The organism is Mycobacterium sp. ML4, assembly GCF_054515735.1.
Map to the genome: position 1 here is coordinate 57,672 of NZ_JBTNSY010000008.1, position 205,867 is coordinate 263,538.

199 protein-coding genes, 1 tRNA gene and 5 pseudogenes (1 of these 205 running past the window's edge) are annotated in these 205,867 nt (G+C 66.0%); 82 read left to right on the top strand and 123 right to left on the bottom strand.

What is annotated here, in order from left to right; genetic code table 11:
- The 6 genes from ACX9NE_RS10750 to ACX9NE_RS10775 form a co-directional block, all read right to left on the bottom strand.
- Positions 1 to 1,028, bottom strand: partial view of a WS/DGAT/MGAT family O-acyltransferase gene (locus tag ACX9NE_RS10750; RefSeq protein WP_459361809.1) — the 5' portion only. The gene continues 442 nt to the left of window position 1, outside the view; 1,028 of the gene's 1,470 nt are visible here — the first part of the coding sequence; the start codon lies at positions 1,026 to 1,028; its stop codon lies off the left edge, out of view.
- A 234-nt stretch (positions 1,029 to 1,262) separates the two neighbouring features.
- Positions 1,263 to 2,132, bottom strand: coding sequence for an alpha/beta fold hydrolase (locus tag ACX9NE_RS10755; RefSeq protein WP_459361808.1), 870 nt, complete (start codon positions 2,130 to 2,132; stop codon positions 1,263 to 1,265).
- A 73-nt stretch (positions 2,133 to 2,205) separates the two neighbouring features.
- Positions 2,206 to 3,291, bottom strand: a complete 1,086-nt coding sequence (locus ACX9NE_RS10760; RefSeq protein WP_459361807.1) for an NAD-dependent epimerase/dehydratase family protein — start codon at positions 3,289 to 3,291, stop codon at positions 2,206 to 2,208.
- A gap of 148 nt (positions 3,292 to 3,439) precedes the next feature.
- Complete coding sequence (locus ACX9NE_RS10765) at positions 3,440 to 4,444, bottom strand: 4-hydroxy-2-oxovalerate aldolase (protein ID WP_459361806.1); 1,005 nt, start codon at positions 4,442 to 4,444, stop codon at positions 3,440 to 3,442.
- Complete coding sequence (locus ACX9NE_RS10770; RefSeq protein WP_459361905.1) at positions 4,441 to 6,072, bottom strand: thiamine pyrophosphate-binding protein; 1,632 nt, start codon at positions 6,070 to 6,072, stop codon at positions 4,441 to 4,443. Before ACX9NE_RS10770 ends, ACX9NE_RS10765 begins: the two co-directional genes overlap by 4 nt.
- Positions 6,072 to 6,455: a cupin domain-containing protein gene (locus tag ACX9NE_RS10775; RefSeq protein WP_459361805.1), complete on the bottom strand. Its 384-nt coding sequence runs from the start codon at positions 6,453 to 6,455 to the stop codon at positions 6,072 to 6,074. Before ACX9NE_RS10775 ends, ACX9NE_RS10770 begins: the two co-directional genes overlap by 1 nt.
- A gap of 82 nt (positions 6,456 to 6,537) precedes the next feature.
- Here ACX9NE_RS10775 and ACX9NE_RS10780 point away from each other — a divergent pair, with 82 nt between their 5' ends.
- Positions 6,538 to 7,992, top strand: a complete 1,455-nt coding sequence (locus ACX9NE_RS10780) for a DHA2 family efflux MFS transporter permease subunit (protein WP_459361804.1) — start codon at positions 6,538 to 6,540, stop codon at positions 7,990 to 7,992.
- Here the strand turns inward: ACX9NE_RS10780 and ACX9NE_RS10785 are convergent.
- Both ACX9NE_RS10785 and ACX9NE_RS10790 read right to left on the bottom strand, forming a co-directional pair.
- Positions 7,989 to 8,624 (bottom strand): transposase family protein, encoded by a 636-nt coding sequence (locus ACX9NE_RS10785; protein WP_459361903.1) that lies wholly within the window; start codon positions 8,622 to 8,624, stop codon positions 7,989 to 7,991. The two genes, ACX9NE_RS10780 and ACX9NE_RS10785, sit on opposite strands and share 4 nt — an antisense overlap.
- Positions 8,625 to 8,633: 9 nt before the next feature.
- Complete coding sequence (locus ACX9NE_RS10790) at positions 8,634 to 8,855, bottom strand: hypothetical protein (protein WP_459361803.1); 222 nt, start codon at positions 8,853 to 8,855, stop codon at positions 8,634 to 8,636.
- Positions 8,856 to 8,923: 68 nt separating this feature from the next.
- On the opposite strand from ACX9NE_RS10790, the gene ACX9NE_RS10795 reads away from it, so the two are divergent.
- Together ACX9NE_RS10795 and ACX9NE_RS10800 are read left to right on the top strand one after the other, a co-directional pair.
- A complete protein-coding gene (locus ACX9NE_RS10795) occupies positions 8,924 to 9,760 on the top strand; it encodes a hypothetical protein (RefSeq protein ID WP_459361802.1) in 837 nt (278 codons plus the stop codon).
- Positions 9,761 to 9,786: 26 nt separating this feature from the next.
- Positions 9,787 to 10,464 (top strand): hypothetical protein, encoded by a 678-nt coding sequence (locus tag ACX9NE_RS10800; RefSeq protein ID WP_459361801.1) that lies wholly within the window; start codon positions 9,787 to 9,789, stop codon positions 10,462 to 10,464.
- Between the two features lie 350 nt (positions 10,465 to 10,814).
- On the opposite strand, the gene ACX9NE_RS10805 is transcribed toward ACX9NE_RS10800, so the two are convergent.
- A complete protein-coding gene (locus ACX9NE_RS10805; protein ID WP_459361800.1) occupies positions 10,815 to 10,970 on the bottom strand; it encodes a hypothetical protein in 156 nt (51 codons plus the stop codon).
- 245 nt (positions 10,971 to 11,215) lie between these two features.
- Complete coding sequence (locus ACX9NE_RS10810) at positions 11,216 to 13,441, bottom strand: serine/threonine-protein kinase (RefSeq protein ID WP_459361799.1); 2,226 nt, start codon at positions 13,439 to 13,441, stop codon at positions 11,216 to 11,218.
- 204 nt (positions 13,442 to 13,645) lie between these two features.
- Here ACX9NE_RS10810 and ACX9NE_RS10815 point away from each other — a divergent pair, with 204 nt between their 5' ends.
- Positions 13,646 to 16,786: a patatin-like protein gene (locus ACX9NE_RS10815; RefSeq protein ID WP_459361798.1), complete on the top strand. Its 3,141-nt coding sequence runs from the start codon at positions 13,646 to 13,648 to the stop codon at positions 16,784 to 16,786.
- A gap of 86 nt (positions 16,787 to 16,872) precedes the next feature.
- Here the strand turns inward: ACX9NE_RS10815 and ACX9NE_RS10820 are convergent, their stop codons facing one another.
- On the bottom strand, positions 16,873 to 17,565 hold the full coding sequence (locus ACX9NE_RS10820; protein WP_459361797.1) for a GAP family protein: 693 nt from the start codon (positions 17,563 to 17,565) through the stop codon (positions 16,873 to 16,875).
- A 65-nt stretch (positions 17,566 to 17,630) separates the two neighbouring features.
- On the opposite strand from ACX9NE_RS10820, the gene ACX9NE_RS10825 reads away from it, so the two are divergent.
- The gene (locus tag ACX9NE_RS10825) at positions 17,631 to 18,833 is read left to right on the top strand and encodes a multidrug effflux MFS transporter (protein ID WP_459361796.1); all 1,203 of its coding nucleotides are present in this window, start codon (positions 17,631 to 17,633) and stop codon (positions 18,831 to 18,833) included.
- Here the strand turns inward: ACX9NE_RS10825 and ACX9NE_RS10830 are convergent.
- The gene (locus ACX9NE_RS10830; RefSeq protein WP_459361795.1) at positions 18,830 to 20,008 is read right to left on the bottom strand and encodes a TDT family transporter; all 1,179 of its coding nucleotides are present in this window, start codon (positions 20,006 to 20,008) and stop codon (positions 18,830 to 18,832) included. The two genes, ACX9NE_RS10825 and ACX9NE_RS10830, sit on opposite strands and share 4 nt — an antisense overlap.
- A gap of 146 nt (positions 20,009 to 20,154) precedes the next feature.
- On the opposite strand from ACX9NE_RS10830, the gene ACX9NE_RS10835 reads away from it, so the two are divergent.
- The 3 genes from ACX9NE_RS10835 (at position 20,155) to ACX9NE_RS10845 (ending at position 22,644) form a co-directional block, all read left to right on the top strand.
- Positions 20,155 to 20,394, top strand: coding sequence for a hypothetical protein (locus tag ACX9NE_RS10835; RefSeq protein WP_459361794.1), 240 nt, complete (start codon positions 20,155 to 20,157; stop codon positions 20,392 to 20,394).
- Positions 20,395 to 20,784: an integrase gene (locus ACX9NE_RS10840; protein ID WP_459361793.1), complete on the top strand. Its 390-nt coding sequence runs from the start codon at positions 20,395 to 20,397 to the stop codon at positions 20,782 to 20,784. It begins immediately after the preceding gene.
- Positions 20,785 to 21,075: 291 nt separating this feature from the next.
- On the top strand, positions 21,076 to 22,644 hold the full coding sequence (locus ACX9NE_RS10845) for an LCP family protein (protein ID WP_459361792.1): 1,569 nt from the start codon (positions 21,076 to 21,078) through the stop codon (positions 22,642 to 22,644).
- 16 nt (positions 22,645 to 22,660) lie between these two features.
- Here the strand turns inward: ACX9NE_RS10845 and ACX9NE_RS10850 are convergent, their stop codons facing one another.
- From ACX9NE_RS10850 to ACX9NE_RS10870, 5 genes and pseudogenes are all read right to left on the bottom strand, one after another.
- Complete coding sequence (locus tag ACX9NE_RS10850) at positions 22,661 to 23,446, bottom strand: SDR family NAD(P)-dependent oxidoreductase (protein ID WP_459361791.1); 786 nt, start codon at positions 23,444 to 23,446, stop codon at positions 22,661 to 22,663.
- Between the two features lie 28 nt (positions 23,447 to 23,474).
- Positions 23,475 to 24,089, bottom strand: a complete 615-nt coding sequence (locus ACX9NE_RS10855) for a GH12 family glycosyl hydrolase domain-containing protein (protein WP_459377726.1) — start codon at positions 24,087 to 24,089, stop codon at positions 23,475 to 23,477.
- A 138-nt stretch (positions 24,090 to 24,227) separates the two neighbouring features.
- Positions 24,228 to 24,959: pseudogene (locus ACX9NE_RS10860) on the bottom strand (cellulose binding domain-containing protein); the annotation flags it as partial.
- A gap of 223 nt (positions 24,960 to 25,182) precedes the next feature.
- Positions 25,183 to 26,016, bottom strand: coding sequence for an SDR family oxidoreductase (locus ACX9NE_RS10865; protein WP_459361790.1), 834 nt, complete (start codon positions 26,014 to 26,016; stop codon positions 25,183 to 25,185).
- 49 nt (positions 26,017 to 26,065) lie between these two features.
- The gene (locus tag ACX9NE_RS10870; protein ID WP_459361901.1) at positions 26,066 to 26,947 is read right to left on the bottom strand and encodes an enoyl-CoA hydratase; all 882 of its coding nucleotides are present in this window, start codon (positions 26,945 to 26,947) and stop codon (positions 26,066 to 26,068) included.
- Positions 26,948 to 27,126: 179 nt separating this feature from the next.
- Here ACX9NE_RS10870 and ACX9NE_RS10875 point away from each other — a divergent pair, with 179 nt between their 5' ends.
- The 3 genes from ACX9NE_RS10875 to ACX9NE_RS10885 all read left to right on the top strand — a co-directional run bounded on the left by ACX9NE_RS10875 (position 27,127) and on the right by ACX9NE_RS10885 (position 29,458).
- Entirely contained in the window at positions 27,127 to 27,291 is a 165-nt protein-coding gene (locus ACX9NE_RS10875) for a hypothetical protein (protein WP_459361789.1), read from the top strand.
- Positions 27,291 to 28,790, top strand: coding sequence for an alpha,alpha-trehalose-phosphate synthase (UDP-forming) (locus tag ACX9NE_RS10880; RefSeq protein WP_459361788.1), 1,500 nt, complete (start codon positions 27,291 to 27,293; stop codon positions 28,788 to 28,790). The genes ACX9NE_RS10875 and ACX9NE_RS10880 overlap by 1 nt, the downstream gene beginning before the upstream one ends.
- 89 nt (positions 28,791 to 28,879) lie before the next feature.
- Positions 28,880 to 29,458: a hypothetical protein gene (locus ACX9NE_RS10885; RefSeq protein WP_459361787.1), complete on the top strand. Its 579-nt coding sequence runs from the start codon at positions 28,880 to 28,882 to the stop codon at positions 29,456 to 29,458.
- On the opposite strand, the gene ACX9NE_RS10890 is transcribed toward ACX9NE_RS10885, so the two are convergent.
- The 12 genes from ACX9NE_RS10890 to ACX9NE_RS10945 all read right to left on the bottom strand — a co-directional run bounded on the left by ACX9NE_RS10890 (position 29,455) and on the right by ACX9NE_RS10945 (position 41,178).
- A complete protein-coding gene (locus tag ACX9NE_RS10890) occupies positions 29,455 to 29,937 on the bottom strand; it encodes a mammalian cell entry protein (protein ID WP_459361899.1) in 483 nt (160 codons plus the stop codon). The two genes, ACX9NE_RS10885 and ACX9NE_RS10890, sit on opposite strands and share 4 nt — an antisense overlap.
- An 8-nt stretch (positions 29,938 to 29,945) precedes the next feature.
- The gene (locus tag ACX9NE_RS10895; RefSeq protein ID WP_459361786.1) at positions 29,946 to 30,686 is read right to left on the bottom strand and encodes a mammalian cell entry protein; all 741 of its coding nucleotides are present in this window, start codon (positions 30,684 to 30,686) and stop codon (positions 29,946 to 29,948) included.
- Positions 30,686 to 32,353: a virulence factor Mce family protein gene (locus tag ACX9NE_RS10900; RefSeq protein ID WP_459361785.1), complete on the bottom strand. Its 1,668-nt coding sequence runs from the start codon at positions 32,351 to 32,353 to the stop codon at positions 30,686 to 30,688. Before ACX9NE_RS10900 ends, ACX9NE_RS10895 begins: the two co-directional genes overlap by 1 nt.
- A gap of 11 nt (positions 32,354 to 32,364) precedes the next feature.
- Positions 32,365 to 33,519, bottom strand: coding sequence for a virulence factor Mce family protein (locus ACX9NE_RS10905; RefSeq protein WP_459361784.1), 1,155 nt, complete (start codon positions 33,517 to 33,519; stop codon positions 32,365 to 32,367).
- A complete protein-coding gene (locus ACX9NE_RS10910) occupies positions 33,516 to 34,895 on the bottom strand; it encodes a virulence factor Mce family protein (RefSeq protein ID WP_459361783.1) in 1,380 nt (459 codons plus the stop codon). Before ACX9NE_RS10910 ends, ACX9NE_RS10905 begins: the two co-directional genes overlap by 4 nt.
- A complete protein-coding gene (locus tag ACX9NE_RS10915) occupies positions 34,892 to 35,962 on the bottom strand; it encodes a virulence factor Mce family protein (protein ID WP_459361782.1) in 1,071 nt (356 codons plus the stop codon). Before ACX9NE_RS10915 ends, ACX9NE_RS10910 begins: the two co-directional genes overlap by 4 nt.
- The gene (locus ACX9NE_RS10920; protein WP_459361781.1) at positions 35,952 to 37,004 is read right to left on the bottom strand and encodes an MCE family protein; all 1,053 of its coding nucleotides are present in this window, start codon (positions 37,002 to 37,004) and stop codon (positions 35,952 to 35,954) included. The genes ACX9NE_RS10915 and ACX9NE_RS10920 overlap by 11 nt, the downstream gene beginning before the upstream one ends.
- The gene (locus tag ACX9NE_RS10925) at positions 37,004 to 38,206 is read right to left on the bottom strand and encodes a virulence factor Mce family protein (RefSeq protein WP_459361780.1); all 1,203 of its coding nucleotides are present in this window, start codon (positions 38,204 to 38,206) and stop codon (positions 37,004 to 37,006) included. Before ACX9NE_RS10925 ends, ACX9NE_RS10920 begins: the two co-directional genes overlap by 1 nt.
- A gap of 5 nt (positions 38,207 to 38,211) precedes the next feature.
- The gene (locus tag ACX9NE_RS10930) at positions 38,212 to 39,054 is read right to left on the bottom strand and encodes an MlaE family ABC transporter permease (protein ID WP_459361779.1); all 843 of its coding nucleotides are present in this window, start codon (positions 39,052 to 39,054) and stop codon (positions 38,212 to 38,214) included.
- A gap of 46 nt (positions 39,055 to 39,100) precedes the next feature.
- Positions 39,101 to 39,865: an MlaE family ABC transporter permease gene (locus ACX9NE_RS10935; RefSeq protein ID WP_459361778.1), complete on the bottom strand. Its 765-nt coding sequence runs from the start codon at positions 39,863 to 39,865 to the stop codon at positions 39,101 to 39,103.
- A gap of 191 nt (positions 39,866 to 40,056) precedes the next feature.
- Positions 40,057 to 40,962 carry a 3-oxoacyl-ACP reductase gene (locus tag ACX9NE_RS10940; RefSeq protein ID WP_459361777.1) on the bottom strand — a complete coding sequence of 302 codons (906 nt, stop codon included), beginning with the start codon at positions 40,960 to 40,962 and terminating at the stop codon, positions 40,057 to 40,059.
- Between the two features lie 12 nt (positions 40,963 to 40,974).
- Complete coding sequence (locus ACX9NE_RS10945) at positions 40,975 to 41,178, bottom strand: ferredoxin (protein WP_459361776.1); 204 nt, start codon at positions 41,176 to 41,178, stop codon at positions 40,975 to 40,977.
- A 224-nt stretch (positions 41,179 to 41,402) separates the two neighbouring features.
- On the opposite strand from ACX9NE_RS10945, the gene ACX9NE_RS10950 reads away from it, so the two are divergent.
- From ACX9NE_RS10950 to fadD17, 3 genes are all read left to right on the top strand, one after another.
- The gene (locus tag ACX9NE_RS10950; RefSeq protein ID WP_459361775.1) at positions 41,403 to 42,584 is read left to right on the top strand and encodes an acyl-CoA dehydrogenase; all 1,182 of its coding nucleotides are present in this window, start codon (positions 41,403 to 41,405) and stop codon (positions 42,582 to 42,584) included.
- 24 nt (positions 42,585 to 42,608) lie between these two features.
- Positions 42,609 to 43,706, top strand: coding sequence for an acyl-CoA dehydrogenase family protein (locus ACX9NE_RS10955; protein WP_459361774.1), 1,098 nt, complete (start codon positions 42,609 to 42,611; stop codon positions 43,704 to 43,706).
- Between the two features lie 93 nt (positions 43,707 to 43,799).
- Positions 43,800 to 45,317, top strand: a complete 1,518-nt coding sequence (gene fadD17 / locus ACX9NE_RS10960) for a long-chain-fatty-acid--CoA ligase FadD17 (protein WP_459361773.1) — start codon at positions 43,800 to 43,802, stop codon at positions 45,315 to 45,317.
- Here the strand turns inward: fadD17 and ACX9NE_RS10965 are convergent.
- The 4 genes from ACX9NE_RS10965 to ACX9NE_RS10980 all read right to left on the bottom strand — a co-directional run bounded on the left by ACX9NE_RS10965 (position 45,314) and on the right by ACX9NE_RS10980 (position 50,281).
- Positions 45,314 to 46,861 carry an acetolactate synthase large subunit gene (locus ACX9NE_RS10965; protein WP_459361772.1) on the bottom strand — a complete coding sequence of 516 codons (1,548 nt, stop codon included), beginning with the start codon at positions 46,859 to 46,861 and terminating at the stop codon, positions 45,314 to 45,316. The two genes, fadD17 and ACX9NE_RS10965, sit on opposite strands and share 4 nt — an antisense overlap.
- Positions 46,858 to 47,688 carry an amidohydrolase family protein gene (locus ACX9NE_RS10970; protein ID WP_459361771.1) on the bottom strand — a complete coding sequence of 277 codons (831 nt, stop codon included), beginning with the start codon at positions 47,686 to 47,688 and terminating at the stop codon, positions 46,858 to 46,860. Before ACX9NE_RS10970 ends, ACX9NE_RS10965 begins: the two co-directional genes overlap by 4 nt.
- A 67-nt stretch (positions 47,689 to 47,755) precedes the next feature.
- Complete coding sequence (locus tag ACX9NE_RS10975; protein ID WP_459361770.1) at positions 47,756 to 48,538, bottom strand: fructosamine kinase family protein; 783 nt, start codon at positions 48,536 to 48,538, stop codon at positions 47,756 to 47,758.
- A 102-nt stretch (positions 48,539 to 48,640) separates the two neighbouring features.
- Positions 48,641 to 50,281 (bottom strand): acyl-CoA synthetase, encoded by a 1,641-nt coding sequence (locus ACX9NE_RS10980; RefSeq protein WP_459361769.1) that lies wholly within the window; start codon positions 50,279 to 50,281, stop codon positions 48,641 to 48,643.
- 64 nt (positions 50,282 to 50,345) lie between these two features.
- Here ACX9NE_RS10980 and ACX9NE_RS10985 point away from each other — a divergent pair, with 64 nt between their 5' ends.
- Both ACX9NE_RS10985 and ACX9NE_RS10990 read left to right on the top strand, forming a co-directional pair.
- On the top strand, positions 50,346 to 51,164 hold the full coding sequence (locus ACX9NE_RS10985) for a crotonase/enoyl-CoA hydratase family protein (protein WP_459361768.1): 819 nt from the start codon (positions 50,346 to 50,348) through the stop codon (positions 51,162 to 51,164).
- 110 nt (positions 51,165 to 51,274) lie between these two features.
- Positions 51,275 to 52,138, top strand: a complete 864-nt coding sequence (locus ACX9NE_RS10990; protein WP_459361767.1) for a hypothetical protein — start codon at positions 51,275 to 51,277, stop codon at positions 52,136 to 52,138.
- Between the two features lie 9 nt (positions 52,139 to 52,147).
- Here ACX9NE_RS10990 and ACX9NE_RS10995 read toward each other — a convergent pair whose 3' ends face one another.
- From ACX9NE_RS10995 to ACX9NE_RS11005, 3 genes are read right to left on the bottom strand one after another with little or no spacing between them, the layout of a single operon-like run.
- A complete protein-coding gene (locus ACX9NE_RS10995) occupies positions 52,148 to 53,392 on the bottom strand; it encodes a cytochrome P450 (protein ID WP_459361766.1) in 1,245 nt (414 codons plus the stop codon).
- Positions 53,389 to 54,105 carry an acetoacetate decarboxylase family protein gene (locus tag ACX9NE_RS11000; RefSeq protein ID WP_459361765.1) on the bottom strand — a complete coding sequence of 239 codons (717 nt, stop codon included), beginning with the start codon at positions 54,103 to 54,105 and terminating at the stop codon, positions 53,389 to 53,391. Before ACX9NE_RS11000 ends, ACX9NE_RS10995 begins: the two co-directional genes overlap by 4 nt.
- A gap of 45 nt (positions 54,106 to 54,150) precedes the next feature.
- On the bottom strand, positions 54,151 to 55,182 hold the full coding sequence (locus ACX9NE_RS11005; protein WP_459361764.1) for an LLM class F420-dependent oxidoreductase: 1,032 nt from the start codon (positions 55,180 to 55,182) through the stop codon (positions 54,151 to 54,153).
- A 70-nt stretch (positions 55,183 to 55,252) separates the two neighbouring features.
- Between ACX9NE_RS11005 and ACX9NE_RS11010 the strand changes: the two genes are divergently transcribed.
- The 6 genes from ACX9NE_RS11010 (at position 55,253) to ACX9NE_RS11035 (ending at position 60,802) form a co-directional block, all read left to right on the top strand.
- Positions 55,253 to 56,245, top strand: coding sequence for a Zn-ribbon domain-containing OB-fold protein (locus tag ACX9NE_RS11010; RefSeq protein WP_459361763.1), 993 nt, complete (start codon positions 55,253 to 55,255; stop codon positions 56,243 to 56,245).
- A 15-nt stretch (positions 56,246 to 56,260) separates the two neighbouring features.
- Positions 56,261 to 57,325, top strand: a complete 1,065-nt coding sequence (locus ACX9NE_RS11015) for a thiolase domain-containing protein (protein ID WP_459361762.1) — start codon at positions 56,261 to 56,263, stop codon at positions 57,323 to 57,325.
- Positions 57,325 to 58,518 (top strand): thiolase domain-containing protein, encoded by a 1,194-nt coding sequence (locus ACX9NE_RS11020; RefSeq protein WP_459361761.1) that lies wholly within the window; start codon positions 57,325 to 57,327, stop codon positions 58,516 to 58,518. The genes ACX9NE_RS11015 and ACX9NE_RS11020 overlap by 1 nt, the downstream gene beginning before the upstream one ends.
- The gene (locus ACX9NE_RS11025) at positions 58,515 to 59,396 is read left to right on the top strand and encodes a TIGR03619 family F420-dependent LLM class oxidoreductase (protein WP_459361760.1); all 882 of its coding nucleotides are present in this window, start codon (positions 58,515 to 58,517) and stop codon (positions 59,394 to 59,396) included. The genes ACX9NE_RS11020 and ACX9NE_RS11025 overlap by 4 nt, the downstream gene beginning before the upstream one ends.
- Positions 59,393 to 59,797: a nuclear transport factor 2 family protein gene (locus tag ACX9NE_RS11030; protein ID WP_459361759.1), complete on the top strand. Its 405-nt coding sequence runs from the start codon at positions 59,393 to 59,395 to the stop codon at positions 59,795 to 59,797. Before ACX9NE_RS11025 ends, ACX9NE_RS11030 begins: the two co-directional genes overlap by 4 nt.
- Before the next feature lie 78 nt (positions 59,798 to 59,875).
- Positions 59,876 to 60,802 carry an NHL repeat-containing protein gene (locus ACX9NE_RS11035; RefSeq protein WP_459361758.1) on the top strand — a complete coding sequence of 309 codons (927 nt, stop codon included), beginning with the start codon at positions 59,876 to 59,878 and terminating at the stop codon, positions 60,800 to 60,802.
- Positions 60,803 to 60,822: 20 nt separating this feature from the next.
- Here the strand turns inward: ACX9NE_RS11035 and ACX9NE_RS11040 are convergent, their stop codons facing one another.
- Positions 60,823 to 61,347, bottom strand: coding sequence for a gamma carbonic anhydrase family protein (locus tag ACX9NE_RS11040; protein WP_459361757.1), 525 nt, complete (start codon positions 61,345 to 61,347; stop codon positions 60,823 to 60,825).
- Positions 61,348 to 61,455: 108 nt separating this feature from the next.
- Here ACX9NE_RS11040 and ACX9NE_RS11045 point away from each other — a divergent pair, with 108 nt between their 5' ends.
- Complete coding sequence (locus ACX9NE_RS11045; RefSeq protein ID WP_459361756.1) at positions 61,456 to 62,625, top strand: Rieske 2Fe-2S domain-containing protein; 1,170 nt, start codon at positions 61,456 to 61,458, stop codon at positions 62,623 to 62,625.
- A 5-nt stretch (positions 62,626 to 62,630) separates the two neighbouring features.
- A complete protein-coding gene (locus ACX9NE_RS11050; protein WP_459361755.1) occupies positions 62,631 to 63,071 on the top strand; it encodes a hypothetical protein in 441 nt (146 codons plus the stop codon).
- A gap of 154 nt (positions 63,072 to 63,225) precedes the next feature.
- On the opposite strand, the gene ACX9NE_RS11055 is transcribed toward ACX9NE_RS11050, so the two are convergent.
- The 6 genes and pseudogenes from ACX9NE_RS11055 to ACX9NE_RS11080 all read right to left on the bottom strand — a co-directional run.
- Positions 63,226 to 64,377: a sulfotransferase family protein gene (locus tag ACX9NE_RS11055; protein WP_459361754.1), complete on the bottom strand. Its 1,152-nt coding sequence runs from the start codon at positions 64,375 to 64,377 to the stop codon at positions 63,226 to 63,228.
- Complete coding sequence (locus ACX9NE_RS11060) at positions 64,377 to 65,159, bottom strand: SDR family oxidoreductase (protein WP_459361753.1); 783 nt, start codon at positions 65,157 to 65,159, stop codon at positions 64,377 to 64,379. Before ACX9NE_RS11060 ends, ACX9NE_RS11055 begins: the two co-directional genes overlap by 1 nt.
- Positions 65,156 to 66,283 carry a hypothetical protein gene (locus ACX9NE_RS11065; protein ID WP_459361752.1) on the bottom strand — a complete coding sequence of 376 codons (1,128 nt, stop codon included), beginning with the start codon at positions 66,281 to 66,283 and terminating at the stop codon, positions 65,156 to 65,158. The genes ACX9NE_RS11060 and ACX9NE_RS11065 overlap by 4 nt, the downstream gene beginning before the upstream one ends.
- A 91-nt stretch (positions 66,284 to 66,374) precedes the next feature.
- Positions 66,375 to 66,674: a hypothetical protein gene (locus ACX9NE_RS11070; RefSeq protein ID WP_459361751.1), complete on the bottom strand. Its 300-nt coding sequence runs from the start codon at positions 66,672 to 66,674 to the stop codon at positions 66,375 to 66,377.
- 35 nt (positions 66,675 to 66,709) lie between these two features.
- Positions 66,710 to 68,383 (bottom strand): serine/threonine-protein kinase, encoded by a 1,674-nt coding sequence (locus ACX9NE_RS11075; protein WP_459361750.1) that lies wholly within the window; start codon positions 68,381 to 68,383, stop codon positions 66,710 to 66,712.
- Positions 68,384 to 68,451: 68 nt separating this feature from the next.
- Positions 68,452 to 68,650, bottom strand: a pseudogene (locus ACX9NE_RS11080) (4-hydroxy-2-oxovalerate aldolase); the annotation flags it as partial.
- A gap of 306 nt (positions 68,651 to 68,956) precedes the next feature.
- On the opposite strand from ACX9NE_RS11080, the gene ACX9NE_RS11085 reads away from it, so the two are divergent.
- The gene (locus ACX9NE_RS11085; RefSeq protein ID WP_459361749.1) at positions 68,957 to 70,834 is read left to right on the top strand and encodes a PE family protein; all 1,878 of its coding nucleotides are present in this window, start codon (positions 68,957 to 68,959) and stop codon (positions 70,832 to 70,834) included.
- A gap of 44 nt (positions 70,835 to 70,878) precedes the next feature.
- On the opposite strand, the gene dmpG is transcribed toward ACX9NE_RS11085, so the two are convergent.
- The 3 genes from dmpG to ACX9NE_RS11100 all read right to left on the bottom strand — a co-directional run bounded on the left by dmpG (position 70,879) and on the right by ACX9NE_RS11100 (position 73,705).
- The gene (dmpG, locus tag ACX9NE_RS11090; RefSeq protein ID WP_459361748.1) at positions 70,879 to 71,934 is read right to left on the bottom strand and encodes a 4-hydroxy-2-oxovalerate aldolase; all 1,056 of its coding nucleotides are present in this window, start codon (positions 71,932 to 71,934) and stop codon (positions 70,879 to 70,881) included.
- Complete coding sequence (locus tag ACX9NE_RS11095) at positions 71,931 to 72,845, bottom strand: acetaldehyde dehydrogenase (acetylating) (protein WP_459361747.1); 915 nt, start codon at positions 72,843 to 72,845, stop codon at positions 71,931 to 71,933. The genes dmpG and ACX9NE_RS11095 overlap by 4 nt, the downstream gene beginning before the upstream one ends.
- 74 nt (positions 72,846 to 72,919) lie before the next feature.
- Positions 72,920 to 73,705, bottom strand: a complete 786-nt coding sequence (locus ACX9NE_RS11100; protein ID WP_459361746.1) for a 2-keto-4-pentenoate hydratase — start codon at positions 73,703 to 73,705, stop codon at positions 72,920 to 72,922.
- Between the two features lie 72 nt (positions 73,706 to 73,777).
- Here ACX9NE_RS11100 and kstD point away from each other — a divergent pair, with 72 nt between their 5' ends.
- Both kstD and ACX9NE_RS11110 read left to right on the top strand, forming a co-directional pair.
- On the top strand, positions 73,778 to 75,460 hold the full coding sequence (kstD, locus tag ACX9NE_RS11105; protein ID WP_459361745.1) for a 3-oxosteroid 1-dehydrogenase: 1,683 nt from the start codon (positions 73,778 to 73,780) through the stop codon (positions 75,458 to 75,460).
- A 1-nt stretch (position 75,461) separates the two neighbouring features.
- On the top strand, positions 75,462 to 76,322 hold the full coding sequence (locus ACX9NE_RS11110; protein ID WP_459361744.1) for a MaoC/PaaZ C-terminal domain-containing protein: 861 nt from the start codon (positions 75,462 to 75,464) through the stop codon (positions 76,320 to 76,322).
- Between the two features lie 62 nt (positions 76,323 to 76,384).
- Here ACX9NE_RS11110 and ACX9NE_RS11115 read toward each other — a convergent pair whose 3' ends face one another.
- The 7 genes from ACX9NE_RS11115 to ACX9NE_RS11145 all read right to left on the bottom strand — a co-directional run bounded on the left by ACX9NE_RS11115 (position 76,385) and on the right by ACX9NE_RS11145 (position 83,354).
- Positions 76,385 to 77,224 (bottom strand): endonuclease domain-containing protein, encoded by an 840-nt coding sequence (locus ACX9NE_RS11115; protein ID WP_459361743.1) that lies wholly within the window; start codon positions 77,222 to 77,224, stop codon positions 76,385 to 76,387.
- 127 nt (positions 77,225 to 77,351) lie between these two features.
- Positions 77,352 to 78,521, bottom strand: coding sequence for a lipid-transfer protein (locus ACX9NE_RS11120; RefSeq protein WP_459361742.1), 1,170 nt, complete (start codon positions 78,519 to 78,521; stop codon positions 77,352 to 77,354).
- On the bottom strand, positions 78,522 to 78,923 hold the full coding sequence (locus ACX9NE_RS11125) for a MaoC family dehydratase (protein ID WP_459361741.1): 402 nt from the start codon (positions 78,921 to 78,923) through the stop codon (positions 78,522 to 78,524).
- On the bottom strand, positions 78,920 to 79,864 hold the full coding sequence (locus ACX9NE_RS11130; RefSeq protein ID WP_459361740.1) for a bifunctional MaoC family dehydratase N-terminal/OB-fold nucleic acid binding domain-containing protein: 945 nt from the start codon (positions 79,862 to 79,864) through the stop codon (positions 78,920 to 78,922). The genes ACX9NE_RS11125 and ACX9NE_RS11130 overlap by 4 nt, the downstream gene beginning before the upstream one ends.
- Positions 79,861 to 81,036, bottom strand: coding sequence for an acyl-CoA dehydrogenase FadE29 (fadE29, locus tag ACX9NE_RS11135; protein ID WP_459361739.1), 1,176 nt, complete (start codon positions 81,034 to 81,036; stop codon positions 79,861 to 79,863). The genes ACX9NE_RS11130 and fadE29 overlap by 4 nt, the downstream gene beginning before the upstream one ends.
- Positions 81,037 to 82,098: an acyl-CoA dehydrogenase family protein gene (locus tag ACX9NE_RS11140; protein ID WP_459361738.1), complete on the bottom strand. Its 1,062-nt coding sequence runs from the start codon at positions 82,096 to 82,098 to the stop codon at positions 81,037 to 81,039.
- Between the two features lie 5 nt (positions 82,099 to 82,103).
- The gene (locus ACX9NE_RS11145) at positions 82,104 to 83,354 is read right to left on the bottom strand and encodes a cytochrome P450 (protein WP_459361737.1); all 1,251 of its coding nucleotides are present in this window, start codon (positions 83,352 to 83,354) and stop codon (positions 82,104 to 82,106) included.
- Between the two features lie 132 nt (positions 83,355 to 83,486).
- Here ACX9NE_RS11145 and ACX9NE_RS11150 point away from each other — a divergent pair, with 132 nt between their 5' ends.
- Positions 83,487 to 84,662, top strand: a complete 1,176-nt coding sequence (locus ACX9NE_RS11150) for a steroid 3-ketoacyl-CoA thiolase (RefSeq protein ID WP_459361736.1) — start codon at positions 83,487 to 83,489, stop codon at positions 84,660 to 84,662.
- Between the two features lie 158 nt (positions 84,663 to 84,820).
- Positions 84,821 to 85,276 carry a nitroreductase family deazaflavin-dependent oxidoreductase gene (locus ACX9NE_RS11155; protein WP_459361735.1) on the top strand — a complete coding sequence of 152 codons (456 nt, stop codon included), beginning with the start codon at positions 84,821 to 84,823 and terminating at the stop codon, positions 85,274 to 85,276.
- Here ACX9NE_RS11155 and ACX9NE_RS11160 read toward each other — a convergent pair.
- The 3 genes from ACX9NE_RS11160 to ACX9NE_RS11170 form a co-directional block, all read right to left on the bottom strand.
- Positions 85,273 to 86,442, bottom strand: coding sequence for a hypothetical protein (locus ACX9NE_RS11160; protein WP_459361734.1), 1,170 nt, complete (start codon positions 86,440 to 86,442; stop codon positions 85,273 to 85,275). The genes ACX9NE_RS11155 and ACX9NE_RS11160 overlap by 4 nt on opposite strands.
- A 102-nt stretch (positions 86,443 to 86,544) precedes the next feature.
- Positions 86,545 to 87,465 (bottom strand): SDR family oxidoreductase, encoded by a 921-nt coding sequence (locus ACX9NE_RS11165; protein ID WP_459361733.1) that lies wholly within the window; start codon positions 87,463 to 87,465, stop codon positions 86,545 to 86,547.
- Between the two features lie 12 nt (positions 87,466 to 87,477).
- Entirely contained in the window at positions 87,478 to 88,263 is a 786-nt protein-coding gene (locus ACX9NE_RS11170) for an SDR family oxidoreductase (protein ID WP_459361732.1), read from the bottom strand.
- Positions 88,264 to 88,329: 66 nt separating this feature from the next.
- Here ACX9NE_RS11170 and echA20 point away from each other — a divergent pair, with 66 nt between their 5' ends.
- From echA20 to ACX9NE_RS11205, 7 genes and pseudogenes are all read left to right on the top strand, one after another.
- Positions 88,330 to 89,088: a (7aS)-7a-methyl-1,5-dioxo-2,3,5,6,7,7a-hexahydro-1H-indene-carboxyl-CoA hydrolase gene (gene echA20, locus ACX9NE_RS11175; RefSeq protein WP_459361731.1), complete on the top strand. Its 759-nt coding sequence runs from the start codon at positions 88,330 to 88,332 to the stop codon at positions 89,086 to 89,088.
- Entirely contained in the window at positions 89,085 to 89,966 is an 882-nt protein-coding gene (gene ipdA / locus ACX9NE_RS11180; RefSeq protein ID WP_459361730.1) for a cholesterol ring-cleaving hydrolase subunit IpdA, read from the top strand. The genes echA20 and ipdA overlap by 4 nt, the downstream gene beginning before the upstream one ends.
- Positions 89,963 to 90,709 carry a cholesterol ring-cleaving hydrolase subunit IpdB gene (gene ipdB, locus ACX9NE_RS11185; protein WP_459361729.1) on the top strand — a complete coding sequence of 249 codons (747 nt, stop codon included), beginning with the start codon at positions 89,963 to 89,965 and terminating at the stop codon, positions 90,707 to 90,709. The genes ipdA and ipdB overlap by 4 nt, the downstream gene beginning before the upstream one ends.
- Entirely contained in the window at positions 90,706 to 91,773 is a 1,068-nt protein-coding gene (gene ipdC / locus ACX9NE_RS11190) for a (3aS,4S,5R,7aS)-5-hydroxy-7a-methyl-1-oxo-octahydro-1H-indene-4-carboxyl-CoA dehydrogenase (protein ID WP_459361728.1), read from the top strand. Before ipdB ends, ipdC begins: the two co-directional genes overlap by 4 nt.
- 41 nt (positions 91,774 to 91,814) lie before the next feature.
- A pseudogene (locus ACX9NE_RS11195) lies at positions 91,815 to 92,045 on the top strand (type II toxin-antitoxin system Phd/YefM family antitoxin); the annotation flags it as partial.
- On the top strand, positions 92,042 to 92,434 hold the full coding sequence (locus ACX9NE_RS11200; protein ID WP_459361727.1) for a type II toxin-antitoxin system VapC family toxin: 393 nt from the start codon (positions 92,042 to 92,044) through the stop codon (positions 92,432 to 92,434). The pseudogene ACX9NE_RS11195 and the gene ACX9NE_RS11200, both read left to right, overlap by 4 nt.
- Positions 92,435 to 92,499: 65 nt before the next feature.
- The gene (locus tag ACX9NE_RS11205; protein WP_459361726.1) at positions 92,500 to 94,509 is read left to right on the top strand and encodes a fatty acid desaturase; all 2,010 of its coding nucleotides are present in this window, start codon (positions 92,500 to 92,502) and stop codon (positions 94,507 to 94,509) included.
- Between the two features lie 93 nt (positions 94,510 to 94,602).
- On the opposite strand, the gene ACX9NE_RS11210 is transcribed toward ACX9NE_RS11205, so the two are convergent.
- The 3 genes from ACX9NE_RS11210 to kstR2 all read right to left on the bottom strand — a co-directional run bounded on the left by ACX9NE_RS11210 (position 94,603) and on the right by kstR2 (position 97,365).
- Complete coding sequence (locus tag ACX9NE_RS11210) at positions 94,603 to 95,463, bottom strand: hypothetical protein (RefSeq protein ID WP_459361725.1); 861 nt, start codon at positions 95,461 to 95,463, stop codon at positions 94,603 to 94,605.
- Positions 95,464 to 95,590: 127 nt separating this feature from the next.
- Positions 95,591 to 96,760 carry a steroid 3-ketoacyl-CoA thiolase FadA6 gene (fadA6, locus tag ACX9NE_RS11215; protein WP_459361724.1) on the bottom strand — a complete coding sequence of 390 codons (1,170 nt, stop codon included), beginning with the start codon at positions 96,758 to 96,760 and terminating at the stop codon, positions 95,591 to 95,593.
- Positions 96,761 to 96,762: 2 nt separating this feature from the next.
- Positions 96,763 to 97,365 carry a TetR family transcriptional regulator KstR2 gene (gene kstR2, locus ACX9NE_RS11220; RefSeq protein ID WP_459361723.1) on the bottom strand — a complete coding sequence of 201 codons (603 nt, stop codon included), beginning with the start codon at positions 97,363 to 97,365 and terminating at the stop codon, positions 96,763 to 96,765.
- 486 nt (positions 97,366 to 97,851) lie between these two features.
- On the opposite strand from kstR2, the gene ACX9NE_RS11225 reads away from it, so the two are divergent.
- Positions 97,852 to 99,738, top strand: coding sequence for a PPE family protein (locus ACX9NE_RS11225; protein WP_459361722.1), 1,887 nt, complete (start codon positions 97,852 to 97,854; stop codon positions 99,736 to 99,738).
- Positions 99,739 to 99,974: 236 nt separating this feature from the next.
- On the opposite strand, the gene ipdF is transcribed toward ACX9NE_RS11225, so the two are convergent.
- Together ipdF and ipdE1 are read right to left on the bottom strand one after the other, a co-directional pair.
- Positions 99,975 to 100,763, bottom strand: a complete 789-nt coding sequence (gene ipdF, locus ACX9NE_RS11230) for a (5R,7aS)-5-hydroxy-7a-methyl-1-oxo-2,3,5,6,7,7a-hexahydro-1H-indene-carboxyl-CoA reductase (protein WP_459361721.1) — start codon at positions 100,761 to 100,763, stop codon at positions 99,975 to 99,977.
- On the bottom strand, positions 100,760 to 101,908 hold the full coding sequence (gene ipdE1, locus ACX9NE_RS11235; protein ID WP_459361720.1) for an acyl-CoA dehydrogenase IpdE1: 1,149 nt from the start codon (positions 101,906 to 101,908) through the stop codon (positions 100,760 to 100,762). The genes ipdF and ipdE1 overlap by 4 nt, the downstream gene beginning before the upstream one ends.
- A 72-nt stretch (positions 101,909 to 101,980) precedes the next feature.
- On the opposite strand from ipdE1, the gene fadD3 reads away from it, so the two are divergent.
- Genes fadD3 through ACX9NE_RS11260 form a run of 5 tightly spaced genes read left to right on the top strand, consistent with a single transcriptional unit; the run spans position 101,981 to position 107,690 of the window.
- Positions 101,981 to 103,501 (top strand): 3-((3aS,4S,7aS)-7a-methyl-1,5-dioxo-octahydro-1H-inden-4-yl)propanoate--CoA ligase FadD3, encoded by a 1,521-nt coding sequence (fadD3, locus tag ACX9NE_RS11240; RefSeq protein WP_459361719.1) that lies wholly within the window; start codon positions 101,981 to 101,983, stop codon positions 103,499 to 103,501.
- A gap of 1 nt (position 103,502) precedes the next feature.
- Positions 103,503 to 104,636, top strand: a complete 1,134-nt coding sequence (locus ACX9NE_RS11245; RefSeq protein WP_459361718.1) for an acyl-CoA dehydrogenase family protein — start codon at positions 103,503 to 103,505, stop codon at positions 104,634 to 104,636.
- Positions 104,636 to 105,574, top strand: coding sequence for an acyl-CoA dehydrogenase family protein (locus ACX9NE_RS11250; protein ID WP_459361717.1), 939 nt, complete (start codon positions 104,636 to 104,638; stop codon positions 105,572 to 105,574). The genes ACX9NE_RS11245 and ACX9NE_RS11250 overlap by 1 nt, the downstream gene beginning before the upstream one ends.
- Positions 105,571 to 106,527 carry an acyl-CoA dehydrogenase IpdE2 gene (ipdE2, locus tag ACX9NE_RS11255; protein ID WP_459361716.1) on the top strand — a complete coding sequence of 319 codons (957 nt, stop codon included), beginning with the start codon at positions 105,571 to 105,573 and terminating at the stop codon, positions 106,525 to 106,527. The genes ACX9NE_RS11250 and ipdE2 overlap by 4 nt, the downstream gene beginning before the upstream one ends.
- Positions 106,524 to 107,690 carry a pyridoxal phosphate-dependent aminotransferase gene (locus tag ACX9NE_RS11260; RefSeq protein WP_459361715.1) on the top strand — a complete coding sequence of 389 codons (1,167 nt, stop codon included), beginning with the start codon at positions 106,524 to 106,526 and terminating at the stop codon, positions 107,688 to 107,690. Before ipdE2 ends, ACX9NE_RS11260 begins: the two co-directional genes overlap by 4 nt.
- Here ACX9NE_RS11260 and ACX9NE_RS11265 read toward each other — a convergent pair.
- Positions 107,655 to 108,497 carry an arylamine N-acetyltransferase family protein gene (locus ACX9NE_RS11265; RefSeq protein WP_459361714.1) on the bottom strand — a complete coding sequence of 281 codons (843 nt, stop codon included), beginning with the start codon at positions 108,495 to 108,497 and terminating at the stop codon, positions 107,655 to 107,657. The genes ACX9NE_RS11260 and ACX9NE_RS11265 overlap by 36 nt on opposite strands.
- A 185-nt stretch (positions 108,498 to 108,682) precedes the next feature.
- On the opposite strand from ACX9NE_RS11265, the gene ACX9NE_RS11270 reads away from it, so the two are divergent.
- Both ACX9NE_RS11270 and ACX9NE_RS11275 read left to right on the top strand, forming a co-directional pair.
- Positions 108,683 to 111,814 (top strand): Kelch repeat-containing protein, encoded by a 3,132-nt coding sequence (locus ACX9NE_RS11270; protein WP_459361713.1) that lies wholly within the window; start codon positions 108,683 to 108,685, stop codon positions 111,812 to 111,814.
- Between the two features lie 110 nt (positions 111,815 to 111,924).
- Positions 111,925 to 112,371 carry a hypothetical protein gene (locus tag ACX9NE_RS11275; protein WP_459361712.1) on the top strand — a complete coding sequence of 149 codons (447 nt, stop codon included), beginning with the start codon at positions 111,925 to 111,927 and terminating at the stop codon, positions 112,369 to 112,371.
- 29 nt (positions 112,372 to 112,400) lie between these two features.
- Here the strand turns inward: ACX9NE_RS11275 and ACX9NE_RS11280 are convergent, their stop codons facing one another.
- The 11 genes from ACX9NE_RS11280 to ACX9NE_RS11330 all read right to left on the bottom strand — a co-directional run bounded on the left by ACX9NE_RS11280 (position 112,401) and on the right by ACX9NE_RS11330 (position 121,598).
- Positions 112,401 to 112,757, bottom strand: coding sequence for a type II toxin-antitoxin system HicB family antitoxin (locus tag ACX9NE_RS11280; RefSeq protein ID WP_459361711.1), 357 nt, complete (start codon positions 112,755 to 112,757; stop codon positions 112,401 to 112,403).
- Between the two features lie 219 nt (positions 112,758 to 112,976).
- Positions 112,977 to 113,135: a hypothetical protein gene (locus tag ACX9NE_RS11285; RefSeq protein ID WP_459361710.1), complete on the bottom strand. Its 159-nt coding sequence runs from the start codon at positions 113,133 to 113,135 to the stop codon at positions 112,977 to 112,979.
- Complete coding sequence (locus tag ACX9NE_RS11290) at positions 113,132 to 113,749, bottom strand: hypothetical protein (RefSeq protein WP_459361709.1); 618 nt, start codon at positions 113,747 to 113,749, stop codon at positions 113,132 to 113,134. The genes ACX9NE_RS11285 and ACX9NE_RS11290 overlap by 4 nt, the downstream gene beginning before the upstream one ends.
- The gene (locus tag ACX9NE_RS11295) at positions 113,746 to 114,711 is read right to left on the bottom strand and encodes an MlaD family protein (protein WP_459361708.1); all 966 of its coding nucleotides are present in this window, start codon (positions 114,709 to 114,711) and stop codon (positions 113,746 to 113,748) included. The genes ACX9NE_RS11290 and ACX9NE_RS11295 overlap by 4 nt, the downstream gene beginning before the upstream one ends.
- Complete coding sequence (locus ACX9NE_RS11300) at positions 114,708 to 115,712, bottom strand: MlaD family protein (RefSeq protein WP_459361707.1); 1,005 nt, start codon at positions 115,710 to 115,712, stop codon at positions 114,708 to 114,710. Before ACX9NE_RS11300 ends, ACX9NE_RS11295 begins: the two co-directional genes overlap by 4 nt.
- A complete protein-coding gene (locus tag ACX9NE_RS11305) occupies positions 115,709 to 116,833 on the bottom strand; it encodes an MlaD family protein (protein ID WP_459361706.1) in 1,125 nt (374 codons plus the stop codon). The genes ACX9NE_RS11300 and ACX9NE_RS11305 overlap by 4 nt, the downstream gene beginning before the upstream one ends.
- Position 116,834: 1 nt before the next feature.
- Positions 116,835 to 117,833 carry an MlaD family protein gene (locus ACX9NE_RS11310; protein WP_459361705.1) on the bottom strand — a complete coding sequence of 333 codons (999 nt, stop codon included), beginning with the start codon at positions 117,831 to 117,833 and terminating at the stop codon, positions 116,835 to 116,837.
- A complete protein-coding gene (locus ACX9NE_RS11315; RefSeq protein WP_459361704.1) occupies positions 117,833 to 118,837 on the bottom strand; it encodes an MlaD family protein in 1,005 nt (334 codons plus the stop codon). The genes ACX9NE_RS11310 and ACX9NE_RS11315 overlap by 1 nt, the downstream gene beginning before the upstream one ends.
- Positions 118,834 to 119,826 (bottom strand): MlaD family protein, encoded by a 993-nt coding sequence (locus ACX9NE_RS11320; RefSeq protein WP_459361703.1) that lies wholly within the window; start codon positions 119,824 to 119,826, stop codon positions 118,834 to 118,836. The genes ACX9NE_RS11315 and ACX9NE_RS11320 overlap by 4 nt, the downstream gene beginning before the upstream one ends.
- A 3-nt stretch (positions 119,827 to 119,829) precedes the next feature.
- Positions 119,830 to 120,714, bottom strand: a complete 885-nt coding sequence (locus ACX9NE_RS11325; protein WP_459361702.1) for an MlaE family ABC transporter permease — start codon at positions 120,712 to 120,714, stop codon at positions 119,830 to 119,832.
- Positions 120,714 to 121,598: an MlaE family ABC transporter permease gene (locus ACX9NE_RS11330; protein ID WP_459361701.1), complete on the bottom strand. Its 885-nt coding sequence runs from the start codon at positions 121,596 to 121,598 to the stop codon at positions 120,714 to 120,716. The genes ACX9NE_RS11325 and ACX9NE_RS11330 overlap by 1 nt, the downstream gene beginning before the upstream one ends.
- Before the next feature lie 379 nt (positions 121,599 to 121,977).
- Between ACX9NE_RS11330 and ACX9NE_RS11335 the strand changes: the two genes are divergently transcribed.
- A complete protein-coding gene (locus ACX9NE_RS11335) occupies positions 121,978 to 123,732 on the top strand; it encodes a GMC oxidoreductase (RefSeq protein ID WP_459361700.1) in 1,755 nt (584 codons plus the stop codon).
- Positions 123,733 to 123,741: 9 nt separating this feature from the next.
- Here ACX9NE_RS11335 and ACX9NE_RS11340 read toward each other — a convergent pair whose 3' ends face one another.
- The 5 genes from ACX9NE_RS11340 to hsaA form a co-directional block, all read right to left on the bottom strand.
- Positions 123,742 to 124,350: a hypothetical protein gene (locus tag ACX9NE_RS11340; RefSeq protein WP_459361699.1), complete on the bottom strand. Its 609-nt coding sequence runs from the start codon at positions 124,348 to 124,350 to the stop codon at positions 123,742 to 123,744.
- Positions 124,351 to 124,507: 157 nt separating this feature from the next.
- Positions 124,508 to 125,074: a 3-hydroxy-9,10-secoandrosta-1,3,5(10)-triene-9,17-dione monooxygenase reductase subunit gene (gene hsaB, locus ACX9NE_RS11345; protein WP_459361698.1), complete on the bottom strand. Its 567-nt coding sequence runs from the start codon at positions 125,072 to 125,074 to the stop codon at positions 124,508 to 124,510.
- 9 nt (positions 125,075 to 125,083) lie between these two features.
- The gene (gene hsaC, locus ACX9NE_RS11350) at positions 125,084 to 125,986 is read right to left on the bottom strand and encodes an iron-dependent extradiol dioxygenase HsaC (RefSeq protein WP_459361697.1); all 903 of its coding nucleotides are present in this window, start codon (positions 125,984 to 125,986) and stop codon (positions 125,084 to 125,086) included.
- Positions 125,983 to 126,858: a 4,5:9,10-diseco-3-hydroxy-5,9,17-trioxoandrosta-1(10),2-diene-4-oate hydrolase gene (gene hsaD / locus ACX9NE_RS11355; RefSeq protein ID WP_459361696.1), complete on the bottom strand. Its 876-nt coding sequence runs from the start codon at positions 126,856 to 126,858 to the stop codon at positions 125,983 to 125,985. The genes hsaC and hsaD overlap by 4 nt, the downstream gene beginning before the upstream one ends.
- Entirely contained in the window at positions 126,858 to 128,042 is a 1,185-nt protein-coding gene (gene hsaA, locus ACX9NE_RS11360; RefSeq protein ID WP_459361695.1) for a 3-hydroxy-9,10-secoandrosta-1,3,5(10)-triene-9,17-dione monooxygenase oxygenase subunit, read from the bottom strand. Before hsaA ends, hsaD begins: the two co-directional genes overlap by 1 nt.
- A gap of 147 nt (positions 128,043 to 128,189) precedes the next feature.
- Here hsaA and ACX9NE_RS11365 point away from each other — a divergent pair, with 147 nt between their 5' ends.
- Complete coding sequence (locus tag ACX9NE_RS11365; protein ID WP_459361694.1) at positions 128,190 to 129,269, top strand: 2Fe-2S iron-sulfur cluster-binding protein; 1,080 nt, start codon at positions 128,190 to 128,192, stop codon at positions 129,267 to 129,269.
- 27 nt (positions 129,270 to 129,296) lie between these two features.
- Positions 129,297 to 129,824: a hypothetical protein gene (locus ACX9NE_RS11370; RefSeq protein WP_459361693.1), complete on the top strand. Its 528-nt coding sequence runs from the start codon at positions 129,297 to 129,299 to the stop codon at positions 129,822 to 129,824.
- 108 nt (positions 129,825 to 129,932) lie between these two features.
- Here ACX9NE_RS11370 and ACX9NE_RS11375 read toward each other — a convergent pair whose 3' ends face one another.
- The gene (locus tag ACX9NE_RS11375; protein WP_459361692.1) at positions 129,933 to 130,805 is read right to left on the bottom strand and encodes a hypothetical protein; all 873 of its coding nucleotides are present in this window, start codon (positions 130,803 to 130,805) and stop codon (positions 129,933 to 129,935) included.
- A 204-nt stretch (positions 130,806 to 131,009) separates the two neighbouring features.
- A complete protein-coding gene (locus ACX9NE_RS11380) occupies positions 131,010 to 133,121 on the bottom strand; it encodes an acyl-CoA dehydrogenase family protein (RefSeq protein ID WP_459361691.1) in 2,112 nt (703 codons plus the stop codon).
- 243 nt (positions 133,122 to 133,364) lie between these two features.
- Between ACX9NE_RS11380 and kstR the strand changes: the two genes are divergently transcribed.
- Positions 133,365 to 133,964, top strand: a complete 600-nt coding sequence (kstR, locus tag ACX9NE_RS11385) for a cholesterol catabolism transcriptional regulator KstR (protein WP_459361897.1) — start codon at positions 133,365 to 133,367, stop codon at positions 133,962 to 133,964.
- Between the two features lie 77 nt (positions 133,965 to 134,041).
- On the opposite strand, the gene ACX9NE_RS11390 is transcribed toward kstR, so the two are convergent.
- Positions 134,042 to 135,121 (bottom strand): LacI family DNA-binding transcriptional regulator, encoded by a 1,080-nt coding sequence (locus ACX9NE_RS11390; RefSeq protein ID WP_459361690.1) that lies wholly within the window; start codon positions 135,119 to 135,121, stop codon positions 134,042 to 134,044.
- Between the two features lie 139 nt (positions 135,122 to 135,260).
- On the opposite strand from ACX9NE_RS11390, the gene ACX9NE_RS11395 reads away from it, so the two are divergent.
- The 6 genes from ACX9NE_RS11395 to ACX9NE_RS11420 all read left to right on the top strand — a co-directional run bounded on the left by ACX9NE_RS11395 (position 135,261) and on the right by ACX9NE_RS11420 (position 140,254).
- Positions 135,261 to 136,142: a metal ABC transporter solute-binding protein, Zn/Mn family gene (locus tag ACX9NE_RS11395; protein ID WP_459361895.1), complete on the top strand. Its 882-nt coding sequence runs from the start codon at positions 135,261 to 135,263 to the stop codon at positions 136,140 to 136,142.
- 12 nt (positions 136,143 to 136,154) lie between these two features.
- On the top strand, positions 136,155 to 136,922 hold the full coding sequence (locus ACX9NE_RS11400) for a metal ABC transporter ATP-binding protein (RefSeq protein ID WP_459361689.1): 768 nt from the start codon (positions 136,155 to 136,157) through the stop codon (positions 136,920 to 136,922).
- Positions 136,919 to 137,767: a metal ABC transporter permease gene (locus ACX9NE_RS11405; RefSeq protein WP_459361688.1), complete on the top strand. Its 849-nt coding sequence runs from the start codon at positions 136,919 to 136,921 to the stop codon at positions 137,765 to 137,767. The genes ACX9NE_RS11400 and ACX9NE_RS11405 overlap by 4 nt, the downstream gene beginning before the upstream one ends.
- A gap of 98 nt (positions 137,768 to 137,865) precedes the next feature.
- A complete protein-coding gene (locus tag ACX9NE_RS11410; protein WP_459361894.1) occupies positions 137,866 to 138,534 on the top strand; it encodes a sensor domain-containing protein in 669 nt (222 codons plus the stop codon).
- Positions 138,535 to 138,560: 26 nt separating this feature from the next.
- On the top strand, positions 138,561 to 139,319 hold the full coding sequence (locus tag ACX9NE_RS11415; protein ID WP_459361687.1) for a LamB/YcsF family protein: 759 nt from the start codon (positions 138,561 to 138,563) through the stop codon (positions 139,317 to 139,319).
- Positions 139,319 to 140,254, top strand: a complete 936-nt coding sequence (locus ACX9NE_RS11420; RefSeq protein WP_459361686.1) for an MBL fold metallo-hydrolase — start codon at positions 139,319 to 139,321, stop codon at positions 140,252 to 140,254. The genes ACX9NE_RS11415 and ACX9NE_RS11420 overlap by 1 nt, the downstream gene beginning before the upstream one ends.
- A gap of 11 nt (positions 140,255 to 140,265) precedes the next feature.
- On the opposite strand, the gene ACX9NE_RS11425 is transcribed toward ACX9NE_RS11420, so the two are convergent.
- The 3 genes from ACX9NE_RS11425 to ACX9NE_RS11435 are packed head-to-tail and all read right to left on the bottom strand — an operon-like array spanning position 140,266 to position 143,029.
- The gene (locus tag ACX9NE_RS11425) at positions 140,266 to 141,459 is read right to left on the bottom strand and encodes a PPE family protein (protein WP_459361685.1); all 1,194 of its coding nucleotides are present in this window, start codon (positions 141,457 to 141,459) and stop codon (positions 140,266 to 140,268) included.
- 32 nt (positions 141,460 to 141,491) lie between these two features.
- Positions 141,492 to 142,700 carry a PPE family protein gene (locus ACX9NE_RS11430; RefSeq protein ID WP_459361684.1) on the bottom strand — a complete coding sequence of 403 codons (1,209 nt, stop codon included), beginning with the start codon at positions 142,698 to 142,700 and terminating at the stop codon, positions 141,492 to 141,494.
- A gap of 29 nt (positions 142,701 to 142,729) precedes the next feature.
- Entirely contained in the window at positions 142,730 to 143,029 is a 300-nt protein-coding gene (locus ACX9NE_RS11435; protein WP_459361683.1) for a PE family protein, read from the bottom strand.
- A gap of 721 nt (positions 143,030 to 143,750) precedes the next feature.
- On the opposite strand from ACX9NE_RS11435, the gene ACX9NE_RS11440 reads away from it, so the two are divergent.
- On the top strand, positions 143,751 to 143,939 hold the full coding sequence (locus ACX9NE_RS11440; protein WP_459361682.1) for a hypothetical protein: 189 nt from the start codon (positions 143,751 to 143,753) through the stop codon (positions 143,937 to 143,939).
- Between the two features lie 232 nt (positions 143,940 to 144,171).
- Here the strand turns inward: ACX9NE_RS11440 and rlmB are convergent, their stop codons facing one another.
- The 5 genes from rlmB to carD are packed head-to-tail and all read right to left on the bottom strand — an operon-like array spanning position 144,172 to position 148,197.
- Positions 144,172 to 145,101, bottom strand: coding sequence for a 23S rRNA (guanosine(2251)-2'-O)-methyltransferase RlmB (gene rlmB / locus ACX9NE_RS11445; RefSeq protein ID WP_459361681.1), 930 nt, complete (start codon positions 145,099 to 145,101; stop codon positions 144,172 to 144,174).
- Positions 145,102 to 146,508: a cysteine--tRNA ligase gene (gene cysS, locus ACX9NE_RS11450; protein ID WP_459361680.1), complete on the bottom strand. Its 1,407-nt coding sequence runs from the start codon at positions 146,506 to 146,508 to the stop codon at positions 145,102 to 145,104. It abuts the gene before it with no gap.
- A 47-nt stretch (positions 146,509 to 146,555) separates the two neighbouring features.
- Positions 146,556 to 147,035 carry a 2-C-methyl-D-erythritol 2,4-cyclodiphosphate synthase gene (ispF, locus tag ACX9NE_RS11455; protein WP_459361679.1) on the bottom strand — a complete coding sequence of 160 codons (480 nt, stop codon included), beginning with the start codon at positions 147,033 to 147,035 and terminating at the stop codon, positions 146,556 to 146,558.
- Positions 147,032 to 147,712, bottom strand: a complete 681-nt coding sequence (gene ispD / locus ACX9NE_RS11460; protein WP_459361893.1) for a 2-C-methyl-D-erythritol 4-phosphate cytidylyltransferase — start codon at positions 147,710 to 147,712, stop codon at positions 147,032 to 147,034. The genes ispF and ispD overlap by 4 nt, the downstream gene beginning before the upstream one ends.
- A complete protein-coding gene (carD, locus tag ACX9NE_RS11465; RefSeq protein WP_007166539.1) occupies positions 147,709 to 148,197 on the bottom strand; it encodes an RNA polymerase-binding transcription factor CarD in 489 nt (162 codons plus the stop codon). Before carD ends, ispD begins: the two co-directional genes overlap by 4 nt.
- Before the next feature lie 367 nt (positions 148,198 to 148,564).
- On the opposite strand from carD, the gene ACX9NE_RS11470 reads away from it, so the two are divergent.
- Genes ACX9NE_RS11470 through disA form a run of 3 tightly spaced genes read left to right on the top strand, consistent with a single transcriptional unit; the run spans position 148,565 to position 151,707 of the window.
- Positions 148,565 to 149,134 carry a hypothetical protein gene (locus tag ACX9NE_RS11470; RefSeq protein ID WP_459361678.1) on the top strand — a complete coding sequence of 190 codons (570 nt, stop codon included), beginning with the start codon at positions 148,565 to 148,567 and terminating at the stop codon, positions 149,132 to 149,134.
- Between the two features lie 56 nt (positions 149,135 to 149,190).
- Positions 149,191 to 150,600, top strand: coding sequence for a DNA repair protein RadA (gene radA / locus ACX9NE_RS11475; RefSeq protein WP_459361677.1), 1,410 nt, complete (start codon positions 149,191 to 149,193; stop codon positions 150,598 to 150,600).
- Between the two features lie 30 nt (positions 150,601 to 150,630).
- Positions 150,631 to 151,707 carry a DNA integrity scanning diadenylate cyclase DisA gene (gene disA / locus ACX9NE_RS11480; RefSeq protein ID WP_459361676.1) on the top strand — a complete coding sequence of 359 codons (1,077 nt, stop codon included), beginning with the start codon at positions 150,631 to 150,633 and terminating at the stop codon, positions 151,705 to 151,707.
- A gap of 33 nt (positions 151,708 to 151,740) precedes the next feature.
- On the opposite strand, the gene ACX9NE_RS11485 is transcribed toward disA, so the two are convergent.
- Positions 151,741 to 152,532, bottom strand: a complete 792-nt coding sequence (locus ACX9NE_RS11485) for a hypothetical protein (RefSeq protein ID WP_459361891.1) — start codon at positions 152,530 to 152,532, stop codon at positions 151,741 to 151,743.
- 90 nt (positions 152,533 to 152,622) lie between these two features.
- Positions 152,623 to 153,264: a carbonic anhydrase gene (locus ACX9NE_RS11490; RefSeq protein ID WP_459361675.1), complete on the bottom strand. Its 642-nt coding sequence runs from the start codon at positions 153,262 to 153,264 to the stop codon at positions 152,623 to 152,625.
- Between ACX9NE_RS11490 and ACX9NE_RS11495 the strand changes: the two genes are divergently transcribed.
- The 6 genes from ACX9NE_RS11495 (at position 153,263) to ACX9NE_RS11520 (ending at position 160,284) form a co-directional block, all read left to right on the top strand.
- On the top strand, positions 153,263 to 154,174 hold the full coding sequence (locus ACX9NE_RS11495) for an HhH-GPD family protein (RefSeq protein ID WP_459361889.1): 912 nt from the start codon (positions 153,263 to 153,265) through the stop codon (positions 154,172 to 154,174). The genes ACX9NE_RS11490 and ACX9NE_RS11495 overlap by 2 nt on opposite strands.
- A gap of 111 nt (positions 154,175 to 154,285) precedes the next feature.
- Positions 154,286 to 155,836: a proton-conducting transporter transmembrane domain-containing protein gene (locus tag ACX9NE_RS11500; RefSeq protein ID WP_459361674.1), complete on the top strand. Its 1,551-nt coding sequence runs from the start codon at positions 154,286 to 154,288 to the stop codon at positions 155,834 to 155,836.
- The gene (locus tag ACX9NE_RS11505; RefSeq protein ID WP_459361673.1) at positions 155,833 to 158,421 is read left to right on the top strand and encodes a DUF2309 domain-containing protein; all 2,589 of its coding nucleotides are present in this window, start codon (positions 155,833 to 155,835) and stop codon (positions 158,419 to 158,421) included. Before ACX9NE_RS11500 ends, ACX9NE_RS11505 begins: the two co-directional genes overlap by 4 nt.
- Complete coding sequence (locus ACX9NE_RS11510; protein WP_459361672.1) at positions 158,412 to 158,735, top strand: P-II family nitrogen regulator; 324 nt, start codon at positions 158,412 to 158,414, stop codon at positions 158,733 to 158,735. Before ACX9NE_RS11505 ends, ACX9NE_RS11510 begins: the two co-directional genes overlap by 10 nt.
- A gap of 21 nt (positions 158,736 to 158,756) precedes the next feature.
- Positions 158,757 to 159,371, top strand: coding sequence for a carbonic anhydrase (locus ACX9NE_RS11515; RefSeq protein WP_459361671.1), 615 nt, complete (start codon positions 158,757 to 158,759; stop codon positions 159,369 to 159,371).
- Between the two features lie 64 nt (positions 159,372 to 159,435).
- A complete protein-coding gene (locus tag ACX9NE_RS11520; RefSeq protein ID WP_459361670.1) occupies positions 159,436 to 160,284 on the top strand; it encodes a DUF6671 family protein in 849 nt (282 codons plus the stop codon).
- A 6-nt stretch (positions 160,285 to 160,290) separates the two neighbouring features.
- On the opposite strand, the gene ACX9NE_RS11525 is transcribed toward ACX9NE_RS11520, so the two are convergent.
- Both ACX9NE_RS11525 and ACX9NE_RS11530 read right to left on the bottom strand, forming a co-directional pair.
- Complete coding sequence (locus ACX9NE_RS11525) at positions 160,291 to 160,659, bottom strand: helix-turn-helix transcriptional regulator (protein ID WP_459361669.1); 369 nt, start codon at positions 160,657 to 160,659, stop codon at positions 160,291 to 160,293.
- Positions 160,659 to 161,435, bottom strand: a complete 777-nt coding sequence (locus ACX9NE_RS11530) for an alpha/beta fold hydrolase (RefSeq protein WP_459361668.1) — start codon at positions 161,433 to 161,435, stop codon at positions 160,659 to 160,661. Before ACX9NE_RS11530 ends, ACX9NE_RS11525 begins: the two co-directional genes overlap by 1 nt.
- A 23-nt stretch (positions 161,436 to 161,458) precedes the next feature.
- Here ACX9NE_RS11530 and mhuD point away from each other — a divergent pair, with 23 nt between their 5' ends.
- Positions 161,459 to 161,776, top strand: coding sequence for a mycobilin-forming heme oxygenase MhuD (gene mhuD / locus ACX9NE_RS11535; protein WP_459361667.1), 318 nt, complete (start codon positions 161,459 to 161,461; stop codon positions 161,774 to 161,776).
- Positions 161,772 to 163,118 carry a serine hydrolase gene (locus ACX9NE_RS11540; RefSeq protein WP_459361887.1) on the top strand — a complete coding sequence of 449 codons (1,347 nt, stop codon included), beginning with the start codon at positions 161,772 to 161,774 and terminating at the stop codon, positions 163,116 to 163,118. Before mhuD ends, ACX9NE_RS11540 begins: the two co-directional genes overlap by 5 nt.
- Here the strand turns inward: ACX9NE_RS11540 and ACX9NE_RS11545 are convergent, their stop codons facing one another.
- The 18 genes from ACX9NE_RS11545 to ACX9NE_RS11630 all read right to left on the bottom strand — a co-directional run bounded on the left by ACX9NE_RS11545 (position 163,119) and on the right by ACX9NE_RS11630 (position 180,186).
- Complete coding sequence (locus ACX9NE_RS11545; RefSeq protein WP_459361666.1) at positions 163,119 to 163,664, bottom strand: histidine phosphatase family protein; 546 nt, start codon at positions 163,662 to 163,664, stop codon at positions 163,119 to 163,121. It abuts the gene before it with no gap.
- A complete protein-coding gene (locus tag ACX9NE_RS11550; protein WP_459361665.1) occupies positions 163,661 to 164,377 on the bottom strand; it encodes a CbtA family protein in 717 nt (238 codons plus the stop codon). Before ACX9NE_RS11550 ends, ACX9NE_RS11545 begins: the two co-directional genes overlap by 4 nt.
- 9 nt (positions 164,378 to 164,386) lie before the next feature.
- On the bottom strand, positions 164,387 to 164,596 hold the full coding sequence (locus ACX9NE_RS11555; protein ID WP_459361664.1) for a CbtB domain-containing protein: 210 nt from the start codon (positions 164,594 to 164,596) through the stop codon (positions 164,387 to 164,389).
- A 193-nt stretch (positions 164,597 to 164,789) separates the two neighbouring features.
- Entirely contained in the window at positions 164,790 to 167,324 is a 2,535-nt protein-coding gene (gene clpC1, locus ACX9NE_RS11560) for an ATP-dependent protease ATP-binding subunit ClpC (RefSeq protein WP_459361663.1), read from the bottom strand.
- A gap of 302 nt (positions 167,325 to 167,626) precedes the next feature.
- Positions 167,627 to 167,965, bottom strand: coding sequence for a histone-like nucleoid-structuring protein Lsr2 (lsr2, locus tag ACX9NE_RS11565; protein WP_055577626.1), 339 nt, complete (start codon positions 167,963 to 167,965; stop codon positions 167,627 to 167,629).
- Positions 167,966 to 168,082: 117 nt separating this feature from the next.
- On the bottom strand, positions 168,083 to 169,594 hold the full coding sequence (gene lysS / locus ACX9NE_RS11570; RefSeq protein ID WP_459361662.1) for a lysine--tRNA ligase: 1,512 nt from the start codon (positions 169,592 to 169,594) through the stop codon (positions 168,083 to 168,085).
- Between the two features lie 151 nt (positions 169,595 to 169,745).
- Positions 169,746 to 170,564, bottom strand: a complete 819-nt coding sequence (locus ACX9NE_RS11575; protein ID WP_459361661.1) for a type III pantothenate kinase — start codon at positions 170,562 to 170,564, stop codon at positions 169,746 to 169,748.
- 2 nt (positions 170,565 to 170,566) lie between these two features.
- On the bottom strand, positions 170,567 to 170,986 hold the full coding sequence (gene panD / locus ACX9NE_RS11580) for an aspartate 1-decarboxylase (protein ID WP_459361660.1): 420 nt from the start codon (positions 170,984 to 170,986) through the stop codon (positions 170,567 to 170,569).
- Positions 170,986 to 171,909, bottom strand: coding sequence for a pantoate--beta-alanine ligase (gene panC / locus ACX9NE_RS11585; RefSeq protein WP_459361659.1), 924 nt, complete (start codon positions 171,907 to 171,909; stop codon positions 170,986 to 170,988). The genes panD and panC overlap by 1 nt, the downstream gene beginning before the upstream one ends.
- Entirely contained in the window at positions 171,906 to 172,841 is a 936-nt protein-coding gene (locus ACX9NE_RS11590) for a Rossmann-like and DUF2520 domain-containing protein (protein WP_459361658.1), read from the bottom strand. Before ACX9NE_RS11590 ends, panC begins: the two co-directional genes overlap by 4 nt.
- 103 nt (positions 172,842 to 172,944) lie before the next feature.
- Positions 172,945 to 174,246, bottom strand: coding sequence for a DUF6779 domain-containing protein (locus ACX9NE_RS11595; RefSeq protein ID WP_459361657.1), 1,302 nt, complete (start codon positions 174,244 to 174,246; stop codon positions 172,945 to 172,947).
- A gap of 86 nt (positions 174,247 to 174,332) precedes the next feature.
- The gene (locus ACX9NE_RS11600; RefSeq protein WP_459361656.1) at positions 174,333 to 174,812 is read right to left on the bottom strand and encodes a DUF3180 domain-containing protein; all 480 of its coding nucleotides are present in this window, start codon (positions 174,810 to 174,812) and stop codon (positions 174,333 to 174,335) included.
- Positions 174,812 to 175,339 carry a 2-amino-4-hydroxy-6-hydroxymethyldihydropteridine diphosphokinase gene (gene folK / locus ACX9NE_RS11605; protein ID WP_459361655.1) on the bottom strand — a complete coding sequence of 176 codons (528 nt, stop codon included), beginning with the start codon at positions 175,337 to 175,339 and terminating at the stop codon, positions 174,812 to 174,814. The genes ACX9NE_RS11600 and folK overlap by 1 nt, the downstream gene beginning before the upstream one ends.
- Positions 175,336 to 175,728, bottom strand: coding sequence for a dihydroneopterin aldolase (gene folB / locus ACX9NE_RS11610; RefSeq protein WP_459361654.1), 393 nt, complete (start codon positions 175,726 to 175,728; stop codon positions 175,336 to 175,338). The genes folK and folB overlap by 4 nt, the downstream gene beginning before the upstream one ends.
- Complete coding sequence (gene folP, locus ACX9NE_RS11615; protein WP_459361885.1) at positions 175,721 to 176,539, bottom strand: dihydropteroate synthase; 819 nt, start codon at positions 176,537 to 176,539, stop codon at positions 175,721 to 175,723. The genes folB and folP overlap by 8 nt, the downstream gene beginning before the upstream one ends.
- 19 nt (positions 176,540 to 176,558) lie before the next feature.
- Positions 176,559 to 177,161: a GTP cyclohydrolase I FolE gene (gene folE, locus ACX9NE_RS11620; protein ID WP_459361653.1), complete on the bottom strand. Its 603-nt coding sequence runs from the start codon at positions 177,159 to 177,161 to the stop codon at positions 176,559 to 176,561.
- A 15-nt stretch (positions 177,162 to 177,176) separates the two neighbouring features.
- Entirely contained in the window at positions 177,177 to 179,399 is a 2,223-nt protein-coding gene (gene ftsH / locus ACX9NE_RS11625) for an ATP-dependent zinc metalloprotease FtsH (RefSeq protein ID WP_459361652.1), read from the bottom strand.
- A gap of 373 nt (positions 179,400 to 179,772) precedes the next feature.
- Positions 179,773 to 180,186, bottom strand: a complete 414-nt coding sequence (locus ACX9NE_RS11630) for a VOC family protein (protein WP_459361651.1) — start codon at positions 180,184 to 180,186, stop codon at positions 179,773 to 179,775.
- A gap of 84 nt (positions 180,187 to 180,270) precedes the next feature.
- Between ACX9NE_RS11630 and ACX9NE_RS11635 the strand changes: the two genes are divergently transcribed.
- From ACX9NE_RS11635 to ACX9NE_RS11645, 3 genes are read left to right on the top strand one after another with little or no spacing between them, the layout of a single operon-like run.
- Complete coding sequence (locus ACX9NE_RS11635; protein WP_459361650.1) at positions 180,271 to 181,236, top strand: alpha/beta fold hydrolase; 966 nt, start codon at positions 180,271 to 180,273, stop codon at positions 181,234 to 181,236.
- Positions 181,233 to 182,420 (top strand): LLM class flavin-dependent oxidoreductase, encoded by a 1,188-nt coding sequence (locus tag ACX9NE_RS11640; protein WP_459361649.1) that lies wholly within the window; start codon positions 181,233 to 181,235, stop codon positions 182,418 to 182,420. The genes ACX9NE_RS11635 and ACX9NE_RS11640 overlap by 4 nt, the downstream gene beginning before the upstream one ends.
- Entirely contained in the window at positions 182,420 to 183,433 is a 1,014-nt protein-coding gene (locus tag ACX9NE_RS11645) for a zinc-binding dehydrogenase (RefSeq protein ID WP_459361648.1), read from the top strand. The genes ACX9NE_RS11640 and ACX9NE_RS11645 overlap by 1 nt, the downstream gene beginning before the upstream one ends.
- 22 nt (positions 183,434 to 183,455) lie before the next feature.
- Here the strand turns inward: ACX9NE_RS11645 and ACX9NE_RS11650 are convergent, their stop codons facing one another.
- The 3 genes and pseudogenes from ACX9NE_RS11650 to ACX9NE_RS11660 all read right to left on the bottom strand — a co-directional run bounded on the left by ACX9NE_RS11650 (position 183,456) and on the right by ACX9NE_RS11660 (position 185,060).
- The gene (locus tag ACX9NE_RS11650) at positions 183,456 to 183,740 is read right to left on the bottom strand and encodes a WXG100 family type VII secretion target (RefSeq protein ID WP_459361647.1); all 285 of its coding nucleotides are present in this window, start codon (positions 183,738 to 183,740) and stop codon (positions 183,456 to 183,458) included.
- 32 nt (positions 183,741 to 183,772) lie between these two features.
- A pseudogene (locus tag ACX9NE_RS11655) lies at positions 183,773 to 184,068 on the bottom strand (WXG100 family type VII secretion target).
- A gap of 74 nt (positions 184,069 to 184,142) precedes the next feature.
- Positions 184,143 to 185,060, bottom strand: coding sequence for a PE family protein (locus ACX9NE_RS11660; protein ID WP_459361646.1), 918 nt, complete (start codon positions 185,058 to 185,060; stop codon positions 184,143 to 184,145).
- 195 nt (positions 185,061 to 185,255) lie between these two features.
- On the opposite strand from ACX9NE_RS11660, the gene ACX9NE_RS11665 reads away from it, so the two are divergent.
- Positions 185,256 to 185,609, top strand: a complete 354-nt coding sequence (locus ACX9NE_RS11665; RefSeq protein ID WP_459361645.1) for a hypothetical protein — start codon at positions 185,256 to 185,258, stop codon at positions 185,607 to 185,609.
- A 52-nt stretch (positions 185,610 to 185,661) separates the two neighbouring features.
- On the opposite strand, the gene ACX9NE_RS11670 is transcribed toward ACX9NE_RS11665, so the two are convergent.
- Positions 185,662 to 186,906, bottom strand: coding sequence for a PPE family protein (locus ACX9NE_RS11670; RefSeq protein ID WP_459361883.1), 1,245 nt, complete (start codon positions 186,904 to 186,906; stop codon positions 185,662 to 185,664).
- 5 nt (positions 186,907 to 186,911) lie between these two features.
- Positions 186,912 to 187,211, bottom strand: a complete 300-nt coding sequence (locus tag ACX9NE_RS11675; RefSeq protein WP_459361644.1) for a PE family protein — start codon at positions 187,209 to 187,211, stop codon at positions 186,912 to 186,914.
- A 757-nt stretch (positions 187,212 to 187,968) separates the two neighbouring features.
- Between ACX9NE_RS11675 and ACX9NE_RS11680 the strand changes: the two are divergent.
- A pseudogene (locus tag ACX9NE_RS11680) lies at positions 187,969 to 188,605 on the top strand (transposase); the annotation flags it as partial.
- A gap of 9 nt (positions 188,606 to 188,614) precedes the next feature.
- Positions 188,615 to 189,328: an SIMPL domain-containing protein gene (locus ACX9NE_RS11685; protein WP_459361643.1), complete on the top strand. Its 714-nt coding sequence runs from the start codon at positions 188,615 to 188,617 to the stop codon at positions 189,326 to 189,328.
- A 4-nt stretch (positions 189,329 to 189,332) separates the two neighbouring features.
- On the opposite strand, the gene hpt is transcribed toward ACX9NE_RS11685, so the two are convergent.
- From hpt to dacB, 4 genes are read right to left on the bottom strand one after another with little or no spacing between them, the layout of a single operon-like run.
- A complete protein-coding gene (hpt, locus tag ACX9NE_RS11690) occupies positions 189,333 to 189,908 on the bottom strand; it encodes a hypoxanthine phosphoribosyltransferase (protein ID WP_459361642.1) in 576 nt (191 codons plus the stop codon).
- Positions 189,909 to 189,946: 38 nt separating this feature from the next.
- Complete coding sequence (tilS, locus tag ACX9NE_RS11695; RefSeq protein WP_459361641.1) at positions 189,947 to 190,906, bottom strand: tRNA lysidine(34) synthetase TilS; 960 nt, start codon at positions 190,904 to 190,906, stop codon at positions 189,947 to 189,949.
- Positions 190,885 to 191,901, bottom strand: a complete 1,017-nt coding sequence (locus ACX9NE_RS11700; RefSeq protein ID WP_459361881.1) for a zinc-dependent metalloprotease — start codon at positions 191,899 to 191,901, stop codon at positions 190,885 to 190,887. The genes tilS and ACX9NE_RS11700 overlap by 22 nt, the downstream gene beginning before the upstream one ends.
- A 32-nt stretch (positions 191,902 to 191,933) precedes the next feature.
- Positions 191,934 to 193,322: a D-alanyl-D-alanine carboxypeptidase/D-alanyl-D-alanine endopeptidase gene (dacB, locus tag ACX9NE_RS11705; RefSeq protein ID WP_459361640.1), complete on the bottom strand. Its 1,389-nt coding sequence runs from the start codon at positions 193,320 to 193,322 to the stop codon at positions 191,934 to 191,936.
- Positions 193,323 to 193,413: 91 nt separating this feature from the next.
- On the opposite strand from dacB, the gene ACX9NE_RS11710 reads away from it, so the two are divergent.
- The 5 genes from ACX9NE_RS11710 to ACX9NE_RS11730 all read left to right on the top strand — a co-directional run bounded on the left by ACX9NE_RS11710 (position 193,414) and on the right by ACX9NE_RS11730 (position 197,322).
- On the top strand, positions 193,414 to 193,902 hold the full coding sequence (locus ACX9NE_RS11710; RefSeq protein ID WP_459361639.1) for an inorganic diphosphatase: 489 nt from the start codon (positions 193,414 to 193,416) through the stop codon (positions 193,900 to 193,902).
- A gap of 76 nt (positions 193,903 to 193,978) precedes the next feature.
- Positions 193,979 to 195,256 (top strand): hypothetical protein, encoded by a 1,278-nt coding sequence (locus ACX9NE_RS11715; RefSeq protein WP_459361638.1) that lies wholly within the window; start codon positions 193,979 to 193,981, stop codon positions 195,254 to 195,256.
- Positions 195,257 to 195,269: 13 nt separating this feature from the next.
- On the top strand, positions 195,270 to 195,971 hold the full coding sequence (locus tag ACX9NE_RS11720; RefSeq protein WP_459361637.1) for a glycosyltransferase family 2 protein: 702 nt from the start codon (positions 195,270 to 195,272) through the stop codon (positions 195,969 to 195,971).
- Between the two features lie 10 nt (positions 195,972 to 195,981).
- Positions 195,982 to 196,323, top strand: a complete 342-nt coding sequence (locus ACX9NE_RS11725; RefSeq protein WP_459361636.1) for a DUF2304 domain-containing protein — start codon at positions 195,982 to 195,984, stop codon at positions 196,321 to 196,323.
- Between the two features lie 138 nt (positions 196,324 to 196,461).
- Positions 196,462 to 197,322: a phytanoyl-CoA dioxygenase family protein gene (locus ACX9NE_RS11730; RefSeq protein WP_459361635.1), complete on the top strand. Its 861-nt coding sequence runs from the start codon at positions 196,462 to 196,464 to the stop codon at positions 197,320 to 197,322.
- Positions 197,323 to 197,330: 8 nt separating this feature from the next.
- Here the strand turns inward: ACX9NE_RS11730 and ACX9NE_RS11735 are convergent, their stop codons facing one another.
- On the bottom strand, positions 197,331 to 198,275 hold the full coding sequence (locus tag ACX9NE_RS11735) for an NAD-dependent epimerase/dehydratase family protein (protein WP_459361634.1): 945 nt from the start codon (positions 198,273 to 198,275) through the stop codon (positions 197,331 to 197,333).
- On the opposite strand from ACX9NE_RS11735, the gene ACX9NE_RS11740 reads away from it, so the two are divergent.
- The 3 genes from ACX9NE_RS11740 (at position 198,241) to ACX9NE_RS11750 (ending at position 202,120) form a co-directional block, all read left to right on the top strand.
- Positions 198,241 to 200,037 (top strand): hypothetical protein, encoded by a 1,797-nt coding sequence (locus ACX9NE_RS11740; RefSeq protein WP_459361633.1) that lies wholly within the window; start codon positions 198,241 to 198,243, stop codon positions 200,035 to 200,037. The two genes, ACX9NE_RS11735 and ACX9NE_RS11740, sit on opposite strands and share 35 nt — an antisense overlap.
- Before the next feature lie 76 nt (positions 200,038 to 200,113).
- Positions 200,114 to 201,307 carry a PE family protein gene (locus ACX9NE_RS11745; RefSeq protein WP_459361632.1) on the top strand — a complete coding sequence of 398 codons (1,194 nt, stop codon included), beginning with the start codon at positions 200,114 to 200,116 and terminating at the stop codon, positions 201,305 to 201,307.
- A 30-nt stretch (positions 201,308 to 201,337) separates the two neighbouring features.
- Entirely contained in the window at positions 201,338 to 202,120 is a 783-nt protein-coding gene (locus tag ACX9NE_RS11750; protein WP_459361631.1) for an enoyl-CoA hydratase/isomerase family protein, read from the top strand.
- A gap of 28 nt (positions 202,121 to 202,148) precedes the next feature.
- Here ACX9NE_RS11750 and ACX9NE_RS11755 read toward each other — a convergent pair.
- Positions 202,149 to 202,224 (bottom strand) — tRNA-Thr (locus ACX9NE_RS11755).
- A 23-nt stretch (positions 202,225 to 202,247) separates the two neighbouring features.
- A complete protein-coding gene (locus tag ACX9NE_RS11760) occupies positions 202,248 to 203,465 on the bottom strand; it encodes a DNA polymerase III subunit delta' (protein WP_459361630.1) in 1,218 nt (405 codons plus the stop codon).
- A 110-nt stretch (positions 203,466 to 203,575) separates the two neighbouring features.
- On the opposite strand from ACX9NE_RS11760, the gene ACX9NE_RS11765 reads away from it, so the two are divergent.
- Both ACX9NE_RS11765 and ACX9NE_RS11770 read left to right on the top strand, forming a co-directional pair.
- On the top strand, positions 203,576 to 205,225 hold the full coding sequence (locus ACX9NE_RS11765; protein WP_459361879.1) for an adenylate/guanylate cyclase domain-containing protein: 1,650 nt from the start codon (positions 203,576 to 203,578) through the stop codon (positions 205,223 to 205,225).
- A gap of 329 nt (positions 205,226 to 205,554) precedes the next feature.
- On the top strand, positions 205,555 to 205,867 hold a 313-nt coding region (locus ACX9NE_RS11770; RefSeq protein ID WP_459361629.1), incomplete at its 3' end, for a PE family protein.

Sequence of the window (205,867 nt, forward strand, 5' to 3'; positions counted from 1 at the left end):
GAGCCCAGGATGGCGGCCACGGCGTTACCGCCGCCTTCGTCATCCTTGGGGCGCACGTTGACCGGCAACATCGCGATCAGAGACTTCTCCGGCAGCTCTCCCAGTTCGTCGAGGAAGCGGCGCAGACTGCCCCCGCAGATCGCCAACGCGACATCGTTTAACGTCGAATCATTCTCTGCCCCAATCTTTTTGAGGCGATCCAGCTCGTACTGCTGGGTGGCGAAACGGCGGTTGCGGCTGATCCGGGTGTTCAGGATGCAATGCGGTGCCTGCACGGAACCGATCAGGTTCCGGTATTCGTTGTCGCTGCGCAACTGCGTGTTGACGAGCGCCCTGGTGAGGTCGAGCGTGGACCGTCCGGCACCGGCGACCGAACCGAGCACGCTGCCCACGCCAGTGACCACGCCACCCAGGCTGCTCACCGCTCCACCAAGGCTGTTCAGTAGTCCGCCGGCGATGCCACCGCCGTTGTCCCCGTTTTCCGCCGACGCCGTTGTGGGTGTGGGGATATTGAAGAACAGCGGGTGCGTGGTGTCGTGCGGGTCGGTCGACATGCTGCGCGCCAGCATCTTCTGACCGGTGTACCCGTCGATCAGCGCGTGGTGCATTTTGACGTAGATGGCGAACCGGCCGCCCTCGAGACCCTCGATGAAGTGCATCTCCCACGGCGGGCGGCGCAGGTCCAGGGCGTTACTGTGCAAGCGCGACACCAAAATTCCCAGTTCACGCTCGTCCCCGGGACTTGCCAGCGCTGAGCGCCGTACGTGGTAATCGAGGTCGAACTTGTCGTCGTACACCCAGGACTGGATCGGGCTCAGCAGTAGGTCCGGATGGCTGAGTTTCAGATTCCACGGCTCGACAACTTCGTTGGCTTTGCTCTCGTCGACAAGCTGGCGCAGGAAGTCGCGCGGCGCATCCGGCGGCGGGGTGAACGGCATCAGGCCACCCACGTGCATCATCGTGCTGGCCGTCTCGCCGTAGAGGAATAACAAGTCTTGCGGTCCCAGCCGCCTGGCGGTCTTGCTCACGGGCTACTCCTTGTCTGGCGGTGTCACCGGTGATTGTGACCGTAGCCCAAGCCCGGCGCGACGGACCCTCCGATGCCGAGTTCACACCGCCACGGCCTTTGCGCAGGCACGCTCGCGGTGAAGACCTCTCAGCGTGCCGGGGCCGGCCTCGGCAGTACAGCGGCAGCGCATACCCCGTCAATCCTGGCCAACAACCTCATGCACAGTTCGGATACCGCCGGCCGGCCAGTTCAGTCACCCGACGTGACGGGCCAGAAAATCCAGGACCGCGTCGGCGAAGATGTCGTTCCGGTCGCCGGCCACCATGTGCCCGGCGCCGCGCACGTCGGCGAACTCCACCTGTGGGAAGCGTGCCAGGAACTCATCCGCTCGCTCCTGGCTGACCAGGTCGCTCATCTGGCCTCGAATCAGCAACATGGGCAAGCCATTTCGCAGTATCGCCGAAACCGCGGTGTGCATCCGGTCGGCGTCGGTGACCTCGAGGGGCGGGAAGGCCGCGGTGCCGCTGATGAACCGCGGATCCCAGTGCCAGTACCAGCGCTCGCCGCGGCGGCGAAGGTTGGTGGTCAGCCCCTCCAGGTCCGTGGGCCGGGGCCGATGCGGGTTGTACTCGGCGATCGCGTCGGCGACCTCTTCGAGTGACTCGAACCCCGAGTCGACCCGCTCAGACATGAACGCATGAATGCGGTTCGCGCCGGACTGTTCCATGTTCGGCACGATGTCGACCAGAACGACGGCGCCGACGCGATCGGGTGCGAGCTCACCGGCCAGCAGCATCGAGGTGAACCCGCCGAGGGAGGCGCCCACCAGCACCGGCCGGGCCGGCAGGCCACGCAGCACTTCGATGACGTCGGCGGCGAAGCTGACCACGCGGTAGTCGCCTTCGGTCGACCAGTCTGATTCACCGTGACCCCGTAGGTCGACGGTGACGGCCTGGTACCCGCGGCGCGCGACGGCGGCCGCCGCGCGCCCCCAGGAACGACGCGTCTGGCCGCCGCCATGCAGGAACACCACTGCGCGCGCCGCCGGATCCCCCTGCCGATCAGCGACGATGCGGACGCCGCCCACCCCCTGGGTGGCGAACGGCTCGGGTTCGCTTGCCATCAGTCGGGATCCTACGGTGATCGCGTGGTCTGCCGAGACAGCTGCCCCCATTAGGCTGTACGGACGGACCGGGCTAGACCGCGAGCGGTGCGGACGCCTGCTGGCCGCCCGGGTCGAACACGCCGAGGTGGTAGGGGCTGTCGGCGTACTCTTTGGAACCCACCAGGCACGACAGCGGGGTGTGCACCGGCCCGGCGGCGGCCACTCGCGCGGCGATGGCGTTGAGGTCGAAGCGCGGGCACCAGCCCAGCTGATGCCGGGCGCGGGCGTTGACGTATACGCGGTCCAGACGGTCAGGGAAGCGCCAGCCACGTTCTTGCCACACCGCCGCCGCCAGTGGCGCCCGCTCAGCGAAAACCGCTGCCGCGTCGGTACGCAACCGGGTGAGGTCGTCGCGGTTGAAAGGGGTGGTGGCCGATACGACGTAGCGCCCGAATCCGAGATGTGGCGCACATGCAGCGGCCCGCAGGTGCGCATCGACCGCGTCTTCGAGTGCGACTCGGCGGTAGGCGTATTCGTTGGCCTTGATGTTGTCGTCGCTGCGCCCGCCGCACTGGTGTGGCATGTCATCACCTTCGGCGAAGAACCGGGAGGTGCGCAGCACTATGCAGGCGAGCCCGCGGTTGCGGTGCGCCAATTGGCAGAGGTCCTCGGCAGCTACCTTCGTCACGCCGTAGATGTTCTTGGGCACCGGCGCCATCGACTCGTCGATCCACGCGGCCGGCTGGTCCTCCGGCGGCACCAGCGCGTCACCGAAAACCGTTGTGGAGGAGGTCATGACGAAGGAGCGCACTCCTGCCGCCGCTGCGGCCTCCAGCACCGCGTGGGTGCCGCTGATATTGGTGTCCAGAAATGCCTGACCGGGCAGGAAGGCCAGCTGTGGCTTGTGCACGGCCGCGGCGTGGAACACCACGTCCACTCCGGTCATCACATCGGGCACCAGGTCTGGATCATTCACCGAGCCAACGACATTGGTGAACGGAGAGGGTCGGGTGTCAAGGCCGACCACGTCGGCACCGCGGACACGCAGCGTCCGCACCAGCGCCTCCCCCAGGTGACCGGAGCTGCCGGTCACGAGGACTCGGCGCCCGCCCCAGCCCGTGGCGGGGGCCGAGGATCCCAGGTGCCGGAGCAGTGGGCCGGGCGAAGTCCCGGTCATCGAGCGCATCCCGTTGTTACTCTTCATAAATCCGTGCGCTCGAGTGAGCATCTATGGCTTCCCTTCGATCCGAGACTGTGGTGGGCTGGTTCCAGGGTCCGGCGACGGCCTGTGTGGTCCCTTGACGAATTCTTGGAGCGCGAGGGGTTCACGCCCGCATTCCGGCGACCACCCGATCGATGTCTTCCGCTGACAGCCAGGGACCGTGGGCCTTGTCCGCGATCTCCCGGATGACCCGCGGAACCGACAGCTCCGCATTGCCGGCCGACCTGCGGATGTGCTCGAGCTGTTGGGAGTCCAGGCCGTGCATGCCGAACGAAATCTCCCATGGATCAACGCCGTACGACTCGGACACCCGGCCCAGCATGCTCGCGCGCGCGGCATCGAGTATCCGGTCCAGATCGATTTCTGCCAGATGTCCACGTCGTTGCAGCGCAGCCACCAGGCACTCGGTCTGACAGTTCCCCGCACCGCGGCCGAAGCCCATCAGCGTTCCGTCGAGGATGTCGGCGCCGGCATCAAACGCCGCCAGGGTATTTGCCACCGCCAAGCCGAGGTTGTTGTGGCCGTGGAAGCCTACGGTGACGTCGGCGGCGTCACGCACTGTCTCGACGTAACGGCGCACATCCTCGGGCAGGAAGGTCCCGGTGGTGTCGACCACGTAGACGATCGCGACGCCCATGTCGGCGGCCTGCCGGGCGGCGGCGGCCAACACGCGGGGTGCGAAGAGATGCGACTTCACCAGCTGAATCGAGACCTCGAGCCCTTTGGATTGGGCGCGCCGAACGAACGGCGCGTAGTTCTCCAGTTCGGTCGCGATCACGCACATGCGCAGGAAGTCCAGGTAGTCAGCCGCAAGGTCGACGCGTTCGATGGGCGCCAGCGCCGGAACGATCACGGCGCCCAGTTTGGCGTCACGCACCACCGAACGGCCGGCGCGGAAGTACTCCTCGTCAGACTGGGCCGCACGTCCGTGCGCGGCCGCGGCACCGATGGTGACGCCATGTCCGATTTCGATGTACGGGATGCCGGCGCAGTCGAGTTCACCGACGATGGTCTGCAGGTCGTGGTCGTCGAACTGGAAGTTGACGGCGTAGCTGCCGTCGCGGATGGTTGTGTCGAGAATGACCGGTTCTCTGTTGATGTGCCTCATTTGCCTACTCCGATTTCTGGTTTGTTGATTTCCGGGTCGATGACGATGTCGAGCACGCACGGGCCGGATGCGGTGAGTGCCTTATCCAGGGCGGCTGCCACTTCCGAGCGGTCGGTAACCCGGATTCCCTCTGCGCCAAGGGCACAGGCCATGGCGGCCAGGTTCGTCGGTCCGATGCCGGCGATGGACGACGGATCCATCCGCCCGCGGACCGGAGCGATCGTCGCGCTCAACCTGCCGTCGTTCAAGATCACCCAGGTCACCGGAAGCTCCTGCGCCACAGCCGTGGAGACCTCGGTACCGTGCATCAGGAACGCACCGTCGCCGGCAATGCAGACCACCCGTTCGTCGGGGCGGGCCAGCGCTATGCCGATGGCGCCGGCGATGCCGCACCCCATCGGGGCGAAGTCGATCGTGGCGAAGAACGTGCCGGGCCGGCGCACCGGAATCCCCTGGAATGCCCAGAAAATGCAGGTTCCGGAGTCGGTACACAGCGTCGCGTTCGGCGGGAGGTGAGCGTCCATCTCACGCATCACCTCCAGCGGGTGGATGCTCGATGTCCGGGGCGGGCCGATCGGCGTGCGCGCCGGGAGTGGCACCGCGTGACTCGCAGCGATCTCAGCCGAGGCCAGTGACCGCACCAAAGTACCTGCGGTGGCGGTAATCCCAAGTGTGGTCGGGACCAGTCGACCGAAGGTTCGAGGATCTGGATCGATGTGGATGACATCAGCCCGCAGTCCGGACCAGCGCGACGAGAACGAGCGGGTGACCAAGCCGTCGAAGGACACACCGACCGCGATCAGGAGATCACATGGCGCATCGAACAGGTAGTTCTCGGCGCGTCCCTCACCGAACAGGCCCAGCACACCGAGCGACAGCGGATGCGTCTCGGGGACAACCCCGCGGCCATTGGGCGTCGTCGCGAAGGGCAGGCCGGCCTTCTCACAGAACGTGATGATCTGCTGGTGGACAACGTCGTACCGACAGCCGTTGCCCAGCAGCAGCATGGGAGCACGGGCCTCGCTCAACCGGCTGATCACCGCGTCGGCGATATCGGACCCGCCCGGGGCCAGCGTGACCGGAGCGGCGGTGTCGGCGCCCAATGGCTGGGCCGGGATGGCCTCGTCAACGAGGTCGCGCGGGAGGGCGATGTGCACGGGACCGTAGGGAACGCTCGCCAGGGCCCGAAAGGCGCGATCAATCTTGTTGCGTGCGTTGGCAACCGACTCGAGCGCCACAGATTCCCGGCACAGACGGCCGAACGCCGCGCCCAGACCCAGACCGTCGGCGCTGGTGTCCTGCTGCGAATGCAGACCGAACTCGCCGACTGAAACCTCTCCGGTCAGCACCAGCATCGGGACGTGATTGGCTGCCGCGTTCGCCACGGCGGTGATGACATTGGTAGCACCCGGCCCGGCCGCGAAGACCGCCGCAGGTTTGCCCGATGCTCGGGCGAAGCCGTCGGCGAGGAAGCCCGCGCTCCCCTCGTGGCGGGCGAGCACGGTGCGCAGACGCCGGTCGCGGGACAGCCGTACCAACAACGTGTCGAGCCGTGATGTCGGCAGACCGGTTACGACGGAAATGCCGGCCTCATGCATCCGGCTGACCAGATGGTCGCCTACCGTGATCATCGTCGTACCTCAGCCATGACCCCCGCCGGGAGATCGCATTCCCGAACGTAGGCCGGACCGCAGACACACAGAAAGACCAGTGGGCCCGAGCCGGTGTTCGCAATTCGCTGCCGCACGCCGGCCGGAACCCACACGGCGTCACCGGATCCCACTTCACGACATTCGTCGCCCACCGACATCAGTCCACATCCGGACAGCACGAAATAGATCTCGTCGGTGTCTTGTAGCCGATGCCACACAGTCTCGGCGCCTGGGGCGACGGTGGCATGGGCCAGGCTCACTGACGAGATGCCGGTATTGACCCGGTCGACCAGGAGATGGATCTCGGACAGGTCCGCGGCCAAAAATGGACGCGCGTCCCGGACATTGCTGACGAACATGAAGCCAGAGTCCGGCGCTGCTCTCCGCGGATCCTTGATGGATCCTTGGAACACCGCCTCGCCGGGTGGTTACAGTGTCACGATGGGCCGCCAGATGGATCGGCCGGCACGCGGGACGTTCTCCGACATGCCAGATGCCGGCCGCCGGCCGGATTCCGAACTTTTGATGATCACCGGGGTGTGCATGCTGCTGCCGGTGATGGCCACCCTCGACACCACGGTCGTCAACGTGGCCCAACGCACTTTCGCCGACCAGTTTTCTGCCACCCAGGCCGTCGTCGCCTGGACCGTGACCGCCTACACGCTGTCACTGGCCGGCGTCATCCCGCTGACCGGTTGGGCGGCCGACCGATGGGGGACCAAGCGTCTGGTCAGCGCGTCGGTGCTGTTGTTCACGCTCGGCTCACTGCTGTGCGCATTGGCACCGAACATCATTCTGCTGGTGGCATTTCGGGCGTTGCAGGGTCTCGGGGGCGGAATGCTCATGCCGCTGCAGCTAATCGTGCTGGTGCGCGCGGCCGGTCCCGAGCGACTCAGCCGGGTGCTGACCATCAGCATCATCCCGGTGTTGCTGGCCCCTGTTTGTGGTCCCCTGCTGGGTGGCTGGCTGATCGACTCCTACGGCTGGCCGTGGATTTTCCTGATCAACGTGCCGATCGGGTCAATCGTGCTGTTGTTGGTGAAATTCATTCTCCCCGAAGACGATTCGGGGCCCACGGAATCACTCGACGCCGTCGGTGTGGCGCTGTTGTCGCCGGGGCTGGTGCTGTTGCTGTACGGCGTGTCACGGCTGCCGGATCGCTGCGGAGTCACCGACGCCCGGGTCTGGTTGCCCTGCGTCACCGGAGTGGTGATGATCGTCGCCTTCGTTGCCCACGCACTGCGCCGCGACGGTCGCGCCGTGATCGATCTGCGGCTACTCCAGAAACGAGAGATCGCGGCGGCTAACGCGACCAGATTCCTGTTCGCCGTCGCCTTCTTCGGATGCTGCCTGCTGTTCCCTGCCTACTTTCAGCAGGTAATGCGAAAGACGCCGTTGCAATCCGGCATGTTGCTGCTCCCCCAGACATTGGGCGCCGCGGTGGTGATGCCGGTCGTGGGGCGGGTGATGGATCGGCGCGGACCGCGTGGGGTCGTGCTGACCGGGACGGTGTTGATGGTCGCCGGCCTGGCGCTTTTCGTCTTCGGCATCCACCGCCCACAGCTGCCGACCCTGTCGGTCGGACTCGCGGTATTCGGCATCGGCAGTGGTTGCCTGATGATTCCGGTGGCCTGGACAGCCGTGCACGGGCTCAGCCCGGACGAAGTGTCGCACGGTTCCGCCTTGTTCAACGTCAACCACCACACTGCCGCAGCGATCGGTGCTACGACGTTGTCGGTGATTCTGACCAGCAGGCTCGGTACCGATCAACCACCGCGCGCTTACGCCGAGGTGTTCCTGATCGCGGCGGCCCTCGTCGTTGTGACAGCGATTCCGGCGTCAATGCTGCCGACGGCGGTGGCGCAGCGCGAAGCGGCACATCCCGGTCCGCGCTAAGGGGTGACCCGTAATTGTCTGTGGGTTTTGAGGTTCCAGAGTCCGGTGATGATGTGGAGGCTGTGGTTGATGGCGTCGCCGCGGCGGCGGCATTGCCGAAGGATTCGCCAATCTTTGGTTCTGGCGATGACGTGCTCGACGCGGGCGCGGATTGGCCGGTGGGCTCGGTCGTGGTCGTCGTGGACGGTACGGCCGTCGGGTCCGCGGCGCGGACCGGTGGTGGTGGTGATGCCACGGTGTCGGCTGTCACCGGGGACGACCCGGCCGTCGAGCAGTCCGGCCACGGTGTGGCGAGCCACGATGACGTCGTTGCGGTTACCGGGGCGGCATCGGCCGGCGACGAGCACGCGGCGCCGGTGCGCGCAGATGATGATCTGGGTGTTGATGCTGCGGCGGTAGTTCTTGCTGACGGCGGTGATCGCCTGATCATGCACCGGGATCAGGGTGCCGTCGATGATCCACGGGTGGTCGTTGTTGTCGGGTGCGGGCCGCAGTGTGCTGGCCAGTACCGGCATCAGATGATGGATGATCCGGTCCACCGAGGATTGGCTGGTGGCGAACAGCGCGGCCAGCGCATGGGTGGTCAGGTTGGTGCGCAAATGGATCAGTACCGGTAGCAGCCGGACGGGCAGTGGGAGCCGTCAGGGGCGGCCAGGAGCCGGGGGGATCTGTCGGGTGATCTGTGTGAGCACACTGCCGAACTGGTGGGCGGTGATGCCGGTGAGCGGCAGCCAGGTTCGGTAGCGGCGCGCTAGCGGCTCGGTGTCGGTGGCGTGTGATTGCATGGTTTTCATGGCAGCTGCGGTCACCGACACCACCGCCGCGATCAGCGGTGACGTGGTGGCGCCGCGGCGACGGGGCAAGTCGAAGGTCCCGAATCTCAGCTACGGGGGGCCGGTATCGGTGATCCGCCTGCAACTTGAGGTGTCCGATGAACGGATGCGCCGACGCCTGCAGCGGCAAGTGGGAGGCGGTGTTTGGGCTGCGGCGGGCGCTGCAACGCGACGCCGCGGCTCGGTGCCGAGCGTATTGGGCCGCTCATCGCGAGCGCGCGGCTGATCCAGAGGCGCTGCGTGAGCGGCTGGGGTTGACACGCACAGGCATCGAGGCCGCGGCGAAAGCCCCTATTGAGGCCAGCGGGTGGATGCGCGATCACCTCACCAAAGCGGTTGGCTTGCATGTGGCCGGCGAGGTGTGGGAGACGATCGACCGGCATCTGTTCGCCGATTCCTCGGGGCGCCGGCACGGGCCGCCGCGGGTCGGTTCGTGGTGGGATTTCACCCGCACTCCCGGCCGGGCGCGCTCACATTCCAAGGCCGCACCCACATGGGAAACCTACCGGCTGGCCGGCACGCTGGACGGGCACCTAAGGGCCTATCGGCACCCGCAGCTGCCGGAGTCGATCCACGTGCGGGAGGCGGCCGGCCAACCGGGCGCTACCTCCATACTGACCCAGCCGGCCCGGATGCCAGCTCCGGTGCGGCCTGCCAGCCGCTCGTGGGCCGATCACGACGGGGCGCTGGCGGTGGTGTTCACCGGCCTGCCCGGTGGAGACATGGTGCTGCCGGTGCGGCTACCGCAGGGCGCGGGCCAGTGGGCGCACCGGACCCATTTCCTGGCTGACCCGGCAATGTGGCACAAGATCGACCTGGTGCGCGTGCGTGACCGTAAAGCCCCCGGCGGGTGGCGCTACTACGCGCACCTACTGGTTCACCAGGCCGGATACGCATCCGATGCGACTCGGGTGCGCGTGCCCAGATACCGATGAATCGTCGCGCCGGGGTGGATGCGAACGTGTCGAACCTGGCGCTGGCCTCGTTCCCCGAAGGGCATCCCGAGCAGCTGGCTACCGACCAGATCAGCTGCACCGCACAACAACAGGAAACCGCCGCCCGCGCGGCCCAACGGGCGCGGGCACGTCAGCGAGCCCTGGACCGGTCGCGACGCAACACCAATGCCGACCAGTACAGTCCCTCAGCGCGGCAGCAGAAACGGGCGGATCGCCGCGCCGAGGCTGTGCTGCCCACCCGGCAGGTCAGCAATCCGGGCGGCCCGCGCCGCGCTCGCGCCGACGGGGTGCCGCTACGCGCCTACCGCCACGACAAACTCTCACAGCGCTATCACCGCACCCGGTGTGATCACGCCGCCGACACGCGCTCCACCAGTCACGCCAAGCAGGGTCGCGCCGCTCAGATCGCCGCCAGAATCGTCGCCGCCCACGGCAACACCATCACCGTTGAAGACTGCCGCATATGCACCTGGGCGCGGTTGTGGGGCAAGCGGATCGGCTTGTTCAGCCCCGGCATGCTTGTCGCCGCCCTGTCCGCTGAATGCGCAGCCAGCGGCGGCCGGTTGTACCGGGCCGGCACGCGGCCCACCGCGATGAGCCAGCATTGCCTATGCGGAACGCGGGTCCCCAAGACCCTCGACCAACGCACCCACCATTGCCGGGCGTGGCGGACTGCGTGGTGACCGCGACATCGTCTCGGCCGCCTTGGCCGCCTGCGTCGAATTCACCAATCCCGACGATCCACGCACCGCGCGCGTCGATTACCGACCTGCCCACACCCTGCGCGATGGGCTGGCCTCACAGAGCGGGAGGGTTCAGTCAACCGGCACCAACCACCACCATCACCCGATGAAGGACTGGCCAGGACCGGCCGCCACCACCCGGTGGCCCCCGCCGAACAAGCAGCACCCGGCACAACCCCGAACAGACCAAGCACGCCTGGACGTCGCGGGAACAGCCGAAAACAACCAGCCCTCAAGCCGATTGGCGCTGCATGACCCATTACAGGTCAACTCTTGGGTGCCCCGGATCGTCACGCCTTCGCAGCGCCGGGCAGCAGCTTGCGCAGCCGCCTGCCGATGCGGGCCACCGGGTTCCCCGCGCTTCGCATTTCTTTGATCCTGCTCAGCGTCTGCTCGCCCTCGGCGGCGTAGTCCTTGACACTTTCGTCGCCTTCCTCAGCGCGCATTCCTGGCCTCCATTCGATTAAGCCGGGGCCCACCGCTCCGGCTGGTCTTGCGGTTGCAGCCGCTCCGGTGATTCGGTCGGCGTCAGGCGTTCCGGTGTCTCAGCCGGCGTCAGACGTTCCGGCGTCTCCTGCGGTGTACCCCGTTCCGGCGTCTGCGCTTCGGCCGATCGCCGGTCTGTTATTCCTGGGTTGGACATACCGGTGCCTACCCGCGCAGCCGGTGTTCCAAAACTGCGACCGTGGCTTCAGCCTCCGGTGCGGTTGAACGTCATGTCGTAGGGGCCGCCTTTGCAGGCGCTTCCCGACTCGTCCTTGGTGCCGCTGCCGGTGAGCACGAGGATCGGGTCCTGTTGCGGTTCCGGCAAGGGAAAAGTGCCCTTGATCCTGACGTGCGAGGTCCCGCCCGCCGGGCATGACGCGTCGTACTCGTCGTCTCGCGTCCAGACGTTGTTGGCGAACAGCAGCAGTTGGGTAGCGCTGGTGCCGTTGCGGACGAACCGACTCAGACAGCGGTCACCGGTGCGCAGGCAGATGGTGTCCACGTTGTAGTCCGCTTCCTGCGGCTTCGGCGCGCTGGGGCCGGTGTAGGTGGTGACCAGGTGATAGAAGCCGTGCAGCGCCTCCGCGGCAGACGTCTGGCGGGCCGGCTGGTCAGCCGGGTTCGGCAGGCTGGGAAGGTCCGCGTCACCGACCCGGGTGAAGGTCACCGACCGCTTGCTGTAGCAGTCCAGGGAGTCCGATATCCATTCCCCGGTCATGGTGCCCTCTGAGTGCCGTTGCAGCCAGACGTAGTTCCATTTCTCGATCGACTTGTCGTTGCATTTGCCGCCTTCGAGTGCCACTGCTATCCAGCGTCCGCGGACGTCGTCGAAGACCAGCTTCGGGATGTGGTTGTAGGGCCCGTCGGTGCGCTGGGCCGTCGCCACGCAGCCGCTGCCGTTATTTCCGGTGCATACCGACCGCAGTACCCAGGTCTCCTGAGCCGGCGGTTCGGAATTGGGCACCTCGGTTCCGGCCAGGGACAGCTTCGGACCGAAGTCCGCGGTGTAGGTGCCGGTGAACGGACCGCCGTTGCCGGCCGCAGCCGGAGGCTGCGCGGTGCCCGCATGCTGGGCGCCTTCGCTGTCGCGGCTCTTGCCGTCGTTGCTCAACGCGATGCCGGCGACGACGGCGATGACGACCAGCACCGCGCCGACGCCCGCCAGTATCAAAGGGGTGCGGCGTTTCTTGCCGGGTTTGGCGGACGGGGTCTCCGCGGACGCCGCTGACAACCGGGCGGCCGGTAATTGCGGCTCGCTGGGGGCCCGGTACCGAGTGGCGTCTTCATTGGCGGAGCGATGCTGATTCGGGTCGAGGTTGGGACGACGTTGGGTGGGGTCGGTCGCGGGCCGCTGCGGGCTCGGCTCCGGGGGCGCCGGCCGATGCAGTTTCGGGTCGGAGGGCGGACGGTACTGGTTGGGCTCCGGGCCGGGGCGGCGCTGAGGCGGGTCAGGGGGCGGGCGCCGCGGTATCGGGTCGCCGTACCCGCTGCCACCGCGCATCGGCGGGTGCTGACGTGGCGGGGGTGGGCCGGGCGGGGGGCCCGGCGCGTGCTTGGGCGGGGGTGCCAGTTGGGTTCGTTGCTGAACGGGCTCGGGCCGGCGCAGCGGAATGGGCCGGGTGCCGGTGACGGCGTCGCGGGCGGCCGCGGCCATGTCGGTCACGGTCGCATAGCGCTGTTGAGGAGTCTTGGCCATCGCGGTGGCGATGACATTGTCGAGTTCTTCGGGAATGCCCCGCCGAATGGTGGACGGTCGCGGCGGCGGCAGGCTCAGATGCCCGCCGATTTGTTGCTCCAGGCTGGCGCCCGGGAACGGTTGGCTGCCGGTCAGGCATTCATGCAGGACACACCCCAGCGCGTAGGTGTCACCGCTGGGGTCGGTCTGGCCGGTGGTCACCCGTTCCGGTGCCATGTAGGCCCAGGTACCGATCACGTTGCCGGTCCCGGTCATGTGCGAATCTCCCGCCGCGCGGGCGATTCCGAAGTCGATCAGATAGGCGAAATCGTCTTCGGTGACCAAGATGTTGGACGGTTTGACGTCGCGGTGTACCAGTCCGATCCGATGAGCGGCGCGCAGCGCCGAGGCGATCTGCTCGATGATGCTGACGGCACGTTCGGGGTCGAGGGGGCCCTCGGCGATGATCGCCTGCAAGTCGCGGCCGACGACGAGACGCATGTCGACGTACAGGCGGCCTTCGATTTCGCCGAAGTGATGGATCGGCACCACGTGCGGGTCGTTGAGCCCGGCCGCCGCCAGCGCCTCCCGGCGAAACCGTTGTTCGAACGTCGGGTCGTTGGCGAGGTTGGCAGGCAGGACCTTCACGGCGACGACACGCTGGGTCTCGGTGTCGTAGGCGCGCCACACCTCGCCCATACCGCCGCGGCCCAGCAATTCGAGGAACTGGTAGCGGCCGAATGTCGTACCTTGCACTCCGCTCCCCTCAGCGAAAGTCCGGGTTTATCGCCAGCAAAAACATTAGAGCCGCGCCAACGGGGATGCACGACCGTAATGCCAAGCTAATCACGAAACCGCGAAAGCCGGGATGGTGAGGCATTGCTTCGCCGGGACGGGTAGCCGGGCGCAGACTGAAACGAAGAGCCGGGTTCTCCCGATGTAGGTCGAGGGGGTGCGCCAATGGCATTCGACAGACCGTCACCGGTGACGGAGTTGACGCAGGAGTTGCGACTCGCCACCACTATGACCGGCGGGGTGAGCCTGGCGATCTGGATGGCGGGCGTGGCGCGCGAGATCAACCTGCTCGCCCAGGCGTCGCAGTGGCGGCGGGCAGGTGGCGGGTTCCCCGCCGACAACCGACTGAGTAAGGAGTCGGCCGCATCGTTACGGCTTTACGCGAGCCTGATCGATCTGCTCGACGTCATCGTCGACGTGGACATCCTGTCCGGGACGAGCGCGGGAGGCATCAACGCGGCGCTACTGGCGTCTTCGCGGGTTTCGGGTTCCGACCTGGGTGGCTTGCGCGAGCTCTGGCTCGACCTCGGAGCGCTGACCGATCTGCTGCGCGACCCGCGCGACAATTACACCCCGTCGCTGCTGTACGGCGACGAACGGATGTTCGCCGCACTGGCGCGTCAGATCCCGAAGCTGGCGACGGGACCGTTTCCACCGACCGACTTCCCCGGCGGCGCGCGTGTCCCGTCCACCACGCTGTATGTCACGACCACGCTGCTGACCGGGGAGGCCGGCCGGTTCACCGACTCGTTCGGCACCCTCGTCCAGGATGTCGACCGGCGTGGGTTGTTCACCTTCACCGAGACCGACCTGGCAACGCCGGGCACCGACCCGGCCCTGGCACTGGCCGCGCGTAGTTCGGCGTCGTTCCCGATCGCGTTCGAGCCGTCGTTCCTGCCCTTCGCACACCCCACGCCCGCCAAGGGCAGGGTGCCCGCGCGACCGGCGATGTCAGCGTTCACCAACATCACCCGGCCGCACTGGGTCGCCGACGGCGGACTGCTCGACAACCGCCCGATCGACGTGCTGCTCAAGCGCATCTTCGATCGCCCCGCCCGTCGTCCGGTGCGGCGGGTGCTCCTGTTCGTCGTGCCCTCGGCCGGCCCGGCACCGGACCTGCTGACCGAACCCGCACCAGATGACGTCGACAAGCCACTGGGACTCATCGACGGACTTCTGAAAGATCTGGCCGCCATCACCACCCAGTCGATTGCGGCCGATCTGCGTGCCATCCGGGCCCATCAGGACCGCATGCAAGCGCGCACCGACACCAAGCTGCGGCTGGCCGAACTCGCGGCGGTCCTGCCGGCGGGTACGCGACTGTTGAGCGCCGCCCTGCTGTCCGACTATGCGAACCGGGAGGCCACCCGACACGCGCAGCTGCTCACCGATGCGCTGATGCGTCAACTCGGTACCTGGCCACCGGCATCCGACGCGCCGGTCGCCGAAGCCGCGAGCATTCCCACGAACTGGGAACCCGAAATCGCCGTCGGGGGTGACTCCGACCGGGTATGTCGGCGCCAGATCATCGCATCCATCCTCAGTCGCTGGGCCATGCCCCCGAATCAGGTGCTGCCGCATGGAGCAACCGACCTGGCCCGGTACGGCCGGCCCGGCTACGACCTCGCCAAGAGTTGTGCGCTGGCCATCGTCCGTGCGGCATACCGGGTAGCCCGGACCGATGCCGATGTCGCCGACCTTGCCGAACTCACCAGGAAGATCCATGCGGCCTGCCCACCGCCGTCACCGGTCGACCCGGGCGAGTTGGTGCGCGTGGTCTGTGCCAATTCCACTGTGCGGCAGGGATCGTTGAAGAATGCGGCCGCGTTGATCGCCGCCGATTATCTACAGCAATCCTCGGTGCCCGCGGAGGTCTGGAGCAAGCTCGGTGACGCGCTTTCCGGCAGCCTGCGAAAACTGGACAGGCTGGCATCCGACGGCTCGTCGGCCGATGGCGCAGCGGCGGAACCACTGCGCACCTATCTCACGTATCTGGGGCGGCAGGCGGACGCGGAGGGCGTCGCGCTGAAGCTGTTCGACCTGGCCGCCGCCCAGCGGGCGATGCTGCCGGCGGAAGCGGACATCGAACAGTCCGTGGAACTCGTTCAGGTCAGCGGCGATACCCGCACCCTGCTTGCTCCGGACTGGCAGATCGCGCAGGAGAAGCTCACCGGCATGCAGTTCCATCACTTCGGCGCTTTCTACAAGCGGTCGTGGCGGGCCAACGACTGGATGTGGGGCCGGCTGGACGGCGCCGGCTGGCTGGTCCATGCGCTGCTCGACCCGCGACGGGTGCGGTGGATCGTGGATCAGCGAAGCCCAGCGAGCAGTGGCGGCGACGTTGAGCCGCGCCGGGACGCCGGCTCGTCCGGCGCCCGGTGGTTCCTCAACCGCCTCAAAGCGCTTGGCGCGGCCGACTTTCCCAAGGCCGGCTATCGGCTGCCCGGCGCCGGGGGCGATTCGGGCCGGTTGACCGAAGACATGGTGCTGGCCGAACTGGCCTTCCTCGACGATGCGTCGGCACCGCTACCGCCGAGCCTGCCGGCGACATCGATGTGGTTGGCACAGGCGTGGCAGCAGCGAGTTCTCGACGAAGAACTGGACGAGCTGGCCGGCGCAGTGCTCGACCCCAAGCCTGGCGAACGGCCCGACTGGAGTCCGTCCACGTCGCGGGCATGGGCCAAGAAGGTGCTGGCCGCGCATCCGGGACCCGCGAAGTACGCTCTGCTGAACGATGATCCGGTTGCGGCGGAAACTCTTGCCAGTGACAGGGGTTCGCCGCTGATGGCACATACGGTGTCCAAGGCGGCCGCGACGGCGTCCGCGGCGGCCGGCTCGATCCGGCAACTGCCGGGCGTCGTCAAACCACCGTTGGCGACGGTGCGGACGCTGGCGCTTGGCGGATACCGGGTGGTCTCGCTGACCCGGGGGGTGGCCAAATGGACCCTGATTGCCGGTGCCGCGCTGCTCGTGCTCGGCGTGGCGGCCGCGATCGCGTCGGCGACGACGCTGGGAGCCATCGGACTCGTTACGGCCGGCATCGGCGGCTACCTCGTCGTATTGGGAACGTGGCAGTTCTCCAGCCGGCTACCGTTCGCCCTGTTGTCGATAACACTTGTTGGCGCCGTCCTTTCGCTGGCCACGCCGGTAGCGCGGCGCTGGCTGTTCGGCGACGCGACCCGTCCCGGCTGGGTGGGGGCGAACGCTTATTGGCTTGGGGCGCAGTGGTGGCACCCACTGGTCGTGGTGGGCGCCATCGCGTTAGGGGTCACCGTGGTGGCCGTCGCCAAGCCCGGTCGACGGTGACAGCCGGGGTCAGCGCAGCCCACCCGCCACCAACGCCAGGCTTGCGGCCGCGGTGACGGCGGCGGGACGCCGGGTGTCCGGAAGTGTCACGTGAGGGCGCTGAGTCCGTTGTAGAGCACCATCAAGCCGATCAGCACCAGGACGGCGGCCAACATCGCCGCGTGGTTCTTCTGCATCCATTCCTTGAGCCGCTCCAGCGGTTCGTCAAGACGGTCACCGGCAGCCACATAGGCCAGGATCGGGATCGCGACGGTGGACGCCGAAATCGCGACGAACACTCCTCCGGCTACCCATCTGCCCACCGGGCCGAGTCCGTTTGTTCCGATGGCCAACCCGGCCGCGACGCACAGCAGCGAAACTTCCGGCCGCAACACCGTCAGCACCGCCGCCGTCACCGCCGCCCGCTTAGGGGTGATGGTGTCGAACGCCCGCATCCACCGCGGGGCCTCGGACTCCCGATGCCGGCTGAACCACCGGTAGATGCCGAACAGGATCAGCACCGAGCCCAGCACCACGCGCAGCCAGGACGCCCAGGCCGGCGGCGACTTGTGCAGGCCGGCCATCGCGCCCGACGCTGTCACGAAGATCCCGGTCAGGACGCAGAGCCCCAGCACCCAGCCGCCCAGGAACGCCAGGCCCGTCGGCCGGGGCCGTGGCGCGTGCAAGACAAGGACCGCCGGGATGATCGTCAGCGGTGAGACCGCGATGACCAGTGCCAGCGGAATGAGAGCCGTCAGCAGTGTGCCCCAATTTCCCGTCACGGGCAGCAATCTTCGCATTGAATGGGTGCACTCACCCGCGAAACGGGGTGCGGGCGCGTCCGGACATGCAATGATCCGGACCTGTGGGCGAACCGCCGCCGCGCCGTCTCATCCCGATTCTGTTGTTCGTGGTGCCGCTGAGCCAGATTCCGCTGGATCTCTACACTCCGGCGCTGCCGCAGATGGCCGACGATCTGCACACGACGACCGAGGCGATCCAGAACACGGTCACGGCGTACATACTCGGGATGGCCGTGGCCTTCCTTCCGGTGGGCATCGTCGCCGACGCCCGGGGCCGCAAGCCGGTGCTGGCCGCTTGCCTGGCCATCGTCGTCGCCACCGGCGTGGTGTGCGCGCTGGCAGGCTCGGTGCATGTGCTGCTGGCCGCGAGATTCGTACAGGGAGCGGCCGCCAGTGCCTGCATGGTGGTGTCCTATGCGGTGGCCGCCGACTGCTTTGCCGGCGGCCGATTAACCCGGGTGGCGGGTCTGCTGGGCACCGCGTGGGGGTTGGCACCGGTGCTGGCGCCCCCGGCCGGGGGTGTGCTGGTGCAATACCTGTCCTGGCGGATGGTGTTCGCCGGCATCGCCGGTATCGGCGCCGTCGCCGCGCTCATCGTGTTGACGGCGTTACCGGAAACTCTTGCGCCGCAATATCGTTCGCCCATAAGGACGTCGGCCACGGCCCGCGCGGTAGTCGACACGCTGAGCAATCCGGTGTTTGTGTGCTTCGTGGTGGCGTTCGGCGTCATCGCCTCGGCGCAACTGGCTTTCGGGGTGGTCGGACCTTTTCTGTACCAGCAGAATCTGGGGCTTTCACCCGCGGCCTACGGGTTGATGGCGTTGATCGTCGGAGCGGCGAACCTGGCCGGCGAACTGGCCTGCGGCCTGTTTGCTGGACGCATTCCTGCCCGGCGGCTCGCCATGACGGCTCTGGCCGTGTTCGCGGCAGGCACCGTCGTGCTACTGGCATCGGGATTGCTGGTGGGAAATAACCTGTGGGCGATCACCGTCGGTTTCGGCTTGGCGCTGGCGGGGTGCGGGTGCCTCTGCCCGCAGATGTACGGCGAGGCGTTGGGCCTGTTCGCACGGAACCTCGGCCTGGTCGGTGGCCTGGTCAGTGCCGGCGGCTATCTCATCATCACAGCCGCCATGGCGATCGTCGGTGCGCTGCCCGAGGATTCGCAGACTCCGGTCAGCTGGCTCTACCTGGCTTGCGGTGCAATCGCTTTCGCAACGATCACCTGGGCGACATCCACCCGCCGGAGACGACTGCGCCGTGTTTAGAGCCTCTCGGGGCGGTCACCTCGGTCTTTGCTTGCCCTGACCGGATCCGAGCTTGGCGGGAGTGTCAGCAGGTTGCCGCGCACGCTTCCGCGCGCGGTACGGACGGTCACCAGAATCCAGGTCAGCAACAAGCCGAAATAGGCCACGAGGCCCGCTACCTTGAAAGCGGGAAGGTGGGTGTGCACGGCCAGCTGCGAGGTTCCGGTGACGAACGTGCCGACCGGAAATGTCAGACTCCACCACGTCAGCGCGAAGGGCATGCCGCGGCGCAACGTACGCACGGTAAGCGAAGTGGCAAGTGCGATCCAGAGCACCGCAAAACCCCAGACCGGCACCCCGAAGATGATGGCGAAGTCGTTCATGGCCGTCGCGAGTTGGCGGTCGACCGCACCGGTCGACGCCGCTGTCGCGAGAAGCCCTGCGGCGGTGATGGATTGACCCAGCGGGCCTAGCACGATCCACAATGTGGGCACCCGCGCCGAGCCGGAGGTGCCGTACAGCACCAGCCTGCTCCAGATCATCGCGATGATGTTGAACGAGGCGAGAAGCGACAGCCCGAACATCGCGTAGCAGCCGTACAGCATGGTCTCGCGGCCGGTGCCCGGCGGCAGATGAGGCAGCAACAGCGCGCCCGTCGCCGCGGAGACCATCGGCGGCACCACCGGCATCAGCCATCCGCCGAACGCCGCGTCGGGTTCAACGTGCAGCTGGGTGAACATCAGGAAGGGAATGCTGACGGCGGTGAACAGACCGCCGACGGTGCCTGCCGTCCACAACACCCAGTCCAGGTCGACGGCGATGCGCTCGCCGATCAGGTCCCCGCTGACCAGGACCGCTCCGGCACCGACCGTCATCATCGCCATCGGCGCCGCACCGTAGAAGTGAGCCATCTGCGGGTTGCGGGCATGGGTGCGTGCGACGCGCGGATTGCGCAGCCAATGGCCTCCGACCAGGACAATCAACACTGCCAACAGGACCGCGGCCAGCACCCAGACACCGTGAGTGAACCCGCGCAACCCGGGCACGTGCACGGGCAAGGTGGCACCGGCGATCGCGACGATCCCGGTGCCCATGACCGAGGCGAACCAGTTGGGACCGACGTTGCCGAGGACCTCGAGGCGCGTGTGCGACTCCGTGGGCGCCAACGGCGCAGCTTCCGGGCTCGGGGTAGCCATAGCTGAGCAACCTACTGGCGAGCGCCGCACGCCGCAGCAAGCGGGCCGACTCTGTCGCTCCCTGCCTGCGGTGACGGGCCTTCCAGCACCGCACGTCGCCTACACTGCCGTGGGTGCATCCGTGGCGAAGCGAGGTTCGCATTTCCATGACAAAGCCACTGGTGATCGGAGTCTCGGCACTGATGTTGCTGGTGGCGTTGGCTATGCCGATCAAGCAGCGTTGCGGGGCGCCGGGGCGCTCCTGCGCCACCACGGTCGATGCATTCGGGAACGTACACTATTACTACGAGGTCGAGCCATTCGGCATATTTCTCATGGAAAGTGTGATTGGTTCGAATATTCCGTTGTGTTACACCTCCGGCGAGGAGATCGTGAGGGTCCGCTGAATGGCAGGGCACGCGCGCATAGCAGCATTGGTTGTTACGGCAATGGTGATCGGCGGTGCAATCGCGTCGGTGCCGGCGACCGATATCGCGCTCGTCACCGCGCACGAGAACTTCTGCGGAGCGAGCTATCTGTGTCCGGCAGATCCCGCGCCCGACGGTGCCGATCAGGCCACCGCGGAACGCCGGATCCTTGACGGTTACCTGTCCAAGCAGGCGGGGTGCACGCCCGAGCTGCAGGCAAATCCGCAATCCGTCACATGGGATCCGCCCGGGTTCACGCCCGGCGCCGGAGGTTCGGGGAACATCAAAGACTCCGATCCGCGACTGGGCGGCCACTTCGTCGCCGACTATGTCAACGGCCGCTGGCACATCGACTACCAGTACTGCTGACCGACGCCGAGTCGTCAGCAACCACAAGTCACGGCCTTTATGAGACCCGAGCGCGCCCGCCCGGTCCGGACCCCACGGGCTCCGCGGATTCTAGCCCAAAACTCGTGGCAACACGGATTTCGACGGCGCCGACACGCGCGGCGTTCTCAGGTGAATCTGCCCACATCAGCAACTTTTTGTTGGGGGGTTCCCAGCAAGCTATCGCATACTGGACGGCATGCGTCCGACGACTTCACCGCAAACCGCCGGCCCGGCACCGGCCGGTGCGCTGGTGTTCGGTCGGGGCCGCTAGTGGCGCGTTCCGGCGGCGCTCACCGTCGCCGTGTCGTCAGGCAGCCGTCACAAATCCGCAAGCGGCTGTCGCGCGGCTTCATGACGCTGGTCTCGGTGGTGGCGCTGGGAATGACCGGCGCGGGCTATTACGTGGCGCACGGCGCACTCGGCGGTATCACGATTTCGCAGGCCCTGACCGCCGAAGACCCCAGGTCCACCGGCAACACCATGAATATCCTGCTGATCGGTCTGGACTCCCGCAGAGACCAGGAAGGCAACGACCTGCCCTGGTCGATCCTGAAGTATCTGCACGCCGGCGATTCCGACCAGGGCGGTTACAACACCAACACTCTGATCCTGGTGCACGTCGGCGCCGACGGGAATGTCGTCGCCTTCTCGATCCCCCGGGACGACTGGGTCGCCTTCAACGGCGTTCCGGGCTACAACCACATCAAGATCAAGGAGGCCTACGGCCTCACCAAGCAGTACGTCGCCAACCAACTGGCCAACCAGGGCGTGAGCTCACAGCGTGAACTCGAGGCGCGGGGCCGCGAAGCCGGGCGGGCCGCCACACTGCGCGCGGTACGCAGCCTGACCGGGGTTCCGATCGACTACTTCGCCGAAATCAACCTGGCCGGTTTCTATGACCTGGCCCAGACGCTGGGCGGCGTCGAGGTGTGTCTGAACCACCCCGTCTACGACTCGTATTCCGGGGCCGACTTTCCGGCCGGCCGGCAACGCCTGGACGCATCGCAGGCGCTGTCGTTCGTCCGGCAGCGGCACGGTCTGGAGAACGGCGACCTGGACCGGACCCACCGCCAGCAGGCCTTCCTTTCGTCGGTCATGCACGAGCTGCAGGACACCGGCACCTTCACCAATTTCGACCGGCTGAACAGTCTGATGGCCGTCGCACGCAAAGACGTCGTGCTGTCCGCCGGCTGGGACGAGGCGCTCTTCCGCCGGATGGGCGACCTGGCCGGCGGGAACGTCGAGTTCCGCACCCTGCCCGTGGTCCGCTACGACAACATCGACGGGCAGGACGTCAACATCATCGATCCGGCGGCGATCAAGGCTGAGGTCGCGGCTGCGCTCGGGACGGCCTCCCCCTCGGCGGCGCCCACCACGACGAGCACCAGACCAAACCCGTCGACGATCGTCGACGTCGTCAACGCCGGCAGCATCAGCGGCATGGCAACCCAGGTATCCAATGCCCTCAAGAAGCGCGGGTACACCGCCGGACAGGTGCGCGACCGCGAATCGGGCGACCCGTCCACGACCACCATTCAATACGGCACGGGCGCGGAGAACGACGCGCAGAATATGGCCACCCTGCTCGGTGTCGATGCCCCCAGGCAAGCCGACCCCGGCATCGCGCCCGGGCACATCCGGGTGACCGTCGACACTAATTTCTCGCTGCTGGCGCCCGACGAAGCGCTCGACGCGACCAGCTCGAGCAGCACCACCACAACCACGACCACAACCAAGCCCAGCAGCAACGGGTACTACTACAACGGCACTTTTACCACTTACCCGACACCCGACCAGGGCAAGCCGATCGACGGCGGCGGGGTTCCGTGCGTGAACTGATGCGTGCCGAGCGCAGTTAGGCGTGCGTCCCGCCGTCGATGCGGATCTCGGTCCCGGTGATGAACCTGCCGTCCTCGGACACCAGCATCGCGATGACGCCGGCGATCACCGACGGGTCGGCCATTCCGGCGCCGCTGGATTTCTCCGTGGTGGGCAGGATCGGCATCAGCCGGCGCAGCAGCGACCAGTTGGCGTCTTTCGGAATGTAGCCACCGGTGGCGTCGGTGATGCCGGACTTGATGCTGCCGGGGGCCACACAGACCGCGCGCAGGCCGGCGGCGGCGTATTCCAGTGCCAGCGAGTGGGTGAACGCCTGGACGCCGCCCTTGCTGGCGGCGTAGGCCGCCATGTACGGGTGCGCGAAGCTCGCCGAGGTGGAGCTGAAGTTCACGACGGTGCTGCGCGGGTTGTCCAGCAATGTCGGCAACGCCTCGCGGACGACCAGGAACGTGCCGGTCAGGTTGACGGCGAGAATGCTGTTCCACAGCTCGAGGCTGGTCTGGTGGGTATGTGCGGCGCGCAGGATCCCGGCGGCGTTGACCAGTGAATCCAGCCCGCCGAGCGTGTCGATGGCGCCGCGCACCCCGGCGATGACCGAGCGTTCGTCGGCGACATCGATGACGCTCGTGGTGAACCGTTCGCCGGTTGCCGCCGCCCTGTCGCTGGTGACGAGCAGGCCGTCTGCCGCGATGTCGGCACCGACCACCACCGCACCCTCGTCGAGCAGCCGCAGCGCGGTGGCTTGACCAATCCCCGAGCCGGCGCCGGTCACCAGGATCCGCTGACCGTCCAGTCGCTTCATGCGGCGAGCGTAACGCGGGTAGCGAGTCCTAGTTGACCGTGGCGGAGAAGGAGTCGACACCGAGGCCCACGCCGCCATTCCACGGTTCGAAGCCGGCCTGGATGCTCGTCAGGTACCACGAGTTGTTGATCGGCTCCATCGTGGCCGTGTGGTCGACGAAGTCCAGCACGTCGAAGCTCCACACCTCGATGGGCGCGGTGGCGACGTAGGACATCACGTTGTTCTGCCCGTTGCTGCCGTCCCAGACCACGAAGGTCTTGCCGTTGATCGTGGTGTTGCCCACCGGCGAACCCACCGGCTGGATGGGCCCCTGGTGGTTGAACCAGACCATGATCTCCTGGTTGTTGACCCCGGTGGTCTTGGGCGTGGGATCCAGCCAGATGTCGTAGGCGGCGTCCCAGGTGCCGCCGGTGACGTAGTTGTAGTCGATGCTGGTGATCGCGCTGTTGATCTGGCCCAGCTGGATCGGCAGGTTGGTGCCCGTCGACGCGTTGCCGTAGTGCACGCCCGCATAGACCGAGGGATACCCCAGCGGGGCGCCGTTGGTGGGGGCGGAGCCGTTTTCGGTGGTGATGGTGAAGCCGGTTTGGCTGACGGTGATGGCCTGACCGCCCGGGTTGTTCCACGCGTTGTTCTGCACCACATAGCCGCCGGTGATCGTCGTCGATCCGTACTGGGTCGAGATGACGGTGCCGCCGGTCGGGACCGTCGGGGGCGTGGTGGGGGGCGTCGGGTTCGTCGGCGGCGCCGGCGTCGTCGGCGTGATCGGGCTGCCGTTGACCAGCAAATTGGTCGGTGGCGAGTAACCGCCGGTCTGGGCGGCCTGGAAGCCGACCGAAACCGATGAGCCGGGCTGGATGGTCGCGTTGTAGCTCTGCGGAGTCAGCGTGTACTGCGGTGCGCCGGAGGTGATGAGTCTGGCGTCCCAGGCACTGGTGACGGCTGAGCCGGTCGGCATCGTGAATTGCAGCTGCCAATTGTTTACCGGGCTGGCGCCGGAATTGGTGATCGTGTACTTCCCGATGAAACCGCTGTCCCATTGCGAGGTCGTCGAGTATGTCGCGGATAGTCCGGCGGGGGTGCTCGGCGGAGTGGTAGGAGTGACCGGCGTGGTGGGCTCGGACGGTGTCGGCGTGGACGGTGTGGCCGGTGTGGCCGGCGCCGGCCGGCCGGTCAGCAGGCTCACCACACCTTGCAGCTGGCGCTCCGCATTGTGCAACGTGGCCGCAACCGCCGTCTCGGTGTCGGCATACCACTGCGCACCTGCATTGAGCAGCTGCCTGATCCGGGCGTCGAGGCCGGCTACGATCTGGGCGCTGATGGCCTGGTACTGCGTGGCCTGCAGGTTGAAAAACTGATTCACGGCCGCGGATACCTCGTCGACGCCGAGCGCCGCCAGGCCCGTCGTGGGAGCCACGGCCGCGGCGTTGGCGGCGCTCAGCGTCGAGCCGATCCCCGCGACATCCGCCGCAGTGGTCGCCAGCAGCTCGGGTTCGACAATCACCGACGACATGTCTGGTTCCTTAATTCATACGACATACGTTGCCGATCACGGGCATATATCGAACGGATAACGAACATATCGCAACCTAGCACGCTTTTGTCCAGCAGCAGGACCGAAAATCATTTTATTGAACATCAGGGCGCATTCTGTCGAAGCTCTTGACAGACGGCCCGATAAGCACGCGCGTACCAAAAACGTGCGCTACGGAATAAACGAATGCAACCGCCTGGAATCAGACGACGCCACGCAGAGCGTCGGCGCCGAACATCTGTTCCATCATCGACGAGTAGTCGGGGCCGCGGCGCAACATGTGTCCGCCGTCGACGTTGATGCATTGTCCGGTGATGAAGCTGGCCGCATCACTGAGCAGGAACATCGCCAGGTTCGCGACGTCCTCGACTTCCCCCACCCGCGGCAGGGGCGTGCATAGCGCGTAGTCGCCGCTGATCTCCGGCGACTGAATGACGCTGGCGTCCACCAGATCCGTGCGGATCAGGCCGGGACGGATGCTGTTGGCCCGCACCCAGGACGCCCCGAGTTCATCCGCGGCCAGCTGCATCATGTGGTCGATGGCGGACTTGGTGACCCCGTACGGCCCGAACCAGCGGTGCGTGTTGCTGGCTGCGATGGAGGAGATAGCGACGAAGGACCCACCGCCGCCGCGCACCAACTCGCGCGCGGCGTGCTTGAGCACGTACATGGTGCCGTTGACGTTGAGGTCGACGGTGCGACGCCAGGCCTCCGAATCGGTGTGGGTGATCGGCCCCACCGTCAGGGAGCCGCCCGCGCTGTGCACGACACCGTACAGACGGCCGTGCCACGCCGTTGCGGCGTCCACCGCGCGGGCGACCTCGTCTTCGTTGGTGACGTCGGCGGGTTCGTAGCGAATCGAGCCGGACAGTTGCAGACCCTCGATCTCCTCGACGGCTCCCGCCAGCCGGTCGGCGTTGCGGCCCACGATCATCACCGACGCGCCGCCACCGACCAGGCCGGTCGCCACAGCCTTGCCGATACCGCTACCGCCGCCGGTCACCAGGTAGGTCCGGTCGGTGAACGAAAGCTCCACGAGGGCCCCTCACGCCGAGAGTTGAAACATCGCTATCGAACCACGGACGTCACGGCGTATCGCGGCGGGCGACCTTGGTCGGTTTGGCGGTGCGCCAGTCCTCGACGTCGGGCGGCATCCCGACCGGAAATCTGTTCTCGTTGTGCGCGGCCCAGTGCGCGTGCCCGAGTTCGTGGACGTGGAACGCGTGGCGCAGCGCTTCGGTGAAACCCATCGCGTCGGCAGCGGCATTGACGGAGGCCTTCACCAGAAGCGAGGCCATGGTGGGTCGTTCGGCGATGCGCCGCGCGAACTCGAGGGTCTTGTCCTCGATCTCGGCGACCGGGAATACCTTGGACACCATGCCCAGCCGGTAGGCTTCGTCGGCGTCCAGCGAATCACCGGTCAGCAGTAGTTCTTTGGCCTTGCGGGCACCGAATTCCCAAGGGTGGGCGTAATATTCGACGCCCGGCATGCCCAGTCTCACCGCGACGACGTCGCTGAACCGGGCGTTGTCCGCCGCGACGATCAAATCGCAGGCCCAGATCAGCATCAGCCCGGCCGAGATCGCATTGCCCTGCACCGAGGCGATGGTGATCTTGCGCAGGTCGCGCCAGCGACGGGTGTTCTCGAAGAAGAAGTGCCACTCCTGGTGATAGAGCTTTTCGACGATCGGCTCGAGCGTGGCGCCGTGTGAGCGGAAGGTCGGGTGCTGTTGCGGCCCCGGCTTGCGCTCCAGCATCGCCTCTTCGGAGCCGAGGTCGTGGCCCGCCGAGAAGTTGCGGCCACGCGCCGCAAGGATCACCACCCGCACGGTGTCGTCGGCCTCCGCTCGCGAGAAGGCCTCGTCGAGCTGCACCAGCAGGGTGCGGTTCTGCGCGTTGTGGGCCTCGGGCCGGTTCAGCCAGATCCGCGCGATGCGGCCCTCATCGAGGGTTTCGTAGACCACCATCTGCGGTGTTTGAGCCTTCTCCGACCCTGCTGCAGCGCTGGTCTGATCGGAAACTGTCATTCCGCCCACCTCACTTGTCCTGAGCTTGGCTTTACACATTACGGCGAGTGTGTAAGTGGGGTGCCGCTGGGTCGCGGACTCGGAGGGGGGCGCGACCAGGCTTGGCATAGCATTAACGGATGCCCACAAAAACTGACCATGGTGACATCGGCGACGTGGAACCGCTGGCCGACAGCACCGCGAGCCAGGCCCGGCGGGTCGTCGCCGCTTACGCCAACGATGCCGATGAGTGCCGCATCTTCTTGTCCATGCTCGGTATTGGTCCGGCGAAGCACGACGGCTAATGGCCGCCAGGCGCGGCCGGGCTTCGCAAGAGCCTGCCGGGTTCGGAGACTCCGACTTCGTGGTGGTGGCCAACCGGCTGCCGGTCGATATGGAACGGGCTCCCGACGGCACCACCACGTGGAAGCGCAGCCCCGGCGGTCTGGTCACCGCACTGGAGCCGCTGTTGCGCAAACGCCGCGGCGCCTGGATCGGGTGGCCCGGCCTGGTCAGTGACGATATCGCGGAGCCCGATCGGGAGCCGATCGTCCAGGACGAGCTGACCCTGCACCCGGTGTGGCTGAGTTCGGACGACGTCGCCCAATACTACGAAGGCTTCTCGAACGCCACGCTGTGGCCGCTGTATCACGACGTCATCGTCAAGCCGATCTACCACCGCGAATGGTGGGATCGATACGTCGACGTCAATCGCCGTTTCGCCGAGGCCACCGCCCGCGCCGCGGCCAAGGGCGGAACCGTCTGGGTGCAGGACTATCAGCTGCAACTGGTGCCGAAGATGCTGCGCACCATGCGCCCCGATCTGACCATCGGCTTCTTCCTGCACATCCCGTTCCCACCCATCGAGCTGTTCCGTCAGCTGCCGTGGCGCACCGAGATCATCGAGGGTCTGCTGGGGGCGGACCTGGTGGGGTTCCATCTGGCCGGTGGCGCCCAGAACTTCCTGTACCTGGCGCGACAATTGCTGGACGCCAATACCTCGCGCGGATCCATCGGGGTGCGTTCGCGGTTCGGCGAAATCGAGTTCGATTCCCGGACCGTGCGGGTGGGCGCCTTCCCCATCTCCATCGACTCCGGGGCACTCGACCACGCGGCCCGCGACCGCAACATCCGGCGTAGGGCCCGCGAGATCCGCGCCGAACTCGGCAACCCGCGCAAGGTGCTGCTCGGCGTCGACCGGCTCGACTACACCAAGGGCATCGATGTGCGGCTGCGGGCGTTCAACGAACTTCTCGAAGAGGGCCGGGCCAAACGCGACGACACCGTGCTGATCCAGCTGGCCACGCCCAGCCGCGAACGCGTGGAGAGCTACCAAATCCTGCGCAACGACATCGAGCGGCAAGTGGGCCACATCAACGGCGAGTACGCCGAGGTTGCCCACCCCGTGGTGCACTACCTGCACCGCCCGGTCCCCCGCGACGAGCTCATCGCGTTCTTCGTGGCCAGCGACGTCATGCTGGTCACCCCGATGCGGGACGGAATGAACCTGGTCGCCAAGGAGTACGTCGCCTGCCGCAGCGACCTCGGCGGCGCCCTGGTCCTGTCCGAATTCACCGGCGCCGCAGCCGAACTACGTCAGGCGTATCTGGTCAACCCGCACGACCTCGAAGGCGTCAAGGACGCGATCGAGGCGGCACTCAACCAGACCGGGGAAGAGGGCCGGCGCCGGATGCGCGCCATGCGCCGACAGGTGCTGGCCCATGACGTGGACCGTTGGGCCCGTTCGTTTCTCGATGCGCTCGCTTCCCACGGGGAAGAACCGAAACCCGGTCGCAAAGACTGACCGGGCCAACCGATGGTTTTCGCGCCCGATCGCTGTGATACTCAGTTGCAGCGCTTGGACATGCAGACCGAACCGGGCAAGGGGGACGCGTGAGAATCCGTCGCGGGCTGGCCATCGGTGCCGCCGTCGGCTCGGCCCTTGCAGCAGGCCTGGCATTGGAATCGGAAAACCCGGCGTATGCGATCGGTCCCCCGGCGGACGGCGCCTACACGCTGAATGAGGCGGGCGTCTCGGGCGCTACCTGGAACATCACCGCGCTGTGCGCGCAGCCGTCGGGCACCCGCAATATGAACGACTACTCGGACCCGATCGTCTTCGCGATGAACTGCGCGCTGAACGTGGTGAGTACGACCCCGGCCAACAACAGCCGCGCCGAAAACCTGCAGAACTTCAGCGCGCGGGCGCGGATGAGCAGCATGCTGTGGACCTTCACCGTCAGCAAGGCCGAGGGTGTGGCATGCCCGAGCGGCGGATTCGGCGAGACCACCGAAACCTATGCGTTCAGCGACGAAACCCTGACCGGCACCCACACCACCTTGCACGGGGCGGTGTGCGGCCTGCAGCCCGACATGAAGAAGGAACCGTTCTCACTGCAACTGGCCGGTCCGCCGCCCAGCCCGGTGCAGCGTTACCCCATGGACTGCAACGAGATTGCGATCTGCTTCTAGATCGGCGTGATGTAGGAGATCAGCCACTTGCCGTCGATGCGCTGGAACTCGACCCGTAAGCGGCTGCCGTCGTAGTGCGGCTCGCGTGACTTGTCGGTCACCGTGCGATTCATATACACCATCGCGGTCGCCGAATTGCGTTTGGCGGCCATCACTCCCACGCCTACGACATCCGCCTGGACCACCATCTCCCGCTTCTTGGCCTCGGGAATGATCTGGGCGTTGACGACCTTCCTGAACTCCTGCCGGTAGTCGGGCGTCAGCAACGGATACACGTCGTTGAGGCTGCGCTCGATGGTCTGGAAGTCGTACCCGAAGAACTGCGGGATCTCCTTTTCGGCCAGCTTCGGCAACTCAGCCCGGGCTGCCCGTTCACCTTGGGCCTCCACCCGATCCCAGTAGAACCAGCCGCCGACCGCCGACAGCCCGACGATCACGGCAGCCGCAAGGACGCCGGCGACCGTGATAAGCCAGCGCAACGAGCGCATCAGTTGCCTCCGTTGGGATACATCAGGTCATACGCGGTCATCTGGCCGCGCTCGTCCTGGTGCACGATCACCCGCAGCCGGTACGGCTCGGAGGGCTTGTTCACTCCGTCGACGTCGGCCACGGTCACCCGCACCGCGACCAGAACCGACGCGTTGTCACTGACGTTATCGATGCTTTCCAGCGCGGCACCGTTGATCACCGCTTCTGAAGTTGCGTTGGTCTTGCGGTACAGCTGCTTCAGAAACTCGACGTTGTCGGCGCCAAACTTGCTGCGCAGCGGTCCGCTGGTGCCGTTGACGAACCGGTTGACCGACTCGTCGATGGTGTCCTGGGTGTAGCTGTACATGTTGACCACGGTCTGCGATGCCGTGTCGACGAAGCGTTGCTCGCGGGCCTGCCGCGCATCGGCTGCGCGGTGCTGCGAAACCAGCACGACGACACCCCAAACCAGGCCGGCGATCACCAGGACCGAGGCAGCCAGCAAGACCCAGCCGACCATCGGTCCGTGCGGCCGTCGCCGCCGCGGCGGCCGGACGGGCTTGGTCAGGGACGCACTCTTCTTCTTGGCGGGCCGCGTTGGCGCCGCTTTCCTCTCGACGGCCGTGTCTGGCCCGGGCACAGCCTTGCCCGGGGCCGCTGCGTCGCTGACCGACGCGTTCTCCGGCGGACCCGCCGCGCGCGATGCCCGGCGGCGAACGCGCTGGGGCCTCGTTTGTTCTTCTGTCACCACTGAATCCACTAAGAAGGCTTCGGAGCGAGCATCAGGTCAACCCAGCTTTCGGCGCTGGATGTGCCGGTAACGCCGGACGCGAAGATACCAGTGCCTCCTGCCGGGTCCCTGAACCTGCCGGTGGAAGGGTCATAGGTGGTGGTGTACGCGGCGCCGTTGGCTTCCGGACCGGTGCCCACCGGCGGCCCCGGCGGCTCGATGTACTTCGGGTATGGGATCTGCGGCGGCACCGGGGGATAATTCGGCGGCATCCACGCCGGATTGCCCGGGGGCGGCGGCGTGTTGTTCGGCGGCGGCGGGTCATAGGCCGGCTGATTCGGCGCCGGACCCGGGCCGGGGGTTACACCGGGCGGCGGCGGGCCCGCGATCGGAATGCCCGGATCCGGATCGGTTCCCGGCGGGATGAACGGGAAGTGGTTGGGCGGCAGGATATTCAGCCCGTTGGTCACCGGGGTGCCGTAGGGAATCGGCGGACCGCGCCATGGGTTGGTTCCGAGCGGGATGTAGCCCTTCGGGTCGCGGCATAGCTGCACCGTCGGGGCGCGCTTGCCCGGGAACTCCTGGCACGGGTAGTTACGGGCACCACGCACAGCGCTCGGGTCGTTCGGCGCGGTCTTGCAGTACATGTCCCGCGGGACTTCGCGCACCGTTTCATCGGCGGGCGAGCGCATCAACGGTGACGGGATGAAGCCGGTGCTGCACGGGGGCGGGTCGTTGAGGTCGACCTTGAAGTCCAGCTTGGCGCCCTCGTCCTGTGGCACGCCACCGGCGGCGGTGGTGATCGCCGCGAACAGAGCCGGGAAGACGACGAGCAGCTGCTCGATCGACTTGTGATAGATCACGCCGACCCGGCCCAGGTTGGCCATGTTGGCCGCCAGCGCCGGGAACGACGGGCGGATGCCGGTGAAGGTGTTGCTGGCCTCGTCGAGCGCGCCGGGCGCCGTGGCCAGGGTGTCACGCAGCCTCGGATCGGCCCGGCGAACCTCGGAGGTGAACCGCGCCAACCCGTCGGACAGCGACTTGATGTCGGCGCCGGCGCGCACCTGGGCCTGCAGGAACGGGCCCGCCTGATCGATCAACTGCGATACCTGCGGGTAATCGGCGTTGGCCTCGTCCACGAGCAGCCGCGCCGATTCCACCAACCTGGCCAACTCGGGGCCGGTGCCGTTGGTCGCGAGGAAGGCCTCGTGCAGCACCTCCCGTAACCGGGTGTCGCCGAGGCTGTTGACCAGCTTCTCCGCCTTCTTGAGCAGGTCGGCGACGTCCTGACCGATGCGGGTGTTGGCACGGTCGATCTTGGCTCCGTTGCGCAACTTGCCGGGCGCCGGGTCGGCCGGTGGGACCAGGTCGATGTACTGCTCGCCGACCGCCGACACGCTCTTGACCGTCGCGGTGACGTTCGCGGGAATCGGCGTTCCGCTGTTGAGTCTCATCTCGGCGGTGACGCCACTGGGATTGAGTTGCACCGACTCCACCCGACCCACCGCGACACCGCGGTAGGTCACATTGGCGTTCTTGTAGATTCCGCCGCCGGCGACGAAATCGGCGCTGACGCCGTAGGTTCCGATGCCGAACGTGGCCGGCAGTCGCAGGTAGAAGATGGCCATCACGGTCAGGGTGATCACGGTGATCACCGCAAAGATGGATAACTGGATCTTGGTGAGTCTGTCGATCATCTTCCCCGCCTCTACTGGGTCGCCGTGCCGGGCGGGATCTTGAACGGGTCAGCGGCTTGTCCGGACAGGTTGGCCAGTTCGCCCATCAGGAAGTCGGGCGCATTGAGAACCTCGTCCATGTGCATCATGTTGGGATCGAGGGCGTAGCTGGTGGTGAAGAACGTCTCACCGAGGCGGCGCAGGGTCAGGTCGAACGTGGTGAAGACGTTGAGGTAGTCGCCGCGCACCGCTTGCTTGATGCCGAAGTTGGGGAACGGGAACGTCAGCATGATCTGCAGCGAGGTGACGAAGTTCTTCTTGTTGTCGTTGAGCGCCTTGAGCGCCGAGTACAGGTCCTTGAGGTCGGCGGCGAAGTCGGTCTTGGTCTTGGACAGCACGTGCGACGTGACCGTGGCCAGCCTGTTCAGCGCGCCGAATGCCTGAACGATGTTGTCCCGGTTCTTGTTCAACACGCGCAGCGCTTCTGGCAGCGTGTCCAGCGCCCGGCCCAGATTGTCCTTGTCCCGCGCGAGGATCGACGAGAACCGGTTCAGTCCCTCGGCAGCCGAGATGATGTCGTTGACCTGCTTGTTCAGGCCCGAGGTCAACTCGGCCAGCCGGGGAACCAGGTCGACGAACTGACCCTGGCGGCCCGCCACGGCTTGATAGGTCTCGTCGGTGATGTCTTCCAGCGCACCCACATTGCCCTTGTTGACCACCACGCCGAGTGCGGAGAACACTTCCTCGGTGGTCGGGTACCGGCCGGTCCGAGACTCGGGAATTCGCGAGCCGTTGCCCAGCCTGCCCACCGGGCGCTGGTCGGTGGGCGCGGCCAGATCGATGTGCAGCGAACCCAGCAACGAGGTCTGGGCGACCTTCGCGGTGGCGTTCGCCGGCAGCACCACGTTTTTGTCCAGCGCCAGTTTCACTGCCGCGTAGAACGATCCGTCGGAACGCTGCTCGGCGGAGATTCCGGACACACTGCCCACTGTGACGTCGTCGACCATGACCGGTGAGTTCTGCGGCAGTGTCGACACATCGGGCAATTCGACCGTGATCGTGTAGGCGCCGCCGCCGTGGCCGGCGGTGCCGGGCAGCGACAGCGAATTCAGCCCGCCGAATGCACAGCCTGACAGTAGCGTGCCGGCCGCGAAGAACACGCTGCAGCGCAACAGGATTCGCTTCATCGACCCGCTCCCTGCTCGGCGGGCAACGGACCAGGCAGCGGACCGGGCGCCGGCCCGTACCCCGGCGGCGAAGCCGGACCCGGAGCGGTCGGAACGAACAGGCTCTGCAAGTCGGTGGTGTTGCTGGGCGACGGCTGGCCCGAACCTTTGGCCGGGATCCAGGTCAGTTCCGGGACCGGGGTTTCCGCCTTCGCAGCCGTGGCGGGGGTGTCGTAGACGATCTGCCCCTTGTAGGCGGTGATCGTGTTGATCGGGTGGAACATGATCGGCGGGAAGTTCACCGTGAGCCGGCGCAGCACCGGACCGAGGCGCTCGCGGCAGATCTCGGCGCGCTTGAAGTACTCCGGTCCCGACGGCCCGGCCGCGGTGTCGAAGGACCCGCCGCAGATGAATTGCACGGGATTGAGAAAGTTGGGCAGCGACAGCAGACCGTTCAGGGTGCCCTGCGCGGGGTCGTAGATGTTGTAAAAGTTGGTGATACCGGGACCCGCGACATGCAGCACCTGCTCGATGTTCTCGCTCTGATCGCTCAGGGTCTGGGTGAAGTCGGTGAGCTGGTTGACCGTCTCGATGAGCGTCGAGTTGTTTTCGTGCAGGAATCCCCGGACGTCAGCGAGGGCCTGGTTGAGCGAACCGAGGGTGTGGTCCAGATCCCGTGAGCTGTCCGCGAGCACCTGCGACACCGACGCCACGTGCCCGGCGAACTGCACGATCTGCTCATTGCTCTGCGACAGCGCGTCGACGAGCACCTGCAGGTTCTTGACCGTGCCGAAGATGTCGTTGCGTGAATCCCCCAGGCGCCCAGCCACTTGCGCGAGCTCACGCAGGGCGTTGTGGAAGGAGTCGCCGTTGCCGTTCAGAGTGTCGGCGGCCTGGTTGATCGCCGCGCCCAACGGGCCCTGCATTTCGCCGGCCGCCGGGCTGAGTGAGACGGACAGCTGGGTCAGGGCTTCCTTGACTTCGTCCCACTCCACCGGGACCGCCGTCCGGGTCAGGTCAATGCTCGCGCCGTCCGGCAGCGCCGGTCCGCCGGTGAAGGCCGGGGCGAGCTGAATGAACCGCGCCGCCACCAGGTTCGGCGACATGATCACAGCCTTGGCGTCGGCCGGAAGCTTTACGCCGTCGGACACCGTCATGGTGATCTTCACATCGGAGGGCCGCGGCTCGATCGACTCGATCTCACCCACCGGCACGCCCAGGATGCGGACCTGGTCACCGGGGTAGAGCCCGACGACAGAGGTGAAGTAGGCGGTGAGTTTACGGCCGCCACCACCGGCGGACAACAGCACGTAGGCGCCGCCCACCAGCACCGCCACCAGCACGACGGTGGTGACGGTCCGCCAACCCTTGCTGCCGAAGCGTTTCGCCGTCGTCATGGCGATTTCGGCCTGATCGTCCAGCGCTCCTGAATCAGGCCGCGCAAATAGTCGGCGAAGCTGTCCGGCAGCTTGCCGGGCTGGAAGACGGCGTCGAACATGGTCGCCACCAGCGGCGCGGGGATGGCCCCGAAGACGTTGACGTTGAAGCCGGGTCCGGAGCCGACCACCTCGCCCAGTGTGGTGGCGTACGTCGGCAGCCTCTTGAGCGCCTCGGTGATGTAGTCGCGGCGCTCATTGAGGTTCGCCAGCACCTGATTGATCTTGGTCAGCGCGGGACCGAATTCCTTACGGTCGTCGTTGACGAAGCCGGACAGCTGCGCGGACACGTCGTCGATACCGGAGATCAGTGCGCTCAGCGCGGAGCGGCGCTCGTCCAGTGCGGCGAACAACTGGTCGCCCTGGTCCACCAGCTTCTTGACCTGCCCGGCGCGATCCGACAAGACCGCGGTCACCGACTTCGCGTGCGCCAGCAGGCCTTGCAGCGCTTCGTCGCGGCTGTTCAGCGTGCGGGACAGCGTCGTCACCCCATCCAACGCCCCGCGCAGACCGGGAGTGGCGTCGTGCAGCGTCTCGGTGAGGACCTGCAGAGCGTGTTCGAACTGCGGCTTGTTGAGGTTGTTGGCATTCTGCCCGAGGTCCTCGAGCGCGCCGGCCAGCGTGTACGGCGTGGTCGTCCTGCTCAGCGGGATGACGCTCGCGTCCCCGGAACCGGCGGGGCTGACCGAGATGGAGCGCTCGCCCAGGATCGTGTCGGTGCGGATCGCGGCCAGCGACTGGTTACCGACGACCACGTGGCGATCGACGCTGAAGCTGATCTTGGCGCTGTCGCCGGCCAGCGCCACGTCGGATACCTTGCCCACTTTGACGCCGGAGACCAGAACACTGTTGCCGGGGGTGATGCCGCCGGCATCACTGAAGTAGGCCGTGTAGGTCTTGCCCTGCGGCCAGAACGGAAGACCGGCGTAACCGAATGCGATGAGCACGACGAAAGTCACCACCGCGAGGCCGATGATGCCGGTCCGGAGCGGATCCTGGTCACGTTTACTGCCTGGCTTACTTGGCAAAGGCACACCTCCCCTTGCTGGAATCCACCTGGCCGCCGAGCCCGAGTCGGATGTCAGAGCCCGCGGGCCCGTTGATCTTGATCGTCACCGAGCAGAAGTAGATGTTGAAGAACGATCCGTAGGTGCCAAGGGCCGCCAACCGCAGGTAGTCCTCGCCGAGTTGCTCGACGTCGTTGTTGATCTCGGCCTTACGGGTGTCCAGCTCGGTGGCGAACGGTCGCGCGTTTTCCAGCACACCCTGCAGCGGCCGCCGCGAATTGCGCAGCAGCTCGGTCAGATCCGTCGTGGTGGACGCCAGCGGCGGGATCGCCCCGGCGATGATGTCCCTGTTCTTGGCGAGCCCCTCGATCAACTGCTGCAGTTGGTCGACGCTGGCCGAGAACTGCGCGCTGCGCGCATCGACGGTGCCCAGCACGGTGTTGAGGTTGGTGATCACATCGCCGATCAGCTGGTCGCGTTTGCCCAGCGCGGTGGAGAAGGAGCTGGTGTCGGCAAGCACGTTGGCCAGTGCGCCGCCCTGACCTTGCAGCAGCTCGATGACGGCACTGCTGATCGTGTTGATCTTGTCGGCATCCAGACCCTTGACCACCGGCTTGAGCCCACCCAGTAACGCGTCGAGGTCCAGGGCGGGCTGGGTGTGCTGAAAGTTGATGGTCCCGCCCGGCGGCAGCTTGCGCAGTTCACCCGGGCCCGAGGTGATCTCCAAAAAGCGGTCGCCCACCAGGTTTTCGTAGCGGATCACCGCTCGCGACGACGAGTACAAGGTGTACCGGGAATCGACGCCGAACTCCACGTCCACGGTGTTGTCGGGGTTGAGCTTGACGCCCGACACCGCACCGACGGGCACTCCGGCGATGCGGACCTTCTGGCCACCCTTGAGCTTCGACGCGTTGAGGAAGGTGGCGTGGTAGGTGCTTTCCGCACCGAACCGGAAGTCGCCGAACACCACTACCAGGGCCGCGCTCGCCAGCACCATCGTCACGACGAAGATACTGACCTTGATCACCATCGACCGGTGCGACGGCATTTTCCCGGACGCCATCAGAAGTCGTCCCGTTCCGCGAAGGCACCGTGGAAGAGAAACTGCAACGTCGAGGGGGCGTCGATCTGAACTTCGGTGAACGGCTCGTAGGGAATCAGCGCGTTGTCGGTGACCACGAACGGTGCGCGGTAGAACGACCCACCGGTCTGCTTGGTCGGGATGTCGGGCAGGCCGCGGCAGTTCGGTCCACCGGAGGCGTTGACGATCGGCAGACTCTCCGGGTACGTGTAGGCCGGCGCGCCCAGCACGAAGCTCGACGAGGTGAACAGGCCTGCCTTGCGCACTCCGATCAGCGGCGCGAACTCCTTGATGCCGCGAGCGATACCGGCCAGCAGGCAGCCGAATTCCGGCGAGTAGTCCGCCGCCACCTTCAGCGGAGCCCGCAGCCTGTTGATGGTGTCGATCAGATTCTGCTCGGCAGGCGCCAGGGTCTCGTAGCCGTTGTTGGCCAACCCGATGGCTGCCAACAACGTGGTGTTGAGATTGTTCTGCTCATCGACCACCGTCTTGTTGATCGTCGGCAGGTTCGCCAGCACCGTGTTCAGGTCGGGTGCGGCATCCCCGTACACGTTGGTCACGATGCCGGCCTTGCGGAAGTCCTCCTGAAGCGCGGGCAGCTTCGGATTAGCTTGGCGGGTAAGGGTATTGAGTCCCGACAGCAGCGCCCCCAGGTCGTCGCCGTGACCACGCAGGCCCTCGGACAGCGCACTCAGCGTGCCGTTCAGCTCGACCGGATCGACCTTGTGCAGCAGGTTGATCAGCGTCTGGAACAGCGTGTTGACCTCCAGCTGCACCGCCGAGGCCTCCACCGTTGCGTTGGGACGCAGCGAGGACTGGGCCGCGGTCGTGGGCGGAATGAACTCCACCGACTTGGCTCCGAAGATGGTGTTGCCGGCGATGTGCACCGTCGCGTTGGACGGGATGAAGTGCAGATCGTCGCTGTAGATTGCCAGCTTCAATCGGGCCTGATCGCCGCTGTAACTGATGTCTTCGACCTTGCCGATCTGGATGCCGCGGTACTTGACCTTGGCCCCCGGTTCCATCACCAGCCCGGCGCGTTTGGAGGCCACCGTGACGGTCTCGGTCGAGGTGAACGCCGCGGTGTAGGACAGGTACGTCAGGACCGCCGACGCGACCAACAGGCCGGCGAGCACCGCGGCAGCCACCCGGCCCGCGGTGCGTCGTGATCCTGTGCTAGCCATCGCCGCTATCCCGACAGGTTGAAGTTGCCGGACGCTCCGTAAACCGCGAGCGAGATGAACAACGTGATGACCACGACGACGATCAGCGAGGTGCGCACCGCCTGACCCACGGCAATGCCCACGCCGACCGAGCCGCCGCTGGCGTTGTAGCCGTAGTAGGTGTGCACCAGCATGACCGCTATCGACATCGCGATCGCCTGCAGGAACGACCACAGCAGGTCTGACGGGATGAGGAAGGTGTTGAAGTAGTGGTCGTACAGGCCCGCGGACTGTCCATTGATGAACACCGTGGTGAAGCGGGCGGCGAAGAACGCGGCCAGCACCGACAGCGAGTACAGCGGGATGATCGCCACCAGTCCTGCGATCAGTCGGGTCGACACCAGATAGGACACCGAGTGCACCGCCATGCATTCGACGGCGTCGATCTCCTCGGAGACCCGCATGGCGCCCAGCTGTGCGGTGGCGCCGGCGCCGATGGTGGCTGCCAGTGCAATGCCGGCGATGACCGGTGCGACCACGCGGACGTTGAGGAAGGCAGACAGGAACCCGGTCAACGCTTCGATGCCGATGTTGCCCAGCGATGAATAGCCCTGCACGGCAATCACGCCGCCGGAGGCCAGCGTCAGAAAGGCCGCGACGCCAACCGTCCCGCCGATCATGATCAGGGCACCGGCACCGAGCGTCATCTCTGCGATCAGCCGGATGGTCTCCTTGCGGTATTTCGTCACCGCGTTGGGGATATAACGCACGGTCTCGCCATAGAACAGCGCCTGCTCCCCGAAGTTATCGACCGGTTCGGCGAACCTCGAGAAGAAGCGCCTGACACGGAGGGTGGCGTCGTAGCTCATCGCATGTTCACCATCGCTCGCTGGCCATCATGTGTTACTCCCGCACCTACTTGGCCGAGATTCTGACGCCGATGGCGGTCATGACGACGTTGATGACGAAAAGGCAGATGAACGCGTATACGACGGTCTCGTTGACTGCATTGCCGACTCCCTTGGGCCCCCCCTTGACGGTCAGGCCGCGGTAGCAGCCGACCAGTCCCGCCATGACTCCGAACAGCAACGCCTTGACTTCGGCGAGGATCAGCTCGCGCAGCCCGGTGAGCACAGTCAGCCCGTTGATGAACGCGCCGGGATTGACTCCCTGCAGGAAGACGGAGAAAGCGTAGCCTCCGGACAGGCCGATGATGCACACCAGGCCGTTGAGTAGCAACGCGACCAGTGTGGACGCCAGCACCCTGGGCACCACCAGCCGCTGGATCGGATCGATGCCGAGCACCCGCATCGCGTCGATCTCTTCACGGATAGTGCGGGCACCCAGATCGGCGCAGATCGCGGTGGCACCGGCACCGGCCACCACCAGCACGGTGACGATCGGACCGAGCTGGGTGATGGTCCCGAATGCCGTTCCGGCGCCGGACAAGTCGGCCGCCCCGATCTCGCGCAGCAAGATGTTCAGGGTGAAAGCCACCAGTACCGTGAAGGGAATTGACACCAGCAGCGTGGGGACCAGCGACACTCGCGCGATCATCCACGTCTGATCCAGGAACTCACGGAATTGAAACGGCCGCCGAAAGGCGGCGCGTGCGGTCTCGATCGACATTTCGAAGAACCCGCCGACAGCCCGGGCCGGCACAGCGATTTGTTGCAACAAGCCCGGTCCCCCAATCTGCTGCTCGCGGCGAAGTCTCTCCCCTGCCCTGAACACACCGTTGGATGACTCGTTGCTTGGTGTGAGCCGGCTCATACTAACTAGAACAAGTTCTGAGTGTCGATGAAGCGTCGAATTTTTTGCGGCGAATACGCCGAGCTGGTATTTCTCCTCTATCTGTGCGCGGCGGCCCGTCAGTCCATCAAACCGGTGGCCGCAAACGTTCGCTCCGGATCGCGGCCGGCGAAGTATCCCTGCAGCGTGCTGCTCAAGTCGGCGGGGTCCCAGGCCGGCGCACCCGCGTCGAACCGGCGCTCCGCCGTCGGCGCCGCGACCAGGGTGACACTCGGCCCGTAAACGATGAACACCTGGCCGTTGACCTCGGCGGCCGCCGGCGACGCCAGGAACTGCACCAGGCTCACCACGTGCTCGGGCGACAGCGGGTCGATCTGGCCGTCCTCGGGTGCGGCACCGAACACGTCGGCGGTCATCGCGGTGCGCGCCCTGGGGCAGATCGCGTTGGCGCAGACGCCGTAGCGACCAAGCGCGCGCGCGGCGGACAGCGTCAGCGCGGTGATGCCGGCCTTGGCGGCGCCGTAGTTGGCTTGGCCCACCGGACCGACCAGACCCGCCTCGGACGAGGTGTTGACGATCCGGCCGAAGATTTGGCCCTCCTTGGCTTCTTTGGCCCTGGTCCGCCAGTATGTGGCGGCGTTGCGGGTGAGCAGGAAATGACCGCGCAGATGCACGGCGATCACCTGGTCCCAATCCTCGTCGCTCATGTTGAACAGCATCCGGTCCCGGGTGATGCCGGCGTTGTTCACGACGATGTCCAATCCGCCCAGCCCGTCGGCGGTGGCGAGCAACTCGTCGGCGGTTTCGCGCTGGCTGATGTCGCCGGCCACCGCGACCGCCTTCGATCCCGCCGAGCTGATCTCGTCGAGGACATCGGAGGAGTCCAGGCCGGAGGTGATGTCGTTGACGACGACGGTGGCGCCGAGCCGGGCCAGGCCGATCGCCTCGGCTCGGCCGAGGCCCGCGGCGGCACCGGTCACCACCGCGACCTTGCCGGAGAGGTCGGTCGCGTTCGTGCTGCTCACTTATGAATACCTCTAGTTTCCTCGTCCGTCCTCACGCAGCAGTGCCGCTCGCGGGCATTCCGCGATGGCCCGCTCGGCCAGATCCTCCTGATCCGGCGGGATGGGATCGGTCTTCACGACGGCGTAGTCCTCGTCGTCCAGGTCGAAGATGTCCGGCGCGATTCCCAAGCACACCGCGTTCCCTTCGCACCTGTCACGATCGACAATCACTCGCACGGCACCCTCCTCGAGAGCTGGGCCACGTAGTGGGTCGCTATGGAAACACCCCTGCATGAACCCGATCAATATCTAGCACCACCGTGGGCCGCGGTGTGCGTGACCCTACGGTCGCTGGATTCCCAGACTAGAACGTGTTACAACCGGGGGAACGAACGGGTGGCTGCCGGCGGTGCTTCGGCGGCCGGCAACACATGACGATCGCGTGATCGGAGGCGGCTGGGATGCGCATCAGTTACACCCCTGAGCAGGAGGAGCTGCGTCGCGAGCTGCGCTCATACTTCACCACGCTGATGACACCGGAGCGGCGCGAGGCGCTCAGTTCGGTGCAGGGCGAATACGGAACCGGCAACGTGTACCGCGAGACGGTCGCCCAGATGGGCAAGGACGGCTGGCTCACCCTGAACTGGCCCACGCAGTACGGCGGCCAGAACCGCTCTCCGATGGACTCGCTCATCTTCACCGACGAGGCGGCCATCGCGGGTGCGCCGGTGCCTTTCCTGACCATCAACAGCGTGGCGCCGACGATCATGGCCTTCGGCACCGAAGAGCAGAAGAAGTTCTTCCTGCCCAAGATTGCCGCGGGCGAACTGCACTTCTCGATCGGCTATTCCGAACCGGGAGCCGGCACCGACCTGGCCAATCTGCGCACCACGGCAGTGCGCGACGGCGACGAGTACGTGATCAACGGCCAGAAGATGTGGACCAGTCTGATCGCCTATGCGGACTGGGTCTGGCTTGCGGTACGCACCAACCCGGAAGCCAAGAAACACCGCGGCATCTCCGTGTTGGTGGTGCCTACCACCGCGGAAGGCTTCTCGTGGACGCCGGTGCACACCATGGCCGGCCCGGACACCAGTGCCACCTACTACTCCGACGTGCGCGTACCGGTGACCAACCTGATCGGTGACGAGAACGCAGGTTGGAAGCTGGTCACCAACCAGCTCAACCACGAACGGGTCGCGCTGGTGTCGCCGGCACCGATCTTCATGTGCCTGAGGGAAGTTCGGGAGTGGGCCCAGAACACCAAGGACGCCGGCGGCGCCCGCCTGATCGACTCCGAATGGGTGCAGCTCAACCTCGCCCGCGTACATGCCAAGGCCGAGGTGCTCAAGCTCATCAACTGGGAGCTGGCGTCCTCCGAGAGTCAGGCGCTCGGGCCGGCGGACGCGTCGGCGGCCAAGGTGTACGGCACCGAGCTGGCCACCGAGGCCTACCGGCTGCTGATGGAGGTGCTGGGCACCCAGGCCACTCTTCGGCAGGACTCGCCCGGCGCACTGTTGCGCGGCCGCGTGGAACGTATGCACCGGGCGTGCCTGATCCTGACCTTCGGCGGCGGCACCAACGAAGTCCAGCGCGACATCATCGGCATGGTCGCGCTCGGGCTGCCCCGGGCCAACCGCTGATCTCCCTGCAGAGGACGGACGTTTATGGATTTCTCGACAACCGAAGCGGCACAGGACCTCGGCGGGTTGGTCGACACCATCGTCGACTCGGTATGCACGCCCGCACATCAACGCGAACTGGACAAGCTCGACCAGCGCGTCGATCGTGACCTGTGGCGAAAGCTCGTCGACAGCGACATCCTGACCAGCGCGGCGGCCACCCAGGTGGGCGGCGACGGCTTCGGGGTACTCGAGCAGGTGGCGATCCTGGTCGCGCTGGGACACCAGCTGGCGGCGGTGCCCTACCTCGAGTCGATCGTGTTGGGCTGCGGCGCGCTGGCCCGGTTCGGCTCCGAGGAGTTGCAGCAGAGCTGGGGCGCCCCGGCGGTGCGCGGGGAGAAGATACTGACCGTCGCGCTCGACGGCGAGATGGGCGACGGCCCGGTGCAGGCCTCCGGGGGTGCCGGCGACGGCCGCCTGACGGGCAGCCGTACCCAGGTGTTCTATGGCCCCGCCGCCGACGCTTTCCTGGTGCCCGCCGAGACTGATTCCGGCACAATGGTTTTCCTGGTCGCCGCCGACGATCCGGGGGTGACAGTCACACCGTTGCAGACCACCGGCCTGGGCTGCGTCGGCCATCTGGTGCTGGACGATGTCCCGATGGACGCCGTGCGCCAGGTCGGAGGGCCCGAGGTAGTTCTGTGGCTGCGCACCATCTCCACCCTGGGGCGCAGCGCCTACCAGCTCGGGGTGCTGGAGCGCGGACTGCAGATGACGGCCGAATATGCCCGTACCCGTGAGCAATTCGACCGCCCGATCGGCAGCTTCCAGGCGGTGGGTCAGCGGCTGGCCGACGGTTACATCGACGTCAAGGGGTTGCGATTGACGCTGACCCAGGCCGCGTGGAAGGTCGCCGAGGACATCCCGGCCGAGATCGACGTGGCGTCGGCGGCGTTCTGGGCGGCCGATGCCGGGCATCGGGTCGCCCACACCATCGTGCACGTGCACGGCGGCGTCGGTGTCGACACCGACCACCCGGTACACCGATACTTCCTGTCCGCCAAGGAAACCGAGTTCGCACTGGGCGGCGCCACCGGCCAGCTGCGGCAGATCGGCCGCGAATTGGCGGAGACCCCTGCTTGAACGCGCCGCGCCTCCGACGAGCGTGAAGCCAGCTTCACACTCGAAGCCGAACGTGAAGCCAGCTTCACACTCGAAGCCGAAGAGGATAGTCACTTGAACGAACCGACGGTCACCGCATTACTGCGCCCGCTCGCCGAGATCGACGACCGCGGCATCTATTTCGAAGACTCGTTCACCACCTGGCAAGAGCACCTTCGGCACGGGGCGGCCATCGCCGCCACGCTGCGCGAACGTTTCGACCCGAACCGGCCGCCGCACGTCGGCGTCCTGATGGAGAACACGCCTTCCTTCTCGGCCGTCCTGGTCGCGGCGGGGCTGTCGGGAATGGTGCCGGTCGGTCTCAACCCGGTACGCCGCGGCGCGGCGCTGGCCCGGGACATCGGTCACGCTGACTGCCAGCTCGTGCTCACCGATTCGAATTCCGCACCGGTGCTCGACGGTATCGACCACCTCAACGTCGACTCGCCGGAGTGGGCCGACCAGGTCGCCGCCCACCGGGATACTGAGCTGGAATTTCAAACTTCCTCTCCCGCAGATCTTTTCATGCTCATCTTTACTTCAGGCACCAGCGGCGAGCCGAAGGCGGTGAAGTGCAGCCAGGGCAAGGTGGCGGGAGCCGGTATGGGGATGGCCCAGCGCTTCGGGCTCGGTGCCGACGACGTCTGCTATGTGTCGATGCCGATGTTCCATTCCAACGCGATCATGGTGGGCTGGGCGGTGGCCCTCGCCTGCCAGGGTTCAATGGCGCTGCGGCGCAAGTTCTCCGCGTCCGGCTTTTTGCCGGACGTGCGCAGGTACGGCGCCACCTACGCCAACTATGTGGGCAAGCCGCTGTCCTACATCCTGGCCACGCCCGAGCAGCCCGACGACGCGGACAACCCGTTGCGGGCCGTCTACGGCAACGAGGGCGTGCCCAGAGACATCGAGCGATTCGCCGGCAGATTCGGTTGCCGCGTGCAGGACGGTTTCGGGTCTACCGAACTCGGCGTCGCGATCGCCCGTACCCCCGATACCCCGCCCGGTTCTCTGGGTCCGCTACCCGATGGAGTCGAGATCGTCGATCCGGACAGCGGTGCGCCCTGTCCCGCTGGAGTGGTCGGCGAACTGGTGAACATCAAGGGGTCCGGCGGTTTCGAGGGCTATTACAACGACCCGGCCGCCGAGGCCGAACGAATGGCCGGCGGCATCTATCACAGCGGCGATCTCGCCTACCGGGATGAAGCCGGCTACGCGTACTTCGCCGGCCGGCTCGGCGACTGGATGCGGGTCGACGGCGAGAACCTGGGAACCGCACCCATCGAACGGGTGCTGCTGCGTCATCCGGCGGTCAATGAGGTGGCGGTGTACCCGGTTCCGGATCCGGTCGTCGGTGACCAGGTGATGGCGGCGGTCGTCATGGCTCCGGGCACGCAGTTCGACCCGCAGGAGTTCCGGGACTTCCTGGCCGGCCAGGCCGACCTCGGTCCCAAGCAGTGGCCGTCGTATGTGCGGGTCAGCGCCGGACTGCCCGGCACGATGACCTTCAAGGTGCTCAAACGACAGCTGTCGGCCGAGGGTGTCGACTGCGGCGAACCGGTGTTCCCGATCTCCCGCAGACAAGCTGCCGGCTAACCCACCAGCGACGGCACGATCGCGTCGATCAGGTGCGGCCCCGGTTCGGCCAATGCATCGCGCAGCGCGTCGGCGAGTTCCTCGCACGTGGTGGCACGGCGTGCGGGTACCCCCATGCCTTCGGCGATCTTGACGAAATCCATTGTGGGGCGCGATATATCAAGGAGGTCCTTGGCTTTCGGACCCGGCCCGGCCGCGACGCCGACGCGTTGCAGTTCGAGCCGCAAGATGTCGTAGGCACCGTTGTTGTAGATGATGGTGGTGACATCCAGCAGCTCACGCGCCTGGCTCCACAGTCCGGAGATCGTGTACATCGCCGAGCCGTCGGATTCCAGACACAGCACCGGACGGTCCGGCGCGGCCACCGCCGCCCCGACCGCGGTCGGGATGCCGTACCCGATCGCCCCGCCGGTCAGAGTCAGCCAGTCGTGGGCCGGCGACCCGGCGGTCGCCGCCGGCAACAGCAATCCTGAGGTGTTGGATTCGTCGACGACGATGGCCCGTTCGGGCAGCAGCGCGCCGACCACCTGCGCCGCAGACGCAGATGTCAAGGCTCCCGAGGGCAACTGCGGGCGGGATGCGGCCGCCACCGGCGCCACCGTCCCAGGGGCCACCTCGTCGGCCAGTACCGTCAAAGCGGCTGCGGCTCCGTCGTATCCGGCCAGGGCATGCACCTGACAACCAGCCGGCACCAGGTCGCTGGGCATGCCCGGGTAGGCGAAGAACGAGACCGGCGACCTGGCGCCGGCCAAGACCAGATGCTTGGCGCCGTCGAGTTGGGCCGCGGCCGCCTCCGCGAAGTAGCCCAGCCGTTCGATCGCGGGCACGCCGGCACCGCGCACCAGTCGCGTCGGGAAGGTCTCGCACAGCAAGCGGGCACCGGTGGCCTCGGCGACCCGGGCGGCCGCGGACAGTCCCGGGACGCGGGTGGCATCTCCACCGATCAGGATCGTGGCCGGCTCGCCCGAACGCAGCACCTGAGCCACCGCGCTGACATCGAAGTCGGCGCTGCGGGACGCCGCAGTGGGCACCGGGGCGGGCCGGGCACCGTCCGACCATGAGGCGTCGGCCGGCAGGATCAGGGTCGAGACAGATGAACCCGAGACGCTGGCAGCGACGGCTTCGGCGGTGTCGGCGCCGACGTCGGCCGCGGTCGTCGTGCGCCGCACCCATCCGGAGACGGTACCGGCCACCGCGTCGATGTCGGATTCCAATGGGGCGTCGTACTGTTTGTGATACGTGGCGTGGTCTCCGACGACGACGATCATCGGTACCCGGGCGCGGCGGGCGTTGTGCAGATTGGCCAGGCCGTTGCCCAGTCCGGGCCCGAGATGCAGCAGCACCGCGGCCGGACGCCCGGCGATGCGTGCGTAACCATCGGCCGCCCCGGTCGCCACACCTTCGAAAAGAGTGAGCACACCGCGCATCTGGTCGACGGTGTCCAGGGCGGCCACAAAGTGCATCTCTGACGTGCCCGGGTTGGAGAAGCAGACGTCGACCCCGCCGTCGACCAGCGTGTTGATCAGAGCCTGCGCGCCGTTCACGTGTCCACCTTTCGTTGCAGTCTGAAGACCCGCTCGGCGTTGCCGTGCAGGAAGTCGCGACGGGCCTCGTCGCTGAGCCCGAGGTCGTCAAGACCGGTCAGGGCGTGCGTGTGGCCGATCATCGGGTAGTTGGTGCCGAACATGACTTTGCGTTGTCCAGTGCGGGTTTTCATGAAGCGGACGAGTTCGTCCGGCAGGCGTTTCACGGTGTACGCGGACGTGTCGATGTAGACGTTCTCGTGCTTGCGGGCCACCGCAACCATCTCCTCGGTCCACGGGTAGCCGACGTGCCCGCACACGACCACCAACTCCGGGAAGTCGAGCGCCACCTGGTCGATGTAGGGAATCGGGCGCCCGGTCTCCGACGGCCGCAACGGACCGGTGTGCCCCACCTGAGTGCAGAACGGCACCCCGGACTCGACGCATTGCGCGAACAGCGGGTAGTAACGGCGGTCGGTGGGCGGGGCGTCCCACAGCCACGGCACCACGCGCAAGCCGACAAACCCCTCGTCCACGCGGCGCCGTAGTTCGCGCACGGCCCCCATCGGGCGGTCCAGGTCGACGGTTGCCAGACCGGCGAATCGGCTGCTGTGCAGCCGAATCCACTCGGCTACCTCATCATTGGACACCAGGTCCTGACCCGCCGGTCCAAGCCATGCGCTCAGCAATCCGAATTCGACGCCGGCGGCGTCCATCGAGGCAACCGTCATCTCGATCGGGATGTCGGCGTCCGGCATGGACCCACCGGTCCACCGGCGCAGCGACGCCAACATGTCGCTGCGTAGGAACCGCTGCGTCGGATGCTGCATCCAGACATCGATCGTCATCGCTGTTCGACTCTAGACCCCGGTGCGCGCCGCGAGATCAGGCCGTTGCAACTGTGTACGGCCGGCTTCAGGCACCCAGCGCGGAGCTGGCCGCAGCGCACGTCTGCCCCGCATACCCGCCGCCGAACAGAACGACGTGTGCCAGCAGCGGGTAGAGCTGGTGCAGCCCGATCCGGTTGCGCCAGCCCGGCTTCAGCGACCGCACCTCCTGGTATCCGGCGAGAACGGCATCCTGGTGTGGGCAGCCGAACAGCGCGAGCATCGCCAGGTCGGTCTCCCGGTGACCGGCGTGTGCGGCCGGGTCGATGAGTACCACGCCCCCGCGAGTCCACATCACGTTCCCGCTCCACAAATCTCCGTGCAGTCGGGACGGCGGGTCGTCGTCGTCGAAGTCACCGGCCAGGCACCGCGCCACCACCGTCTCGATGGCCGCCCGGGTGGCACCATCCAGTCGCGCCGACGCCAATTCGGCCATCGGCATCAACCGTTCGCTGGCGTAGAAGGCGCCCCAGCTGCGGTGCCGGCGCAGGGACATCGGCAGCGGTTGCGACACCGGACCGAAGAATCCGGGGCCCTCCCACCCGTCGGGTCCGGCGCCGAAGGCCGGGGCGCCCCCGTCGTGCATCACCGCCAGCCGAGCGCCGAATGCGCGGGCCGTCGCACTGGTCGGGTTCACCGACTCGAGTCGGCGCAACGTCAGCCTGGTGGCGTCAACCGCCAAGACCTCGGCACACGGCACACCGCCACTGACATCGGACAGCCACCGCAACCCGGCCGCCTGCCAGGCGAAGTAGCCCGGCGGAGCACCCGGATCGCGTTTGACGAAGTCGCTCACTTCGGACGCTTCCACGGCATGGGCCCAGACTGACTGGGCACGGGGACAGAAACAACGACAATCTCGGCGACGACGGCCAACCGGGCGCCGACGGCACCGCAGGCGCCCACGGCTGGGTCAGGCGGTGACGTGCGCGGCGTGCACGTCGTCGGCCGGCCGCGCGTCGGTCTGCTCCTTGGCCCACCGGTAGTCCGGCTTGCCGGCGGGTGACCGCTTCACCTCGTCGACGAACCAAAGACTGCGTGGCACTTTGTATCCCGCGATCTTCGAGCGCACGAAGCCGTCCAGCTCCGCCAACGTTGGCCGCGCCCCTTCGCGGGCCTGCACCACAGCCGCGACGTGCTGCCCGTAGCGCGCGTCCGGCACCCCTACCACCAAGGCGTCGAACACGTCGGGGTGACCCTTCAGCGCCGCCTCGACCTCTTCGGGGTAGATCTTCTCGCCGCCGCTGTTGATCGACACCGACCCGCGGCCCAACATCGTGACGGTGCCGTCCTCTTCGACCATCGCGTAGTCGCCCGGAATCGCATAGCGCACACCGTTGATCGTCTTGAACGTCTCGGCCGTCTTCTTCTCGTCCTTGTAGTAGCCGACCGGAATGTTGCCCTTCTTGGCGATGAACCCGCGCACGCCCGACCCCGGTTTCACTTCGTTGCCTTCTTCGTCGAGGACGACGGTGCGGTGGTCAATGGTTACCCTGGGGCCACCGCTGTGCGGGGCGTCCTTGGCCACGATGCTGGTGCCGCCGAAACCCGTCTCCGACGAGCCGATCGAGTCCGTGATAACCCGATTCGGCAGCAACTCGAGGAATTTCTCCTTGATGCTCGGCGAGAACAACGCCGCGGTGCTGGCGAGCAGGAACAGTGATGACAGGTCGTAATCGTTGTCTTTCTGCAGCGCATCCAACAGCGGACGCGCCATCGCGTCGCCGGTGAAGAACAACAGGTTCACCTTGTGTTCGTGAATGGTCCGCCACACCTGCTCGGCGTCGAATTCCGGTGCCAACACGGTGGTTTGACCGGAGAAGATCGACATCCAGGTCGCCGACTGCGTGGCGCCGTGGATCATCGGCGGAATCGGGTAGCGAACCATCGGCGGATTCGCCGCGGCGGCCTTGGCCAGATCATACTCGTCCTTGACGAATTCTCCTGTGGCGAAATCGGTTCCGCCCAAGAGGACACGATAGATGTCCTCGTGGCGCCACATCACGCCTTTGGGGAAGCCGGTGGTGCCGCCGGTGTAGAGCAGATAGATGGCGTCCGCGGTGCGTTCGCCGAAGTCGCGCTCGGGCGAACCCTGCTCAAGCGCTGAGTAGAACTCGACTCCGCCGTAACGCTGGTAATCCAGGTCGCTGCCATCCTCGACGACCAGCACGGTCTTGACCATCGGGGTGTCGGGTAGGACGTTGGCGACCCGATCGGCGTACTGACGCTCATGCACCAGCGCCACCATGTCCGAATTGTCGAAGAGGTAGCGCAGCTCGCCCTCGACGTAGCGGAAGTTGACGTTGACCAGGATCGCGCCCGCCTTGACGATGCCGAGCATCGCGATCACGATCTCGATGCGGTTGCGGCAGTACAAGCCCACCTTGTCGCCGTCGCGCACGCCCTGGTCGATCAGGTAGTGCGCCAATCGGTTGGCTTTCTCTTCCAGTTGCGCGTAGGTCAACTGCTCGTCACCGCAGATGAGGGCTACGCGGTCCGGCACAGCGTCGATGGCGTGCTCGGCAAGGTCAGCAATATTCAGAGCCACGGCCACCAAATTAGAACGTGTTACATTTCTTGACAAGCTCACACCCCATGTCGACGAAGAGGCGGTAGCCGTGGCGGAGCAGCCAGCAAACGAACCCGGGCCTTTGGAAGCAGATGCGCTGGTCGAGCAGCGCGGCCACACGCTCATCGTGACGATGAATCGGCCGCACCGCCGCAACGCCCTGAGCACGGAAATGATGCAGATCATGGTTGAGGCCTGGGACCGTGTCGACAACGATCCCGATATCCGCTGCGGCATCCTTACCGGCGCCGGTGGCTACTTCTGCGCGGGCATGGACCTGAAGACCGCGACGCAGAAGCCGCCGGGTGACTCCTTCAAGGACGGCAGCTACGACCCGTCACGCATCGACGCGCTGCTCAAGGGTCGTCGCCTCACCAAGCCCTTGATCGCGGCGGTGGAAGGCCCGGCGATCGCCGGTGGCACCGAGATCCTGCAGGGCACCGATATCCGGGTGGCCGGCGAGAGCGCCAAGTTTGGCATCTCCGAGGCCAAGTGGAGCCTGTACCCGATGGGCGGGTCGGCAGTTCGGCTGGTGCGCCAGATCCCCTACACGGTGGCCTGCGAACTGCTGCTGACCGGACGGCACATCACAGCTGGCGAGGCCCTGCAGATGGGTTTGATCGGGCACGTCGTACCGGACGGCCAGGCGCTGGCCAAAGCACTCGAACTCGCCGAGATCATCGAAGACAACGGCCCACTCGCGGTACAGGCGATCCTGCGGACCATCAGGGAGACCGAGGGGATGCACGAGAACGAGGCTTTCAAGATCGACACCCAGATCGGCATCCAGGTCTTCTTGTCCGACGACGCCAAGGAAGGTCCGCGGGCCTTCGCCGAAAAACGGAAGCCGGAGTTCAAGAACCGCTGAGTCCCACCCCTGATCCGCCGAACGTGTTCTCAAGGCGGATTTTCGGCCGAATTTGCGCCCTCAGAACACGTTCGGTGAAGTTGTCAGTGCCGCACGACAAAATCCACGGCGTGACGCAACCATTTATCGGTAGCGAGGCGCTGACGTCCGGTGCTCTGACCCGTCACCAGCTGCGAAGTCGCTACGAAGCGATCCATCCAGACGTCTACGTCCGGACCGGTACCGATCTCACCGCTGTTCAGCGGGCTTACGCGGCATGGCTGTGGTCGAAACGGCGCGCAGTGATCGCCGGCCAGTCCGCCTCGGCGCTGCACGGCGCGAAATGGGTGGACCGTAGGCAAGCCGCGCAGCTGCTCTACGAATGCCGTCGACCGCCACCCGGAATAAGCACCTGGTCGGATCGCATAGCGCCGGACGAGAGCCGGCTCATCGGCGGCATACCGGCAACCACGCCCGCACGAACGGCGTTCGATCTCGCCGGCCGCTACCCGTTGGGCAAAGCGGTCGCGGCCATCGATGCGCTCGCCCGAGCCACCCGACTCAACGCCGCAGACGCCGTGTTGATCGCCGATCGCTACAAAGGCCACCGCAACGTCAGGCGTGCCCGCCAAGCGCTGACTCTCGTCGACCCCGGCGCTGAATCACCGCGCGAGACCTGGCTGCGGTTGCTCGTCATCGACGCCGGCTATCCTCCACCGCGGACGCAGATCCCGATCTATGGCCGGTATGGCGAGCTAGTCGGGGTGGTCGACATGGGTTGGGAGGCAATGAAACTCGCGCTGGAGTACGAGGGGGAGCATCATCGGACGCCATGGCAATTCGCCAAAGACATCGCCCGCTACGAAACGATGACGACCGACCTTGACTGGCTGATCATCAGAGTCACCGGCCAGAACACCGCGGGCGGCATTCTTGGCCGGCTTGCATCAGCCTGGGCTCGCCGAGCGTGTAATGCGGGCGGAGAAATCGCCTGAAGACAACCCTCAGATCACGCTCGGCGTGCCGCCTACCCTCAACACCGGCGCGCTCGGCGTGAATACCACCGGCATCGACTCGAGACCGGAGACGAAGTTCGCCGCACGCAACGGCAACGCCGACTCATCGGCCAGCCGCAGATCCGGTAACCGCTGCAACACCCGAGAAGTCATCAACGATAACTCCAGCCGAGCCAGCTGATTACCCATGCAGAAGTGGGTGCCGAAGCCAAACGCCAAGTGACTGTTGGGGTTACGCCGGATATCGAACTTCTCCGGCTGGTCGAACACCGACTCGTCGAAGTTCGCCGACTCGAACAGCAGCATGATCTTCTCCCCGGCGCTCAACGCGGTGCCGTGGAACTCGGTGTCAGAAGTCAGCGTCCGGCACATGTTCTTCACCGGCGACGTCCAGCGCAACATCTCCTCGATGGCACCCGGCAGCAACGAAGGGTCGTCCACCAGATCCGACCACTGGTCGCGGTGCCGCACCAGCTGCTCGGTCCCCCCACTCAGCGTGTGCCGAGTGGTCTCATCGCCGCCGATCAGAATCAGAAGCGTCTCCATGACGATCTCTTCGTCGGACATCCGCTGACCCTCGACCTCCGCGTTGATCAGGATCGAATACAGGTCGTCGGTAGGCTCGGCGCGGCGCTTGGCGATCAGGTCCATGGTGAACGCCGTGTACCCGGCGAACGCTTCCATCACCGACTGGAACTCCACCGAGGCCGGATCGATGTGCGAGGACAGCCCGCACACCAGGTCGTCCGACCACTTCAGTAGCATCCCCCGCTCCGACGGCAGCACGCCGAGCATGTCGCCGATCACCGCCATCGGCAACGGCGCGGCGATGTCGCGGACGAAATCGCACTCCCCCCGCTCACACACCGCGTCGATCAGGGAGTCGCACAATTCCCCGATCGAGGCCTCCTTGTCCTTGACCCGCTTGCGCGTGAAGCCCGCGTTGACCAGCTTGCGCCGCACCAGATGTGCCGGGTCGTCCATGTCGATCATGTAGGGCATACCGGGCTGATCGGGACGGATGCCGCCCGTGCTGGAAAACAACTCCGGATTGCGCTCGGCCTCCAAGATGGCCTGATACGTTGTCGCGCCGGCCAATCCGTTGCGGTCCCGGAACACCGGCTGGTTGGCCCGCATCCAGCGGTACGCCTCGCGTGCCGCGACGCCGTCTGCGTAGAAAGTGCCGTCCGTCAGATCGACGTCTGGCCTGGTCTGTAGATAAGTCGAGGTCATGAGATCTCCCGTGCATCACCGAATGACGACACCACATTGGCAGCGAAGGTCGACAGCATCGCTCGCTTGGGCAAGCCGAGCGATGCGAGCTCTTTGGCGTAGGGGTGATCGCCGAGCCGCAGCCGCACACCGCCGGGCCGGTAGCGCGAACCCACCGTCGACATCGTGAACTCCGTCTCCAACGTGTGGCCATCGCGATGCGCGTAGGAACGCAATTGCCGCTCGCGGGAAGGCAACGCCGGCGGAATCGGCAGGCCGCGACGGAATTCCATGTCGACAAGGAGCTGATCGTCGGCCCGCACCTCGCACCCGAACCGGCTCGCCTCGCAAATCTTGAAATCGGCCATCACTTTCGGGAATCCCCAAATCGTCCGTCCCGCTTCGAGAGTGAAGGCTTGGTCGACGAGCATGTGATGAACGAAGGCGGACTGCAGCGCGCTGAGACCGGATTCGTTCGAGCCGGGTTGCCTGACCTGCACGACGGTGCTCAGCTCGTGATATGACCCGAGGTCGCCGTCGATGAAGTGGGCAAGGATCAGGGACACCGCAGCGCGGCCGGGCAGGACGCGGGCCACCTGCAGTCCGCTGTAGTCGATCATGCGTTGGGCGGCGCGCGCGTTCACCGAGAACATGGCCACACGGTATGTCGCCCTGCGGACCCGCACCGGCATCGTCAGTACCGTGCCGGCGATCGTATGCTGCGATGCTGCCATCCGGCCAATCTAGAACGTGTTCTAGCCAGGCCGCAAGCGCCGGCCTCAGGTCAGCGCGGCGAGGTCGCGTACCTGCTCAACGCTGCGGGCGCCCACCACCATCATGGTGACGCCGGCCGCCTCCCAGGCCACGATCTGCTTACGCACGTAGTCCAGGTCACCGACGATCATCGCGTCGTCGACGAGCTCGTCCGGGATGACTTTGGCCGCCTCGTCCTTGCGGTCTGACCGGAACAGCCTGGTGACCTCGTCGACCACCTCGGAGTAGCCCATCCGGCGGTAGACGTCGGCGTGGAAGTTGGTGTCCTCGGCGCCCATGCCGCCCATGTAGAGCGCCAGGTAGGGCTTGACCGCCTCGAAAGTCCCGGAACGGTCCTCGGTGACCACCACCTGCGCGGTCGCGCACACCTCGAAATCTTCTCGGCTGCGCCGGGCGCCCGGCCGGGCGAACCCCTCGTCGAGCCATTCGTTGTAGGTGTCTGCCATGCGAGGCGAATAGAAGATCGGCAGCCAACCGTCGCAGATCTCGGCGGCCAGCGCCACGTTCTTCGGCCCCTCGGCGCCCAGCATGATCGGGATGTCGGCGCGCAGCGGATGTGTGATGGGTTTCAACGGCTTGCCCAATCCCGTTGTCCCGGGACCCGTCAGCGGAAGCGGATAGTGCGGTCCCCCGCTGGTCACCGGTTTCTCGCGAGCCCACACCTGACGCACGATGTCGATGTACTCACGGGTGCGCGCCAGCGGCTTGGGGAAACGCGCACCGTACCAGCCCTCGACCACCTGCGGTCCGGACACACCCAGGCCGAGGATGTGCCGCCCGCCCGATAAGTGGTCCAACGTCAGCGCGGCCATCGCGCACGCCGTCGGCGTACGCGCCGACAACTGCACCACCGAGGTGCCCAGCCGCAGCCGCTGCGTCTCGCGCCCCCACCAGGCCAGCGGCGTGTAGGCGTCCGAACCCCACGCCTCGGCGGTGAACACGGCATCGAACCCGGCCTCTTCGGCGGCGGCGACCAGTTCCGCATGGTTCTCCGGGGGCTGTGCGCCCCAATACCCCAGCTGCAGTCCGAGCTTCATCGCCGCCTCCCGATCGCCACCTCATCGCGCCCAGTTGAAACCATTCTTAGAACCTGTTCTACTCGAAGGCGTGACAGCCAGCTCAAGCGGCCCGGCCCTGATCGATCACCCTGAGCCGCCCCTTTCCGCTCCATTATTCTTCTCCTTCGACTACACCCGTTCGGTGGGTCCCACGCTTGGGAAGTTTTTCACCGCGCTGCGTGAGCGCCGTGTTCTGGGAGTGCGCGGTTCCGATGGCCGGGTACATGTGCCGCCGCCGGAATACGACCCCGTTACCTACGAACCGCTGGGCGAGATGACACCGGTGGCCAGCGTCGGCACCGTCGTGTCCTGGACCTGGCAGCCCGCACCGATCGGTGGCGAACCGCTGGACCGGCCGTTTGCGTGGGCGCTCATTAAGCTCGACGGCGCCGACACCCCGCTGATTCACGCCGTCGATGCGGGGTCCCCGGACGCCATCGAGACCGGCACCCGGGTGCACGTGCACTGGGCTGACGAAACCGTGGGCGCCATCACCGACATCGCCTACTTCGCACTCGGCGACGAAGTCGAGGACGTCCCGGAGCCCCAAGCCGGCCTGGACCCGGTCACCATGATCGTCACGCCGGTCTCACTCACCATTCAGCACACCGCGTCCCACGAGGAGAGCACCTACCTACGGGCGATCGCCGAGGGAAAATTGTTGGGCGCCAGGACAGGTGAGGCAGGGAAGGTGTATTTCCCGCCGCATGGCGCCGACCCGGCCACCGGCCTGCCGACCACCGAGTTCGTCGAACTCTCGGACAAGGGCACGGTGACGACGTTCGCGATCATCAACATCCCGTTCCAGGGCCAGCGCATCAAGCCGCCCTACGTGGCGGCCTACGTGCTGCTCGACGGCGCCGATATTCCATTCCTGCACTTGGTCGCCGATGTCGACGCGCACGAAGTTCGGATGGGCATGCGCGTGGAGGCGGTGTGGAAACCCCGTGAGGAGTGGGGATTCGGGATCGACAACATCGAGTACTTCCGGCCTACCGGCGAACCGGACGCCGACTACGACACCTACAAGCACCACCTGTGAGGGGCGCAGCTACGCATGAGTGATCGCAATGTCGCGGTGGTCGGCTTCGCCCACGCGCCGCATGTTCGCCGTACTGACGGCACCACCAACGGCGTCGAAATGCTGATGCCGTGTTTCGCACAGTTGTATCAGGACCTGGGCATCAACAAGTCCGACATCGGATTCTGGTGCTCAGGCTCCTCCGATTTCCTTGCCGGGCGGGCCTTTTCGTTCCTCAACGCCGTGGACTCGATAGGAGCGGTGCCACCGATCAATGAGTCGCACGTCGAGATGGACGGAGCCTGGGCCCTTTACGAGGCGTACATCAAAATCCTCACGGGCGAAGTAGATACCGCACTCGTATACGGGTTCGGTAAGTCTTCGGCGGGTATCTTGCGTCAGATATTGTCGCGGCAGACGGACCCTTACACCGTTGCGCCGCTGTGGCCGGATTCGGTGTCAATGGCCGGGCTGCAGGCGCGGATCGGGCTCGACTCCGGTAAATGGACAGCCGAGCAGATGGCCCAGGTCGCGCTCGATTCGTTCGCTCGATCCGGCCGCAACGATTCCGAGAAGCCGGCGAAGAGCATCGACGAACTGCTGGCCCGCCCGTTCTTCAACAACCCGTTACGCCGCCACGACATCGCGCCGATCACCGACGGTGCCGCTGCCATCGTGCTCGCCGCCGATCACCGGGCCCGCGAGCTGCGCGAAACCCCGGCGTGGATAACGGGAATCGAGCACCGGATCGAGTCACCCGCGCTGGGCTTGCGTGACCTCACGGTGTCCAAGTCCACCGCGGTCTCAGCAAAGGCAGCCACCGGCGGCAACGCAGACGGCATCGAAGTAGCTGAGCTGCATGCCCCGTTCACTCACCAGCAGTTGATCCTGACCGAAGCGATTGGGTTGACCGATAAAACCCTGGTGAATCCGTCCGGCGGTGCACTGGCCGCCAACCCGATGTTTGTCGCCGGTCTTGAGCGAATCGGATTCGCAGCACAGCACATTTGGAACCGATCCGCGCAGCGAGTACTGGCACACGCTACTAGCGGCCCGGCGCTGCAACAGAACTTGGTCGCCGTCATGGAAGGAAAGAACTGATGGCAGGCGCCGGCGCGCATCTAGCCGCGGTACTCGGGACCGGGCAGACGAAGTATGTTGCCAAGCGTCAAGATGTTTCGATGAACGGGCTGGTGCGGGAAGCCATTGATCGAGCATTGGAAGATTCCGGCTCAACCTTCGATGACATCGACGCCGTCGTCGTCGGTAAAGCGCCCGACTTCTTCGAGGGTGTCATGATGCCGGAACTTTTCATGGTCGATGCGATGGGCGCTACGGACAAGCCTCTTATCAGGGTCCATACCGCGGGCTCGGTCGGCGGATCCACCGGCGTGGTCGCGGCAAGCCTTGTGCAGTCCGGCAAGTACCGCCGCGTACTGGCCCTGGCCTGGGAAAAGCAATCAGAGTCGAATGCCATGTGGGCGTTGTCAATCCCCGTGCCCTTTACCAAGCCGGTCGGCGCGGGTGCCGGTGGTTACTTCGCTCCGCACGTGCGGGCTTACATCCGCCGATCAGGAGCTCCGACGCATATCGGCGCAATGGTGGCAGTCAAAGACAGACTCAACGGCAGCCGAAACCCGCTGGCCCATCTGCAGCAGTCCGATATCAGCGTAGAGAAGGTTATGAACTCCCAGATGCTCTGGGACCCGATTCGCTTTGACGAAACCTGTCCATCTTCGGATGGTGCCGCCGCAATCATCATCGGCGACGAAGAGAGCGCCGAAGCGCTTCTGGCGCACGGTCAACCGGTTGCATGGATACATGCCACCGCGCTGCGAACCGAACCGCTGGCGTTCTCCGGACGCGATCAGGTCAGCCCGCAAGCAGGACGAGATGCCGCGACAGCGTTGTGGAAGGCCGCCGGCATAACTAGTCCAATCGATGAAATCGACGCTGCCGAAATTTACGTGCCCTTCTCCTGGTTCGAGCCAATGTGGCTGGAAAACCTTGGCTTCGCTGCCGAGGGTGAAGGCTGGAAGCTCACTGAAGCTGGCGAGACCGCGATCGAGGGAAGGCTCCCGGTCAACCCGTCCGGAGGAGTGCTCTGCTCAAATCCGATCGGCGCCTCCGGGTTGATCCGCTTCGCGGAAGCCGCCATTCAGGTGATGGGCAAGGGCGGCGACCACCAGGTGCCGAATGCCCGAAAGGCATTGGGACACGCCTATGGCGGCGGATCTCAGTACTACTCCATGTGGGTAGTCGGCAGCGACAAACCCGGGCACGGCGCCAAATGAAGTACACGCTCAGCATTGCGTTCAGCCCGATCGATCAGCTGACCGAACTCGCCAGGACCGCAGAAGAAGTCGGGTTCGACTCCATCGCGCTACCGGATTCGATCTTCTACTTTGAGAAGCAGTCCGTTGACTATCCCTACACCGCCGACGGCAAGCGGATGTTCGACGAGAACTCCCCGTGGGTGGATCCGCTGATCTTGGCCGGCTCGATGGGTGCGGTCACCTCGAAGCTGCGGTTCTACACCAACGTGATGAAGCTGGGTTCGCGCAACCCGCTGCTGCTGGCCCGACAGGTCGGCTCGGTGGCCAACCTGACCAACAACCGCTTCGGCTTCGGCGTGGGAATCGGCTGGGCGCCCGAGGAATTCGAGTGGTGCGGGGTGCCTTACGCCCGTCGCGGCAAGCGTGTGGACGAGATGATCGAAGTGATCAAGCTGGTTCTGGCCGGCGGCATGGTCGAATTCCACGGCGAGTTCTACGATTTCGATCGCTTGCAGATGAGTCCCGCGCCCAGCGAGCCGGTGCCGTTCTATGTCGGCGGCCACACCGACGTCGCCCTCAAGCGTGCCGCCCGGGTCGGCGACGGCTGGACCAGCGCGATGATGACCCATGCGCAGTTGGACGAGACCATCGGCAAGCTCAAGGCGCTACTCGCCGAAAACGGTCGTGCGGACCTTCCTTTCGAGTACCAGGCCGTTTGTATAGATAGGTTTGGCGTGGACGGTCATCGCGAGCTGGCCGACATCGGGGTGACCGACTACATCACGATTCCGTGGGTGTTCGATGGGCTGGCCTTCGACGCGCCCTTGGACAAGAAGCAGGACTCGATGAAGCGCTTCGCCGACACTTACATTCATTCGGGCTGGCAGCACCAGTGACCAATCCGGCGCACGAGGCCGGCCGGCGATCCCGCGAGGCGGTCGTCGCCCGCGACAAAGACGCCTGGCTGGCCGTCTTCGCCGATGACGCCATCGTCGAAGATCCCATCGGCCCGTCGGCGTTCGACCCCGAAGGCCGGGGGCACCGCGGCCTTGAGGCCATATCGGCGTTCTGGGACAAGGCAATCGCGCCGACCACCAAGATCGAGTTCGTCTTCCGTGACACCTACCAATGCGGCAATGAGGAAGCCAACGTCGGGCACATCCTGATAACCACCGGCGATTACCAGACCACGGCCGAAGGCGTTTTCACGTACAAGGCCAACGATGACGGACAGATGGTGGCACTGCGCGCGTACTGGGAAATGGACAGAGCAGCCGCCAGCACCAAGAAGATGTAGCCTCGCAGTGTCGCGCGACACCCGCACGGTAGTGTCCGGGGTCGCGATCAGCGTGCTGGGTGAGGGAGCTGGCTTGTGGTGTCAGGGCAGTCCGGGCGCACCGCGCCGAGCAAGCGGCGTATCACCCTCGCTATCGCGGCTGGCGCCGCGGTCGTCGTCGCCGTGGCGGTAATCGCCGGGTATCTGATCTTCGGGCGGGCGACGTCCCGCCAGGTCGCGCAAAGTCAGGCCGGATCTCCGACCACGGCGATCAAGCCCAAACTCGTGGTTCTGCCGTTCGACCTCGGGGACCCCGATGGAGTCGCGGTGGACAATGCGGGCAGTGTTTACGTAGCCGACTCCAGCCGCAACCAGGTGGTCAAACTGGTGCCGGGCGCAGCGAGACAGATCGTGTTGCCGTTTACCGGGCTCAACCGTCCGGCGGGCGTCGCGGTCGACGGCAGCGGGAGCATCTACGTCGTCGACGCATCCAACAATCGGGTACTCAAATTGCCCACAGGCTCGAACGCGCCGGTTGAGCTGCCTTTATCCGGCCTCAGCACCCCCCACGGCGTGGCCGTGGACCGCAGCGGCGGCGTATACATCGTCGACTCCGGCAATAGCCGGGTACTTGAGTTGGCCGCCGGCTCGAACACCGCCACCGAACTGCCATTCACCGGCCTCCATGGCCCGCTGGGCGCAGCGGTAGACGAGGCCGGCGCAGTTTACGTCGCTGACAGCGAAAACAATCGGGTTGTAAAGCTTGCCGCCGGGACGGATACACCGGTCGACCTCCCACTGACCGGCTTGAACTTTCCCCATGGTGTAGCGGTGGGTCCGCGGGGCGATGTCTACGTCACCGACCTGAATAACAATCGAGTGCTCAAGCTCGCAACCGGCTCAGACACCCCGGCCACACTGCCTTTCACGGACCTGACCTTCCCCTACGGTGTGGCCATCGACAGTCGCGGCGACGTTTATGTCGCCGACTTCCGCAATCGAATCCTGGAGCTGTCGGCAGGCTAGTACGCCATCTGGGCCGGCAACTAGATCGCTTCGACCCCGGCGATATGCCGCTGCGCCAGGTCCCGATAGGCCTGCGGGTTGACGTTGACCCATATCTCGGCCCCGGTGCCCTCGATCGGCCCCTTGACTTTGGCGGGCGTTCCGGTCACCAGCATTCCGGCCGGAACCTGCGTACCCCCCACGACCAGAGCACCGGCCGCGACCATGCAGCGCGCGCCGATGACCGCGCCGTCCAGCACCGTCGCGTGGTTGGCGATCAATGCCTCAGAACCGATGTGCGCCCCGTGGATGACGCACAGATGCGCCACGGTGGCCCCGGGGCCGATGTCGACGGGGATGCCCGGCGGCGCGTGCAATACCGACCCGTCCTGCACGTTAGCGCCCTCACGGATCACCACGGGCGCGTAATCGCCGCGCAGCACGGCGTTGTACCAGACAGACGCCCCCGCCTCGACGGTGACGTCACCGATCAGGGTGGCGGTCGGCGCCACGAACGCGGTGGGATCGACCTTCGGTGAACGACCTTCGAACGAAAACAGCGGCATCAAATACATATACCGCAATGCGCATACGGCCAGGCTCGCCGTCGTTGCGCTTCCCCACGCGAAAACTGTAACGTGTTCTAGTTAGTACCCGCGATCTGGAGGTGACAGGTGATTACCGACACAAGTGGCGTCGGTGTCCGGGAGATCGATGCCGGCGCGTTGCCGACCAGATATGCCCGAGGCTGGCACTGCCTCGGCGTAGCCGAGGACTTCCGTGACGGTAAGCCGCACTCGGTCCAGGCGTTCGGCACCAAATTGGTCGTCTTTGCCGACTCCGGCGGCGACATCAAAATTCTGGACGGCTACTGCCGGCACATGGGTGGCGACTTGTCCGAGGGCAGCATCAAGGGCGACGAGGTCGCGTGCCCCTTTCACGACTGGCGCTGGGGCGGGGACGGCCGCTGCAAGTTGGTGCCGTACGCCAAACGCACCCCGAAGACCGCCCGCACCCGGGCATGGACGACCGACGTACGCGGCGGTCTACTGTTCGTCTGGCACGACCATGAGGGCAACCCTCCGGACCCGGCGGTGCGGATCCCCGAAATTCCGGAAGCCCACAGCGACGACTGGACCGACTGGCGCTGGAACCGCATCCTGATCGAGGGATCGAACTGCCGGGACATCATTGACAACGTCACGGACATGGCGCATTTCTTCTACATCCACTTCGGGTTGCCTACCTATTTCAAGAACGTCTTCGAAGGCCACATCGCTTCGCAGTACCTGCACAACGTGGGGCGTCCCGACGTAAGTGATCTGGGCACCTCCTACGGTGAAGCCGAATTGGACTCGGAGGCCTCCTACTTCGGCCCATCGTTCATGATCAACTGGTTGCACAACAGCTACAGCGGCTATAAGTCCGAGTCGATCCTGATCAACTGCCACTACCCGGTAACGCAGGACTCCTTCGTGCTGCAATGGGGCGTCATCGTCGAAAAGCCCAAGGGCCTGGACGAGAAGATGAGCGACAAGCTGGCCCGGGTGTTTACCGAAGGTGTCAGCAAGGGCTTCATGCAGGACGTCGAGATCTGGAGGCACAAGACTCGCATCGATAACCCATTGCTGGTCGAAGAGGACGGCGCCGTCTACCAGATGCGTCGCTGGTATCAGCAGTTCTACGTTGACGTCGCCGACATCACCCCGGAGATGGTGGAGCGCTTCGAGATGGAGGTCGACACCGCTCGCGCCAACGAATTCTGGAACGCCGAGGTCGCCGAGAACCTCAAAGCCAGGGAGACCGAAGCGGTTTCCGACGACGTGCCGGCCGAGCAACACTGACGGTCATGTCTGAAGACCAGTCGGCAGTTCCTGACGTCGATCGGCTCGCCAGGTCGATGCTGATGCTGCACGGTGATCACCATGATCATGATGAACCGCACGTCACCGACGGTGTCTCTGGATCCTGGTCGAAATCAAGGGATTTCACTAATGATCCGCAGCGTGCCGCCGCGGTGGCCGAAGCGAGTCGTGCCGATCGCGAGCATTATCTGACGGCCGGGTTACGGCCGGTGGACTGCCGGTTCTGCCACGTCACCGTGTCGGTGCGCAGGCTGGGCCCGGGTCACACTGCGGTGCAATGGAATACCGAGGCATCGCAGCGCTGCGCTCATTTCGCGGAGGTACGTGCGTGCGGGGGCAACACGGCGCGCACCCGGTCCTGTCCCCGGCTTTCCGACAGCATCGAACACGCGGTGGCCGAAGGGATTCTGCAGGCGGCCGAGTAGTTGTCGCTACGAGGCGGGCAAAGACGGTGCCGCCGATCCCGGTGACGCGTGTGACCGCTGTGACGGAGCGGGAACCAATCGCCACAGCAATCACACTGGCCACCAGCGAAACTCGATGCAGCGCTGCCCGCCTAGCAGCGACAGGCAGCCTCGATCACAACCCCGCGAACCGCTCCTTGACCTCTTCGGCGGTCAGCCCGTAGTCGGCCAACGAGTACTTGTGCTTGGGGGCGCGCGGGCCGGTCTGACTCTCGGCGTGGCTGTCCTCCATCGCCTTGAGCGCCTCCCCGGAGAGTGTCAGACCGAAATGCCGGTACACCGCGGCTACCGTGCCCAACGGGTCGGCGATCAGGTCGTGGTAGTCCACGTCGCAGAACTGGGCCGGATTATGCGAAGCGCGAACGGTATTGAACCGCTCCAGCCCGCGCGACCAGGTTTCCATCGCGTCAGCGCCGATCCGGGCACCGGTGAACGTCGTCGACCAGCCCTCGGCGGTGTGCTGCGCCAACGAACACATCGATGCCATGATTGTCTCGACGGGCCGGTGGGTCTGCACCACCAAAGCGTCGGGATAAGTCGCCATCAACGCGTCCAAAGCGAACAAGTGACTGGGGTTCTTGAGCACCCAACGCTTGTCGGCGTCGTTCATACCGATGAGTTGCAGGTTGCGCCGGTGCCGCTGGTACGGCCGGGTCCAGTCCTGCCGAGACAGCCACTGGGCGTAGCTGGGGATGTGCGCCAGCGTCTCGTATGACACCGAATGCAGCGACTGGCGCAGCAGCTGCCAGCATTCCTCCAGTTCGTAAGCCGCCATGAAGTGCAGACCGGTGTACTCCGGGTTCTCCCGGTGGTGCTTGTTGAATTGCGCATTCAGCTGGCTGTACCACGGGTTTGAGTCCCAGGTGTCGCGCGGTGGCCGCGGCTGCGGGAACTCGGCCAGCCACAGGTGCAGGCCCTGATGTGCAGGATCGGCGCCCAGCAGCCGGTGCAGCGCGGTAGTCCCGGTGCGCGGCAACCCCGTCACGAAAATCGGCTGCTCGATGGCCACGTCCACATACTGTGGGTACTGCTTCCACGCCGACTCGGACAGCAACCTGGCCACCAGCGCACCGCGCAGGAAGAACCGATTCATCTTGCTACCCAACGCCGTCAGACCCGCTTCGCGCTGGTAGGAATCGAGCAGCACGCTGAGCGCTTCGCGGTAGTTGTCGTCGTCGGTACCGAAATCGTCCAGCCCGGTCAGTTTTGTCGCCGACGCGTGCAGGTCGTCGACGGTGCCCACATCTTTGCGGCCGGTTCGCTCCATCAGTTGTGGTACTCGCCGCAATTGACGTCCAAGGTCTGTCCGGTGATACCGCTGGACAGGTCGCTGGCCATGAAGAGAATGGCCGAGGCCACCTCGTCCTCGGTGGGCAAGCGCTTCAGGTCGGAGTTCGCCGCCGTGACCTGATAGATCTGTTCGGCCGTGGTGCCGTACTTGCCGGCCTGGTGATTGAAATAACCCTGCAGCGTGTCACCCCAGATATAGCCGGGTGCAACGGAATTCACCCGGATTCCCTGCTCCCCGAGCTCGGTGGCCAGTGACTGCGACATCGACAACAGCGCCGACTTGGCCATCTTGTAGGCGCCGTACTTGGCCTGGGAGTGCCGGATCACCATGGAGTTGACGTTGACGACGGAGCCCTTCGACGCGGCCAAGGCCGGTGTGAAGCCCTGGATCAGCCGCAACGCCCCCAGCGCACTGAGTTCGATTGCGTCGCGGATGTGTTGAAGCGTGGTGCCGGCCAACGGCTTCATCGACGGCACCCGGAACGCGTTGTTGACCAGCACATTCACCCTGCCGTAGGCGTCCAGGGAAGCCTTGACCAGGTTGTTCACCTGGTCGTCGTCGGTGATGTCGGTGGGGACCGCCACCGCTTTGCGGCCCAGGTCGACGACCTGCTTGGCGACGTCGTCCAACCGGTCGGCGCTGCGCGCCGCCAACACCAGGTCGGCTCCTTCGAGTGCACATCGGCGCGCCAACGTGGTACCCAGACCCGGGCCGACACCGCTGATCACCACCACCTTACCGTCGAGCAGGTCGGTCATCCCAGCATCCTTGCCGCAATCTGCAACTGGCGCAGTGCGATCCGGGCCCGCCAGTCGTCCTCGGAGATCTTGTTGTGCTCGAAATACGGCAGCGACGCCGGCACCGCGTCAGCGTCGACCAACTCGACCGTCGGGCCGTCGGCCCCGGTCAGATCCCGGGACACCCGCTGCCACCGGAACTGCAGGAATCCGCGCCGATGGCCCAGTGTCTCAACCCAATTGGTCACACCGGGGTTCTGATCGCTGACCACGATCCGGACCATGCCGTCCGGATCCGGTTGCGCTTGGGTGTTGTTCAGCGATGTCTGATGGTTGATGTAGTCCAGCGAGATGTACCACATGCTGCCCAGCTGGAAGCCGAGGTACGGGGCGTCACTCACCGGCACCGTGATGACCAGTGCCTGGTCCGGCCGTAACTCGAAATGGCCGACCGACGAATACTGAGTGGCCAGCCCACCCGGAGTCAGCCGCGGCGGCACCATGGTGTTGACGGGGATCTCGAGGTAGAACCACTGCGGGAACTGCAGCCACGTCTTCACTCGGTTCACCAGCTGCTTACCCGCTGTGGCGTATCGCTTTTCGATCAGTTCGCGGGTCAGCGGCGGCGGCGCCGTGCCCGCGGTGTCCAGCCGCTCGATGGTCAACGTGCCACGCGTGGCCGACCAGTCGCCGTAGACCTCGCGCATGACGAGCTGCCCGGCGCTGGTAGGCCGCAACCGCCATTCGAAACTGCCGTCGGGCGCGATGTCGAGTTCGCGGTCGTCGAACGCGACCTGGCTGGCGGGCACGTTGTCGTCGGTGTACTCACCACCGAGCAGCTGGAAACTCAGGTCGGTGGTGGTCCCACGGACACCGCGGACCACGTAATCACGGTCGGCATGTACCCGGGTACCGAAGTAGAGGGTGTCCGGGTTGTCCAACCCCATCTTGGTGAACGGGCCGGTGCCGGACTGCAGGAAGGGATGGTCGCGCTCGTAGTCAAAGGCCAGATGCATACAGCCGGCCACACACCCGGCCAGATACTGCAGGCCTTCGAGCAGGTCGGCTTCGGTCTCGATATGCGGCGCGGCGGCCACCAGCTTCTCGGCTTCGGCGATCGCTTCGGTGAGCGGATCAGAAAACACGTCCTCGACGCTAGAACGTGTTCCTATTTTGAGTCAACCGCGAACATTTGCGCGCGTCGCACCCGACGCTCACGGACGACGCCCGATCACCTTAGGAGGTGCACTGGTTGGCCAGTGTGATCAGCGCCTGACGCACATCGGGGTGCCGGTTCAGGTAGTCGACCAGATTCGTCCCCGACCCCGACGCCTGCGACCGTGCCGTGATTTCAGCCTTCACGTCCGGGTGCTTGTTCAGGTAGCCCTGAACCTGTTCGGACGCGGTCTGACCGAAGGTGGTGTTGCACTGCTGCCCCGGGTCGGCGTTGGCCGCGGGCAGTGCGATCAGTACAGACGCGACGACACTGAGCAGACCACCGGCGAGCAGGCCGGAAGCCCTAGGGATGCTGGTCATATGGACAAGATTACTCGCGACCGGCGTGCGGCAACTTATGGATTTTGGCCAGAGCCCTCAGCGGTTTCGCGACTGCGCGAGACGGCGCGTCGAACCGCAAGCGCCGCTCCCGCAGCAGTCAATGCGATCCCCGCGATCAACCCGCCGCCACCTTCGCCCAAAACCGGGAGGCGCGCCGTATGTGTAGGTATGACGTGCACGAGAGCCACAAACCCGATGATGGCCAGACCTGACACAACCAACCACCACAGATTGCGCTTCGACGGCGACAGTCCACGCCAACATCCGCCCAGCAGCAGCACCGCACCCAACAGCGCGATGTACTGCATCTCTTTGTTCTTGGTCGACGTCAAAACCCCGCTATAGGTGGCCAACACAAGACTTATCGAGGCGAAAACCAAAATGGCTGCGCCCGCGCGGGCGAAACGACCGGCCAGCTGCCGCCGCGTGCCCATCAGCACCAACGCAACGACAAGCAATACGGCCCCAACCACTGCCGTTGCGGTGATCACTACCTCATACCCCGTGCCGCCCAAGATCCACGGCGGCGGCCCATATTCTGGATAAGTTGGGTAGTGCCAGTTACCGAAGCTGTCGCGCCAGCTGCGAACTACCGAATGTTTCCAGGTGAACAGGGCGGCACAGACGAGCGCCCCAAGCAGGATCACGCCGACCTGCGCCATAAGCCGAAACACCCCATCGGCTCTGTCGCGTGCCTGCGGGGGCTGGGACACGGATCGTCGCGGCTTCGCGAACCGAGATATGTCGTGGACCGTTGTCGTGGCCTCGGCGTCCACGACAGGCGGCGGTCGTCGGTCCTCCCGATCGGCGTCGACAATCGTGGGTGGCGGGCTCGACCGGGAGTGCAGCGCGGCACGCGCTGCACCGGCGAACTCCCCACAGCTGGGATAGCGGTCGCCGCGTTCCTTGGCCATCGCCCGCGCCATGACGGCGTCCAAGGCGGTCGGCAGCCCGGGTCGCACCTCGCTGGGCTTGGGGATCGGCGCTTTGACGTGTCCGGCCCACAGTTGCGGCATGGTGGTGCCCGGGTAGGGAAGCTGTCCGGTGAGCAAGTGAAAAAGCGTGCAGCCCAACGAGTAGACGTCGGCGCGTGCATCGAGCTCAATGTTGTCAAACTGTTCGGGCGAGGCATATTGCAAGCTCGCGACCATCATCCCGGTCTGAGTCATCTGCGCGGTTTCGGCGAGCGCCTTGGCGATACCGAAATCGGCGAGCAGCACCCGTCCCGGCCGGCCCGGACCAGATCGTTCCAGCAAGATGTTGGCCGGTTTGACGTCGCGGTGCAAAACGCCGGCGGCGTGAGCATGGTCGAGCGCTTTGGCGGTCTCGGTGACGATGTGCACGGCGTAGGCGGGTTGTAGCGGACCGTCGCGTACGACTTCGGACGCGTCGGTGGAGTCGATGAACTGCATTGCGATCCAGAGTTGCTCGTTCCCGCGGCCACGGCGATACACGGTAACGATGTTGGGGTGCTCCAGGCGGGCAGCGTGCGCCGCCTCCAGCTCGAAACGCGACCGAATGTAGTCGTTGGCGGTCAGGTCGCGGTGCAGCAGCTTCAAGGCGACACTGCGCGGCAGATCGGGGTCCCGGGCGCGATACACCGTTCCCATTCCGCCCTCGCCGATCAGCTGTTGGATGGTGTAGCCGGCAAACACATCACCCGGTTGAAGAGTGAGCCGATCCGCCATCGCGCCATCCTTCTGAGAACACTGACCCCACGATCGTAACCAGGGCCTAACTGGTGCGCGCCCCCCTGCTCGCGCTTGATCTCCAGCGCGATGTCGATCAGCTGGTCCTCCTGGCTGCGATGAGCTTGCGCTGACCCGCCCGATGCAAGAACGCGTGAGCCGGGACACCCTACCGCTCACCCTTACCGAAGGCCTGCTTGATAAAGCTCGAGTACAACGCTCGGATTACCCCGTGATCAGCGCGTTGCGGTCCAATAGGCATTCGGCCGCTTCGAAGTCGCCGTGCACCGAGCCCTTTCGGAGGCGGCGGCCCCGATACCACCGAAAACCCAGAGACTTCCAAAAAACTAGGCGATGCGCCACTCACCTTTCGGGCTTATGCTCAATTCGGTCGGCGACGTCATTAATGCGTTGCTAGGGCACCCTTTTCGCCCCCCGAGCGGGAGTTGCCCCCAATGGTGGCCGGGCGCAGGTTCGTCAAACAGCTGTCTAGGTGCCCGGGTGGGCTATACGCTCATGCTCGTCGAGTCCACGGCGGGCTGGTGGGGCGCACTCCGTGCCGGGAGGCATGTGATGTCTTTTGTGCTCGTGACACCGGCGACGCTGGTGACGGCGGCTTCCGATTTGGCCGGGATTGGCTCGGCGATCACAGAGGCTGGTGCGGCCGCATTCACCCCAACGACCATGTTGCTGGCCGCTGGCGCCGACGAGGTGTCCAACGCCGTTGCGGAACTATTCCGCTCCTACGCCCGGAGCTATCAGACGCTGGGAGTGCACGTGGCAGCGGTTCACGACCAGTTCGTGAACGCCCTGGCCACCGCGGGGGGCTCGTACGCGACCGCCGAGGCTGCCAACGCGCAGCAGGCTCTGCTCAACCTGATCAACGCGCCTACGCAGACACTGCTGGGACGCCCGTTGATCGGTGACGGCGCTAACGGCGCGCCGGGCCAGCCCGGCGGGCTCGGAGGATTGCTGTACGGCAACGGCGGAACCGGCGGCAGCAGCACCACCGCCGGGGTGGCCGGCGGGGCCGGCGGAGCGGCCGGGATGATCGGACACGGCGGCGCCGGCGGCGCGGGCGGCGCGGGGGCAGCCGGCGGGGCCGGGGGGGCCGGGGGTTGGTTATCCGGCAGCGGCGGGGCCGGGGGGGCTGGCGGGATCGCCGCGACACCGACCACCAACGGCGGCGCCGGCGGCGCGGGCGGCAACGCCGGACTGTTCGGCACTGGCGGGGCCGGTGGAGTAGGCGGGGCCGGCGCAACGGGGACGCAAGGCGTCAACCCCGGCCCGGCCACCCCGACCACCCCCGCCACCAACGGCGCCAACGGCAATACATTTCCCAATGGGACCACCACCGGCGGCGGGCCCGGCACGGGCGGAACCCTCACCGGACAGGCCGGCGGCGCCGGCGGCAGCGGTGGTATCGGCGGCACCGGCGGCAGCTTCGGTGGCGGCGCGGGCGGGGGGGCCGGTGGCAATGGCGGCCCCGGCGCCCCCGGCGGCGATGGCGGCGACGGCGGCGCCTCACAGGGCAGCGGAGTGCAGCCTGGTGGGGGCGGAGGCGGCGGGGGCCTCGGTGGCAGTGGCGGTGCCGGCGGATGGACCAATCCCGGCCAGCCAGGCGGCGGTGTCGACGGCGGTGCCGGCGGTGCCATCGGCGGCAAGTTCGGTCCCAGCGGCGGCGGTAACGGCGGTGGTGTCGGCGGCGGCCTCGGCGGCGGAGGCACATTCCAGGGCGGTAACGGCGGCGGCGGCGGCGGCGTGGGCGGCACCGGCGGCGGCGGCGCACCCGGCGGCAACGGCGGGGCAGGCGGGGCCGGCAGCGTAACTCTTAACCAAAGCGGTGGCGGCGGCGGTGGCGGCGGCGGTGCCGGCGGTACCGGCGGTCTCGGCGCCACCGGCGGCATGGGCGGTCTCGGTGGCTCGGCCACAGTCGGTGCGCATGCCGGCGGTGGCGGTGCCGGCGGTACCGGCGGCACCGGAGCTGCAGGCGGCACGGGTTCCGACGGCGGCGCCGGGGGCGCCGGCGGTCGAGGCGGGCTGCTGTGGGGCACCGGTGGAACCGGTGGTCTCGGGGGCGCCGGCGGGGCCGGCGGTCTCGGCGCCGGCGGAGCCGCCGGCGGCCAAGGCGGCCCCGGTGGCTTCGGCAGCTTCGGTGCGACCGGGGGCGACGGCGGCGACGGCGGCGACGGCGGGGGCGGCGGCGGGGGCGGCGGCGGGGGCAATGGCGGCGCCGGTGGCGCGCCCGGCGCGGGCGGGCTGTTTACCCAGGCTGGCGCCCCCGGCACGGGGGGCGCCGCGGGCAACGGCGGCTCGGGAGGCACCGGCGGCCTCGGCGGCACGGGCGGTATCGGTGGCCCAGGCGCTCCCCCCGGCAAAGCCGGCATGACCGGCCATACCGGTGCGATCGGCCAGACCGGGGCATCCGGCGTGCCCGGCCCATCCGGTTAACGCGAAGTCATTTCCAAGCCCTCAGCCGAATCGGCGAGATCGACTCAATTCGTCTTGGCCCCCGTTACCGCAGCACCACTTTCTTGTTCGCGCCTGATTTCCAGTGCGATGTCGATCAGCTGGTCTTCCTGGCCGCCGATCAGCTTGCGTTGGCCGGCTCGGTGCAACAACTCGTGAGCCGGCACACCGTAGCGCTCACCCTGACGGACGGCGTGCTTGAGGAAGCTCGAGTACACCCCCGAGTACCCCATGATCAGCGCGTTGCGATCCAGCAGGCACTCGGCGGGCATGGCAGGACGCACCACATCTTCGGCGGCGTCGGCGATGTCGAAGAAGTCGATGCCGGTCTTGACGCCGATCTTGTCGAACACCCCGATCAGCGCCTCCACCGGCGCGTTGCCCGCGCCCGCACCGAACCGGCGCACGCTGCCGTCGATCTGCTTGGCCCCGGCGCGCACCGCTTCCACCGAGTTGGCCACGCCCAGTCCGAGGTTCTCGTGTCCGTGGAAACCCACCTGCGCGTCCTCGCCGAGTTCGGCCACCAGCGCCGAAACCCGGTCGGCGACGCCTTCGAGTACCAGGGCGCCGGCCGAGTCGACGACGTAGACACACTGGCAGCCGGCATCGGCCATGATGCGGGCCTGCGCGGCCAACTTCTCCGGCGCGATGGTATGCGACATCATCAGGAATCCGACAGTTTCCAGTCCCAGCTCGCGGGCCAGCCCGAAATGCTGAATGGAGACGTCGGCCTCGGTGCAGTGGGTGGCGATGCGACAGATTGAGCCGCCGTTGTCCTGCGCCTCTTTGATGTCCTCTTTGGTGCCGACGCCCGGCAGCATCAGGAAAGCGATTTTCGCCTCCTGCGCGGTTTCGGCGGCCAGCTTGATCAATTCCTGTTCGGGTGTTTTCGAGAAGCCGTAGTTGAACGACGAACCGCCGAGTCCGTCGCCGTGCGTCACCTCGATCACCGGAACCCCCGCGGCATCCAGCGCCGTGACGATGGAGCGCACTTCCTCCTTGGTGAATTGGTGGCGCTTGTGATGGGACCCGTCGCGCAGCGACGTGTCAGTGATTCGGACGTCCCAGATGCTCTCGGTCATCGTGCGCCTCCCGTCACAGCCAGCGTCTCCTTGGCGATCTCCTCGCCGACCTTGGTCGCGGCCGCGGTCATGATGTCCAGGTTGCCCGCGTACGGCGGCAGGTAATCTCCGGCGCCCTCGACTTCGACGAACGTCGTCACCACCGCCTGACCGCCCGAGTTCATCGACGGCTCGTCGAATTGGGGCTCGTTGAGCAACCGGTATCCGGGCACGTAGGTTTGCACCTCGGCGACCACCTCGTGAATGGACTTGGCGATCGCGTCCCGGTCGGCGCCCTCGGGGATCGCGCAGAAGATGGTGTCGCGCATGATCATCGGCGGGTCGGCGGGGTTCAGAATGATGATGGCCTTGCCGCGGGCGGCCCCGCCGATGGTTTGCACGCCGCGCGACGTGGTCTTGGTGAACTCGTCGATATTGGCGCGAGTGCCCGGCCCCGCGGACACCGAAGCGACCGATGCCACGATTTCGGCGTAGGGGACCTCGACGACCCTGGAGACGGCATACACGATCGGGATGGTCGCCTGCCCGCCGCAGGTGATCATGTTGACGTTCGGAGCGTCCAGATGTGCGCGCAGGTTAGCCGGTGGGATCACCGCCGGGCCGACGGCGGCCGGGGTCAGGTCGATCGCGCGAATCCCGGCCGCCTCGTACTTGGGCGCCGCCGCCTTGTGCACGTAGGCGCTGGTCGCCTCGAACACCAGGTCAGGCTTCTCGTCCTGTTCCAGCAGCCAGTCCACGCCCTTGTGGCTCGCTTGGAGCCCGAGCTTGCGAGCCCGTGCCAGGCCTTCGCTCTCGGGGTCGATGCCCACCATCCAGCGGGGTTCCAGCCAATCGGATCTCAGCAACTTGTACAGCAGATCGGTGCTGATGTTCCCCGATCCGACAATGGCCACACTCGCCTTGGTCGGCATCCCAACGCTCCTAACCCCTCGGTCGCGACCCGCTTCGCCCGGCTTCCGCGCTTGCGATCGCTCCATATCGAGACCTATTCAAACGACAGACGAACGGCACCCAGCCCCGCGAACTCCGCGACGAACTCGTCGCCGGCCCGCGCGTCGACCGCGAAGGTGCACGATCCGGGCAACACGATGTCACCCATTTTCAGCCGCACGCCAAAACTCTCCACCTTGCGGGAAAGCCAGGCAACGGCGGTGACCGGATTACCGAGTACCGCGTCGCTGCGGCCCTCGGCGATCAATTCGCCGTTGCGGGTCAGCTTCGCGTCGATCGCCTTGACGTCGATGTCGGCCGGCGATACCCGCGCCGACCCCAGCACGAAGCCCGCCGAGGAGGCGTTGTCGGCGATGGTGTCGCAGATCTTGATCTGCCAGTCCTTGATCCTGGTGTCGATCAGCTCGATCGATGGCACCAGTGCCTCGGTGGCGGCCAGCACATCCTCTTCGGTGCACTCCGCACCCGGCAGGTCGCCGGACAGGATGAAACCGACCTCGACCTCCACCCTCGGCAACAGGTATCGCGACGTCTGCACCGGGACGTCTTCGAAGACCTGCATGTCGTCGAGCAGGTGCCCGTAGTCGGGTTCGTTGACGCCCATCATCTGTTGCATCACCGGCGACGACAACCCCACTTTGTGCCCCACCACCCGGGCACCCGCGGCGGCCCGCCGGCGGATGTTGATCAACTGGATCTCGTAGGCGTCGACGACGTCGATATCGGCGTAGGCGGCTGTCAGCGGTGCGATGCCCTCGCGGCTCCGCTCAGCCTGTGCCAGTTCGGCGGCAAGCTCTTCCCGGGTCGCATCACTGAGCATTTACCGAAGTTCCTTCGTCCGCTTGACCGGGCCAGTAGCGCCCAGCCCGGGCAATTCTATAACGTGTTCTACATGACAGCACAGGAGTACGACGTCGTCGTGGTGGGAAGCGGCGGCGCCGGCATGGTGGCTGCCCTCACCGCCGCACACCGCGGCCTCTCGACAGTAGTCATCGAGAAGGCTCCGCACTATGGCGGCTCGACCGCGCGCTCGGGTGGCGGTGTGTGGATCCCGAACAACGAGGTCCTGCAGCGCGACGGGGTGAAGGACACCGCCGAGGCCGCCCGCACCTATCTGCACGGCATCATCGGAGGTGCCGTGGAGCCGGAACGTATCGACACCTACTTGCAGCGCGGGCCCGAGATGCTCTCGTTCGTGCTCAAACACACCCCGCTGAAGATGTGCTGGGTGCCGCGCTACTCCGACTACTACCCGGAGGCACCGGGCGGTCGGCCCGACGGCCGGTCCGTCGAGCCGAAACCGTTCAACGCCCGCAAGCTGGGCCCGGACGAGGCCGGTCTGGAACCTGCCTACGGCAAGGTGCCGCTCAATGTGGTTGTCATGCAGCAGGATTACGTGCGGTTGAACATGTTGAAGCGCCATCCCCGCGGCGTGCTGCGCAGCCTGAAGGTGGGCGCGCGCACCATGTGGGCGAAGTCGACCGGCAAGAACCTCGTCGGCATGGGGCGGGCGCTCATCGCACCGTTGCGAATCGGGTTGCAGCGGGCGGGAGTTCCGGTGTTGCTCAACACCGCGCTGACCGACCTCTACGTCCAGGACGGGGTGGTACGCGGTGTGTATGTCCTAGACGCCGGAGCCGCGGAGTCTTCTGATCCGCGGCTGATCCGGGCCCGGCGCGGGGTGATCCTGGCCTCCGGCGGTTTCGAGCACAATGAGCAGATGCGGGTGAAGTACCAGCGCGCGCCCATTACCACGGACTGGACGGTGGGCGCGAAGGCTAACACAGGCGACGGTATCATCGCGGGCGAAAAGCTCGGCGCCGCACTTGATTTCATGGAAGACGCCTGGTGGATCCCAACGGTGCCCCTGGTGGGCGCGCCGTGGATCGCCTTGTCCGAACGCAACTCACCGGGCGCGATCATGGTCAACATGTCCGGCAAGCGTTTCATGAACGAGTCGATGCCATACGTCGAGGCTGGGCATCACATGTACGGCGGCGAGTACGGCCAAGGCTCCGGTCCCGGCGAGAACATTCCCGCGTGGCTGGTATTCGACCAGCAGTACCGGGATCGCTACATCTTCGCCGGATTGCAGCCGGGGCAACGCATCCCGCGTAAGTGGATGGAGTCCGGCGTCATCGTCACCGCAGACACCCTCGAGGAACTGGCCATCAAGGCAGGTTTACCCGTCGACGAATTCATGGCGACGGTAGCCCGTTTCAACGGGTTTGCGCGCTCCGGTGTCGACGAGGATTTCCATCGCGGTGAAAGCGCCTACGACAAGTATTACGGGGATCCGACCAATAAGCCTAATCCCAACCTCGGCGAGCTGACCCATGCGCCGTACTACGCCGCCAAAATGGTGCCGGGCGACCTGGGTACCAAGGGCGGAATCCGTACCGACGTCCACGGGCGGGCCCTGCGTGACGACGGCAGCATCATCGAAGGCCTCTACGCCGCAGGCAATGTCAGCGCACCGGTGATGGGGCACACCTACCCCGGCCCAGGGGGCACCATCGGTCCGGCGATGACGTTCGGGTACCTGGCGGCACTACACATCGCGGGAGAACGCTGACATGCCGATCGACGTCGACGTCGCACTGGCCGCGGAACTGGATCCCGTCGAATTCTCCTGGACCAGTAGCGACGTCCAGCTCTACCACCTCGGCCTGGGCGCGGGTGCCGACCCGATGGATCCGCGGGAGCTGCGCTACCTGGTCGACGACATCCCGCAGGTATTGCCGACCTTCGCCAATGTGGCCGCCACCTTCCACATGACCAAGCCACCTACGGTGCAGTTTCCCGGTATCGACATCGAGTTGAGCAAGGTGCTGCACGCCAGCGAGCGGGTGGAAGTGCCTGCGCCGCTGCCGCCTTCGGGCTCGGGTAGGGCGGTCACCCGGTTCACCGACATCTGGGACAAAGGCAAGGCGGCGGTGATCTGGAGTGAGACGACGGTGACCAGCCCTGCCGGTGACCGTTTGTGGACGCAGCGGCGCTCCATTTTCGCTCGCGGCGAAGGCGGCTTCGGAGGCGAGCGTGGGCCATCGGGTGCGGATGCCACACCCGACCGCGCGCCGGATCTTGAGCTCGCAGTGCCGATTCTGCCGCAGCAGGCGTTGCTGTACCGATTGTGCGGCGACCGCAACCCGCTGCACTCCGATCCCGAGTTCGCCGCTGCCGCAGGCTTTCCCCAGCCGATCCTGCACGGGCTGTGCACCTACGGGATGACCTGCAAGGCCATCACCGACGCCCTGCTGGACGGCGACGCCTCGGCCGTCGCGGCCTATGGCGCCCGCTTCGCGGGGGTGGCGTATCCCGGCGAGACGCTACAAGTGAAGGTGTGGAAGGAAGACGGTCGTTTCCTGGCCGGCGTTGTCGCGCCGGCGCGCGACAACGCCGTGGTGCTATCCGGCGTGGAGCTGGTCCCGGCGTAACCTACCGCTTTTCGCCGATCGTGAAGCTAGCTTCACAATCGCCGCCGAGCGTGAGACCAGCTTCACGCTCGGCGAGCAAGCGCGCCGCGGACCCGACGGACAATCTCCGCCGGCCGATCGCCCGCCAGCACCCGGACAACGATCCAGCCAAGTCGTTCGAGGCCTTCTCGTCGTCGGCTGTCCCATCTGTACTGCCGCTGATCGGTCCGATGTTGTTCACCGTCGTACTCAACCGCCACCTTCAGCTCCGGCCAACCCATGTCGAGATAGGCGAAAATTTCCCCGAATTCGTCGCTGACCGGAATCTGAGTCTGCGGTCGCGGCACCCCCGCCTCGATCAAGACGACGCGCAACCAGGATTCCTTCGGCGATTGCGCACCCATATCGAACAGAGTCGCCGCCTTACGTGCCCGGACGATGCCTCGGCGGCCGGCATATCTGTCGATCAACAGTTCAAGGTCAGCCGACTTGACCTCTGTCGCCCGGGCCAAAGCGTCGATGGCGGCCACCGCCGTCATGGTGGGGTACCAACAGCCGAGGTCGAGGGCTGTCCGCGCGGGCGTCGTCACCACTATGCCGTCGATGATCTCGATCTCGTCGTTGTCGATGTGGTTACCCCGCGGTTGTATGCCGGGCAGTCGGTGTCGGTTGTCGCAGATCAGCTCGACCGGTTTTGCACCGTCAACCCAATTGCTTCCGTGCATCGCCGCGGCGGAGAATCCCGCGACCACTCCTTGCCGGCCAGCCCACAACCAACCTGCATGCGCGCGTAGGTCGGCCGTGGTCTGCACATGCGGATCCACGTAGACGTCGCGGAACAATCGCCGATAGCCACTCAGCAGTTGGCTCTTGGTCAGGGTCCCGGCGGCGACCGCCTCACTCCCGATGAACGGATCTGCCATACCCGCAGCATGGCAACTGCCGATTGCGGGCTCATTCAACCATCCACAGGCCGACGAGCGTGAAGCCAGCTTCACAGCCGTCGGCGAACGTGAAGCCAGCTTCACGCTCGCCGCCAAGCCAGAGAACTCAGCCCAGAATCAACCCCGAGGTAGGCACACCCGTCCCCGCGGTCACCAGCACATGCTCGACGTCAGACACCGGATTCACTGAGGTACCACGCAATTGGCGCACGCCCTCGGCGATCCCGTTCATCCCATGGATGTAAGCCTCACCCAATTGTCCACCGTGCGTGTTGATCGGCAGCCGCCCGCCGATCTCGATCGCACCGTCGGTGATGAAGTCCTTGGCTTCACCGCGGCCGCAAAATCCCAACTCCTCCAACTGAATCAGAGTGAACGGCGTGAAATGGTCATACAGAACCGCGGTCTGAATATCGGAAGGCGCCAAGCCGGATTGAGACCACAACTGCTCCCCTACCACACCCATTTCGGGCAGGCCGATCTCAGGCCGGTAATAGCTGACCATCGTATACTGGTCCGGGCTGGATCCCTGGGCCGCCGCCTCGATGACGGCCGGACGGTGCTTGAGGTCGCGGGCCCGCTCCACCGACGTCACCACGATCGCCACCGCGCCGTCGGTCTCCTGGCAGCAGTCCAGCAGCCGCAGCGGTTCGGCGATCCACCGCGAATTCTGATGATCCTCAATGGTTATCGGCTTCCCGTAGAAGTATGCCTTCGGGTTCTTGGCGGCATGCCTTCGGTCGGCCACCGACACCGCACCGAAGTCACGGCTCGTGGCGCCCGACCAGTGCATGTACCGCCGGGCGATCATCGCCACCTGCGCGGCCGGCGTCGACAGCCCATGAGGATACGAGAACGAGTTGTCCACGCCCGTCGAATCAGCCGGAGCGTCGGCGTTTCCTGCCAACCTCGTCTGCACCTGGCCGAATCGCATCCCGGAGCGCTCGTTGAAGGCGCGGTAGGCCACCACCACGTCGGCCACCCCGGTGGCCACCGCAATGGCGGCCTGCTGCACGGTCGCACACGCCGCGCCGCCGCCATACCCGATCTTGGAGAAGAACTTCAGGTCACCGATGCCGACTGCGCGCGCCACCGCCACCTCGGTGTTGGTGTCCATCGTGAACGTGGTCAGCCCGTCGACGTCCGCCGGCGACAACCCGGCGTCGTCCAGCGCGTCCAACACGGCTTCCGCAGCCAGCCGCAGCTCGGACCGACCGGAGTTCTTGGAGAAGTCGGTGGCGCCAATCCCGACGATGGCAGCCTTACCGGACAACATCTACGCGTCCCCCATCGTCAGTGTTACCGTCGCAATCACGTGGTTACCAAGACTGTTGGCACCGATCACCTTCACCGTGATCAACCCGTCCTGCACCGCGGTCACCTCACCGGAGAAGGTCACCGTGTCGTAGGCGTACCACGGCACCCCGAGCCGCAACCCGATCGACTTGATCAGCGCCGACGGCCCGGCCCAGTCGGTGATGTAACGCTGCACCAGACCCGTATCGGTCAGGATGTTGACGAAGATGTCCTTGGACCCCTTCGCGACAGCCTTGTCCCGGTCATGGTGCACGTCCTGAAAGTCGCGCGTTGCCAACGCCGTTGAGATGATGAACGTCGGGTCCCCGTACAGCTTCAACTCGGGCAGCTGCGTACCGACCTCGATAGCGGGCGCACTCATGCGTCCGGCTCCCATGCATGCAAGGTCCACTCCGGCCCGGCATCCCCGGCCGGGAAATCGATATACGTTGCGTGGACCGGCATTCCGATCTCCACCGCCGCGGGATCGACACCCCGCAGCTCGCCCAGCATCCGGACGCCCTCCTCCAGTTCCACCAACGCGATCACGAATGGCAGTGTGCGGCCCGGAACCTTCGGCGCATGATGCACGACGAAGCTGTACACCGTGCCGCGCCCGCTGGCCACGGCATAGGACACAGGATCACCCGGATCCTGCCACACTGCGGGCACCGGCGGGTGCTGCAACGAACCATCGGCCAGCTTCTGGATCCGTAGTTCGTGCGCCTTGACGCCCTCCCAGAAGAACGCGGTGTCACGCGAGGACGCCGGCCGCATCATGGCGTCGGCGTCCAGGTCTTCCGGGACGGAATCCGAGGACCCAGCGGGCTTGAATTTCAGGATGCGCCAGTTCATCTCGGCCACATCCTCGTCGCCGACCCGCCACACGATGTGCTGGTTGATGAAGAAGCCCTCACCCAACGCGGTCTGCTTGGGCCCCAACACTTCACCCATCTCCGAGGTGATGCTGACTTCCTCACCGGGCCGCAGATAGCGGTGATAGGTCTGCTCGCAGTTCGTTGCGACTACGCCGATATAGCCGTTGTCGTCGAACAGCTTCATCATCGGGCCGATGGGGTCGTCGTCCGGGCGGGCTCCGCCCAGACCGAACATGGTCCACACCTGGATCATCGCCGGCGGCGCGACAAGCCCCGGGTGTCCCACCGCGCGAGCCGCGGCCTCGTCCACGTAGATCGGGTTGCGATCACCGATCGCTTCGACCCAGTTGTTGATCATCGGCTGGTTGACCGGGTCCCGGCCGGTGCGCGGTTTACCACCGCCAGCCGCGACGATCTCCGCGATGGCTTCGTGAAGTTCGCTCATCGAGGTACCCTCGGCACCTTCAGACCCGCTGCGGCGATCATCTCGCGCATGACCTCGTTGACGCCGCCGCCGAAGGTGATCACCAGGTTGCGTTTGGTCTGCGAGTCCAGCCACTCGAGCAGTTCCGCCGTTTCGGGCTCGGCCGGGTTCCCGTACTTGCCGACAATCTCCTCGGCGAGCCGCCCGATGTACTGAATCTTTTCGGTGCCAAAGACTTTCGTCGATGCAGCATCCGCAACATTGATGTCCTCACCCGCGGCGGCCACCTGCCAGTTCAGCAACTCGTTGATCCGCCACAGCGAGTAGATCTCTCCGAGCGCCCTCTTGACGTCGTGATGGTCGATCGGGGTGACGCCGTTGCCACCCGGTTTGGACGCCCACTCGTGCAGGCGGTCGTAGATGCCGGCGGTGCGGCCGGCCGGGCCGAGCATCACTCGCTCGTTGTTGAGCTGGGTGGTGATCAACCTCCAGCCGCCGTTCTCTTCACCGACCAGCATGTCGGCGGGCACCCGGACGTCGTTGTAGTACGTCGCGTTGGTGTGGTGTGCGCCGTCGGACAGAATGACCGGCGTCCAGGAGTAGCCCGGATCCTTGGTGTCGACGATCAGGATCGAAATGCCCTTGTGTTTCACGGCTTCCGGGTCGGTGCGGCAGGCAAGCCAGATGTAGTCGGCATCGTGCCCACCGGTGGTCCACATCTTCTGGCCGTTGACTGTGTAGTGCCCGGTGGCCTTGTCGCCCGTTCGCACCGCCGAGGTCCGCAACGACGCCAGGTCGGTGCCGGCCTCGGGTTCGCTGTAACCGATCGCGAAGTGCACTTCACCGGCGAGGATCGCCGGCAGGAACTTCTTCTTCTGCGCCTCGGTACCGAACTGCTGCAGCACCGGGCCGACTGTCTGCAGGGTGACCGCGGGCAGCGGCACATCGGCGCGATGCGCTTCGTTGACGAAGATCGACTGCTCGATCGGACCGAAACCCAAGCCGCCGTACTCTTTCGGCCAGCCCACGCCGAGCTTGCCGTCCTTACCCATCCGGCGGATCACCGCACGGTAGGCCTCGTTGTGACGATCTTTCTCCATCGCCTTCGCCTCTTCGGGCGTAATCAGATTGGAGAAGTACTCCCGCAGCTCCGCCTGTAGCTGCCGCTGCTCGGGGGTCAAGTCGATAAACATCTACGCTCCAACCAAGCTGTCTGGGTGGCGACCCGCTACACCCGGGTGCACCGGACTGGCGACCGCCACCAAATCGAGACGATGCGACGGCCCACCCAATATCCGGGTCAGGTCTTTGATCGTGGAGTAGTACCGGTGCATCGGGTAGGTGATGTCCATGCCCATGCCGCCGTGCAGGTGATGGCAGGTCTGCATCGCCGGCGGCGCCTGAGAAGCCAGCCAATACCCGAGCACGTCCAGATCGCTGTCGGCATCGCGGCCCTCGGCCAGTTTCCACATCACCGCTTTGGCCGCCAAATCGATTGTGCGCGAGGCGATGTATACCTCCGCCAGCTGCGCCGCAACGGTCTGGAACGTCGATAGCGGCTTGCCGAACTGCTTGCGGTTGGCCACATAATCGGCGGTCAAGCGCAACGCGCCGGCCACCAATCCAGCGGCATAAGCGCCGATCATGGCCAGCACCAGTCGGTTTACCCGCTCCGCCGAAGCACCGGTTAGCACGTCGGCGTCGGCGACCGCGACATCGGAGAAGCTCACCGTGTACTCGTCGGAGCCGTTGGACGTCGGAGTGCGGACCAGTCGCACACCATCGGCCTTGGGCGACACCACCACAACGGCAGTGTCGGCCGTCACCAACATCCAGTCGGCCAACTCCGCATACCCGACACCGACTTTCACTCCGGACAACCGGCCGCCGCGCAACGCAACCGAAGGCCGGTCCGGCAGTGCGGACCCGGGTTCGTTGAGCGCGGCGGTCAGCACCCCGCCGCCCGCGACTGAGGCGAGATAGCGGTCCTGTTGCTCATCGGTTGCCAGGTCGAGCAGCGGTACCACGCTGTAACCCAGGGTTACCAGTGCCGGAGTAATCGCACCGTGGCGGCCGGCCTCGGTGAGCACCGTACCCACCTCGGCCAGTCCGACTCCGTCTCCACCGAGCCGCTCCGGCACCGGCAGCGCGGTCACACCTCCGTCAACCATTGCGGCCCAGGATAATTCGCGGCCCAGTACCGACTTCACGACGTCGGCAACGGCCTCTTGCTCTGCGCTGAGATCGAAGTCCATCGTGATCAGTGCGCGACCGCGCTCTTGCCCGTGTAGTCGACCTGCCAGTGCTTGATGCCGTTGAGCCAGCCCGACCGCAGGCGCTCGGGTTCCGAAATAGGCTTGAGGTCCGGCATGTAGTCGGCGACCGCGTTGAAGATGAGGTTGATGGTCATGCGTGCCAGGTTGGCTCCGATGCAGTAGTGCGCTCCGGTGCCCCCGAAACCGACGTGCGGATTCGGGTCGCGCAGGATGTTGAAGCTTTGCGGGTCGTCGAAGACGTCCTCGTCGAAATTGGCCGAACGGTAGGACATCACCACCCGCTGCCCCTTCTTGATCTGCACGCCGGCCAATTCGGTGTCCTCGGTTGCGGTGCGCTGGAACGCCGACACCGGGGTCGCCCACCGGATGATCTCGTCGGCGGCGGTCGACGGGCGCACCCTCTTGAACAGCTCCCATTGATCGGGGTTGTTCGCCATTGCGATCATGCCGTGGGTAATCGAGTTGCGGGTGGTCTCGTTGCCGGCGACCGCGAGCATGATCACGAAGAAGCCGAACTCGTCATCGGAAAGCTTCTCGCCGTCGATGTCAGCCTGGATGAGCGTGGTGACGATGTCGTCGGTGGGGTTTTTGCCCCGCTCGTCGGCCATGGCCATCGCATACGTGATCAGCTCCATCGACGATTGTGCAGGATCGACGGTGGCGTACTCCGGGTCGGTGCCGCCGGTCATCTCGTTGGACCAGCGGAACAGCTTGTCGCGATCCTCCTGGGGAACACCGAGCAGGCCTGCGATGGCTTGCAGCGGCAGCTCGCACGCGACCTGCTCGACGAAGTCGCCGCTACCAGCGGTCGCCGCGGTCTTGGCGATGTTCTGGGCGCGCTGGGCCAGTTCGGCCTCCAGTCGTCCGATGGCCCGCGGCGTGAAGCCGCGGGAGATGATCTTGCGCAACCGGGTGTGGTGGGGTGCGTCCATATTGAGCATGACGTTGCGCTGCAATTCGACCTGGTCGCGCTTCATCTCCGGCGGCCACGTCGGGATGGCGCCGTTCATCCAGCTGGAGTAGATATCGCTGCGCCTCGACACCTCCTTGACGTCGGCGTGTCTGGTGACGAGCCAGTAACCGTGGTCCTCGAAACCACCCGAGCCGTTTGGGATGTCAACCCAGTGGACCGGCTCGGCCTGACGCAGGGCGGCGAGTTCCTCGACGGGCAACCCTGCAAGGTTGACATCAGGGTCGAGGAAGTCGAAGTCGGCGGGGATGTTAGGGGGTGCCATCTAGAGTGCGCTCCTTTTACGACACTATTTGCAACGTGTTCTAGTGCCAGTAAAACACGGCTCCTCCGCAGATAAAAGGCAGGTCGCCGTCCTCGCTTGTCATAGTAATGAAACGTGTTCTAGCCTGACTTCATGGGTATCCCGGTCATCGTCGAAGCCACCCGCAGCCCCATCGGCAAGCGCAACGGATGGCTGTCAGGACTGCACGCCACCGAACTACTCGGCGCGGTCCAGCAGGCATTGGTCGACAAGGCCGGTATCTCGTCCGGTCTGCAAGCGGGCGACGTCGAGCAACTCGTCGGCGGCTGCGTGACGCAGTTCGGCGAGCAATCCAACAACATTACGCGGGTGGCGTGGCTGACGGCCGGTCTGCCCGAGCACGTCGGCGCCACCACCATCGACTGCCAATGCGGCAGCAGCCAGCAGGCCAACCACCTGGTCGCCGGTTTGATCGCGACCGGTGCCATCGACATCGGTATCGCCTGCGGTATCGAAGCCATGAGCCGCGTGGGGCTGGGCGCCAACGCCGGCCCGGATCGCGCGGCGATCCGCGCGGCGTCCTGGGACATCGACATGCCGAATCAGTTCGAAGCCGCCGAGCGCATCGCGAAGAGACGCGGCATCACCCGCGAGGAGATCGACGCTTTCGGCTTCGCTTCGCAGGCCAAGGCCAAGCGGGCCTGGGAGGAGAATCGGTTCGATCGCGAGATTTCACCGATCGTGGCGCCGGTGCTCGACGAGAACAAGCAGCCGACGGACGAGCGCGCACCGGTCACCAAAGACCAGGGACTGCGCGAGACCACCCTGGAGGGGCTCAGCCAGCTCAAGCCGGTGATGGAGGGGGGCATCCACACGGCAGGTACCTCGTCGCAGATTTCCGACGGCGCGGCCGCGGTGCTTTGGATGGATGAGGAGAAGGCCAAGGCGCTCGGACTGCGGCCGCGGGCCCGGATCATCAGCCAGGCCAACGTCGGCGCCGAGCCGTACTACCATCTCGACGGTCCCGTGCAGTCGACGGCCAGGGTGCTGGAGAAGGCCGGAATGAAGATCGGCGACATCGACATCGTCGAGATCAACGAGGCCTTCGCTTCGGTGGTGCTGTCCTGGGCGCGCGTGCACGAGCCGGACATGGACCGGGTGAACGTCAACGGCGGCGCCATCGCGCTGGGTCACCCGGTGGGCGCCACCGGCGCCCGGCTGATCACCACCGCGCTGCACGAATTGGAGCGCACCGACCAGAGCACCGCGCTGATCACCATGTGTGCGGGCGGCGCCCTGTCGACCGGGACCATCATCGAACGCATCTAGGCCGTGCACGGCTGCGAGGCCCGAGACGACGTCGTGAGCAACGCGCCGCGCGGGTCGGCGGGACCTTCGTGACTCCAGCCGCAAGCCCTACCAACAACGCCGAGATCCACCGCATCAGGGCCGGCTTCACGCCGTTCATCCAGCTCTAGGATCAGTCCATGCCCAAACCTCCCCCTCGCTTCCTGAATTCGCCGCTCACCGATCACTTCATCAAGTGGATGTCGCGGCTCAACACCTGGATGTACCGCCGCAACGGCGGCGAAGGTCTCGGCGGCACGTTCCAGAAGATCCCCGTCGCCCTGCTCACCACCACCGGCCGCAAGACCGGGGAACCACGGGTCAGCCCGCTGTACTTCCTGCGTGACGGTGACCGGGTCATCGTGGCGGCGTCGAAGGGCGGCTCCGCCAAGAACCCGATGTGGTATCTCAACCTCAAGGCCAGCCCCAAGGTGCAGGTACAGATCAAGAAGGAAGTGCTCGACCTCACCGCTCGCGACGCCACCGACGCGGAGCGGGCCAGGTACTGGCCGAAGCTCGTGGACATGTATCCGAGCTACGAGGACTATCAAGCCTGGACGGATCGAACGATTCCGATCGTCATCTGCGAGCCTTAATGGCCGCCGGGACCCTTTAGCAGCATCGACGAGTACTCCCGCAGATCAGAGTCGGGCACCGACGGAAACCCGCCATAGTCCTGGTACAACTCAATGCTCGACGCACCGAGTTGCACGCCGGAGGCGATGACGTCGCGCAGGTTGTTCGGTGTGGCCTGCAAGGTCTGGAATTCCACCTCGGAGTGGCTGTTCTTCATCGCCGAGTAGAGCGTCTGCAGTTCCGGCGTCACCACCGGTACGGCGAGGTCGTGGTTGTCGAAAACGCAACGGCCGCCGCCGCGATGCTCGCAGTCGGCCATCCACCCGAGCGTGAAATTGACGTCCTTCACCGGCTTGCCGCTGTCGGTACCGATGTACGCGTTCAGCGGCGTCTCGAAACGTGTTGCCTGCCAGGGGGAATAGTCATCGACGATGCCTTTGAGACACGTCTGGTAATTGGCGTCGGTGAGACCGTTGTGCCGGAGCGGTTCCAGGGCGCCGGGTGTCGTGTCGATGGAGAAGGGTTCGGAGGTGAACATCATGCACGAAGTCACCGCCACCTCATGTATCAGAGGATCGCTGTCATACTTGGCCGCGAGCAGTTGCTGCAGATGTGCCCACGCCGAGCGATACGCGTCGCTCCATACGTGGCCCAGAGGGCGTTCTTCTTTTTTGCCGTTGACATTGGTATGGACGACCGAGAATTTGCCCCCACTTGCGGCCATCACCCACTCGGGCGCCCAAGAAGCCCCCCAGACACGGATTTTCACCGCGAGCGGCGCGGTCGGATTCTGCTGATTGTACTTCCGGACCGCCGCGAGACCCTGATCGATTTCGTTGTCGGCCGCCAATCCTGATGTCGCTGTGGGCTCGAGGTTGCGCCAGGTAGCAATGAGGACGATTCCCTGAAGCAGCCCGGCTTTTTGGCTCACCGGGCTAATCGTGTTGACGGGCTCGCTGTTCAGGCCGAAATTGTATGCGCCCATGGAAATAATTCCGCGCAGTGGGTCCTTGATGGTTTGCGCGGCCAGCCCGACGCGGGGCGAATGCGTGGCGCAAGGCCAACAAGCCAGCACAATGATCAGCGGGAAAGGCGCGAACGACCATAGGAGACGGTGCAGCCGGACACCGATCATTCTGGCGCACAACAATACTTGCGAAACTGCGTATACCGCCGCGCCTTGCATGCACCGAGTGTACTGAGATTTGCTCACGCAAACCGAAAAGCTCAATTGTATTTGCTTATGACGCCCTAATGCTTTAAAGCTCGAATTTGCGAATTGCCAAGCTCACGAACTCGCCCCGTATACCGGAACCGGTGTGCGTGACTTGGCCAGCAGATCGGTGACCACCGGTCCCAACTCGGCGGGATCCCATCGCGCCCCTTTGTCGACCTGCGGGCCGTGCGCCCAACCCTCCGCGACCCGGATCAGTCCACCTTCGACTTCGAACACTTTGCCTGTGACAGTGCGGGATTCAACGCTGCCCAGCCACACCACCAGTGGCGAGACGTTCTCCGGCGCCATAGCGTCGAAACCGCCGTCCTCGGGCGCGGCCATGGTCTCGGCGAATACCGCCTCGGTCATGCGGGTGCGCGCGGCCGGCGCGATCGCGTTGACCGTGATGCCGTAGCGCCCCAATTCGGCCGCAGCGACGAGGGTCAACGCGGCGATTCCGGCCTTCGCGGCCGAGTAGTTGCCCTGACCGACGCTGCCCTGCAGACCGGCGCCGGAGCTGGTGTTGATGATGCGGGCGTTCAGATCGTCCGGGCCGACGGTGCCGGCCTTGATCTGCCGGCGCCAGTAGCCAGCAGCGTGCCGCAGCGTGGCGAAGTGGCCCTTCAGGTGCACCCGGATAACGGCGTCCCACTCACTTTCACTGGTGTTGGCCAACATTCGGTCCCGGATGAAGCCGGCGTTGTTGACCAGCACGTCCAGACCACCGAACGCGTCGACCGCGGTGTCGATCAGATTCTGCGCACCCGTCCAGTCGGCAACGTCGTCACCGTTGGCAATTGCCTGCCCGCCGGCCGCGGTGATCTCGTCGACCACCTGCTGCGCCGGGCTTTCGCCCGCCGAACCGTCCAGTCCCACGCCGATGTCGTTGACCACCACGCGTGCGCCCTCGGCGGCGAAGGCCAAGGCATGCGCCCGGCCGATGCCGCGACCCGCGCCGGTGACGATGACCACCCGCCCGTCCACCACACCCATATTTCAGCTCCTCTACTTGATCGCGATCGCATTGGTCGTGGCCAGATAGTGCGGCGGCTCCCCACCGCCATGCACCTCCAGCGATGCACCGCTGATGTACGACGCCACGTCCGACGCCAAAAATGCTGCGGCCCAACCGATGTCCTCCGGCTTGGCCAATCGGCCGAGCGGCACGTTCTTGGAGATCGCGGCGATCGACTCGGCGTCCCCGTAGAACAGGTCAGCCTGCTCGGTCTCGACCATGCCGACCACGCATGCGTTCACCCGCACCTTCGGTCCCCATTCCACCGCCAGCGTCTGAGTGAGGCTCTCCAAGCCGGCTTTCGCCGCCCCGTACGCCGCAGTGCCCGGACTGGGCCGTCGGCCACTGAGACTGCAGATATTGACGATTGACCCGCCGCCTGACTGGCTCTGCATCGTCTCGTTGGCGCATTGCGAAACCAGCAGTCCGCCAATCAGATTCAGTTCGATGATCTTGCGGTTGAAGTTGGGACTGGAGTCCGCCGTCAACACGTAGGGAGATCCCCCGGCGTTGTTGACCACGACATCGAGCGTGCCGTGCCGCTCGACTATCGAATCGATCAGCTCCTTGACGGCCTCGTCGTCGCGCACATCGCAGGAATGGAATTCATAGGGCAGGCCCTCCACCGCGCGTCGGGCACACGTCACGACAGTCGCACCCTGGCCGGCGAAAACCGCACTGATACCGGCACCTACGCCTCGCACACCACCGGTCACCAGCACCACCCGCCCGCTGAGACCTAAATTGATGCCATCAGCTGATCGGGATCGGGTCACTGTGCTAGCGTACCAAGCAAGTGCTTGCTTAGGTAACGGACCCCAGCGGACCCAGCAGGAAGTGCAATGACGATCACCTCCACCACCAGCGAACCCGGCATAGTCGCGGTCACCGTCGACTACCCGCCGGTCAACGCCATCCCGTCGCGGGGATGGTTCGAACTCGGCGACGCGATCACCGCAGCGGGCCGGGATCCGCAGACCCACGCGGTGATCCTGCGGGCAGAAGGCCGCGGCTTCAACGCGGGCGTGGACATCAAGGAGATGCAGCGGACCGAAGGATTCACCGCGCTGATCGACGCCAACCGCGGCTGCTTCGCCGCGTTCCGTGCGGTCTACGAGTGCGCGGTGCCGGTGATCGCCGCGGTCAACGGTTTCTGCGTCGGCGGCGGGATCGGTCTGGTCGGCAACGCCGACGTCATTGTGGCCTCCGACGACGCGGTCTTCGGGTTGCCGGAGGTGGAGCGCGGTGCACTCGGCGCCGCCACACACCTGTCGCGCCTGGTCCCCCAACACATGATGCGGCGGCTGTTCTTCACCGCCGCAACCGTGGACGCCGCCACCCTGCACCATTTCGGTTCCGTCCACGAGGTGGTGCCACGCGCTGAGCTGGACGAGGCCGCTCTCCGGGTGGCCCGCGACATCGCCGCCAAGGACACCCGCGTCATCCGGGCGGCCAAGGAGGCGCTGAATCTGATCGACGTGCAGCGCGTCAACTCGAGTTACCGCATGGAGCAAGGTTTTACGTTCGAACTCAATCTCGCCGGCGTCGCCGACGAGCATCGCGATGCATTCGCCGGAACGGCGAAGGGCACGAAGGAATGAGTGACAAGCGCACCACTCTGGACGACGCCGTCGCGCACGTACGAAGCGGCATGACCATCGGCATCGCCGGCTGGGGATCACGGCGCAAGCCGATGGCCTTCGTGCGGGCACTGCTACGCACCGGCGTCACCGACCTGACCGTGGTCACCTACGGCGGCCCGGACCTGGGCCTGCTGTGTTCGGCCGGCAAGGTCAAACGGGCCTACTACGGATTCGTCTCGCTGGACTCGCCGCCGTTCTACGACCCGTGGTTCGCCAAGGCCCGCACCAGCGGAGCCATCGAGTCCCGTGAGATGGACGAGGGCATGCTGCGCAACGGCCTGCAGGCGGCGGCACAACGGCTGCCGTTCCTGCCGACCCGCGCCGGGCTCGGCAGTTCGGTGCTCGATTTCTGGGAGGGCGAACTCAAGACCGTCACCAGCCCCTACCCCACGAACGGCGGGTACGAAAAGCTGATCGCCATGCCCGCGCTGCGCCTCGACGCCGCCTTCGCGCATCTCAATCTCGGTGATAGCCGCGGCAATGCCGCCTACACCGGCATCGACCCCTATTTCGACGACCTGTTCCTGATGGCGGCCGAAAGGCGTTTTCTGTCGGTGGAGCGAGTGGTCTCCACCGAGGAGCTCGTCAAATCCGTACCGCCGCAAGCGCTGTTGATCAACCGAATGATGGTCGACGGCGTGGTGGAAGCGCCCGGTGGCGCTCACTTCACCACCGCGGCACCGGATTACGGCCGTGACGAGAAGTTCCAGCGGCACTACGCCGATGCCGCCTCCACCGAAGAGGGCTGGCAGCAGTTCGTGGCCACATATCTGTCCGGTGGCGAAGAGGACTACCAGGCCGCCGTGCGCAGATTCGCCGAGGAGGCAGCGAAATGACGGTCACCCGGGCCGAGGTATGCGCGGTCGCATGTGCCGAGTTATTCAGGGACGCTGGTGAAATCATGATCAGCCCGATGACCAACATGGCCGCGGTGGGCGCCCGGCTGGCCCGTCTCACCTTCTCCCCCGACATCCTGCTCACCGACGGCGAGGCCCAGTTGCTGGCCGACACCCCAGCGTTGGGCAAGACCGGACCGGTCGAAGGCTGGATGCCGTTCGGTCGGGTCTTCGAAACCCTGTCCTGGGGTCGGCGGCATGTGGTGATGGGCGCCAATCAGGTTGACCGCTATGGCAATCAGAACATCTCGGCGTTCGGCCAATTGCAGCATCCCACCCGGCAGATGTTCGGTGTGCGCGGCTCACCAGGCAACACCATCAACCACGCCACCAGCTATTGGGTCGGCAGCCATTCCACGCGGGTATTCACCGAGGCAGTCGACATCGTGTCCGGCATCGGCTACGACAAGATCGATCCGGACAACCCCGCGTTCCGGTTCGTCAACGTCTTCCGGGTGGTGTCGAATCTGGGCGTCTTCGATTTCGGCGGGCCGGACCGCACCATGCGGGCACTGTCCCTGCACCCCGGGGTGGCGCCCGACGACGTCCGTCAGGCCACCTCCTTCGATGTCGACGGTCTGGACGAGCCTGGCCAGTCGCGACAGCCGACCAATGACGAGCTGCGGCTCATCCGCGAGGTTATCGACCCGAAAGCATTGCGCGACAGAGAGATCCGGTCTTGAGGCTAAAGACGCCGCTGACCGAGTTGGTCGGCATCGAACACCCCGTCGTGCAGACGGGGATGGGCTGGGTGGCCGGCGCCCGACTGGTGTCAGCCACGGCCAACGCGGGGGGGTTGGGGATCCTGGCCTCGGCCACCATGACCCTCGACGAATTGGCCACGGCCATCGGCAAGGTCAAGGCCGCCACCGACAAGCCGTTCGGCGTCAATATGCGTGCCGACGCAACCGACGCAGGTGATCGCGTCGAACTGATGATCCGCGAAGGCGTCAAGGTGGCATCGTTCGCGCTGGCACCCAAGCCGGAACTCATCGCGCGGCTCAAAGAGGCCGGCGCCGTCGTCATCCCGTCGATCGGCGCGGCCAAGCACGCCCGCAAGGTCGCCGGCTGGGGCGCCGACGCGATGATCGTGCAGGGCGGCGAGGGCGGCGGGCACACCGGCCCGGTGGCGACCACGCTGCTGCTGCCCTCAGTGCTGGACGCGGTTCAGGGCAGCGGTATCCCGGTAATCGCCGCGGGCGGATTCTTCGACGGCCGCGGACTGGCCGCGGCGCTGTCGTATGGCGCGGCGGGCGTCGCCATGGGTACCCGCTTTCTGCTCACTTCGGATTCGACCGTGCCCGACGCAGTGAAGCGCAAGTATCTCGAGTCGGCTCTCGACGGCACCGTGGTCACCACCCGCGTGGACGGCATGCCGCACCGGGTGCTGCGTACCGGACTGGTCGAGAAGCTGGAAAGCGGCTCGCGGGCAAGGGGTTTCACCGCGGCGGTGCGCAACGCCGCCAAGTTCAAGCAGATGTCGCAGATGAGCTGGCGGTCGATGATCAAAGACGGCCTCGCGATGCGCCACGGCAAGGAACTGAGCTGGTCGCAGGTCGTCATGGCAGCCAACACCCCGATGCTGCTCAAGGCCGGGCTGGTCGAAGGCAACACCGACGCCGGGGTGCTGGCCTCCGGCCAGGTGGCGGGCATTCTCGAGGATCTGCCGTCGTGCGCCGAATTGATCGAGTCGATCGTCGCCGACGCTATCGAGCACCTGCGGGCCGCCTCGGCGTTAGTGGAGTAGCTCACGCGTTCGAGTAGACTAAGTCAATGACTAAGTCGAGTGCATTGCGGGTCGGCGTCCACGAGGCGAAGACCCGCCTCTCGGAGCTGCTGCGGCTCGTAGACAGCGGGCAGGAAGTCGAGATTGCCCGCGGGGGTGAACCCGTGGCAAAGCTAGTACCGTTCCGCCCTCGGGAAATCCGACAGTTGGGCACAGACCATGGCGTGTACACCGTGCCTGAGGACTTCGATGCTCCGTTGCCGGACGATGTTCTCGACAGTTTCCACCAGTGAAGCGCTACCTCGTCGACACCCATGTGTGGCTGTGGATGCAATCAGACCCTGACCGCCTGCGCGACCAGACACGCGAGATCGTTCAGGACATCCGCTTGAGCATTCTCTTGTCGGCAGCGAGCGCGTGGGAGATAGCGATCAAGTATCGGCTCGGCAAACTCCCATTGCCCGAAGCACCGGTCTCATATGTGCCCGATCGCATGCGCCGCTCCGGAACGTCTCCGTTGCCGGTCGAACACGCGCATACGCTGAGGACCGCCGAGCTTCCGGATCACCACAAGGATCCGTTCGACCGCGTCCTCATCGCACAGGCTCAGCTGCTCGACTTGGCGATCATCACCGCCGACGAACAGCTGTCTGCCTATGATGTCGCGATCCTCGCCGCTTGAACACTGGATAGACCGCCTGCGCGCTGGTGGAGTAGTTGACGCGTGTCGACTAGGCTCGTTCAGCTATGTCCACCGTTGAGACCAACCCCGCGGCATCCGGGGCCACCGCGCAGCACGCGCTGCCCGATCCCGGTGAAGCCGTACCCAAGCTGGCGCTGCCCACCATCGGGATCTTTCTTGCGTCGCTGACCGCGTTCCTCACCACCACGGTCGGTTACCTCCACGGCTGGTCGCCCTGGTGGGTGACCATCCCGGTCAACGCCGCCGTCACGTTCGTGATGTTCACCGTTGTGCACGACGCGGCGCATTACTCGATCAGCTCCGTTCGCTGGGTCAACGGCTTGATGGGTCGGTTGGCGTGGCTGTTCGTCGGTCCGGTGGTCGCCTTCCCATCGTTCGGGTACATCCATATCCAGCACCACCGGCACTCCAACGACGACGACCAGGATCCGGACACATTCGCCTCGCACGGGAAGTGGTGGCAATTGCCGCTGCGCTGGTCGATGGTGGAGTACTTCTACCTCAGGTACTACCTTCCGCGCGCCCGCAGCAGGCCCGTTGTCGAGGTCGCCGAGACGATCGTGATGACGGTCTTGAGTCTGACCGGACTGTGCGTCGCCATTACCACCGGGAATTTCTGGATCCTGGCGGTCGTCTTCCTGATCCCGCAGCGCATCGGTCTCACCGTCCTGGCGTGGTGGTTCGACTGGCTGCCCCACCACGGGCTCGCGGACACTCAGCGCACGAACCGGTACCGCGCCACCCGCAACCGTGTCGGCGCCGAATGGCTGTTCACCCCCGTGCTGCTGTCGCAGAATTACCACCTGGTGCACCACCTGCACCCGTCGGTGCCGTTCTACCGTTACCTGCGGACGTGGAAGCGCAACGAAGAGGCTTATCTGGAGCGCAACGCGGCGATAAACACCGTGTTCGGGCAGCAGCTCAATCCGGACGAATACCGGGAGTGGAAGGAACTCAACGGCAGGCTCGCCAAGCTGCTGCCGGTGCGGATGCCTGCCCGGTCCAGCTCGCCGCACGCTGTGCTGCACCGCATTCCGGTGGCTTCCGTGGACCCGATTACCGCCGACAGCACCCTGGTCACGTTCGCAGTACCCGAGGAGCTGCAGGATGCATTCCGGTTCGAGCCTGGCCAGCACGTGACGGTGGTCGGCGCCGAGGGCGTCCGGCGCAACTACTCGATCTGCGCCCCCGCAACGCGTGCGCAGTTGCGGATTGCGGTCAAACACATTCCCGGCGGCGCTTTTTCGACGTATGTGGCCGAACAGCTGCAGGCCGGTGACGTGCTCGGACTGATGACCCCGACGGGACGGTTCGGCACTGCGCTGCATCCGCTGAACCGCAAGCACTACGTCGGGCTGGTGGCCGGCAGCGGGATCACGCCGGTGTTGTCGATCCTGGCGACGACGTTGGAGATCGAGACCGAGAGCCGGTTCACCCTCATCTACGGCAACCGCACCAAAGAATCGACGATGTTCCGGGCCGAGCTCGACCGCCTCGAGTCGCGCTACGCCGACCGGCTGGAAATCCTGCACGTTCTTTCGGGCGAGGCGTTGCACACTCCGGAACTGCGTGGCCGGATCGACCGCGACAAACTCAACCTGTGGCTGACCGGCAACCTGCAGCCCGACGCCGTGGACGAGTGGTTCATCTGCGGTCCGATGGACATGAGCACTGCGGTGCGCGAGTCGCTGCTGGAGCACCGAGTGGACCCCGAGCGCATTCACCTCGAGCTCTTCCACGGCTTCGAAACCGGTTCGGCCGCCGAACATTCCTACGAAGGCGCGACGGTGACGTTCACGTTGTCAGGTAAGCAGTGGACGTACGATCTGACGCCCGGCGACTCGATTCTCGAAGGTGCCCTGCAGGTTCGCGACGATGCGCCGTATGCCTGCATGGGTGGGGCGTGCGGCACCTGCCGGGCGAAGCTCGTGGAGGGCAACGTCGAGATGGACCACAACTTCGCACTCGGGCAGGCAGAGTTGGACGCTGGTTACATCCTCACCTGCCAGTCGCACCCGACGACGCCGTTCGTCTCGGTCGACTACGACGCCTGAACCGGGTCCCTCCTGCGCACCCCTCCTGCGCCGAGTGTGAATTTCACGACGCGACACGCCGATTGACCGTCGTGCGATTCACACTCGCCGGAGTCACCACTGCCAACCGGCCGCCTGCATCGCCGCGACGACACGCCCGATGAATGTCGCCTCCCGATAGCGGAGCAGGTCGCCGCCCACCTTGACGATCGTCCAGCCCAGATCCAGTAGCGCCGTGTACCGGTCGATGTCCCGATCACGTTGTTCAGGATCGGTCCAGTGCTGTGGTCCGTCGTATTCGATGCCGACGCGAAGTTCCCGGTATCCTATATCGATCCGGGCCACGAAGCACCCGTACTCGTCGCACACCCTGATCTGCGTTTTCGGTTTCGGCAAGCCCGCATCGATCAACGCCAGTCGGGTCCGCGTCTCCTGCGGCGACTCCGCGCCGCCGTCGACCAGCGGCAACACCCGGCGAAGTCTGACCAGTCCACGCGCGCCGCGGTGTTCGGCGATCACACTCGCCACATCGGTCATCTTGAGGTGGGTCGCGTTGGCCAGGGCATCGAGGTGCTGCAACCGGTGCAATCTGTTGGTGGTTCGCCGGCCGATGTCGAAGGCAGTGCGCGCGGGGCTGGTGACCGTGATCCCGTCGAGGGTCACCGTTTCGTGCGGCTCGACAGTATCGGTATGAACAACTATGCGCGGCGGAGGTTTTCGATTGTCGTAAACCAGTTCGGCCGGGAGTGACGGGCGGACCCACTTCGCGCCCAGCAGGGCTGCGGCCGAGTTGCCGGAGACAATGCCGCGGCGCCGCGACCACAGCCATGCGGCTTGCGCGCGTTCGCGCGCAGACAGTTCTATGCCGACCGGGCTGTACACCCCCGGGTAGACGGGTCGGTAGAGCGCGCGCATCGCGCGCTCGGGGATCGCCTTGGTGGCCAAGGCTTCAGCGCCGAGAAACGGCCAGTCCATGCGCGCAGGCTGCCACCGGACCGCCGATCTCCGCCGTCGCCCATCCCCACACCTCAGCGAGTGTGAATCCTACGACACGACACGCCGGCAAAGCGTCGCAGCATTCACACTCGGCGCCAAGGGGGGTCTAGAGCCGCTCGATGATCGTCACGTTCGCCGTGCCACCGCCCTCACACATCGTCTGCAGTCCGTAGCGACCACCGATACGCTCCAGGGTGTTCAGCATGGTGGTGAACAACTTGGCGCCAGTGGCACCCAACGGGTGCCCGAGTGCGATGGCGCCGCCGTTGGGATTGACCTTCTCCGGGTCGGCCTTGATTTCCTTGAGCCAGGCCAGAACAACCGGCGCAAACGCCTCGTTGATCTCGACGGTGTCGATGTCGTCAATCGACAGGCCCGTCTTCTCCAGCGCATAACGGGTGGCCGGGATGGGCCCGGTCAACATGAAGACGGGGTCGGCACCACGGGTGCTGATGTGGTGGATGCGGGCACGCGGCCTCAGACCGTGGTCCTTGACCGCCTGTTCGGATGCCAGCAGCACCGCGGCCGCCCCATCGGAAATCTGGCTGGCCATCGCCGCGGTCAGCCGGCCACCCTCGACCAGGGTCTTCAACCCGGCCATCTTCTCCAGCGACGACTCGCGCGGGCCTTCGTCCACTCGGAACGGCCCGGTCTCGGTTTCCACGCTGAGGATTTCGTTGTCGAAGTTGCCGCCCCGGATGGCCGCGAACGCACGTTCGTGGCTCGCCAACGAGTAGCGCTCCATCTCTTCGCGGGACAGGTTCCATTTCTCGGCGATCATCTCCGAACCCCGGAACTGAGAGATCTCCTGATCGCCGTACCGGTGCAGCCATTGCTTGGATTCGTTTGTGGGCGAGGTGAATCCGAACTGCTCGCCGACGGTCATCGCCGATGAGATCGGGATCTGGCTCATGTTCTGCATGCCACCCGCCACGATCAGGTCCGCGGTACCCGACATGATCGCTTGCGCACCAAAGGAAATCGCCTGCTGACTGGATCCGCATTGCCGGTCCACGGTGACACCGGGCACCTCCTCCGGATAGCCCGCTGCCAGCCAGGAAAGCCGGGCGATATTGCCGGCCTGCCCACCGATGGCGTCAACGCAACCGGCGATCACGTCGTCGACGGCGGCCGGGTCGACGTCCACCCGGTCCAGCAGTCCACGCCACCCCAGGGCACCGAGATCGACGGGGTGGATTCCGGCCAATCCGCCACCGCGCTTGCCGACCGCGGTGCGCACAGCTTCGATGACATAGGCCTCGGAAAACCCCGCCATGTTCAGACTCCTTCTTTCGCGATCCCGCCCAAAACGATGGCGAGGTATTTCTGACCGACCTGCTGCGCGGTGAGCGGTCCGCCGGGCTGATACCAGCGCACCGACACCCACGTGGTGTCTCGGATAAAGCGATAGACCAGGTCTACGTCCAGGTCGGGCCGGAAGTAGCCCTCTTCGATCCCCTGATTCAGCAGATCGACCCACATCTTGCGCTGCTGCTTGTTGCGTTCGTCGATGTAGGAGAACCGGGCTTGGCCCGAGAGTCGCTGAGCCTCGTCCTGATAGATGACGACTTGGGCGTGCCGGTGCTCGATAGCCTCGAAAGAGGCCATGAACAGGCCCTTGAGCCGCTCCAAGGGGTTCGGCTCACTATTGACGATCTCGCGGTAGCGCGCGAACAGCCAGTCCAAGAACCCGCGCAGTAGCTCGTCGACCATCTCCTCCTTGGAGGCGAAGTGATGGTAGAGACTGCCCGACAAGATGCCGGCACCGTCGGCGATGTCGCGCACCGTGGTGGCCCGCAACCCGCGCTCGGCGAACATCACCGCGGCGAGCTCCAGTAACTCGTCTCGGCGGCTGTTAGCGTGACCGGCCACTCGCTCCACCCGCTCAGCGTATCAACCAAGCGCTTGCTCGGCCAACGACGCGGCTTGCTGCGGCAGGCTTCAGTTATTCGACGACCGCCAATCCGGCCGGCCAAGCCGGGCCCGCTTGGCACTCGACTTTGCTGAAAGGTTGGGACCAAGAGCCGTCGACGGCGGAATCTCGGCTTCGGAAACACCAGCCATCAGAGAACGGACTCCAACATTCGACGCTAGCTGGAGACCACATCGGGCAACTCCGGTGCATGCCACATCGGTTTGGAGAACTCCGCAGAATCCAACCGTTGCGCCTGTGTTTTCGGTCTCTGGCCAGACGACCTAGCGCTTCGGTCGGCAAAGCTCGTACCAGCGCCAAAGCGCGGAGCGTGCACTCCAAACAGATACTTCGAAATATTTTGGCAATACGGAACAAAGTCGGATGGCTGCGGCGTATGGTCTCTCCGTCGGGTTCGCTCGTCACAGGTGACGGGATTAACGGAGGTCAAGGCCATGAGTTTCGCAATGCTTCCACCGGAGATCAATTCCCTTCGTATGTGCCTGGGCGCGGGCCCCACTCCCATGCTGCAGGCCTCGGCGGCCTGGTCGGGCCTGGCCGAAGAGTTGGACGCCGCGGCTCAATCATTTTCGTCGGTGACCTCGGGGCTGACCGGCCAGGCCTGGCAAGGCCCCGCCGCCGACGCGATGACCCAAGCGGCCAACCCTTATGCCGCGTTCCTCAAGGCCGCCTCGCTGCGCGCTCTCACCGCCTCCGCCGGCGCCAAAGCGGTGGCCAATGCATTCGAGGCCGCCAAAGCAGCCACCATTCACCCGCAGGCGATCGCGGCCAACCGCCAGGCCTTCGTGCAGGCGGTGCGCAGCAACTTCTTCGGCCTCAACGCACCCTTCATCGCGGCCGCCGAGGCCGCCTATGAAGAATTCTGGGCCGCCGACGTCGCCGCCCTGACCGGCTACCACGCAGGGGCGTCGGCCGTGGCCGCGCAGTTGTCGTCGTGGACGCAGACGCTGCAGGGCCTGCCGGGCCTCGGCAAGCTGGTCGGTGGACCCACCGCCGCACCCACCGACCCCAACTTCGGTCTCGGCAACAAGGGTGGCGGCAACATCGGCAGCGGCAACAACAGCGGCACCGGAGCCGGCAACTTCGGGAATGGCAACACCGGCAGCTCAAACGTAGGCGCGGGCAACAACGGTCTGAACAATGCCGGCTTCGGCAACCGGGGCAACTACAACTTCGGTTTCGGGAACAACGGCAGTGGAAACATCGGTTTTGGAAACCTCGCAGAGAGCAGCACCAGCCGCAACATCGGCGCTGGAAACTTCGGTGACAACAACATCGGCCTTGGCAACACCGGCATGGGCAACGTGGGTGGCGGCAACACCGGAAACAACAACCGCGGTTTCGGCCTGACGGGCAACAACCTGATCGGTGTCGGGGGCACCTACTACGACACGGTGTCCGGGCAGTTCCAATTCGGCCTCAACTCCGGCACCGGCAACATCGGCTTCGGAAACTCCGGAACCAACAACATCGGCTTCTTCAACTCAGGCGACGGCAACGTCGGCATATTCAACTCCGGCGCCAATATTGCGCCTGCTGATCTGGGCAAATTACAGGGCCTCGGCATCGGGAATTCCGGCTTCGGCAACATCGGCCTCGGAAACACCGGGACCGGGAACTTCGGCTTCGGGGACTCGGGCACCTTGAACACCGGCTGGGGTAACTCCGGCGACATGAACACCGGCGGCGGCAACTCCGGCGGCAGCATCCTCGGCAGCCTAGCCGATCCCCTGAATCCACAACCAGGCAACACGGGCTTCGGGAACTCCGGCTTCGGCAATACGGGCAATGGGAATGCCGGCAACCTCAATACCGGATTCTTCAATGCGGGCAACGTGAATACAGGCTTCTTCAATGCGGGCAACGTGAATACGGGCTTTAACATCTCCACCGATTCCGGCTTGACTCACTCGGGCTTCAATACCACGGGTACCAACGTCTCGGGCTTCAACAACACGGCCGCTGGCGCCGTAGGCAACGGGGCTCTACCCATCCTCTCTGTCAGTTACAACGGCTCCGTCTCGGGCTTCAACAACACGGCCCTGGGCGCTGTCGTGAACAATCCCACTGGGCTTGCTGTCTCCGTCGCCGGCGGTATGTCGGGCTTCAACAACGTCGCTAGCGGCGCTGCCGGCGGTCTGTTAGCTCCCGGCTTCAGAATCGGTCTCAACGGCCTGGTCTCGGGCTTCTTCAACAACGGCGTCCCCGCGTCCTTCCAAGGTTTGCCAGAGACCCTCTTCAGCGGCATTGGCTCGGGCTTGTTCAACAGCAACACCGGTTTCTCGGCCGTGTTCAACCTGCAGAAGTTGCTTGCCGGCTAGCCAGGTGTGGCCGCTGACTTCTACCAGAATGGGCGGCCGCTGAGGTAAGCCCGAAACTTGCGACCCCAGGACGTTCTGGTGGCGGCGGGGTTTCTATGATCATGCCTGTCGCGGAGTTGATCGCCGCCTACTGCGATACATGGGTTGGTCAGAAACGGCCGGCGCCCACGCTTTCGCCACGCACCATCCTCGGCACTCATGCTCGAGACTTCGTCGGCCCTCGGCCTCAGGTCCCCTCAAGCATGCTGATTGGACACCGAAATCACTTCTCCGGTCAGGTAACTCGAGTAATCGCTGGCCAGAAAGGCGATCGTGGCCGCCACTTCCCAGGGTTCGGCTGCACGCCCGAAAGCTTCTTGCGACTCCAGCCGATCCAGCAGTTCGGCCGATGTCGTCTTGTCCAGAAACTTGTGCCGCGCAAGGCTCGGTGACACCGCATTGATCCGCACTCCGTACTCGGCGGCTTCGATTGCGCTGCAACGGGTCAGGGCCATCACCCCGGCCTTGGCGGCGGCGTAGTGCGACTGCGAGTGCTGGGCCCGCCAGCCGAGCACGCTGGCGTTGTTGACGATCACGCCGCCGTGCGGTGCGTCGCGGAAGTACCGCAATGCGGCACGGGTGGCACGGAAAACCGACGTCAGCGAGACGTCCAGAACGCGGTCCCACTCCTCGTCGGTCATATCGGCCACGGGTGTCTGCCCGCCCAGTCCGGCGTTGTTGACCAGGACGTCGAGCCGGCCGAACCGGGCCGTGCATGACGCGATCAGCGCGTCGACCTGGGCGGTGGACGTCACGTCGCACACCACGTGCTCCACGCGGCCCAACCCCAAGACCGACAATTGCGATGCCGCCTCGCCCAGCCGGCGTTCATGGTGGTCGGAGATCAGGACGTCAGCACCTTCGGCCAGCGCACGGCGTGCCGTGGCTGAGCCGATTCCCGTGCCCGCGGCGGCGGTCACCACCACCACCTTGCCCTGCAGAAGTCCGTGTCCCGCAATCTCTTCGGGTACCTCGGACAATGTCATCCTTTGACCTCCCGGGGCAGACCGAGCACCCGCTCGGCGATGATGTTGCGCTGGATCTCATTGGAGCCGCCGTAGATGGTGTCGGCACGGGTGAACAGATACAGCCGCTGCCATTCGTCGAATTCGCCGTCGTCCAGCGTCAGTCCCGGCTTGCCGACCACATCCATGGCCAGCTCACCCAACGAACGATGCCAATTGGCCCACAACAGCTTTGACACATTGTCCTGTCCCGGCTGCTCGACGTCCATGGTGGCAAGCGCATACGACCGCATGGCCCGCAGCCCCGTCCAGGCCCGCATCAGTCGCTCCCGGATGAACGGGTCGTCGGCCGCGCCGGTGCGCTGCGCCAGCGTGGCCAGGTTGGAAAGCTCACGGGCATAGACGATCTGCTGCCCCAGTGTGGAGACGCCGCGCTCGAACGTTAACGTTGCCATGGCGACCCGCCATCCATCGCCCGGCTGACCGACCACCAGTGAGGCGTCCGTGCGCGCGTCGTCGAAGAACACCTCGTTGAATTCGGCGGTGCCGGTGATCTGCACGATCGGGCGCACCTGCACTCCCGGCTGATCCAGCGGCACAAGCAAGTACGACAAGCCGGCGTGCCGCTTCGACCCCTTCTCGGTACGCGCGAGCACGAAGCACCACTGGGACAGGTGGGCCAGCGACGTCCACACCTTCTGACCGTTGATCACCCATTGGTCGCCGTCCAGTTCAGCTGTGGTCGACACATTGGCCAGGTCGCTGCCCGCCCCGGGCTCGGAGTATCCCTGACACCACAGCTCGGTGACGTCGAGGATGTGCGGCAAGAAGCGCTGTTGCTGTTCGGGGGTGCCGTATGTGATCAGCGTCGGCCCGAGCAACTCCTCCCCGAAGTGATTGACCTTGTCCGGGGCGTCGGCGAGGGCGTACTCCTCGTAGAACGCCACGCGGTGCGCGATCGACAGGCCGCGTCCCCCGTGCTCCTCCGTCCAGCCCAGGCACGTCAGTCCCGCCTTGGCCAGATGCTGGTTCCACGCCCGGCGTTCCTCGAAGGCTTCATGCTCTCGCCCCGGCCCGCCAAGACCCCTCAGCGCTGCAAACTCGCCGACGAGGTTGTCGGCGAGCCACTGGCGGACCTCCGCCCGGAACTCTTCGACGTCCTGCATACCCTGTAGGCTAACCTACCAAGCACTTGCTTTGTTAGCCTGGCTATGGCCGGTTGAGAAGGAGCGTCCGCCATGTCCAGGGATCCCCGCACAATTCCCGCGGCGTTGGATCTTCTGGCGCTTGAACTGCCCGACCACGCCGCGCTGATCACCGACGACCACACCTTCACCGCCGCTGCGCTGCGCGACGAGGTGCACCGGGCGGCGGCCGCGCTGATCGCGCTCGGCGTCGAGCCGAGGGACCGGGTGGCCATCTGGTCGCCGAACACCTGGCACTGGGTGGTGGCTTGCCTGGCCATCCAGCACGCCGGTGCGGCCATGGTGCCGCTCAACACGCGTTATACCGCCGCCGAGGCGTCCGACATTATCGCCCGCACCGAGGCGCCGGTGCTCTTCGCGGCGGGGAAGTTCCTGGGCGCCGACCGCGCCGCCGACCTCGACCGCCAGACGCTACCCGCGCTGCGCCACATCGTGCGGATCCCGATCGACGAGAACGACGGGACCTGGGACGAGTTCATGGCCCGGGGCACCGACCTCGCCGCGGTCAAAAGGCGCGCCGCCGCGGTCGACCCTGACGACGTCAGTGACATCCTGTTCACCTCCGGTACCACCGGCCGCAGCAAAGGGGTGCTCTGCGCGCACCGGCAGTCGCTGGCGGCCTCGGCGTCGTGGGCCGCCAACGGCAAGATCACCAGCGCCGACCGCTACCTCTGCATCAACCCGTTCTTCCACAACTTCGGTTACAAGGCCGGCATCCTGGCTTGTCTGCAGACCGGTGCGACCCTGATTCCGCATCTGACCTTCGACCCGTTGCGCGCCCTGCAGGCGATCGAGCAGCACCGCATCACCGTCTTGCCCGGTCCGCCGACGATTTACCAGACCCTGCTGGATCACCCCTCCCGCGGCGACTACGACCTGAGCTCGCTGCGCTTCGCGGTCACCGGAGCGGCCACGGTGCCGGTGGTACTGGTGGAACGGATGCAATCCGAACTCGACATCGACATCGTGCTGACCGCCTACGGGCTGACCGAAGCCAACGGGATGGGCACGATGTGCCGCGCCGAGGACGACGCGGTGACCGTCGCAACCACCTGCGGACGCCCGTTCGCGGGCTTCGAGCTCCGCATCGACGACACCGGGGAAGTGCTGCTGCGCGGCCCCAACGTCATGTTGGGCTACCTCGACGATCCCGAGGCCACCGCCGCGGCAATAGATTCCGACGGCTGGCTGCATACCGGGGACATCGGCGTGGTCGACGAGGCCGGCAACCTTCGTATCACCGATCGGCTCAAGGACATGTACATCTGCGGTGGGTTCAACGTTTATCCCGCCGAGGTCGAGCAGGTGCTGGCCCGGATGAACGGTATCGCCGACGCCGCGGTGATCGGCGTCCCGGACGACCGCCTGGGCGAGGTCGGACGCGCGTTCGTGGTCACCCGGCCCGGCGCCGCCCTCGACGAAGCAGCGGTAATCGCCTACACCCGTGAGCATCTGGCGAACTTCAAGGCACCCCGCTCGGTGCGGTTCGTCGATGCGTTGCCGCGCAACGCCGGCGGCAAGGTGGTAAAACCACAATTGCGAGAGTTGGTTTGAAATGGATCTCAGCTTCGACGAGGAAGCCTTGGCCTTCCGGGCCGAAGTGCGTGAGTTTCTCGTGGCCAATCGGGAGCATATCCCCACATTGTCTTATGACACTCGCGAAGGCTTTGCCCAGCACCGTGTTTGGGACAAGGTCCTGTTCGATGCGGGCCTGTCGGTGATCAACTGGCCGAAGAAGTACGGCGGTCGCGACGCGCCGCTGCTGCACTGGGTGGTCTACGAGGAGGAATACTTTGGCGCCGGTGCACCCGGCCGGGCCAGCGCGAACGGCACCTCGATGCTGGCACCGACCTTGTTTACCCACGGCAGCCAAGAGCAGCTCGACCGCATCCTGCCGAAAATGGCCAGCGGCGAACAAATCTGGGCGCAGGCCTGGTCGGAACCGGAAGCCGGCAGCGATCTGGCGTCGCTGCGCTCCACCGCCACCAGGACCGACGGCGGGTGGCTGCTCAACGGGCAAAAGATCTGGAGTTCCCGGGCACCGTTCGCAGACATGGCATTCGGGCTGTTCCGTTCGGACCCGTCCGCGCAGCGACACAACGGGTTGACCTACGTCATGTTCGACCTGAAGGCCGAAGGCATCACCGTGCGACCGATCGTCCAACTCGGCGGTGACACCGGGTTCGGCGAGATTTTCCTCGACGACGTCTTCGTGCCCGACGACGACGTCATAGGTACGCCCAACGACGGCTGGCGTGCTGCCATGAGCACATCGAGCAACGAACGCGGGATGTCGCTGCGCAGCCCGGCCCGATTCCTCGCCGCGGCCCAGCGGCTGGTGCAACTATGGAAAGACAGCGGCTCCCCGCCCGAGTTCGCCGATCGCGTGGCCGACGGGTGGATCAAGGCGCAGGCATACCGCCTGCAGACCTTCCAAACCGTCACCCGTCTGGCTCGCGGGGGCGAACTGGGTGCGGAATCCTCGGTCACCAAGGTCTTCTGGTCAGAACTGGACGTGGCGTTGCACCAGACCGCACTCGACATCCGGGGTGCGGACGGCGAACTCGCCGGACCCTGGACCGAAGGTCTGCTGTTCGCGTTGGGTGGCCCGATCTACGCCGGCACCAACGAGATTCAGCGCAACATCATCTCCGAACGACTGCTAGGTCTACCCCGGGAGAAGCGCTGATGGAATTTGCCCTCGACGAACAGCAGCGCGACTTCGCTGCCAGCATCGATGCCGCCCTGGCCGTCGCAGATGTGCCGGGCGCAGTGCGTGACTGGTCTGCGGGCGACACCGCAGCGGGGCTCAAGGTGTGGGAGCAGCTGACCAACCTCGGCGTCAACGCCCTGATCGTGCCGGAGAAGTACGACGGTATCGATGCCTCGCCGGTCGACCTGGTGGTCGCGATGGAGCGACTCGGGCGCTGGTGCGTGCCGGGTCCAGTCACCGAATCCATCGCCGTGGCACCGATTCTGCTGGCGGATGACCAACGGAGCGCGGACCTGGCATCCGGTGACCTCATCGCGACCGTCGCGCTCCCACCGGAGGTGCCGCGCGCCGTCGACGCCGACAGCGCCGGGCTGGTGCTGCTGGCGGGTCAGGGCAGTGTCAACGAGTGCACGCCGAGCCGGCGCCACGATTCGGTAGACCCCAGCCGCCGCCTCTACGACGTCACCACCGTCGGCGATGCGTGGTCAGCGGATACCGCCAAGGCCTACGCATTCGGCGCCTTGGCCACCGCCGCCCAGTTGATCGGCGGGGCCCAGGCGTTGCTCGCCGGCAGTGTCGACTACGCCAAACAGCGATCGCAGTTCGGCCGCGTGATCGGCTCTTACCAGGCGATCAAGCACAAGCTGGCCGATGTGCACATCGCGATCGAACTGGCCCGGCCGCTGGTGTACGGCGCAGCTCTGTCATTGGAACCGCGCGACGTCAGCGCGGCCAAAGTCGCCGCGGGCGAGGCCGGTCTGCTGGCCGCGCGTTCGGCACTTCAGACCCACGGAGCCATCGGCTTCACGCAGGAGCACGATTTGTCGCTACTGCTGTTGCGGGTGCAGTCGCTGCGGTCTGCGTGGGGCACAACGGAATCGCACCGCCGCAGAGTACTGGAGGCGCTGACATGACTTCCGCGGACGAACGCGAAATGCTACGGGAAACCGTGGCGGCCCTGGTGGCCAAGCACGCCCGTCCGGCCGCGGTACGCGCGGCGATTGAGTCCGAGCGCGGATACGACGCCTCGCTGTGGCAGCTGTTGTGTGAGCAGGTCGGCGCGGCCGCCCTGGTGGTCCCCGAGGAACTGGGCGGGGCAGGCGGCGAATTAGCCGACGCGGCAACCGTTCTCCAAGAGCTCGGGCGTGGCCTGGTGCCCTCTCCCCTGCTGGGCACCACCCTGGCAGAGCTTGCGCTGCTGACAGCACCCTCGCGCGACGAAGAGACCCTCGGGGCACTGGCCGAAGGCAGTTCAATCGGGGCGCTGGTGCTGCACCCGGAATACGTGGTCAACGGCGACATCGCCGACGTCGTGTGCGGCGCGGCCGATGGCCGGCTGAGCAGATGGACCAAGTTCAGCGCGCAGCCCGTTACCACCATGGACCTGACCCGCAGGCTGGCCCGGGTTCGGGTCGAGGAATCCGAGCCGTTGGGCGACGACCCCGGCATGGCCGACATCGCGGCAATCCTATTGGCCGCCGAACAGATCGGCGCCGCGGAGCGCTGCCTCGAGCTCACCGTCGAGTACGCCAAGAGCCGAGTGCAATTCGGCCGCCCCATCGGCAGCTTCCAGGCGCTCAAGCATCGGATGGCCGACCTGTATGTTGCGGTCGCCGCCGCCCGCGCCGTCGTCGACGACGCCTGCGCGACGCCCAACCCTGCCAATGCCGCCACGGCACGACTGGCAGCCACTGAAACGCTGAACGCCGTCGCTGCCGAAGGTATCCAACTGCATGGCGGTATCGCGATCACCTGGGAACACGACATGCAGCTGTATTTCAAACGCGCGCACGGCAGTACCCATTTGCTCGACCCGCCACGAACTCTGCTGAGCAGACTGGAGTCCGAAGTACTCTTGACATCGTGAACACCCGTGTCGCCTTGCGCGCCGGTATCCCACCGTTCTATGTGATGGACGTGTGGCTGGCTGCCGCCGAGCGTCAACGCACCCACGGCGACCTGGTCAACTTGTCCGCCGGCCAGCCCAGTGCGGGCGCACCCGAACCAGTGCGCGCGGCCGCTGCCGCGGCGCTGCACCTCAACCAACTGGGCTACACGGTGGCGCTGGGCATTCCGGAACTGCGTGCCGCGATCGCCGCGGACTACCAGCGTCAGCACGGCATCGCGGTCGAACCCGATGCGGTGGTGGTCACCACGGGTTCATCGGGCGGCTTTCTGCTGGCGTTCCTGGCCTGCTTCGACTTCGGCGACCGGGTGGCAATGGCCGCACCCGGTTACCCGTGCTATCGAAATATCTTGTCCGCGTTGGGATGTGAGGTGGTCGAGATTCCGTGCGGACCGCAGACCCGATTCCAGCCCACCGCACAGATGCTCGCCGAGCTCGACCCTCCGGTCAAGGGCGTCATCGTGGCCAGCCCGGCCAACCCCACCGGCACCGTCATCCCCCCGGAGGAACTGGCGGCGATCGCATCGTGGTGCGACACGGCCGGTGTTCGGCTGATCAGTGACGAGGTGTACCACGGCCTGGTCTATGAGGGCGCACCACAGACCAGTTGTGCGTGGCAGACGTCGCGAAACGCAGTGGTCGTCAACAGCTTTTCGAAGTACTTCGCGATGACCGGTTGGCGACTCGGCTGGCTGGTGGTACCCACCGAGCTGCGGCGGGCAGTGGACTGCCTCACCGGCAACTTCACGATTTGTCCGCCGGTGCTATCGCAGATCGCGGCGGTGTCGGCCTTCACCCCCGAATCGATCGACGAGGCGGAGACCAACCTGCAGCACTATTCGGTCAACCGGTCGATGCTGCTCGAGGGTCTGCGCCGGATCGGCGTCGACCGGCTGGCACCTACCGACGGCGCGTTCTATGTCTACGCCGACGTGTCCGACTACACCACCGACTCGTTGACATTCTGCTCGAAGCTGCTCGCGGAAACCGGCGTCGCGATCGCGCCTGGCATCGATTTCGACCCACGCAGGGGCAGCGGCTACGTCCGACTGTCGTTCGCCGGGCCGACCGGCGATATCGAAGCTGCCCTAAGCCGACTCGGCTCCTGGTTGCCGCGCCGGTAACCCATCTATCCGCGCCTCCAGTGCGCTGCTGTCTGGCACGTTGATGCCGAAACGTCGCACGATGGCGTCCACCACGGCCGCCGCACTCTCGAGCAGGATCTTCTCGCTGCCTTCGGCGCGGTGGATCGTCAGGGTTCGCCCGGCGAGGTTCATCCGGGCGTCGTCGGTGACCGCGGCCACCATCAGACCGGTCACGAAATGCGACGCCGGGTGGGTCGAGACGTACCAGCTGCCCACCCTCAGATCGATCTGCGGGCGGGTGACTGTGGTGAATTCGTACAGATCGTGCCACTGGTCGCGGAGCTGAGTTTGCAGCACCAACCCGTCGCCGCGGTCTTCGAGGCGGTAGGGCTCGTGCGTGGTGTCCTGCACGCCGCCGGTCAGCAGCCGCAACGGTGCGGGCGGCGTCTGTCCACCGAATCCCACGTCGACCAGGTACGGTCCCTGGCAACCCGGGAAGGTCACCGCGAGCAGCGTGTGCGTCTGTGGGGGCGTCGGTGCCGGCGGCGGCCGCATCCACACCACGCGGGCACCGAGCCGGCGAACCTGGAAACCCAACTCTTCCAACGCGTCGCCCATCAGACCGTTCTGCTCGTAGCAGTAGCCTCCGCGGCGGCGGTGCACCAACTTCTCGGTCAACGCCTCGGCGCTGAGATCATCGACGGGAACGCCCAGGAACGGATCCAGGTTTTCGAACGGGATGCCGCGGGTGTGGGCGGCCACGAGTGCCCGTAGCACTTCCAGAGTCGGCGCGGCACTGCCGCGATAACCGATGCGGTCGAAGTACGCGCTCAGATCCAGTGTCATAGGGCCATTCTGGCCCCAACCGGCTCGGACCCGTTTGCGCCCCTTGCGGACTCGCGCGCGCTGCGCCGCCAGGCGTTCGGCCAGCAGCTCGCCGGACCAATAGTTGCCATAGCGGTATCCCTGGGATGTACGGTTCGCGCTACTGTTGACCTCGCGAATTATTGATCGGGAGGGGAAAGCCGAGAATGCCTGAGGAACCCCCGGCCGAGGGCGCGCCGGCACCCAGCGGGATCGCAGCCGAATTGGCGACCGCCGGGTTCGAGGACGCGCGGCAGGTCGCCCGCGGCGGCGCGGGTGTGATCTTCCGCTGCTACGAAACGGCACTGGGCCGAAACGTCGCAGTCAAGGTGCTGCCTTCGCACCTCGACGAGGAAAGCCGGGAACGTTTTCTCCGCGAGGGCTACGCGATGGGCGGGCTGTCCGGACATCCCAACATCGTCCACATCCTGCGGGTCGGTATGACCAACGGAAACCGTCCATACATCGTCATGCCGTATCACGCCGCCGATTCCCTCGCGGTGCGGTTGCGGCACGAGGGCCCGATCCCCTGGCCCGAAGCCCTGAGGATCGGGGTCAAATTGTGCGGTGCACTGGAGACCGCGCACCGCAACGGCACCCTGCATCGCGACATCAAACCGGCCAACGTGCTCATCAACGACTATGGCGAACCGCAGCTCAGCGACTTCGGCATCGCCCACATCGAAGGCGGTTACGAAACGGCGACCGGGTTCTTCTCGGGCACGATCGACTACACCGCGCCCGAGGTCATGACCGGCAACCCAGCGACGGTTGCCGCCGACATCTATTCGCTCGGTGCCACCATCTACGCGCTGATCGCCGGCAACGCCGCCCATGAGCGACGCAAGGGTGAGGACCTCATCGCGCAGTATTTGCGAATCAGTTCATCCGGGGTTCCAGACATGCGACCGGACGGGATCCCCGACGCGCTGTGCACCGCGATCGAACACGCGATGTCGATCGACCCGGAGCAGCGACCGGCTTCCGCCGAAGCTTTCGGCCGCGAGTTGCAGGCCGCACAGCGCGCCAGCGGGTTGAAGCCGGACGCAATGGCCATCACCAGCGTGGGCGAGCACACCGGGCGCACGGCCGTAGCCGCGGCGCCGGGCAACGCGGTGACTCCGCCTTCCTCGACCGGCGTGCCACAGTCAATCCGGCCACCGGCGCCCGATCCGGCCAGCACACAAGCCCTGGCACGAGAGAATCGGCCTCCGGAGGACCCCACTTCCGTGATCAACCCGTCGATCACCCCGGCGCGCGATGTCGTGGCTCCAGAGCCCCCGATCGTGGACGACCCGGTCGAGGCCGCCAAAATGCTGCGCAATGCGCGCGCGGGACACGCCGCGCCACGCGCTCCGCAGACACCGGACAGCCCGCCGCCGTCGCCGCCCAGGGCGGGGCGCCTGCGGGGGCTTGCCGGCCCTGAAAACACCAAGGGTCGGCTGCTGGTCGGCGCGGCGATCCTGGTCGTGCTGCTGCTCGTCGCCGGCGGGGTCTTCCTCGCGGTGTCGCAGGACGAAAACAAGAGCACCAACGCAGCAAGCCAGCCGCGGACTCAGGCGCCGGTCAAGTGGAAACCGATCACCAACGCGCGCATCGCACGGGACGCGGCGGCAACCACGCAATCGGACGGCACGATATGGATATTCGGCGGCATCGGAAGCAACGGCTCCGTAACCGCGCGCCACGAAGGTTACGACCCCGCAATCGACGAATGGAAGGGTGGTGACGACCTACCGGTTCCGGTCCAACGTGCCAGCGCGGTGACCTGGCAGGGCAACCCGGTGGTGCTGGGTGGCTGGAAGACGACAAGCACCAAAAACGTTGCTAGCGACCAGGTTTGGCGAGTCGTCAACAGTCACTGGGTCGAGCTGCCGCATATGTTGCAACCGCGCGCCGCAGCGGGCGCGGCGGTCGTCGGCGACCGCATCATCGTGACCGGCGGCGTGGACGCCAACGGCGCGCTGCTGAACACGACGGAGATCTTCGACGGCACGTCCTGGAGCCTGGGGGCCCCGCTCCCGACTCCGCGCGAGATGCTGGCCGCGGCCACTGACGGCAAACTGGTGTACGCGGTCGGCGGGACCAGCGGAAGCACCGACTCGGCCGCGGTCGAAGCGTACGATCCGGACGCGAAGACCTGGACGACCTTGCCACCGATGGCGCGGCCCCGCAGCGATCTCGGTGTGGCGATAACCGATGGCCGTCTAGTGGCGGTAGGCGGATTGTCCGGCGGAGAAGTCCTCAAGACCGTCTCGGTATTCGACTTGATGGCAAAGACCTGGGACGGGTTGCCGGACATGGCGACCGCGCGCCACGGGATGGCGGTCGCCGCGGTGGAGAAGACCGTGTACGCGATCGGGGGCTCGACCGGGCCCGGCGATCAGCAGGTGGTATCGGCGGCTGAAGCTCTGGCCCTTCCGGCGCGCAAGACTCAACCAGTTGCGCAGTGGCGCACCTTGCCGGATGCCAAGAGTCCCCGGTTGATGATGGCGTGGACGGTGCAGGGCGACAAGATCTGGTTGATCAGTGGCCTCTACAACGGAACGATTTTGAGCACCGTCGAGAGCTACGACCCACGCACCGGGGTCTGGGAAACCGGGCCGCCGTTGCCGGTGCCGCTGCACCACGCGGCCGCTGCAACATATCGCGGCGAGGTGATTGTGCTCGGAGGTGCCAACGACAACATCGCCGAAGCCTCCAATAAGGTCTTCGCGTTGCGCGGAAACAACTGGGTGGAGCTGCCGAGCCTCACCCACGCACGGGCCGCCCCGGCGGCCGCGGTGGTCGGTGACAAACTCATCGTTGTCGGCGGGCAGAACGCCAAGCAACTGGTGCCCCAGACCGAGGTGTTCGACGGAAGTTCGTGGAAGGACGCCGCCAACATGCCGACCCCGCGCGAGCACCTCGCGGCGGTGTCCGACGGCACTTATGTGTACACCGTCGGAGGCCGGTTCCTTTCCGCCGACAAGAACTCCGCGGCGTTCGAGCGGTACGACCCGCAGTCCGGGGCCTGGACGAAATTGGTCGACATGCCGACGCCACGAGGAAGTTACGGTGCCACGTACATCGACGGGCGGGTGGTGGCGGTCGGCGGCGAGGAGCCGACACGAGTGTTGTCGGTGGTGGAGGCCTACGACATCGCCGAAGGCAAATGGTCGACGTTGTCGCCGATGCCGACCGCGCGCCACGGCGAGGCGGTGGCGACGGTGGGCCACACGATCTACGTGATCGGTGGCGCGAACCGGCCGTCCCACGAGGGTGGAACGGCGACAGTCGAGGCACTGGACTTCATGTAGCACTGCGCGGGCGTTGTTTTGGTTTTGTGGAATATGGGGATTCGCTCCAGACGGCCTTGCACACCGCCGCAGCACCGCAACCGTCCTAGCAATGGAGTTCGCCGTTCGCCATGAGTACCAGCAATATCGTCTTGATCGTGATCGCCGCACTCGTCGTGATCGCGCTGATCGTGGCGCTGATCGTCGTGTCCACCAGGGCAAAACGGCGTCGCCGTATCCAGCAGGCCGAGGAGATTCGCGAGCGGGCCAGAGTGGAGTCCTCCCGGGTCGAGCGCCGTGAGGCACTGGCTGAGGAAACCGCCGCGCGGGCCCGTGCCGCCCAGGCCGAGGCGGAAGCCAAGGCCGCCGAAGCCAAACGTCTGCAAGAGCGGGCGGCCGCGCACCAGAGCGAGGCCGCGACGTCACGCGAGCAACTCGACGAGCAGTGGAAACATGCCGACACCCTCGACCCGAACACCAGGCTCGAGAACGCCGAGCAGTCCCAGACTCAGGACGCCGTCGTCAACCGCGAGGGGTCCTACGGCGACACCGACCACTACCGCGGGGCGCGCACCTAGGACCGGTAGCGCCGCGCCACGCCGGGCCGTCAGTCGAGGAAAAGCTCGCCGAAGCTGTTCTTCGACTGTCGGCCCGAAAGCTGTTGCACCACCCACTGATTCATCGAGACTCCTTGTTCGGTGGCTTCGATGGCGAGCCGGGCATGTAAAGCACGCGACGTTCTCACGACGAAGGTGCCGCTGTAGTCACGCTCGCCCAGTGGCGGGGGCGGCTCACCGCCTTCCTCCCGGCAGGTCTCGAGGTGCCGCTCGACTGCCTGCTCCACCAGTACGATCGCCTGCTGAGCGAGCGGCGCCCGCTCGGCCAGAAACGGCAGCTCAAGGCATTTGGCCAGATACTCGCCGTAGTCCGCACACCATTCGACGCGGAACGTGTAGCGATTCACGCCGAACTAGGTAGCACGTGGACGCGGCTATCACCAGTCACATTCGGTGACGCCGACGCGCTCCCGCGTCACATCAGTCACAATGGCACCGGGAAGCCTGGGCACAAGTCCCTCAGAAAGTAGATATCGCCGGTGATATCACTACCTCTGGCGGACGCAACCGCGTGCCCCGGCCCCACTGCTCTGGCGCCTGAGTGATATCGCCGGTGATATCACGCTTCAGACGATGTCATGCCGAGGAATCCGGATGCAGACGTGACTGGTGGGGCTCATGGGACCGGCGCCGTCTTCCGGCGGAGTAAGCGGCGGATAACCGCCGACCGCGTCAAAGGCCCGCTTGCCCCGCATACCGGGAAGCGTCGCCGCGCGATACCTCATCGTCCCGGCACCGGCCCAGGGTCCAGTGGGCCGGCCGGGCTTCCGGTCTTGGGGCCGATGTCGGAGACCTGCCACCGCTCCCCCGCCTTGTTGACGGTGACCTGCAGCAGGATGAGCGACACCCGCGATTTCGGGTTCTGCAGGTTGCGAGTCGTCTGCGCAGCCGACACGACCACCTGATATACCTGGCCGGGCTGGGCGACCGCATCGGTGGCGAGCACCTCACCCGAGGACGTGACCTGCGCCTGCGTCATGATGCCCTTGAGTAACTCGGTGGCGTTGACGTACTTGTCCTTCAACGTCTGCGACACACCCTCTTCGACCGAACGGAAGAATGCGTCCGGGTCCTCGAAGCTGTAGGTCAGTGACTTCAGCGCGTAGTCCTTGGCAAGCTTGGCCGCGGCATCGCGATCGGATTCGCTCTGACGCAAGCCAGCCAGTTCGCCGGACACGTGACGGTACTTGTGGGCCCCGAACCACCCGGTCGCGACAACTGCGGCCAGAGCCAGTACCACGAGCCAGAACCGCCTGCCACGCAACCGATTCGGCCGTTTTGCGGCTACCTCCTCGAACTCCTCGGTAGGCACGATCTCATCGACCAACGTGTCACTCATCGGTGTCCCTCCGGAACGCTCACCTGCACGCGAACTTCGCCTGCCTCGCTGAAACTTGACTCCCACATGTCGACGAAATGCCCGGCTTCGACCTTGAATCCGCGCAACGGCGCGGTCGCCGGCTCCAATGCCGCCGCGAAGGTGCTCAACGGCCCCGACAACATGTCGAGGTACTGCTTGAGGTTTGCCACCAAGGTAGGAACCGGGGCACCGGGAGCGAACATGCCGTCGCCGGTATGGGCATACCGGTCGACCTCACGAGTCAACCTGGCCAGCGCCATGATTGAGCCGGGCAGCAACCTACCGCTGCTGCTGAGCACTCCCCCGACGTCCAGGTCGTTGATATTGGTGGTCAGCGTGGCGAGGTTGCCGAACAGTGCGGCGAGCATCGCTTTGTCGTCACGCTCGATCTTGGCAGCCCCGGCGGCAGTCGCGGCCAGCGAGTCGATGGCGGGGTCATTGCCGGCGAACGCCTGCGACACCGTGCCGACGATATTGTTGACATCCGTCGGGTTGAGCACCGAGAGCAACGCATTGGCCTTGTTGAGCAGGTCGCTGACGGTGACGGCGGATGCCACCCGCTCGGCGGGAATGACGGTGCCATCGCTGAAATAGGGCGGGGCGATGTGTGCCGGCTGGAAGTCGATGTACTGCTCGCCGACCAGTGACAGGTTCTGGATGCTTATCGCGCTGTCCGCTGGGATCGCATGTTCTCGGTCAAGGTCGATCGACACCTTCAATCCCCCTGCGGTGGTGTGGATCCCGGTCACCTTGCCGACTCTGATGCCCCGCATGGTCACCTGCGAGGTCGGCATCAAACCGCCGGAAGAGTCCAGCAGTAGTGTGAGCCGGGTAGGCCGGGTGGTCGGCTCCACCTTGAGCACCCCGAACGTTAGATAACCTACGCCGAGCAGCGTTGCGACCGCGAGAATTACCACCGTGACGCCGGCATTGAATTTCATGGCAGCATCCCCATCGTCCGCATCGCCGCAATCGCCTCGTCTGCCCGCGCTCCGGGGCTGACCGATACGCTCAGCCGCGGGCCCCCATTGCTGTAGAACGGGATCAGCTTGTCGCGGATCAGCGCCAGCATCTTGTCGGCCATCGCAGGCAGCGTGACGTCGGCCGAAGCGATCGTCCGGACCGTCGGCGTGATGTAGGACAGCATCTGCAGGAGATCAGGCGTATTCGGGACGAGTAGCTCTCCGCCGTAGCGACCCAGATCCTGTGCGCACACCAGCAATTGGACGATGCTGGGCAACACCGCCGACATCGCTCGCAGTCGCACCGGCCCATCGTTGATCAGGCGGTCGAAAGCGCCGGTGTCGGCCAGCAACCCGTTGCTGAGACGTTCTGTGCTAGTGAGTATTTCATCGATCTTGTCCTGATTGGTAGCCAGGTCGCGCAGCATTCCGGCCAGCTTCTGGCGCATCCGGTCCAGCTCGGCTGGATCCTTCGTGAACGCCTTGTTGAAGTTGGCCACAGATTCTTCCAGTGCGTTCAAGGACCCGCCGGACACCAGGGTCGAAACCGAGCGCAAGATGTCCTCGACATTGTCGGCCGGGACGGTGTTGCGCAGCGGTATCGTGTCGCCGTCGTGCAGACGGGCAGGCGCCGGGCTCTGTGCCGGCAACAGTGCGATGTAGATGTCGCCCAACACCGTTGCCTGCCGCAACTCGGCTCGCGTGTTCTGCGGCAGTGCGACGCCCTTGTCGACGTCGACATAGGCCACGGCCGTGCTGCCCACCAACTGAACCCGGTCCAGGACGCCCACCTGAACACCGCCCAGGTCCACCTTCGCCCGCGCCGGCAGATTGAGCACACTGGAGAACTCGATTTTGATGCTGTACTTGTCGATCGGCACATATGCGCCCGGCACCGGCAGACGGGTCGGGTCGAGCGAACAGCCCGACAGCAGGCACGCGCCCGCCACCGATACCGCAACCAGCCAACGACGAATCATGACGCCGCCCCGAGCAGCAGGTCGGTCAGCCCCAGGATGACCGGATCCGAACGCCCGCCCGGGGCGCAGGCCGCCTCGGCGCCAGGCACCTTCCGTTGTTGCAGCACAGTGCAAATGGTGCTGGCCTGCGACGGTGACATCGACACCTGGGGCGGGAGATAGCTGACGTTGTGCGTACCCCACGCCGGCTGATACTGGGACGCAACCCAGTTGGTGACGGGCGGTAGGGCGTTGATGAAGCCGACGATCTGAGGGGTGTAGGCAGTGAGCACATCCCGCAACCACGGAACCAATTTGTCGCCGATGTTGTTGTAGGCCCTGGGCCCGAATCGGTTCAACGCATCGACCAGCAGAGGCAGCGAGTGCGCGAGATGCGCCAGCGCCGAGCCGAATCCATTGGACAGCCCCTCGATCATGCGCAGGCTCTCCGGCAGGGTCTGCAACACCGTGGTGAAGGTGTCCCAATGTGTCAGCAGGTCGGAGGTCAGAATCTCACTGTTGGCCAGCAATTGCCGGTATTCGGCATCGGCATGGTTGGGGTCGCCCACCAGGGTCACCAGGTCCCGCAATGTCTGGTTGGTCTCCGGCCCAGTGCCCTCCAGCGAGTGGCTCAGCGCTGCCAGGCTCTGGTTGATTGCCTGAGCACCGGGGGCTTTCGCCGGATCCGGTCCGTCACCGAGGATGGCACCGGCCAGCCTGTCGACCGCAGAGAAGGTTTGGCTGACGCTGATCGGCGTTTTGGTGGATTGCAGCCTGATGCATTGCGCGCCGGAGAATTTCGGGCCGCCGGAGTAGGGCTTGGTGAGTTCGACATGCCGGTCGGCGACGATCGACTGCGAGTAGGTGAGCGCCCCGACATCGGCCGGCAACTCGAGGTCGCCCGGCACCGTGAAGTCGACCTGCACGTGATCGGGCTTGTTCGCGATCGCGGTCACCGAGCCCACGTCAATGCCCAGCAACTGCACCTTGTTGCCCGGGTAAAGGCCGACGGCGTCGCTGAATTCAGCACACAACGGCCGGGTGGCGGGAGTCATCACCTTTGCTCCGGTGACGGCGAGGGCGACGATTCCGACGACCACAGCCGACACCGTGGCGCCGATCCAGGCAGTTCGTTTCTTCATATCAGCACTGCCTCACCATGTTGGGCAGACAGACGGCCGGGGCGCGCACCACCCGGTGGCTCTGGTCTACGACGACACCGTGTCCTTGCAGCATCGGCAACATCACGTTGACGATCTGGGTCAGGCCCTCGCTTGCCTTGCCGACCCGCTCCGGGTGTGCCACCAGTGCGGTGACGATGTCGTCGATGCCGTTGACCGACGGCGCCAGCTCACGGTTGTAGAACACCATGACCCGGTCGATGATGCGCGTCAATTCCCCAAGCAGCGTGAAGAACTCGATGATGTCGACGGACTTGCTGGTGTAACGCTGCCCCACCAACGCGAACTGCTCGATCAGAGCGGTGAGTTGCCGGCGGCCCGAAGCGAACGCGCCGCTCGCGTCGTTGACGAAATCAAGGCCACGATGGAAGTCACCGCTCATCTTGCTCAACGATCCGGTCAACTCGTTCGCGGACTGCAGGATCTCACGCAGAGCGTTCGGATATTTGTTGGTGGCATCGGCGAGTTCGGTGAAGGTGTCATGGATGACCTGGCCGTTGACATCTCGCAGGAACGGCGTCACCGCCTGAATGATGTCGTTGCCCTCGAAGGGCGCCTTGACCCGCTGGGGTGGAATGACGTTGTGGCCCAACGGCGCACTGCCCTGCGGGTCGAGGGCCACGTAGTGACCGCCCAGCGGGGTCAACAGCCGGATGTCCAGCGTCGAATCCGACCCGATCGCCACCGAGCGGTCGACGGCGAACGTCATCTCCACCAGCGTTCGGTTCAGTCCGACGGCGGTCACTTTGCCCACCGGGACGCCGGCGACGCGGACCTCGTCACCCACGCGCACCCCGCCCGAAGTCCCCGCGTGCGCCGTGTAACTGGCCTGGCCCGCCGGATTGACATAGGCAAGCGCGGTGGTGACCAATGCGACCACGATCGCGAACACGCCGACGACGCCGATCCGGCGGTTGCGTACGGCCTCACCCCGATCGTCGAGCACACGGCGGCCCCTCATCATCGGCATACGACCAAACCCTGTTGAGCGAAGGACACTTCGCCGATACCGGGCAGGCTCAGCTCGCCGTTGGAACACGTGAACGCCGGGCGTTCGTCGTCGACCAGCGAATCGCGCAGTCCTTGGATCAGAGTGGGAGTCAGCGACAGCCCGGCGATAACGGTGGGTGTCTGCGGGAACAGCCGCGTGCTCAGGTCATACAGCGGCGATGTCGATGCGTCGAAGCCGCGCTCCGCGGTCTGCAGCACCCGAACGAGGCTGCGCATCATTGGCAGTTCGATGTCGATGGAGGTGCGAAACTGCTCGGCTTTGGACGTGAAAGTCTCCAGTGCACCGTTGAGCGCGTTGATCAGGTCGAACAACTGCTGCGACTTGCCGCCGAGATCATGTGACAGCTCGCTGAGGTTATGCAGCAGCAGGGTGATGACGGCCTGCCGGTTGACGGCGTACTTGGAGATGACGTCGAGATCTCGCAGCACCGGCCCAATGCCGGTGTCGTCGCCCTGGATCAGGCGCAGCAGGTTCTCGCCGAACTGGTTGAGTTGCGCTGCGTCGAGCGTCTGGAATACCGGCCGGAATCCGTTGAACAGCTTGGTGATATCGAACGAAGGCACCGTCTGGCCCACCGGGATCGTCGAACCCGCCGGCATCCGGTCGCCGGTCGCGCCACGCTGGACCAGCTCCACGTAGCGCTGGCCCAACAGGTTCTGGTAGCGCACCGCCGCAATCGTGTTGCGATACAACGGGTGCGCATTCAGCGCAGTGAAATCGACCTTGGCGGTCCGGCCCTCGAGCCGGATGCCCTCCACTTTGCCCACCTGCACTCCGGAGATGCGGACGTCATTGCCCACGTCCAGGCCGGACACATCAGTGAACGTTGCCGTGTAGTGCGAGACCGCGCCATTGACCGGGCTACGCAATGCGGTGAGCAGCAGGATCGCGCACACGGTAACCACCGCCGTGAACACCGTGAGCCAAAAGACCGGCCTGAACAGGCTTCTCATCGCTGCGGCCCGCCGTCCAGTGAGACCTCGGTGCGCAACCGGACCCGTCCGTCGACCACGGTCAGGGCACCGTCCGCGCGGTCAACCAAACCTGCCAGCCGGTCGTAGGCCGGTGCCAGGCTGCCGGCGGCGAAGGACGCCGGCACGCCGACGTTCATGATCGCGTTGACCAGCTGGGCGATCCAGGTGCTGTGCTGCGCGGAGATCCCGCCGACGTCAACCAGCAACTGGCCGGTCTGCTGGAAAACCAGGTTTGTCCGCTCGATACCGCTTGGCCCGACCAATGGGCTCAACCCGTCCAGCAGGTTGGTGCTCAGCCCCACCACGGGCAGCGCGTCGCCGAGCCCACTGACGAACGATGCCAGCACCGAAAGCGACTGAGCGACAGGCATGGTGTCGGTGTCGGCGATGATCCTGGCCAGATCCGACCCGGCCCTGGCCAGTGGTTCGACGACATCGGCATGCCGGCGCAGCACCTCGATGACGTGCTCGAATTCGGGGTTGTCGAAGCTGCGGCTCAGTTTCTGGCCCTGACGCAACAACCCGGTGATCGATGCCGACTGCACGTCGGCGCTCATCACCAGCGTCTGGTTCGGCCGCAGCGCGGGCCCGTTGCCGTCGCTGACCAGTTCGACCGCGGCGGTGCCGAATACGTTCGACGAGGTGAATCTGGCTCTGGTATCGGTGGTCAGCGCCGTGGCCTGGTGCGGATCGAGCACCACCGTCATTCGTTGCCGGTTATATCCGACCGATTCCAGTTCCTTGACCGACCCGATGGCCAGGCCGTGGAACTTGACTTCAGCGCCCGGCGCCAGGCCCTCACCGATCGTGTTGGCGATGACGGTGAGTCTGAAGGTGTCATCGTACGTTCCTTGAGCGGTCTGGTAGAGCACGGTACCCACCAGCGCCAACAGCACCGCCACGATCAGGCCACGAATCCTCAAGTTGGTTGCGGTCGGGGCTAGCGCGAACAGATCACGAATCGTCATGTGCTACCCCGACAACCGCAGGCCGGGATTGTTGCCCCAGAACACCAGGGTGAGCACCATGTCGGCGACCACCACCGAGATCAGGCTGGCTCGGATCGCACGACCGGAAGCTCGACCGACACCCTCGGGACCACCGGCCGCGTAATAGCCCTCATAGCAATGGATTGCCACGATCAGCAGCACGAAGATCGCCGCCTTGACGACCGAGAGGAGCACGTCGGACGGTTGGATGAACGCATCGAAGTAGTGGGAGTAGGTGCCCGACGACTGATGGTGAACCACGTTGACCACCAGGGAGCAGAACAGGTAGCTCAGCACCAGCGACATCAGATACAGCGGAATGATGGTGATGACTCCGGCGATGACACGCGGAGTGACCACGTAGGGAATCGACGCAATGCCTTGCACCTCAAGGGCATCGATCTCTTCGGATATCCGCATCGCGCCGATCTCGGCCGTCATCCGGGTGCCCGCTTGGGCACCGAATCCGATCGCCGCGATCATCGGTGCCATCTCCCGGGTGTTGGCATAGGCGGAGATGAAGCCGGTGAGCGGGCCCATGCCGACCATGTCCAGGGCGGCATATCCCTCGATGCCTACCGACGCCCCGATCGCGGCGCCCATGAACACCAGCACGCCCACCGTCCCACCGCCGACGATCAGTGATCCGTTGCCCCAGATCATGTCGACCAGGATCGCCCCGGTGTGGCGCCGGTATCTGGTCACCGTCCGCGGTATCGCTCCGAGGGCCAGCACCAGGAAGCCGGTCTGGTGGCCAAGCCGCTCGAAGAACGACAGACCCCGATTGGCCACGCCCACCGGCAGCCGGAACACCCCGGCCAGGCCGCCCGGCCGGTACTCCGCCGGCTTGGCCACGTACCCGGCCATCATCCGACCTTCGTCGGCATGAGCGTGGTGACGAGTTCGGTGATCACCAGGTTGAGCAGGAAGACCGCGACCACGCCCAGTACCACGGCCGCGTTGACCGCGTCAGCCACCCCGCGCGGACCTCCCCTGGCCTCCAGGCCGCGCTGACAGGCGATCAGGGTGACGATCACGCCGAAAAGCCATGTCTTCAGCAGCGCGACGACGAGATCGGCTGTGGTGGCAAAGGATCCGAACGAGGCGATGTAGCTGCCCGGAGTGCCGGATTGAAAACCGACATTGATCACGTAGCCGGCCGACAGGCCCATGAAGATGATGAAGACGCACAACAGTGGCGCCACCATGATCATCGCCGCCAGCCGTGGCGTGACCAGGCGTTGCACCGGGTCGATGCCCATCACGCGCAGCGCATCGACCTCGTCGCGGATGCTGCGCGCGCCCAGGTCGGTGGTCACCGCCGCGCCGGCCGCGCCGCCCAACAGCAGCGCGGCAACGATCGGCGCGGCCTGGCGGATGACACCGAGACCACCGGCCGCACCCGAGATCGACGTCGCGCCGACCTGCTGAATGACGGTGCCCACCTGCACCGCAACGATGACTCCGAACGGGATGGAGATCAGCAGCGCGGGGATCGCGGTGACACTGACGATGAACGCGGCCTGGTTGAGCGTGTCTCGCCACGGGTGGCGCAGCCGCACCAGATCGGTGATCAGGTAGACCGCGGACTGCACGGCCAGTGCGAAGAAGCGGCCGAGCGTCTGCAGCGAACCGTCAGCCTTTCGCGCCGCGCGGCGTCCCACGCCGACGATCCGGGGAACGCTCCGGCGCGGTTCGACATGCGCCGGGGGTGCGACCACCGGAACGGCGGCATCGATCACCGGATTCATGCTGCCGCGCCCTTCCGCGACCCGGGCGCAGCGGGGCAGACAGACGAAGAAGGCATGACGGTTCCCAGGTGATCAGATGGAAGTGGCGCCTAACTGACGTTGTTAGTGAGTTCGCACAGTACACACGATGCGTTATTTAAGCGAGCCCTGATCGTTGTTTTTTCGCGAATTGAATTGGACTGTCCAGCATCTTGACAATTCGCCCCGGATTTCAAATGTAAAGCAGCTTTACGTCGGTGTCGTAACCGACGGATAATCGCGGTCGAGTCAAGTCTGAAAAGATTCTCGGCCAATTTCAGAAGAATCGTGGCAAGTCAGCTGCGGTGGGGTTTAGGCTGCGCTACACATTTATCGGTCCCCGACATTGGAGGTTGCCGCCATGGTGGAATCGCCCTCCCGAATGGCCCTACAGACCGCCGCGACTCTGGCCGCAGCACCGGATGCAATGCGCAGCGAGTACGACGTGGTGATCCTCGGTTCCGGTTACGGCGGCGCCATCACCGCCGCACGCCTCGGAGTGGCCAACGCGCGCAATGCGCAATCAGGCGGCAAACGGCTGAACATCGCGGTGTTTGAGCGCGGCTCCGAGCACCCGACCGGCACCTTCCCGGAGACCGAGAAGGCGGCGGCGGCCGAGCTGCGGTCGCCGATCAATCCACTCGGGCTGATCGAACTCGAACGCTTCAAGACCATCGACGTCATCCATGCGAACGGTTTGGGTGGCACCTCGCTGATCAATTTCAACGTCGCGATCGTGCCGGACCGCGAGGTGTTTCTGGCGTCGTGGCCCAAAGAGTTCCAACGGCTGGTCGAACAGGAACCCGAAGGAGTCGGCGGACTCGACGAGTACTACGGGAGAGCCCGGCGCATGCTCGGTGCGGTTCCCTACGCCGAGAACGTGCCGCTGCGCCGCGTCGACGCGTTCACCCAGATCGCCAAAAACGCCCGAGCTCAGCTGCAGCTGCTCAACCTCACCGTCAGCACCGAGGACCGGGTCACGAAATACGGGGTGCAGCGCCGGCGGTGCCCCAACCACGGCGGTGACGGAACCGGCGACAACACCGGTTCGAAGAACACCCTCATGACCAACTACCTGCCCATGGCCGCGCACTACGGCGTCGAATTGTTCACCGGCATCGAGGGACTTCGCGTCGAACCGACCGATGACGGCCGCTGGCGCGTCGTGACCCGTCGCACCGGCGAAAAGGGGGCAATCGAGACGGCGGTCGTCGCCCGGCAGGTGGTGGTGTCGGCGGGCACGCTGGGAAGCAACGGCATCCTGTTGCGCTCAAGTCAGGCCGGGCTGCAGATGTCGACGCGGCTCGGCAAGAACTTCAGCGGCAACGGCGACAACTTCGGCGTCGCCTACAACACCGACATGCAGACCGACACCCAGACCTGGGCCACCACCGACGGGCCACCGCGCTCACTGCTGGCTTGCGGGCCCAGTATCACCGCCGCCATGCGTTTCGGCGCCGACCAGTCTGACCTGCGTAAACGATTCACGGTGCAAGATCTGTCGCTGCCCCGCGCCCTGATCGACAGCTTCCGCTTCGGGCTGATGGGTCTGGCAGCGACCAGCTACCGCGACTATCGCAAAGCCAAGCTCGACCGGTGGCGCCGCGACATCACATTCAACACCGACGGTGCGATGAACCACTCGCTCGGCTTTCTGATCATGGTGCACGACAACTCGGACGGCGAGTTGGTGCTGCGTAAGAACGGCACCGTCAAGGTCGACTGGCCGGGGGCACCGACGGAGCTCGTCTATAAGGATGTGGACGCCGTCATGCGGCCGGCGGTCGAAGCCATCGGCGGGACATACATCAAAAATCCGCGCTGGGACAAGCGGTTCCTGGGCAAGCATCTGATCACCGCTCATCCGATGGGCGGTTGTACCACCGCGGACAATGTCGACGCGGGTGTGGTCGACCATGCCGGACGGGTATTCCGGCCGGACGGCGGCACCTACGACGGGCTCTTCGTGTGCGACGCGTCAGTGATCCCGCGGGCGATCGGAGTGAATCCGTTCTTGACCATTTCCATGTTCGCCGAGCGGGCGGCCGAGCTGATGCGCGAGGAGCTGGGTCTGCCGGGTTACGACCCGGCCGTCGAAGGCGACGACCGGGCCTGACCCTCGCCCTTAGGTTCGCAGCGCGAAGAAGCCGATCATCTCGTAACGGTCCCGCGGCAGGCGGAACAGGATCTTGCCCAGATACGTACCTTGCACCACCTCGACCAGTTCGTCGCGGATACTGCGGATGATGACGTAGGGGTTTTCCTTGACGTCGGAATAATCGATGACCATGACCTGGACGTCCGGGTCCAGCTTGCCGGCGTCCTGGTAGGTCTTGAAGTCGAAGGCGAGCTTGCCGTCGGCGGCGTCCTTCATCTTGTAAAGCGGCCACAGCAACTTCGACGGGAGCTTGGAGTTGGAGGTCATCCGGTTGTCGCCGGTGCCGGCCGCAAGGTCGAATCGCTTACCCCGCCACGGCATCCACAGGCTGGTGACGAAGCGGGCCGCGGCGTCCACGACCGGATTCGTCGTGGTCATGACCAGGATGCCGTCGGTCGGTCCGTCCAGTTCGCCGGGAGGGGTGCCCTTACGGAAAATGGCGTCGAGCTCAGCCTCGGCGGCGGCGCTGTTGGACTTCGCCCGTTCTTTGAGGTCGACGATCCATTGCCAGGCCTCTTCGGCCGCGTCTCGTTCTCGGAGATCGGAGACGCGCAACTCGGTTGCTTCGATTGACATTTCATAACCCTTATCTGTGAGCGGGAGCGCAATGGCCCAGATGTTAACCCGGTCACCACCGAATTGGAATAGCCAAAAATGCCGCTGAATAAGGTTGACAAATTAGTTCGATAAATCGATTTCCGGCGCTCGTGTAAAAATGATCGACAAACGCCGGTCAAAGCCAGGTGTCCTCAGTGGTCGTCGTCAGAAATGCTTCCAAGTCATCGCGCCATTGCGCCGGAGTGGTCTTGTCCGGCTCGATGCCGGTGTAGGAACCCCGGTAGAACAGCAGCGGACGTGGCTTGATCCTGGGCACCTCGGAGAGCGAGCGCACCGCGCCGAACACCACGAAATGATCACCGCCGTCGTGCACCGACGCCACCGTGCAGTCGATGTAGGCCAGCGAGCCCTCGATGATCGGCGAGCCGAGTTCGGATGGCCACCAATCGATCCCGGCGAACTTGTCGGGCTCCTTGGATCCGAAGCGGGCCGAGACGGACTTCTGCGCCTCGGTGAGCACACTGACGCAGAACCGGCCGCTGGCCTCGATGGCCTGCCAGGAGCGTGACACCTTGGTCGGGCAGAACAACACCAGCGGCGGATCCAGCGACAGCGCTGCAAAGGACTGGCATGCGAAACCGACCGGCACGTCCTCGTGCACGGTGGTGATGATCGTGATCCCAGTGCAGAACTGACCCAGCACGGTGCGGAATGCGCGCGGGTCAATCGGCGCGGCAGTCATCCCTGAAGGCTAGCCACGCATACCGACGGAGAAGTCGTGGCCCCACAGGCTGACCGCGGTGCTTTCCCGCGCAATCCAAGTGTCGTCTTGGACTTTCCTGCCCTCGCAACCGAATTCGACGTCGAAGCCGCCGGGCGTCTTCATGTAGAACGACAGCATCAGGTCGTTGACATGACGGCCCAGGGTAGCCGACATGGGCACCTTGCGGCGCAGCGCGCGGTCCAGGCACAGTCCGACATCGTCGGAGTTCTCCACCTCGACCATCAGGTGCACGATGCCCGACGGTGTCGGCATCGGCAGGAAGGCCAGCGAGTGGTGCCGCGGGTTGCAGCCGAAGAAGCGCAACCAGGCCGGCGCCCCGTCAGCGGGTCGGCCCACCACCTGAGGGGGCATCCGCATCGAGTCGCGCAGCTTGAAGCCCAGCACGTCGCGGTAGAAGTGCAACGCCTCGGCGTCATCGCGGGTGGTCAGTACCACGTGCCCCAGGCCCTGCTCCGCGGTGACGAACTTGTGGCCGTATGGGCTGACCACGCGGCGGTGTTCCAGGGCGACACCGTGGAAGACGGCCAATGGGTTGCCCGACGGGTCGTTGAACAGAATCATCTCGTCGACCCGGCGTTCGGCCAGTTCGGCCGCGGTGGCTTCCTTGTAGGGCGTGCCCTCCACCTCGAGGCTGTTCCGGATCTCTTGCAGGCCTTCGGCATTCGCGCATTCCCAGCCTGCCTCGGCCAACCGGTCCTGCCCGCCGGGAACGATCACCAGCCGGGCCGGGAAGTCGTCCATCCGAAGGTAGAGCGCACCGGGAACGGTGCCCTTACCCTCGACCATGCCAAGCACCTTCAGGCCGTACTCACGCCAAGCGGCCATATCCGTGGCCTCGATGCGCAGATAGCCGAGCGACCGGATACTCATCTCGCGCCTCCCAAGAAATCGATCGTCAGCTTGTTGAACTCGTCGAACTTCTCTACCTGAGCCCAATGTCCACATTGCCCGAACACGTGCAACTGAGCCCGCGGGATGGTCTTGAGTGCCACCAAAGCGCCATCCAGCGGGTTGACCCGGTCCTCCCGGCCCCAGATCAGCAGGACCGGCTGGCGAAGCCTGTACACCTCGCGCCACATCATGCCGAGCTCAAAGTCGGCCCCGGAGAAGGACATTCCCATCGCTCGGGTCGCTTGCAGCGACTCCGGCGTGCTGGCCAGCTCGAAACGCTGGTCGATCAGCTCGGGGGTGATCAGCTTCTGGTCGTACACCATGACCCGCAGAAATGCTTCGAGGTTCTCGCGGGTGGGTTCCATGGAGAACTTCCCCAGCCGCTTGACCCCCTCGGTGGGGTCAGGTGCGAACAGGTTGACGCTCAGACCGCCCGGCCCCATCAGCACCAGCTTGCCAGCGCGGTCCGGGTAGTCCAGCGCGAACCGCACCGCGGTCCCGCCACCCAGCGAATTACCCACCAGCGGAACACGTCCCAGCTCCAGCTGGTCGAACAGGCCCTTCAAAGCACGTGCCGCGTAGCGGTTGAACTGCCCGTGCTCTGCCCGCTTGTCGGAGCGCCCGTAACCCGGCTGATCGACCGCCAGCACGTGGAACTGCTGGGCCAGCACCGCGATGTTGCGCGAGAAGTTCGACCAACTCGACGCGCCGGGCCCGCCGCCGTGCAGCAGCACCACCGCCTGGTCGTTACCAACCCCCGCTTCGTGGTAGTGCAGCTTCAGCGGGCCGTCAACGTCAACTTCCGCAAAGCGCGAAGTGGATTCGAATGTCAGCTCGTCAACAGTCGTCATCACACCATGGTGTCGCCGGGCGGCAACCCGAACTCGTTGTTGCCAAAGATCACGTAGGCCCGCTCGGGGTCGTTGGCCGCGTGCACCCGACCAGCGTGCGCGTCACGCCAAAATCGTTGCACCGGAGCGTCATTAGCTAACGCGGTGGCACCGGAGGCCTCGAACAGCCGGTCGATCGAAGCGATCGCACGCCCGGTCGCGCGCACCTGATCACGCCGGGCCCGGGCACGCAGCTCGAACGGGATCTCCTTGCCGGCCGAGAGCAGCGCGTACTCCTCGGCGACGTTCCCGTGCAGCTGTCGCCATGCCGCGTCGATGTCGCTGGCCGCCTCGGCGATGCGCACCTTGGCGAACGGGTCGTCCTTGGCCTTCTCGCCCGCGAAGGCGGCCCGCACCCGCTTACCCTGGTGCTCGACGTGCGCTTCGTAGGCGCCGTAGGCCATGCCCACGATGGGCGCCGAGATGGTGGTGGGGTGCATTGTGCCCCAAGGCATTTTGTAGACCGGGGCGGTGTTGGTCCGGTACCCGCCGGCGGTGCCGTCGTTCATCGCCTTGTAGGACAGGAACCGGTGCCGGGGCACGAAGACGTCCTTGACGACAACGGTGTTGCTGCCGGTGCCCTTCAGGCCGACCACGTGCCACACGTCGTCGATGCGGTACTCGGTGCGCGGAATCAGGAAGCTGCCGAAGTCGACCGGGCGGCCGTCCTTGATGACCGGTCCGCCGAGGAAGGCCCAGGTGGCGTGGTCGCAGCCAGACGACCAGTTCCACGACCCGTTCACCAGGTACCCGCCGTCGACCACGACCCCGGCGCCCATCGGGGCGTACGACGAGGAGATACGGGTCCTGGCGTCTTCACCCCAGACCTCCTCCTGGGCCTGCTGGTCGAACAGGGCCATGTGCCAGTTGTGCACGCCGAGGATCGAGCTGACCCAGCCGGTGGACCCGCAGGCGCTGGCCAGGCGTCGCACTGCCTCGAAGAACAGCGCGGGTTCGCATTGCAAGCCGCCCCACTGTTCGGGTTGCAGCAGGGTGAAGAAGCCGACCTCGTCCAGTTCCTGAACGGTCTCGTCGAGCAGGCGGCGCCGGTCTTCGGTGGCCTGAGCGCGCTCCCTTATCCGCGGCAGCAGATCATCGATGGCAGCTAGGACCGCCTGCGCATCACGCTGTTGAATAGTGGTCACTGAGGTATGCCTCCTGGGAGTGCCGACATAAACAAAAGACTAGAACACGTTCCGATTTGTGTCGAGCAGGGTGTTCCTGCGGCTGGTAGAGATGTGAATCGGGGTTTCTATAACATGTTCTAGTTAATACCGAAGAGAGGAAGCGCCTTGACCGAGGCGGATCTGGACCAAGCACCCGACGAGCCGCTCGGCGACCACGTCCTGCAGCTGGAAATCGCCGAGGTCGTCGCCGAGACCGACGACGCACGGTCGTTGGTGTTCGCGGTCCCGAGCGACGCGCCCGTCCCCGCCGAGCGGCTGCGTTACGCTCCCGGTCAGTTCCTGACGCTGCGGGTACCCAGCGACCGCACGGGGTCGGTGGCGCGTTGCTACTCATTGTGTAGTTCGCCGTTCACCGACGACTCGCCGACGGTGACGGTCAAGCGCACCGCGGACGGCTATGCGTCGAACTGGCTGTGCGACAACGCGCACCCGGGCATGCGGATCCACGTGCTTGCCCCGTCGGGCACCTTCGTACCCAAGACGCTGGACGACGACTTTCTGCTACTCGCCGCGGGCAGCGGGATCACCCCGATCATGTCCATCTGCAAGTCGGCGCTGTCCGAAGGCAGCGGGCAGGTGATGCTGGTCTACGCCAACCGGGACGACCGTTCGGTCATCTTCCGGGATGCACTGCGCGAGCTGGCCGCCAAGTATCCGGACCGCCTCACCGTGGTGCACTGGCTGGAATCGCTGCAGGGACTTCCGAGCGCGGCCGCGCTGGCGGCGCTGGCCGCCCCGTTCACCAGCCGCCCCGCCTTCATCTGCGGGCCCGGGCCGTTCATGGAAGCCGTGCGAAGTGCCCTGGACACACTCAAAGTACCTGCGCGGCAAGTGCACATCGAGGTTTTCAAGTCGCTGGATTCCGATCCGTTCGCGGCCGTCAAGATCGAGGACGACGGTGACGAGGCGCCGGCCACCGCCGTGGTGGAACTCGACGGCGAGACCCACACCGTGTCCTGGCCGCGCAGCGCCAAACTGCTGGACGTGCTGTTGGCCAAAGGCCTGGACGCGCCGTTCTCGTGCCGGGAGGGCCACTGCGGAGCGTGCGCAACGACCCTGCGCAGCGGCAAAGTGCGTATGGAAGTCAATGACGTGCTCGAACAGCAGGACCTCGACGACGGGCTGATTCTGGCCTGTCAATCTCACCCGGAATCTGATTCGGTGGAAGTGACCTACGACGAGTAGTCACACAACTGTGGGAAGGGGAGCCGAATGAAGCGGCTGGTACCGGGTCTGGCTGTGGCTGGGCTGATCGTGACGATGCCCCTTCCGATGGCGGCGGCTGCCAGCAATACCGCGACCACCCTGTTTCCCGTCGACGAAGCGACCCAGATCCAGACGCACAGCATCGTCGACTGCCACGGCAACGGCAGCTGCGACTTCGTCGCGGGGGCGAACCTGATGACGCCCGACGGCCCAGCCGGCTTCCCCCCCGGTCTGTGGGCGCGGCAAACGACCGAGGTCCGCTCCAACAGCCGGTTGGCCTATTTGGATGCCCACGCCACCAGCCAGTTCGAGCGGGTCATGAAGACCGGCGGGGGCGACGTGATCACCACCGTCTACTTCGGCGAGGGCCCTCCGGACAAATACCAGACCACCGGCGTCATCGATTCGACGAGCTGGGCGACCGGCCAGCCGATGACCAACGTGATGGTCTTCGTGTGCACCCACATGCAGGTGGTCTACCCGGGCGTCAACCTCACCTCGCCCAGCACCTGCGCGCAGACGAACTTCTCGTAGGTTGCCAGGCCCAGCCTGCGGGCGGCCGCGCAGTTCATCCAGACTGCAAATTTGCAGCGGAAGTGCGAGTAACACCCGCCAAAAACACAGCCTCGGCGAACGACAGCTTCACCCCGCCAGCGCACGCTCCCCTTCCTGCTGCCAGCCGCGCGCCACGAGCGCCCTCGTGACACGTTCGAGGACATCCACGCGCGTGTCCTCGGCAATCACGCGGACCAGAATCCAGCCCAGCTCCTGAAGCTTGCGCAGCCGCTTCTGGTCCCAGGCGTACCGCTGGCGCGAGATCCGATGTTCGTCGCCGTCATATTCGACCGCGACACCGAACTCAGGCCAGCCCATGTCGAGCACGGCGAAGGTGCGGTAGTTGATGACGATCGGGATCTGGGTCACCGGTCTCGGAAACCCGGCATCGATCAACAACAGACGCAATTCGGTTTCCTTGGGCGAGGCGGCGCCGCCGTCGACGAGATCCATTACAGCCCTTAGTCTTCGGATGCCTCGTGCTGCCGGGTACCGCTCCGCCAACGTGAGCACAGCCTCAGGGGAGACCCGCGTCGCGCGAATCAAGGCGTCTAAACGCTCGACCGCCTGCCCGCGCGGCAGCAGACGTCCAAGGTCGTATGCCGTTCGCACCAAAGAGGTGACAGGCAAACCCGCTACCCGTCTGATTTCGTCGTCCGCCAACAGTTGATTACGTGCGACGATTCCGCCCGGTGATCGAGTAACGGACCAGGTCAGCTCAATGGGCACATCGGCGTCCACCCACTGCGCACCGTGCAGTGCCGAGGCCGCAACACCGGACACCACCCCACAGCGCCGCGACCACAACCACGCAGCCTCGGTCCGCTGTCGCAGCGAAAGCTGTTGTCCCGCCGGGCTATAAACCCCGGGGAAGATCGGACGGTACCACCGCCGCAGCTCGTGTCGGGTGAGCTCCCCGCGCTCGATCGCTTCATTGCCCTTGAACACCACGGCCGTCATGGCCCCGATACTGGCCCCGAGGTCCGACAACGCCCGCCCAAACTGCAAATCTGCAGCGAAAGTGCGAGTAACGCCCTGCAACAATGCAGCCTCGGCGAGGTGGCGCTGTGCGAAGGCTCGGTGACATGGCGCTGTGAGAAGGCGCCGTAGAAGGACTCGGCGAGGTGGCACCGCGCGCAGGCCCTGCGCGCTCCCGCCAAACTGCTAGCGCGGCAACCCCAGCAACCGCTCGGCGGCCACGGTGAGCAGGATCTGCTCGGTACCCCCGGCGATGGTCAGGCACCGGGTATTGAGGAAATCGAACACCGCGCGGTTGCGCACCAAGCCGCCGCCCTCGGACACATCCATGGCGAATTCGGCAAGCTCCTGCCGGTAGTGCACCCCGATCAGCTTGCGCACGCTGGACTGCGCCCCCGGGTCCCTGCCACCGACGGCCAGCGTGGCGATGCGCTGATCGAGCAACGCCCCGGCCTGTGCCAGCAGGATCAACCTGGCCAGCCGATCCTGTTGCGCCGCATCGAGATCCATCTCAGACAACACCCGGAGCAGTTCCTCCATCGGATTGCCCAGCGCCGTTCCGGTTGCCATCGCGATCCGCTCATTCGCCAGCGTGGTGCGCGCCAGCCGCCAGCCGTCGTTGACGGCACCGACGACCATCTCGTCCGGAACGAAGACGTTGTCCAGAAACACTTCGTTGAACAACGAGTCACCGGTGATCTCCCGAAGCGGCCGGATCTCGATGCCCGGCGATTTCATGTCGACCAAGAAATACGTGATGCCCTTATGTTTCGGTACCACCGGGTCCGTCCTGGCCAGGCACACCCCCCAGGCGGCCTTGTGCGCGGCCGACGTCCAGACCTTCTGCCCGGTGAGTAGCCACCCACCGTCCGCCCGCACGGCCTTGGTGCGCAACGACGCCAGATCCGAACCGGCCCCGGGCTCGGAAAAAAGCTGACACCACAGGAAGTCACCGCGCAGGGTGGCGGGGACGAATCGCTCGATCTGCTCGGCCGTGCCGTGCTCGAGAATGGTCGGTGCCGCCCACCACCCGATCACCAGGTCCGGCCGCTCGACGCCGGCCGAAGCCATCTCCTGATCGATCAACAGCTGCTCGGCCGGTCCCGCGGCGCGGCCGTAGGGCGCCGGCCAGTGTGGTGCCTGCAGCCCAGCCTCGGCCAGCGCCACCTGTCGTTTCTCGGCGGGTAGCGCGGCCACCTCGGCGACGGCCGCGGCAATCTCCGCGCGCTGCCCTTCGACCTCGGTGAGGTCGACGGACAGTTTGCGCCGCACGCCGGACTGGGTCAGGGCGGCGACCCTGCGTAGCCAGTGCTCGAGACCGCCCAGGAAGCGGCTGATGCTGTGGGCGCGACGCAGGTACAGATGCGCGTCGTGTTCCCAGGTACAGCCGATGCCGCCGAGCACCTGGATGCAGTCTTTGACGTTGGCCTTGGCCGCGGCGATTCCGATGGCGGCGGCTGCTGCCGCCGCAATGGCGAACTGCTGGGAATCTGAGTCCGCGGCGGCGCACGCCGCATCCATGGCAGCCACCTCGGCTTGCTCGGCCCGGCACAGCATCTGGGCGCAGATGTGCTTGATGGCCTGAAAGCTGCCGATGGGCTTGCCGAACTGCTCACGCACCTTGGCGTAGGCGACGGCGGTTTCCAGCGCATAACGGGTGATACCGGCCGCTTCAGCGGCCAGCAGGGTCGCGGCCAGATCGCGCAGACCGGGTGCCTCCAGCACCGCGGCCGCCACCGAGGTCAGCTCCACCCGGGCCAGGGGCCGGGAGAAGTCGGCTGCCGGCAATGGTTCCAGCACCACCCCGTCGGCGTCCAGGTCGACCAACAGCCACTTCCCGCCGGCCGGCAACAACAGCACCGCACCGGCAGCCGCGCCGAGCGCAAACGGAATCGAACCGGACGCCTTCCCGCCGGCAAATGTCACGTCACCCTCGAGCGCCAGTCCGGCGAAGCGTTCGCCCGCCATGAGTGCACCCAGCAGATCGACGTCGGTGACGACGAGAGTTGCCAGCGCGGTTGTCGCGACCGGTCCCGGTACCAGCGCCTTTGCGGCTTCCTCGACCATGGCGCACAGGTCGCCGATGCTGCCCCCGGCGCCACCGCTGCCCTCGGCGACCGCAACACTGAAAAGCCCGAGCTCTGCCAATCCGGCGAATACCGGGCGCCATGCCTCGGCGTCGCCCTGCTCAACGGCGCGAACCGCCACACTCGCGGTCTGCCCCGACGCCGCGCTGCGGGCCCAGTCGCGCACCAGTTCGCGCGCCGCGAACTGTTCATCGGTGACGGTCGCTACCACCAGCAGTCCTCCGCGTCGTCAAATTCACATACCAAGAAATCTTTCGTCCACACTAGAACGTGTTCTAATAGTGGAACCAATCAACCGTCAAGTCGTGGTCATCAGGCCAGTACACGAGGTTGGCCCAGCGTTGAGGAGGTGGGAGATTTCCGCGGATAATGCGTATCGTTCGCGATTGAATCGCCCGCACGAGGAGCTGCCTGCCACATGTCGCCCGACGGCCGACCGCGCGAGGTTGTGAACATGGCCGTACTGGCTGAGTCCGAGCTGGGCTCGGAAGCGCAACGCGAACGCCGCAAACGCATCCTGGACGCCACCATGGCTATCGCTTCCAAGGGCGGCTATGAGGCGGTGCAGATGCGGGCGGTGGCGGATCGGGCCGACGTGGCCGTGGGGACGCTGTACCGCTACTTCCCGTCGAAGGTGCACCTGCTGGTGTCGGCACTGGGCCGCGAGTTCAGCCGCATCGACGCCAAGACCGACCGGTCGGCGGTGACCGGCGGCACGCCGTTCCAGCGGCTGAATTTCATGGTGGGCAAGCTCAACCGCGCGATGCAGCGCAATCCACTGCTGACGGAGGCGATGACCCGGGCCTACGTGTTCGCCGACGCGTCGGCGGCCAGCGAAGTGGACCAGGTCGAGAAACTGATCGACAGCATGTTCGCCCGCGCGATGAGCGACGGAGAGCCCACCGAGGACCAATACCACATCGCCAGGGTGATCTCGGACGTCTGGCTGTCCAACCTGCTGGCCTGGCTCACGCGGCGCGCTTCGGCCACGGACGTGAGCAAGCGCCTCGACCTTGCCATGCGCTTGCTCATCGGCGATCACGAGAACTGCTAGTCGCGATCGCAAGAGCGGCAGTAGGCCGGTCGCTGGGGGCACCTCCCGCTTGCGGGGGACGGGTCGCGACCATCTGGCTAGGCGGGCGGCCCCGAAGTACGCCCGCGGATCAGCTCGGTGGCGAGTAGTTCGACCGCCGGCAGGCCCGAGCGCGGTGGATTGAGCACCAACTCACCCGCACGACGGCCCTTCTGCAGGCTGGGCTGCGCGACGGTGGTCAGACCGCGGGCCAACGCGTCCTCGACGCCGTCGAAGCCGGTGACCGTAAGCTGCCCCGGGACGTAAATGCCGTGTGCGCGAAGGTAATCCATCGCTGAGAGAGCAAGGATGTCGGCCGTGCACATCAGTGCCGTGATGCGGGGATTCGCGTCCAACGCGACCCGGGCGGCGTCGCCACCCGAGGTCGGCAGGTGCTCGTAGCTTTCCACCACGGTCAGCGAACCCGGGTCCACGCCGGCGGCGGTCATCGCCTCCCAGACACCGATGATGCGTTCGCGCTGAACGTCGAAGGTCGGTGACTTCAGCCTCTCGGCATCCACCAGGCCCTGACGGCGGTCCCGGCCCAATCGCATGGTGAGCAACCCGATCTCCCGATGCCCCAGACCCAGCACGTACTGGGCCACCTCGCGCATGGCCGCCCGGTCGTCGATGCCCACCCGCGACACCCCGGGCAGGTCCGCGGGCTGATCGACCACCACCACCGGCAGCCGCCGCTGCAGGACCACCTGCAGATAGGGATCGTCGTCGCGCACCGAATAGACCACAAACCCGTCCACCCCTGCCCCCAACACGGCCGAGGTGCCATCCTCGATGCTGCGACTCGGGCCCACCGCCACCAACAGCAGGCCCTGGCCCAGCTCCTCACACGACTGAGCGACTCCCGCAACGAAGTCGCGTGCCGCCGGGTCGCTGAAGGAATAGGTCAGCGGTTCGGTCATCACCAGGCCCACCGCGCCGGCTTTGCGGGTGCGCAGGGAACGCGCCACCGGGTCCGGTCCCGCATAGCCCAGGCGCTTGGCCGTGGCGAACACCCGGTCACGGAGTTCTGGCGAGAGCTGGTCCGGCCGGTTGAAGGCGTTCGAGATCGTCGTGCGCGACACTTTGAGCTCGGCTGCCAACGACGCCAGAGTCGCCCGCCTTCGCGGTATGGGACTCACGTTCGGTGACGCTACAACGGATCTGCGGCCACGCGCATCAAGGCTTCGGGTGGGTTGCCTCGACGACTTTATAATGGAAACGATTTTCATTAGTATTATGGGTCGGCCTGCCGGCCCGGCGAGAGGATGCGACGTGCGGATGTGGCTTGCTGTCTGCCTGGTCTGCTCGGCCGCATTGGCAGGCTGCGCAACCAGTGGACCGGACCACCCGGGCGCGGTCGCCGTGGTGGCATCGACCGACGTCTGGGGAAGCGTCGCGCGCGCCGTGGCGGGTGACCACATCGCCGTCAAGTCCATCCTGACCGGCACGGACGCCGACCCGCATTCCTATCAGGCAACTCCGGCCGACGCCGCAGCGCTGACCGATGCCGATCTGGTGATCTACAACGGTGGCGGATTTGACCCATGGGTGGACCGGGTGCTGGCCGGTCACCCCGGCATCCACGCGATCGACGCCTACTCCTACCTGGGAACGGTGAGCGACGCACCCGACGAGCACGTCTTCTACAACCTCAACGTCGCCAAGGCGGTGGCCATCGCGATCGCTGAGAGGCTGGCCATCCTCGACCCGCCCAACTCCGCGGACTACCGTGCCAACGCGGCCCAGTTCGGGCGCGGCGCGGACGCGATCGCCAACTCCGAGCGGGCCATCGCCACCGCCTACCCGGCCGCCGGGGTTATTGCCACCGAGCCGGTCGTGCACTACCTGCTGACCGCGTCGGGGCTGATCAACCGCACTCCGGTCGGCTTCGCCACGGCCAACGAGAACGACGCCGATCCGGCTCCGGCAGACATGGCGTCGGCCCTGGACCTGGTCAACCACCGAGAGGTGTCAGCCTTGCTGGTCAATCCGCAGACCGCGACTGCTGCGACCGCCGACCTGCAGGCCGCCGCCCGCGCAGCCGGCGTTCCCGTGACCGAGGTCTCCGAAACCCTGCCCGGCGGTTGCGATTACCTGACCTGGCAACGCAACACCGTCGCTCAACTGGCGGCCGCACTGCACTCGAGCCCCCACAGTTAGGCGAGCGCATCCGTGAGCCGTCCCTTGGTCGCGCTGGCCGGTGCCCGGTTGGCCTTCGGTGACCGGGTGCTGTGGGACCACCTCGAACTGTCGGTGGCTGCCGGTGAGTTCATCGCGGTGCTGGGGCCCAACGGCGCCGGTAAGACGTCGCTGCTCAAAGTCTTGCTCGGGCAGCTGCCGCTGAGCGCCGGTCTGGTTCGCGTCGAGGGCCCCATCGGGTATGTGCCGCAGCATCATCCGATCGACCGGGAAGTAATGTTGCGCGGGCGCGATCTGGTGGCTCTGGGGGTGGACGGACATCGCTGGGGGCCGCTGCCGCTGCGGTCCGCAGATCGGGCCCGTCGCCGTGCGGCCGTGCAGCAGGCGCTGCGTCAGGTCAACGCGGAGCGGTTGGCCGATGTACGGGTCGGAGTGATGTCCGGCGGCGAGCTGCAACGGGTGCGTATCGCACACGCGCTTGCCACCGACCCGGCGCTCATGCTGTGCGACGAGCCGCTGCTTACTTTGGACCCGGCCAACGCCAAACTGGTCGCCGAACTGATCGACCGGCGACGATGCGAGTGTCAGACGGCGGTGATCGTCGTGACCCACGAGGTCAACCCGCTGCTGCCGTACGTGGACCGGGTGATGTATCTGGTCGACGGCCGCTTCCGGGTAGGCAGCGTCGAGCAGGTGATGACGGCCGAGACGCTTTCGGAGCTGTATCACGCCGACATCGAGGTGGTGAAGGTGAAAGACCGCTACTTCGTCGTCGGAGCTCCCGAGGGGCAGGTCGGATGAGCGAGCGCCTGGCCGAGACGTTGGACCACCTGTTCTCTTTCGAACTGACCGCCCATCTGCTCAGGCACGACTTCGTTCAGCAGGCCTTGGTCGCGGCGGTCCTGCTGGGGCTGGTGGCCGGGCTGATCGGGCCGTTCATCGTGATGCGCCAGATGTCGTTCGCCGTACACGGTTCGGCCGAATTGTCGCTGACCGGCGCGGCGTTCGCCCTGCTGACCGGTCTTCAGGTGGGGATCGGTGCGCTGGTCGGCAGTGCCCTGGCGGCAGCGCTGTTCGGCATCCTGGGGCAGCGGGCACGGGAGCGCGACTCGGTAATCGGTGTGGTGCTGGCTTTCGGGCTGGGCTTGGCGGTGCTGTTCATCCACCTGTACCCGGGACGTACCGGGACCAGCTTTGCCTTGCTCACCGGCCAGATCGTCGGAGTCGGCTACTCCGGGCTGGCCACGTTGGCAGTGGTGTGTGCACTGGTCATCGTCGTGCTGACGATCTGCGCCCGGCCATTGTTGTTCGCTACGGTCGACCCCGACGTCGCCGAAGCCCGCGGCGTTCCGGTGCGCGGCTTGGGCATCGTATTCGCCGCATTAGTCGGTGTGGTGGCCGCCCAAGCCGTCCAGATCGTCGGGGCGCTGCTGGTGATGTCGTTGCTGATCACGCCAGCCGCCGCGGCTGCCCGCGTAGTCAATGCGCCGGTGGCGGCGATCGCCGCCTCGGTGCTGTTCGCCGAAATCGCAGCGGTCGGAGGAATCCTGCTGTCGCTGGCACCCGGCGTTCCGGTTTCGGTGTTCGTAGCCGCAATTTCGTTTCTCATCTATGTCTCTTGCCGGCTGCTCGGGCGACACCGCTGAGCGCAACATTAGGCTGGTGAGACTGCCCGCGAACCGGGGTGCGGGATTGGGAGGGGGACCACGTGCGCTTGCAGATCGCCGTGCTGGCCGGCGCGTGCATGCTGGTTGCCGGCTGCACAAAGGTCGTGGACGGGACCGCTGCCGCCGGCGCGAATGCCGGCCTGGCGAATCAGACACCGATACCTGTCAGTGCGCTCGACGGCCTGATGCTGGACGCGAGCCAGATCAACACCGCCCTCGGCGCCACGTCGATGAAGGTCTGGTTCAACGCCAAGGGCATGTGGGATTGGAGCAAGAACGTCGACGACAAGAACTGCCTGGCGGTTGACGGTGCGGCGCAGGACAAGGTGTATGCCGGCACCGGATGGACGTCGATGCGTGGGCAGCGGCTCGACGACAGCATCGACGACTCCAAGAAGCGCAAGCATTACGCAATTCAGGCGGTGGTGGCCTTTCCAAACGCCAAGGACGCCAGCAACTTCTACAATTCCTCGATTCAGAGCTGGAAGGCCTGTTCCAACCGCCGGTTCAACGATGTCAGTCCCAACCAGCCGGACACCATCTGGACGGTGGGCGACGTCACCGTCGACAACGGGATGTTGACCAGTTCCCAGGCCCAGGAAGGCGGCGACGGCTGGACCTGCCAGCGGGCGCTGACCGTTCGGAACAACCTGGCCATCGACATAGTCACCTGCGGGTACGACCAGACCGGTCCGTCCGCAACCTCCATTGCCAGCCAGATCGCGAGCAAGGTGGCCAAGCTGTAGGCAACGCTCCCTTCTAAGCTGGCCGAATGGTCACCATCGATCTGAACGCCGACCTGGGCGAAGGATTCGGTATCTGGCAACTCGGTGACGACGACGCCATGCTGGGCATCGTGAGCAGTGCCAACGTGGCGTGCGGCTTCCACGCGGGCGACCCCGCCGGGCTGCTGCGGGTGTGCCGTTCGGCCGCCGAGCGCGGAGTGCGGATTGGCGCGCAGGTGAGTTACCGGGACCTGGCCGGGTTCGGACGCCGCTTCATCGACGTCGCCGCGGAAGACCTGCTCGCCGACGTGGTGTTTCAGATCGGCGCGTTACAGGCACTCGCGCAGGTGGCCGGCTCCGCGGTTGCCTATGTCAAACCCCATGGTGCGTTGTACAACTCGATCGTCACGCACCGGGATCAGGCCGCGGCAGTGGCCGAAGCGGTGGCGACGGTGGACCCGTCCTTGCCGGTGCTCGGCATGGCGGGTTCGGCATTCTTCGACGAAGCCGACCGTCGCGGTCTGCGCACGGTGGCGGAGGTATTCGCCGACCGTGCCTACCAATCCGACGGTCGATTGGTCCCCCGCCGGGAACCCGGAGCAGTACTGGACGATCCGACGGTGATAGCGCGCCGGGTGCTGACCATGGTGAGAAGCGGCGAAGTAGCCGCGATTGACGGAACGAGGCTGCGCCTGACGGCGGAATCTGTTTGTGTACATGGCGATTCGCCCGGGGCGGTGCAGATCGCCACAGCGGTGCGTGACCAGCTCCGCGCGGCTGGTGTCGAGATCGGAGCGTTCTGCTGATGCGGCTGAAACTGGGTCGCCCGAACCTGACGCAGTATGCTGACCGCTTCAATGTACCGGCGGCAGATCATGATTCACCGGTTTCGGTGACGTGGATGGGCGTTGCGACGGTTCTCGTCGATGACGGATCTTCGGCATTGATGACCGATGGCTACTTCTCCCGTCCGGGCCTGGCACGGGTGGCGGCCGGGAAGGTGGCACCGGCACCGGCGCGCGTGGACGGTTGCCTGGCCCGGGCCAAAACATCCCGGCTCGCCGCGGTAATTCCCGTACATACCCACATCGACCACGCCCTGGACTCCGCGCTGGTCGCCGACCGCACCGGCGCCCAACTGGTGGGGGGCGAGTCGGCCGCCAATGTGGGTCGCGGCTACGGGCTGTCCGCGGAACGGATCGTCGTCGCGGTCTCCGGTGAACCAATGACGTTGGGCGCCTACGACGTTACGCTCATCGAGTCGCACCACTGTCCGCCTGACCGGTTCCCGGGGACAATCGACGCTCCGGTCCGGCCACCGGTGAAGGCATCCGCCTACCGTTGTGGCGAAGCCTGGTCGACACTGATCCACCACCGGCCGTCGGGGCGCCGGCTGCTTATCCAGGGCAGTGCCGGTTACGTCGCCGGCGCACTGAATGGCATGCGCGCCGACGCCGTCTATCTCAGCGTGGGTCAGCTCGGCCTGCAGCCACGCGCCTACATCGCAGAATACTGGGATGCGACGGTTCGCGCGGTCGGAGCCCGTCGGATCATCCCGATCCACTGGGACGACTTCTTTCGTCCACTGTCAAAGCCGCTGCGCGCCTTACCTTTTGCTGGAGATGATTTGGATGTCTCCATCCGTGTCCTCGATGAGCTGGCCGCGCGCGACGGCGTCGTCGTGCAGATGCCTACGGTATTCCGACGCGAAGATCCCTGGGTTTCGCTGCCACCCCGATGACGCGGTCGGCGCTAGCCGGCCGCCGGTGGTCTGGTCATGAAGGTCAGCCGATGCCCGTAGGCGGGAGTCCGACGCCCGTTACCGGCATTGACGAACTGACCGAAGGGCGGGGCTACCGGCATACTTCCGACCGCGCCTTCGGCGGCGGCCGAAATCGAGGTCGCGTTGCTGACGGCCGTCACCCCTGAGGTGGCAGAACCGGTCGCCGACGTCCAGCTCACCGGCACAGACAACCCGCTGCCGAGCGGTACAGCCTTGCCCAGACCCGCCGCCACGCCGCCGAAGCTGCCGGAGAGTTTGGGCACGGCGGCGGCCGCCGCCTGCGCTGCCTTCTCGGCCGCCTGCGCAGCGGAGGCGAAATCGCTGGCAACGCTGCCGAGCTTGGCGAAGCCGGCGGTTTCATCACCGACGAACAGCGTGTCCTGCAAACCCTGGGCGAATGCACTCAGGTAAGGCGAGACATACTTGTTATAGAGCGGAACGATATCGTCGAACAGCGTGTTGTCGATAATCCACTGGTCGATAGCCGCACCTTGGCCATTCAGCGGTGACGACAGCGTCTGCAGGATATCGCCGACTCGCGACGCCACCTGGGCTCCCATGCCGTTGAGCTGGGCCTGGACGGCATCACCAGCGCTCTTGACCGCGGCGACAGTCTGGTCGGCCAGGCTGCCAGGGTCCACCACTTCGGCCGGCTGCGGCAACTCGGTCAGCTGAGTCGCTGCCGCCGAACTGCCCGCATAGTTGTACATGGCCGCCGCATCCTGGGCCCAGAACTCGAGATAGAGAGCCTCGGTCGCCGCGATCGCCGGAGTGTTCTGCCCGAGAAAGTTCGTCGCGACCAGCGCCGCCAATAGTGCCCGGTTCGCCGCGATCACCGGTGGCGGAACGGACGCCGCGAACGCCGTTTCGTAGGCGGCGGCAGCGGCGAACGCCTGAGTCGCCGCTTGCCCCGCATCCTCGGCACCACCGTCCAGCCAGCTGATGAAGGGTGCTGCCGCCGCGACCAGTGCCGCCGACGACGGACCTACCCACGGACCGCCGGTCAGCTCGGAAAGCACCGACCGATGCCCCGCCGCGGCGACCTGGAGGTCCGCAGCCAACCCGCTCCACGCTGCCGCAGCAGCCAACAGCGGACCTGCCCCCGGACCGGTATACAGGCGCCCGGAGTTGACCTCGGGCGGCAAGAGACCATAGTCGATCATCGCTTGTTATCCCCGTGTTGATGATCGGCCGGTTAACCGGCGGCCGGCGGCTTGGCCATGACCGAGGGCTTGAAGCCGTATTGCGGCACGTTACGTCCGTAACCACCGTTGACGAACTGCCCCAGCGGCGGAGCCATCGGGAAGCTGTTACCGCCTTCGGCCGCGGCCGGAATCGCCGCCGCCACACCGGGATTCGTGGTGGCGTGCCAGGGTACCCAATTCGCCGGAACGGACAGGCCGCCGATCGGCAAGGCTTTACCCAGGCTGCCGGCAACGCCGCCGAGACCTGCTCCGAGGTTGCCTGCGGCACCCGAGGCGGCCTGCCCTGCGCCGGCCGCGGCCTGCGCCGCACCTTCGGCCGCCTTGGCGGCCGCCGGAGCGGCCGGCTTGAGCAGCGTGTTCGCGAGGTTCCCGATACCCGACCAACCGCTGGTGTTCTGCCCGACAGTCTGCGTCGACTGAATCATGGCCGCCAGGGAGTTGACGTACGGCGAGAGGTACTTGCTGTATAGGGGAACGATGTCGTCGAACGGGGTGTTGGCGACAATCCAGGCATCGAGCGCCGCGCCCTGGCCGTTGAGCGGTGTGGACAGGGTTTTCACTATGTCGCCGAAACGGGGGCCGACTGCTGCACTCACATTGTTGAGCTGGCTCTGAAGGCTCGCATTGCCGGCCTTCAACGCCGACCACGCTTGGTCGTATGCCCCGAGCGGGTCCACCACCGCCGCCGGTGCCGCCAGCGGTGTCAACTTGGTTGCCGCCGCTGAACTGCCGGCATAGTTGTACATCGCCCCGGCATCTTGCGCCCAGAATTCGGCGTACTGTGCTTCCAGCATTGAGATCGCCGAACTGTTCTGGCCGAGGAGGTTCGTGGCGATCAACTGCTGCAGCATCGTGCGGTTGGCCGTGATCAGGGGCGGAGGCACACTGGCGGCGAACGCCCTCTCGTAGGCGGCCGCAGCGGCGGCCGCCTGGCTCGCGGTTTCCGCGGCCTGCTCGGAGCTGGTGCTCAGCCAGGTGATGAAGGGCGAGACAGCCGATACCACCTTCGCCGACGCCGGACCCAACCACGGCCCGCTCGTCAGCGCCTCGATCACCGAACGGTGTCCAGACGCCGCAGCCGCGAAGTCAGCGGCCAGGTTCTCCCATGCCACCGCTGCGCTCACCATCGAGGCCGCACCCGGGCCGGCGTATATGCGCGCGGAATTGATCTCGGGCGGCAACAAGCCGTAATCCACCATCGCTATGACTCCCTATCGACTCAGGCCGCTCAATGCGCCAACGCGGCGTTGGCCGCCTCGGTCTCGGCGTAGCTTGCCCCGTTTGTTGCCAAATTGGCTGCCAGCATCGCCTGGATCCTGGCCGCCTGCTCGCTCATTTCCTGAAACCGCTGGCCGTGCGTGGCGAACTGGGCCGCCGTCAGGATCGACACCTCGTCGACGGCCGCGGGAACCACCCCGGTGATCGGGCCGGCCGCGGCCGCACTGCCTACGTTCAGGGCCGCGCCGAGTGACTGCAGGTTGCTGGCGGCTGCCGTCAAGTGCTCCGGCAAGGTACGTACAAAAGACATGCGAATTCCTCCGATGAGATCCTGCGGGATTGGCTACAACACCCCGGATGGGTTGACTTGTGTTGCCGTTGGTTTGAGACGGTTGCCTAACGGCTGTCGGCAGACTTGACACCGAAAAAGTGCGACATAGTACCCCCACTTGCCGTAGTTGGTCCAGGACTTCTGGGCCGTCTCATGCAAAAGACAGTAGATTGAAAGCCAGGGCACAGAAACCGATAGCCCCAACAATTCACTCCATGCAAACTTTTGTTCAGCCTGAGTTAAACAAAGTGGCACACTTGGAAGTCGCGACCTGCGAAAACAGGTGGGGGATGTTCTGCCGGATCCCCCGCCACGTCGACAGTTCAAATCTTTGAGTTCACTATGCGGACACCAGTTCCTGTGAACGTTCACAGAAATCACGCAGGACCGGCGAAGCGCTCACCCACGTTTCCGGGCCTATTGTTGGGACGGTCGGGATAGGCGAGCCCATGCTGGCATGACCTTCGTCCTGTTGTGCTCGAAGTGCGGCTCCGATTTGCGCGAGTGCCAAGTTCTGCGACGAGTGCGGGTCGCAGACCACCGTGGCTAACCCGACGGCTGAGTACAAACGGGTCACTGTGCTGTTTGCCGACGTCGTCCACTCGATGGACATCGCCGCCGCGTGTCGGGGCGGAGCGGCCGCCAGAGATCATGACCGACCCAGGTTGCGCTTGCGGCTGCGGTGCGACGTTGCGGGGGCATGTTGGAAAAGTTCACCGGAGACGGCGTCATGGCGGTGTTCGGCGCTCCGGCCGCCCTCGAGGACCACGCGGTGCGGGCGTGCCTGGCGGCGCTGGCCATGCCGCATGGTTTCGCACAGCTCGCCGCACAAGCTGATCACCGCGATGGCGTCGAACTGCGCTTGCGCGTTGAGTTGGACTGCGGCTAGGTCATCACTGGTGAAATTGGTTCTGCCACTCTGGGTTACACCGCAATCGGGTCGGGGGCGTGATACTCAGCGCGTCAACGGCGCGGCTGGTCGAGGACGCGGCGAAAACGCAGCCCAGGCAGATTTCCGTAACCTCTACCGTGACATGGCGAAAACACTTGGCCTTCAAGGACATATCGCGTGGGCCCAAGCAATGCCGTGACGTCGGCACGTCAATGAACGCGGCAGCTGCTCAGCTCCTGCGTTGCCGCGCGACTTCGGCCAACACGACGCCGGCGGCCACCGCCGCGTTCAACGATTCCGCCTGGCCGGCCATTGGAATGGAGACCACCTCGTCGCAGTTCTGCCGCACCAGGCGGGACAACCCCTTGCCTTCCGATCCGACGACGATCACCATCGGATCGTTGCCGTCCAGGTCGTCCAGTACGGTGTCGCCGCCGGCGTCCAGCCCGACTACCCGCAATCCGCGGCCGGCCCAATCCTTAAGCGTCCGGGTGAGATTGGTGGCCCTCGCCACCGGAATCCGGGCCGCGGCCCCCGCGCTCGTCCGCCACGCGACAGCCGTGACCGACGCGGAACGACGCTGCGGTATAACCACGCCGTGCCCACCCAACGCCGCCACCGACCGCACGATCGCGCCGAGGTTTCGCGGGTCGGAAATGTTGTCCAAAGCGACCAACAACGCCGGCGGAGTTTCCAGGGCGCTGGTCACCAGATCGTCGGGGTGGGCGTAGTCGTACGGCGGGACCTGCAATGCGACGCCCTGATGCAGGTGGTTGGCCGTCATCCGGTCAAGGTCCGCGCGCGGCACCTCGAGAATGGCGATGCCGCGGTCGGATGCCCGGGCCACCGATTCGGTCAGCCGCTCGTCAGCCTCTACGCCGAGCGCGACGTAGAGGGCGGTTGCCGGAACCCCGGCACGCAGACACTCGACCACCGGATTGCGACCGAGGACGGTCTCAGCTTCGTCGACGGGCTTGGCGGGCCGCCGCTGTTGGGGTTTGGCGCTTCTGGCGGCGGGATGGTTGGGACGCATGTGCGCCGGCGGTGTGGGACCTCGGCCTTCCAGGGCGCGGCGGCGCTGGCCACCCGATCCAACGGTGGGACCTTTCTTGCTGCCGGCTTTGCGGATTGCCCCTCGGCGCTGTGAGTTGCCGGCCATCTACTTGCCGTCACCGCCCAGCGTCCACTGCGGGCCGTCCGCGGTGTCGGTGACCTCGATTCCGGCCTGCTTCAACCGGTCACGGATCTCGTCGGCCAGCGCCCAGTTGCGTTGCTCACGCGCCTTTTTCCGGTTACCGAGCTCGGCCTGCACCAGCACGTCGACGGCAGCCAGCGCCGCCGACGTCTCGTCGCGGGTTTCCCAGCGCTCATCGAGCGGGTCGCAGCCCAGGATCCCCATCATCGCGCGAATGGAAGCCGCGCTCTGCAAAGCGGTTTCGTGATCACCGGCGTCGAGCGCGCGGTTGCCGTCGGCGCGTGTCTGGTGAATCTCGGCCAGCGCCATCGGAACAGCCAGGTCATCGTCGAGCGCCGCGGCAAATCGCGGCGTCCATTCGCCCGGACAGACGGCGCCCACCCGGCTACGTACGCGGTGCAGGAATTCCTCCACACCCACATACGCTTTGACAGCGTCCCGCAACGCGGTCTCGGTGAACTCCAGCATCGAGCGGTAGTGGGCGCTACCCAGGTAGTAACGCAGTTCGGCCGGCCGGACCCGTTGCAGCATCGCCGGGATGGCCACCACGTTGCCCAGCGACTTGCTCATCTTCTCGCCGCCCATTGTCACCCAGCCGTTGTGCAGCCAGTATCGGGCGAAACCGTCCCCGGCCGCGCGACTCTGAGCGATCTCGTTCTCGTGGTGCGGGAAAATCAGATCCATTCCGCCGCAATGGATGTCGAACTCCGGCCCCAGGTAGGTGCGGGCCATCGCCGAGCATTCTATGTGCCAGCCCGGACGCCCGCGGCCCCATGGCGACGGCCAGGAAGGTTCGCCGGGTTTCTCGCCCTTCCAGAGGGTGAAGTCGCGCTGGTCGCGTTTACCGGTCGCTACACCCTCGCCCTGGTGCACATCGTCGATCCGGTGCCCGGACAGCTGGCCATAGTCGGGATAGCTGAGCACATCGAAGTAGACGTCGCCCGCCGCGGCATACGCGTGATCGGTTTGAATCAGACGTTCCATCAATTCGACCATTTGGGTGATGTGGCCGGTCGCCCTCGGCTCAGCAGACGGCGGCAGCACGTCCAGAGCGTCGTAGGCAGCCGTGAAAGCGCGCTCGTGAGTGGCGGCCCACTCCCACCAGGGCCGCCCCGCCGCGGCGGCCTTGTTCAAGATCTTGTCGTCGATGTCGGTGACGTTGCGAATGAACGCCACGTCGTATCCGCGGGCGATCAGCCAGCGGCGCAGGATGTCGAAGGCCACGCCGCTGCGGACATGCCCGATATGGGGCAGGCCCTGCGGGGTGGCGCCGCACTGGTATATGGAGACGTGCCCGGCACGCAGCGGCACGAAATCACGCACGGCTCCCGTCGCCGTGTCATGAAGCCGCAATTGGGCACGATCGGTCACGACGTGCCAGCTTACTGCCTGCGCCCGCGGGCGCCGGGCCGCCGGTGTTATCGAAGCGGAATCACCAGAGCCGTAGCGATGGCGGCCAGTCCCTCGCCGCGCCCTGTCAAGCCAAGGCCGTCGGTGGTGGTGGCCGCCACTGAGACCGGAGCGTTGAGCAGCCGGGAGAGGACGGCCTGCGCCTCATATCGTCGCCATGCGATCTTCGGCCTGTTTCCGATCACCTGCACCGCGGCGTTGCCGACCAAGAAGCCGTGCTCCGTCAGCAGCTCGACGATGTGCCTCAGCATGTCGGCGCCGCTGACACCTTCCCAGCGAGGATCACCCACGCCGAACACGCCGCCGATGTCGCCCAGGCCCGCAGCCGACAGGACGGCATCGCACAATGCGTGGACGGCGACGTCGCCGTCGGAGTGACCCGAGCAACCGTCGGCGCTGGGGAACAGCAGCCCCACCAGCCAGCACGGTCGGCCCGGTTCGATCGGATGCACGTCGATGCCCATTCCGACGCGAGGCATCTGCATCACTGCCGCACTATAGCCTTGGCCAGCAACAAGTCGAGTGGAGTCGTGATTTTGAACGCGAGCGGATCGCCGTCGACCACCTGGACCCGGCCGCCGATGTACTCCACCAGGGATGCGTCGTCAGTGAAATCGCCGGAACCGGCGTGCCCAGAGGCGTCGAAGGCGCGCACCAACACGTCGGTCGCAAAGCCCTGCGGAGTCTGCACCGCCCGCAGGCCCGCCCGCTGCGGGGTGCCCAGCACGACCCCGTTGGCGTCTACGGCTTTCACGGTGTCAGCCAGCCGCAACCCGGGCACCACGGCACCGTGGCCGGCCCGTAGGGCCGACACCACGCGGACGATCAGCGGCGCCGGCGTCAGTGCCCGCGCCGCGTCGTGCACCAAGACGAATTCGGGTGCTGACTCGGCCACCGCGGACAACGCAAGTCGGACCGACTCCGTGCGGGTCGGGCCACCGGCCACGACGGTGGCAAGATGCCCCAGGATGAGTTTGGCCTGGTCGGTACGGTCCGGGGGTACGGCGACCACGACAGTGTCGACGACACCGGATGCCCTGAGACCGCCGACCGCTCGCTCGACCAGCGATTGCCCTTCAAGCTGGTAAAAGGCTTTCGGTACACCGGCGGCCAGCCGCCGGCCGGACCCGGCGGCTGGTACTACAGCAACTACATGTCCGTTCAGGACGCCGCGGCCAGGACCTCGTCCAGAATGGTCTCAGCCTTGGCGTCGTCCGTGCTTTCGGCCAGCGCCAGCTCACCGACAAGAATCTGCCGGGCCTTCGCCAGCATCCGCTTCTCGCCCGCCGACAAGCCGCGCTCCTGGTCACGACGCCACAGATCACGCACGACCTCGGCGACCTTGTTCACGTCGCCGGAGGCGAGCTTCTCGAGATTGGCCTTGTAACGCCGGGACCAGTTGGTGGGTTCTTCGGTGTGGGGAGCACGCAGGACTTGGAAAACTTTGTCGAGGCCTTCCTGGCCGACGACGTCGCGAACGCCCACGTATTCGGCGTTGTCAGCAGGCACTCGAACGGTCAGGTCACCCTGCGCAACTTTCAAGACGAGATACTCTTTTTGCTCCCCTTTTATGGTCCGAGTTTCAATCGCCTCGACTAACGCAGCACCGTGGTGTGGGTAGACGACGGTGTCACCGACCTTGAAGATCATAGGATTCGAGCCCCTTTCGTTAGTTCAGTCTAACACGCCGGCCCAACGCGTGCGGATCAACAGTGCAGGTCAGGGGCACGCCACGCGCAATTTAGGGGTTGACAGGCGGGCTTAGACGTGCAGTGGGGTCCTGCCGGAACCGGGACCTGCCCGGCGCCGGTAGCGCCTCCGGCCCCTTGGGCACGGGCCTGGAAGCGATTATGAGAATAGCTGCCCGGCGCAGCTCAATATCATCGGGGATCCGGGGAAAACTACCCGCGGATGACATCGGGTATCCCACCGCTACCGTCGGCGGTACCGTGCTACTACTCTGCATAGTTGAATTGCGCTCCGGGCCCAGGATACGGAGCCGACCAGGAGGCATTGCGTGAACCACTTGAACATCCGCCTGCCATTCCGCCCGGCAAAGCTGACCGCCTGGTTGGCAGCTGTCGCGTTGGCCGTGGTCGCGCTGAGTGGTTGCGGTACCGGCCAGATCTCCCAGACCGCCTCCCAGGAGCCAGCAGTCAACGGCAACCGGGTCACCATCAACAACGTGGCGTTGCGCGACATCCGCATCCAGGCCGAACAGACCGGTGACTTCCTGCAACCCGGCAAGACGGTCGATCTGGTGCTGGTGGCCGTCAACAATTCACCGGATGTGAACGACCGGCTGACCGGGATCACCAGCGAGATCGGCAACGTCACGGTGACCGGTGACGCCAAGCTGCCGGCCGGCAGGATGCTGATCATCGGAACACCGGAGGGTCAGGCCGTGGCGCCGGGACCGGCCGAGGGCAACGGGGCCGCCAAGGCCACGGTCAACTTGACGAAGCCGATCACTAATGGTCTGACCTACAAGTTCACCTTCATGTTCGAGAAGGCCGGCGAGGCCAGTGTGCAGGTTCCGGTCTCGGCCGGCCTGTCGCAACCGCATGAGGGTTCGAACCACGCCTGACCGCCAGGCGGCGTTCCTTAACGAAAGTTGTCACCTCCCGCCGATACCGTCATGGGGTGGCCAACGCGCGATCGCAGTACCGCTGCTCCGAATGTCGCCACCTCAGCGCCAAGTGGGTCGGACGCTGTGTCGATTGCGGCAGCTGGGGCACCGTCGAGGAGGTAGCCGTACTCGCCGCTGTCGGCAACGGCAAGCGTTCGGTGCCGTCAGGGTCGCGCGCGTTGCCGATCAGCGCGGTTGAACCCGATAGCAGCCGGCATCGATCGACCGGGGTCGACGAACTCGACCGGGTACTCGGTGGGGGTGTGGTTCCCGGTTCGGTGACGTTGTTGGCCGGCGATCCCGGCGTGGGCAAATCGACGTTGTTACTCGAGGTCGCTCACTGCTGGGCGCAGCGGGGGCGACGGGCGCTCTACATCTCCGGGGAGGAGTCCGCGGGCCAGATCCGGTTGCGGGCCGACCGGATCGGCTGCGGCAGCGAGGAGGTGTACCTGGCCGCCGAATCCGACCTGCACACCGTGTTGGAGCACATCGACACGGTGCGCCCGGCTCTGGTCATCGTGGACTCCGTGCAGACGATGTCCACTACCGAGGCCGACGGCGTCGCCGGCGGGGTCACTCAGGTCCGCGCGGTCACCGCCGCGCTGACCGCGGCGGCCAAGGCCAACGGTGTCGCGATGATCCTCGTCGGGCACGTCACCAAGGACGGCGCCATCGCCGGGCCGCGTTCCCTCGAGCACCTCGTCGACGTGGTGCTGCACTTCGAGGGCGACCGCAACGGCGCGTTGCGGATGGTACGGGGCATCAAGAACCGGTTCGGCGCCGCCGATGAGGTCGGATGTTTCCTCTTGCGCGACGACGGGATCGAAGGGGTGGCCGACCCGTCGAACCTGTTTCTCGATCAGCGGCCGACACCTGTTCCCGGTACCGCAATCACGGTGACCCTGGACGGCAAGCGTCCACTCATCGGCGAGGTGCAGGCCCTGCTGGCCACCCCGAACGGTGGCTCGCCGCGGCGTGCGGTGAGCGGCATCGACCATTCCCGTGCCGCGATGATCACCGCGGTCCTGGAGAAGCACGCCCGTCTGGCGCTCGCCGTCAATGACATCTACCTGTCCACCGTGGGTGGCATGCGGTTGACCGACCCGTCTTCGGATCTCGCGGTCGCCACCGCGCTGGCGTCGGCGTACGCCAACCTGCCGTTGCCCACCACCGCGGTGATGATCGGCGAGGTGGGCCTGGCAGGTGATCTGCGCCGGGTGCACGGGATGGACCGGCGGCTGGCCGAAGCCGCCCGGCAAGGCTTCACCATCGCGCTGATCCCTCCTGGCTGCAAGACGATTCCGGCGGGTCTGCGGGCGCTGAGCGCGCCAACTATCGGCGAGGCGCTGCGGCATCTGCTCGACATCGCCGACGACCGTGCTGCGAGGCCCGCGCAGGCGCATCGGCTGGACAGCTCCCGGTAGGGGTCCCGCGCAGCGGTCCGCCATAGCAGAATGCTCGCTGTGACTCGTCCGACCCTGCGTGAGGCCGTCGCCCGACTGGCTCCTGGCACCGGGCTGCGCGACGGCCTGGAACGCATCCTGCGTGGCCGCACCGGCGCCCTGATAGTGCTCGGCCACGACGAAAACGTGGAAGCGATATGCGACGGCGGTTTCTCGCTCGACGTGCGCTATGCGCCGACCCGGCTACGGGAACTGTCGAAAATGGACGGCGCGGTGGTGCTGTCGACGGACGGCAGCCGCATCGTGCGGGCCAACGTGCAGTTGGTGCCCGACCCGTCGATACCCACCGACGAATCGGGGACGCGGCACCGCTCGGCCGAACGCGCGGCGATCCAGACCGGCTACCCGGTGATCTCGGTTAGCCACTCGATGAACATCGTGACCGTCTACGTGGGCGGCGAGCGTCATGTGCTGACCGACTCCGCAACCATCTTGTCGCGTGCCAATCAGGCCATCGCCACCTTAGAGCGCTATAAGACCAGGCTCGACGAGGTCAGTAGGCAGCTGTCGCGAGCTGAGATCGAAGACTTCGTCACGCTGCGTGATGTCATGACGGTGGTTCAGCGCCTGGAGCTGGTCCGTCGTATCGGCCTGGCCATCGACTACGACGCCGTGGAACTGGGGACCGACGGGCGCCAGCTGCGGCTACAGCAAGAGGAACTGCTAGGGGGCAACGACACCGCCCGAGAGTTGATCGTGCGCGATTATCACGCCAATCCGGAGCCGCCGTCCAAAGCGCAGATCGCCGACACGCTGGAGGCGCTGGACGGTCTGTCGGACACCGAGTTGCTCGATTTCGCCGCGCTGGCAAAGGTGTTCGGATATCCGACCACGGCCGAAGCCCAGGATTCGGCGCTGAGCCCGCGTGGATACCGCGCGATGGCCGGTATCCCGCGGCTGCAATTCGCCCATGTGGACCTGCTGGTTCGCGCTTTCGGGACGCTGCAGGGCCTGCTCGCGGCAAGCGCGAACGACCTGCAGTCCGTCGACGGCATCGGGGCTATGTGGTCCCGCCATGTGCGGGAGGGCCTGTCTCAGCTGGCCGAGTCAACATTGATGGATCACTGAACCCGACGACCGATCACTAACGCCGAAGACGGATCACTGACCGCCCTGCGCGGGCGGCGCCTCCGGCGGCGGCGCGAGCGCCGGGCCCGGGGCGGGCGCAGGGCCCGGCGGCTGCGGCGGCTGGTTGAGCACGAACGGCAGCGGCTGTGACCGCAGGTTCCCCAGCTGGACCACCAGGTTGTAGGTACCCGGCCCGATGGCCGGCCGCGGTAGCGGGCACTTCGGCGCTGAACCCATGCCCGTCCAGGTCACCGCGGTGGTGACCTGCTCGCCGGGGGTGAAGGTCTTCACCAGCGTCTCATTGGACGGCGCGCAGTCGAGGTTTGACCATAAGCGCTTGTTGTCCAGCGAATACACATAGGCGGCCAACACCGCGGCGCCGACGTCGCGCTTGCAGGACACCAGGCCGATGTTGGTCACGACCATGGTGAATTTCGGCTGGTCACCGATGTAGTACTGGGGAGAGTTCGTCAGTCCCTTGACCGCCAGCGTCGCGTCGGGACAATCGTCGCCGTCCTTGAGCACCGGCGGCGGCTGCACCGCGGCGGTCGGAGTGGGCGACTCCGGGTTCACCACGCCGGGCGGGACTCCCGTGGCCGGCGCCTCGGGTTGCTGCGTCGCCGGAGCCTGGGGCGCGTTGGAGCCCGGATGACTCGGTGCCGAGGCGGGTTTTTCGGCAGGCTTGGCCCCGGTGTTGCTGCTGACCAACGCGATGACGGTGGCGACGACGATCCCGACCACCACGACCGCGATGCCCAGGGCTAGTCCCCTGCGCCGCCAGTAGATCTCAGTAGGTAGCGGGCCACGCGGTTCCAGATCCAGCACATTTCCACGGTAGGGCCAGGTCACGCGTCCTCGTCTGACCCGACTCGGCGTGTCGCCAGGTTAGCTGGGCAGAGGGCGTGTTAGTGGCGGCTACACCGCGGCCTCCTGAGGTGCCTGCTCGCCGATGTCGCCGATGTGATCGATCAACTCGGCCTTGCCCTCGGATAAGTTGTATGTCACGCCGGCCAACGCCAGGACGCCCGCGTCCACCCGTTCCGAGACGGCCGTGGAACGCCCGATGAGTTGCTTCAAAGTCTCGCAGACGTGGCGCGCCTCGAACTCGTCTATGCGAGTCAGGCCGTCGCGGCGGCCCGCCAGGACCGACGGGACCACGCGCTCGACCACGTCGCGCACGAAACCACCGGGTATCGCACCGTTGTCCAGCGCTTCGATGGTGGCCTTCACGGCGCCGCAGCTGTTGTGGCCCAGAACCACGATCAGCGGGACGTCGAGCACTGTGACTGCGTACTCGATGGAGCCCAGCACCGCGCTGTCGATGGCCTGACCGGCTGTGCGGACAACGAAAACGTCTCCAAGACCCTGGTCGAAGATCAGTTCGGCGGCGACCCGACTGTCCGCGCACCCGAAGATGACGGCGGTCGGGTTCTGGCCGCCGGCCAGGCTGGCTCGGTGGTCGACGCTCTGGCTTGGATGGGCGGGCTTGCCGGCGACAAATCGCTCGTTACCCTCTTTGAGTGCTTTCCAGGCGGTTACCGGGTTGCTGTTGGGCATATCAGCCATTCTGCCGGATTCGCTCGTGATCGGCTCCATAGGCATACCAGTCACCAATCTTGTGGTCTGGTACGAGCGGTCGAGCCGGGACCTGCCCTGGCGCGCCGCCGGGGTCAGCGCGTGGCAGATCCTGGTCAGCGAGTTCATGCTGCAACAGACGCCGGTGGCGCGGGTGCTGCCTATCTGGACGGACTGGGTGCGGCGCTGGCCGACACCGTCGGCAACGGCGGCCGCCAGCGCCGCAGACGTTTTGCGGGCCTGGGGAAAGCTGGGATATCCGAGGCGGGCGAAACGACTGCACGAGTGCGCGGTCGTCATTGCCCGCGACCACGATGACGTCGTCCCCGACGACGTGGAAACGCTGCTCACACTGCCCGGCGTCGGTAGCTACACCGCGCGGGCGGTGGCGTGCTTTGCCTACCGGCAGCGCGTTCCGGTGGTGGACACCAACGTTCGTCGCGTGGTGGCCCGCGCCATCCACGGACGCGCCGACGCCGGAGCACCGTCGGCCACCCGCGACCACGCGGACGTCAGTGCCTTGCTGCCGAATGGCGATGCGGCGCCCCAGTTTTCGATCGCACTGATGGAACTTGGTGCAACCGTGTGCACTGCCAGGGCGCCCAAGTGCGGCGTGTGCCCGCTGGCGAATTGCGCATGGCGGAATGCCGGATACCCCGCCAACGCCGGTCCGGTTCGGCGGGCACAGACCTACGCCGGAACCGATCGCCAGGTCCGTGGCCGATTACTGGATGTGTTGCGCGCCAACGATTCTCCTGTGAGTCGTGCCGAGCTGGACGTCGCGTGGCTGACCGACATCGCCCAGCGCGACCGCGCGCTGTATTCCTTGCTGGCCGACGGCTTGGTGACGCAAACCGCCGATGGGCGATTCGCACTGTCGGGCGAGGGGTAGGCCCGTTATACGAATTTGATTTCGTGAGATTTGACATGCGTTTTGTATCTCACGTAACGTCCCTCCCATGTGCATCGTCGATTCAGCCGCCACCCCGGGCGGTGATCACCTGTGAGCGCCGTTCTCGTCGCCGCCTTGTCCGCGCCCCTGCTCGCCTCGCTGGTCGCTCTGTTGGCCGGCTCCCGACACCCTCGGCGGGTCGGCCGAGTGGGCGTCGCGGTCGCCGGCGCGGGCTTCGCAGCCGCCTGTGCGACGACTCTCGACGTGTTGCTGCACGGGCCTATCCGCGCCAGCCTGCAGACCAGCCAAGGCGCACTGATCGCCGAAGTGGGAGCCGACCGGCTCAGCGCTCTGCTGCTGGTGCTGGTTTACGGGGTGAGCACAGTCGTCCAGCTTTTCGCCCTTCGCTACCTCGCCTGTGACAGGCGCTCGGGCTGGTTCACCGCCGCGACCGGCCTGCTCACCTCGGCCTCGGCAGGCCTGATGACCGCTGGAACCCTCGTCGGTCTGGCCTTCTGCTGGACCGTGGCCGGAGCCGCCCTCTGCCTGCTGCTGGCGACTTACTGGGAACTGCCAGCCGCGCGCGACGGCGTGCGCCGCACGGTCACCGCCTTCGTGATCGGCGACCTTGCCCTGTGGTCGGCGGTCGGGTTGATCACGCTGCTGCAAGGCAACCGGAGTTTGTCGACCTTGGACGTCGACTCGATCGGGCGCCCGGCAACGCTGGTGGTCGCGGTCCTGATCGTCGTGGCCGCTCTGTCCCGGTCAGCGCAGTTTCCGTTCCACCGCTGGTTGCCGGCCACCCTCGCCGCACCGACCCCGGTATCGGCGCTGTTACACGCGGGCGTCGTCAACGCCGGCGGTGTGCTGATCGTCCGACTGAGCCCGATAGTCAGCGGATCACCCGTGGCGATGGGTATCGCGTTCACCGCCGGCCTGGTCAGCACCGTCTACGGGGCGGTAGTCATGCTCACCAAGTCCGACATCAAGGGGTCGCTGGCATATTCGACGATGGCCCAGATGGGTTTCATGGTCGTGACATGCGGCCTGGGCCTTTCGGCAGCGGCGATTTTCCACCTGTTCGGCCACGGTCTCTACAAGGCCACCTTGTTCCTATCGTCGGGTTCGGCGATCGCCAAGCGTCGCCAAAAGGCCGCGCGACCGCCTGCGCCGGCGCTGAGCCCTGGCCGACGGGCAGCGGTGCAGCTCGCCGCATTGCTGCTACCTGCCGCCGCTCTGTACGCGGCCAGCACCGTGGTGCCGTTGCATTCCGCCGAGCACGGCTCCGCACGAGCGTTGCTGGTGTTCGCATGGGCCACGGCCGCGGCGGCGCTGCTGGGCTGGCTGGGACGAAGCCCCGATGGCCGGTCCGTCGTCGCCGCAGGGGTGGCGCTACTCGGTGCAGCCACCGGGTACCTGGCCCTGGTCGCCGCGGTGACCGGATTCCTGGCTCCGTCACTACCACCGGTCGCCGTGCCGTCCACCTCATCGCTCGGCGTAGCCCTGCTGGCCATCACGCTCGGCGCACTGGCCCTGCTGCGTCAGGCTACCGGCAATGGTCGGGGCGGCCGCGTCCAGAACTTCATCTACACCAAAGCCCTTGTGGCTGGCGATGTTTCAGTTATCCGTCTGACTCCACAACTGACAGGAGCGTCCCGATGACCCTGGTGGCCGAGCACGTCTCGACAGATACGCTGCGTGCGCAGCTGCGCAGTGAAGTGAACCTTGCTGCGCGGGTGATCCCTACGCACTACCCGCTCGAGACCTTCATCGCGGTCAACCCGCTGGCCGGACTTGAAACGATGCCCTTCGAGCAGGCGGTGCTCCGCGCCGGCGACCTCTACGGCCTCTCGGGGCTGTTGGACGAAACCGCCTACCGCGACCTGTATCAACGGGGACGGATCACCGACGCCGACCTCGAGTCGGCACTGCGATTGCGCTACCCCACCTTGCTGGACGGGGAAGATGTCCGCCTCGGGACCCGGATGGTGACGCCCGCCGAACTGCTGCTCAGCGACCTGCTGTACGGCCGAGTCGCAGAAAAACCGACGCGGCGCAACAGGACCCGCAGCGAGCTGACGGCGCCGAAGGTCGCCGAGCAGGTCGACGCCCAATGCGCGAAGTGGTGTGCGGCCTTCTTCGGCTCACCCGCAGCGGGCTGGCCGATGCCTGAACGTGATCGGGGATTGTTCCACGCCTGGCGTGCACTGGCGCCCGGCGACCAGAAATTGGGCCGTAACGCACGCGCCGCGCTCCGCAAGTTGCCCGATCGGCCTGACGACGCTGCGCTGCAGGCCCTGCGCCAGTTGGGAGTCAGCGACGACGAACGGATCACTTACCTGCAGGCTCATCTGACGCGGCTTCCGGGCTGGGCAGCTCACGTCCGGTGGTACGCCGAGCGCTCCGTCGGCGCGGATCTGCTCGACTACCTGGCGATGCGCCTGGCGTATGAAGCGGCGTTGCTGCCGCACAACGCTGACCAGTCCCCGTCTGAGCCGCGTACGCTGAGCAGGCCGCCGATTCCCTCGGTGCGGGAACGGGCCGCCGTGCTGGCTGCACACTGGGGACTGGAACGGCTGAGCGACAGCGATTTGAACTCTGCGGCAAAGGTTCTGGCCGCTTTGCCGGTCACCGCGCGGACGGCGGTGTGGCAGCAGGCGTACGAAGGACATTACCGCAACTCGCTGCTGCAATCCTTGGCGCGCAACACGTCCCAGCGGCCGAACGAGCGGCCACACGCTCAGGTGGTGTGCTGTATCGACACTCGTTCAGAAGGTCTGCGGCGACACATCGAAAGCCGGGGCGGGTACGAAACACTGGGCTTCGCAGGGTTCTTCGCTGTCGCCATCCGGTTCACCGGGCTGGTCGGCGGAATGCCCGACGACCTGTGCCCGGTACTGATACGCCCCGAGCATGAAGTCCACGAGAACGCGACACCCGCTGGCGCCCGCGCGGCCCGGCGGCTGCGGGACGGCAGCGCCCTATTGGCCGGCGCCGATGCAGCCTTCCAGACAGCCAAGCAGGCGCTGCTGGCTCCGTTTACCTTGGCTGAAGCCTCCGGCTGGGCCGCCGGCCCCTGGGCCGCGGCCAAGACGTTCAGCCCCGCAGCGACCGGCACCATCCGCCGGCGCCTGCGCGACCGGCTCGCCCCGCCGGCCCCGACGGTGCTCTCGGTCAACGACAGCGTCGACCTGGCCCACCGGGCTCTCTACGCGCAGGTGGCACTCACCACCATGGGACTCACCAACGGATTCGGCCGCCTGGTGGTGATGTGTGGACACGGCAGCACCACCGAGAACAATCCGTACCAGGCGGCGCTGGACTGCGGTGCGTGTGGTGGGCAGCCTGGCGGCCCCAATGCCCGGACCGCTGCGGCGATCCTCAACAACGCCGATGTCCGCGCCGAGTTGAGCGAACGCGGGATCATGATCCCGGACGACACCTGGTTCGTGGCTGCCCTGCACGACACCGCGACCGACCGGGTCGCCATCCTGGACGAGCATCTCGTCCCGCCCAGCCATGACCCCGACCTGCAGCGACTGATCACCGATCTGCGCGTAGCGGGCGCGGAGCTGGCCGCCGAGCGCTGCCAGGTGCTGCCCGGTGGGCCTGCCCGCACGGACGGGGGGCGGGCAGCGCGCCACGTCGCCAGCAGGTCGACCGACTGGGCGCAGGTCTTTCCGGAGTGGGGATTGGCCGGCAACGCCGCCTTCGTCGTCGCGCCCCGTGCCAGGACCCGCGGAATCGACCTGAATCGCCGAGTGTTTCTGCACTCCTATGAGGCGGACGTCGACCCGGACGGCAGCGCACTGGAGACCATTCTGACCGCGCCGATGGTGGTCGCCCAGTGGATCAATTGCCAGTACTACTTCTCTACCGTGGCGCCGGAGCTCTTCGGAGCAGGCACCAAGACGATCCACAACGTCGTCGCCGGCGTCGGCGTGCTCGCTGGACACGGCGGCGACCTGCAGCTGGGGCTGCCTCGGCAGTCACTTACCGACGGGCAGTCCTTCGGGCACGAGCCGTTGCGTCTGCTGACCATCGTCGAGGCCCCGCTGGAGCGCATCGACATGATCATCGATCGCAATCCCGTGCTGGCGCATCTGTTCGGCAACGACTGGGTCGCTCTTGCGGCTCGGGAATGCCCCGACCACGACTGGCAGCGCTGGACCCGCGGCGGCTGGCGACGCTGGGAAACCGAAGTCGACATCTGCCGCGCATCTGAGGAGGTAATCCCATGCCCCTGAACGGGCTAACCAAGATGACGAAGATCGAGGTGGTCGTAGCCGGCGAACACGCACCAGCGGTGCGCGAACAGTTCCACAGCGCCGGCGCTACCGGTTTCACCAGCGTCTCCGGCGTCTCGGGGCTCGGCCACCACGGATACCACCAGGGTCGGCTGCTTTTCAACCAGCAAGCGGCGTTGGAGCTGCTCATCACCGTCGTCCCGGATCACAAATCCGAGTCGCTGATCGCCGGACTGCGCCGTCTGCTCGAGGGCTCACCCGGGGTCATGTTCGTCACCGACACCTACGTCAGCCGTCCCGAGTACTTCAGCTGAAAATTACAGAAAGGAAACATCATGTCCAACCCCTCATCCGCGTGGCAGCGCCTGCAAGCAGGCAACCAGCACTTCTACGCCGCGGTGCGCGCGAAGCAGAACAACGCGGCCAGCGGTCGCCCGCCCTTGGCGGTGGTGTTCCGTTCCGCGGATTCTGACGTGGCCAGCGAGGTGGTATTCGGCCAGAGCTGGGGCTCGCTCATCGACATCAGCAACTGGGGCCACGTCATCGACGACGGAGTGTTGGCCACTCTGGAATACGCGGTAGGCACGCTCAAGACGCCGCTGATCGTCGTCCTCGGGCATTCGGATAGCGCGGCGATGAACACCGCCCTGGACGCGTGGAATACTGCCAAGTTCCCCGAAGGAGCCTCACGCGCCGTCGTGGAGCAGGCGATCTCCTCACTCGCCCGCAAAGACGCCGGCATCAACAGCGCCGACGATCTGTCGGCCGCTCATGTGGCGCACATCGGCGTGTCGCTGCTGCACAAGTCACCGGTGGTCGCCAAGGCCGTCGACAGCGGACAGTGCGGGATCGTCTGCGCGGTGATCGATCGCGAGAATGGCCGGCTTCAGGTGTGCGGAACCATCGGCAACATCGCCGACAACCAGACGCCGTTGCTGGAGGTCGTCTGAGGAACACAGGTTGTCGGCCCGGGAGGGAGACCGTCCGGGCCGACAGCCTGTGGTGACAGCTGGCATGAACCCGCATTGGGACGGCTACGCCGGAACGACGATCGCGATGGGCACCATCCACGGCAAAGAGCGACAGGTGGCGCCGGTCTTCGCCGCTGAGCTGGGGGCACGAGTGTTCGCCCCGCCCGGAATCGACACCGACCAGTTCGGCACCTTCGCCGGTGAGATCACCCGGACGCTGACACCGCTGGCGGCGGCCACCGCCAAAGCCCGGCTGGCGATGGAGGCTGCCGACGTGCCGTACGGCCTGGCGAGTGAAGCCAGCTACGACTCGTGGTGCGGCATGCTGGCCATGCACCAGGAGATCCTGGTGTTCGTCGACGACACCCGCGGCATCCAGGTAGTGGAAGGTGTCAACGTCCCCCGTGCTCCCGGCCCACCGAAACTGGTCGAAAGCGGCCAGCAAGCCGTCGACGCCTCGCGTATGTTCGGATTCCCGGAGCAAGGTGCCATTGTCAAAGCCACCGTCGAGGGGAATACGTGCGTTTTCGGCAAGGGACTCACGGATCCGTTCGCTCTCGTCGAGGTCGTCGAGAACGCGATTGCCGCCGCCGATGACCGGCGCGCCGTGCTGGAACCCGACCTTCGGGCGCACCACAACCCGGGCCGCCGGGAAGTTCTGACAGCCCTGGCGAATCGACTCGCCGGCCGACTCGCCACACCGTGCCCAGGCTGCTGCTCGCCCGGATATGGCAGGGTCGCAGTTCGCGAAGGGTTACCGTGCCGAGCATGTGGCTGGGCCAGCACACTCATCGCGGCCGACATCTACGGCTGCGCGGCGTGCGACTTCCGGACCGAGGATGCCCGCACGGGCAGCGCTGACCCGCGATTCTGTCCGCAGTGCAATCCGTAGCGCCCGTCAGGTTAACGCCGCGACCAGCTCGCCCACGGTGTGGCTGGCTTCGAGCGGGTGCCGCAGCTTGCCGTCCGGATTGACTTCGTAAACATTTCGCCGACCGACCTTGGACTTGACCAGGTAACCTTCGGCGGTCAAGTCGGTCACTATCGCCTGCACCGAACGCTCGGTGATACCGACTCGCAGCGCCAGCTCGCGCGCGGTCAAGGGTTCACCGGCCGAGATGCACAACAACACATGTGCGTGGTTGGTCAGAAACGTCCAACTACGGTCGGGCGTTTCCGCCACTGGCGGGGCTGCTCCGCCCCTTCGCTTTACGGCACCTGCCACTGCATGATGATACCCAGGCCGGATTCGCGTAAACCGGTTCATCAATTCACCTGCGCGCCGTCCACTGCAGCCAGGAAAGACTCGACTGCCCGCCGATAGACCCGCGGTGCTTCGTCGTGCACCAGATGGCCGGCTTCCGAAACGGCTAAATAGGTAGTCGGACCGTCCCTGTCGGCCATCTGCCGCATCTGGCCGGCGGGCGTGACGGTGTTGCCGGCTTCGATCAGCAACGCCGGCGAATGAACGGCGCGCCACTGCGCCCAATAGTCGCGGGTGCCCCATTCCGCTGCGATCTCTATCCAGCGAGCGGGCTGGCCGTGCAACCGCCAGCCAGTGTCGGTCCGGTCGAACGCTTCGAGGAAGTACTGCCCGGCAACCGGACCGAACTCAGCGAAAACCTGTTCGGCAGAGCGGAATTCGAGTGGCAGCGCGTGCAGCCAGGGCTCCCACGGCCCAGTGGTACGCCCGACGAAATCCGGGGCCATGTCCTCGACCACCAGTGCGGTGACCAGGTCCGGTCGCTCTGCGGCCAGGCACCATGAATGCAGGCTTCCCATGGAATGTCCAAGGAGAATGACCGGCGCACCGAGGGAGCCGACAGCGTCACCCAGGTCGGCGACAAAGCGTTCGGTGCTGATCGGGTAGGGATCCTCGACGTCGCGGCCGCGATGCCAGGGCGCGTCGTAGGTGTAAACGGCGCCCAGCCGGGTCAGCCACGGTAGCTGTCGCGACCAGGTGCTGCCACGGCCCATCAGTCCGTGCACCAAGACCATCGGCCTACCCGCCCCGCCGCGATGGGTCAACAGGTCGGTGCCCATGTCCGGCACGGTAGCCTAGCCACATGCCAGTGGTGAAAATCAACGCAATCTCGGTGCCCGCCGGCGCTGGCCCCGAACTGGAAAGGCGGTTCGCGCATCGCGCGCACGCGGTGGACAACTCTCCCGGTTTTCTCGGCTTTCAGCTGCTACGTCCGGTCAAGGGTGAAGACCGCTACTTCGTGGTGACACAGTGGGAGTCTGATGAAGCGTTCCAGGCCTGGGCGAACGGGCCCGCGAAAGAAGCCCACGCCGGTGAGCGCGCCAACCCCGTCGCCAGCGGTGCATCGCTCCTGGAATTTGAGGTCGTGCTCGACGTTGCCGGGAACACCAAGGCCGATTAGGGGGCGCGCGGTATCGCGCCACGCACTGGCGCTCAGCGCGGCTGCCGCGCTCGCGGTGACGTTGACACCCGGCTGCTCTTCATCTCCGACGCCGTCGGCGAATGCCGCCAACGCCGGACACCGGATCGACACCACCACTCCGCCGGGTCTGCGGGCTCAGCAGGCCGTGGACATGCTCAACTCCGACTGGCCGATCGGCGCGGTCGGAGTGCGCACGCTGGCCGCCGCCGACAAGGTCGAATCGGTCGAAGCCGCGATGGAGAGTCTGTGGTGGGACCGGCCGTTCACCCTGGACTCCGTGTTCATCGGGGCCAACGTCGCGACGTTGCAGCTCCTCTCCTCTTACGGGGCGCGTCAGGACATCCGGATCCATACCAACGACATGGGCGAGGTCGACCGGTTCGACCTCGACACTGAACCGCCGCCGCCGATCAACACCTGGTCGGACGTGGATGCCGTGCTGGCCAAGACCGGCGCTCGCTACTCCTACCAGGTAGCCAAGGTCGACAATGGTCAATGCGACCGGGTGGCAGGAACGAACACCACCCAACCCCTGCCACTGGCGTCGATCTTCAAGTTGTATGTGCTGCATGCCGTGGCCACCGCGGTGAAGAACGGGACGGTGTCCTGGGATGACCAATTGACGGTGACCCCCAAGGGCAAGGCCGTCGGATCATCAGGTTTGGAACTGGCTCCCGGCGATCACGTCTCGGTTCGCAAGGCAGCAGACAAAATGATCGCCACCAGCGACAACATGGCGACCGACATGCTGATCGAGCGGTTGGGCACGCCCGCCATCGAACAGGCACTGGTTACCGCCGGGCACCATGACCCGGCCAGCATGACGCCCTTCCCCACCATGTACGAGTTGTTCTCCATCGGCTGGGGCAGGCCCGACGTTCGCGCGCAGTGGCAGCACGCCTCACAGCAGGAGCGGGCCGCGTTGCTGGCGCAGGCGAATTCCACTGAGTACCAGCCTGATCCACTCCGTGCGCACACGCCGGCCTCAGCTTATGGAGCCGAGTGGTACGGCAACGCCGAGGACATCTGCCGCGTGCATGTGGCATTGCAGGCCGACGCCGTCGGCGCGGCCGCACCCGTGCGCCAGATCCTGTCAGCGGTCGCCGGTATCCGGTTGGACAGCAACGTGTGGCCGTATATCGGCGCGAAAGCCGGTGGCCTGCCCGGAGACCTGACGTTCAGCTGGTACGCCGTGGACAGGACGGGACAGGCTTGGGTGGTGAGTTTCCAGCTGAACTGGCCACGCGATCACGGGCCGACGGTGACCAGCTGGATGCTGAAAGTCGCACAGCAGGTTTTCGCGCTGGTGGCGCCCCGCTGATCAGAGCCGCAGCGTCCAAGCCCCGTCGCGGCGGTGCAGGACGGTGCGGCTCACCGGGGCCACATCGATGCGCCAGAACGATTGCGGTGGAGCACCCAGAGCTACCAGGATCGCGGCTCTGATGACGGCCGGGTGGGTGACGGCTACCGTACGCGTGTTCCCGGCCTGGCTACTCAGCGAATCCAGCCACCCGGTCACCCGGTCGACCAGGTTCATCAGGGACTCGCCGCCGTGGGGTGCTGACGCCGGCTCGGTCAGCCAAGCCCGCAGGTCGCCGGGCGCGATGTTCTCCAGCTCTTGCCCGCGCCACGATCCACAGTCCAGGTCCGCCAGCTGCGGCTCAGCACAGGCCCGCAGACCCAGCAGTTCCGCGGTCTGTCGGGTCCGGCGTTCGGGGCCGGCAACTGCCCGCGGGTCGTGGCTCATCCGAGCGACCTGACGACGGCCCACGTCGCTGAGCGATTCGTCGGCAGGGAAACGCCCGGCTGCCATCGCGTCCGTCATCGCGTGCGCGATCAACGTGAGGCGGGTCGCGGGACGGGTCACACTCCTCCGCTGGGCGCCTCTGCGCCCTCACCCAGTAGCCGTCCGGCCAGCACCCCGAAAACCAGCCCGATGCCGGTCCACAGCACCAGTTGCGTGCCCAGCGACACCAGCCTGAATTCGTACAGATCGTCGGCGGGGAAGCCAGGTGGTACTTCCGCCACACTCGGCAACAACCGCATGACGACCACCACCGCCAGGGCGTAACCCGCGGTCGCGAGCAGCCTGGCGTTAAATGCGCCGAAGCGGGCCGAGAGGCGCTCGCTCAGCCAGAACGCGGCAGCAGCCAGCACCAGCGATGCCAGCACCATCACGAGATACCACAGGGTGCGCGACCCGATCGTGTCCGATCGGCCCACCGACGGCGGATTGGGCGGGTACTTCAGGAACGGCACCAGATACACCGCGACGAACGCCAAGACAGCGAGGCGAATCGAAAGAGATTGCGGTGCAACATGTCCCGATCGCGGGTAGTAGACGCAGAACAAGACCGCGAACAGCGCGCCCATCGCGATGCCGAAAATCAATACGCCGAAACCTAATCCGGCGTTGCCTTGTACACCTCGGGAGAACAGCTCGGTGCCGTGCTCGCGTGCTCCCTCGAACTCAACGGCACGGCCGATGACTGGTTCGGCGAACAACCTGCCGAAGACAAACGCCACCACGGACCCGACCACACCCGCCAGCAGGCCACGTGCGATGAGACGCTTTTCCACGGCCGTCGGTCAGTGGCAGGGGAAACCGAGCAGATGCCTTGCGTCGTGGAAGAATTCGTGCACGTGAGTGTCGTTGCCGAACAGCGATACGGCACCCTGGTCGATGCCGACAAAGTAGATCGCCAGCAGCGACAGGACGGCAGTCGCCGCCAGCCACAGCGCCGCATTGGCTGCCGAGAGATCAACCGCCCCGGCGTGCGTGGCCTGAGAACTCGTCACGATCAACTCCTTCTGGGACGCGTCCCGCTTGGATGCTTCATAGTTGCCGACGTCGGGCGCCGGGTCTGACTGTGGACAGTGGCGCGACCGTTCTGGATTTGCACCAGATTCTCAGAACCGTCAACATCGGCCAGTGTAAGCCGCGCCCGATCACCAAGAAAGGCGACCGGGCGCGACGCGCGAACTCGCTGTGTTATCCGGACGTGCCCGGCCCGCCCGCGCCCGCCTTGGCCAGATCCGGCTCGGCCGGCGGCTTGCGCGTTCCGGTGAAGGTGAACACCGCGTCCTCGCCGCCGCTCTCGCCGTCCCAGTTTTCGACGTCCACGGTGACGACCTGTCCCGGACCGACCTCCTCGAAAAGGATCTTCTCCGACAGCTGGTCCTCGATCTCCCGCTGGATGGTGCGCCGCAACGGACGGGCACCCAGGACCGGGTCGAAGCCGCGCTTGGCCAGCAGTGCCTTCGCCTTGTCGGTCAGCTCCATCGACATGTCCTTGGTCTTGAGCTGCTTGCCGACGCGCTCGATCATCAGGTCGACCATCTGGATGATCTCGTCCTTCGTCAACTGGTGGAAGACGATGATGTCGTCGATGCGGTTCAGGAACTCCGGGCGGAAGTGCTTCTTCAGCTCGTCGTTGACCTTCTGCTTCATCCGCTCGTAGTCGTTCGCACCGCCGCCCTGGGTGAAGCCCAGACCCACCGGCTTGGAGATGTCGGACGTGCCCAGGTTGGACGTGAAGATCAGCACGGTGTTCTTGAAGTCGACGGTGCGACCCTGACCGTCGGTGAGCCGACCGTCCTCGAGAACCTGCAACAGGCTGTTGTAGATCTCTTGGTGCGCCTTCTCGATCTCGTCGAACAAGACCACCGAGAACGGCTTGCGCCGCACCTTCTCGGTGAGCTGACCGCCCTCTTCGTAGCCGACGTAGCCCGGAGGGGCACCGAACAGCCGCGACGCGGTGAAGCGGTCGTGGAACTCGCCCATGTCGATCTGGATGAGCGCGTCGTCGTCACCGAACAGGAAGTTCGCCAGTGCCTTGGACAGCTCGGTCTTACCGACACCGGACGGGCCGGCGAAGATGAACGAACCCGACGGCCGCTTCGGATCCTTCAGCCCGGCACGGGTACGGCGGATCGCCTTTGAGACGGCCTTGACGGCATCGACCTGGCCGATGATCCGCTTGTGCAGCTCATCCTCCATGCGGAGCAGACGGGTGGTCTCGGCCTCGGTGAGCTTGAACACCGGGATGCCGGTCCAGTTACCCAGCACCTCAGCGATCTCGTTGTCGTCCACCTCGGCAACCACGTCCATGTCGCCTGAGCGCCACTGCTTTTCCCGCTCGGCTCGTTGGGCGACCAGTTGCTTCTCCCGATCCCGCAGGCTGGCGGCCTTCTCGAAGTCCTGAGCGTCGATCGCCGATTCCTTCTCCCGGCGCGCATCGGCGATCTTCTCGTCGAACTCACGCAGGTCCGGCGGCGCGGTCATCCGGCGGATCCGCATCCGGGCGCCGGCCTCGTCGATCAGGTCGATCGCCTTGTCCGGCAGGAACCGGTCGTTGATGTAGCGATCGGCCAGGGTGGCCGCGGCCACCAGAGCGCCGTCAGTGATGGACACCCGGTGGTGCGCCTCGTACCGGTCACGCAGACCCTTGAGGATCTCGATGGTGTGCGCCACCGTGGGCTCGCCCACCTGCACCGGCTGGAAGCGGCGCTCCAGCGCGGCGTCCTTCTCGATGTACTTGCGGTACTCGTCGAGCGTGGTGGCGCCGATGGTCTGCAGCTCGCCGCGGGCCAGCTTGGGCTTGAGGATGCTGGCAGCGTCGATGGCGCCCTCGGCGGCACCGGCACCGACCAGCGTGTGCAGCTCGTCGATGAACAGGATGATGTCGCCGCGGGTGTTGATTTCCTTGAGCACCTTCTTCAGGCGTTCCTCGAAGTCACCGCGGTAGCGCGAGCCCGCGACCAGCGATCCCAGGTCCAGGGTGTAGAGCTGCTTGTCCTTGAGCGTCTCGGGAACCTCGCCGTGCACGATCGCCTGAGCGAGACCCTCAACGACGGCGGTCTTGCCGACGCCGGGCTCACCGATCAGCACCGGGTTGTTCTTGGTGCGCCGGGACAGCACCTGCATGACCCGCTCGATTTCCTTCTCGCGGCCGATGACCGGGTCGAGCTTGCCTTCCATGGCGGCGGCGGTCAGGTTGCGGCCGAACTGGTCGAGGACCAGTGACGTCGAGGGTGAGCCGGACTCTCCTCCCCGCCCACCGGTGCCGGCTTCGGCGGCTTCCTTGCCCTGGTAGCCGCTCAACAGCTGGATCACCTGCTGACGCACCCGGGTCAATTCGGCACCCAGCTTCACCAGCACCTGGGCCGCCACGCCCTCGCCCTCACGGATGAGGCCCAGCAGGATGTGCTCGGTGCCGATGTAGTTGTGGCCGAGCTGCAGCGCCTCACGCAGGCTCAGCTCGAGAACCTTCTTGGCGCGTGGTGTGAACGGAATGTGCCCGGACGGCGCCTGCTGACCCTGGCCGATGATCTCCTCGACCTGGCTCCGGACGCCTTCCAGCGAGATTCCCAACGACTCCAGCGACTTGGCTGCGACGCCCTCGCCTTCGTGGATGAGCCCCAGGAGGATGTGCTCGGTGCCGATGTAATTGTGGTTGAGCATCCGGGCCTCTTCTTGCGCCAAGACGACGACCCTGCGGGCACGGTCGGTAAATCTTTCGAACATCGTCGGTTACCTGCTCTCCCTAACCATTAGGCACTCCGTCTCGGAGATGCGTCTGCCGGCCTTTGCCAACCCTTTGTCGACACAGGGCCCGACACCGCGTACCTGCCGTCCACTGTAATGGTCGGCCTGGCAGGGTTCATACCTCGCAGTGCGCAGCGGTGCCCATAACTGACTGGTTCAACCCGGTTTAACGAGGAAAAGCCCCAATGCGTTTCCTGTTGGGCGCCGATCAGTTCGCCACAAGCGAAAAGCACAAAGTCCGGCGCCCAGGCTGCACGCCCGGGCACCGGTCAGGCGTGTGGTTACGTGGCGGCGTGAAACGCGTCGATCACGTCGGCCGGGATGCGGCCACGTGTCGAGACGTTGTGCCCGTTACGGCGGGCCCATTCCCGGATCGCGGCGCTCTGCTCGCGGTCGATGGCACCACGGCCGCGGCCGGAACCGGAACGCCCACGGCGGCGCCCGCCCACGCGACGACCGGCGGCCACCCACTGCTTCAGGTCATTGCGCAGTTTCGTCGCATTCTTACTAGAAAGGTCGATCTCATAGGTCACCCCGTCAAGCCCGAATTCGACCGTTTCGTCGGCGGAGCCGGCACCGTCGAAATCATCGACCAAGGTGACGGTCACTTTTTTCGCCATTGGCTTACCCTCACATTTCTTCTTGCTGCAGTCACAGATCCAGTTTGGATAGACTCCCCAGTGATCTAATGTGCCATAGGAACCGAGAATTCTCAATCCGGACACCACTTGTGCAGATCAGTTGGAGTGCGGACGCACAATCGGGAACAAAACGGTCTCCCTAATTGACAGGCCAGTCAAACACATCAGCAACCGGTCGATACCCATTCCCGTTCCGGTACACGGCGGCATACCGAACTCCAGCGCCGCCAGAAAATCTTCGTCGAGCAACATCGCCTCGTCATCACCGGCGGCGGCGGCACGGGCCTGATCAGCAAATCTATCGCGTTGTACCACCGGATCGTTTAATTCCGAGTACCCGGTGGCCAGCTCCATTCCGCGCAGGTAGAGGTCCCACTTCTCGGTCACCCCACCGATACTGCGGTGGTGGCGGGTCAATGGTGTGGTCTCCACTGGAAAATCCCTGACAAATGTGGGAGCCGTCAGCTTCTTGCCCACGGTGTGCTCCCAGAGTTCCTCGACGAGTTTGCCGTGACCAAAGCCACGGTTGTCCGGAATCTCCACGTCCAGTTGTGCCGCGATCTCGCGTAAGCGCGTCACCGACGTGCCAGGGGTGATGTCTTCTCCGAGCGCATCCGACAGCGAGGAATACATCTGCAGAGTTGCCCATTCTCCGCCGATGTCGTACACACTCCCGTCGGGCAACGGAAGTTGTCTGGTGCCGATCGCCTCGTCGGCCACCTCTTGAATAAGCTCCCGAGTGACGACTGCCGAATCGTCATAGGTCCCGTACGTCTGGTAGGTCTCCAGCATCGAGAATTCCGGGGAATGCGTGGAATCGGCACCTTCGTTTCGGAAGACTCGATTTAGTTCGAAGACCTTGTCGAAACCACCGACGATGCAGCGCTTGAGGAACAGCTCCGGCGCGATCCGCAGGTAAAGGTCGATGTCGAGCGCATTGGAATGGGTGATGAACGGCCGCGCTGCGGCGCCACCGGCCAGTGTCTGCAAGATGGGGGTTTCGACTTCAAGGAACCCGCGGCGTTCCAGTGCATTGCGGAGGGCGCGAATTACGGCGATCCGCTGCCGGGCCACCGAGCGAGCCTGCGGGCGGACGATCAGGTCGACATATCGCTGCCGCACCCGCGCCTCTTCGCTCATCTCCTTGTGAGCGACCGGCAGCGGTCGCAGCGACTTGGCGGCCATCTGCCAGGAGTCCGCCAGAACCGACAGTTCGCCCCGGCGTGAGCTGATCACAGTGCCGTGCACGAACACGATGTCGCCCAGGTCGACGTCGGCCTTCCACGCGTCCAGGGACGCCTGACCCACCTTGTCGAGGCTGATCATCGCCTGCAGCTGGGTGCCGTCGCCATCCTGCAGTGTCGCAAAGCACAATTTTCCGGTATTACGGGCGAACACCACCCGGCCGGCGACACCGACCACCTCGTCGGTCGCGGTGTCGATAGGCAGGTCAGGATAAGCGGCCCGAACCTCGGCCAGCGTGTGCGTGCGCTCGATCGCCACCGGGTAGGGGTCGTGACCCTCCGCCAACAGCCGGGCACGCTTGTCCCGACGGATACGGAACTGCTCGGGAAGATCCTCGCTCACGTCTCGATCGGCGGCACTCACGACGTGCCAGCTTAAATGAGATCGCGGCGCGCCGTTGCCGGGCGTCTTCGTCTCACCGAGCGGGCCGTCACCACGACAGGTAGCCCTGGCACACGACGCACCGGGAAAGTGTGCGTCATTTGCAAATGGATCAATTGTGGCGCGGCGACGCTCAGCGCGCCGACTTCAGCCGGCCACGCTGGGCATCCTGGTTTCGCTCGAAAACCAGCCGTAGCCCGTGCAGGGTGAGGTGCTTGTCGTAATGCTCCACGGTGTGCAGTTCCGGCAACAGCAGGGGCGCAGTGTGTCCGGTGGCCACGACGGCGACGTCGTCGCCACCGGAGAAGCCCTTGACGTCGTCGCGGATCCGGCTGACCAGGCCGTCGACCAAGCCGGCAAAGCCGAATACCGCACCCGCCTGCATGCACTCCACCGTGTTCTTGCCCACCACCGATCTCGGCCGGGCGAGTTCGACCCGGCGCAGCGCCGCCGAGCGTGCCGCCGCGGCGTCCGACGACACCTGCACGCCGGGCGCGATCGCACCACCGAGAAACTCTCCCTTGGCCGACACCACATCCACACAGATCGACGATCCGAAGTCGACGACGACAGCGGCCTTGCCGAACTTGTGGAACGCCGCCAGGCAGTTCACGATCCGGTCCGCCCCTACCTCTTTCGGGTTGTCGACCAACAGCGGGATTCCGGTGCGCACTCCCGGTTCGATCAACACGTGCGGCACCGCCGGCCAGTACTGGTCGAGCATGACCCGCACCTCATGCAATACCGAAGGCACCGTGGACAGCCCCGCGGCACCGGTGAGGCGCTCGGCGTCCTCGCCGATCAAACCGTCGATGGTGAGCGCCAGTTCGTCCGCGGTGACTTCGGATTCGGTGCGGATCCGCCACTGCTGAACGACTTTCGCATTCTCCCTGGCTCCGGCCAGCAAGCCGACGACGGTGTGGGTGTTGCGGACGTCGATCGCCAGCAGCACGGTTACCGGACGCCGATCCGAGGGTCCAACAGCTCATCGACGCCGTCGGGTACGTAAGCGGGGTCGCTACCGAGGTCGATCTGCCTGTTGTCGGCATCGACGAACACGATCCGCGGCTGGTAGGTGCGAGCTTCGGCATCCTCCATGGTGCCGTAGGCGATCAGGATCACCAGGTCCCCGGGATGAACGAGATGCGCTGCCGCGCCATTGATTCCGATCACTCCGGTGCCGCGTTCACCGGTGATCGCGTAGGTGACCAGCCGGGCGCCGTTATCGATGTCGACGATGGTGACCTGCTCGCCCTCGAGCAGGTCGGCCGCGTCCATCAGGTCGGCGTCGATGGTCACCGATCCGACGTAGTGCAGGTCCGCCTGGGTGACCGTGGCCCGGTGTATCTTCGACTTCAACATCGTCCGTAACATCAATTCCTCCAATGTGATTGAGTGTCCGGCCCACTGGTGGTGCCGGCGAAACTACCGATTTGAATCGCCACATTGTCCAGCAGCCGGGTGGTGCCCAGCCGCGCCGCGATCAACAGCCGCCCGGATCCGTTGGTAGGCACCGGACCAAGCTGGGTGTCGCGCAGCTGCAGGTAGTCGACCTCCAGCCCCGGCGTGGCCTGCAGCACCGCACTCGCTGCGTCCAGCGCGGCCTGGAAACCGTGGGTGGCCGCATGCGCCCCCGCGGACAGGGCCGCCGAAAGCGCCACGGCCGCTTCGCGCTGCACCGGGTCCAGGTAGCGGTTACGCGACGACATCGCCAATCCGTCGGCTTCCCGCACCGTAGGCACACCTACCACCTGCACGTCGAAGTTCAAGTCGGCGACCATCTGCCGGATCAGCACCAGCTGCTGATAGTCCTTTTCGCCGAAGAAGACGCGGTCGGGCCGGACAATCTGCAGCAACTTGAGTACCACCGTCAGTACTCCAGCGAAATGTGTTGGACGCGAACGACCTTCGAGTTCAGAAGCCAACGGCCCCGGCTGCACGGTGGTGCGCAGGCCGTCGGGATACATGCCGGATGCAGTGGGCGCGAATACAATTTCCACACCCTCGCCGCGCAATAGCCGCAGGTCGTCATCGAATGTTCGCGGATAGGCATCGAGATCTTCGCCGACGCCGAACTGCAACGGGTTGACGAAGATCGACACCACCACCACGGACCCGGGCACCCGCTTCGCGGCGCGCACCAGCGTCAGGTGACCTTCGTGCAATGCTCCCATGGTGGGCACCAACATGACTCGACGGCCCGTGTGCCGCAGCGCGCGGGTGACCTCGGTAACGTCCGCCGGCGCCGGGTAGACATTGAGTTCGCCCGGCTCGAATTTGCGAGGCTGTCCCTTCACTGCGCCAGCACCTCGACAACGTCCTGAGGGGCGTGCGCACGCTGGGCGGTCCGCAGTGCGTTCACCCGGTAGGTCTGCGCGAGTTGCGGATCGGTTGCCTCGAGTGCGTTCAGGTGACCGGCAACCGCGGCCGCGTCGCCGCGCGCGACCGGTCCGGTGAGGGCGGCCTGGCCGCGCTGCAGCGTGTTCTCCAGCGCCGCACGGGCCAGCGGGCCCACGATGCGTTCGGCGATGCCGCCCGGTTGATTGTCGACGCGCTGTCCCCCGCAAGCGGGAGGTACCCCCAGTCCGAGTAATTCGTCCTCTTTCAGGGCGGCCCGCAACGCCTCGAGCGCATCGGCCAGCACGGTCACCAGGTGGTTGGAGGCGTGGGCGAGCGCGGCGTGGTACAACACGCGCGCGTCTTCGCGCACGTAGAACGGCTCGCCTCCCATTTCCAATACCAACGACTGCCCGATGGCGTATCCGACGTCGTTCGCGGCGGTGACGCCGAAGCAGGTGCCGGGGAGTCTGGCGATGTCCTCATCGGCCCCGGTGAAAGTCATCGCCGGATGAAGAGCCACCGGGATGCATCCATGCCGGGACAGCGGCTCGAGGATCCCGATCCCGTTGGCGCCGGACGTGTGCACCACGATGGTGCCCGGCCGCACCGCCGAGGTGGCAGCCAATCCGGCCACCAGGCCTGGCAGCTCGCTATCGGTGACCGCCAACACCAGCAACTCCGAAGCCGCGGCGACATCCGGCGGCGGAAGTATCGGCGTATCGGGAAGCCGGCGCTGGGCCCGCTGCACGGAGGGATGGGAAATGGCGCTGCACGCCACCACCACATGGTCGGCGCGCTCCAGCGCGACACCCAGCGCGGTGCCGACCCGGCCGGCGGAAATAATCCCTACCTTGAGCCTGGCCGGACGCAAACCGTCGAACTGCTCCATCGCAGACGACCTCACAGATTTCTTCGTTCGTTCCAGTCCCGCAGCGCGGGTACCGGACGGTCACCAGAAACTTTAGTCGATGCGCCAGGCAGCGCACAGCGTGTCAGGCGTCACGCCGCCGTCGGCGGCCCCCGCCGCTGGGTTGCACCTGGAAGCGTGCCAACAACTCGGCGGCCGACTGACCACCGCTGGGGGTTTCGGTGTCTTCCTGGCTACCGACCGGTTCTTCGGCGCTGCGGTGCCGGGGAGCGGGTGGGGGCGGTGGTGCGGGGGCAAGTCGAGGCGGGGCGGGTGGCTCCGAGGCCGGCGGACGCGGCTCTGGTTGGGAGTCCCGGGACCGCAGCGGCGCGCCCGATGAGTTCCCGGAGAAATTCCCGACGCCGTAATCCCGGTATTCGGCCGAATGCCGTGACCGCGAACGGCGGCCACCGTACTGCGGCGGAGCGACCTCCTCCGGTAGGCCGATGGGTCCAGCCACCGGCTCGTCGACGTTGGCGTGCCGGGAGCGCCTGCCGCGGCCCTCTCGTTCCCTGGGCACTTGGGCGGCGGGAGCATCTGCCCGTGCCCAGTGGCTGCCCGGCGCGCCGGGCGGTAGCCACTGCCCGTCGGCGGCGACCGGCTGCCGGGCCGCCGGCGGTGGTTGCGACTGCGGCGGTGGCTGGAAGTGGGGCGGGGGTGGTGGTGGCCGATGCCGCGGCTGGAACTGCTCGGGCTGCGGCGCAGGCGGATACTCCCGGACCTGGGCGGGCTGACGTGGCGGCAGCAACGGTTCCTCCGGCACGTCGATGATCGCGACCTCCTCCTCGCGTAGCGGGGTCTCGTCGGGCGTTTGCTCCTGGCGCACGGCGGTGACGCGGTCGCTGGCGACCCAGTCGACCGGCAGGCTCTCACCGTTCGTGGCGCCGCTGGCGGGCCGATCGGTCAACGCGCGCGCGGCGTCTCTCCTCAAGTTCTCAAGTGCCGGTCGGTGCTCGAGGTCGGTGTCGAAGAGAATCTCCAGGTTTGTTCGCAGCGCCGACAATTCGGCCCGCAGCGCCGCGATCTCGTCGGCCGCCTGAGCACGCAGCTCGGCCGCAAGCTCGCGGCGCAGCTGCGACTCCACCGTCAACTCGTATTCGCGGCGCGCCGAGATTTCTCGATCCAGCTGAAGGTCGTAGACAAGCTTCATGTCCCGCGCCCGCGCCTGATCCGCCTCGGCCTGGCGACGGTACAGCACCGACACGAACGCGCCGGCCACGGCGGCCCACAACGCCAGGATCACAGCGAGCTTGAGAAGTTCCACCCGATCGGTGAAAACCAGCGCGGAACTGGCCCCGATTGCAAGAACCAGCAACGTCGTCAAGAGCACCCACCCCGGCCTGCGGCCGCCGCGCCGGACCCGAGCGCCGCGGGACAGAACGGTCATGGCCCCTGACTGTACCCGTGCGAGGTCACTTGGCGTGTCGCACCAGTCCGGCGATTCTCAGCCGGAGTTGCCGGGGGTTGCCGCGGCTAGGTCTCGGCCCCTTCACCTTGCTCGCCGGGATCCTGCGGAGGCGACTTGCAGCAATGTTGCAACCACATCGCGGCTACCACCAGCGCCAGCGCGCTCGCCGCCGCCACCACCGCACCGCCAGTGTCTTCGGCGGCTGCGCGCATCCACGACCGCCGGGGCAGGAAGTAGACCAAGACCCCCAGCCACCAACCCAGCATCACCGCGCCCACCCAGGCCGACGCCTTGGCGACCATCAAGCTGCGTGCCACCGCGAGCGGATGCAGCCAGCCGGACGCGTCACCGATCTCGCCGTCATTGATCCTGGCGCGCACGTTGCGTGCCCACAGCGCCTCGGCGACGGCGACCACCAGGAGTGAGACCCCGCTCCAGACCGTGATCGGCGGAAAGTACCGGTACAAAACCGTGATGAGCAGATAGCCCACCACCGCGGTACCGAGCACCACAACCGTCAGGTCCCGTTTGCGGGTAGGCCCCATCAGGTGTCCAGCGTCAGCGCGGTCAGGCGAACGCCCTCCCGTTCAGCGGGTTCGAGCCCGGCGAGCAGTTCGGCGACGGACCTGGTCGCGTCGTCGAGCGTCAGCTCAGCGTTCGGATCGACGTCCAACCACGGCACCAGCACGAATGCGCGCACGTGGGCCAAGGGATGCGGCACCGTCAAATCAGCCCCTTCACACAACACGTCGACGCGGCCGCTCGACGACGGCCGGCAGCACGCGATGATGTCCACGTCGAGAGTGCGCGGTCCCCAACGCCGTTCCCGGACCCGCCCGGCCGCGTTCTCGAGTTCCTGCGCGCGGCGCAGCCAGTCCCGGGCATCCCGCCCGGGGTCATCGGCGACCAGCACGGCGTTGAGAAACGGCTGCTGGTCGACGCCGCCCCAGGGGTCGGTCTCGTAGACCCGCGACACGGCCACGACCGCATCGCCCAGCCCGTCGACGACCGACTGCAGATGTCGGTGACGATCGCCCAGATTCGAGCCGATGGACAACACCACCCGGGTCATACCGCGTCAGCCGCCGAACCCCGACCTCCACGGCGCGAACGCCGGGTGACCACTGCGACGTCGGTGAAGGGCAACGGAATCGGAGCCTGCGGTTTGTGCACGACCACCTCGACCGCATGCACTCGCTGGTCGGACATCACCTCATCGGCGATCTCCGCCCCGACCGTTTCAATGAGATTGCGCGGGGTCCCGCCGACAATCTCATTAGCCCGTTGGGCCAGACCTATGTAGTCGTAGGTGTCGGCAAGCTCATCGCTGCGAGCGGCGTCGGCCAGGTCCATCCACATGGTGATGTCGACGACAAAACGTTGACCTGCCACCCGCTCATGGTCGTAAACCCCGTGACGGCCATGAACGATCAAGCCACGCATCTCAATCCGGTCAGTCATCGCTTCCGGTCCTTCCAGTTCGCTGCCACGCCTGAACAACTTTGCGGGCGTCCACCGATGCACGCACGTCATGCACCCGCACACCCCAGACCCCGTGCAGCATCGCTAGAGCGGTGATCACCGCCGTCGCGGTCTCGCGGCCGTCTGCTGGGCGCGGCGTGCCGTCCGGCCCGGCCAACAATGTACCGAGAAAGCGTTTGCGGGAGGCTCCGAGCAACACCGGAATCCCGGTCGCTACCAGCTTCGGCAACCCGTGCAGCAGCGCCCAATTGTGTTGTCCCGTCTTGGCGAAGCCCAATCCGGGGTCGATCAGCAGGCGGTCCGGGTCAACGCCCGCCGCCACCGCATCGTCGACGCTGGCCAACAGCTCGGCGCGTACGTCGGCCACCACATCGCAGTAGTCCGGGACCCGGTGCGGATCGTCCGCCGACACCGGTCGCCAGTGCATCAGCACCCAGGACACTCCCGCGTCGGCCACCAACGGCGCCATGGCCGGGTCGGCGCGTCCGCCGGACACGTCGTTGACGATCTGCGCGCCGTTCTCCAGCGCCGCCCGGGCCACCCGAGCGCGCATGGTATCGATGCTGACGGTGATTCCTTGCGCAACAAGCTCTTTGACAACGGGCACAATGCGCTCCGTTTCGACCTCGGGGTCTACCCGCACCGCGCCCGGCCGCGTCGACTCGCCCCCTACGTCGATGATGTCCGCACCGTCGGCAGCCAACGTCAAACCGTGCCGCACCGCACCGTCGGCGTCGAGGTAGCGCCCGCCGTCAGAGAACGAATCGTCAGTGACGTTGAGCACCCCCATCACCTGCACGGGTGCGAACTCACTTCCGCAGGATGAGATCGAGCGCTTCAGCTCGGCAGGCGGCGTCCGACTTGAACTGCCCGCGCACCGCCGATGTCGTCGTCGTGGCGCCGGGTTTGCGCACACCGCGCATCGCCATGCACAGATGCTCGGCCTCGATGACGACGATCACCCCGAGCGGGTCCAGTCGACGCATCATCGCGTCCGCGATCTGGCTGGTGAGCCGCTCCTGCACCTGCGGGCGTTTGGCGTAGAGGTCGACCAGCCGGGCGATTTTGGACAGGCCGGTAACCCTGCCGTCCGCTCCGGGGATGTAGCCGACGTGGGCCACTCCGTGAAACGCCACCAGATGATGCTCACACGTGGAGTACATCGGTATTTCCTTGACGATCACCAGCTCGTCGTGATCCTCGTCGAACATCGCGTTGAGCACGGTGGCGGGATCTGTGTAGAGCCCGGCAAAAATCTCCTTGTAGGCGCGCGCGACACGAGCCGGCGTGTCTCGCAGACCATGTCGATCAGGATCTTCGCCGACCGCGATCAGCAACTCGCGGACCGCTGCCTCGGCACGCTCCTGGTCGAACGGACGTGCACCGGTACCTCGGGAATCCAGCTGCGTCATCGAACCCTCCGTGGTTCAGCCGTGGGCCGGCGGATTTGACCGAGTCACGTCTTTGTCCAGCCGACCGGCGGACTCCTCGGCACCAGGCTCGCCGCTGGCCGGGCCTGGATAGCCGGGTGCGGGTTGCGGTCGGCCCGACGAAGGCGGGGGCCATCCCGGTGCGTGCCATCCGGCCGGGGCACCGTAATCGGGCTGGGTGGGTCCGTGTGAGCCGTTGGCCCCGTTGCCCTGGGGCTCCGGTTGCGCCTCCTCGGCGGCTTTGCTGGCGCGGGCGATCGCCGCCTTGAACGCCGGCTCGGGCAGCGGTTGCGGCCAGGGTTCGCCGCGCTCGATCGCCAACTCGCCCGGGGTCTTGATCGGCGGCTTGTCCGACGGGATGCGGCCTCCGAAATCGTCGAACATGGTAAGCCTCGGCCGCTTTTCGACGTCGCCGAAGATGGCCTGCAGCTCTGGGCGGTGCAGCGTTTCCTTCTCGAGCAACTCGCCGGCCAACGTGTCCAGCACATCGCGGTATTCGGTCAGGATCTCCCAGGCCTCGGTGTGCGCCGCCTCGATCAGCTTGCGAACTTCTTCGTCGATCTCGCGCGCAACCTCGTGCGAATAGTCCGGCTGGGTACCCATGGTGCGGCCCAGGAACGGGTCACCGTGTTCGGTGCCGTACTTCACCGCGCCCAGGCGCGCGCTCATGCCGTATTCGGTGACCATCGCCCGGGCGATCTTGGTGGCCTGCTCGATATCAGACACCGCACCTGTGGTCGGCTCCCGAAAGACCAGTTCCTCGGCAGCGCGTCCACCCATCGCGAAGACGAGCTGAGCGATCATCTCCGAGCGGGTTCTCAGGCCCTTGTCCTCTTCCGGCACCGCAACCGCATGGCCGCCGGTACGGCCTCTCGCCAGGATCGTCACCTTGTAGACGGGGTCGATATCGGGCATCGCCCAGGCCGCCAGCGTGTGCCCACCCTCGTGGTAGGCGGTGATCTTCTTCTCCTGCTCACTGATGATGCGGCCCTTGCGTCGCGGGCCGCCGATGACCCGGTCGACCGCCTCTTCCAGCGCTGGGCCGGTGATGACCGTGCCGTTCTCCCGGGCGGTCAGCAGGGCAGCTTCGTTGATGACGTTGGCCAGGTCGGCACCGGTCATGCCGACGGTCCGCTTCGCCAGCCCTTCCAGGTCGGCGTCGGGGCCGATCGGCTTGCCCTTGGAGTGCACCCGCAGGACGGCGCGGCGGCCCGCCAGGTCGGGGTTCGTCACCGGGATCTGGCGGTCGAAACGGCCTGGCCGCAGCAGCGCCGGGTCCAGGATGTCGGGCCGGTTGGTGGCCGCGATCAGGATGACCCCGGCGCGGTCGCCGAAGCCGTCCATCTCGACCAGCAACTGGTTCAGGGTTTGTTCGCGTTCGTCGTGACCGCCGCCCAGCCCGGCGCCCCGCTGGCGGCCGACCGCGTCGATCTCGTCGACGAAGATGATGCAGGGGCTGTTTTGTTTCGCTTGCTCGAAAAGGTCTCTGACCCGCGATGCGCCGACGCCGACGAACATCTCGACGAAGTCGGAGCCGGAGATGGTGAAGAAGGGCACGCCCGCTTCGCCCGCCACGGCGCGCGCCAGCAGCGTCTTGCCGGTGCCGGGCGGGCCGTAGAGCAGCACACCCTTGGGAATCTTGGCGCCCAGTGCCTGGTACCGGCTGGGATTCTGCAGGAAGTCCTTGATCTCGTAGAGCTCCTCGACAGCCTCGTCGACGCCGGCGACGTCGGCGAAGGTGGTCTTCGGCATGTCTTTGGACAGCTGTTTGGCCCGTGACTTGCCGAAGCCGAAGCCCATCCGGGCGCCGCCCTGCATGCGGGAGAACATCACGAACAAGCCGACCAGCAGCAACAACGGCAGCACGTAGACGAGCAGTTCGCCGATCAGACTGCCCTCGTTGACGACAGTGCTGACCTTTGCGTTCTTGGCGGTCAGCGCGTTGAACAGGTCGACGCCGTAGCCCGTCGGGTACTTGGTGATGACCTTGTCGGCGTTCTCGGTGTCGTTGTTGCCCTTCTTCAGGGTCAACCGCAGCTGCTGCTCGCGGTCGTCAATCTGCGCGCTCTTGACGTTGTCGCTGTTGATCTGGGCCATCGCCACCGAGGTGTCGACTGGTTTGTAGCCACGGGTGTCGTCGCTGAAGTAAAAGAACGACCAGCCGAGCAACGCCAGTGCAGCCACTGCCGTGAGCGTGCGGATCACGTTTCTACGGTTCATCAATCATCGGCCGAGGTGGCCAGGTCCTTCCGATAAACGCAGCTGGAAATGTCCAGGTTACCGCCCGCGGCGATCGCAAGCTCCGGCAGAGCCGGAGCGCCGCGGGTCGCCGCCCTTGTTCCCGCGGCGATCGCAAGCTCCGGCAGAGCCGGAGCGCCGCGGGTCGCCGCGTTTCAGACAAGTCAACGATCGGCAGTTCCCGAGCTTGGGCCGAGCGTGAAGCCAGCTTCACGTTCGCCGCCGAGCGTGCGACCAGCTTCACGTGCGGCGGAGGAACCACGTGCGGCGCAGGAACCACGTGCGGCGCAGGAACCACGTGCGGCGCAGGAACCACGTGCGGCGCAGGAACCAGGAACTACGCTCAACGCAGGAATTACTCGTAGTAGCGAGCCTCGATCACATTGCCGTCAGGATCGGCGAAGTAATAGCCCTGCGGCGCCCAGCCCAGCGCGCCGAAGCTCCGGTTCAGCCGCGCGCTGGTATCCACGCCCTCGGACTGAAGCCGGCGATCCAACGCGTCGTACTCGTCCTTCGTCATCGCCAGGCATACGTGGTTGACTGGATGACCCGCGCTGCCGGACACCTTCGTCAGCTCTTCGGTACCCGCAGCGCCTTCGCTCGGGAGCAAGTCGATGATGGCGTCGTCGCAGACCCGCACGCTGGGGAAAGGCGCCTCTCCGGTGCGGAACTCGTCGAACCGAACTGGTGCCAGTCCAACGACCCGGGTGTAGAAATCCATCGACACGGCGGGGTTCTTCGTCCACAGCACTACATGGTCAATCCGCATGGCACTCCATGATGCGGGGTGCGGCCCGTCGATTACCACCGGCAGCCTCTTCTCAGTCCGGTGGTGTTGTGATTTGGTGAGACGATGGGCTCATCAACCGAACGGTTAGTTGACACCAACGGTGTGCGGTTGCGGGTGGTCGAGGCCGGGGACCGCGGCGCTCCCGTCATAGTGCTCTGCCATGGCTTTCCGGAACTGGCCTACTCCTGGCGACACCAGATTCCGGTCCTGGCCGATGCCGGCTACCACGTGCTTGCGCCCGATCAGCGTGGCTACGGCGGATCGTCACGACCGGAGGCGATCGAGGCTTACGACATCCATCAATTGACTGCAGACATCGTGGGTCTGCTTGACGATGTGGGCGCCGACAAAGCCGCGTGGATCGGCCATGACTGGGGCGCCATGGTGGTTTGGAACGCGGCCCTGCTGCACCCCGATCGCGTCGCCGCGGTGGCCGCGCTGAGCGTTCCACCAGTGCCGCGCGCGAAGCGACCGGTGACCGTTGCGCTCCGGCGCACGTTCGGCGAGAACTTCTTCTACATCCTGTACTTCCAGGAACCCGGCGTGGCCGACGCCGAACTCAACGGCGACCCCGCCCGGGTGATGCGCCGGATGATGGGCAGCCTGCAACTGACCGGCGACCAGGACGCGGCGCTGCGGATGGTCGCACCCGGACCCGAGGGCTTCATCGACCGGCTCCCAGAACCCCAGGGGTTGCCCGACTGGATCAGCCAGGACGAGATCGAGCACTACGTCACGGAATTCACTCGCACCGGCTTCACCGGTGGCCTCAACTGGTACCGCAACATGGACCGCAATTGGGAGACCACAGCGGAGCTGGACGGCGCGAAGATCACGGTGCCGTGTCTGTTCATCGGCGGGACAGCCGATCCGGTGCTGGCCTTCACTCGCAGCGATCGTGCCGCGGAAGTGATCAGCGGCCCATACCGTGAACTCATGATCGACGCTGCCGGCCACTGGCTGCAGCAGGAACGGCCCGACGAAGTCAACTCCGCCTTGCTGGAATTCCTCAAAGGAGTGAAATGGTGAGTGCACCGATGCGATTCGGCGTCTTCATCACGCCGTTCCACCCAACCGGGCAATCCCCCACGGTGGCGTTGGAATACGACATGGAGCGCGTCGTCGCGCTGGACCGCCTGGGTTACGACGAGGCGTGGTTCGGCGAACATCATTCCGGCGGCTACGAATTGATCGCCTGCCCCGAGGTGTTCATCGCGGCTGCCGCCGAACGCACCAAGCACATCCGGCTGGGCACCGGCGTGGTCTCGCTGCCGTACCACCACCCGCTGATGGTGGCTGACCGCTGGATACTGCTCGACCACTTGACCCGCGGCCGCGTGATGTTCGGCGCCGGACCCGGCGCGTTGCCGTCCGACGCCTACATGATGGGCATCGATCCGGTCGACCAGCGTCGAATGATGCAGGAATCGCTCGAAGCGATCCTGGCATTGTTCCGGGCCGCGCCAGACGAGCGGATCGACCGCCACACCGAGTGGTTCACCCTGCGCGATGCCCAGCTGCACATTCGACCCTATACCTGGCCCTATCCCGAGATATCCACGGCAGCAATGATTTCGCCGTCGGGTCCGCGGCTGGCCGGTGCACTGGGGACCTCGCTGCTGTCGTTGTCGATGTCGGTGCCCGGCGGCTATGCGGCGCTGGAGAACACCTGGGAGGTGGTGTGCGAGCAGGCCGTTAAGGCCGGCAGGTCGGAACCTCGGCGCAACGACTGGCGGGTGCTGAGCATCATGCACCTGGCCGACAGTCGTGACCAGGCCATCGAGGACTGCACCTATGGCCTGCCGGATTTCGCACAGTACTTCGGTGCCGCCGGGTTCGTGCCCCTGTCGAACACCGTCGAGGGCGCACAGTCGCCGCACGAATTCGTCGAAGAGTACGCCGCCAAGGGCAACTGTTGCATCGGCGCGCCCGAGGACGCGATCGCTCACATCGAAGACCTGCTCGAACGCTCCGGCGGCTTCGGCACACTGTTGTTGTTGGGCCATGACTGGGCGTCACCGCAGGCGACCTTCCACTCCTACGATCTGTTCGCGCGCAAGGTCATTCCCCACTTCAAGGGACAGCTCGAAGCCCCGCGGGCGTCCCATGAATGGGCCAGGAACAAGCGTGAGGATTTGATCGGCAGGGCGGGGCAGGCCGTGGTGAAAGCCATCACCGAGCACGTCGCCGAGCACGAAAGCACAGCCCGCTGATGCGCGCGTCGGCACTGCGCGACGGACGGATGGTTTACCGCACCGATGTGCCGGACCCCGTTCCCGGCCCCGGACAAGTGCTCGTCGCGGTCAGGTGCTGTGGAATATGCGGCTCGGACCTACATTTCGCAGCGCACGGCGCTGATGTCGTGGCGCTGAGCAATCGACTCGCCCGGGGTCGCGGAGGCATGGGTCTCGACCTGAGCCGGGACGTCTTCATGGGTCACGAGTTCAGTGCCGAGGTACTCGAGGCCGGACCTGATACGGAGACATATCCGCCCGGAACCCTCGTTACATCGATCCCGGTAGTGTTGTCGGACAAAGGTATTGAGCCAATCGTTTTCAGCAACACCACGCTCGGCGGGTATGCGGAACGCATGCTGCTCTCGGCCCCTCTGCTGCTGCGGATTCCCAACGGCCTGGATGTCAAGCACGCCGCGCTGGCCGAGCCGATGGCAGTGGGGCTGCACGCGGTGAACAGATCCGGGATCGATGTGACCGAGACCGCCCTGGTGATCGGCTGCGGGCCGATCGGCATGGCCATCGTAGCGGCACTGCGGTTGCGCGGAGTGGAAAACATTGTGGCATCTGATTTTTCACCGAAGCGACGGGAACTGGCAGCGACGATGGGTGCCAACAGCACGGTGGACCCCGCGCAAGGCTCACCGTTCGACACGGTCAAGGCCAGAGTCGTGTTCGAGGCGGTCGGGGTGCCCGGGATCATCGACGACATCCTGCAGCGGGCCCGCACGGGTACCAGGCTCGTCGTCGCCGGGGTGTGCATGCAACCCGACACCATCCATCCGTTCTTCGGCATCGCCAAAGAGATCGATATGCAGTTCGTCAACGCCTACACGCCGGAGGAGTTCGCCGACTCGCTGCGCGCGATCGCCGACGGTCACATCGATGTCGCCCCGATGATCACCGGCGAAGTCGGATTGGACGACGTGGGCAGAGCATTCGACGAGCTGGCGGATCCGGAACGGCATTGCAAGATTGTGGTCACACCGTAGCTCTGGACGGAAAGTAAGCCGCTCAGGCCCAGCTGGACCCGACTGCGCTGTCGGTGGTCGCCATGTTGGCGCCCGCGGCCTGCACTTTTTGCCCGTGTGCATTGGCCTGCTCATAGATCACCTGGAAATTGCGGCCCAGCTGGGTGATGAACTCCTGGCACGCAACCGAGCCGGCTCCGCCCCAGAAGTCGCCAGCGGCAAGCACATCCCGAACGATCGCCTGGTGCTCGGCTTCCAGCGACGCGGCCTGTGCGCGGATGGTGGCGCCGTGCGCGTCGACATCGCCGAACTGATAATTGATGGTCATCGGGAACGTCTCCTTTTGTGTGTTAGCTCGGATCAGCTGCTCAGAACCTGCTGCGAGGCCTGTTCTTGCTGCTCGTAGTCGGCCGCGCCGCGAACAGCCCGTCGCTCACGCTGTGCAGCATCGCGACGATATTGTGGAACGCCTGATTCATCTGGCCCATGGTGTCCAGCGAGGTCGCCGCGGCCTGGCCGCTCCAGCCCGCACCCGAGATGTTCTGCGAGGACGCCCCCATCCGGCGTGCCTCGTCTTCAACGGTCTGGGCGTGTGTTCCGAAGCGCCCCGCCATGTCCCGCATCGCGTGCGGATCGGTCATGAATCGTGTCGTCATGTGTCATTCTCCTGGCAGAGTCGCTGAACTTGATATCGATCACGGGTAAGCCGAGCCGTGTCTCCCCCCTTCCGCTAGCCGACAACGCTGGGTAGTAGGGCGCGGGCCGGCAACGCCGTGCCGAACTCCCGCATCTCCATGACCCGCACCGTCTCGGCGGGGATGGCGCGACCCATCATCGGCGCCGCCGCGGGCGCGCCGGCGACTGCACCGGCGTCGCCTGCTGTGGCGGGGGCGACCACCGCGGCCTGCGCCCAACTCGCCGGCACCGAGAGGCGTCCGGCCGTACCAGCCTGGCCCCGTGTCACTGTCGGTGCCAGGCGGTGGACCGGCGTTTCAGGCATGCGCGTCGGCGGCATCGTCACTCTCGGCTCGTGCAGGTTCGGTGCGGCCGGCGTTGGCGTTGGGCGAGGGACAGGTCCCGGGGCACGCATGGGTGCGGCGGGTGCCGTAGCGGGAGCCGGGCCGGCGGGCGTCGCCGTGGGCCGGGCTGTGGGTGTCTCGGCGGGAGCCGGGGCAGCAGGTGCCGGCGCGGGTCTGGCGCCCGGCGCTGTAGCAGGCGACCTACCGGGTGAGCGCGTACCAGTGTTCGTATTGCCGGCGTTGTTCAAGCCCGGACTCATCGGCAGCGAGGTCGGTATGCCCGGGTTGGCGGTCGTGGAAATGCCGGAACCGGGGGCGCCGATGCCGGACAGGCCGGCACTCATCATGTTGGCGGTCTCGGTGGCCGCATACGAGTTGGCACCGACTCCCAGAGCGCTGACGAGCTCCCGGTGGATGGCACTGGCCTGGGCGCTGATGGCTTGGAACAGCTGGCCGTATCCGGCGAAGAATGAGGCGGTGACGGCCGACACCTCGTCGGCTGCTGCCGGGATCAACGCGGTGGTGGGAAGGGCCGCGGTCAGGGCGGCCGCACTGACGTCCGAGCCGATCCCCTCTAACTGTGCAGCCGTCGCCGCGAGCTGCTCAGGCAGTGTGGTCACAAATGACATGTATTTCTCTCCTTTGCGTGAACCGGGTGGCCTGCGCCGGTGGTGGGTTCAACGGGCCGACTATCCGTTCCGAGGAGATAGTGTCGTATTTTATGACTTAATGTCTAGATATTGATTAGAAGTTCTCCAAATGCTCCCGTGACTCGCACCAGCGGACGTTTTGACCGTGTTTCAGCACCGGGTTACGCTGGTGAGATGCCGAGGACTAACGCCGCCGGGTGGGGGTTGAAACGCCTGCTGGAGGCGACGCTGAACCGCGACATCACAGTCGAGCAGCTGCGCGACGCCTGTGGCGTCACGAAGGGTCGCTGGTACGGCGGCGTCGGGCGCGCCAACGCCGACGATTTCCCGGACGCCGAGGAAGCCAGGCGTGCAGCTCACACATTCGGGTTGAGCGCCACCTGGCTTCAGGTCGAACTCGGCCTGATCACCCCCGAAGACGTCCGCGAAGCGCTTTCCGGGTCGCCACAACCGCTGGGTCCATTTCAGGACACCACCCGGCAGCGAGTTCTCAGGCCGGACGCGAAGCTCGAGGGGCCGCGAAACTAGCCGGTCCCCGCGCCCCCTGACGGGAGTGCGGGGACCGGCTTGCCCGCAAAGGCTATCCGCCGGATGGCGGCTGAACCACCATGGTCGGCTTGAATCCGTAACGCGGCGCCGCGAAATTGGCCACGCTACGTCCCGCGCCTGCGCCAGGCACCATCGGCAACCCGCCAAAGGCGCTAGTGGCGGGTTCGGCGGCGGCCGCAGCACCGGCGGTGTTCAGGGCTACTGTGATCGGGTTCGCCGCTCCTGTTCCGGCAGTCCACGAAGCCGGCACCGACAAAGCGCCCGCCTTGGCCGCGCCACCGACGGCTCCGATAATCCCGCCCAGACCGCCGCCGTGCGGAACCGCCGCTGCGGCTGCCGGCAACGCGCTCGCGGCGGCCTCGGCACCGGCTTTGGCGCTCTGCGCGAACATCTTCGGCATTTGTTCGACCAGTCCGACGTAGTCCTTGAACTGCGTCACCATCAGTCGAGCGGGGGACACCCACCTGTTGAACACGTCGAAGGCGAAGCTGCTGTCCAGGGTCGACGACCCGGTGAAGCCCTCCACCACGTCGCCCAGCAGTCCGTTGACGACAATTCCGTCGCCGGTTGAGTTCCAGGTGTGACCCGTCAGACCGAGCGCCGTCAAGGGATCCTTGAGCCAAGGGGCTTCATTGGTCAGGCCGGCCATCCGCATCAACGCCTTGGGTACCTCATAGAGGCCCTGCGCGTTGGCGGCCGAAGTAGTGGCGTTGACGGTTGCGATGAACTGCGAGTACAGCCCGTTAAGGTTGGTACCGACTTGCGTCGGGGTGAATGGTGTCAGCGACGTTGCCTGCGCCGTCGCACCCGAGTAGCCATACATCGCGGCAGCGTCTTGCGCCCACATCTCGGCGTACTGCGCCTCGGTGGCCGCAATCGCCGCAGTGTTCTGACCGAGGAAATTCGTCGCCAGCAGCCCGGCCAGCAGCGTCCGGTTGGCGGCGATCACCGGGGGTGGCACCGTCGCCGCGAACGCAGCCTCATATGCGCTCGCCGCCGCGACAGCCCGGGCACCGGCATCTTGCGCCAGGCCCGCGGTGCTGGTCAGCCATGAAACCTGCGGCCACGACGCAGATGCCATCGCAGCAGCCGAGGTCCCTTGCCACGGCCCGTCGGTCAGACTGGTGATCACTGCGGTGTAAGCAGAGGCCACGGTCTGCAATTCGCCGGCCAGCGATTCCCAGCCCGCTGCCGCGGCCAACATCGGCCCCGATCCCGGGCCCGCATACATCAGTGCCGAATTGATCTCCGGCGGTAGCTGCGCGAAATCCATAATCGGCCCTAACTGACCAGAGCCTGATTAGCGGCCTCGGTCGCCGCGTACGAACCCGCACTGATGCCCAGCGTGGTCGCCAACTGCTCCTGGACCGCCGCTGCCTGGGCGCTGATCTCCTGGAAAAGCTGGGCGTGCGTCGCGAACTGCGAGGCGGCCAGCAACGAAACCAGATCTGACGCGGCCGGCACCACCCCGGTCGTAGGCGCAGCCACGGCTGCGTTGCTGGCGCGCAGCATCGCATTTATGGACAGCAACTCCCCTGCAGCACCAGCCAACTCGTCGGTCTGGGCGAACATGATCGACATGACGTTTTCCTCCTGATATCCCCACAAACAACAACTTCGGCGGCGAACGACCGCGTCGTCGCCCAACCCCCAGCGATCCGACGCCACGTTAGGGCAGACATGCCGGAGCGCCACAGGTCTCGCACAGGCTGTTCATTGTCAAGTTAGTAATTATTCATTTGCTGAGTCATATCCGCAGGATGCAGTACGTAATCTTATGAGTTAAATATTATTCAAATATGATTTGAGTTAGGTATGACTTTGGGAAAGCGGCTTGGCGACCGAGCCGATTTGCACTAGGAAGAAGCGGATTCGCCAGACCTCCACGCGGCAGCTGTGAGGAGCAAGAGCCCGGAACGCCTCGGCGAAGACGACTTGAGACACCGGCCGTCAAGGTCGGCGTTTGTGTTTGTCCAAGCAGCGCACCGTATTCGGGCGTCCCGGGATCAGGGCAAGAGTGTTGCGGCGAGTCGGTGAAGGCATATCGGGACGCGGCGCTCGATCCAGCGCACGCCACACTGGCTGTACCGTAAGGGTTGAGGATCAGTGATGGTCCTCGCACCAATTGGGCGCAAAATCTGCGGTGACGCCACGCCGTAAGTTGATGAGGAATACGTAGGGTCCGGCAGGGCCTGCGGTACTAGCACCGTCAGCAGAGCGTTTGCTGCGGGATTCCTTAACATGCGAGAGGTTCACCGTGACAGTAGCAATGATTAGCACTGGGCGAACAAATGGTCGCCCACCACACGCCACGACGGTTGAACCATGTCATCCGGGTCGAGGGACTAGGGTCAACCGCTTGTCGTGGCGGGTCCATGAACTCGACCCTGCACGCGCGCCGAAAGCCCGCTCGCTTGATCTGGCCAGGCATCGCCGGCTGCTTGGTGACTGGCTGGACACCTAATCGGGCCTGGTGGCCGAGTTGGCCCGTGATGAGCTGGACGACATTAACCGACTGACCGAGCAGATCGACGCGTTGGCCAAGCGCATCGGTGACCGCGTCCGCGTGGTCAAGCCAGTGTTTGTTGGCGATGCCGGGCTGTGGTGAGCTGACCGCGGCCAAAATCGTCGGCGAGGCTGCCGGTGTAACCCGGTTCAAAAGTGAGGCCGCGTTCGCCCGCCATAGTGGTGTCGCACTGATCCCGGTGTGGTCGGGCAATACCGCCGGACGTGTCCGGATGACGCGGTCAGGAAACCGCCAACTTGACGCCGCCCTGTACCGTATTGCGGTCGCCCAGATCCGCCTCCATGGCCTGGGCCAGACCTACTACCGCCACCGCCTCGCCGCGGGCGACTCGAGCACTGAAGCCCTGCGCTGCCTTACACGCCGCCTCGTCCGAGTCGTCGACAACCACCTACACACCGACAACAACAACCGTCAAAAAACTGGCCTACCGGCAGCGGCTTTGACATAGGAGAAACTCATGGCATTCGTCCGCAGTTCGGTCGCCTCCGGCCTGGTTCTCGTCGTGTTGTCCGGTTGCGACTCCCACCCCGCGGCAACCATACCGGGCGTCAATCCGCGTCAGGTGACCGTCATCGGGGCCGGCCAGGCGCAGGGTGTCCCGGACACCCTGACCGCCGACGTGTCCATCGAGTTCACCGCTGCCGAGGTCACCACTGCGATGAACCAGACCAACGACCGTCAGCAAGCGGTGATCAACGCGCTGCTGAGCGCCGGTCTGGACCGTAAAGACATCCGCACCACGCAGGTCAGCCTGCAGCCGCAATACGCCACGCCAGAGTCCACCGGAGCAGCGACCGTTGCCGGTTACCGCGCGACCAACGGCATCGAGATCAAGATCCATCCGACAGATGCCGCGTTCAAACTGCTTGCCCTTGTCGTCAGCACCGGAGGAGACGCCACCCGCATCGGCTCGGTCAACTACTCGATCGCCGACGACTCACAACTGGTCAAGGACGCGCGGGCCCGCGCATTCGACGACGCGAAGAACCGCGCTCAGCAGTATGCCCAGCTCTCCGGGCTGAACCTGGGCAAGGTGCTGTCCATCTCGGAGGCCCCCGGTGCGGCACCGGCGCCCGGGTCGCAACCGGCGCCGCGCGCATCGATGGCGCCACTGGAACCCGGCCGGCAGACGGTGAGCTTTTCGGTGACCGCGGTCTGGGAGCTGACCTGATGGGCTACTGATATACCCGCGGATCCAGGGTGCCGATGTAGGACAGGTCGCGGTAGCGCTCGTCGTAATCCAGGCCGTAGCCGACCACAAAATCGTTGGGAATGTCGAAGCCCACGTACGCGATGTCGACATTGGCGCCCACTGCCTCGGGCTTGCGCAGCAGTGTGCACACCCGCAGCGACCGGGGATGGCGACTGGTCAGGTTACGCAACAACCACGACAGGGTCAGCCCGGAGTCGACGACGTCTTCCACGATCAGCACATCCCGGTCGTGGATGTCGCGGTCGAGGTCTTTGAGGATGCGCACCACTCCTGACGAGGAGGTCGAGGAGCCGTAGGAACTCACCGCCATGAACTCGAACTGGGTCGGCAGCGGGATGGCGCGCGCCAGGTCCGTTACGAAAAGCACAGCGCCCTTCAGAACGGTGATCAGTAGCAGGTCCTGGCCGGTGGTGGCCGCCAGATCCCGGTAGTCCTGCCCGATCTGCTGGCCGAGCTCGGTGATGCGGCGCTGAATCTGCTGCTGGGTGAGCAGCACCGACTTGATATCCCCCGGGTACAGCTCCGCCGTCACGTGCACAGCGTGCCACGCCTACCTGAGAAGAACCAAGAGAGGCGTCAGATCGCCTCCTGACTCAGCGTGAGGATGCCGTCGCGCCGCCCCGCGACCAGGCGCCGGCCCCGCAACCGGGACCCCACCGCCACGCCACCCTGGCCGCGCCAGGTGGTGATCAACGTGTCCACGCCGCGGATCTGCTTGTCTGTCAGTCCGATTGCACCGCCGGCCAACAGCCAGCCTCGGATCACCCGCCGGCGCACCGGCGCCGCCAGCGCGGCGAGCGCAGCGGTATCCAGCCCCGCCCCGGCCGAGACTTCCGGTAGCGCGGCTGCGGCAACGGCGTCGATGAATTCGGTGTCCTCGCGCAACGACGTCGCGGTGCGGGCCAGCGCTTCGGCGACACCACCACCCAACACCTCTTCGAGCAGCGGCAGCACTTCTGCACGCAACCGGGCCCGGGTGAAGCGACGATCGACGTTATGCGGGTCCTGCCAGGCAGTCAGGCCCAGTTCCGTGCACGCGGCATGGGTCACCGCCCGGCGCAACCCAAGCAGTGGCCGACACCATGGCGGGTCGTAGGGACGCATGCCCGCCATCGACCGCGGTCCGGAGCCGCGGCCAAGCCCCAGCAACACCGTCTCGGCCTGGTCGTCCAGCGTGTGCGCCAACAGCACCGGGCCGACTCGGTGCGCCTGCAACGCGCGGTAGCGGGCGGCCCGGGCGGCCGCCTCCGGGCCGCCAGCGGCGGCAACGTGCACCCGAAGCACCATGGCCTCAGCACACCCCAGCGAAAGGGCTTGCGTCCGTGCGTTTTCGGCAACGACGGCAGAATCCGCCTGCAAACCGTGGTCCACGATCAGCGCTACGGTGGGTCGCAACTGCGCCGCAATCGCGATGAGCGCCAACGAATCCGGGCCGCCGGACAAACCCACACACCAATGGTCGGCCTGATCCAGATAGGTCTGCGCGAATTCGTTTACCGCCCTGCGCAGTCGGGCTACAGCACCCGGTCGATCCATCGCTGCGGGTGTTCGATCTCGGTAGGCAGCGGCAGGGTCTCCGGCCCCGTCCAGATTGTATTGAACCGCTTCATCCCGACCCGATCCACCACCTGGTCGACGAAAACCTTGCCACGGGTGTACTGGCTGAGTTTGGCCTCAAAACCCAGCAGTGCCCGCAGCAGTCGCTGCAGCGGCGGCTGCCTGCGCTGACGACGTTCGTCGAACTTGTGGCGGATGGCAGCGACCGAGGGCACCACTACCGGCCCGACAGCGTCCATCACGTGCTCTGCATGGCCTTCCAGCAGCGTGCCCAGCACCAACAACTGATCCAGCGCTTGCCGTTGCGGCTCGGACTGCACGGCGCGCACCAATCCCAGGATCCCGTCGGGACCGGAGTCGTTGCGTCCCCGGTCACGGACGAACTCGGCCAACCGGGCGGCCACCTCGCGGATGTCTTCGGCGGGCTCCTGTGTCAGCAGGCCCAGCGAACTCGACATGTGAGCGGCAATCCAAGGATTGGCGGTGAACTGCACGCGGTGGGTCACCTCGTGCAGGCACACCCACAACCGGAAATCCGACGGGTCGACCTTCAGTTGTCGCTCCACTGCGACGACGTTCGGATACACCAGCAGCAGGGTCCCCGCCTCCGAACTGGTGAACGGGTCATACTGCCCCAGAATGCCGGAGGCCACGAACGCCAGCACGGCACCCGTCTGCGCGCCGGTGAGCCGGCCGGTGATGAAACTGTGCGGCTTGTCTGCGCCGTTGGTCATCGCCCGCATCGACTCGGCGGCGGCGTGGATCCACTCCGGGCGATCCACGATACGAGCGGGCGGCACCGCACCCTCGGTGATCAGACCGGTGACTTCGCGAACCGGCGGCTCGGCCTGTTCAGCCGCTCGGGTCAACTCCTCGATCACCTGGCGCCGGGTGTAGTCAGATGTGACCGGACCACCGCGGGCCAGTTTCTGCCCCACTGTGGCCGCGAACCGCCAGTCCACGGCGTTGCCCATGGTGAGACCGGACGACCGGGACGTCGAAGGACTCACGTCGCACACCCGCAGAACCACAACTTGGTGGCCAGCGCATCCATGGCGTTGCGTCCGTTGGGGCCGGCGTCGTTGGAGATGAACGCGAAGGTCAGCACCCGTCCACTGGCATCGGTGAGGACCCCGACCAGCGAGTTGACCGCGGTCAGCGATCCTGTCTTGGCGCGCAACCAGCCGGCCGGGCCCTGAGTGGTGGACCGGTCCAGGAAGCGTTCACCGAGCGTGCCGCTACCGCCGGCGATCGGCAACAGATCCAGCAGTGCCCGCAACGACGCCTGATCGGGGCCCGCGGCGGCCTGCATCACGCCGTCCAGGGTTCTGGCCGTGAGCCGGTCGTTCACCGACAATCCGCTGGAGTCCACCAGGGCGGCACCGCCGGTGTCGACATGGGCGGTGTTCAGCCGGCTGGTCACCGCGTCGACCGCGCCGGTGAAGCTCTGCGGCCGGTTGATCGCGGCGGCCACCTCTCGTCCGATGCACTCGGCCATCACGTTGTCCGAGGCGTTCATCATCTGCGACAACCGCTGGATCAGCGGCGCCGACTGCACCACCGCCAGTTGCCGGGCACCGGCCGGCGCGGTGGCGATGGTAACCGCGGCCGGGTCCAGGCCCAGGGCAATCGCCAGCTGGCGACCGGCATCCAGTGCGGGAGTCCTGGAACGTCGGGAGTTGACGGTGGTGGGCTGAATACGCCCCGCATCGATCATCGCGGATTCGATGGGCGCGACATCGCCGTTGTCGACGTCGGCCGGGTCCCAACCGGGCGCCAGCAAGGGACCGCTGAACGCGGATGTGTCCACCTGCACAGCCGTGGGGGTCATGCCGCTGCGCCGCACCTGTTCGACCAGGTCGCTGATGCGTGCCGCACCCCGGTACCAGGTCTCCACACCGGGCGGCGCCGCCGACAATGTCGGATCACCCGCGCCCACCAGCACGACTGGACCTTGAGCGGCCTGGCCGGCCGCCACCACCCGGGTGCTGATCCGGGCCTGCCGGTCCAGGGTGAGCAGCGCCGCGGCCGCAGTGAGCACCTTGTTGGTCGACGCCGGCACCATCGGCAGGTCGTCGAGCTGACGCCACAATTCCTTACCGGTGGCGGCGTCAGTGATCCGGCCGCCAAGCCTGCCCAGGTTCGGATCGGCAACCACAGGAGCCAGGGCCGCCGTTACCCCGCCGGGACTCGGCGCGGTTGCGTTGTCTGCCACGGGGCTCACTCCCGCCTTGACCGTCGGGGGCCGGGGCGGCGGGACGGGCGACCGCGCGCTATTGGCGCCGTGCCCTCCCGTGGTGAACAGGACCGCCGCCGACACCACCGCCGCCACGATCGCAAGCACCACCAGCCCAACCAGCAGGTGGGTGGACTTGCGCCAGCGTTTGGGGCCCATGTGGATCGCTGCACTCCTGTCTTTTCGTGTCCCATTCTGCCGAATCACCGGCAAAGCAGTGCCGTGGCACCTGCTCGACTACTGTGTACCCGTGCAATTCGACGTGACCATCGAAATCCCAAAGGGCCAGCGCAACAAATACGAGATCGATCACGAGACCGGACGCGTGCGCTTGGACCGCTACCTCCACACCCCGATGGCCTACCCGGCCGATTACGGGTTCATCGAGGACACCCTCGGTGAGGACGGGGACCCGCTGGACGCGCTGGTGCTCCTACCCCAGCCGGTGTTCCCCGGTGTGCTGATCGAGGTTCGGCCGGTGGCGATGTTCCGGATGGTCGACGAGAAAGGCGGCGATGACAAGGTGCTGTGCGTGCCGGCCGGTGATCACCGGTGGGACCATGTCCAGGACATCGGCGACGTTCCCGAATCCGAACTGAACGACATCAAGCACTTTTTCCAGCATTACAAGGACAACGAGCCAGGCAAGTTCGTTAAGGCCGCCGACTGGGTCGGCCGCAACGAGGCCGAGGCCGAGGTGCAGCGGTCGGTGGAACGGTTCAAGTCGGAAGGACACTGAACCGGCCACGCCGATCAGGGTGCTGACCGTCCGGGTCATTCGCTAACCGGAGGCGCACCCCGCTAGTGTCGCCACGGTGACGGACGGCGCTGGCACCCCGGGAGCCACCGCGGCGTCGGCGGGCCCGGTCGCGCGCGGCAGTGTCGCGCGGGTCGGTATCGCTACGGCGGTCACAGCGCTGTGCGGCTACGCGGTGATCTATCTGGCGGCGCGCAATCTGGCGCCGAGCGGCTTCTCCGTGTTCGGGGTTTTCTGGGGCGCGTTCGGCCTGGTCACCGGGGCTGCAAACGGTCTGCTTCAAGAGACCACGCGCGAGGTCCGCGCGATGCAGTATCTGGCCATCAGGCCCGACCGGCCGGGAGAACCCAGCACCCACCCGCTGCGTGTCGCCGGCACGGTCGGGCTTGCCGCGGCCGTTCTGATCGCGGGTAGCGCAGTCCTGTGGAGCGGGCGGGTGTTCGTCGAGGCGCGCTGGCTGTCGGTGGCGCTACTCAGTGTCGGGCTGGCCGGGTTCTGCGTGCATTCGACGCTGCTGGGCATGTTGGCGGGGGTCAATCGGTGGGGCCAGTACGGCGCGCTGATGGTGACCGACGCGATCATCCGGGTCGCGGTCGCGGCGGCGACCTTCGTGCTGGGCTGGGCGCTGGCCGGCTACCTGTGGGCGACGGTCGCGGGCTCGGTGGCCTGGCTGATCATCCTGATCGCCTCACCCGTGGCGCGCGAAACCGCCCGTGTCCTGACGCCCGGCAGCACCGCGACGTTTCTGCGGGGTGCCGCCCACTCGATCACCGCGGCCGGGGCCAGCGCCATCCTGGTGATGGGTTTTCCGGTCCTGCTGAAGCTGACCTCGACCGAACTGGGTGCCGCGGGCGGTGTCGTGATCCTGGCCGTGACCTTGACCCGCGCGCCGCTGCTGGTACCGCTGACCGCCATGCAGGGCAATCTCATCGCGCATTTCGTCGACGAACGCAGCCACCGGTTGCGCGCCCTCATTTCGCCTGCGCTCCTGATCGCCGGTATCGGCGGACTGGGGGTCCTGCTCGCCGGCCTGGTCGGTCCGTGGCTGTTGCGCGTCGCCTTCGGCGCCCAGTATCAGGCCAGCAGCGCCTTATTGGCCTGGCTGACAGCCGCCGCGGTGGCAATCGCGCTGTTGACCCTGACCGGTGCAGCGTCGGTGGCCGCAGCGCTGCACCGGGCGTATTCGCTGGGATGGGTCAGCGCCACGGTCGCCGCCGGGCTGCTTTTGGCGCTGCCGATCGAGCTACAGACGCGTACCGTGATCGGCCTGCTGTGCGGTCCTGTCGTCGGGATCGCCGTCCATCTGGTCGCGCTCTGGCGCGGCCGACCCGTGTAATTTTGGGCGTGAAATGGCCTCCACAAAGGATTACTCCGACGCCTGGATCATCGTCCCCGCCTTCAACGAAGCCACCGTGATAGGTGAGGTCGTCACCGAATTGCGATCGGTCTTCGACCACGTCGTCTGCGTAGACGACGGCAGCTCCGACGGTACCGGCGAGATCGCCCGGCACGCCGGTGCTTACCTGGTACGACACCCGATCAACCTGGGCCAGGGAGCGGCCATCCAGACCGGCGTCGAGTACGCCCGCAGGCAACCGGGCGCAACGGTGTTCGCGACCTTCGACGCCGACGGTCAGCATCGTGTGGAAGACGTAATCAGAATGATCGACCGGCTGAACCGGGGTGACGCCGACATCGTCATCGGCACCCGTTTCGGCCAGCCGACCGCAAGCCGGCCACCGTTCCTCAAGCGCCTGGTGCTGCAGACCGCCGCGCGGCTGAGCCGTCGTGGCAGGCGGCTGGGACTGACCGACACCAACAACGGTCTACGGGTCTTCAACAAGACCGTCGCCGACGGGATGAACATCACGATGAGCGGCATGAGCCATGCCGCCGAGATCGTCATGATGATCGCCGAGAACAATTGGCGGGTGGCCGAGGAGCCGGTCGAGGTGCTTTACACCGAATACTCCAAGTCGAAGGGACAGCCGCTGCTCAACGGCGTCAACATCATCTTCGACGGATTTCTGCGAGGAAGGATTCGCCGATGAGGACCGCGGCATGAACTGGATCCAGGTGTTGTTGATCGGTTCCATCATCGCGCTGCTGGTGTTCCTGCTGCGCTCGCGGCGCAGCGCACGTGCGCGGGCCTGGGTGAAGGTGGGCTACGTCGTGTTCGTGTTGCTCGGTGTCTACGCGGTGCTGCGACCCGACGACACCACCGTGGTGGCCCAGTGGTTCGGTGTTCGGCGCGGCACCGACCTCATGCTCTACGGGCTGATCATGGCGTTCAGCTTCACCACGCTGAGCACCTACATGCGATTCAAGGACCTGGAATTGCGGTACGCGCGACTGGCGCGGGCAATCGCGCTCGAGGGAGTACAGACGCCCGAACAGCACTAGCTTTGCGTTGCGGGGAGGCTTAGAGTACCGGCATATCCCCCGGACAGCAGGAGTCATCATGTTCGATCCTGACGAAGTCACCACATCAGAAGACGACCGCGACGAAGGCGAGCCCGAAAAGGACCTGCTGCCGGCCTGATGACTCAGGACTCATCGGTCGAGCGCCACGTCGGCGAGATCGACGAGTTCGGCTACACCGTCGTCGAAGACGTTCTCGACGCTGAATCAGTCGTCGCGTATCTGGCGGACACCCAACGGCTGGAACGGGAGTTGCCGACTGTCATCGCCAACTCCACGACGGTCGTCAAGGGTTTGCCGTGGCCCGGCCTGAAGCCGGTCACCAACGCCGATCACGACTGGGTGCGTATCGACAATCTGCTGCTACAGGGCAGCCGGTACGAGGCCCTGCCGGTCCACCCGAAACTGCTTCCGGTGATCGAGGGCGTACTGGGCCACGACTGCCTGCTGTCCTGGTGCATGACCAGCAATCAGCTGCCGGGCGCGGTAGCCCAGCGGCTGCATTGCGACGACGAGATGTACCCGATACCCCGGCCGCATCAACCGCTGCTGTGCAACGCGTTGATCGCCCTGTGTGATTTCACCGCCGACAACGGTGCCACGCAGGTGGTGCCGGGTTCGCATCGCTGGCGGGAATACCCGTCACCGCCCTACCCGGAGGGCAAGCCGATGGAGATCAAGGCGGGTGACGCGCTGATCTGGAACGGCAGCTTGTGGCACACCGCGGCGGCGAATCGGACCGATTCGCCGCGTCCGGCTCTGACCGTCAACTTCTGCGCGGGATTCGTGCGGCAGCAGGTCAACCAGCAACTCAGCATTCCGCGAGAGTTGGTGCGCCGCTTCGAACCCCGCCTCCAAGAGCTGATCGGCTACGGGTTGTTCGCCGGAAAGATGGGCCGCATCGACTGGCGTCCGCCGGCCGACTACCTCGAGTGCGGGGACGAGCATCCGTTCCTGGACGCGTTGGCCGGCCGAGTGTAAAGCCTCGATCATCCAGCGTGCTTGTGGCGGAAGTACTCCACGGTGCGACGCACCCCCGCTTCCAGGTCCACTTGCGGCCGCCACCCCAAAACCCTTGCCGCTAAACCGATATCGAGACACGAGCGGTTGAGGTCCCCCAGCCGCGGCGGGTGGAACTCCGGGTCGTCCGCACCGCCGACGGCCGCGGCCACGGCGGTATGCAGGTCACGGTCGGAGGTCTCGATGCCGGTGCCGATATTGAACCGCTGCCCGCCGCCGGCGTCACCGGACGCCTTGACGAAGGCGTCGACGACGTCATCGACGAACACGTAATCGCGGGTGTTGGAGCCGTCGCCGAAGACCTTGGTGGGCCGGCCCTCCAGCAACGCCTGGGCGAAGATCGCCACCACACCCGCCTCGCCGTGGGGGTCCTGGCGCGGGCCGTAGACGTTGGCGGGCGCGATGTGGGAACAGTCGAGGTCGTAGAGGTGCCGGAACGTGTTCAGGTAGATCTCTCCGGCGACCTTCCCCGCGGCATAGGGGGACGCCGGGTCGGTGGACACGGTCTCTGGCGTCGGGTACACGGGGGGCACACCGTAGATGGAGCCGCCCGAGGAGGTGTGCACGATCTTGCGGACCTGCGCGCGGCGCGCCGCTTCGGCCAGCCGGATGGTGCCGATCACGTTGACCGAGGCGTCGAACTGCGGGTTGGCCACCGAGTGCCGGACATCGATCTGGGCCGCTAGGTGGAACACCACCTCCGGCCGGTGCTCACTGAGGATGGCGTCCAGGTCCGACGTCACGATGTCGGCCTCGGCGAACACGTGTCGGGGATTTTCGGCCAGGTGCTCGATGTTGGTCGCGCGCCCGGTGGCGAAGTTGTCCAGGCCCACCACCGTGTGACCGTCGGCCAGGAGACGGTCGACTAGCGTCGACCCGATGAAACCGGCTGCCCCGGTGACCAGTGCTCGCACCGGCCCACCATACAGAGTCGCGGTGGTGGCAGCCGCCCTGATCGTTGCCCAGCTGGGCGTTCGCGCGGTGCTGGCGTTCGGCGGCTACTTCTACTGGGACGATCTGATCCTGATCGGACGCGCCGGCACTCAGGACCTGTTCTCGCCGTCGTACCTGTTCGACGACCACGACGGACACCTGATGCCGGGTGCTTTCCTGCTGGGCGGGGCGATCATCCGCCTGGCGCCGCTGTCGTGGACCTGGCCGGCCATCAGCCTGGTGGTGCTGCAACTACTCGCGTCGCTGGCGTTGCTGCGGGCGCTTCACGTGATCCTGGGCTGGCGGCCGGTGCTGCTGATCCCCCTGACGTTCGCGTTGTTCACCCCGCTGGGCGTGCCGGGTTTCGCCTGGTGGGCCGCAGCCCTGAATTCGCTGCCCCTGCTGGCGGCGCTGGCTTGGGTGTGCGGCGACGCCGTGCTGCTGGTCCGGACCAACGATCAGCGCTACGCGGTTACCGGCGTGCTGGTCTTTTTCGGCGGCCTGCTGTTCTTCGAGAAGGCCGCCGTGATCCCCTTCGTCGCCTTCGCGGTGGTGGCGCTGCTCTGTCATGTGCAGGGCGACCCGGCCGCGCTGCGAACTACGTGGCGAGGCGGCATCCGGTTGTGGGTGGCGTCGCTGGCCCTGACGGCCTGCTGGGTGGCGCTGTACCTGCGGGTGGTCAATCAGCGGCGCTGGAGTTCGGATCTGGGGATGACGTGGGCGCTGCTGCGCCGGTCGATCACCCACGGCATCGTGCCGGGTCTGGCGGGCGGGCCGTGGGACTGGGCGCGCTGGGCGCCGGCCTCGCCCTGGGCCACCCCGCCCGCGGCGGTGATGGCGCTGGGATGGGTGGTTCTGCTTGCAGTCCTTGCGGTTTCACTTTTCCGTAAGCGACGGATCGGGCCGGTGTGGGCGACGGCGGCGGGTTATGCGGTCGCCTGCCAAGTGCCGATCTATCTGATGCGCTCGTCGCGGTTCACCGCACTCGAACTGGCACAGACGCTGCGCTATTTCCCCGACCTGGTCGTCGCGCTGGCCCTGCTGGCCGCCGTCGCGCTCACAGCACCCAATCGCGAGTCGTCGAAATGGCTGGACGCATCCCGGGCACGCACCGCGGCGGCGTGCTGCGCGGTGCTGATGTTTCTGGCCAGCAGCCTGTACTCGACGTCGACGTTCCTCCGGTCGTGGCGAGACAACCCGGCCGAGCCGTATCTGCAGAACGCCCGCGCCGGTCTGGCCGCCGCCGACGCCCCGCTACTGGATCAGGAAGTGGACCCCTTGGTGCTCCAACGCGTTGCCTGGCCGGAGAACCTGGCCAGCCACCTGTTCGTCCTGCTGCGGGACAGGCCCGAATTCAGCTCGGCGACAACGCAATTGCGGATGCTGAACAGCAGAGGTCAGCTGGTCGACGCGCGGGTGACCTGGGTCCGGACCATCAGCCCCGGTCCCGTCCCGAACTGCGGCTACTTCACCCAGCCCGACCGGCCGGCACGCCTGGTCCTGGACGGGCCGTTGTTACCGGCGGATTGGACCGTGGAATTGAACTACCTGGGCAACACCGACGGATCGCTGATGCTCGCCCTGTCGGACGGCCCCGAGGTCAAGGTGCCGGTGCGCCCGGGGCTCAACCGGGTCTACGCCCGGCTACCCGGCGCCGGCGACGCCATCACGGTGCGCGCCGCCACCACGGCTCTCTCCTTGTGCCTTGCGTCAGGACCGGTGGGATTCCTGGCGCCGCTCTGAGCCGTCGGGATGAAACGTTGCGGCCGGCGATCCCGATACGCTGATTGTCAATCAGTCGGCGGCCGGGAGGGCAGCGTTGTCGAACCTTGTTGCGGTTCCGGAGCTGATCACCTCGGCGGCAGGCGATCTGGCCGACATCAGGTCGATGCTCACGGCTGCCAACGCGGCCGCCGCACTGCCCACCTCAGCCGTGGCCGCCCCCGCCGGTGACCAGGTTTCGGCCGCGGTGGTGGCGGTGTTCTCCGGGCACGCACGGCAGTACCAGGCGCTCAGCGCCCAGGCCGACGCGTTTCATCAGCGGCTTGTGCAGTTGTTGGCCTCGGACGCCAACGCGTATGCGGCCGCAGAGGCCACCAACGCCGGAGCGCTGCAGCCGGTGCTCGACGTGATCAACGCGCCGACTCAGGCGTTGCTGGGACGTCCGATGATCGGTAACGGCGCCGATGCGACGACACCCGGCCGCGCCGGCGGGGCCGGCGGGTTGCTGCTCGGCAACGGCGGCAGCGGTGCGGCCGGCGGGGCCGGTCAGCCCGGCGGCGCCGGGGGAGACGCGGGATTGATCGGTAACGGCGGTATGGGCGGTGTGGGTGGCAGCGGAGCGGCCGGAGGCGCAGGCGGCAGCGGCGGGTGGCTGTTGGGTAACGGCGGCCGCGGTGGACTGGGTGGGGCCGGTGGCATCGGCGGCGCCGGCGGTACGGCGACGCTGATCGGTTTCGGCGGGGCGGGCGGGGCAGGCGGCATCGGCACGCTGAGCGGAGCCGGCGGCGATGGCGGTGCCGGCGGCCGCGGTGGATTGGCGTTCGGCGGCGGCGGATACGGCGGTGACGGCGGGCTGGGCGGACCGGCAGGTGGTAGCGGGGTGGGCGGCAGCGGCGGCAACGGCGGGGCGGCAGGCGCCGCCGGACTGCTGTACGGCAACGGCGGGGCGGGCGGTTTGGGCGGTCAGGGCGGCACCGCGGCAGGCGTGGCGGGTGGCGTCGGCGGGGACGGTGGTGCCGGTGGCAATGGCGGGAACGCCGGCTGGGTGGGTACCGGAGGGAATGCCGGTGGCGGCGGCGCGGGCGGACTCGGCGGCGTCGGCGGTTCCGGCGGCAACGGCGGCAACGGCGGGGTCGGCGGATCCGCCGAAGTTCTCGGCACCGGCGGCAACGGCGGCGCCGGCGGAGTGCCCGGTCCACCCTTCGGAACAGCCGCCGGTGGGACGGGCGGGCCCGGCGGCGCCAAGGGTGTGATCTTCGGTGCGGCCGGGTTGCCCGGTCCCAATGGCTGAAGGATGCGCGTGTGGATAGCATCCCAGGTCATGACTGCCTACGAGACCCTCGACTTCGTGCAGGACGGCTCGGTCACGCGCATAGCGCTCGACCGGCCGGACGCCGCGAACAGCATCAACGACGTCATGGCCCGCGAGCTGATGGATGCCGCAAGCCGATGCGATACCGCCGAGACGAAAGTGGTGCTACTGAGCGGCAAGGGCCGGTTTTTCTGCGCCGGCGGTGATCTGAATGCCATGGCGCGCTCGCCGCTGGGCGCTGGCCGATTCGTCAAGGGCCTTGCCGACGACCTGCACCGAGCCATCTCGACGTTCGCCCGCATGGACGCCGTCTTGGTGGTGGCGGTGAACGGCGCTGCGGCCGGGGCCGGTTTCAGCCTCGCGCTGATCGGTGACCTCGTCGTGGCCGCCGAATCGGCGTCCTTCACCATGGCCTACACCAAGGCGGGGCTCAGCCCCGACGGCAGTTCGTCGTACTACCTGCCGCGGCTCATCGGAGTACGGCGCACACAGGAGTTGATGCTGACCAACCGACGGCTGTCCGCGACCGAGGCGGCGCGGTGGCACCTGGTCACCGAAGTCGTGCCCGACCATCTGCTGACCGACCGCGCGGACGCCCTGGTCGACGAATTCAATTCTGCAGCAAGGCTTTCCAGCGCTTCAGTCAAGAAGCTGCTGCTGATGAGTTTCACCAACGGTCTGGAGGAGCAGATGGAGACCGAGGGCCGGATGATCTCGGCATGCGCCACCGGCCGTGACGGACAGGAAGGCATCGACGCGTTCCTGACCAAGCGCCGCCCCGAGTTCGCCTGAACGAGCTACTACGGCCAGAGCCGAAAAATGGAGCCGCCTAGGAGAATCGAACTCCTGACCTATTCATTACGAGTGAATCGCTCTACCGACTGAGCTAAGGCGGCGTGCCTTCGCGGGCGGCACGAGTCTAACGCAGTTCCTGCCCGATGGTTGCGACCATGGCGTCCACCGCGAACTTGGGCTTGACGTTGATCGCCAGCGCTTCACGGCATGCCAGGACGGCCTCGATGCACCGCAACAACCGTTCGGGTGTGGCGTGTCCGGCCAGCGCCGCCACCCGCTCAACCATGTCGGGATGGTTGGCCCGAACCTGGCCCGCGTTCGCCGACACGACCAGCGCATCGCGGAAGTACGTCGCCAGGTCGATCAGCGCGCGGTCCAGCGCGTCACGTGAGGCCCTGGTCTGACGGGATTTCTGGCGTCGCTCCAGATCCTTGATGGCACCCGCGGCGCCACGCATCGCCCCCGCCGCACCTTTGCCGGTGCCGCCCGCTCCCAGAGCGGTTCGCAGCTCTTCTGTCTCGGCGTCGGCCCGTCCGGCGGTCAGGGCCACCGCCTCGGCCTCGGCCGCCGCCACCAGCTCCTCCGCGGCAAGGTAGGCGCGGGCCGGACGCGCCGCGTCACGGACCAGCTCCAGCGCCTGCTCCCGGCGCTGCCGCGCATCCGGATCGGTGGCCAGACGCCGCGCCCGACCCACGTGGCCGCCGCTGACGGAAGCCGCCCAGCCGGCGGTGCCGGCGTCCAGTCCGTCCCCGTCGATCAGCACCTGGGCGATTGCTTCGGTGGGCGGCGTCACCAGGGCCACGTGCCGGCACCGGGAGCGCAGCGTGATCGCGATGTCTTCCGGGTCCACCGACGGGGCACAGAGCAGGAAAACCGTCGACGGCGGCGGTTCCTCGACGACCTTGAGCAGGGCGTTTCCCGCACCTTCGGTCAGCCGGTCGGCGTCTTCGATCACCACGATCTGGTGGCGGCCGGTGGTGGGCCGCCGCGACGCGACCTGCACGATGCCCCGCATCTCGTCGACGCCGATGGACAGGCCTTCCGGGATCACCCGCCGAACGTCCGCGTGAGTACCCGCCATCGTCGTCGTGCAGGCGCGGCAGCTCCCGCACCCTGGCTCGTCCTGCGACGTGCACTGCAGCGCCGCCGCGAAGCACAGTGCGGCCACCGAACGGCCGGAACCCGGCGGGCCGGTGATCAGCCAGGCATGTGTCATATTCCCGAAGCTGGCGGCTGCGTGACTCTGATCACTCCCGGCGTCACCGCGCGCGGACCTGGCGGCGGCGAGCAGCTCGGCTTCCACCGCCTGCTGGCCTACCAGCCGCGAAAACACTCCGGTCATCATCGGCCACAGTAGTGAGGGCTTCCGACAGAGACCTATCAGCATCCGTTTTGCGACAAATACGTGATCTTTGGGCAACTTTCGCGCACGTCGCGCGACTTGCCCGGGATATTCTAAGTTTCCGACGAGTCCCCGGTGACCGATACGGTGGGTGCGTGACCACGGTAGCGACACTCCCCCGGCGAATCAGCGCATTCGTCCGCTGGGTGGTGCGCACGCCGTGGCCGGTGTTCTCACTGAGCATGCTGCAGGCCGACATCATCGGGGGTCTGTTCGTGCTGGGGTTCCTACGGTACGGCCTGCCGCCGAACGACCGGATCCAGCTCGGGGATCTACCGCCGCTGAACGTCGCGATCTTCATCAGCTCGGTGATCTTCCTGTTCTTCGCCGGGTTCGCGTGGAACCTCAAGCTCCTGGTCCCGGTCTTCCGCTGGCAACGCCGCGACAACCTGCTGGTCGAAGCCGACCCGTCGACCACCGAACTGGCCCGCACGCGGGCGCTGCGCATGCCCTTCTACCGAACGCTGACCAGCGCGGCGTCCTGGGCGGTGGGCAGCGTGGTGTTCATCATGGCCAGCTGGTCGGCGGCTCGCCAGGCTGCGCCGGTGGTGGTGGTCGCCACCGCGCTGGGCGCCACCGCGACCGCGATCATCGGCTACCTGCAGTCCGAACGGGTGCTGCGGCCCGTCGCCGTCGCCGCGCTCCGCAGCGGCGTGCCGGAAAGCGTGCGGGCGCCGGGCGTCATCCTGCGGCTGATGCTGACCTGGGTGCTGTCCACCGCGGTGCCATTGCTCGCCATCGTGCTCGCGGTGGCTTCGGACAAGATCGCGCTGCTGCATGCTGCGCCGGAGAAGCTGTTCAACCCCATCCTGTTACTGGCGCTGGCGGCGCTGGGCATCGGGGCCGCCAGCACTCTGCTGGTGTCCATGTCCATCGCCGACCCGCTGCGGCAGCTCCGTTGGGCGCTCTCGGAGGTGCAGCGCGGTAACTACAACGCCCACATGCAGATCTATGACGCCAGCGAGCTGGGCCTGCTGCAGTCCGGCTTCAACGACATGGTGCGCGACCTGTCCGAACGGCAGCGGCTGCGCGACCTGTTCGGCCGCTACGTGGGCGAGGACGTGGCTCGGCGGGCACTCGAGCGCGGTACCGAGCTGGGCGGGCAGGAACGCGACGTTGCCGTGTTGTTCGTGGACCTGGTGGGTTCCACCCAGCTGGCGGCGACGCGACCGCCCGTCGAGGTGGTCCACCTGCTCAACGAGTTCTTCCGGGTCGTGGTCGATACGGTCGGGCGGCACGGCGGATTCGTGAACAAGTTCCAGGGCGACGCTGCACTGGCGATCTTCGGCGCCCCGATCGAGCACCCCGACGGTGCCGGTGCCGCGCTGGCCGCTGCCCGCGAGCTGCACGACGAGCTGATCCCGGTGCTGGGATCCGCGGAGTTCGGCATCGGCGTCTCGGCGGGCCGCGCCATCGCCGGCCACATCGGCGCGCAGGCCCGCTTCGAGTACACCGTCATCGGCGACCCGGTCAACGAAGCCGCTCGGCTCACCGAGTTGGCGAAACTGGAAGAGGGCCACGTGCTGGCCTCGGCGATCGCGGTCAGCGGCGCGCTGGACGCCGAGGCACTGTGCTGGGACGTGGGTGAGGTGGTTTTTCTGCGTGGTCGCGCCGCGCCCACCCAGTTGGCACGTCCGCTGAACCTGGCTGAGCCCGAAGTGGAATCGAGCGACGAGGTTTCCAGCGACGTACGCCGCTAAAACTTCGAGGTGTGGACGCCCGCAGTGCCCTTTTGCTCCCAGCGATCCGATCGCCTGCGCCACCATGTCGATTTCGACTTGCGCGCCGGTGATGATGTCGGCGTAGACGCCAGCCGGTCCTGTTCGATCTGCTCGAGTAGCGGGGCTCCGACGACCGCGATGACGCGCGCCCGCACTGCGCCGGCCCGAGTGGTCCGGCAGCTTTCTGGAATCCCGTTCAAAGTCATGCCCGCAGGAGCATGATGAAGTCCTATCGATTGGTCAATGGTGACCAGGCTATCGATGTCCGCATGGCCGCCTTCCAGTCATGAAGCACTGGGAGGTATGAGATGTCGTATGTTATCGCGGTGCCGGACGCACTGGCGGCGGTGGCTTCGGATTTAGCTGGTATCGGGTCGGCGCTCGGCGCGGCCACCGCGGCCGCGGCCACCCCGACAACGGCGGTGCTGGCGGCGGGCACCGATGAGGTATCGGCGGCGATCGCGGCGGTGTTTTCCGGACACGCCCAGGGCTACCAGGCGCTCAGCGCCCATGCGGCGGCGTTTCATGCCCAGTTTGTGCAGGCCGTGACCGCGGGTGCGGGCTCGTATGCCAGCGCTGAAGCCAGCGCTGCCTCGAGTCTGCAGAATGCGCTTAACGTGC

What these genes read in the sequence shown, in the direction of transcription:
- ACX9NE_RS10755 (WP_459361808.1), bottom strand. Translation starts at nt 2,132, where the DNA reads ATGGCAAGCGAACCCGAGCCGTTCGCCACCCAGGGGGTGGGCGGCGTC.
- ACX9NE_RS10760 (WP_459361807.1), bottom strand. Translation starts at nt 3,291, where the DNA reads ATGACCGGGACTTCGCCCGGCCCACTGCTCCGGCACCTGGGATCCTCG.
- ACX9NE_RS10765 (WP_459361806.1), bottom strand. Translation starts at nt 4,444, where the DNA reads ATGAGGCACATCAACAGAGAACCGGTCATTCTCGACACAACCATCCGC.
- ACX9NE_RS10775 (WP_459361805.1), bottom strand. Translation starts at nt 6,455, where the DNA reads ATGTTCGTCAGCAATGTCCGGGACGCGCGTCCATTTTTGGCCGCGGAC.
- ACX9NE_RS10780 (WP_459361804.1), top strand. Translation starts at nt 6,538, where the DNA reads ATGGGCCGCCAGATGGATCGGCCGGCACGCGGGACGTTCTCCGACATG.
- ACX9NE_RS10795 (WP_459361802.1), top strand. Translation starts at nt 8,924, where the DNA reads ATGAACGGATGCGCCGACGCCTGCAGCGGCAAGTGGGAGGCGGTGTTT.
- ACX9NE_RS10805 (WP_459361800.1), bottom strand. Translation starts at nt 10,970, where the DNA reads ATGCGCGCTGAGGAAGGCGACGAAAGTGTCAAGGACTACGCCGCCGAG.
- ACX9NE_RS10815 (WP_459361798.1), top strand. Translation starts at nt 13,646, where the DNA reads ATGGCATTCGACAGACCGTCACCGGTGACGGAGTTGACGCAGGAGTTG.
- ACX9NE_RS10820 (WP_459361797.1), bottom strand. Translation starts at nt 17,565, where the DNA reads ATGCGAAGATTGCTGCCCGTGACGGGAAATTGGGGCACACTGCTGACG.
- ACX9NE_RS10830 (WP_459361795.1), bottom strand. Translation starts at nt 20,008, where the DNA reads ATGGCTACCCCGAGCCCGGAAGCTGCGCCGTTGGCGCCCACGGAGTCG.
- ACX9NE_RS10835 (WP_459361794.1), top strand. Translation starts at nt 20,155, where the DNA reads ATGACAAAGCCACTGGTGATCGGAGTCTCGGCACTGATGTTGCTGGTG.
- ACX9NE_RS10840 (WP_459361793.1), top strand. Translation starts at nt 20,395, where the DNA reads ATGGCAGGGCACGCGCGCATAGCAGCATTGGTTGTTACGGCAATGGTG.
- ACX9NE_RS10850 (WP_459361791.1), bottom strand. Translation starts at nt 23,446, where the DNA reads ATGAAGCGACTGGACGGTCAGCGGATCCTGGTGACCGGCGCCGGCTCG.
- ACX9NE_RS10870 (WP_459361901.1), bottom strand. Translation starts at nt 26,947, where the DNA reads ATGGTGGTCTACGAAACCCTCGATGAGGGCCGCATCGCGCGGATCTGG.
- ACX9NE_RS10875 (WP_459361789.1), top strand. Translation starts at nt 27,127, where the DNA reads ATGCCCACAAAAACTGACCATGGTGACATCGGCGACGTGGAACCGCTG.
- ACX9NE_RS10880 (WP_459361788.1), top strand. Translation starts at nt 27,291, where the DNA reads ATGGCCGCCAGGCGCGGCCGGGCTTCGCAAGAGCCTGCCGGGTTCGGA.
- ACX9NE_RS10900 (WP_459361785.1), bottom strand. Translation starts at nt 32,353, where the DNA reads ATGATCGACAGACTCACCAAGATCCAGTTATCCATCTTTGCGGTGATC.
- ACX9NE_RS10905 (WP_459361784.1), bottom strand. Translation starts at nt 33,519, where the DNA reads ATGAAGCGAATCCTGTTGCGCTGCAGCGTGTTCTTCGCGGCCGGCACG.
- ACX9NE_RS10910 (WP_459361783.1), bottom strand. Translation starts at nt 34,895, where the DNA reads ATGACGACGGCGAAACGCTTCGGCAGCAAGGGTTGGCGGACCGTCACC.
- ACX9NE_RS10920 (WP_459361781.1), bottom strand. Translation starts at nt 37,004, where the DNA reads ATGGCGTCCGGGAAAATGCCGTCGCACCGGTCGATGGTGATCAAGGTC.
- ACX9NE_RS10925 (WP_459361780.1), bottom strand. Translation starts at nt 38,206, where the DNA reads ATGGCTAGCACAGGATCACGACGCACCGCGGGCCGGGTGGCTGCCGCG.
- ACX9NE_RS10930 (WP_459361779.1), bottom strand. Translation starts at nt 39,054, where the DNA reads ATGAGCTACGACGCCACCCTCCGTGTCAGGCGCTTCTTCTCGAGGTTC.
- ACX9NE_RS10950 (WP_459361775.1), top strand. Translation starts at nt 41,403, where the DNA reads ATGCGCATCAGTTACACCCCTGAGCAGGAGGAGCTGCGTCGCGAGCTG.
- ACX9NE_RS10955 (WP_459361774.1), top strand. Translation starts at nt 42,609, where the DNA reads ATGGATTTCTCGACAACCGAAGCGGCACAGGACCTCGGCGGGTTGGTC.
- ACX9NE_RS10970 (WP_459361771.1), bottom strand. Translation starts at nt 47,688, where the DNA reads ATGACGATCGATGTCTGGATGCAGCATCCGACGCAGCGGTTCCTACGC.
- ACX9NE_RS10995 (WP_459361766.1), bottom strand. Translation starts at nt 53,392, where the DNA reads ATGACCTCGACTTATCTACAGACCAGGCCAGACGTCGATCTGACGGAC.
- ACX9NE_RS11000 (WP_459361765.1), bottom strand. Translation starts at nt 54,105, where the DNA reads ATGGCAGCATCGCAGCATACGATCGCCGGCACGGTACTGACGATGCCG.
- ACX9NE_RS11005 (WP_459361764.1), bottom strand. Translation starts at nt 55,182, where the DNA reads ATGAAGCTCGGACTGCAGCTGGGGTATTGGGGCGCACAGCCCCCGGAG.
- ACX9NE_RS11015 (WP_459361762.1), top strand. Translation starts at nt 56,261, where the DNA reads ATGAGTGATCGCAATGTCGCGGTGGTCGGCTTCGCCCACGCGCCGCAT.
- ACX9NE_RS11020 (WP_459361761.1), top strand. Translation starts at nt 57,325, where the DNA reads ATGGCAGGCGCCGGCGCGCATCTAGCCGCGGTACTCGGGACCGGGCAG.
- ACX9NE_RS11025 (WP_459361760.1), top strand. Translation starts at nt 58,515, where the DNA reads ATGAAGTACACGCTCAGCATTGCGTTCAGCCCGATCGATCAGCTGACC.
- ACX9NE_RS11040 (WP_459361757.1), bottom strand. Translation starts at nt 61,347, where the DNA reads ATGCCGCTGTTTTCGTTCGAAGGTCGTTCACCGAAGGTCGATCCCACC.
- ACX9NE_RS11050 (WP_459361755.1), top strand. Translation starts at nt 62,631, where the DNA reads ATGTCTGAAGACCAGTCGGCAGTTCCTGACGTCGATCGGCTCGCCAGG.
- ACX9NE_RS11055 (WP_459361754.1), bottom strand. Translation starts at nt 64,377, where the DNA reads ATGGAGCGAACCGGCCGCAAAGATGTGGGCACCGTCGACGACCTGCAC.
- ACX9NE_RS11060 (WP_459361753.1), bottom strand. Translation starts at nt 65,159, where the DNA reads ATGACCGACCTGCTCGACGGTAAGGTGGTGGTGATCAGCGGTGTCGGC.
- ACX9NE_RS11070 (WP_459361751.1), bottom strand. Translation starts at nt 66,674, where the DNA reads ATGACCAGCATCCCTAGGGCTTCCGGCCTGCTCGCCGGTGGTCTGCTC.
- ACX9NE_RS11075 (WP_459361750.1), bottom strand. Translation starts at nt 68,383, where the DNA reads ATGGCGGATCGGCTCACTCTTCAACCGGGTGATGTGTTTGCCGGCTAC.
- ACX9NE_RS11085 (WP_459361749.1), top strand. Translation starts at nt 68,957, where the DNA reads ATGTCTTTTGTGCTCGTGACACCGGCGACGCTGGTGACGGCGGCTTCC.
- dmpG (WP_459361748.1), bottom strand. Translation starts at nt 71,934, where the DNA reads ATGACCGAGAGCATCTGGGACGTCCGAATCACTGACACGTCGCTGCGC.
- ACX9NE_RS11095 (WP_459361747.1), bottom strand. Translation starts at nt 72,845, where the DNA reads ATGCCGACCAAGGCGAGTGTGGCCATTGTCGGATCGGGGAACATCAGC.
- ACX9NE_RS11100 (WP_459361746.1), bottom strand. Translation starts at nt 73,705, where the DNA reads ATGCTCAGTGATGCGACCCGGGAAGAGCTTGCCGCCGAACTGGCACAG.
- kstD (WP_459361745.1), top strand. Translation starts at nt 73,778, where the DNA reads ATGACAGCACAGGAGTACGACGTCGTCGTGGTGGGAAGCGGCGGCGCC.
- ACX9NE_RS11110 (WP_459361744.1), top strand. Translation starts at nt 75,462, where the DNA reads ATGCCGATCGACGTCGACGTCGCACTGGCCGCGGAACTGGATCCCGTC.
- ACX9NE_RS11115 (WP_459361743.1), bottom strand. Translation starts at nt 77,224, where the DNA reads ATGGCAGATCCGTTCATCGGGAGTGAGGCGGTCGCCGCCGGGACCCTG.
- ACX9NE_RS11120 (WP_459361742.1), bottom strand. Translation starts at nt 78,521, where the DNA reads ATGTTGTCCGGTAAGGCTGCCATCGTCGGGATTGGCGCCACCGACTTC.
- ACX9NE_RS11125 (WP_459361741.1), bottom strand. Translation starts at nt 78,923, where the DNA reads ATGAGTGCGCCCGCTATCGAGGTCGGTACGCAGCTGCCCGAGTTGAAG.
- ACX9NE_RS11130 (WP_459361740.1), bottom strand. Translation starts at nt 79,864, where the DNA reads ATGAGCGAACTTCACGAAGCCATCGCGGAGATCGTCGCGGCTGGCGGT.
- fadE29 (WP_459361739.1), bottom strand. Translation starts at nt 81,036, where the DNA reads ATGTTTATCGACTTGACCCCCGAGCAGCGGCAGCTACAGGCGGAGCTG.
- ACX9NE_RS11140 (WP_459361738.1), bottom strand. Translation starts at nt 82,098, where the DNA reads ATGGACTTCGATCTCAGCGCAGAGCAAGAGGCCGTTGCCGACGTCGTG.
- ACX9NE_RS11145 (WP_459361737.1), bottom strand. Translation starts at nt 83,354, where the DNA reads ATGGCACCCCCTAACATCCCCGCCGACTTCGACTTCCTCGACCCTGAT.
- ACX9NE_RS11150 (WP_459361736.1), top strand. Translation starts at nt 83,487, where the DNA reads ATGGGTATCCCGGTCATCGTCGAAGCCACCCGCAGCCCCATCGGCAAG.
- ACX9NE_RS11155 (WP_459361735.1), top strand. Translation starts at nt 84,821, where the DNA reads ATGCCCAAACCTCCCCCTCGCTTCCTGAATTCGCCGCTCACCGATCAC.
- ACX9NE_RS11160 (WP_459361734.1), bottom strand. Translation starts at nt 86,442, where the DNA reads ATGCAAGGCGCGGCGGTATACGCAGTTTCGCAAGTATTGTTGTGCGCC.
- ACX9NE_RS11165 (WP_459361733.1), bottom strand. Translation starts at nt 87,465, where the DNA reads ATGGGTGTGGTGGACGGGCGGGTGGTCATCGTCACCGGCGCGGGTCGC.
- echA20 (WP_459361731.1), top strand. Translation starts at nt 88,330, where the DNA reads ATGACGATCACCTCCACCACCAGCGAACCCGGCATAGTCGCGGTCACC.
- ipdA (WP_459361730.1), top strand. Translation starts at nt 89,085, where the DNA reads ATGAGTGACAAGCGCACCACTCTGGACGACGCCGTCGCGCACGTACGA.
- ipdB (WP_459361729.1), top strand. Translation starts at nt 89,963, where the DNA reads ATGACGGTCACCCGGGCCGAGGTATGCGCGGTCGCATGTGCCGAGTTA.
- ACX9NE_RS11205 (WP_459361726.1), top strand. Translation starts at nt 92,500, where the DNA reads ATGTCCACCGTTGAGACCAACCCCGCGGCATCCGGGGCCACCGCGCAG.
- ACX9NE_RS11210 (WP_459361725.1), bottom strand. Translation starts at nt 95,463, where the DNA reads ATGGACTGGCCGTTTCTCGGCGCTGAAGCCTTGGCCACCAAGGCGATC.
- fadA6 (WP_459361724.1), bottom strand. Translation starts at nt 96,760, where the DNA reads ATGGCGGGGTTTTCCGAGGCCTATGTCATCGAAGCTGTGCGCACCGCG.
- ACX9NE_RS11225 (WP_459361722.1), top strand. Translation starts at nt 97,852, where the DNA reads ATGAGTTTCGCAATGCTTCCACCGGAGATCAATTCCCTTCGTATGTGC.
- ipdF (WP_459361721.1), bottom strand. Translation starts at nt 100,763, where the DNA reads ATGACATTGTCCGAGGTACCCGAAGAGATTGCGGGACACGGACTTCTG.
- ipdE1 (WP_459361720.1), bottom strand. Translation starts at nt 101,908, where the DNA reads ATGCAGGACGTCGAAGAGTTCCGGGCGGAGGTCCGCCAGTGGCTCGCC.
- fadD3 (WP_459361719.1), top strand. Translation starts at nt 101,981, where the DNA reads ATGTCCAGGGATCCCCGCACAATTCCCGCGGCGTTGGATCTTCTGGCG.
- ACX9NE_RS11245 (WP_459361718.1), top strand. Translation starts at nt 103,503, where the DNA reads ATGGATCTCAGCTTCGACGAGGAAGCCTTGGCCTTCCGGGCCGAAGTG.
- ACX9NE_RS11250 (WP_459361717.1), top strand. Translation starts at nt 104,636, where the DNA reads ATGGAATTTGCCCTCGACGAACAGCAGCGCGACTTCGCTGCCAGCATC.
- ipdE2 (WP_459361716.1), top strand. Translation starts at nt 105,571, where the DNA reads ATGACTTCCGCGGACGAACGCGAAATGCTACGGGAAACCGTGGCGGCC.
- ACX9NE_RS11265 (WP_459361714.1), bottom strand. Translation starts at nt 108,497, where the DNA reads ATGACACTGGATCTGAGCGCGTACTTCGACCGCATCGGTTATCGCGGC.
- ACX9NE_RS11270 (WP_459361713.1), top strand. Translation starts at nt 108,683, where the DNA reads ATGCCTGAGGAACCCCCGGCCGAGGGCGCGCCGGCACCCAGCGGGATC.
- ACX9NE_RS11275 (WP_459361712.1), top strand. Translation starts at nt 111,925, where the DNA reads ATGAGTACCAGCAATATCGTCTTGATCGTGATCGCCGCACTCGTCGTG.
- ACX9NE_RS11285 (WP_459361710.1), bottom strand. Translation starts at nt 113,135, where the DNA reads ATGAGGTATCGCGCGGCGACGCTTCCCGGTATGCGGGGCAAGCGGGCC.
- ACX9NE_RS11290 (WP_459361709.1), bottom strand. Translation starts at nt 113,749, where the DNA reads ATGAGTGACACGTTGGTCGATGAGATCGTGCCTACCGAGGAGTTCGAG.
- ACX9NE_RS11295 (WP_459361708.1), bottom strand. Translation starts at nt 114,711, where the DNA reads ATGAAATTCAATGCCGGCGTCACGGTGGTAATTCTCGCGGTCGCAACG.
- ACX9NE_RS11300 (WP_459361707.1), bottom strand. Translation starts at nt 115,712, where the DNA reads ATGATTCGTCGTTGGCTGGTTGCGGTATCGGTGGCGGGCGCGTGCCTG.
- ACX9NE_RS11305 (WP_459361706.1), bottom strand. Translation starts at nt 116,833, where the DNA reads ATGAAGAAACGAACTGCCTGGATCGGCGCCACGGTGTCGGCTGTGGTC.
- ACX9NE_RS11310 (WP_459361705.1), bottom strand. Translation starts at nt 117,833, where the DNA reads ATGAGGGGCCGCCGTGTGCTCGACGATCGGGGTGAGGCCGTACGCAAC.
- ACX9NE_RS11315 (WP_459361704.1), bottom strand. Translation starts at nt 118,837, where the DNA reads ATGAGAAGCCTGTTCAGGCCGGTCTTTTGGCTCACGGTGTTCACGGCG.
- ACX9NE_RS11320 (WP_459361703.1), bottom strand. Translation starts at nt 119,826, where the DNA reads ATGACGATTCGTGATCTGTTCGCGCTAGCCCCGACCGCAACCAACTTG.
- ACX9NE_RS11325 (WP_459361702.1), bottom strand. Translation starts at nt 120,714, where the DNA reads ATGGCCGGGTACGTGGCCAAGCCGGCGGAGTACCGGCCGGGCGGCCTG.
- ACX9NE_RS11330 (WP_459361701.1), bottom strand. Translation starts at nt 121,598, where the DNA reads ATGAATCCGGTGATCGATGCCGCCGTTCCGGTGGTCGCACCCCCGGCG.
- ACX9NE_RS11335 (WP_459361700.1), top strand. Translation starts at nt 121,978, where the DNA reads ATGGTGGAATCGCCCTCCCGAATGGCCCTACAGACCGCCGCGACTCTG.
- ACX9NE_RS11340 (WP_459361699.1), bottom strand. Translation starts at nt 124,350, where the DNA reads ATGTCAATCGAAGCAACCGAGTTGCGCGTCTCCGATCTCCGAGAACGA.
- hsaB (WP_459361698.1), bottom strand. Translation starts at nt 125,074, where the DNA reads ATGACTGCCGCGCCGATTGACCCGCGCGCATTCCGCACCGTGCTGGGT.
- hsaC (WP_459361697.1), bottom strand. Translation starts at nt 125,986, where the DNA reads ATGAGTATCCGGTCGCTCGGCTATCTGCGCATCGAGGCCACGGATATG.
- hsaD (WP_459361696.1), bottom strand. Translation starts at nt 126,858, where the DNA reads ATGACGACTGTTGACGAGCTGACATTCGAATCCACTTCGCGCTTTGCG.
- ACX9NE_RS11370 (WP_459361693.1), top strand. Translation starts at nt 129,297, where the DNA reads ATGAAGCGGCTGGTACCGGGTCTGGCTGTGGCTGGGCTGATCGTGACG.
- ACX9NE_RS11375 (WP_459361692.1), bottom strand. Translation starts at nt 130,805, where the DNA reads ATGACGGCCGTGGTGTTCAAGGGCAATGAAGCGATCGAGCGCGGGGAG.
- kstR (WP_459361897.1), top strand. Translation starts at nt 133,365, where the DNA reads ATGGCCGTACTGGCTGAGTCCGAGCTGGGCTCGGAAGCGCAACGCGAA.
- ACX9NE_RS11395 (WP_459361895.1), top strand. Translation starts at nt 135,261, where the DNA reads ATGTGGCTTGCTGTCTGCCTGGTCTGCTCGGCCGCATTGGCAGGCTGC.
- ACX9NE_RS11405 (WP_459361688.1), top strand. Translation starts at nt 136,919, where the DNA reads ATGAGCGAGCGCCTGGCCGAGACGTTGGACCACCTGTTCTCTTTCGAA.
- ACX9NE_RS11410 (WP_459361894.1), top strand. Translation starts at nt 137,866, where the DNA reads ATGCTGGTTGCCGGCTGCACAAAGGTCGTGGACGGGACCGCTGCCGCC.
- ACX9NE_RS11415 (WP_459361687.1), top strand. Translation starts at nt 138,561, where the DNA reads ATGGTCACCATCGATCTGAACGCCGACCTGGGCGAAGGATTCGGTATC.
- ACX9NE_RS11420 (WP_459361686.1), top strand. Translation starts at nt 139,319, where the DNA reads ATGCGGCTGAAACTGGGTCGCCCGAACCTGACGCAGTATGCTGACCGC.
- ACX9NE_RS11425 (WP_459361685.1), bottom strand. Translation starts at nt 141,459, where the DNA reads ATGATCGACTATGGTCTCTTGCCGCCCGAGGTCAACTCCGGGCGCCTG.
- ACX9NE_RS11430 (WP_459361684.1), bottom strand. Translation starts at nt 142,700, where the DNA reads ATGGTGGATTACGGCTTGTTGCCGCCCGAGATCAATTCCGCGCGCATA.
- ACX9NE_RS11435 (WP_459361683.1), bottom strand. Translation starts at nt 143,029, where the DNA reads ATGTCTTTTGTACGTACCTTGCCGGAGCACTTGACGGCAGCCGCCAGC.
- ACX9NE_RS11440 (WP_459361682.1), top strand. Translation starts at nt 143,751, where the DNA reads ATGTTGGAAAAGTTCACCGGAGACGGCGTCATGGCGGTGTTCGGCGCT.
- rlmB (WP_459361681.1), bottom strand. Translation starts at nt 145,101, where the DNA reads ATGGCCGGCAACTCACAGCGCCGAGGGGCAATCCGCAAAGCCGGCAGC.
- carD (WP_007166539.1), bottom strand. Translation starts at nt 148,197, where the DNA reads ATGATCTTCAAGGTCGGTGACACCGTCGTCTACCCACACCACGGTGCT.
- disA (WP_459361676.1), top strand. Translation starts at nt 150,631, where the DNA reads ATGCTCGCTGTGACTCGTCCGACCCTGCGTGAGGCCGTCGCCCGACTG.
- ACX9NE_RS11490 (WP_459361675.1), bottom strand. Translation starts at nt 153,264, where the DNA reads ATGCCCAACAGCAACCCGGTAACCGCCTGGAAAGCACTCAAAGAGGGT.
- ACX9NE_RS11505 (WP_459361673.1), top strand. Translation starts at nt 155,833, where the DNA reads ATGACCCTGGTGGCCGAGCACGTCTCGACAGATACGCTGCGTGCGCAG.
- ACX9NE_RS11510 (WP_459361672.1), top strand. Translation starts at nt 158,412, where the DNA reads ATGCCCCTGAACGGGCTAACCAAGATGACGAAGATCGAGGTGGTCGTA.
- ACX9NE_RS11515 (WP_459361671.1), top strand. Translation starts at nt 158,757, where the DNA reads ATGTCCAACCCCTCATCCGCGTGGCAGCGCCTGCAAGCAGGCAACCAG.
- ACX9NE_RS11520 (WP_459361670.1), top strand. Translation starts at nt 159,436, where the DNA reads ATGAACCCGCATTGGGACGGCTACGCCGGAACGACGATCGCGATGGGC.
- ACX9NE_RS11525 (WP_459361669.1), bottom strand. Translation starts at nt 160,659, where the DNA reads ATGAACCGGTTTACGCGAATCCGGCCTGGGTATCATCATGCAGTGGCA.
- ACX9NE_RS11530 (WP_459361668.1), bottom strand. Translation starts at nt 161,435, where the DNA reads ATGGGCACCGACCTGTTGACCCATCGCGGCGGGGCGGGTAGGCCGATG.
- mhuD (WP_459361667.1), top strand. Translation starts at nt 161,459, where the DNA reads ATGCCAGTGGTGAAAATCAACGCAATCTCGGTGCCCGCCGGCGCTGGC.
- clpC1 (WP_459361663.1), bottom strand. Translation starts at nt 167,324, where the DNA reads ATGTTCGAAAGATTTACCGACCGTGCCCGCAGGGTCGTCGTCTTGGCG.
- lsr2 (WP_055577626.1), bottom strand. Translation starts at nt 167,965, where the DNA reads ATGGCGAAAAAAGTGACCGTCACCTTGGTCGATGATTTCGACGGTGCC.
- panD (WP_459361660.1), bottom strand. Translation starts at nt 170,986, where the DNA reads ATGTTACGGACGATGTTGAAGTCGAAGATACACCGGGCCACGGTCACC.
- ACX9NE_RS11590 (WP_459361658.1), bottom strand. Translation starts at nt 172,841, where the DNA reads ATGGAGCAGTTCGACGGTTTGCGTCCGGCCAGGCTCAAGGTAGGGATT.
- ACX9NE_RS11595 (WP_459361657.1), bottom strand. Translation starts at nt 174,246, where the DNA reads ATGACCGTTCTGTCCCGCGGCGCTCGGGTCCGGCGCGGCGGCCGCAGG.
- ACX9NE_RS11600 (WP_459361656.1), bottom strand. Translation starts at nt 174,812, where the DNA reads ATGGGGCCTACCCGCAAACGGGACCTGACGGTTGTGGTGCTCGGTACC.
- folK (WP_459361655.1), bottom strand. Translation starts at nt 175,339, where the DNA reads ATGACCCGGGTGGTGTTGTCCATCGGCTCGAATCTGGGCGATCGTCAC.
- folB (WP_459361654.1), bottom strand. Translation starts at nt 175,728, where the DNA reads ATGACTGACCGGATTGAGATGCGTGGCTTGATCGTTCATGGCCGTCAC.
- folP (WP_459361885.1), bottom strand. Translation starts at nt 176,539, where the DNA reads ATGGGGGTGCTCAACGTCACTGACGATTCGTTCTCTGACGGCGGGCGC.
- folE (WP_459361653.1), bottom strand. Translation starts at nt 177,161, where the DNA reads ATGACGCAGCTGGATTCCCGAGGTACCGGTGCACGTCCGTTCGACCAG.
- ftsH (WP_459361652.1), bottom strand. Translation starts at nt 179,399, where the DNA reads ATGAACCGTAGAAACGTGATCCGCACGCTCACGGCAGTGGCTGCACTG.
- ACX9NE_RS11630 (WP_459361651.1), bottom strand. Translation starts at nt 180,186, where the DNA reads ATGCGGATTGACCATGTAGTGCTGTGGACGAAGAACCCCGCCGTGTCG.
- ACX9NE_RS11635 (WP_459361650.1), top strand. Translation starts at nt 180,271, where the DNA reads ATGGGCTCATCAACCGAACGGTTAGTTGACACCAACGGTGTGCGGTTG.
- ACX9NE_RS11645 (WP_459361648.1), top strand. Translation starts at nt 182,420, where the DNA reads ATGCGCGCGTCGGCACTGCGCGACGGACGGATGGTTTACCGCACCGAT.
- ACX9NE_RS11650 (WP_459361647.1), bottom strand. Translation starts at nt 183,740, where the DNA reads ATGACCATCAATTATCAGTTCGGCGATGTCGACGCGCACGGCGCCACC.
- ACX9NE_RS11660 (WP_459361646.1), bottom strand. Translation starts at nt 185,060, where the DNA reads ATGTCATTTGTGACCACACTGCCTGAGCAGCTCGCGGCGACGGCTGCA.
- ACX9NE_RS11665 (WP_459361645.1), top strand. Translation starts at nt 185,256, where the DNA reads ATGCCGAGGACTAACGCCGCCGGGTGGGGGTTGAAACGCCTGCTGGAG.
- ACX9NE_RS11675 (WP_459361644.1), bottom strand. Translation starts at nt 187,211, where the DNA reads ATGTCGATCATGTTCGCCCAGACCGACGAGTTGGCTGGTGCTGCAGGG.
- ACX9NE_RS11685 (WP_459361643.1), top strand. Translation starts at nt 188,615, where the DNA reads ATGGCATTCGTCCGCAGTTCGGTCGCCTCCGGCCTGGTTCTCGTCGTG.
- tilS (WP_459361641.1), bottom strand. Translation starts at nt 190,906, where the DNA reads ATGGATCGACCGGGTGCTGTAGCCCGACTGCGCAGGGCGGTAAACGAA.
- ACX9NE_RS11700 (WP_459361881.1), bottom strand. Translation starts at nt 191,901, where the DNA reads ATGGGCAACGCCGTGGACTGGCGGTTCGCGGCCACAGTGGGGCAGAAA.
- dacB (WP_459361640.1), bottom strand. Translation starts at nt 193,322, where the DNA reads ATGGGCCCCAAACGCTGGCGCAAGTCCACCCACCTGCTGGTTGGGCTG.
- ACX9NE_RS11720 (WP_459361637.1), top strand. Translation starts at nt 195,270, where the DNA reads ATGGCCTCCACAAAGGATTACTCCGACGCCTGGATCATCGTCCCCGCC.
- ACX9NE_RS11725 (WP_459361636.1), top strand. Translation starts at nt 195,982, where the DNA reads ATGAACTGGATCCAGGTGTTGTTGATCGGTTCCATCATCGCGCTGCTG.
- ACX9NE_RS11730 (WP_459361635.1), top strand. Translation starts at nt 196,462, where the DNA reads ATGACTCAGGACTCATCGGTCGAGCGCCACGTCGGCGAGATCGACGAG.
- ACX9NE_RS11740 (WP_459361633.1), top strand. Translation starts at nt 198,241, where the DNA reads ATGAAACCGGCTGCCCCGGTGACCAGTGCTCGCACCGGCCCACCATAC.
- ACX9NE_RS11750 (WP_459361631.1), top strand. Translation starts at nt 201,338, where the DNA reads ATGACTGCCTACGAGACCCTCGACTTCGTGCAGGACGGCTCGGTCACG.
- ACX9NE_RS11760 (WP_459361630.1), bottom strand. Translation starts at nt 203,465, where the DNA reads ATGACCGGAGTGTTTTCGCGGCTGGTAGGCCAGCAGGCGGTGGAAGCC.